158 protein-coding genes, 1 tRNA gene and 1 pseudogene are annotated in these 219,037 nt (G+C 28.0%); 93 read left to right on the top strand and 67 right to left on the bottom strand.

Annotation, left to right across the window (positions count from 1 at the left end):
* The first annotated feature begins 565 nt into the window (after positions 1 to 565).
* Positions 566 to 1,081: a ferritin gene (locus A966_RS09370; protein ID WP_008724924.1), complete on the top strand. Its 516-nt coding sequence runs from the start codon at positions 566 to 568 to the stop codon at positions 1,079 to 1,081.
* A 95-nt stretch (positions 1,082 to 1,176) separates the two neighbouring features.
* On the opposite strand, the gene A966_RS09375 is transcribed toward A966_RS09370, so the two are convergent.
* From A966_RS09375 to A966_RS09390, 4 genes are all read right to left on the bottom strand, one after another.
* The gene (locus A966_RS09375) at positions 1,177 to 1,734 is read right to left on the bottom strand and encodes a carboxymuconolactone decarboxylase family protein (RefSeq protein ID WP_008724926.1); all 558 of its coding nucleotides are present in this window, start codon (positions 1,732 to 1,734) and stop codon (positions 1,177 to 1,179) included.
* A 62-nt stretch (positions 1,735 to 1,796) separates the two neighbouring features.
* A complete protein-coding gene (locus A966_RS09380) occupies positions 1,797 to 3,254 on the bottom strand; it encodes a B12-binding domain-containing radical SAM protein (protein ID WP_008724929.1) in 1,458 nt (485 codons plus the stop codon).
* A gap of 122 nt (positions 3,255 to 3,376) precedes the next feature.
* Positions 3,377 to 3,907, bottom strand: coding sequence for an RNA 2',3'-cyclic phosphodiesterase (thpR, locus tag A966_RS09385; RefSeq protein ID WP_008724931.1), 531 nt, complete (start codon positions 3,905 to 3,907; stop codon positions 3,377 to 3,379).
* A 25-nt stretch (positions 3,908 to 3,932) separates the two neighbouring features.
* Positions 3,933 to 4,520 (bottom strand): hypothetical protein, encoded by a 588-nt coding sequence (locus A966_RS09390; RefSeq protein WP_008724934.1) that lies wholly within the window; start codon positions 4,518 to 4,520, stop codon positions 3,933 to 3,935.
* Between the two features lie 309 nt (positions 4,521 to 4,829).
* Here A966_RS09390 and A966_RS09395 point away from each other — a divergent pair, with 309 nt between their 5' ends.
* The 8 genes from A966_RS09395 (at position 4,830) to yqeC (ending at position 15,071) form a co-directional block, all read left to right on the top strand.
* A complete protein-coding gene (locus tag A966_RS09395) occupies positions 4,830 to 6,653 on the top strand; it encodes a methyl-accepting chemotaxis protein (RefSeq protein ID WP_008724936.1) in 1,824 nt (607 codons plus the stop codon).
* 134 nt (positions 6,654 to 6,787) lie between these two features.
* Positions 6,788 to 7,039 carry a TM1266 family iron-only hydrogenase system putative regulator gene (locus A966_RS09400; protein WP_008724938.1) on the top strand — a complete coding sequence of 84 codons (252 nt, stop codon included), beginning with the start codon at positions 6,788 to 6,790 and terminating at the stop codon, positions 7,037 to 7,039.
* Positions 7,040 to 7,075: 36 nt separating this feature from the next.
* Complete coding sequence (gene hydG, locus A966_RS09405; protein ID WP_008724940.1) at positions 7,076 to 8,500, top strand: [FeFe] hydrogenase H-cluster radical SAM maturase HydG; 1,425 nt, start codon at positions 7,076 to 7,078, stop codon at positions 8,498 to 8,500.
* Between the two features lie 165 nt (positions 8,501 to 8,665).
* On the top strand, positions 8,666 to 9,850 hold the full coding sequence (hydF, locus tag A966_RS09410) for a [FeFe] hydrogenase H-cluster maturation GTPase HydF (protein ID WP_008724942.1): 1,185 nt from the start codon (positions 8,666 to 8,668) through the stop codon (positions 9,848 to 9,850).
* Between the two features lie 115 nt (positions 9,851 to 9,965).
* Positions 9,966 to 10,877, top strand: a complete 912-nt coding sequence (locus A966_RS09415; RefSeq protein WP_008724943.1) for an Rpn family recombination-promoting nuclease/putative transposase — start codon at positions 9,966 to 9,968, stop codon at positions 10,875 to 10,877.
* Between the two features lie 37 nt (positions 10,878 to 10,914).
* Positions 10,915 to 12,036: a [FeFe] hydrogenase H-cluster radical SAM maturase HydE gene (gene hydE, locus A966_RS09420; protein WP_008724945.1), complete on the top strand. Its 1,122-nt coding sequence runs from the start codon at positions 10,915 to 10,917 to the stop codon at positions 12,034 to 12,036.
* Between the two features lie 96 nt (positions 12,037 to 12,132).
* The gene (locus A966_RS09425) at positions 12,133 to 13,890 is read left to right on the top strand and encodes a TrkH family potassium uptake protein (RefSeq protein WP_008724948.1); all 1,758 of its coding nucleotides are present in this window, start codon (positions 12,133 to 12,135) and stop codon (positions 13,888 to 13,890) included.
* A gap of 2 nt (positions 13,891 to 13,892) precedes the next feature.
* Positions 13,893 to 15,071 (top strand): selenium cofactor biosynthesis protein YqeC, encoded by a 1,179-nt coding sequence (gene yqeC / locus A966_RS09430; RefSeq protein ID WP_008724951.1) that lies wholly within the window; start codon positions 13,893 to 13,895, stop codon positions 15,069 to 15,071.
* Positions 15,072 to 15,147: 76 nt separating this feature from the next.
* Here the strand turns inward: yqeC and A966_RS09435 are convergent, their stop codons facing one another.
* The 9 genes from A966_RS09435 to A966_RS09475 form a co-directional block, all read right to left on the bottom strand.
* Entirely contained in the window at positions 15,148 to 16,530 is a 1,383-nt protein-coding gene (locus tag A966_RS09435; protein WP_008724953.1) for a uracil-xanthine permease family protein, read from the bottom strand.
* Between the two features lie 27 nt (positions 16,531 to 16,557).
* Positions 16,558 to 17,400 (bottom strand): FAD binding domain-containing protein, encoded by an 843-nt coding sequence (locus tag A966_RS09440; protein ID WP_008724956.1) that lies wholly within the window; start codon positions 17,398 to 17,400, stop codon positions 16,558 to 16,560.
* Complete coding sequence (locus A966_RS09445) at positions 17,391 to 17,879, bottom strand: (2Fe-2S)-binding protein (protein WP_008724958.1); 489 nt, start codon at positions 17,877 to 17,879, stop codon at positions 17,391 to 17,393. The genes A966_RS09440 and A966_RS09445 overlap by 10 nt, the downstream gene beginning before the upstream one ends.
* Complete coding sequence (locus A966_RS09450; protein ID WP_008724959.1) at positions 17,879 to 20,014, bottom strand: xanthine dehydrogenase family protein molybdopterin-binding subunit; 2,136 nt, start codon at positions 20,012 to 20,014, stop codon at positions 17,879 to 17,881. The genes A966_RS09445 and A966_RS09450 overlap by 1 nt, the downstream gene beginning before the upstream one ends.
* A 152-nt stretch (positions 20,015 to 20,166) precedes the next feature.
* A complete protein-coding gene (gene arcC / locus A966_RS09455; protein ID WP_008724962.1) occupies positions 20,167 to 21,108 on the bottom strand; it encodes a carbamate kinase in 942 nt (313 codons plus the stop codon).
* Between the two features lie 127 nt (positions 21,109 to 21,235).
* Complete coding sequence (gene ygeW / locus A966_RS09460; protein ID WP_008724963.1) at positions 21,236 to 22,426, bottom strand: knotted carbamoyltransferase YgeW; 1,191 nt, start codon at positions 22,424 to 22,426, stop codon at positions 21,236 to 21,238.
* Between the two features lie 48 nt (positions 22,427 to 22,474).
* On the bottom strand, positions 22,475 to 23,809 hold the full coding sequence (locus A966_RS09465) for a YgeY family selenium metabolism-linked hydrolase (protein WP_008724965.1): 1,335 nt from the start codon (positions 23,807 to 23,809) through the stop codon (positions 22,475 to 22,477).
* Positions 23,810 to 23,871: 62 nt separating this feature from the next.
* A complete protein-coding gene (dpaL, locus tag A966_RS09470; protein WP_008724967.1) occupies positions 23,872 to 25,065 on the bottom strand; it encodes a diaminopropionate ammonia-lyase in 1,194 nt (397 codons plus the stop codon).
* A complete protein-coding gene (locus A966_RS09475; RefSeq protein WP_008724969.1) occupies positions 25,058 to 25,711 on the bottom strand; it encodes a helix-turn-helix transcriptional regulator in 654 nt (217 codons plus the stop codon). Before A966_RS09475 ends, dpaL begins: the two co-directional genes overlap by 8 nt.
* A 188-nt stretch (positions 25,712 to 25,899) precedes the next feature.
* Here A966_RS09475 and ssnA point away from each other — a divergent pair, with 188 nt between their 5' ends.
* The 4 genes from ssnA to yqeB all read left to right on the top strand — a co-directional run bounded on the left by ssnA (position 25,900) and on the right by yqeB (position 33,798).
* Positions 25,900 to 27,231 carry a putative aminohydrolase SsnA gene (gene ssnA / locus A966_RS09480; RefSeq protein WP_008724971.1) on the top strand — a complete coding sequence of 444 codons (1,332 nt, stop codon included), beginning with the start codon at positions 25,900 to 25,902 and terminating at the stop codon, positions 27,229 to 27,231.
* Positions 27,232 to 27,327: 96 nt separating this feature from the next.
* A complete protein-coding gene (gene ygfK, locus A966_RS09485; RefSeq protein ID WP_008724973.1) occupies positions 27,328 to 30,297 on the top strand; it encodes a putative selenate reductase subunit YgfK in 2,970 nt (989 codons plus the stop codon).
* A gap of 93 nt (positions 30,298 to 30,390) precedes the next feature.
* On the top strand, positions 30,391 to 32,964 hold the full coding sequence (gene xdh / locus A966_RS09490; protein WP_008724974.1) for a selenium-dependent xanthine dehydrogenase: 2,574 nt from the start codon (positions 30,391 to 30,393) through the stop codon (positions 32,962 to 32,964).
* A gap of 6 nt (positions 32,965 to 32,970) precedes the next feature.
* Complete coding sequence (yqeB, locus tag A966_RS09495) at positions 32,971 to 33,798, top strand: selenium-dependent molybdenum cofactor biosynthesis protein YqeB (RefSeq protein ID WP_008724976.1); 828 nt, start codon at positions 32,971 to 32,973, stop codon at positions 33,796 to 33,798.
* 52 nt (positions 33,799 to 33,850) lie between these two features.
* On the opposite strand, the gene A966_RS09500 is transcribed toward yqeB, so the two are convergent.
* The 5 genes from A966_RS09500 to A966_RS09520 form a co-directional block, all read right to left on the bottom strand.
* Positions 33,851 to 35,836, bottom strand: coding sequence for a ribonuclease R family protein (locus A966_RS09500; protein WP_008724978.1), 1,986 nt, complete (start codon positions 35,834 to 35,836; stop codon positions 33,851 to 33,853).
* Between the two features lie 180 nt (positions 35,837 to 36,016).
* Positions 36,017 to 36,865: a prephenate dehydrogenase gene (locus A966_RS09505; RefSeq protein ID WP_008724981.1), complete on the bottom strand. Its 849-nt coding sequence runs from the start codon at positions 36,863 to 36,865 to the stop codon at positions 36,017 to 36,019.
* 23 nt (positions 36,866 to 36,888) lie between these two features.
* Complete coding sequence (locus A966_RS09510; RefSeq protein ID WP_008724983.1) at positions 36,889 to 37,986, bottom strand: NYN domain-containing protein; 1,098 nt, start codon at positions 37,984 to 37,986, stop codon at positions 36,889 to 36,891.
* A 90-nt stretch (positions 37,987 to 38,076) separates the two neighbouring features.
* On the bottom strand, positions 38,077 to 40,236 hold the full coding sequence (locus tag A966_RS09515; protein ID WP_008724985.1) for an ATP-binding protein: 2,160 nt from the start codon (positions 40,234 to 40,236) through the stop codon (positions 38,077 to 38,079).
* A gap of 24 nt (positions 40,237 to 40,260) precedes the next feature.
* Entirely contained in the window at positions 40,261 to 41,331 is a 1,071-nt protein-coding gene (locus tag A966_RS09520; protein ID WP_008724987.1) for a metallophosphoesterase family protein, read from the bottom strand.
* Between the two features lie 341 nt (positions 41,332 to 41,672).
* Between A966_RS09520 and A966_RS14065 the strand changes: the two are divergent.
* From A966_RS14065 to A966_RS09540, 4 genes and pseudogenes are all read left to right on the top strand, one after another.
* Positions 41,673 to 43,397: pseudogene (locus tag A966_RS14065) on the top strand (hypothetical protein).
* Positions 43,398 to 43,531: 134 nt separating this feature from the next.
* Complete coding sequence (locus A966_RS09530) at positions 43,532 to 44,785, top strand: hypothetical protein (RefSeq protein WP_039955632.1); 1,254 nt, start codon at positions 43,532 to 43,534, stop codon at positions 44,783 to 44,785.
* A gap of 12 nt (positions 44,786 to 44,797) precedes the next feature.
* The gene (locus A966_RS09535; protein ID WP_008724991.1) at positions 44,798 to 45,385 is read left to right on the top strand and encodes an OmpA family protein; all 588 of its coding nucleotides are present in this window, start codon (positions 44,798 to 44,800) and stop codon (positions 45,383 to 45,385) included.
* Between the two features lie 2 nt (positions 45,386 to 45,387).
* Positions 45,388 to 46,056 carry a hypothetical protein gene (locus A966_RS09540; RefSeq protein ID WP_008724993.1) on the top strand — a complete coding sequence of 223 codons (669 nt, stop codon included), beginning with the start codon at positions 45,388 to 45,390 and terminating at the stop codon, positions 46,054 to 46,056.
* A gap of 66 nt (positions 46,057 to 46,122) precedes the next feature.
* Here A966_RS09540 and A966_RS09545 read toward each other — a convergent pair whose 3' ends face one another.
* The 4 genes from A966_RS09545 to A966_RS09560 form a co-directional block, all read right to left on the bottom strand.
* The gene (locus tag A966_RS09545) at positions 46,123 to 47,238 is read right to left on the bottom strand and encodes a M24 family metallopeptidase (RefSeq protein ID WP_008724994.1); all 1,116 of its coding nucleotides are present in this window, start codon (positions 47,236 to 47,238) and stop codon (positions 46,123 to 46,125) included.
* A 20-nt stretch (positions 47,239 to 47,258) separates the two neighbouring features.
* Positions 47,259 to 47,702, bottom strand: a complete 444-nt coding sequence (gene aroQ / locus A966_RS09550) for a type II 3-dehydroquinate dehydratase (protein ID WP_008724996.1) — start codon at positions 47,700 to 47,702, stop codon at positions 47,259 to 47,261.
* Between the two features lie 123 nt (positions 47,703 to 47,825).
* Entirely contained in the window at positions 47,826 to 48,713 is an 888-nt protein-coding gene (truB, locus tag A966_RS09555) for a tRNA pseudouridine(55) synthase TruB (RefSeq protein ID WP_008724998.1), read from the bottom strand.
* 9 nt (positions 48,714 to 48,722) lie between these two features.
* The gene (locus tag A966_RS09560) at positions 48,723 to 49,466 is read right to left on the bottom strand and encodes a hypothetical protein (protein WP_008725000.1); all 744 of its coding nucleotides are present in this window, start codon (positions 49,464 to 49,466) and stop codon (positions 48,723 to 48,725) included.
* A gap of 88 nt (positions 49,467 to 49,554) precedes the next feature.
* Between A966_RS09560 and A966_RS09565 the strand changes: the two genes are divergently transcribed.
* From A966_RS09565 to thrB, 5 genes are all read left to right on the top strand, one after another.
* The gene (locus A966_RS09565) at positions 49,555 to 50,184 is read left to right on the top strand and encodes a hypothetical protein (protein ID WP_008725001.1); all 630 of its coding nucleotides are present in this window, start codon (positions 49,555 to 49,557) and stop codon (positions 50,182 to 50,184) included.
* Between the two features lie 121 nt (positions 50,185 to 50,305).
* On the top strand, positions 50,306 to 51,115 hold the full coding sequence (uppP, locus tag A966_RS09570) for an undecaprenyl-diphosphatase UppP (RefSeq protein ID WP_008725003.1): 810 nt from the start codon (positions 50,306 to 50,308) through the stop codon (positions 51,113 to 51,115).
* Between the two features lie 24 nt (positions 51,116 to 51,139).
* Entirely contained in the window at positions 51,140 to 54,718 is a 3,579-nt protein-coding gene (locus A966_RS09575; protein WP_008725005.1) for a DNA translocase FtsK, read from the top strand.
* A gap of 204 nt (positions 54,719 to 54,922) precedes the next feature.
* Positions 54,923 to 55,978 (top strand): threonine synthase, encoded by a 1,056-nt coding sequence (thrC, locus tag A966_RS09580; protein ID WP_008725007.1) that lies wholly within the window; start codon positions 54,923 to 54,925, stop codon positions 55,976 to 55,978.
* Entirely contained in the window at positions 55,975 to 56,919 is a 945-nt protein-coding gene (thrB, locus tag A966_RS09585) for a homoserine kinase (protein WP_008725008.1), read from the top strand. Before thrC ends, thrB begins: the two co-directional genes overlap by 4 nt.
* A gap of 53 nt (positions 56,920 to 56,972) precedes the next feature.
* Here the strand turns inward: thrB and A966_RS09590 are convergent, their stop codons facing one another.
* The 5 genes from A966_RS09590 to pepF form a co-directional block, all read right to left on the bottom strand.
* Positions 56,973 to 57,176, bottom strand: a complete 204-nt coding sequence (locus A966_RS09590; protein WP_008725010.1) for a TM2 domain-containing protein — start codon at positions 57,174 to 57,176, stop codon at positions 56,973 to 56,975.
* A gap of 122 nt (positions 57,177 to 57,298) precedes the next feature.
* Positions 57,299 to 58,483: a MalY/PatB family protein gene (locus A966_RS09595; RefSeq protein ID WP_008725012.1), complete on the bottom strand. Its 1,185-nt coding sequence runs from the start codon at positions 58,481 to 58,483 to the stop codon at positions 57,299 to 57,301.
* Between the two features lie 41 nt (positions 58,484 to 58,524).
* Positions 58,525 to 60,060 (bottom strand): maltose/glucose-specific PTS transporter subunit IIBC, encoded by a 1,536-nt coding sequence (gene malX, locus A966_RS09600; RefSeq protein WP_008725014.1) that lies wholly within the window; start codon positions 60,058 to 60,060, stop codon positions 58,525 to 58,527.
* An 83-nt stretch (positions 60,061 to 60,143) separates the two neighbouring features.
* The gene (locus A966_RS09605) at positions 60,144 to 61,913 is read right to left on the bottom strand and encodes an HTH domain-containing protein (protein WP_008725016.1); all 1,770 of its coding nucleotides are present in this window, start codon (positions 61,911 to 61,913) and stop codon (positions 60,144 to 60,146) included.
* Between the two features lie 21 nt (positions 61,914 to 61,934).
* Positions 61,935 to 63,755: an oligoendopeptidase F gene (gene pepF, locus A966_RS09610; RefSeq protein ID WP_008725019.1), complete on the bottom strand. Its 1,821-nt coding sequence runs from the start codon at positions 63,753 to 63,755 to the stop codon at positions 61,935 to 61,937.
* 151 nt (positions 63,756 to 63,906) lie between these two features.
* Between pepF and A966_RS09615 the strand changes: the two genes are divergently transcribed.
* The 5 genes from A966_RS09615 to A966_RS09635 all read left to right on the top strand — a co-directional run bounded on the left by A966_RS09615 (position 63,907) and on the right by A966_RS09635 (position 68,133).
* A complete protein-coding gene (locus A966_RS09615; RefSeq protein WP_008725020.1) occupies positions 63,907 to 64,206 on the top strand; it encodes a hypothetical protein in 300 nt (99 codons plus the stop codon).
* A 24-nt stretch (positions 64,207 to 64,230) separates the two neighbouring features.
* Positions 64,231 to 64,587: a hypothetical protein gene (locus A966_RS09620; protein WP_008725022.1), complete on the top strand. Its 357-nt coding sequence runs from the start codon at positions 64,231 to 64,233 to the stop codon at positions 64,585 to 64,587.
* A 57-nt stretch (positions 64,588 to 64,644) separates the two neighbouring features.
* The gene (locus A966_RS09625; RefSeq protein WP_008725024.1) at positions 64,645 to 66,492 is read left to right on the top strand and encodes a bifunctional metallophosphatase/5'-nucleotidase; all 1,848 of its coding nucleotides are present in this window, start codon (positions 64,645 to 64,647) and stop codon (positions 66,490 to 66,492) included.
* A gap of 137 nt (positions 66,493 to 66,629) precedes the next feature.
* The gene (gene nadD, locus A966_RS09630; protein ID WP_008725026.1) at positions 66,630 to 67,211 is read left to right on the top strand and encodes a nicotinate (nicotinamide) nucleotide adenylyltransferase; all 582 of its coding nucleotides are present in this window, start codon (positions 66,630 to 66,632) and stop codon (positions 67,209 to 67,211) included.
* 22 nt (positions 67,212 to 67,233) lie between these two features.
* Complete coding sequence (locus A966_RS09635) at positions 67,234 to 68,133, top strand: ABC transporter substrate-binding protein (RefSeq protein WP_008725028.1); 900 nt, start codon at positions 67,234 to 67,236, stop codon at positions 68,131 to 68,133.
* Between the two features lie 49 nt (positions 68,134 to 68,182).
* Here A966_RS09635 and A966_RS09640 read toward each other — a convergent pair whose 3' ends face one another.
* The 3 genes from A966_RS09640 to gyrB form a co-directional block, all read right to left on the bottom strand.
* Positions 68,183 to 68,485 carry a PTS sugar transporter subunit IIB gene (locus A966_RS09640; RefSeq protein ID WP_008725030.1) on the bottom strand — a complete coding sequence of 101 codons (303 nt, stop codon included), beginning with the start codon at positions 68,483 to 68,485 and terminating at the stop codon, positions 68,183 to 68,185.
* Between the two features lie 9 nt (positions 68,486 to 68,494).
* On the bottom strand, positions 68,495 to 69,466 hold the full coding sequence (locus A966_RS09645; RefSeq protein WP_008725031.1) for an NAD(P)-binding domain-containing protein: 972 nt from the start codon (positions 69,464 to 69,466) through the stop codon (positions 68,495 to 68,497).
* Positions 69,467 to 69,532: 66 nt separating this feature from the next.
* Positions 69,533 to 71,443, bottom strand: coding sequence for a DNA topoisomerase (ATP-hydrolyzing) subunit B (gene gyrB / locus A966_RS09650; protein ID WP_008725033.1), 1,911 nt, complete (start codon positions 71,441 to 71,443; stop codon positions 69,533 to 69,535).
* 194 nt (positions 71,444 to 71,637) lie between these two features.
* Between gyrB and A966_RS09655 the strand changes: the two genes are divergently transcribed.
* The 4 genes from A966_RS09655 (at position 71,638) to A966_RS09670 (ending at position 77,531) form a co-directional block, all read left to right on the top strand.
* Positions 71,638 to 74,178 (top strand): helicase C-terminal domain-containing protein, encoded by a 2,541-nt coding sequence (locus tag A966_RS09655; RefSeq protein ID WP_008725035.1) that lies wholly within the window; start codon positions 71,638 to 71,640, stop codon positions 74,176 to 74,178.
* Between the two features lie 116 nt (positions 74,179 to 74,294).
* On the top strand, positions 74,295 to 75,491 hold the full coding sequence (locus A966_RS09660; protein WP_008725038.1) for a hypothetical protein: 1,197 nt from the start codon (positions 74,295 to 74,297) through the stop codon (positions 75,489 to 75,491).
* Between the two features lie 31 nt (positions 75,492 to 75,522).
* The gene (locus A966_RS09665) at positions 75,523 to 76,605 is read left to right on the top strand and encodes an ankyrin repeat domain-containing protein (RefSeq protein ID WP_008725040.1); all 1,083 of its coding nucleotides are present in this window, start codon (positions 75,523 to 75,525) and stop codon (positions 76,603 to 76,605) included.
* Between the two features lie 41 nt (positions 76,606 to 76,646).
* Complete coding sequence (locus tag A966_RS09670) at positions 76,647 to 77,531, top strand: Rpn family recombination-promoting nuclease/putative transposase (protein WP_198643177.1); 885 nt, start codon at positions 76,647 to 76,649, stop codon at positions 77,529 to 77,531.
* A gap of 10 nt (positions 77,532 to 77,541) precedes the next feature.
* On the opposite strand, the gene A966_RS09675 is transcribed toward A966_RS09670, so the two are convergent.
* Genes A966_RS09675 through A966_RS09695 form a run of 5 tightly spaced genes read right to left on the bottom strand, consistent with a single transcriptional unit; the run spans position 77,542 to position 82,182 of the window.
* On the bottom strand, positions 77,542 to 78,348 hold the full coding sequence (locus A966_RS09675) for an NADAR family protein (RefSeq protein WP_008725045.1): 807 nt from the start codon (positions 78,346 to 78,348) through the stop codon (positions 77,542 to 77,544).
* Between the two features lie 28 nt (positions 78,349 to 78,376).
* Positions 78,377 to 79,546, bottom strand: coding sequence for a CapA family protein (locus tag A966_RS09680; protein ID WP_008725047.1), 1,170 nt, complete (start codon positions 79,544 to 79,546; stop codon positions 78,377 to 78,379).
* Between the two features lie 38 nt (positions 79,547 to 79,584).
* Entirely contained in the window at positions 79,585 to 80,973 is a 1,389-nt protein-coding gene (locus A966_RS09685; RefSeq protein ID WP_008725050.1) for a hemolysin family protein, read from the bottom strand.
* A gap of 24 nt (positions 80,974 to 80,997) precedes the next feature.
* Positions 80,998 to 81,672 carry a peptidoglycan recognition protein family protein gene (locus tag A966_RS09690; protein WP_008725052.1) on the bottom strand — a complete coding sequence of 225 codons (675 nt, stop codon included), beginning with the start codon at positions 81,670 to 81,672 and terminating at the stop codon, positions 80,998 to 81,000.
* Positions 81,673 to 81,681: 9 nt separating this feature from the next.
* Positions 81,682 to 82,182, bottom strand: a complete 501-nt coding sequence (locus A966_RS09695) for a chemotaxis protein CheX (RefSeq protein WP_008725054.1) — start codon at positions 82,180 to 82,182, stop codon at positions 81,682 to 81,684.
* Between the two features lie 285 nt (positions 82,183 to 82,467).
* On the opposite strand from A966_RS09695, the gene dnaE reads away from it, so the two are divergent.
* A complete protein-coding gene (gene dnaE, locus A966_RS09700; RefSeq protein WP_008725056.1) occupies positions 82,468 to 86,178 on the top strand; it encodes a DNA polymerase III subunit alpha in 3,711 nt (1,236 codons plus the stop codon).
* A 98-nt stretch (positions 86,179 to 86,276) separates the two neighbouring features.
* On the opposite strand, the gene clpB is transcribed toward dnaE, so the two are convergent.
* Together clpB and A966_RS09710 are read right to left on the bottom strand one after the other, a co-directional pair.
* On the bottom strand, positions 86,277 to 88,856 hold the full coding sequence (gene clpB, locus A966_RS09705) for an ATP-dependent chaperone ClpB (RefSeq protein WP_008725058.1): 2,580 nt from the start codon (positions 88,854 to 88,856) through the stop codon (positions 86,277 to 86,279).
* 318 nt (positions 88,857 to 89,174) lie between these two features.
* The gene (locus A966_RS09710) at positions 89,175 to 90,914 is read right to left on the bottom strand and encodes a hypothetical protein (protein ID WP_008725061.1); all 1,740 of its coding nucleotides are present in this window, start codon (positions 90,912 to 90,914) and stop codon (positions 89,175 to 89,177) included.
* A gap of 699 nt (positions 90,915 to 91,613) precedes the next feature.
* Between A966_RS09710 and A966_RS09715 the strand changes: the two genes are divergently transcribed.
* Positions 91,614 to 93,017, top strand: coding sequence for an alanine/glycine:cation symporter family protein (locus A966_RS09715; protein WP_008725063.1), 1,404 nt, complete (start codon positions 91,614 to 91,616; stop codon positions 93,015 to 93,017).
* 156 nt (positions 93,018 to 93,173) lie between these two features.
* On the opposite strand, the gene A966_RS09720 is transcribed toward A966_RS09715, so the two are convergent.
* Together A966_RS09720 and A966_RS09725 are read right to left on the bottom strand one after the other, a co-directional pair.
* Positions 93,174 to 93,536, bottom strand: a complete 363-nt coding sequence (locus A966_RS09720; RefSeq protein ID WP_008725065.1) for a methionine-R-sulfoxide reductase — start codon at positions 93,534 to 93,536, stop codon at positions 93,174 to 93,176.
* 35 nt (positions 93,537 to 93,571) lie between these two features.
* Positions 93,572 to 94,144, bottom strand: coding sequence for a GNAT family N-acetyltransferase (locus A966_RS09725; RefSeq protein ID WP_008725067.1), 573 nt, complete (start codon positions 94,142 to 94,144; stop codon positions 93,572 to 93,574).
* A gap of 230 nt (positions 94,145 to 94,374) precedes the next feature.
* Here A966_RS09725 and deoD point away from each other — a divergent pair, with 230 nt between their 5' ends.
* The 5 genes from deoD (at position 94,375) to A966_RS09745 (ending at position 99,461) form a co-directional block, all read left to right on the top strand.
* On the top strand, positions 94,375 to 95,073 hold the full coding sequence (gene deoD, locus A966_RS09730) for a purine-nucleoside phosphorylase (RefSeq protein ID WP_008725069.1): 699 nt from the start codon (positions 94,375 to 94,377) through the stop codon (positions 95,071 to 95,073).
* Between the two features lie 295 nt (positions 95,074 to 95,368).
* Positions 95,369 to 95,497, top strand: a complete 129-nt coding sequence (locus tag A966_RS13450) for a hypothetical protein (protein WP_008725071.1) — start codon at positions 95,369 to 95,371, stop codon at positions 95,495 to 95,497.
* Between the two features lie 133 nt (positions 95,498 to 95,630).
* Positions 95,631 to 96,674 (top strand): 3-deoxy-7-phosphoheptulonate synthase, encoded by a 1,044-nt coding sequence (aroF, locus tag A966_RS09735; protein ID WP_008725072.1) that lies wholly within the window; start codon positions 95,631 to 95,633, stop codon positions 96,672 to 96,674.
* Positions 96,675 to 96,814: 140 nt separating this feature from the next.
* Positions 96,815 to 97,816, top strand: coding sequence for an NADP-dependent oxidoreductase (locus A966_RS09740; protein ID WP_008725074.1), 1,002 nt, complete (start codon positions 96,815 to 96,817; stop codon positions 97,814 to 97,816).
* Between the two features lie 538 nt (positions 97,817 to 98,354).
* Complete coding sequence (locus A966_RS09745) at positions 98,355 to 99,461, top strand: SpoIID/LytB domain-containing protein (protein ID WP_176719972.1); 1,107 nt, start codon at positions 98,355 to 98,357, stop codon at positions 99,459 to 99,461.
* A gap of 390 nt (positions 99,462 to 99,851) precedes the next feature.
* On the opposite strand, the gene A966_RS09750 is transcribed toward A966_RS09745, so the two are convergent.
* Entirely contained in the window at positions 99,852 to 101,222 is a 1,371-nt protein-coding gene (locus A966_RS09750) for an aldehyde dehydrogenase family protein (protein ID WP_008725079.1), read from the bottom strand.
* Between the two features lie 178 nt (positions 101,223 to 101,400).
* Here A966_RS09750 and A966_RS09755 point away from each other — a divergent pair, with 178 nt between their 5' ends.
* Positions 101,401 to 103,656, top strand: a complete 2,256-nt coding sequence (locus A966_RS09755; protein ID WP_008725080.1) for a lytic transglycosylase domain-containing protein — start codon at positions 101,401 to 101,403, stop codon at positions 103,654 to 103,656.
* A 111-nt stretch (positions 103,657 to 103,767) separates the two neighbouring features.
* The gene (locus A966_RS09760) at positions 103,768 to 106,026 is read left to right on the top strand and encodes a lytic transglycosylase domain-containing protein (RefSeq protein ID WP_008725084.1); all 2,259 of its coding nucleotides are present in this window, start codon (positions 103,768 to 103,770) and stop codon (positions 106,024 to 106,026) included.
* A gap of 203 nt (positions 106,027 to 106,229) precedes the next feature.
* Here the strand turns inward: A966_RS09760 and A966_RS09765 are convergent, their stop codons facing one another.
* Together A966_RS09765 and A966_RS09770 are read right to left on the bottom strand one after the other, a co-directional pair.
* Positions 106,230 to 106,679, bottom strand: a complete 450-nt coding sequence (locus A966_RS09765; protein WP_008725086.1) for a GNAT family N-acetyltransferase — start codon at positions 106,677 to 106,679, stop codon at positions 106,230 to 106,232.
* Positions 106,680 to 106,705: 26 nt separating this feature from the next.
* Positions 106,706 to 107,065 carry a hypothetical protein gene (locus tag A966_RS09770; protein ID WP_008725088.1) on the bottom strand — a complete coding sequence of 120 codons (360 nt, stop codon included), beginning with the start codon at positions 107,063 to 107,065 and terminating at the stop codon, positions 106,706 to 106,708.
* Between the two features lie 107 nt (positions 107,066 to 107,172).
* Here A966_RS09770 and A966_RS09775 point away from each other — a divergent pair, with 107 nt between their 5' ends.
* The 5 genes from A966_RS09775 (at position 107,173) to mnmE (ending at position 111,882) form a co-directional block, all read left to right on the top strand.
* A complete protein-coding gene (locus tag A966_RS09775) occupies positions 107,173 to 107,913 on the top strand; it encodes a L,D-transpeptidase family protein (RefSeq protein ID WP_008725090.1) in 741 nt (246 codons plus the stop codon).
* Between the two features lie 63 nt (positions 107,914 to 107,976).
* On the top strand, positions 107,977 to 108,957 hold the full coding sequence (locus A966_RS09780) for a WESB_1763 family membrane protein (RefSeq protein ID WP_008725092.1): 981 nt from the start codon (positions 107,977 to 107,979) through the stop codon (positions 108,955 to 108,957).
* 43 nt (positions 108,958 to 109,000) lie between these two features.
* Positions 109,001 to 109,450 (top strand): tRNA (adenosine(37)-N6)-threonylcarbamoyltransferase complex ATPase subunit type 1 TsaE, encoded by a 450-nt coding sequence (gene tsaE / locus A966_RS09785; RefSeq protein WP_008725093.1) that lies wholly within the window; start codon positions 109,001 to 109,003, stop codon positions 109,448 to 109,450.
* Entirely contained in the window at positions 109,447 to 110,478 is a 1,032-nt protein-coding gene (locus tag A966_RS09790) for a hypothetical protein (RefSeq protein WP_008725095.1), read from the top strand. Before tsaE ends, A966_RS09790 begins: the two co-directional genes overlap by 4 nt.
* A 9-nt stretch (positions 110,479 to 110,487) precedes the next feature.
* Entirely contained in the window at positions 110,488 to 111,882 is a 1,395-nt protein-coding gene (gene mnmE / locus A966_RS09795) for a tRNA uridine-5-carboxymethylaminomethyl(34) synthesis GTPase MnmE (protein ID WP_008725097.1), read from the top strand.
* A 185-nt stretch (positions 111,883 to 112,067) separates the two neighbouring features.
* Here the strand turns inward: mnmE and A966_RS09800 are convergent, their stop codons facing one another.
* Together A966_RS09800 and A966_RS09805 are read right to left on the bottom strand one after the other, a co-directional pair.
* Complete coding sequence (locus A966_RS09800) at positions 112,068 to 113,966, bottom strand: TraB/GumN family protein (RefSeq protein WP_008725099.1); 1,899 nt, start codon at positions 113,964 to 113,966, stop codon at positions 112,068 to 112,070.
* Positions 113,967 to 113,978: 12 nt separating this feature from the next.
* Positions 113,979 to 116,381, bottom strand: a complete 2,403-nt coding sequence (locus tag A966_RS09805; protein ID WP_008725100.1) for a penicillin-binding protein 1A — start codon at positions 116,379 to 116,381, stop codon at positions 113,979 to 113,981.
* 907 nt (positions 116,382 to 117,288) lie between these two features.
* Between A966_RS09805 and A966_RS09810 the strand changes: the two genes are divergently transcribed.
* The 17 genes from A966_RS09810 to A966_RS09880 all read left to right on the top strand — a co-directional run bounded on the left by A966_RS09810 (position 117,289) and on the right by A966_RS09880 (position 132,183).
* Entirely contained in the window at positions 117,289 to 117,789 is a 501-nt protein-coding gene (locus A966_RS09810) for a GNAT family N-acetyltransferase (protein WP_008725102.1), read from the top strand.
* Between the two features lie 205 nt (positions 117,790 to 117,994).
* Positions 117,995 to 118,783 carry a flagellar type III secretion system pore protein FliP gene (fliP, locus tag A966_RS09815; protein WP_008725103.1) on the top strand — a complete coding sequence of 263 codons (789 nt, stop codon included), beginning with the start codon at positions 117,995 to 117,997 and terminating at the stop codon, positions 118,781 to 118,783.
* Positions 118,784 to 118,836: 53 nt separating this feature from the next.
* On the top strand, positions 118,837 to 119,106 hold the full coding sequence (fliQ, locus tag A966_RS09820; RefSeq protein ID WP_008725104.1) for a flagellar biosynthesis protein FliQ: 270 nt from the start codon (positions 118,837 to 118,839) through the stop codon (positions 119,104 to 119,106).
* A gap of 39 nt (positions 119,107 to 119,145) precedes the next feature.
* Positions 119,146 to 119,949: a flagellar biosynthetic protein FliR gene (fliR, locus tag A966_RS09825; RefSeq protein ID WP_008725105.1), complete on the top strand. Its 804-nt coding sequence runs from the start codon at positions 119,146 to 119,148 to the stop codon at positions 119,947 to 119,949.
* Positions 119,946 to 121,148: a flagellar biosynthesis protein FlhB gene (gene flhB, locus A966_RS09830; RefSeq protein WP_008725106.1), complete on the top strand. Its 1,203-nt coding sequence runs from the start codon at positions 119,946 to 119,948 to the stop codon at positions 121,146 to 121,148. The genes fliR and flhB overlap by 4 nt, the downstream gene beginning before the upstream one ends.
* Positions 121,149 to 121,169: 21 nt before the next feature.
* The gene (locus A966_RS09835) at positions 121,170 to 123,281 is read left to right on the top strand and encodes a flagellar biosynthesis protein FlhA (protein WP_039955746.1); all 2,112 of its coding nucleotides are present in this window, start codon (positions 121,170 to 121,172) and stop codon (positions 123,279 to 123,281) included.
* A gap of 55 nt (positions 123,282 to 123,336) precedes the next feature.
* A complete protein-coding gene (locus A966_RS13605) occupies positions 123,337 to 123,510 on the top strand; it encodes a hypothetical protein (protein ID WP_008725115.1) in 174 nt (57 codons plus the stop codon).
* A 41-nt stretch (positions 123,511 to 123,551) separates the two neighbouring features.
* Entirely contained in the window at positions 123,552 to 123,806 is a 255-nt protein-coding gene (locus A966_RS09840) for a hypothetical protein (protein ID WP_008725117.1), read from the top strand.
* Positions 123,807 to 123,833: 27 nt separating this feature from the next.
* On the top strand, positions 123,834 to 125,807 hold the full coding sequence (locus A966_RS09845; protein ID WP_008725118.1) for a flagellar biosynthesis protein FlhF: 1,974 nt from the start codon (positions 123,834 to 123,836) through the stop codon (positions 125,805 to 125,807).
* A 34-nt stretch (positions 125,808 to 125,841) separates the two neighbouring features.
* A complete protein-coding gene (locus A966_RS09850) occupies positions 125,842 to 126,705 on the top strand; it encodes a MinD/ParA family protein (RefSeq protein ID WP_008725119.1) in 864 nt (287 codons plus the stop codon).
* A 22-nt stretch (positions 126,706 to 126,727) separates the two neighbouring features.
* Positions 126,728 to 127,342 (top strand): hypothetical protein, encoded by a 615-nt coding sequence (locus A966_RS09855; RefSeq protein ID WP_008725120.1) that lies wholly within the window; start codon positions 126,728 to 126,730, stop codon positions 127,340 to 127,342.
* Positions 127,343 to 127,383: 41 nt separating this feature from the next.
* Positions 127,384 to 127,641: a hypothetical protein gene (locus A966_RS09860; protein ID WP_008725127.1), complete on the top strand. Its 258-nt coding sequence runs from the start codon at positions 127,384 to 127,386 to the stop codon at positions 127,639 to 127,641.
* Positions 127,642 to 127,705: 64 nt separating this feature from the next.
* Positions 127,706 to 128,518 (top strand): RNA polymerase sigma factor WhiG, encoded by an 813-nt coding sequence (gene whiG, locus A966_RS09865; protein WP_008725128.1) that lies wholly within the window; start codon positions 127,706 to 127,708, stop codon positions 128,516 to 128,518.
* Between the two features lie 15 nt (positions 128,519 to 128,533).
* A complete protein-coding gene (locus A966_RS09870) occupies positions 128,534 to 130,510 on the top strand; it encodes a FapA family protein (RefSeq protein ID WP_008725129.1) in 1,977 nt (658 codons plus the stop codon).
* Positions 130,511 to 130,525: 15 nt separating this feature from the next.
* Complete coding sequence (locus tag A966_RS13820; RefSeq protein WP_232817766.1) at positions 130,526 to 130,924, top strand: hypothetical protein; 399 nt, start codon at positions 130,526 to 130,528, stop codon at positions 130,922 to 130,924.
* Complete coding sequence (locus A966_RS13825) at positions 130,906 to 131,490, top strand: hypothetical protein (protein WP_232817767.1); 585 nt, start codon at positions 130,906 to 130,908, stop codon at positions 131,488 to 131,490. Before A966_RS13820 ends, A966_RS13825 begins: the two co-directional genes overlap by 19 nt.
* A gap of 27 nt (positions 131,491 to 131,517) precedes the next feature.
* A complete protein-coding gene (locus A966_RS09880) occupies positions 131,518 to 132,183 on the top strand; it encodes an HAD-IA family hydrolase (protein ID WP_008725130.1) in 666 nt (221 codons plus the stop codon).
* Here A966_RS09880 and recO read toward each other — a convergent pair.
* Entirely contained in the window at positions 132,172 to 132,957 is a 786-nt protein-coding gene (gene recO, locus A966_RS09885; RefSeq protein WP_008725131.1) for a DNA repair protein RecO, read from the bottom strand. The two genes, A966_RS09880 and recO, sit on opposite strands and share 12 nt — an antisense overlap.
* An 81-nt stretch (positions 132,958 to 133,038) precedes the next feature.
* Positions 133,039 to 133,206: a DUF362 domain-containing protein gene (locus tag A966_RS09890; RefSeq protein WP_008725132.1), complete on the bottom strand. Its 168-nt coding sequence runs from the start codon at positions 133,204 to 133,206 to the stop codon at positions 133,039 to 133,041.
* A 247-nt stretch (positions 133,207 to 133,453) separates the two neighbouring features.
* On the opposite strand from A966_RS09890, the gene A966_RS09895 reads away from it, so the two are divergent.
* The 5 genes from A966_RS09895 to uvrB are packed head-to-tail and all read left to right on the top strand — an operon-like array spanning position 133,454 to position 139,491.
* Entirely contained in the window at positions 133,454 to 134,143 is a 690-nt protein-coding gene (locus A966_RS09895) for a tetratricopeptide repeat protein (RefSeq protein ID WP_008725141.1), read from the top strand.
* A 41-nt stretch (positions 134,144 to 134,184) separates the two neighbouring features.
* The gene (locus A966_RS09900) at positions 134,185 to 135,366 is read left to right on the top strand and encodes a M23 family metallopeptidase (protein ID WP_008725145.1); all 1,182 of its coding nucleotides are present in this window, start codon (positions 134,185 to 134,187) and stop codon (positions 135,364 to 135,366) included.
* 37 nt (positions 135,367 to 135,403) lie between these two features.
* Entirely contained in the window at positions 135,404 to 136,579 is a 1,176-nt protein-coding gene (locus A966_RS09905; protein ID WP_008725147.1) for a hypothetical protein, read from the top strand.
* Positions 136,576 to 137,430: a M23 family metallopeptidase gene (locus A966_RS09910; RefSeq protein WP_008725149.1), complete on the top strand. Its 855-nt coding sequence runs from the start codon at positions 136,576 to 136,578 to the stop codon at positions 137,428 to 137,430. Before A966_RS09905 ends, A966_RS09910 begins: the two co-directional genes overlap by 4 nt.
* Before the next feature lie 9 nt (positions 137,431 to 137,439).
* Positions 137,440 to 139,491 carry an excinuclease ABC subunit UvrB gene (gene uvrB / locus A966_RS09915; RefSeq protein ID WP_008725154.1) on the top strand — a complete coding sequence of 684 codons (2,052 nt, stop codon included), beginning with the start codon at positions 137,440 to 137,442 and terminating at the stop codon, positions 139,489 to 139,491.
* A gap of 110 nt (positions 139,492 to 139,601) precedes the next feature.
* Here the strand turns inward: uvrB and A966_RS09920 are convergent, their stop codons facing one another.
* The gene (locus tag A966_RS09920; RefSeq protein ID WP_008725155.1) at positions 139,602 to 141,206 is read right to left on the bottom strand and encodes a tetratricopeptide repeat protein; all 1,605 of its coding nucleotides are present in this window, start codon (positions 141,204 to 141,206) and stop codon (positions 139,602 to 139,604) included.
* Between the two features lie 45 nt (positions 141,207 to 141,251).
* Complete coding sequence (locus A966_RS09925) at positions 141,252 to 141,608, bottom strand: tRNA-binding protein (protein ID WP_008725156.1); 357 nt, start codon at positions 141,606 to 141,608, stop codon at positions 141,252 to 141,254.
* Positions 141,609 to 141,777: 169 nt separating this feature from the next.
* On the opposite strand from A966_RS09925, the gene A966_RS13455 reads away from it, so the two are divergent.
* The 4 genes from A966_RS13455 (at position 141,778) to selB (ending at position 146,646) form a co-directional block, all read left to right on the top strand.
* Positions 141,778 to 141,867: transfer RNA gene (locus tag A966_RS13455), tRNA-Sec, on the top strand.
* Between the two features lie 38 nt (positions 141,868 to 141,905).
* On the top strand, positions 141,906 to 143,276 hold the full coding sequence (gene selA, locus A966_RS09930; protein ID WP_008725157.1) for an L-seryl-tRNA(Sec) selenium transferase: 1,371 nt from the start codon (positions 141,906 to 141,908) through the stop codon (positions 143,274 to 143,276).
* 74 nt (positions 143,277 to 143,350) lie between these two features.
* The gene (locus A966_RS09935; RefSeq protein WP_008725158.1) at positions 143,351 to 144,508 is read left to right on the top strand and encodes an ankyrin repeat domain-containing protein; all 1,158 of its coding nucleotides are present in this window, start codon (positions 143,351 to 143,353) and stop codon (positions 144,506 to 144,508) included.
* Between the two features lie 329 nt (positions 144,509 to 144,837).
* On the top strand, positions 144,838 to 146,646 hold the full coding sequence (selB, locus tag A966_RS09940) for a selenocysteine-specific translation elongation factor (protein WP_008725159.1): 1,809 nt from the start codon (positions 144,838 to 144,840) through the stop codon (positions 146,644 to 146,646).
* Between the two features lie 367 nt (positions 146,647 to 147,013).
* Here selB and A966_RS09945 read toward each other — a convergent pair whose 3' ends face one another.
* On the bottom strand, positions 147,014 to 148,267 hold the full coding sequence (locus A966_RS09945) for a homoserine dehydrogenase (protein WP_008725160.1): 1,254 nt from the start codon (positions 148,265 to 148,267) through the stop codon (positions 147,014 to 147,016).
* Between the two features lie 287 nt (positions 148,268 to 148,554).
* Between A966_RS09945 and A966_RS09950 the strand changes: the two genes are divergently transcribed.
* The 4 genes from A966_RS09950 (at position 148,555) to epsC (ending at position 153,478) form a co-directional block, all read left to right on the top strand.
* Positions 148,555 to 150,177 (top strand): peptide ABC transporter substrate-binding protein, encoded by a 1,623-nt coding sequence (locus tag A966_RS09950; RefSeq protein ID WP_008725161.1) that lies wholly within the window; start codon positions 148,555 to 148,557, stop codon positions 150,175 to 150,177.
* Positions 150,178 to 150,298: 121 nt separating this feature from the next.
* Positions 150,299 to 151,738 carry an aminoacyl-histidine dipeptidase gene (locus A966_RS09955; protein WP_008725162.1) on the top strand — a complete coding sequence of 480 codons (1,440 nt, stop codon included), beginning with the start codon at positions 150,299 to 150,301 and terminating at the stop codon, positions 151,736 to 151,738.
* Between the two features lie 84 nt (positions 151,739 to 151,822).
* On the top strand, positions 151,823 to 152,737 hold the full coding sequence (locus tag A966_RS09960; RefSeq protein WP_008725163.1) for a PLP-dependent cysteine synthase family protein: 915 nt from the start codon (positions 151,823 to 151,825) through the stop codon (positions 152,735 to 152,737).
* Positions 152,738 to 152,749: 12 nt separating this feature from the next.
* Entirely contained in the window at positions 152,750 to 153,478 is a 729-nt protein-coding gene (gene epsC / locus A966_RS09965; RefSeq protein WP_008725164.1) for a serine O-acetyltransferase EpsC, read from the top strand.
* A 63-nt stretch (positions 153,479 to 153,541) separates the two neighbouring features.
* On the opposite strand, the gene A966_RS09970 is transcribed toward epsC, so the two are convergent.
* A complete protein-coding gene (locus A966_RS09970) occupies positions 153,542 to 154,213 on the bottom strand; it encodes a hypothetical protein (protein ID WP_008725165.1) in 672 nt (223 codons plus the stop codon).
* Between the two features lie 412 nt (positions 154,214 to 154,625).
* Between A966_RS09970 and A966_RS09975 the strand changes: the two genes are divergently transcribed.
* From A966_RS09975 to tsf, 5 genes are all read left to right on the top strand, one after another.
* Entirely contained in the window at positions 154,626 to 156,020 is a 1,395-nt protein-coding gene (locus A966_RS09975) for a sialidase family protein (RefSeq protein WP_198643178.1), read from the top strand.
* Positions 156,021 to 156,171: 151 nt separating this feature from the next.
* Entirely contained in the window at positions 156,172 to 157,194 is a 1,023-nt protein-coding gene (locus A966_RS09980; protein ID WP_008725167.1) for a sugar kinase, read from the top strand.
* A gap of 91 nt (positions 157,195 to 157,285) precedes the next feature.
* Complete coding sequence (locus tag A966_RS09985; RefSeq protein ID WP_008725170.1) at positions 157,286 to 158,242, top strand: ROK family protein; 957 nt, start codon at positions 157,286 to 157,288, stop codon at positions 158,240 to 158,242.
* Positions 158,243 to 158,491: 249 nt separating this feature from the next.
* Positions 158,492 to 159,307 carry a 30S ribosomal protein S2 gene (rpsB, locus tag A966_RS09990; protein WP_008725173.1) on the top strand — a complete coding sequence of 272 codons (816 nt, stop codon included), beginning with the start codon at positions 158,492 to 158,494 and terminating at the stop codon, positions 159,305 to 159,307.
* Positions 159,308 to 159,357: 50 nt separating this feature from the next.
* Entirely contained in the window at positions 159,358 to 160,212 is an 855-nt protein-coding gene (tsf, locus tag A966_RS09995; protein ID WP_008725175.1) for a translation elongation factor Ts, read from the top strand.
* Between the two features lie 144 nt (positions 160,213 to 160,356).
* On the opposite strand, the gene A966_RS10000 is transcribed toward tsf, so the two are convergent.
* The 3 genes from A966_RS10000 to A966_RS10010 are packed head-to-tail and all read right to left on the bottom strand — an operon-like array spanning position 160,357 to position 164,939.
* Positions 160,357 to 161,718 carry a tetratricopeptide repeat protein gene (locus tag A966_RS10000; protein WP_008725177.1) on the bottom strand — a complete coding sequence of 454 codons (1,362 nt, stop codon included), beginning with the start codon at positions 161,716 to 161,718 and terminating at the stop codon, positions 160,357 to 160,359.
* A 14-nt stretch (positions 161,719 to 161,732) separates the two neighbouring features.
* Complete coding sequence (locus A966_RS10005) at positions 161,733 to 162,758, bottom strand: hypothetical protein (RefSeq protein ID WP_008725179.1); 1,026 nt, start codon at positions 162,756 to 162,758, stop codon at positions 161,733 to 161,735.
* A gap of 9 nt (positions 162,759 to 162,767) precedes the next feature.
* Positions 162,768 to 164,939 carry an alpha-hydroxy-acid oxidizing protein gene (locus A966_RS10010; RefSeq protein WP_008725181.1) on the bottom strand — a complete coding sequence of 724 codons (2,172 nt, stop codon included), beginning with the start codon at positions 164,937 to 164,939 and terminating at the stop codon, positions 162,768 to 162,770.
* 1,972 nt (positions 164,940 to 166,911) lie between these two features.
* On the opposite strand from A966_RS10010, the gene A966_RS10015 reads away from it, so the two are divergent.
* On the top strand, positions 166,912 to 167,439 hold the full coding sequence (locus A966_RS10015) for a hypothetical protein (protein WP_008725182.1): 528 nt from the start codon (positions 166,912 to 166,914) through the stop codon (positions 167,437 to 167,439).
* A gap of 388 nt (positions 167,440 to 167,827) precedes the next feature.
* On the opposite strand, the gene A966_RS10020 is transcribed toward A966_RS10015, so the two are convergent.
* Positions 167,828 to 168,523: a YggS family pyridoxal phosphate-dependent enzyme gene (locus A966_RS10020; RefSeq protein ID WP_008725183.1), complete on the bottom strand. Its 696-nt coding sequence runs from the start codon at positions 168,521 to 168,523 to the stop codon at positions 167,828 to 167,830.
* Positions 168,524 to 168,746: 223 nt separating this feature from the next.
* Here A966_RS10020 and A966_RS10025 point away from each other — a divergent pair, with 223 nt between their 5' ends.
* The 3 genes from A966_RS10025 (at position 168,747) to A966_RS10035 (ending at position 172,186) form a co-directional block, all read left to right on the top strand.
* Positions 168,747 to 169,214: a YaaR family protein gene (locus tag A966_RS10025; protein WP_008725184.1), complete on the top strand. Its 468-nt coding sequence runs from the start codon at positions 168,747 to 168,749 to the stop codon at positions 169,212 to 169,214.
* A complete protein-coding gene (gene tsaB / locus A966_RS10030) occupies positions 169,211 to 169,903 on the top strand; it encodes a tRNA (adenosine(37)-N6)-threonylcarbamoyltransferase complex dimerization subunit type 1 TsaB (protein WP_008725185.1) in 693 nt (230 codons plus the stop codon). Before A966_RS10025 ends, tsaB begins: the two co-directional genes overlap by 4 nt.
* A 153-nt stretch (positions 169,904 to 170,056) precedes the next feature.
* On the top strand, positions 170,057 to 172,186 hold the full coding sequence (locus A966_RS10035) for a methyl-accepting chemotaxis protein (RefSeq protein ID WP_008725186.1): 2,130 nt from the start codon (positions 170,057 to 170,059) through the stop codon (positions 172,184 to 172,186).
* A 62-nt stretch (positions 172,187 to 172,248) separates the two neighbouring features.
* Here the strand turns inward: A966_RS10035 and mnmH are convergent, their stop codons facing one another.
* The 3 genes from mnmH to A966_RS10050 all read right to left on the bottom strand — a co-directional run bounded on the left by mnmH (position 172,249) and on the right by A966_RS10050 (position 174,758).
* Positions 172,249 to 173,277 (bottom strand): tRNA 2-selenouridine(34) synthase MnmH, encoded by a 1,029-nt coding sequence (gene mnmH, locus A966_RS10040; protein WP_008725187.1) that lies wholly within the window; start codon positions 173,275 to 173,277, stop codon positions 172,249 to 172,251.
* A gap of 60 nt (positions 173,278 to 173,337) precedes the next feature.
* The gene (gene trhA, locus A966_RS10045; protein WP_008725188.1) at positions 173,338 to 174,012 is read right to left on the bottom strand and encodes a PAQR family membrane homeostasis protein TrhA; all 675 of its coding nucleotides are present in this window, start codon (positions 174,010 to 174,012) and stop codon (positions 173,338 to 173,340) included.
* Between the two features lie 137 nt (positions 174,013 to 174,149).
* Positions 174,150 to 174,758, bottom strand: a complete 609-nt coding sequence (locus A966_RS10050; protein WP_008725189.1) for a hypothetical protein — start codon at positions 174,756 to 174,758, stop codon at positions 174,150 to 174,152.
* Between the two features lie 194 nt (positions 174,759 to 174,952).
* Between A966_RS10050 and A966_RS10055 the strand changes: the two genes are divergently transcribed.
* Positions 174,953 to 175,933 (top strand): PSP1 domain-containing protein, encoded by a 981-nt coding sequence (locus A966_RS10055; protein WP_008725190.1) that lies wholly within the window; start codon positions 174,953 to 174,955, stop codon positions 175,931 to 175,933.
* Between the two features lie 136 nt (positions 175,934 to 176,069).
* Entirely contained in the window at positions 176,070 to 177,068 is a 999-nt protein-coding gene (gene trpS / locus A966_RS10060) for a tryptophan--tRNA ligase (RefSeq protein WP_008725191.1), read from the top strand.
* 49 nt (positions 177,069 to 177,117) lie between these two features.
* Here the strand turns inward: trpS and mltG are convergent, their stop codons facing one another.
* The 3 genes from mltG to A966_RS10075 are packed head-to-tail and all read right to left on the bottom strand — an operon-like array spanning position 177,118 to position 181,462.
* The gene (mltG, locus tag A966_RS10065) at positions 177,118 to 178,125 is read right to left on the bottom strand and encodes an endolytic transglycosylase MltG (protein ID WP_008725192.1); all 1,008 of its coding nucleotides are present in this window, start codon (positions 178,123 to 178,125) and stop codon (positions 177,118 to 177,120) included.
* A gap of 25 nt (positions 178,126 to 178,150) precedes the next feature.
* Positions 178,151 to 179,401 carry a histidine--tRNA ligase gene (gene hisS, locus A966_RS10070; RefSeq protein WP_008725193.1) on the bottom strand — a complete coding sequence of 417 codons (1,251 nt, stop codon included), beginning with the start codon at positions 179,399 to 179,401 and terminating at the stop codon, positions 178,151 to 178,153.
* Between the two features lie 27 nt (positions 179,402 to 179,428).
* On the bottom strand, positions 179,429 to 181,462 hold the full coding sequence (locus A966_RS10075) for a PDDEXK family nuclease (protein WP_008725195.1): 2,034 nt from the start codon (positions 181,460 to 181,462) through the stop codon (positions 179,429 to 179,431).
* 358 nt (positions 181,463 to 181,820) lie between these two features.
* Here A966_RS10075 and A966_RS10080 point away from each other — a divergent pair, with 358 nt between their 5' ends.
* Positions 181,821 to 203,054 carry a SpiroCoCo family coiled-coil protein gene (locus A966_RS10080; protein ID WP_008725197.1) on the top strand — a complete coding sequence of 7,078 codons (21,234 nt, stop codon included), beginning with the start codon at positions 181,821 to 181,823 and terminating at the stop codon, positions 203,052 to 203,054.
* A 534-nt stretch (positions 203,055 to 203,588) separates the two neighbouring features.
* On the opposite strand, the gene A966_RS10085 is transcribed toward A966_RS10080, so the two are convergent.
* From A966_RS10085 to A966_RS10105, 5 genes are read right to left on the bottom strand one after another with little or no spacing between them, the layout of a single operon-like run.
* Positions 203,589 to 204,329: a hypothetical protein gene (locus tag A966_RS10085; RefSeq protein ID WP_008725199.1), complete on the bottom strand. Its 741-nt coding sequence runs from the start codon at positions 204,327 to 204,329 to the stop codon at positions 203,589 to 203,591.
* Positions 204,330 to 204,331: 2 nt separating this feature from the next.
* The gene (locus A966_RS10090; RefSeq protein ID WP_008725202.1) at positions 204,332 to 205,153 is read right to left on the bottom strand and encodes a hypothetical protein; all 822 of its coding nucleotides are present in this window, start codon (positions 205,151 to 205,153) and stop codon (positions 204,332 to 204,334) included.
* A gap of 38 nt (positions 205,154 to 205,191) precedes the next feature.
* Positions 205,192 to 205,626: a dUTP diphosphatase gene (gene dut / locus A966_RS10095; RefSeq protein WP_008725204.1), complete on the bottom strand. Its 435-nt coding sequence runs from the start codon at positions 205,624 to 205,626 to the stop codon at positions 205,192 to 205,194.
* A 16-nt stretch (positions 205,627 to 205,642) separates the two neighbouring features.
* Positions 205,643 to 207,025 carry a GntP family permease gene (locus A966_RS10100; RefSeq protein WP_008725205.1) on the bottom strand — a complete coding sequence of 461 codons (1,383 nt, stop codon included), beginning with the start codon at positions 207,023 to 207,025 and terminating at the stop codon, positions 205,643 to 205,645.
* A gap of 48 nt (positions 207,026 to 207,073) precedes the next feature.
* Positions 207,074 to 207,385, bottom strand: coding sequence for an HPr family phosphocarrier protein (locus tag A966_RS10105; protein ID WP_008725206.1), 312 nt, complete (start codon positions 207,383 to 207,385; stop codon positions 207,074 to 207,076).
* A 441-nt stretch (positions 207,386 to 207,826) separates the two neighbouring features.
* Between A966_RS10105 and A966_RS10110 the strand changes: the two genes are divergently transcribed.
* The 6 genes from A966_RS10110 to uvrA all read left to right on the top strand — a co-directional run bounded on the left by A966_RS10110 (position 207,827) and on the right by uvrA (position 216,033).
* Complete coding sequence (locus A966_RS10110; RefSeq protein ID WP_008725207.1) at positions 207,827 to 208,096, top strand: YkgJ family cysteine cluster protein; 270 nt, start codon at positions 207,827 to 207,829, stop codon at positions 208,094 to 208,096.
* A gap of 23 nt (positions 208,097 to 208,119) precedes the next feature.
* Entirely contained in the window at positions 208,120 to 208,773 is a 654-nt protein-coding gene (locus tag A966_RS10115; protein WP_008725208.1) for a hypothetical protein, read from the top strand.
* Entirely contained in the window at positions 208,770 to 209,183 is a 414-nt protein-coding gene (locus A966_RS10120) for a hypothetical protein (RefSeq protein WP_008725209.1), read from the top strand. Before A966_RS10115 ends, A966_RS10120 begins: the two co-directional genes overlap by 4 nt.
* Positions 209,184 to 209,240: 57 nt before the next feature.
* Entirely contained in the window at positions 209,241 to 209,783 is a 543-nt protein-coding gene (locus A966_RS10125; RefSeq protein WP_008725210.1) for a hypothetical protein, read from the top strand.
* Positions 209,784 to 209,810: 27 nt separating this feature from the next.
* Positions 209,811 to 210,044 (top strand): hypothetical protein, encoded by a 234-nt coding sequence (locus tag A966_RS10130; protein WP_141709355.1) that lies wholly within the window; start codon positions 209,811 to 209,813, stop codon positions 210,042 to 210,044.
* A gap of 160 nt (positions 210,045 to 210,204) precedes the next feature.
* Positions 210,205 to 216,033, top strand: coding sequence for an excinuclease ABC subunit UvrA (gene uvrA, locus A966_RS10135; protein ID WP_008725212.1), 5,829 nt, complete (start codon positions 210,205 to 210,207; stop codon positions 216,031 to 216,033).
* Positions 216,034 to 216,090: 57 nt separating this feature from the next.
* Here the strand turns inward: uvrA and A966_RS10140 are convergent, their stop codons facing one another.
* Both A966_RS10140 and A966_RS10145 read right to left on the bottom strand, forming a co-directional pair.
* On the bottom strand, positions 216,091 to 218,025 hold the full coding sequence (locus tag A966_RS10140) for a tetratricopeptide repeat protein (protein WP_008725213.1): 1,935 nt from the start codon (positions 218,023 to 218,025) through the stop codon (positions 216,091 to 216,093).
* Positions 218,026 to 218,072: 47 nt separating this feature from the next.
* Positions 218,073 to 218,897: a viperin family antiviral radical SAM protein gene (locus A966_RS10145; protein WP_008725214.1), complete on the bottom strand. Its 825-nt coding sequence runs from the start codon at positions 218,895 to 218,897 to the stop codon at positions 218,073 to 218,075.
* Between the last annotated feature and the right edge of the window lie 140 nt (positions 218,898 to 219,037).

The following is a 219,037-nucleotide window of genomic DNA, read 5'->3' on the forward strand; positions in this document are numbered from 1 at the left end:
CAAAACTACTTGACAAGATTACATATGAAAATTTCGTAATTTTATAATTTATAAAATAATGTTTGACATGTTTTATAAATTATTGTTTTAGTATATAAATATGCAGTCTTTCGCCTGCCGTAGGCACACACAGTGAGGCGTACTTCGTATGTGCCACACCGAAGGCGGACAGGCGTCACAAAAGAAGTGGGGTTTTGCGAAACATGCAGAGCGGTTGGCAAAGCCCCAACTATAATCAAAAAAATATTAAATTAAAAAACTATAAATATTAAAAATTTGAGTTTTGAAACAAGTCTATTATAAAATAAATTTGTTATATTTATAATGCTTTTAATAAATTTTTATTCTTATTATTTATTTTATTAATGAGGTTAATGAATTAATAAAATCTATATATTTCAAATAAAAATACTAATTTAAATATAAATGTTATATATGTTTTATAATATACAAATATTGCATTAAAAAATATGATATTAGTATGTTATTATGGTCTATAATCTATTGTTAAAAATGTTAGAGTATTATAAAATAATGTTAGTTAAATCTAAAAAAGGAGTTTATTATGTCTATAATAAAAGAAGAAACAGTAAAATTATTAAATGAACATTTAAATTTAGAGCATTATTCAGCTAATTTATATTTTAATATGGCTGGCTGGTGCGAAAAAGAAGGGCTTAAAGGCTGCAGCAAATTCCTATATAATCATTCAGCAGAAGAACATACACATTTGGAAAAATTTAGAGAATATATCAATAAAGCAGGCGGACAAGCTATAATGGGAGAGATGAAAGCTCCTGAATGTAATTTTAATTCTGTTGCAGAGTTATTTGAAAAAGTAATTAAACATGAAGAGTATATCACTTCTTGCATTAATAAATTAGTAGGCATAGCAATGGATAGCAAAGATTATGTTACATTGAAGTTTTTGGAATGGTTTGTTGAAGAGCAGCTTGAAGAAGAAGAATTATTTAATGATATTATTAAAAAAATTAAAATTTTAGGTAATTTAGAAGGAAGAAATCTTTATACTTTTGATAAGTTCGTAGGCAATTTGGATGCACAAGAACATAATTCATAATCTCTAATTTCGTACCCATTTCATAAATTATGAGATGGGTATAAAAAAACAAGGAGAATTATTCCCCTTGTTTTTATTTTATAAATAATTAAATATTAATTATTTTTTGCTCTCCAAGTTTCTTTTTCAAACTCGCCTTGTATAGGTACTAAAGATTCATCTAAATCTATTTTTAATACGGCATTAAAATTGTTAGTAGCCATCATCTGAGCAGCAAAACCTACTATAGTAACTATTTCAGAATCATTGAAATGTTTTTTAAGATTATTCATAAGTTCATCAGTTACGCCATTAGGATCTTTTACCATCTGCATACCTAATTGTGATAATAATTGTTCTTTTTCATCAAGTTTAAGATTTTTAGGATCATCTCCTATAGCTTTTAAATCTCTGATAAAGAATAAAGAACAAAGCATACATCCGTTAGTAGTAGAAACAGAATGTGCCAATATCATAGCTGCTCTTTTTCCAACTACCTCTACTAATCTATCGAATGAAACATACCAACCCATAAATGCTTCATAAGTAGCGTAATCATTTAATAATGCTTTTTTCATATTTGTAACATTGCCGCTTTTTTTTAATTGATAATCGAAAGCTTCTTTTACTTTACCTGTAGCTTCTTCATATTCCATGAATTTCACTCTAGCCATAAATAACTCCTTAATTTAAATTTATGATTAATAATTCTATATATTTTATAATAAAAACAAAATTATTCAAAGTCTTTTAAATGCCCTTTTGAAACTTTTTTAAATGCTCTCAAATAATATTTTATATCATCTAAATCCCTGATAGATAATACTTTATGCATCAAAAACTGCGGAGTAAAGCTAAGATTATAAAGTTTTTGTACCCATTCTTTTATCTTTTCTTCACCGACATCGGTCTTCATTATAGCACTACGCATATCATAATCTTCCCAATTTTCTGTAGTAAGCCAATTTTCTTTTTTGCATTGATTAAATAATTCAGTACCCGGATAAGGTATTATAATTGTAGCCTGCATAGTTTTAGCATAACCTTTAAGAAGAAGTTTTTTAGTAAGCTCATAAGTTTTTTCAATATCCTCTTCAGTTTCCCAAGGATATCCTAGCATTACCGTGATATGAGGAGAAAGCCCTGCATCAGATGCTGCTTTGCATGAAGGAAGTATCTCTTCAACCTTGTTTCCTTTTTTTAGCTTATCTAATGTAGTTTGACTTGCAGATTCTAGTCCAAACAAAAGAAATCTAAATCCAGCTTTTTTCATAAGCCTGTACTCATCTTCATTGCAGGCACCAAAACGCATATTGCAGTCTATATTAACTTTTTTATTTAGCTTTTTATCTATCATGAAATTACAAAAATCATTAAGCCATTTTTTTACAGGGAAGCATCCTGTATCATCCATTATCTCTCTGATATTGTATTTATTATAAAGAAACTCCACCTCATCAGCAACATTTTCAGCAGTTCTAGCACGGAAATTGGTATATATTCCTGTCCAAGAGCAGAAAGTACATCTATGATGCCAGCAGTCTCTTCCAGCCATTATATAAGTACCCGGTATTCTTTTGAAGTTGCCATTATCATAGGCGTATCTTTTCCACTGAGTTAAATCTCTATCTATAAATGGAAGGCTTTTTAAATCATGTCTTAATTCAAAAAAGCCTGTGTTTTTTATATTATTATTTTCTCTGTAGTATATGCCTTTTTCTAATTGTGCTTTTCCATTGAGATATTCTATTAGGTTTAAAAGAAGAAAATCATAATCTCCCCCCATCAATAAATAGTCAACTTTACAATTATTCATAGTCTCTTCAGGCATAGCAGTAACATGATCTCCTGCAATAACAACTATCATATTTGGGTATTTAGCTTTCAAATCATCAGCTATTTTCCACGCCTTATATATAACAGGAGTTTTTACCTCAAAAAATAATAAATCAGGTGTTTTTTCATCTAAATATTGATACCATTGTTCTGTTGTCATATTTCTAGCAATAGCATCAACAAAGTCTACATCATATCCTGCATTTTTTATCATAGTTGCTGCAGTGGCTGGTACTACAGGATAAATATATGTTGGGCTTTTAAACCATTGAAATTGTCTGTTTTGTGATAATAATGCTACTCCTCTGTCGCTTTCAAATGGAGGGTATCCTATATATATTTTATTTATTTTATTCATAAATTAATTTACCTTTCTAATTTTATTATCTTTTATTATTTTAATAAAAAATTATTTATTATGTTTATTTTTAGATTATACTTTAATTAATAAAAATGTAAATAATTGATTTAATTGTATGATTAAAAATTGATAGTGAAAATTTCTGTATAATTATGAAAGTCGCTTGAATATAAACTTATAGAATTAGCTATAAAAGATGAGGCGGTAAATTCTATTTCCTCAATATTTTCTTTTAATTTCTCATTATCATGAACTTTTTTAACTCTTGCTAAAGTTAGATGGGATTTAAAATCTTTTTTATCATATTTAAGATTTTTTATATTATCTAGTTTTTCTCTTAAAGTTTTTACATAGTTCTCTAATTCTTTGCTTACCGCTTTTATAAATATGACATTAATATCTTTGAATTTATTTGTGAAGTATGAAATATTTTCAAATTTTATATTAAATGGAGTAGGTGAATAGTTTATCACTTCTTCTTTTATTAATTCTATTTGTTCTTCTTTTATATTGTCAAAAAATACTAATGTTACATGCATTTTATCTTTTGAGACTTTTTTTAATTCTGCTGTTTTTTCATTTATTTTAAGTATATTAGAATACTTATTTTTAATTTCTTGATTTAAGTTTAATGCTAAAAATACTCTCATACTATTACAGCTCTATGTTTAATATTTATATATCAAGGCTTAATAGTTTAGTTATCATATCCATTGTAACATCTTTATATAAAATCTTATTAGGCACTACATTTCCATTAACCTGCTTAGAGGTTGTTTTTACTTCATTAGTATTTGCTGAATCACTATTATCAATAAGTTCCACAATCATACTAGCTTTATCCAAATATATTTGTTTATCATCATTATATTTGAATGTTATATACATTTTTAGATTTAGCATAATATTATGTTCTATAGTAAAAAAATTATCTTTATAAACTATATTTCCTATAAGACCTTCTGTATTTAGATTAAAGCTTTTAAAAGCAATAGTGCCAATATAATTGTATTTATTATTTTGTTCTATTTGAAATAAACTGTAATAATACCAATTATTATTTTTTAATATTATCATTTCATAAGATGAGTTATCAGTAAATCTAATCTTTCTAATAGCATAAACCGATAAGTTTCTATTGTTTTTTAAATTTCCATCATCAGTGAAGTAATTTTTATTTATTTTCATTGGTTTATCATCAATATTTTGAGAATAAAGATTAAAAGAAAATAAAATTACAAATATTACAGCCAATCTTAACATAGATATAAATCCCAAATTATAATAAATGAAGTTATACTCTATAAGCCTTTATTTGTCAATATTTATTGTATTAGATGTGTTTTAATTCTATGAAAAACTAAAATTAGTTAAAATAATATTTAAATTTTTATATGTCTTGAATAATTTAGAATTAAATTGTATTAATCATATTTATTTATGCATCATATAAAAATTATTTTAATTTATTGACACTATTATTTTTTTTTATTATACTAAAATATGTTAGGTTTCATTTTTATTTTATGCAATTCAATATTTTCTATGTAAAAATGATTTTAGGAGTAAATTATGAATAAAATACACAGTTTGTCTTTTAAACTTCCTATAGTTATTAGTTTAATGTCTATATTGATGCTAGGTTTTTTGTTATCTGTTTCAGTATATTTTGCAAATAAGGGAATAACTGAAAGCACTAATACAGGATTTCAAAATACAGTAGAAGGTTATGCTAATTTATTTGATTCTATATTAAATGCTCAGATTATGCTTAATGAATCATATACAAGCGGTGCTAATATTAAGAATTTCTTTTCAAATGCCGCTGCTTATAGTAATAATGTTTTTTTGGATGTCACATCATTTATAGAAAATAATAACTTTATTGAAAATATTTCTATAATGAATACTGACGGCGTAATAGTTTTTGATAGAAACTCTCAGTTAATAGGCAGAAATTTTATGGATCTAAGACCGGCCATGATGACTAAGCTATTAGCAGGAGAAGAAATAGCCTTTGGAGATATCTCTAAATCTGCTGCTACAGGAGAGCTTACAATGTCTTTAGGTGTAAGAATACTTAGTTATGATAATCAATTGGTAGGTTATTTAGTTTCTATTATCAAAATAATGTCTATATATGATGCATATTTTAGTAATGTGCAATTAGGAAGAACAGGAAGAATAGTAATCGTTAATAATAAATCTATAGTTGTAATGGATACAGATCCGGCAGAAATAAATAAACAGGCTCCAAGTGAATATGCCAATATAATACAGGGTACTTCTATATCCGGACAATTAAAATATGGAGTAAGAGAAGGTTTTTATAAGAAAATGACTTCTCAGCCTTGGGTAGTTGCTTATGCTATGGATAAAGATGAAATTTATGAAATTAATAAATCAATAATTATAACTAGTATAATTATAGCTGTAATATCCATGCTGCTTATGACTTTGGTTGTATTCTTATTTACTAGAAGCATTATAAAACCTCTTAGAATTGTAGTTGAGGAAGCCAAAGAAATAGAGCATGGAAAACTTATTATGCATGGAAGAAAAATAAAGCGAAAAGATGAGATTGGAGAACTATCTCAGTCTTTCCATAATATGAAATATAAATTAATAGAAGTAATAGAAACAACTTTGAATAATGCTGATAAGATGTCTCAGGCAGCTAATGCACTTGCTTCTGGAAATAAGAACTTAGCTACAAAAGCAGAAAATACAGCTGCCAATCTTGAAGAGACAGCATCCTCTATGGAAGAAATATCTTCAGCAATATCAATGGCCACTAATAATTCTGTAAAAGGAAATAATATGATGAACAGCTGTAAGGAAGCTATAGAAAATGCATCTTCAGTGGTATCAGAAACAGTAAAAAGTATGAATGAAGTTAATAATGACAGTGAAAAAATTAAAGATATAATAAAAGTTATAGAAGGAATTGCTTTTCAGACTAATATTTTAGCACTTAATGCAGCAGTAGAGGCAGCTCGTGCTGGAGAGCAGGGTAAAGGTTTTGCTGTTGTAGCAAGCGAGGTTAGAAGTTTGGCACAAAATAGTCAGACTTCAGCAAAAGACATTACAGAATTGATTAATCAGGTATATGAAAAAATTAATAAAGCTAATGAAATTGTAGAGAGTCAGGAACAATTATTTATATCAATAAAAGACCAAATTGAAGAAACAGCAAATATCATAAAAGATATAAGTTCTGCTGCTTTGGAACAGCAGTCTGGTGTAGCTCAGGTTAATAAGGCGGTTATGGAAATGGATTCTATTACTCAGGAAAATGCTGCTTTAGTAGAAGAGTCAACAGCTTCTTCTATATCGCTTTATAATGATGCTAAAGAACTTCAAAATGTTGTTAGCTTTTTCCATATAGAAAAATAATTATAAAAAATTAATAAAAGCTATTTACAAAATAAACTTATAGTTTTATAATAAGAATTGCCTAAGTGAATAACTGTTAATGTTTATCATAAAGGAATATATTTTTTAATTATATTTATCTTTTTTGTTAGTTTATGGAAAATAATAGAATTGCTGTTATAGGTATAATAATTGAAGACACCAATGCTGCGGCAAAGGTGAATGAAATACTGCATACTTATAGTGATTTTGTTATAGGAAGAATGGGGATACCTTACAGAGAAGAAAATATAAATATCATAAGCATAGTATTAAATGCTCCTATAGATAAAATTAATAGTTTAACAGGCAAACTTGGTATGCTTGAAAATGTTTCTGCTAAAGCTCTTTATGCTGGTAAAAAGTAATACCTAAACATTTTAATTTTAATAGGAGTATATTTTATGTCTCTAGAAACTTTATTTAAGTATGATTCAAAATCTAGAAATGCAAATGAATTTATCAACGATGAGGAAATTCTAAAAACAATATCCGAAGTAGAAAATGGCGATTATAATATTAGAGAAATATTAGACAAAGCTAATGAAATGAAAGGGCTTGAACCTAAAGAAGCATTGGCTTTACTTCTTTGCAATGATAAAGATGCTGAAAATGAGATGTTTGAAATAGCAAAGAAAATCAAATTAGAGATATACGGTAAGAGAATAGTTTTATTTGCACCTCTTTATTTATCTAATTATTGTATTAATGGCTGCGTTTACTGTCCTTATCATGCTAAAAATGGTCATATAGCAAGAAAACAGTTAAGTCAGGACGAAATTAGAGCTGAAGTTATAGCATTGCAGGATATGGGACATAAAAGACTTGCTTTAGAAACAGGAGAAGATCCAGACTATGCTAGTATGGAATACTTACTTGAATCTATAAAAACAATATACAGCATCAAGCATAAAAATGGAGCTATTAGAAGAGTTAATGTTAATATTGCTGCTACTACAGTTGAAAATTATAGAAAATTAAAAGATGCAGGAATTGGTACTTATGTATTATTCCAAGAAACTTATCATAAACCTACTTATGAAAAAGTTCACCCAAGCGGACCTAAAAGCAATTATGAATATCATACTGAGGCAATGGACAGAGCTATGGAAGGCGGTATCGATGATGTGGGTATAGGAGTATTATTTGGGCTTTATGATTATAAATACGATTTTACTGCTATGCTTTATCATGCTAAACATTTGGAAGATACTTTCGGATGCGGTCCTCATACTATAAGTGTTCCTAGAATAAGACCTGCTGATGATGTTGATGTTAAAAGTTTTCCTAATGCTATAGTAGATAGTTTATTCAAAAAAATAGTTGCTGTTTTAAGAATCGCTGTTCCTTATACTGGAATAATAGTTTCTACAAGAGAGAGCCAAAAATCAAGAGAAGAAGCATTAGAGGTTGGAGTTTCTCAAATAAGCGGAGGATCAAGAACTAGTGTTGGCGGATATGTTGAAGAGGAAGAAGAGAATTCAAAACAGTTTGAAATATCTGATAACCGTTCGTTAGATGATATAATTAAATGGCTTTCTGATATAGGTTATTTACCTAGCTTCTGCACTGCCTGCTATAGAGAAGGAAGAACAGGAGACAGATTTATGGCTTTTGCTAAGAGCGGACAAATAAAAAATTTCTGTCAGGCTAATGCTATAATAACATTAAAAGAATATGAAAACGATTATGCCAAAGAAGAAACTAGAAAATCTATAGATAAAGTTATGGCAAATGAAATAGAGAGGGTTCCTAATGAAAAGGTAAAAATGAAATTAGTTGATGCTTTAAAAGGAATAGATGAGGGAAGAAGAGATTTTAAATTTTAATATATTGGGGATAAATTATTGATTTAATTTATGATCGATTTATGTTACCGAGCAGAAAAATATAATTTTATTTGCTCGGTTTATTTTATTTGTTATATTTAGAGATGAGAAACAAATAAATTTTTTTAATATTATTAATTATAATATAAATAAATGGAATAAAAAATGAATACTACACCAAATTCAAACAGAACACATATTGCAATATTTGGAAGAAGAAATGCAGGTAAATCAAGCATCATAAATGCAATTGCAAATCAAGATGTAGCAATAGTTTCTGATACTGCAGGAACTACTACTGACCCTGTTAAAAAGGCTATAGAGATAAATGGTATAGGAGCTTGTGCCATAGTTGATACTGCTGGTTTTGATGATGAGGGTGAGCTTGGAGCTTTAAGAATACATAAAACTAGAAAGATTATGGAATCTGCTGATATTGCCTTACTTGTATTTGATGCTTCTTTTATTAATAATGATTATTTACTTGAATTAAAATGGAAAAATGAGATTGCTGCTTTGGAGATACCTGTTATAGCTGTATTAAACAAAATAGATTTAAATGATAATTATAAAAATATAGAACAGAATATAAAAGAAATGTTTGATTTAGAAGTTGTTTCAATTAGTGCAAATAATAGAGTTAATATTGATAAACTAATAGAAGCTATAAAATCATCAATTCCAAAAATAGAAGAGATTAGTATAACAGGGCATATAATTAAAGAAGATGATATTGTAATGCTTGTTATGCCTCAGGATATTCAGGCACCTAAAGGGCGTCTTATACTTCCTCAGGTTCAGACTATAAGAGATATTTTAGACAATAAAGCTGTGATTATGGCTTCTACTTTTGATAAGTTTGAAAAAGCTCTTAAAGCATTAAGCAAGCCTCCTAAAGTTATAATAACAGATTCTCAAGTTTTCAAAGAAGTAGAGAAGTTAAAACCAGAGGAAAGCCTTTTAACATCATTTTCAGTGCTTTTTGCAAGATACAAAGGAAATGAAGAAGTATATAAAAAAGGTGCCGACTTTATAGATAATCTTACAAAAGAGAGTAAACTATTAATTGCAGAAAGCTGTACTCATGTTCCTTTGGAAGGAGATATTGGAAGGGTAAAAATACCTAATCTTTTAAAAAAGAAATTTGGTTTTGACTTTGATATTGATTATGCGGCAGGCAATGATTTTCCAGATGATTTGTCTAAATATGATTTGGTAATACATTGCGGAGGTTGTATGGGTACTAGAAAGCATATTTTAAATAGAATAAGAATATGCGAAGAGCAGAATGTACCTATAACGAATTATGGTATGACTATAGCTAAAATTAATGGTGTGAAATATATTTAAATTATATAATATAAAATTAGTAATAAAATATTTAAAATACAAAATATATTTTTTAGCTTTAACTAGATTTTCATTTATAACTTTACATTTATATTTATTTTAGTATAATTATATTATGAGAAGAGATATTAATGTTTTGAATGATTATTTTATGAGATATTTATTCTCATCTAAAGACAGCAATTTGATATTACTTGATTTTATTAATTCTACAATGCTTGACGCTAATATGAAAACTTTTAGAAGTGTTGAAATACTTACTACATTTAATTATAAGGAAAACTATGAAGATAAGGAAACCATTGTAGATGTAAAATGCATTACACAAAATGGTACTGTTGTTATAATAGAGATTCAGCTTCAAGGCAATTCAAGATTTCCAGAGCGTATATTATATTATTGGGCTTCTAATTACAGCAAACTTTTAAAGCATGGTGAAAAGTATGATGCACTAACTCCTGTTATAAGTATAAATCTTCTTAATTTCAATTTAGATGACAGCAACAATATACATTCCTGCTATATGATTTATGATACTAATAGTAATAGACTTCTTACCGACCATTTGCAGATACATATAATTGAACTCAAAAAATTTAAAAACAATTTATTAAATAAAGATTTAGATTGCTGGCTTAAATTTTTCACTATAAAAAAAGATAATAGGGAGGTAATTATGTCTGAGTTAGTCAAAGAAAAACCTATAATGGAAGAGGTGCAAAGAAGATACAATAACTTTATTAAAGATAGATTGATGATGAATGAATATGATAAAAGAGAGGCTTATCTATATGGTAATCAGATAATGTTAGAAGAAGAAAGAAGATTAGGCATTGAAGAAGGTTTCAAAAAAGGTATAGAAAAAGGTATAGAGAAAGGTATAGAGAAAGGTATAGAGAAAGGTATAGAGAAAGGTATAAAAGAAAATCAAATATTAACTGCAAAAAATATGAAAAATAAAAATATAGATATAGCATTGATAAGCGATATTACAGGACTTAGTGTAAAGGAAATAGAAGAGCTATGATATATATTTTAATATGTGTAATTAGAGGAAGAGAAAATTGATTGATATAAACAAAGCAAAAGAAATTATTAACAAAATAGATAAGGAAGAGAGCATATCTCATGATGATGCTCTAGTTTTATTATCATCTTTTGAGTACGATAATAATATTAATAAAAAACAATTAACTCAAGATGAAGAAGAGAGCATAAAAGAACTAAAAGAATATCTTAGGGTGAAGGCTAGAGAAAAGGCAGATAAAATATTCGGAAAGTATGTTTTTATGCGAGGGCTTATAGAGTTTACCAATTACTGCAAAAATGACTGTATATACTGCGGAATAAGAAAGAGCAATAGAAATGCTGAAAGATACAGATTAAATAAAGAAGATATTTTATCATGCTGCGAACTTGGCTATGAGATAGGTTTTAGAACTTTTGTTTTACAAGGCGGAGAAGATCCTTATTATAATATAAATATAATGTCTGATATAGTGGATGCAATTAAAACTAAATTCCCAGACTGTGCATTAACATTATCAATAGGAGAGAAAGAAGAAGGGTACTATAAAGTATTAAAAGAAAAAGGAGCTAATAGGTTTTTATTAAGGCATGAAACTTCTGATAATACTCATTATTCAAAACTTCACCCAGCAGATATGAGTTTGGATAATAGAAAAGAATGTTTAAGAAATTTAAAAAAGTTAGGCTTTCAAACAGGTACAGGCATAATGGTTAGAAGTCCGTATCAGACTTTAGAAAATATTGCTGATGATTTTGTATTTATGCAGGAAATTAAGCCTGAGATGATAGGTATAGGACCTTTTTTACCCCATAAAGATACTCCTTTTGCCAATGAAAAAAAAGGTGAATTAGAACTTACATTAATACTTATAAGCATACTTCGATTAATTTTTCCTTTAGCCTTGATACCTGCTACTACAGCATTAGGTACTATAAAAGAAGGCGGACGAGAAATGGGTATACTTCATGGGTCTAATGTTGTTATGCCGAATTTATCTCCTATGGATGTAAGAAAAAAATATTTATTGTACAATGATAAAATAGCTACAGGAACGGAATCTGCAGAGGGTGTTGAAAGTTTGAGAAACAGTATGAAAAATATTGGATATATTCTTACAGGGGCAAGAGGTGATTTTGATATTAATAGACATGCTTAGATTTCAATAAAAAACAAAATTATATATTTACATATAGTCTATTATATATTAAAATGTTTTTGTTTATATATAATATGATAAGAGTAAATATTAATTATGAAAAATATTTTTAGTAATAAGATTAATAATCAAACTAATCCTAATAAAACTATCATTCAGGCGATAGATGAGTTTTTAAGGAGAATTTCAAATTTAATAGCTATAGCAGGTTCTATATTTGCAATATTTGTGCTTTTAATGCAGGTAAGACAAATTAATGCAGATAATTTTTATATAGCAAATTATGATAAAATAATTAATATTATAACAATATGTTTTATTTTTATACTCATAGATCAAATAAGAATAGCACCTAGAAAACTTTATATAGTAGTTCCGATTATTCAGCTAGTCGGACTTTTACTTCTTAATTTCTTCAGCAAAAAATACTATGATATATATGCAAATAGAATTATATGGACTATAGCAGGTTCAATACTTTTCTTTTTGGTTATAGTAATAAATTGGCTTAGGCTTTCATATTCTAAGTTTACATTATATCAAATGATTATAGCATCGTTTATATTTGTTATAACATTAGGAAGTTTATTATTGTATCTTCCTTTAAGTACAGTAAGCGGTAAGTTATCATTTGTTGATGCTTTATTTACAGCAACAAGTGCGGTATGTGTAACAGGGCTTAGTGTTATAGATGTTTCTAAAGAGTTTACTTTATTCGGGCAAGTTGTATTAATAATTCTTATACAAATAGGCGGACTTGGTATTATGTCTATATCGGCAATAGTGCTTTTATTTTCTGTAAATAAGGGAAGCGTTCAGGATAGAGTTAGAACTTTAGAGATGTTTAATACTCAAAATAAAGATATAATACAGTCAACTGTAAAAGTAATATTCTTATCAACATTTTTTATAGAGTTATTAGGAGCTGTTTCTTTATTTACAGTTATGGAAACTGACAGTAAATTAGGAATGCGTATATTTTCTTCTGTATTTCACTCTATAAGTGCCTTTTGTAATGCAGGTTTTTCGCTTTATACAGATAATCTTCATCAATATTCTGCAAATGTTGTAGTTAATGTTACTATTATGCTTCTTATCACTCTAGGCGGTATAGGATATCCTGTTATGCTTACTATTACTAGGGCTATAGTAAATAAGGTAAAAGGACAAAGATATGTATTTGATGTTCAGGCTAGAATAGTTATATATACAAGTGTTATTTTGATAATATTAGGAAGTGCCTTTATATTTTTTAATGAATATTCAAATTCTTTAAAGGATTTGCCATTGAAAGAGAAGATATTAGTTTCATTATTTCAAAGCGTAAGTCCTAGAACAGCTGGTTTTGAAACTATTGCATACAATTCTATGAGCAGTGTTACTATAGGAGTTGTTATATTTTTAATGTTTGTAGGTGCTTCTCCAAACAGTACAGGCGGCGGAGTAAAAACTACTACTTTATTTGTATTTATATTTTCAGTAATTACAGCAATTTTTAACAGGCCATATATTGTAGTTAATGGCAGAAAGATAAAAGATGATACAGTTAATAAATCTGTTGCTATAGTTACCCTGGCAATAGCTATTTCTGTACTTGCTTCATTTATTATGTTTTATATAGAAAAATCAAATAGTATGATGCCTATACTTTTTGAGGCAGTATCAGCTATAAGTACGGTAGGGCTTTCTTTAGGTATAACTCCAACAGTTACAATATGGAGCAAATTAATATTAATAATACTTATGTTTATAGGCAGAGTAGGTTATCTTACTTTATTTATGAGTATAGGCTCTATTAATAAAGGTAAATACGGTATAATAGATTTGCCTACAGGAGAAGTAACTATAGGCTGATTATGTCAAAAATTATTATTGTATGCGGCGGCGGCGGTAAAACTTCTTATATAAAAAAATTATCAGAAAGTTATAAAGATAAAAAGGTAGTAATCACAACTACAGCAAAAATTTTTAAACCTGAGAAATATATTGAAACTATTAATGCTCATTCTTTTGATAATGATAATATTATTGTATTAGGAAAAGAGTATGATGATAAAAAACTTATGTATGCAGGATATGATGAATTAAAGAATGCTATTGATTTAGCTGATATTATTTTTATAGAGGCAGATGGAGCAAAGTATTATCCAATAAAAATACCTAATGATGAAGAGCCTGTCATACCAGCTTTTTTATACGAAAAAATAGAAAAAATAGTTGTGGTTATGGGACTTCATAGTTTGAAAAGAAAGTTTAAAGAGGTTTGTTTCAGATATAATTTATGCAGTGAAATAGACAGTGAAAGCATAGTGGATTTAGAAACTATTAAATATATTGCAGATAAATATTATGTTAATAAACTTAAATGCAGTAATATAGAACTATATTTAAATGATTTTACAAAAAATAATAGTATTACATATAAAAAAACAGCTTTCATTATATTAGCATCTGGTAAAAGCGAGCGTTTCAGCGGAAATAAGTTAATTCATAAATTCAAATCTCTTAATAATAAAACATTATTTGAAAACACTGTCAATAAAATATCAGATGTAATAAAATTATTTAAAGAAGATGATGATTTAAAAAATATAGAAACTTCTGTTATAGCAGTAAGTATATATGATGAAATAATAAATAAAACATTTGAAAATAAAGATTATATTTCGGTATATAATAATAATCATGATGAAGGTATAAGCTCTTCTATAAAACTAGGTATTAATGAGGCTTTAAAACTCAAAGCTGACTCATTTGCTTTTTTTGTATGCGACATGCCTTTTTTAGAAGATTATGATATTTTTAATATGCTTAAATATTTTTATTACAGTCATAAGAATATAGGAGCTATGTTCACAGGAGAAAGACCATCAAATCCAGCTGTATTTTCAACTAAATATATTAATGATATTTTGAGTTTAGAGCATGATAACGGAGCATTGAGAATTATAAAAAAAAATGCTGAAGATTGTTTCTTTTATACTATAGATGAAAATAAATTAAAAGATATAGATACCAGAGAAGATTTACTTTAAAGTATATTTATTTAATATAAGAAAAAGCATAAGTCATAATAAATAACTTATGCTTTTATATATAAAATATTTTTAATTATTTTTTAGCTTCTTCTTTAGGAAGAACAACATTAAGTATAATAGCAACACAAGTAGCTATAACAACAGGGCTGCTTCCAAATACAGTTTTAGCCCAAGCAGGGAAAGTATCTAAAGCACCTCCAACTTGAACAGTACCCATACCTAAAGCAACAGCAAGACCTACTATTAATGTATTTCTAGGTCCCATATTTTCAGTGAATACCAATTTAATACCTGTCATAGCAATAGAAGCAAATACCATTATAGTAGCTCCTCCAAGTACGCAGGAAGGTATTGTAGTAAGCAAAGCAGAGAATTTAGGGAATAGTCCAGCTATTAATATTATAACAGCAGCAATTAAAAATACTATTCTATTAACAACTTTAGTAGTAGCAACTATACCAACATTCTGACTGTAAGTAGCAGTAGGCAAGCAGCCAAACATAGAAGATAATATGTTAGTAAGTCCATAAGCAGTGATACCGCATTTTAACTCTTTATCAGTAGGCATTCTTCCCATACCTCCTGAAGTAGTAGCAGAGAAGTCTCCTATAGCCTGAACAGAGTTTACAGCAAATAAAAGAGCTATAGCTATTGCAGCAGAAGGATCAAACTCTATACCAAAAGGAAGTAATTTAGGAGCTTGGAAAATACCAGCATTAACTACGCTGGTAAAATTAATCATTCCAAAGAAAAATGCAGCTATATATCCGATAATTAATCCCATAAGTATAGAAGCTAGTTTCAAGAAGCCTTTAGTAAACTGATTGAAGAAAATAACAGCAATAAGTGTTATTCCCGCAACAGCCCAATACTGCCAAGAACCAAAAGGAACAACCTCTCCGTTTATACTGTATAATGTACTTCCTCCAGCCATATATCTAACAGCAGTAGGATATAAAGAAAGCCCAACAGTAAATACAACAGTACCTGCTATTAGAGGAGGGAATAATTTTCTTATTTTTTCAACAGCAAGTCCGAATATAACGGCAACTATACCTCCTACTACCTGAGCACCAAATATAATAGCTAAACCTCTTACTCCAAGACCTGTACCTTCAGGACCTCTTGCTATAGACTGCATAGTAGATACATAAGCAAAACTAACACCAATAATCATAGGAAGTCTGGCACCTATATGATAATTTTTTGTAATAGGTATAGGGAAAACCATTATTATTGTAGAGATAGCAGCAAATACCAAAGATGACTGAACTAAGAGTATTTGTTCTGGGCTTCCGCTTTTAAGTCCGGCAGCAGAAGATACTATAAGAGCAGGAGTTACACAGCCCACAATCATAGCAACTACATGCTGAATAGCTAGCGGAAAAGCCTGCGACATCTTTGGAACGGCTTCGTATTCGAACAAAGCACTTTGAGTTTTTTCATTTGTACTCATAATTAACTCCAATTTTTTTATTCTATTTTATAGATTTATATCATCTAAAAAATATTCAATTAAATTTAAAGCACATTTCTTTCTATACAAAGCAGTTGACCTAGCACTGTTTCTAGGATTCATAATTGAAGAATATGCTTCCTGTATAGATTTAATATTGTTCTTCCATTCTTTTATATCTGAAACAATATATTTTTCCTCTATACTTTCATCTCTTGTAATTGTAACACCTAATGTACAAAAACTTATTTTAAATCGGTACCTATCATTTTCTTTGCAAACTAATGCACATACGGCAAGTTTAGATAATGCATTAGCTTTTCTAGTTCCTATTTTTCGATAAAAGGAATATTTATAATCTTTCTTTGGTATTATTATATGAGTAAGTATTTCATCATTTTTCAATATAGTTTTGCTTACTCCGGTAATAAAATCTTTTATTTTTACTTCTCTTTTTGAATTTTTACTTTTTAATACTAAAACTGCATCCATAGCATATAAAGAAGGCAAACTGTCAGCAGAAGGGGAGGCATTGCATATATTTCCTCCTATAGTGGCAATATTTCTAATGGGAGGACCTGCTATTCCTAAGGCACTGTCTTTTAATACCTGAGGAGTTAGACTAGATCTAATAATTTCATCGAAGGTAGTTAATGCTCCTATGATAATATTATTTTCATCTTCATTTATGCCTTTTAATTCATCTATATCATTTATAAATAATATAGGTTTATTAAATTTAGCTATTAAATTACTTCCTCTTAAATGCTCTACCATCAAATCAGTACCTCCTGCAAAAATTACAGAATCATTTGCTGCTCTGAATTCTAATGCTTCATTAATATTTTTAGCTTTTAAAGTTACTGCCATAAATTTTTACCCTCCTTAAAAGCCATATCAGAAGCTCTTAATACGGCACTTACTATATGATCATATCCAGTGCATCTGCATAGATTTCCTGATAATCCTTTTCTTACTTGGTATTCTGTAGGTTTTCCTTTAGTATCATTTAAAATAGCTTCAGAAGACATAACCATACCAGGAGTACAAAAACCGCATTGTACAGCACCTTCTTCCATAAAAGCTTTTGTTACTATTTTTCCTTTTTCTGTTTCTGAGTATTGTTCTATAGTTATAATTTCTTTTCCTTCGCATAAAATTATAGGTATTAAACATGAATTGACAACTTTTCCATTCATAAGTACAGCACAAGCTCCGCATTCTCCTTCGCCGCATCCTTCTTTGGTACCAGTAAGTTTTAATTCATCTCTTATAAAATCTATTAACCTAGTTAAAGGATCTAATTCTGTATTAATTTCGTTTCCATTTACTTTAAATTTTATAGACATCATATCACCTCCGCTATGTTTTCAGGGAGAATAGGTATTTTTCTAAAATGATAATTCAAAGCATTTTCCATAGCAGCTGCATAAGCACTTGCCGCCCCGTCAAAAGTAATTTCTCCTACTCCCTTAGCACCAGAAGGACCATATTGATAAGGTTCATTCATGATATACGACTTTATTTCAGGCAAATCCAAAGAAGTCGGTATCATATAATCAGACATTTTTACCTGTAAGAATTTTCCATCTTTATTCACTATGTTTTCTAAAGCCCCCCATCCAAGTGCCTGAGCAACACCCCCCTTTATTTGACCTTCAACTATTTTTTCATCTATAGCATATCCGCAGTCAAATACCGCCCAAACACCTACTATTTTTACTTCTAATGTAACTTTATCAATTTCAACTTCAACAACATTTATTCCAAGCCCATAAGTAGGGTAGGCATCTCCTCTTAAAGCAGAGGTATCCCAATCTATTAAATGTGCAGGGTGTTTATAGTCTTCTATTATTTCTATTTCTTCAGATTCATTCCATCTGTCTTTTAATTTTTTACATGCTTCCTGTATTAAATATCCAACGATCATAACAGAACGGGAAGCCACTGTAGGACCTGTATTTGGTATTATATTAGTATCATACACAGATATATCTATATTTTCCAATGGTATTTGCAAGTTATAAGCAGCTATTTTTCTGAATGTAGTATGAAGTCCCTGACCTATTTCTGTATTTGATGTTAGTATTGTTACTTTATTTCCTTTTTTCTTTAACTTTAATTTGGCTTTAATTATATCTCTTTCACCGCTTCCTGTAAAAGCACATCCATGCAGAAAGCATGATATTCCTATTCCTCTGTACATATCATCTTTATATTTTTTTCTTTTTTCTTCATAATCAGATTCCTTTAAGGCTAAATCAAGCATTTGAGGAAGTATTATATTATCATGGAATATACCGCCTGTTATTGTAGGATCATTTTGTTTTACAAAGTATTTTCTTTTAAGTTCTATAGGATCAATTCCTATTTTTTTTGCTATATTATCCATAGTTCTTTCTATAGCAAATATTGCCTGAGGTCCGCCGAATCCTCTGAATGCACAGCTAGGTACATTATTAGTGCAGTACAATCTTCCCAAAACTCTTACATTAGGGAAATGATATACATTGGCAGCAGTATAAGTACATCTTTGCATAATAACTCTGGAACTTGACTCATAAGCACCAGCGTCCATATCCGAAATTATATCAAGTGCGGTAATATTATTGTTTTCATCAAGAGCTATTTTAGTTGTGATTTGAGCAGGCTGTCTTTTTACACTATAAGCCATATCAAATTGTCTGTCTAATATAAGTTTAACAGTTTTTTTTAGTTTATGTACGGCAACGGCAACAGCGGCAGATAGTATATCAGGATAATGTTCTTTTCCTCCGAATCCTCCGCCTATAGTGGGGGATATTACTCTTACCTTTGATTCTTCTACACCAAGAACAGGAGCAACAGCTTTTTGTACATAGTAAGGACATTGCGTAGATGAATATAAAGTTACGCCGTCATTTTCCCAAACACCTACTGTTCCATTAACTTCCATGTATAAATGTTCCTGATATGGGGTATAATAAGTTTCCTCTATTATAGTTTTAGCTTTTTTAAATGCTTCATCAACATCTCCATATCCCGCTTTAAATGAAACAAAAATATTATCATCTCCGTATATAGGACCGCCTAATAATTTCTTAGAATCATCTATATTCAATACAGGCTCTAAATCTTGATATTCTATTGTAACTTTTTCTGCTATATCATATACCACATTTTTGTCAGGACCTACAATAAGGAGTATTGTCTCTCCAATGTATCTAACATTATCATCAGCAAAAGGACGCCAATCAGATATAATCATAGTGGCAGCATTTTTACCCGGAACATCTCTATAATCTATTACAGAATAACCTTCAGGAAGTTCAGGAATATTTATTTTTAATATCTTAGCCCTTGCCTTTGTAGAATAAACAATTTTGGCATGCAGGACTTCTTTTCCAAAATCAATATCATTTAAATATTTAGTTCTTCCTGTTATCTTGTCAAAAGCATCTACTCTTGATACAGAATTTTTTAATTCTTTAATTAGAGTTTCCATAAAATATCCCTCAGCTTATTATTTAATTAAAATATTGATAATATTTATAATATATTAATAATAAAAATCAAGATATTATAAACATTTATAAACTAGATAATTTATATATTATTAATTTAATATAAATATCTAGTTTATTTATATACCAAAAATTATTTTATAACTCTAGTACCTGTTTTTCCATTGATAGCATCTTTAGCTTTTTCAAGCAATGTTATCATAGCTTCTTTTCCAGTTGCTTCTACAAACTGCATACAAGCCTGAACTTTAGGAAGCATAGAACCCGGAGCAAACTGACCATCATCGCAATGTTTTTTAGCCTCTTCTAAAGTCATAGAATCTAACCATTTAACATCCGGCTTACCAAAATTAACAGCAACTTTTTCTACAGCAGTTAATATGATAAGCATATCGGCATGAAGTTCTTTAGCAAGTACAGAAGCAGCAAAGTCTTTATCTATAACAGCAGCCATACCTTTTAAGTGATTACCTATTCTTATCACAGGTATTCCTCCGCCTCCGCAGCATATAACTAATGCTTTTTCATTAAGCATAGCTTTTATAGCAGTACTTTCAGCAATAGCAACAGGCTTAGGAGAAGCAACAACTCTTCTGTATCCTCTTCCTGCATCTTCTTTTACTACCCAGCCTAATTCTTTGGCTTTTTCTTCTCCCTCTTCTTTAGTCATAAACTGACCTATAGGTTTAGTAGGATTTTTGAAAGCAGGATCATTTTCATCAACTACTACTTGAGTAATTAATGTAGCTATAGGCGGAACTGTTATTTTTCTGTTAGAGAACTCTTCCATAATAGCATTTTGTAAATCGTATCCTATATAGGCCTGACTCATAGCAACACAAACAGAAAGAGGTATATCATTACCTGTTTTATGATGTGCAGTATATTCATTCATAGCATTATTAATAAATCCAACTTGAGGTCCGTTTCCATGTGCAACTATAACTTCGCAGCCATTTTCTACCAAATCCACTATGTTTTTAGCAGTTATTTTTACAGCTTCCATTTGCTCAGCTAGTGTATCACCTAATGCATTACCGCCCAAAGCAATAACAATTCTTTTTTTATTTTCCATTTTTATATCCTAAATCAAAAATTAAATTCTTTTTATATTGTAAAAAGTGCTTTTTTTCACAATATAATAGATATAAAATGGTAAGCACTATATATCTTATAGATGCTTACCATCTTTATTATTTATATTATCCAAATATTCTTGGTTTTTTATCAGAAGCTAATTTGCTTAATATAGCTTGAGGGTCTTTAAATTTAGATAAGAAAATCATAGCAGCTATAACATAAGGTTTGTAGCTAGCTTGTTTGTAAAGAGGAACTCTATATCTGTCAAATACAGAAGCAGCAACTTCTCCGTCTTTACAGCTAACATCATTAATATCAGCAGGTAAGCAGTGTAAGTATAATGCTTTTCCGTCTTTAGTTTTTTTCATTTTTTCTTCAGTACAGCACCAATCTTTATGCTGAGCATTTTGTTCTAATAATCTTTTTTCAAGAGCTTTAATACCATCAGTGTCTCCTTTACCGTAAAGGTCTGTTCTCTCTTGCATAGCAGCAAAAGGAGCCCAAGATTTAGGATAAACAACATCAGCATCTTCAAAAGCTTCGTCCATACTGTTAGTGATAGTCAATTTAACACCAGCAGCTTCAGCATTTTTCTTAGCAATAGCTTCAACTTCCGGCATAAGTTCATAACCTTTTGGATAAGCTAAAGCAACATCCATACCTAATCTAGTGAACAGTCCAGCAGCACCTTGAGGTACAGAAAGAGGTTTGCCGTAAGAAGGAGAATAAGCCCAAGTCATAGCAACTTTTTTGCCTTTAAGGTTTTCTAATCCGCCTAATTCATGAATGAAGTGAAGTGAGTCAGCCATCATTTGTGTTGGATGGTCTCTGTCGCATTGTAAGTTTACCAAAGTAGGAATTTGTTCTAATATTCCGTCATTGTATCCTTGTCTTACAGAAGCAGAAACTTCTTTCATGTATTCATGACCTTTACCAATGTACATATCATCTCTGATACCTATAACATCAGCCATGAATGATACCATATTTGCAGTTTCTCTAACTGTTTCACCATGAGCTATTTGGCTTTTACCTTCGTCTAAGTCCTGAACTTCTAAACCTAAAAGGTTACAAGCAGAAGCAAAAGAGAAACGAGTTCTAGTAGAATTATCTCTGAATAGAGAAATACCTAAACCAGAATCAAATACTTTAGTAGAAGTGTTAGTTTCTCTTAAGAATCTTAAAGCATCAGCAACAGTCCAAACTGCTTGTAATTCATCAAAAGTTTTGTCCCAAGTTAAGAAGAAATCATTTTGATACATTTTGCCGAATTCAAGGCTGTCTAATTTTGATATGTATTTTTGTATACCCATATTTTTCATCCTTTTTTATTTATTTAAATTTATTTTTTTATAATTAAATTACTTATTTGCACAATAGATAGTAGGTACAGCAGCATATAAAGCAGCACAGTTTACTAAATCTTGCTTCCAAGTTTTTTCATTAGGAGCATGAGCCTGAGCTTCAGCACCAGGTCCGAAACCTATACAAGGTATTCCGTTTCTTCCCATGATAGATACGCCGTTAGTAGAGAAAGTCCATTTATCAGTAAGAGGACGAGCTTTTCTTTCTTTTTCTATTTCCGGAGTAGGTCCTAATCTCTCTTCTGTACCATATAAGCCTTTGTATGCTTCTTCTAAAGCTTTAGTTACAGCATGATCTTCTGGAATTACCCAAGTAGGGAAGTAGCATTCTATTGGATAAACTAAACCTGTCCAAGATGGTCTGTCATAATTGTACATAGATACTTCAGCACCATATTTTTTTACATTAGGAAGGTTTCTTATTTCTTCTAAGCAGCTTTCCCAAGTTTCACCTGCTGTCATTCTTCTGTCTAAAGAAATAGAACAAGAGTCAGCAACCGCACATCTGCTTGGAGAAGTATAGAATATTTGAGAAACTGTTACAGTACCTCTTCCTAGGAAATTAGCTTCTTTGTATTGAGGATTGTATTTTTCTTCTAACATTTTTACTAAGCCTTTGATTTCTGTAGAATCTTTAGCATCATTTTCGTTAAGGCTTCTGATATCTTGAAGTATGTCAGCCATTTTGTATATAGCATTATCTCCTCTTTCTGGGGCAGAACCATGGCATGAAATACCTTTAACATCTACTCTTATTTCCATTCTTCCTCTTTGACCTCTGTAAATACCGCCGTCAGTAGGTTCAGTAGAGATTACGAATTCAGGTTTGATATTGCTTTTTTTACAAATGTATTCCCAGCATAATCCGTCGCAGTCTTCTTCCTGTACAGTACCAACAACAACAACTTGATATTTGTCATTTAAAAGACCTAAATCTTTCATTATTTTAGCACCGTAAACACCGGAAACTATGCCGCCTTCTTGGTCAGAAGTTCCTCTTCCTCCGATTTCTACATCATTTTCATAACCTTCATAAGGATCGAAATTCCAGTTATCTTTATTTCCTACTCCTACAGTGTCTATATGAGCATCAATACCTATCAAAGTTTTACCGCTTCCCATATAACCTAAAACATTACCCATAGGATCTATATCTACTTTATCAAATCCTACTTTTTTCATCTCTTCAGCTATTCTTTCGATTACGCCTTTTTCTTCGCAAGATTCACTAGGAATTCTAATTATATCTCTTAAGAATTTAGTCATATCAGCTTTATAGCTTTCAGCTTTTGCTTTTATTTGTTCAAATTGTTCTTTTGAAATAGCACTCATTGTTTTTATTCTCCTAAAAAATTTATAATTTTAAATTTCTTTATTATTCTAATTAAATTTTATTATCTATCTTTTGCTTCCCAAACGATATTTTTCCATCTTTCAGGATCCGTATCTCCTTCAGTGCTGAATAGTAATACTTTAGAATTAGAATCAAGTTTTAATTTTTTTCTTAATTCAGCATACTCATCTTTAAGCATAATAGTAGCCAAAGCACCGAAAGGAGCAGCACCAGATTCACCAGATACAACCTGAGGATCACCTTTTAATGGAGCAGCAAGCATTCTCATACCTCTTGCAGCAATTATGTCTTTAGCAGCTATAAAGCAGTCAGCATGATTTTTAAGTATATCCCAAGAAGTGATATTAGGTTCTCCGCATGCAAGTCCAGCCATTATAGTATCTAAATCACCTTCTACTATTCTTATTTTTCCATCTCCAGCTTCAGCACCCTTATATAAACAAGCAGCAGCTTCAGCTTCAACTATAACCATTACAGGAGGATTATTTTTGTATTTATTAGAGAAATATCCAACCATAGCACCAGCCAAAGAACCAACTCCAGCCTGTACAAATACATGTGTAGGTCTTTCTCCGAATTGTTCATCAGCTTCTAATGCCATAGTGCCGTAACCTTGCATAATCCAAGCAGGTATTTCTTCATAGCCTTCCCAAGCAGTATCCTGTACAACTACACCATTAGGTACTTTAGCAGCCTCTGCAGCAGCCTTTCTAACGCATTCATCATAGTTGTATTCTTCTATTGTAGCAGTGGCACCTTCAGCCTGAATATTTTTTAATCTTGTTTCTGTTGAACCTTTAGGCATGAAAATTACAGATTTTTGTCCTAATTTATTAGCAGCCCAAGCAACACCTCTTCCATGATTACCGTCTGTAGCTGAGAAGAATGTAGCCTGACCGAATTCATCTTTCAATTTTTTTGAAGTGAGTACATCATAAGGAAATTCGCTTACATCTTTTCCCATTTTCTGAGCTATATATCTAGCCATAGAATAAGAACCGCCTAATACTTTAAAAGCATTAAGACCGAATCTGTATGATTCGTCTTTTACTTTTACAGTTCCTAAGCCTAGATATTTAGCCATTTCTTTTAATTCTGATAATGGTGTTTGTGTATATTGAGGGAAACTTTGATGAAATGCTTTTGCTTTTTTTACTTCCTCAATAGACATTATTGGCAGATTTTTATCATCTGTTTTAGGCATCTTATTTTCAGCCCATTTAAGTTCACTCATTTACTTCCTCCTTTTTTGAATCTATATAATTATATAGAGTGAATTTACTTATTCCAAAATGATTCGATACTTTATCTCCGGATTTTGTTATTAAAAATACTCCTGAATCATTTAAAAATTTTATAGCTTTTATTTTCTCATTTTTATTCATTATAGAAGCAGGTTTTCCTACCAATTCTTCGCTTTTGATTATTAACTTCTCCATAAGCTCCTGAGCACTGTTTGGAATTTCTTCTAATTTTGATTTATCTTCTGTATTCAAAAGACTTTCTAAATCGCTTTTAAAAGGCATTAAATTAGTTATATCAAAGTTTATAGATAGTATATATCTGTATTTACCATTCATATCCTTTATAAAAACTGTTGAAGATTTTAATATTTTTCCATTTGATGCTTTTGTAAGATAAGATAAATGATCTACTATAGGTTCTCCTTTTTTCAGCTTTTCTATAGTATTGATTACAACATTTGAGGCGCCTTCTCCTACTTGTCTGCCTGTAATGCCTCCATTAATGATAAAAATAATTGTATGATCTAAATCATCTTCCTTTAATTCATGAATACATACTTCGCAATTATTGCCGAATTGTCTTGCTATGCCATGTGCTACATTTATTAGAGTTTCGAGTATTATATTAGATTCCATAAAATATAAAAATATTCCTTAATGGCTAATTATATAACCATTTAATATGATTATAGTATACTAATTTTTTTTTAGATTTTCAAGAAAAAATCTAAATTTTTTTTGAAAATTGTTGACAAATAGACTTTTTTTAATATCCTATTAAAATGTATATAAAAATTATTATAATATAAATTTAGGAGGCATTTATGCTGTTAATAGGCGGAGGAAAATTAATCACAAGAGATTCAGCTAAAGCATTTATAGAAGATGGTGCTGTTCTTTGCGATGGAAGGTTAATAAAAGAAGTGGGAAAAACTTCGGATTTGAAAGCTAAATATAAAGATGCTGAATATATAGATGCTAAAGGCGGAATAATCATGCCGGCATTTATAAATGTACATGAACATATTTACTCTGCTATGGCTAGGGGCTTTAGTATAAATGGCTATAATCCTAAAGGCTTTTTAGAAATATTAGACGGAATGTGGTGGACTATAGACAGAAATCTTACTTTAGAGCAAACAAAACAAAGTGCTATGGCTACTTATATAGAATCTATTAAAAATGGAGTTACTACAGTATTTGACCATCATGCTAGTTTCGGACATATTGAAGGTTCTTTATTTGCCATAGAAGAGGCTGCTAAAATTATGGGCGTTCGTTCTTGTCTTTGCTATGAGGTTTCTGATAGGGACGGAGAGGCTAAATCTAAGGCTTCTGTTAAAGAAAATCTTGATTTTATTAAGCATGCTATGGCTGATAAAACCGATATGATTAAAGGTATGATGGGTATGCATGCCTCTTTTACTATTTCCGATAAAACTATGGAAGCATGTATGAAAGATTTACCTGAAGGCATAGGCTGTCATATACATGTTGCAGAGGGTATAGAAGATTTACATGCCTGTCTTAAAGATCATGGAAAAAGAATAGTTGACAGACTTTATGATTTCAAAGTTTTAGGTCCTAAGACTATACTTGTTCACTGTATATATATTAATCCTCATGAAATGGACTTGATAAAAGATACTGATACTATGACTTCTCATAATCCAGAATCCAATATGGGTAATGCATGCGGATGTCCTCCTACTATGGAATTAATGAAAAAGGGTATATTAACAGGTTTGGGTACTGACGGATATACTCATGATATGACAGAATCATACAAAGTAGCTAATGTTCTTCATAAACATAATCTATGCAATCCTAATGCTGCTTGGGGAGAAATACCTCAGATGCTTTTTGAAAATAATGCTAAAATAGCTAACCGTTATTTTGAAACTCCTCTAGGCGTACTAAAAGAAGGAGCTGCTGCTGATGTTATTATAATGGATTATAAAAACTATACAGAATTAAGCGATAAAAATATTAACGGACATATATTATTTGGCATGAACGGCGGACATGTTAATACTACTGTTTGTAACGGAGAAGTATTAATGAGAGACAGAAAACTTACAAAAATAGATGAAGAAGCTGCTTATGCTAAAATAAGAGAAGAATCTGATAAACTTTGGAAACAGATTAATAAATAAAATAATAAATTAACATTTGTGAGTTCTATATAATTAATTTTATATAGAATTCTTTAATGTTTTGATAAACAGTAAAATTAATTGGAGGAATAATATATGAGCGATGTAATGACACCCATTCCTTTCGGAAATCTTATGAATTGGGTTTTGGAAGAGAAAAAGACAGGTAAAGTATTTGGTATTTCAAGAGCTTTTAAAGCTGATAAATCTAAATATTATGAAATTTTTGGAAGAAAATTAGAAACACCAATAGGACCAGCTGCAGGACCTCATACTCAGTTAGCACAGAACATAATAGCTGCATACTATACAGGAAGCAGATTCTTTGAGCTTAAAACGGTGCAGAAAATGGACGGAGAGGAATTAAGCAAATGCGTTGCTAAGCCTTGTATAGCTGCTAATGATGAATGTTATAACTGCGAATGGTCAACAGAGCTTTATGTACCTCAGGCTTTTGATGAGTATGTTAAGGCTTGGGTGGTTTTAAAAGTTATAGCTAAAGAATGGGACTTAGGAGATATGGACGGTTTTCAGTTTAATATGTCTGTAGGATATGATTATGAAGGCATTAAACTAGAAAAGATTGATAATTTTATTGAAGGCTTAAAAGACGCTTCTAATACTCCTATATTTAAAGAATGTATACAGTGGCTTAATGATAATATTGACAGATTCAAAAACTTCAAAAAAGAAGATATTGATAAAATTAATGCTGATGTATGTAATTCCGTTACTTTATCTACTCTTCATGGCTGTCCTCCTACTGAAATAGAAAAAATCGCTTCTTATTTAATCACAGAAAAAAAATTAAATACTTTTGTTAAATGCAATCCTACACTTTTGGGTTATGAATATGCTAGAAAGACTTTAGATGAAATGGGTTATGATTATATATCATTTACCGATTTTCACTTTAAAGACGATTTGCAGTACAGCGATGCAGTTCCAATGCTTCAAAGACTTCAAAAATTGGCTTCTGATAATTCTCTTTTATTTGGGGTTAAAATTACTAATACATTCCCAGTGGATGTTAAGCAGAAAGAACTTCCTTCTGAAGAGATGTATATGTCTGGAAAATCTTTATTCCCTCTTTCTATGACAGTTGCTTCAAGATTGAGTAAAGATTTTGACGGAAAATTAAGAATATCATACTCTGGCGGATGTGATTATTTCAATATTAATGATGTTATAGATGCAGGAATTTGGCCTGTAACCATCGCTACTACTTTATTAAAAACAGGCGGTTATCAAAGAACAGAACAAATAGCTAAAAATCTTAAAGAATATAAACCATTTACAAAAGTTGATGTTTCTAAAGCTGAAAAAATAGTTGAAGCAAGCAAAAGAGATAAACATCATATTAAACCTATTAAACCTCTTGCAAGCAGAAAAATTAAGAAAAAAGTACCTTTAGTAGACTGCTATACTGCACCTTGTATGGAAACTTGCCCTATAAATCAAGACCTCACTACTTATATAAGACTTAATGCTGAAGGCAAATATGATGAATCTTTCAAAGTTATTATAGAAAAAAATGCTATGCCTTTTGCCACAGGTATATTATGTCCTCATACTTGTATGGATACTTGTACTAGACAATTCTATGAAGAGCCTGTAAGTATAAGAGCATGCAAATTAGATGCTGCCAGAGCTGGTTATAAAAATGTTATATCCACTTTAAAACCTGCTGCTCCTATAGGAAAAAAAGCTGGTATTATAGGGGCTGGACCTGCTGGACTTTCTGCGGCATTCTTCTTGGCTCGTGCTGGGGTAGAAGTTACAGTATTTGATAAGAGGGAAAAAGCTGGCGGAGTTGTTTCTAATATTATACCTAATTTTAGAATAACAGCTGAAGAGATTGGAAATGATGTGAGTTTATGCACACAAATGGGAGTAAAATTTGAACTTGGAAAAGAGATAAAAGATATAAAAGAGTTTGCTAAAAATTATGATTATACTGTTGTTTGTATAGGTGCTCATAAAAACATGCCTTTGAAACTTGAAGCTGGAGAATCTATCAATGCACTTAAATTCTTAGAAGAGTTCAATAAAACTAACGGAAATGTTAATTTAGGAGAAGATGTAGTAGTTATAGGAGGCGGTAATACTGCTATGGATGCTGCCCGTGCTGCTAAGAAAAATAAAGGTGTTAAAAATGTAAGACTAGTTTATAGAAGAACTAAAAGATATATGCCTGCTTTAGAAGAAGAGCTTAAAGAGGCTTTAGAAGACGGTGTTGAGTTTATGGAATTATTAGCACCTGTTAAAGTTGAAAACGGAAAACTTTTATGTAAGAAAATGGAATTATCAGATTACGATGAAAAAGGAAGAAGAAATGTTGTTGAAACTAATGAAACAGTAGAAGTTCCTGCAAGTACAGTTATAGCTTCTATAGGAGAGCAGATTGAGTCTGAGTTCTATAAATCTAACGGCATAGAAGTTGATGACAGAGGAAGACCAAAATGCAATTCCAACAATGAATCATCTCTCAAAAATGTTTATATAGCTGGAGACGGACTTTACGGGGCTGCTACTATAGTTGAGGCTATAAGAGATGCTAAAGTTCTTTCTGAAGCTATATTGGGAAAAGCAGTTGCTCCTGATTTGCCTTCTGTTTCTACTGAAGAGATTTCTTACAGCAAAAAAGGTAATTTGAAAGAAGTATCAAAAGAACCTGAAGCTAACAGATGTTTAACATGCGACTATATATGCGAAAGCTGTGCTGAGGTTTGTCCTAACAGAGCGAATATATCAGTTAAAGTTGACGGACATGCTAAAATATCACAGATTATACATGTTGATTATATGTGTAATGAATGCGGAAACTGTGAAACATTCTGTCCTTATAGTTCTGCTCCTTATAAAGATAAGTTTACATTATTTGCTACTGAGGCAGATATGAAAGATTCTAAAAATGATGGTTTCTTATTCTTAGATAAAGATGGTAATGCTAAACTTAGAATAGACGGAAAAGAAGAATCTTATAAAGTTGGCGGAAATAAAAATGGTGTTTACACTATAGTAGATAGTGTATTTAATAATTATAAATATTTAATATTAAAATAATTGAATTTATATTGATTATCATGTAACATAACAGTGAGATATATAATTTCATTGTTATGTTTGTTTTGTAATTAAAAAACGGAGGTATTTTATATGGGAGAGAATGTCAATATTATTATCAATGGCAAAGAAATGAGTTTTGACTCAGACAGAAAATTAATGGATGTTCTTAGAAATGACTGCAAGTGCAAATCTGTGAAAGACGGATGTTCTGAAGGAGCTTGCGGAACTTGTACTGTTTTGATAGATGGAAAACCAACTAAAGCATGTATACAAACTATAGGAAGACTTCAGGGAAAAAGTGTTCAGACTATAGAAGGATTTACTCAAAGAGAAAAAGATGTTTATTCTTATGCTTTTGCTGTATGCGGTGCTGTTCAATGCGGATTCTGTATACCGGGTATGGTTATATGTGCTAAGGGATTGATAGATAAAAATAATAATCCTACAAGAACTGAAATAACTGCGGCTATAAAAAATAATATTTGCAGATGTACAGGATACAAAAAAATCATTGATGCTGTAGAATTAGCAGCTAAAATGATAAGAGAAAACATTGATGTTAAAGATTATAAAGGAAAGGTAAAATTAGGCGACAGAAATATTGCAAGAGTAGATGCTAAGGAAAAAGCTTTAGGTACAGGTGAATACTGCGACGATGTTGAAATAGATGGTATGCTTTATGGTGTTGCTGTTAGAACTAAATATCCTAGAGCCAAAATATTAAAAATAGATATAAGCGAAGCAAAAGCATTAAAAGGTGTAGTTGATGTTATAACAGCTAAAGATTTACCGGGTGCTAAAAAAATAGGTCATATTTTCCATGACTGGGACGTGCTTATAGGTGAGGGCGAAGTTACAAGATTTATAGCTGATGGACTAGCTTTGATTGTTGCAGAAGATGAAGACACTGCTAAAAAGGCTAGGGATTTAGTAAAAGTAGAATATGAAGAGCTTCCTTTAGTGAAAAATCCAGAAGAGGCTATGAAAGCAGATGCTCCTTTAGTTCATGAAGAGCGAGAAAGCAATTTACTTACTCATGAAAGATTAGTTAAAGGAAATGCTGATGAGGTAATAGCAAAATCAAAATATAAAGTTACAAGGCATTATGAACTACCTTGGACAGAGCATGCCTTTATGGAAGCTGAAGTTGCTATTGCTATGCCTTTTAATGAAGACGGAATTTTTATATATTCAAGCGATCAAAGTGTATATGATACTAAAAGAGAAGTTTCTATGGCTTTGGGAATAGAGCCTGATAAGGTTGTAGTAGAAAATAAATATGTAGGCGGTGGTTTCGGCGGTAAGGAAGATATGAGTGTTCAGCATTATGCTGCAATAATGGCATACAGAACAAAGAGACCTGTTAAGTTTAAACTTACAAGACAGGAAAGTATTAATTGGCATCCTAAACGCCACCCTATGAGTATAGATATGACAACTGCCTGTGATGAAAATGGTATACTTACTGCTATGAAAGCTACTTTAATTACGGATGCAGGTGCTTATGCTTCTTTATCTGGTCCTGTACTTCAAAGAGCTTGTACTCATGCTGCTGGTCCTTATAATTATCAGGTTATAGATATAGAAGGTAAATCTTTCTATACTAATAATCCTCCTACAGGACCATTTAGAGGTTTTGGTGTTCCTCAATCTTGTTTTGCTACAGAAATGAATATAAACTTACTTGCTGAGATGTGCGGTTTGGATCCTTGGGAGATAAGATATAGAAATGCTATTCGTCCTGGTCAGATACTTCCTAATTATCAAATAGCTGATGAGGCTACAGGTCTTATTGAAACTTTAGAAGCTGTTAAAGATGAATTTTATAATAATAAAAATGTAGGCATAGCATGCGGATTTAAAAACTCTGGTGTTGGTATGGGACTTCCAGATACAGGAAGAGTTCGTGTGGTTGTAGAAAATGAAAAAGTACATGTATATTCTGCTGCTTCTTGCATAGGGCAGGGTATTGCTACCGTACTTTATCAGATAGCAGGAGAGACTCTTGATTTGAATGATGATGAGATAATAGTTCATCAGCCTAATACAGCTACCTCTCCAGATTCTGGTACTACTTCAGGATCAAGGCAGACACTCATTACAGGTGAGGCTTGTAAAAGAGCATGTGAGGATCTTAAAAAAGAGCTTGATAAAGGAAAAACTTTAAAAGATTTGGAAGGCAAAGAGTTTTATGGTGAATGGCTTACTATAACTGATAAAATGGGTGTTGATAAGGAATATCCTATTTCGCATGTTGCTTATAGTTATGCTACTCAAGTATGTATTCTTAATGATGATGGAAGTATAAATAAAGTTATAGCAGCCCATGATATAGGAAGGGCTATTAACCCTATAGCTTTGGAAGGTCAGATTGAAGGCGGTGTTGTTATGTCTTTGGGTTATGCTCTTACAGAAAAATTCCCGCTTGAAAATTGCGTGCCTAAAGTGAAATTTGGTACATTAGGATTATTCAGAGCTGATAAAACTCCTGATGTAGAAAGTATAATTATAGAAAAACCAGGTGTTCCTTATGGTTACGGAGCTACTGGTATAGGCGAGATTTCTAGTATACCTACTGCTCCTGCTGTTGCTTTAGCATATTACAAATTTAATGGTGAGTTCCAAACAGAACTTCCGCTTAAAAATACTCCTTATTCAAAATAATTTATTATGAGTTTATTTAATGATGAACTTGTAATTATAAGAGGGGCTGGAGATTTAGCTACTGGTATTGTGTATTCTTTATATAAGGCTCATTTTAAGATTATATTATTAGAAACACAATACCCCTCTTCAATTAGAAGAAAAGTAGCCTTATCTGAGGCTGTTTATGATGGTGTAAGCAGAGTTGAAGATATTGAAGCTGTTTTAGTGAAAAGCTATGAAGAAGCTCTTAATATAGTTGCAGATAAAAATTATAGTAAGATACCTATTCTTATTGATCCTAATTGTGAAATATTAAATCATGTTGAGCCTGTATTTTTAATTGATGCGATAATAGCCAAAAAGAATTTAGGTACTAATAAATCTATGGCAAAATATACTATAGCATTAGGTCCCGGGTTTACAGCTGGTAAAGACTGTGATATTGTTATAGAAACTATGCGAGGTCATAATCTTGGAAGAATGTATACCAAAGGCGAGGCAATACCAAACACAGGAATACCGGGAAATATAGGCGGAAAAGAGTCTGAAAGGGTAATACATGCAAGTGCTGATGGTATTATTGAAAACATAAAAAATATAGGCGATTTTGTAAGAGAAAAAGAAGTTATAGCATATATAAACAATAATAACCAAAAAATAGAAGTGCTTGCTAGTTTTGACGGTCTTTTGAGAGGCATCATAAAAGATGGTTTTAAAGTGCATAAGGGCTTAAAAATAGCGGATATTGATCCTAGAAAATCTGAATATAATAATTGTTTTACCATTTCTGATAAGGCTAGAAATTTGGGAGGTGCTGTGCTTACTGCTATGATGTATTTATATAATAAATAAAAGGCTTAACTTATTATATTTAAGAAAGCCTTTTATATCAATTAATTAAATATTATCTTCTCTTTTTTGATTTCTTTTTTCTATCTCTTCTGTCTTTTGATCCTCTTTTTCTATCTTTAGATGATTTATGAGATTTTCTTGAATATATTTCTTTTTTATTTTTTTTCTTCTTTAAAAAATCCCTGCTGTCTATTATATCTCTGTCATCAAAACTATTATCAAATTCGCTTGCTGGTATAAAATCAATGAATAATTCTTTAATATCAACCTTATAAACTACTATTCTTATTCTGTCTCCTAATGTGTACCATTTAGCATCTTCTTCGCTATATGCTGCCTGTTCATTTTCATCGTATCTGTAATGCGATTTTAATACTGCATATCTTATTAAGCCTTCTATTCCTCTGTCTTCTATTTCAACAAATATTCCAAAATTTGTAACACCGCTTATTATTCCGTTATATTCATTTCCTACTTTATCTTTCATAAATCTTGCAGCTTTTACCTTTGCTAAACTTCTCTCGCATTCAACTGCAACTCTTTCTGTTTTTGAACACCACTGTGCAGAGTTAATGTAAAACTGCTGCATAGTAGGTTTTAAATTATTTATACCTTCTAATGAAAGTTTTAAAAGTCTATGAGTAAGCAAATCAGTATATCTTCTTATAGGCGAAGTGAAATGAGTGTAGTATTCAAAACCAAGACCGAAATGACCTATATTATTAACATCGTATATAGCCTGTTTCATAGAACGAAGGAGTAGGGTAAGAAGTAATTTTTCGTCTGGCTTTCCCATTATAGACTGTATAAATGAATGAAAATCCAAATTGCCGTCTGCATCTTTTGTAAGTCTGTAGCCTCTGTTAAATGCTATTCTTGTGAAAGTATCAAGCTTTTCCATGTCAGGACTGTCATGCACTCTGTAAATAGAGCCTTTTATATTTTTTAATTTTTTAGCCACTTCGCAGTTGGCAATAAGCATCAATTCTTCTATTATCTTATGAGTTTCTTTTCTCTCACCGATAAAAAAGTCTTTTGGGTTTCCTCCCTTATCTAATATTATCTGAGTTTCATTTAGATTAAACTCTATACTGCCGTTTTCTATTCTTTTTTGAAGAAGTATTTTTTTTACATCATCAGCATTTTTTAATAATTCTACAAGCCAATCTTCATCTTGTTCTATGCCGTCCAAAACATCTTGGGCATAGTCATAAGTTAATCTTCTGCTAGATTTTATAACGCTTTTATGAAAAGTGCTTTCTTTAATATTGCCTTTATTATCTATAGTTACAAATACCGTCATTGTAAATCTGCTTACACCTTCATTTAAAGAACATATACCGTTTGAAAGTTCATGCGGAAACATCGGATAAACTGTATCTATCAAATAAACACTATTTCCTCTTTTTCTCGCTTCTCTGTCTAAAGCACTTCCCATAACCACAAAATGACTTACATCAGCAATATGAATGCCTAATTTATATCCGTCATTTAATTTTTCTATACTTATAGCATCGTCAAAATCCTTTGAATCTGCTCCGTCTATTGTTACAGTTTTTATGTTTCTCAAATCTATTCTGTCAAACTCTAATTCTACATTTTCCATACTGTCTGGTAAAAGTTTTGCCTCTTCCAAGCATTTTTTTGGGAAATCTGTTGGTACATTATAGGCTTTTGCTATTATATCGGCGTCTTTTTTGGCATTGTTAATATCTACTTTTATTTCTGGTTTTGGTATGCTTGTTTTTTTACTAGACTTTTCATCTTTTTTAGTATTTCTTCTGTCTCTTTTACTTTCTGATGTGCTATTTACTTTTTCAGATGATTTTCTTAATTCTCTTTCTAAATATACTCTTCCCTCATTGGTAAGTTTTAGTATATTAGATTTTTTCATTACTAGTCCCATAGAAACTGACTTTTGAAGTATTTTATCAAACTTAAGTTTATCTTTTTTAGTTTCTACATATCTATTTTTGTATTCTGATATATCTAATTCTTTTTCTTTATTGATTCTTTTCAGAAATTTTATAACTTTCATTTTTTATTATCCGAGGCAATTATTAATATTATTACATAAATAATATTATTTTATTATAGCAATATTATTTATAATGTCAAATAGTAATATCTTTTTACATATTTTTAAATATACGGTTTTATTATTTAAGAAAGCATTTATTTTTTATGCCTCCTATTTTTAGGGGGCATACAATTAATCTTATTTTTTCTTTCTTTCAATCCATTCATTTTTTATTGTATTTGAATTATCCATTAATTTTTTTAACTCATCTCTGTTTTTATCTTTTAAAGCATATTTAAAATCATCTAGGCATTTTATATATTTATCTAAAGCATCGTATAAATAATCGCTGTTGTATAAAAATAATTCGCTCCACATATTAGAATCTATTGTACCTACTCTTGTATGATCTCCCAAGCTGTTTCCCTCAAAACCAAGTGAAGATAAAAAATGATCATGATTAACAATACCGCAGGCTATTATATGCATAAGCTGACTTGTAAAAGCTATCATTTCATCATGTTTCTCAGCTGTTGATCTTATAATTTTAGAACAGCCTATATCCTTTGAGAGTTTTTCTACTATTTTAATATCGCTTTCATTTGCATTTTCATTATTCACTATTATAGCATTTGAATTTTTGAATATAGTTTCAGAAGAGTTAATATATCCTCCCTTTTCTTTTCCTGCCATAGTATGAAGACCTATATATTTTTTATCTTTTGTATTATTAAAAATATCAGTCTTTACTCCGCAGAAATCTGAGAGTATTTTATTATCATCAATTAAATGTTTATATTTACAAATAATATCTATTGCTATCAAAGGAAGTGTACATATCATAATGATGTCGGATAATTCAATAAGTTCTTTTATATTATCATAATTAAAATATCCTTTTTCAATATATCCGTATTTTAAAGCTGATTGTATATTTTCTTTATTTGTATCTATGGCATATATATGATAATTTTGATTGCTTAGTTTTAATGCTTTTATTAAAGAGCCTCCCATTAATCCCATTCCGATAACTGTTATATTTGACATATTTCACCTCTGTATTATTTTTTCTATTCATTACATATATTTTCTAATATTTCCAAAACTTTGTTTTTATCTTTCATTATAAAAGCATTTCCTTTATTAGTAAGTTCAATAGGAATATCTTTTTTAATTATATAATCTATAAATTTACTTGGTTTTTTAAATTTTGTATTTTTTACAGCACTTGAATTATTTCCTATTTTGAATTTTTTATTAATTTCATTCATTGTATTAGCAAGAGAAATAACAGCATTTTCTTCATAATTAGAAACTATTTCTTTGAATGCTAATATAAAATTTTTTTCGCTTATTTCAGAGCTGCTTAGATTTAGAATTTTAGACATTATATTTTTGAATATGTTTATTTCATTAATATAAAAATCATCATTATTTGTTTCTGTTTCTATTCCATTATTATTTAGATATTTAAGAACATTTTTCATTTTTTTGAACTGTGTTTGTTCTATGGCACTTTTTCCTCTTTCAAGATTAAAATCTTCATTGATTTTGTTGCATATATCTGATATTGAAATTTTTACAGTTTGTGTATTTTGTATATTGTACATTTCCAATACTCTATTATAAAAGAAAGTTAAAAATTCTATTTTATCAATATTATTTTCTTCTTTTTTAGATTCATTTTCATGTTTTTCTGCTGATTTATAATCTTCAATTTTAAATATATGGCTGCATGAGCTTTTGAATATATTTCTTTTAGCATTATCAAATACTGTAACTATTCCAACAATAGCACCGTATCTTGAAAGTCTATCCATCACCACAGTATAATCAACATCTCTGCTTACAAATATTACTATATCTATTTTTTTGTCTATTACAAAATCTTCAAATGCATCTATTGATGATATCATATCAGCCATGTTTTTTGCTTTATTAACAGGCACAGAATAAATAATATCAATATGCATATCCCTTAGTTTCTTAGAATATTTTTTTATAGATTTTGCATCGCCATAAGCTTTTTTTATAGAGTAAACTATCTCTTTGTCTTTTAAATTATTCTTATAAAATAAAAATATATTATTAAGCATTTGTTCAAAATTAACTTCGTAGCTTAAATGCGATACATTTTCTAAGTCTATATATACGCCTATTTTTTTCATAATTCCGCCAATACTTGTATAATATTATTATTAAGTATATTTTATAAAGAAATTGATAAAAATACAATACTATTAAAGATAATAAATATATTAAGATAACTCATGTATAATAGCTTCTTTATAATTTTTCATGATATCTCTTATAAATATATCTTTTGTAAATATTGCTATAGGAATATTATATTTTTTTGAATATTCTCTTATAAATGCTAATGCTTCTTTTGTTCTATTATTATCAAAAGTTATAAAAGGGTCATCTAATAGTATTAATCTTCCTTTTTCATGTATTTTTGAAAGTATAGAAAGACGCATAGCTATATAAACTGCATCTTTTGTTGCTGAAGATAATAATTCCACATTTCTCATTTCATTATTCTTATCTTTTACCATTATTTTATTTTTATCGAATCCGGACATTGAAATTACATCATCAGATAAATTTTTTCCTGTTATATGATTGTATAAAAGCTCTGCATCATTTGAAAGAGAATTAAATATATCATCATTTTTTTTATTTATTTTTGAGAGCATATTTTCAAGCAGTGCTAATGCTTTCTTTTTTTTGTTTAAATTTTTTATTTCTTCATTATTTTCTGCAAACTCACTTTCAAGATTTATTATTTTTTTATGTACATCATCGCTGCTGTTAAGTTCTCCTTGAATATATGAGGCATTAGACATAACTTTGTTCATATTTTCTTTTATAGAATTAATTTCTATTTCAAGCTCTCTTAATTTATTTTCTAATGCTTTCATTTCCATTTCATTAAAATCATCAGGATTAATTCCATTTTCATCAAGCTCTTTTAATATTCTGCTGCAATTAGCTTCTAAAGTTTTAATATCTTTAAATCCGAATTTTTTTGCTTCTATCATTAGTTTTTTAAATAGCTCTTCAGTGCTTTTATATACATTATCAAAATTGCTTTTTATTTCATAGTAATTTTCTTTATTTTTCACATTAAGTTTATCAAAGAAATTATTTAATTCCTTATGATGATTTTCTAAATTAATTGCCGCTTCCTGTAATTCTTTTTTATAATTTTCTAATTCTTCATCGTTATTTTGTTCAAGTATCAATTCTATTTTAGCCAATTCTCTTAACAGCATATCTTTTAAATCTGACATCTCCAAATTATCACTTTTTATATCAAGTTCCGGAAGCGAGTCTAATATATCGTTTATAGACTTGTCATTTTTTCCTTCTTTTATGAGTAAAAATGGTATAGAAGGAAGTATGATTAAAAACCAATATGGATTTTTAAAATATAAACTAAGTAATGCTGATATTAAAACAACAGCAGCTAAAAAAACTATCTTTGGTATCTTATTATTTTTTTCTTTTAATTCATCTATTTTTTTTATTGCTTTATCTATTCTTATCATTATGCTTTGATAATCTGTTTTATTTTTTTCTTCTGAAGATTTTTGAAGAGATTCTATTTTTCCTTTTAAATATGATATTCTATTTTCGCCTTCATCTATTTTTCCGCTTAGTTCATTAATTGTTTTTGAATGATCTTTTTGAAGGTATATATTTTCATTTATAAATTTATCTTTTTTATTAAATTCATGAATCATTGTATTGATATTTAATAAATTATTTTTTTCTTTTGCTTTATTTTTTTCTTCTCTTAATGCATTTAATTTATTGTAATTATCAATTTTTTCTTTTAATATATTGCTGCTTTCTTTTAATAATTCATCGAGTTCCTTCAATTTATCTTTTTTATTAACTTCTGTATTAGCCTTGCTGTATAAGTTACTGAGTTCTTCTTCTATTTCTTCATTTCTGTATTTTGTATTTTTTAATTGTGCCGGTATTGCATTTTGAGATTTTCCTGAATATTCAGCTTTTATTTCTGATATTATTTTTCCTACATCTATATCTGAAGCAAATAATTTTTTCTTTATCTCACTTTCCCAATCCTTAGAGTCTTTTTTACTGTCCGACATTTCAAATATTATTTCGCTTTGTCTTATTGAATATAAATTATTATAGGACTGTGGATGAAGTTTTATATTTTCATCTATTTCAGGTTCGGTATTAATATCTATATTATCTCCGTATCTCAATTTTATTTGCTTGGCGAATGATGAAGTTTTTTTGTTTTCTGAAAATAATAACATCAAAGAATCAAATATAGTAGTTTTTCCTGATTCATTTTCTCCGTAAAACAATGTGAGATTATCTGATATTTCAAAAGATTTATTTTTAAACTTTCCGAATTTATTTAAATTTAATATCATTTTTATTTTCCATATTTTTAATTATTATCTTTTATTATTTTGTAATGCAGTATATAGTTTTTCTATGCCTATTCTTTTTGCAATTTCAACTATTTCTAAATCTTCTTCATTATTGGTATTAAATTCATATTCATCTGCTATAGATAAAAACTCTTTTATAATGCTTTCATTATATGCATTTTCAAGTAAAAATATATCCGAAGTTTTTATATTAAAGTCTCTTACATATTTTGAATATTTATTTTTTATGCTGTTTATTTTTTCTTCAAGTTCATTCTCATCTTCAGCTATTCCGTAAATATTAATATCTATAATATCATTTATGTCCCATTCAGAGGCTTTCTGTTCTAAATTTGATATATTGTAAATGTTGCTTTCATACACTCTATATATTCCGGCATTTTTGATATTTATAAATGTTTTTTTTATTGAATTATTTTCAGTATCAATAGCCAAACATCTTCTTATACCCATTTCTGATTTAGTTCTTCTCCAAACTCTTGCAGAACCTGTATATATTATTTCTATATTTTCTATATTAACTTCCATCTGTTTATGTATATGTCCAACTACTGCAATATTAGGATCTATTTTTTTTATTATATCTATTGGTATGCTTGCTGATTCTTCATTTTCTTCTATAGCCCACAATGTACCTTCTACTATTCCATGTGCTATTAGTATTCTGTTATCAGCATTTAGATTTTCTATTTTTTTATTTATATCATTATCTATAATATATTTTTCACTGTAGGGAAGTGCTATAATATCCAAGTTATCAATATTAAAAAAAGTTATATCTTCTATTACTATTAAATTATCTGGGAATTTTAATTTATTTAATGTTATGCCTTTCGCTTTTAAATTCTCATGATTGCCTTTAAGCAAGTATACATCTTTTTGATAATCCTCTATTTTTTTTGAGAACACATCTTTTAATCCTTGCAAATCTTCAAAAGTATTGAAAGTATCGCCAAGAAGCATTAAGGCATCATAATCTTTTGCATATTCTATTATCTCATCCAGCACAGAAAGAGAATATTCTTTTTCCTCTAGGCTGAGATGAAGATCGCTTGATATTAATAATTTAGGCATAATAAAATTTCTCTTTTTAATATATAATAATTTTGAAACTGTATTTTTATATTATAAAGCAAATATATTAATTAATCAATATTAGTTATTATTAGAGTTATTATAAAATAGATGTATTATATTATTGTACTTAATTATAAGTATACAAAAAATATAGAATAAAAGTTGAAAAAATCATATTTATATTATAGAATGCGAGCAGGTATGATTTGTTATTAAATAATATCTGATTATATGCCAAGCCAATAATATGAAGTTTCTCTATTATAAAATATCAAAAAAATTTGCATAAAATTTTTTAGTAATAATAATTTCATATCAAGCAGTAATAGGATTGTATTATGAAAAAGAATTTTATTAATAAGAAAATGTATTTTTTACTCCTTTTATTGATTTTAATAATAGTTATAATAATGTCCTGTAAAAAGGTTAATATTTTAAGCCCTACACATATACCTCCTACAACAGATTTTAGATTGCCTGAATACACAATACCAAGCAAAATAGATGTAAACCCAGTGCCTGCTAAATACGGTGAAGTTTTCGGAAGTTTTAGAAGAAAGTTCAAATATCAAGGAAAATGGTATATATTAGCTGACTATATGTATGATTATGACCCTAAAAGCAAAACATTAAATAAAAAAGCTTAAGACATAATACTTCAAATAGATGAGAGCGGAAATATAGTAGTTTATGATAAAAATAGTAAAGGATATAATCATTTATTAAAAATGAATGTCATAGAAGAAAACAGAGTTTTATATGAAGATTATTATTATGGAAAGTATTAATATTCTTCAAGTTCTTTTACTACTACAGACTGTAACGGTGAAGTAAATTATCATTCATTTCGCACAGGCATAATTTTTGATAATGAAGTAAGAACATCATCAGATTTAATAAATTGGACAACGGAGGGATCTAGTGATAATGTTTATAAAACTCTTCCTTCTGTAAGTACAGACCCTAATGCTAGCTTTCAAAGAAGATTTGGTGTTAGCAGTTATAAAATTGTAGAGTTTAAAGATTATATATATTTAATAGGTTTAGAAGAAGATTTTTCTGAGCAAAATCCAAGCGGATGCCGAAATGAAATTTAGGGAGCATTTACAACAAGTAAAAATGTTTATTACAGAATAGATAAAAATAAAGATACATCTCTAGGTTCTAATTGGGAGAAGATTAATACGCCTTGGGGACAAAGAAGAAGTCTTAATATTCGATATGATAAAGATAAAATATATGTTACAAAAGTAGAAATGGTATATTATGAAAATGACCCTTCTATTAATAAATGGACGCCTAAATATGAAAAATTTGAAAATGATAATACTATATGGTCAAACAGCGATGGCATAACCTGGCAAGCAGAGCCTAATTCTTCAGCTTATGATAATGCTAAAAATGTATTATATATTGGAGGAGATTTGCCTTATATACAAAATAGGATAAGAACTCCTGAAGAGCCTAATTGGGTAAGATTAGATAATGGAAGATATTATAAATCTGACAATTCTTATGAAACTTATACAATCAATAACAAAACTTATTATGTTCCTATACCTCCTTATGAAGAAATAAGAGCTGCTCATAATAGTGGGCAGGAATATTTTACTATTACAGAAGCTCATATAAAAAGTGCCGGGCTTAATCAGTTTTTAACCAAAGATAAAGAGCCTAATAAAGATGAAGATTGGACAGTTATCACTCCTATAGATTATACAGATAAATTAATGGTATGGCAGAGCGGCGGTGAGAAAGTTATGCTTAATATTAATAATAAGGCAGTGCAGCTTGTAGACTATACTCAAATAGAATATATGTATAATACTATTAAAGAATATTCTATTGTTATAAATGATTTGAGAAAAACAGCAAAAGAATATAGGGACGGAACTTATTGGGATACTTCAGCTAATTATGGACAAGGAGGATATATAAAAGATGTTCTTCTTGGTATGGAATATGATGCTAGGGCTGATATGCTTGAGATTTTAATGAATAACAGAGAATACATTATGCCCGATGATGCTGTTACGCATTATACTGTGGAGTTTAAATATTAATAAATAATATATCATTATTAATTTTTTGTTTAAATGCAATTTTATTTTTATATTAGCTTGCATTAAATTAATATTCAAATATAATGCAAAATTATTTTATTGATGGATTTATTCATACTTATTTTGTTTTACTTATGAAAAAAATATATATAATATTTTCTTTGATGATTGTTTTAGGCATCAATTTATATTCCCAGATTATTCCAACTATTGATTATAAAACTTTTATTAATGCTTATATAGAATCTGCAGGAATGTATAATAATATACCAAAAGAAACATTGAATATTTTAACAGAAAGCAAACAGATGAATCAACTTTTTGATGACGGTATAAAAAGTTTTACATTAGGCGAGCTTATAACAATAGCTCAGAATCCTGAAAAAGTTCTTGATACTACAACGAATGAATCAGTTATACTTTTAGTAGGTACTACATTAGGATTTTTAGAAGTTGCTAATATGCAGCAGGGGACGGCTACAGTGGTTATTAATGCTTTAAAAAATAAAATGGCTTTTAATGCAGCTTCCGGAAATAATACAGGACTTCTTATACCTATGCACACGCCTATAGGAAGTTTCGGAATTAATTTATACAGTGATGTACCTCTGCTTCATATAAACGATATAGTAAATCCTCCTACATCTCAAAATGATTATGATTCATTAGCTAATGCTTTGGATATACTTCCTATACCTCATATTAATGCTTATTTGCAGGTTAATCTAGGACCTGTACCTTTGGCTTTAACTCTTAGAGGAGGAATGGCTTTGGGATTTAAAGAGATTTATGGTGCTGTTGTAAATGATGTTGAAATAGAATCTCTAGGCTGGAATATAGGTGCTTCATTAAAGGCTTATCTTTTTAGAACTAAATATTTCTTCGGAGATTTAAGATTCGATTTTAATTATGACGAAGGAAATTTAAAAATGGCTGCCAATAATAGAAATATATATGTGCCTCTTTATTTAGGTTATGGAGGAGGAACTGATACAGGTGTAGTATTCAATGGAAATGCCTTTTTAGAATCAAAGTGGAAAACTTTTGCTTTGAGTCCTAAATTAGTATTCGGATTTAAAATGCAGGATAAAGTGCCTGTTATACAGTATTTAGCTGCTTATTTTTCTTTGGGGGCTGATATCATATATGGAAGTTTAGAATCAAAAGTTGGAGTAAATGGTATAGGAAGCTATGCTAATATTGTTGGGCATGAAATAACAGTTAATGATTTGTATATACCTAATTCTCAGGATAAAATGTCTTATCAGCTTTATGATATGAGAGTGGGCTTTCATTTTGATATATTTTATCAATCATTTGCTATTGAGTACGGCATATTTACAAAACAATTTGCAGTCTCTTTTATACCTATAAACATAAGGTTTTAATAGGAAAGTATTATGAGATATTTAAAGATATTTTTTATTTTATTAATTGCTTTTATTTTAATCTCATGTTTTATACCTGAAAGAAGATTATATTTTACTTGGAACAGACCTGCTAAACAAATAGATCCTTGCAATTATGAATTTAATACAAGCAGTAATATGAATTTGATTGAAACGCAAATAGGAACAATGCTTGATACTGATAAAGAAATATATTACAGGTTAAATGAAGAAAAACCTTATAATGTAGAAGACTATGTATATGTTATGAATGAAGTTATTAGTTTTATGAGTAATAATAAAAGCTGTATTTTAATTGTAGAAGGGCATGCTGATATTATAGGTCAAGGCAATGGGGATATTAACTTCAAATTATCACAGAGAAGGGCTAGTGTTATAAGAGATGTTATACTTTCTTACGGATTTTCTTATAAAAGAGTTAAAATTTTCCCTTATAGCGATATAATGCCCAAATATACTAATGATATTTACAAAAACAGAAGAGTAAATTTTATAGCACTGAAATGCGAAAGGGATCTTGACAAATATATAAAATATTATGATAATGTTACTAATCAGTTAAGCTATATGGAGAAATGATTATGTTCAAATCATATAAAATAATATTTATAAGTTTATTATTGATGTTATTAAGTCAAATTTCTTATGCCAATATAGGTGGATTTGAGATAATAGCAAATGTACCTATAGGGGCAGGCGTAACAATTTATGAACCATATTCAAAATTTAATAATGGAGGAAATTTCCAAATAGGAGTAGAGGCTGATATAGGATATATGTTTAATATAAGAGAAAATATGGGAGTAAGTCTGCTTGGTTCTTTGGGATATGGTTTTACGGGATTCAGTTATTCGCATGGCAATGATATTAATTTTAAAAGTTATGTGCATGATATTTATATAGGTTTTTATCCTAAATTTAATATACAAGGATTTTCTATAGGTATTAATTCCGGAGTAAAATTTGGATTAGCTTCTTCTTCTTCATTAAAAAATTCTAGTTCTGAGTTAAAGGCAGAAACTAAAATTGAGCCTAGAACATATATAAAAGGTACTTTTGATTATTCTTTCTTTTTTGATGATAATAATGCTTTGAATATAGGGCTTTATATAGGTTATGATTGGGGCTTTAAATGGAATGAGGCTATATCAGATTCAAGTGTTTCATCAGGAGACAACTATGGAAATTTAGATGTAGGTATTCAAATAGGCTATAGATTTGGTCCTAGATTTGGAGAATATTTATTTTAATTAAAAAAATTTAATAAAAAAGGCATGTAGAAAACTATATGCCTTTTATTTATTTAAATATAATTTTTATAAAACTATTAAATCTGTAGGAGTATCATTTATAGAAACTCCTCCGTTTTTAGTTACTATTACCATGTTTTCTATTCTAACTCCGCCTAAATTTGGTACATATATTCCAGGCTCAACTGTAACCACGCATCCGCCTTCTAAAACATGGTCAACAAGAGGTGAAAGTCTAGGAGATTCATGTATTTCAAGTCCTACACTATGTCCCAATCCATGTCCGAAATACTGACCGTAACCTTTGTTTTTTATTATTTCTCTTGCAGCATTATCAACTTCTTTTCCTAACACTCCTGAATGTATTGCTTCTATGCCTTTATGATGTGCTTCTTTTACTATATTATATATTTTACTCATCTCTTCAAAGTTATTTCCTTTGCCGAAGAAGAAAGTTCTTGTTATATCGCTTTTATATCCGTCTCTGGATAATCCGAAGTCCATAAGTATATTGTCGCCTAATTTTAATTTTCTTTCAGAAGGTACTCCATGAGGAAGTGAAGTTCTTTCGCCAAAAAGCAGTATAGTATCAAATGCAGTTTTATCTCCTCCTTCTTTACGCATTTGATATTCTAATTCTGCTGCTAATTCCTGTTCTGTTACTCCCTCTTTTACAAATGCAAGCATTTTAGTCATTGCTTTTTCTGCTCTGTTAAGATTATCTTTTATTATTTTTATTTCTTCTTTTTCTTTTATATTTCTTATGGAGTCTATATCAGCCTTACTTATTGCTATTTTTATTGAATTGTTAACCATAGAAGCAACTATACTTTCATAATCAGAAAGATAAAGTCCGTTTTTAGCGACATGTATTTCTTTAATATTATTTTCTTTACAGAATTCAGCTACAGCATCTTGATAAGTTACAGCCACAAGTATAACAGTAGTTTTATGTGTAACTTTGGAGGCATGCTCAGAATATCTTGAGTCTACAAATAGATATTTTTTGCCATTACTGACAAGAAGCCAGCCGGCACTGCCTTTAAAACCTGTAAGATAGAATATATTTTCATTTTTTGTGATAAGAATATTTTCATTTGTTAATTTTAATAATCTTTCTAATCTTGCATCATAATTGAATTTTTTATTTTCTCCGCTTTCAGTTAAAGTTAATTTACACATTTTCAAACTCCGTAATATATTTAATTATTATTTCTTTTTTCCATTGATAATAAATGAGCTAGGGCTAATATATAACTATTATCACCAAACCCTGTAATTACACCCAATGCTATATCTGATAAATAGCTTTTACTTCTAAAATCTTCTCTTGCATAAACATTACTCATACGAACTTCTATAAATGGTATATTGGTTGCCAAAAAAGCATCTCTTATAGCTATAGATGTATGGGCATAAGCACCTGCATTTATTATTATATATTCTATATTTTCATCATAGGCTCTATGTATTCTGTCTATAATAGCTCCTTCATGATTTGACTGAAAGAACGATACTTTTGCATTGCCTGATGCTGCTTCTTTAATCTTATTTTCAATATCTCCTAATGTAATATTTCCAAAAATTTTAGTCTGAGCTGCACCGAACATATTTGTATTAGGACCGTTTATAACTAAAATATTCATAGTATATGATAGAAACCTTTATTATAGAATTTTATTAAATAATATAATATACCTATTACAAAAAAAATCAAATATTGATTTTATATTATGTTAATTTGTTTTAAATTATTGGAATATGTAAATTTATTCAATATCTATAAAAGCATATTTATTATTTTTATCAGTGTTGTTTTTTTCAATTATTGCAAGAAGATTATTTTTATTATCTGTTAATGCCATATATTTATTGTTTATTTTTATATTTTCTATTGTTTTAGTATTGCCGCATAATATCTGTTTTATATCTGATGTATTTTCTATTATTGTTTTATCAAAATTTTTAAACATATCAAAGAATGACAATATTTTATTTTTACTTATATCTTCAATATTACAAGACATATCAATATTATAATTTCCTATTGAAACTCTTTTTAATTCTTTTGTATAGGCAAAGTTTCCTGTTATTTCTCCTATATCTCTTATTATAGATCTTATATAAGTTCCTTTGCTTACTGAAGTTTTTATTTTGAAATATGGATAATCATATTCTAATAATTCTATTTTTTCTATAAAAACATTTATATCTTTTAATTCAAAACTTTTATTATCCCTAGCTAAATCATAAGCTCTTTTGCCATTTATTTTTTTGGCACTATATATAGGAGGTTTTTGTATTATATTTCCTTTGAAATTTGTTTTTATAATATTTTCTAATTCTTCAAAACTCAATTTATTAATGTTATTTGATACTTTAATTGTATTTCCTTCTATATCATCAGTATCCCTGCTTTCTCCGAATACTCCTGATGCTATATATTCTTTATTTAAATCATCAAATAAGAAAAATAATTTGGTATATCTGCCGAATGCTAGTATTAATACTCCGTCAGCAAAAGGATCCAATGTACCTGCATGTCCTACTCTTTTTTCTAATATATTTTCTTTTTGCTTTAATATTATTTTTGTTTTTTTTATGGCATCAAAAGAGGTTATGCCTTTTGGTTTATTTAAAATGCAAAATCCTTTCACTATACTTAATTATCCTCTTATTATTTGAAGTGAGTTAAAATATATATTTAAAATATTTTCTGATATATTAGAAAGATTACTGTATTTTTTTGAGAATAAATCATTTCCTATAGATTTAACTAAATCATCTATAGTTTCTATATTATGCTTTAAAGTGCCAAGCTGCTGCTGAGATAGATGGAGAAGGTGAATATTACTTCTATCAAATTCTGATATAGTAGTTTTTACAGCAGCATCAAGAAGATAATATACCACTATCAATTTTTCTTCCTCTTCTGGTGTAAGCGTAGTATTAGAACCTGCATATATTTTTGAAAGTTCTCCTACTCTGTATGCTATTTTATATATAGAGTTCAAATTATCAAAAAACCAATTAACATTATTTCTTTTTCTTAAATCTGAAAGTACATATTTAATATCATGCAGTATAGAATATCCTGCACTTTCATCTTCTCCGCTTGATATATAATAATGAGATCTTATAAGTATATCCTGCAAAGAATCAAAATCAGCCTTCCATTGCGGATCCTCTGTATTTGAATTATAATACTTTTTTTTAAACTCATTCCATATAATTATAAATTTTTCTATTGCTTCTTTTCTATTTGGATTATTAACATCTCTGATTATTAATAATGTATCCATATATGATTTATCCAAAGAAGCCATATCTTCTAAAAAATTATCCTCTTTTTTCTGACATGATGAAAGTATAATAACACTTAATAACAATATAAATATCTTTATATTCAATATGAAATCTCCATATACTTATTTTACAATTACTAATATAATAAAGTTAAAATAATTAATATTACAAAAGGATAATTTATTATAAATTATGGAAAAAAACAAGCTGTATTTTATCATTATTTTATCATTATTTTATTTAATGGCATGTTCAGGAAATAATATTAAAAAAGGTAATTTCTATTCAAAAGTTTACACAGATGTAAGTTTTGAAGCGAGCAAATCTAAAGCAATAGATTCTATATACTATTATATAGCTAAGGAAACTTCATCAATAATAAATAGAACGGATTTTAATATAGTTGCTGTATCTTTAAAGGATAATAATTTAATAGATTTTGATAATGAGGATATATCTGATATAAAAGAATATAAAAAAGATGATAATTTTTATGTAGAAATAAGTGTTAAAGACAGCAGCGTATATAATAAAACTTTGGAAATATTGAATAAATTAAAAAAAGAGGGTAGTGTGGAAGATAAATTTTTCAGAGCAAATGCTTCTATACAAATGCCTGAAACTGCAAATCTTAATGCTTATACAAGACAAATGCTCACCCAAAATGCTTTAAAAAGGGCTTATGAATCATTATTTAGAGTATTGAGAAGCAATGATATAGAGGTTAACAAAGCCGTACAATTAACAAATGAGGCTTATATACTAGAAGAAAGCTATAGTTCTAATGAATATAATGTTGTTGTTGAAACTATTTTGGAGTGATGTTCTAATTATAAGCCATTATTCTAGATTATCATAACATAGTTGACATAATTTTTTACTATTGCTTTTTTTAAACTATCCGAAAATTATACAGATATTATGTAAACAATGGGGTAGTTTAATGATTAAGGCTGTAATACTTGGTTTTGTTCAGGCTATAACAGAATTTCTGCCGGTTTCAAGTTCCGGTCATTTAAGAATGACAGAATACTTTTTAAATTTTCATGCAGAAAATATACTGTCATTTGAAGTTGCACTTCATTTCGGTACATTTTTAGCTACATGCTTAATATTTCGTAAAGATATAATAAATGCTATCACAGGTTTTTTCTCAGGACTTAAAGATGTTAAAAATGCTAGTAAAAATAGCGAAGGCTTTAGAATATCTTTAATGGTGATAATAGCTTCTATACCTGTTGCTATAGTAGGCTTATTATTAGAAAAATATTTAAGCAATTTGGATTTACAAAGAATAGGACTTAACCTTATTATAACAGGGTCTATACTTCTTCTTACTAGAAAATTAGATAAAAACACTTACAGCGATGATTTAAAAGATGTATTTACTATGACCTATAGGAATGCATTTATAATAGGATTAGCTCAGTCAATTGCAATATTTCCTGGTATATCAAGATCCGGCATGACTATAAGTGCCGCTTTGTTTTTAGGATTAAATAGAGATTTAGCAGGAAGATTTTCTTTTTTAATATCATTACCTGCCATATTCGGAGCTTCATTATTATCAATAAAAGATATTGCTGATTTTAATATTACTTATGCTTTGGTAGGATTTTTTACGGCATTTGTATTTGGTATTATAGCTTTAAAATTTCTTCTTTCTTTTTTGAAGAAGGGTAAACTTTTCTATTTCGGATTCTATTGTCTTATAGCCGGAATGGCAGTTTTTTTCTATTTTTTGCAGGTATGATTTTTTAAGTATTGGAGTTTTATTATGATGGAATTATTTAAAAGAAAATTAACAATACAAAAAAGAGCAGAACAAAAAAAGTTTGAACATAAATCAGAGAATGAAAAATTTGATGATTATATTCAGGAAGAATATGAAAATAGAAATCCTTTTTTTGATATAGTGGGTTTCTTATGTCTTTTATTTGCTGGTATACTTCTTCTTTCCTATTTTAGTATGAATATGGAAGATTTAAATTCAAATAATGAAATTAAAAATTTATTAGGTATATTCGGAGCTTATATATCAAGCTATTCATTTCTAGCATTTGGTTTTGCTTCTTATATAATACCTGCATTTTTTATATATGCAGGAGTAAATATTATATTAAGAAATTCTACTGATAGAATATTAATATCTGCATTATCCTCTTCCATATTGATGATACTTCTTAGTATATTATTAAATATATTTTTAGGAAGTTTAGATTTTTATAATAAAGGCGGAATGCTAGGTGAGTTTATAGGAGGTTCTTTAGTATCAATATTTGGAAATACCGGTGCTATTATGATAGTAATTTCCGGACTTGTAATAACTGCTATTGTATTTGCTAAAGTTTCTATAATGGATTTAGTTAATTATTTCAGAAATATGGTTAGAAATGTTGATTTTGAAAAAATCAAAGATATAGAGCAGAAAGTTGTTAATGGGATAAAAGATTTAGAAATAAAATCAATGAAAAATACTGAAACCACTCATCAGACTGATAATAAAGAAAAAATATATTCCAGAGATTATGTTCCTTTATTCTATACTAAAGAAATTTCAGAGTTAGAGTTTAAAACTGTACCATTTATAGAGAAAGTAGAAAATAACAATTATAATTTTGATGAAAAAAAATACAGAGAAACATTATTGAGAAGAAATAAATCTGAGGATAGTTTTTTCAGTTCATCTAATCCATTTAGTAAAGAAGCTGAGAATCTTACAAATGAATTAAAAAACATGCATTTTAATGGCGGAATAAATGTAAATGCATTAGAAAATAGAGAAGAAGATTTAGGACTTACTTTGGCAGAAGTTGTTTTTGGAAAAGAAAAAGCTAATAGAAATAATCCTATCCATAACAGCAGTATGGAAATGGAAGATGAGTTTTATAGAAGTTATTACAATGACTTCATAAATAAAAAAAAAAATGAGGAATTAAAAGAAACAGAAAATAATGATTATAAGGAATTTGAAGGGCTTGATTATAATATTAATTATTTAAAAAAATCGGATTTTAAGAGAGCTGCTTATGATGATTCTATTAATAATTATTCAAAATATAATGTTGAAGATCAATATATAAGAGCTAATAGTAATGCAGAAAGTTATGAAAATTATGTATATGATTATTCTGATACAAATGAAAAAGCAAATATTAATGAAAATATAGAGGCAGAGGATAGTTTTGAAAAGCTGCAAAGATTAGTTGAAGAGAATAAAAAAAATAAAGAAAATGAATTGAATGAAATATATGAAGTACATAATCATATTGATAATATTTCAGAAACTAAAAAAGAAGAATATGAAAAAGAATATGTTTTAACTTCAAATAATATTGGAAATAGTATAAACAGCAGCAGTAATAAAAAAGAAGCATTTGAATTTTCTATGGGATATGCATCAAAAAGAGTGTATAATAGAGAAGATCATATACCAAATTATAATAATCATCATAATAATTATTCTGACAATAAAATAGATGAGTTTGATTTGGATGAAGAAGAGCTTTATAATGCAGATTCCAATATAGAAGATATACGATTAAAAACTAGAACTGTAAATAGGGTGGATAATATAGATAACGATGAAAACTTATCAGAATCTAATAATAATTTAGATAATAGTATGTTAGATAATAGTATAAGTGAAACTACAGAGAATAATAATATAATTGATAGTACAATATTAAAAGAATCAGAAGAAATAAATGAAGCAGATAATAAAATAGATAATAATACCGCTCATATAAATAATGCTCCTCAGGAAGAAGCAGGATTTATAAATATAGAATCTCAAAAAACAGTTGATACATTAAAGCCTATGAAATCTGTTATAGGTACTAAATCAATTAAAAATTTTGACAGAGAGCGTATACAATCAAATTTTGATACTAAATATGTTGATAAGCATTATAAGCATCCGCCTTTTGATTTATTAAATAGATCTATACCTGTAAATGATGGAGCTATGATGGAATCTATTAAACAGACTGCCATGCAGCTTGAACATACTTTACTAGATTTTAATATAGAAGCAAAGGTAACAGGAGTATCAAGAGGTCCTGTTATTACTAGATATGAATTAGAGATTGCATCCGGAATAAGAGTGTCAAAAATATCCAACCTTACAGACAATATAGCATTGGCATTAGCTTCTGAAAGTGTAAGGATAATAGCACCTATACCAGGACGATCTGTCATAGGAATAGAGATACCTAATAAAGTGAGAAATGCAGTTTTCTTAAGAGATGTACTTGAAAGCACTGATTTCAGACAATCAAAATTGGATATACCTTTTGTGCTTGGAAAGGGAATATATGGAAATAATGTTATATCCGATATGTCAGAAGCTCCTCACTTATTAGTTGCAGGTACTACCGGTTCTGGTAAAAGTGTTTGTCTTTCTACTATAATACTTTCGCTTTTATATAAATTCAGACCTGATGAACTTAAGTTTATATTTGTAGATAAAAAGAGAGTAGAGCTTTCCATATATAACGGCATACCGCATTTGATGTCTCCTGTAGTATCCGATGAAAAGAAAGCTACTATAGTATTAAGATATATTGTAGATATAATGGAAAAAAGATACGAGAGAATGGAAAGATTTTTCGTAAGAAATGTTAAGACATATAATGAAAAGGTTAGACAATTACTAAAAGAAGGAGAAACAGAATTTAACGGAGAGCCTTTAGAATTATTTCCATATATAGTTTTAGTTATAGATGAGCTTCATAACTTGATGGTTGTGGCTTCAAAAGAAGTTGAGGACTTAATATCTCGCTTGGCTGGAATGAGTAGGGCAGTTGGAATACATTTGATAATAGCAACTCAAAGACCTTCTGCTGATGTAGTTACGGGAGTTATTAAAGCGAATCTTCCAACAAGAATAGCATTCCAAGTACCTAATAAAACCAACTCAAGAATCATAATTGATATGTCAGGTGCCGAACAGTTATTGGGTAAGGGTGATGCTTTATTTTGTGCTTCTGGAAGTCAAATGCCTGATAGGGTGCAGGGAGCCTTCGTATCTGATAACGAGGTTAAAAAAGTTGTTGATTATTTATCTGGAGAAATGTCTCCTATGTTTGATGAGAGCTTGATTGCTGCCTTAGAGGGAAGCGATGCTGATGATAAAAATACTGATGAAGAAGATATACTTGATGAAGAGCTTTGGGAGGATGCAGTTCAGCTGGTTGCTAGAACAGGTAAGGCTAGTGCTTCATTCTTACAAAGACGCTTAAAAATAGGATATAATAGAGCTGCAAGAATAGTAGAGATAATGGAGCGTCAGGGTATAGTAGGACCTGAAAACGGCAGTAAGCCTAGAGAGGTTTTAATTACTTTAGATGAATAAAATTATTAATTAGAAGCTATCAAATATTTATATACATGTTTATACCTATCTTAAAAACAGGAGAATTAAAAAATAATTAATTCTCTTGTTTTTTATAAATTTATTATTATCTTAGTTAATAACTTGAAAAATTATTATTTATATTATATGCTTATTAAATACTATCGAGTGTAATTTTTAATTAAATCAAAAAAGGATAAAATTATGAAATCATGGAAAGGACTTTTAAGAGAGTACAGAAAATATTTACCTATAACAAATAAAACCCCATTAATAACCTTGCATGAAGGAAATACCCCTTTAATAAAAGCAGAGAGGATAGGAAGGGATTTAGATATAGAATTATATTTAAAATATGACGGACTTAATCCTACAGGTTCTTTTAAAGACAGAGGTATGGTAATGGCTGTTGCTAAAGCACTTGAGGGCAGAGATACTAAAGCTATAATGTGTGCTTCTACAGGAAATACTTCTGCATCTGCTGCTGCCTATGCTGCTAGAAGCGGTATAGATTGTATAGTTGTTATACCTGATGGAAATATTGCCTTGGGTAAATTAGCTCAGGCTTTGATGTATGGTGCTAAAGTTATAGCTATTAAAGGAAATTTTGATGAGGCTTTAAAGGCTGTTGTTGATATTACAAATAAATATCCTATCACATTAGTAAACTCTATTAATCCTTTCAGACTTCAGGGACAAAAGACTTCAGCATTTGAAATTTGTGATGTTTTAGGAAAAGCTCCTGATTATGTATCAGTGCCTATTGGAAATGCTGGTAATATAACTGCTTATTGGATGGGTTTTAAAGAATATAAAGAAAATGGAACAATATCTAATCTTCCAAAGATGATAGGTTTTGAGGCTGAAGGCTGTGCTGCTATAGTACAGAATAAAATAATAGAGAATCCTCAGACATTAGCTACTGCAATAAAAATAGGAAATCCTGCCAGCTGGAAACTCGCTGTTAATGCTGCTAATGAATCAGAAGGTTTTATTGACTGTGTTACTGATGATGAGATATTAGAGGCTTATAAAATGCTTACAGTAGAAGAAGGTGTATTTGCTGAACCGGCTTCTGCGGCTTCTCTTGCTGGTATAATAAAAAGCCGTAAAGCTGGAAAAATAAATAAAGGTGATACTGTAGTTTCTGTATTAACAGGAAACGGACTTAAAGATCCTGACAATGCAATTAAAATCTGTAATGAGCCTATAAAAGTTGATAACAATATAGAAGAAATAAGGAATGCTATAGGAATATGATAATGAATAAATCTGAAAATAAAAAACTTGTAACTTTTAAAATACCTGCTACATCTGCAAATATTGGTTCTGGATTCGATAGTGTAGGGCTTGCTTTAGATTTATATAATGAAGTACATATATACTCAAATGATAATTCCAAAAAAATAGAATTTGAAATAATAGGAGAGGGTCAAAACGAGATATCAAAAGATAATAATATGATACTTGATGCTATGAAATTGGTATATAAAAGGTTAAAGTTAAAGCCGGATAGAGGATATATAATAAAGTGTATAAATAGAATACCGCTTTCAAGAGGACTTGGAAGCAGTTCGGCGGCTATCATAGGAGGACTTCTTTCTGCTAATTATATACTTGGAAATAAACTTTCTATTGAAAATGATATATTAAATATGTCAGTTCAGCTTGAAGGACACCCTGATAATGTATCGCCTGCTATATTAGGAGGTATTGTATCTGGTGTAGTTCGTAAAGATGAGGATTTTAAATATGTAAAAATAAAACCTCCTAAAAATTTAAAAGCGGTAGTTGCTATTCCTGATTTTTATTTGAGTACAGAAACTGCTAGAAATGCACTTCCTAAAGAAATAACTTTTAAAGATGCTGTATTTAATATTTCAAGGGCGGCACTTCTTACTTCAGCATTATTTACAAGCAGATTTGATTTACTTGAAGTTGCTACAGATGATAAACTGCATCAGGATTACAGAGCTAAATTTATACCGGGGTTAAAAGATTTATTTAAGAATACAAAACTAGCAGGAGCGTATTCGGTTACAATAAGCGGAGCTGGTTCTTCTGTACTTTCACTTGTAAAAAATGATGAAAAGATAATTAAAAAAGTTTCTGAAGCGATGAAAAGCAGTTTCAATAAAAAGAAAATAAACTGTGAAATAAAACTTTTAAATATACCTCAAAAAGGTGTGATAATAAAATAGATTTTTAATTATTTAATAAAAGGTTAGTATACTAAAATACTAACCTTTATTTATTATTTTCTTAATTTTCTTCCTTCTTTATCAGTAAACTTGTCTAGTAATATCATCACAATATCTATAATATACCATATACCAAAACCTCCAGCAGTAATCCAATATAATATACCTGTCCATATTTTTCCAACATAGAATCTATGAAAAGGAAGAAATATTGCCAAAAGCAATGTAACAACCCAACTTCTATCTGAAACTTCCATAATGTCTCCTTAATATTTATTTACATTATTAATTATACATTAAATAAAAAAAAATAGAAGTATTATACTTTATAATAAAAAATACTGATATATAAGAGAATACTAGTATTAAGAATGATTAATTATAAGTTTATTATATTATTTGATTTCAGGTATTCAATAGTCTTAGTTATTCTACTCATACAATCTTTTATTTTATTTATTGAACAAGCACAATTAATTCTTAAAAAAGTCTTTCCTTCTTCACCATATACAGATCCATTCATTATAGCAACCTTACCTATTTCCACTAAATATTTTTGAAAAACCTCTTCAGATATATTTAATTTAGAATAATCAACCCAAGCAAAATATGAACCTTCCGGCATATATGATCTTAGCATTGGTATGTTATTATCCAAATAAGAAATTATATAATTTATATTACTATTTACATATTCTAATAGTTCATCAACCCAATAATCGCATTTGTTATAAGCCGTCATAGTTGCTATTATTGCTAATATTGGCGGTGAAGATAAAGCATCTCTATCTTTTAATATATTCAAATACTCATTTCTATCTTTATTATTTCTTATAAATAGATAAGATCCACCTAAAGCAGGTATATTAAAAGTTTTTGAAGCAGAAGTGCATAATATCATATTATCATAATCAGCAACAGAAAGTATTGGTATATGTTTTTTATTGTATACTATATCCATATGTATTTCATCTGATATTATATATACATTATATTTTTTACAAATATCCACTAGCTTTTTAAGTTCAGCAATATCCCAAACTCTTCCTACAGGATTATGCGGAGAACAAAAAAGAAATATTTTAGATACTCTGCACTTCTTTTCAAAATCTTCGAAATCTATTTCATATTTTGATTCTGTTTTTATTAAAGAAGAAGATAATATATTTCTATTATTTGCCTTTATAGTTTTAAAAAATCCATCATAAGCTGGAGTTAATATTAATATATTATCATTAATACTAGATTTCATTCTTATGAAATTTGATACAGAATATATAACACTAGGACTATATACGATATCATCTTTATTTATGTTAAAATTAAATCTCTTTTTATACCATAATTCTATAGAATTTTTAAAATCATCATGATTCCATCTGCTATATCCGAATATTTTATGATTTACTCTTTTTATTAAAGCATCTATAATTTCCTCAGGAGACTGTAAATCCATATCTGATATAGTAAAAGGTAAAAGATCATTAACTCCGAATCTATCCTTAATATAATCCCATTGAGTACAGTATGTACCTTTTCTATTTATAATTGTATCAAAATCCATATATTAATCCTAGATAAATATTTTAATATTATACAATAGAATTAGCTTTTTATAAGTTTATCTAATTTATTTTTTACAACATGTACTTGAGGTCCTATAATTATTTGAAGATTAGTATCATCTAGTTTAACAACCGCTATAGCACCTGTAGCTTTTATTTCTTCCTCATTTATTAAAGCCATATCTTTAACAACCAATCTGAGTCTAGTGATACAGTTATCTAATGATACTATATTTTCTTTTCCGCCAATAGCTTTAAGCATTCTTTCCTCATCATATCCTCCAAGTTTTACGCTGTCACCATCATTAATAATTTCTCTTCCTGGTGTTTTTAAATCAAATTTTAATATAGCAAATTTGAATACAAAATAATATACAGCAAACCAAACAACTCCAACAACAGGAACCAAATACCAATTAGTTCTAGTACCTTGTAAAATACCAAATACTATAAAATCAATTAAATTACCATCAGTATTTCCTATAGCAACTTTTAATATACCCATAGTCATAAAACCAAGTCCGACCATAATACAATGGAATATATAAAGTATAGGTGAAATAAACAAAAATATAAACTCTAAAGGTTCAGTAATACCTCCTATAACACAAGCTATTACTCCTGAAGTTAATAATCCTTTTATTTTATTTCTATTTTCTGGTCTTGCAGTATGATATATGGCAAGTGCTACAGCTGGAAGACCAAACAAATATGAAGGCATTTTTCCCTGAGATAAAAATCTAGTAACATTAGGATCCAAAATACCATTTGCAAACTCTTTATAAAATATAGTTAAAGCACCTGATACAGTTTCACCATTAACTATAGCATCTCCTCCAGCAGAAGTAAATCTTATCATAGCTACAAGTATGTGATGAAGCCCGAAAGGTCTTAATAATCCCTCTCCTGTTCCAAATAAAAATGGTCCGAAAATACCTGCTTTTCCTATTAAATTACCTATTCCAATGATTAACTTATTGAAAGTAGGCCATATAAAAGGTATTAGTAAACCTATTAAACCAACTATAACTAAAGTAGCAATAGGAACAAATCTAGCTCCGCCAAAAAAAGCTAAAGCATCAGGAAGTTTAATTTCATGAAATTGATTATGTATTTTAGCAACTATAATACCTATTAAAATACCGCCTAAAACACCAATATCAATGCTTTGTATACCCATAACCATAGCCTGACCAGCATTTTTCATATCTTCTGCTGAAGCCAAAGTACCTGTTGCCTTTAATAAAAAATTAACGGATAAACATGATACAACAAAACCTACATATCCTGAAAAAGCAGCAACACCTTTATCAGCTCTTGCAAGACCTAATGGTATAGCTATGGCAAACATAGCTGGTAAATTAGAAAAAGCAAAAGAACCTATTGTTGCCATAAACTCAAAAAATACTTTTATGATAGGTATTTTCAAAAATGGTAAAATTTCTGCTGTTACAGAACTAGAAAAAGAACTTCCTACTCCAAGCATAATACCGCAAGCAGCAAGCAAAGAAACAGGAAGCATAAATGTTTTTCCTAAACCTTGAAAAAACTCCCAAAAATTTATTTTTTTATTCATATCACATACCTCGATACATTAGTTTATTATAGATTGAATTCTATTTATCACATAAGAAATGAAAAATCAATATAAATAATATTTCACTTTTTTTTGAATTTTTTTGTAGGGCTGTAATATTTTTTTATTGATAAAATAATTTTCTCAGGGGTTTCCTGATTTATGATTTCTTTCATAAAATTATTATCTTCCGAAAGTTTCATTATCTGCGATGCTATCTGTAAATGTTCAGTTTTATTATTAACTATTATAAAAAATAAAATATTAGCTTCTTTATCATTAACAATAATTGATTTTTTAGAAATTATTAAATGTATACAAGGTTTGTTATCAATATTATTAATATTGATATACATATTACTAAAAAGAAATACTTTTTCTTTTATAAAAAAATACTGTCCGAATTCTTTTACTGTATTATTTAAAATAGTAATATTTTTATTATTGATATATTTATCATTAAAAAAGATATTTAAAATATTTTCTATTGATGTATTATTCTTAATAATATATATATTTTGCTTTTTTAAAAAATTTAAAATATTGTAATCAAACCTATCTCTTATATCATCATAAATAAATTTTGAAAATTTCCTTTTAATTTTTTCTATTAAAAGTTTTTTATCATTATGGTTTTTATATATGATTTTTATAAGTTCTTTTAATGAAATTTTATCATATTGGCATGTGTAATTTTCTATAATCTTTGCTATATAATAAATTTCTTCTTCTCTTAAAGGTTCATAGAGATATGACATATTCTTCTCTATGCTGTTTTTAACCATATTAAATACATTTGCATCTATATTATAAAAATCCAAATTTTTATCTATACAAAAATTATTTTTAATTCTATATATAGCTGGTAAAAGATATTTAGTAATTTCTTCTACTAACTCATCTTCTATTGCTATATTCATATCCTCTAAAATTTTTAATATAAACTTTTCTGAAATTATTTTATTTTCATAGAAATGTTCATTATAATATTCACTTAAGAAATATTCTGTTAAATGAAGTATTTCATATTTGTAATTTTTATTGTTTTGAAATAAAAAATTATTAAGAACTATTTTTATTTTTTTATATTCTGGAAGTTTAATTAGAAAAGCTGCATTATTTTTTTTCTTTATTATGTGATTATTATTTATTCTCTCTAAAGTTGCTATTAAATATATAGACATTATATTTTTAAATTTATCAGAAAAATTTGATTTTAACTTTTTTTCTACTTCAATTATGATTGTGCATATAATATTTATATCAGCTTGATTAATATATTCTTTTAATATTGATAATTCCATTTTTTCATTTGGATATACGGTATTTATATAATTTATTTTATTTGATTCCATATTAATATATTGAATCATATTTAAAAATTTTAAATGCCTTAATTTCTTTTCATTACCGCCTAATCTTATTTTATTATTTTCTAAATAAAAATAAAGCTCAAAGTTATTAATATATTCTTTTAAATCATTGATATCATTTTTTATAGTAGTTCTGCTAACACCAATATTTTTTTCCAACTTTGATATAGTGATATTTTCTTTAAAAAGAAAATTAAATAAAATATATTTTTTTCTCTCATCTTGCGATAACAAATACTCATTCATTGGTATTTTTTCAATAAAAGAAATTAAGGCATCATCATCTAAATTAAAATACAGCTTACCATTTTTTAGGTATATTTCAGGCATATAATATTTTTTTAAATGATTATTTATATTATCAATATAATATCTTATTGCCCTAGCAGTAATTTTATATTTTTCTACTAATGTATTTATAGATATTGGATTATTATTAATTTCTTTCAGTATATCTAAATAAACTTTAGTAAAACTCATATTTTATTATTTTCATTAAAATTAGTTTAATGACTTCAATTCCTCAACCTCCTTAGCAAAAAGTTTTAAAGCACTTTCTACTACTTCTGGTTTTGTCATATCAACACCAGCAACTTTTAAATTCTCTATAGGAGTCCTGCTTCCTCCGCTTTTTAAAAATTTTAAATAATTATCTCTGTTTGTATAATCATTTTTAGCATTGCCCTCAAGCACTCCATTATATAAAGCAACAGCAGCTGACATACCAGTGGCATATTTATAAACATAGAATGAACGATAAAAATGAGGTATTCTAAGTGCCTCTAAATCACTTGTCTCTTCAAATACAGCTTTATCTCCAAAATACTTTTTAAGTAAATCTTTATAAACTGTTCTTATAAGTTCTAATGTTGTAGGGTTACCCTCTTCAGCTTCTTTATGAATGATATGCTCAAACTCTGCAAACATAGTCTGTCTAAATACTGTAGCAACAAATCCGTTTATATCCTTATTAAGTAAAAATGCCTTAACTTCTTTTTTACTCTCATTTTGCATTAAATAATGAAATAAAAGTTTTTCATTAAAAGTGGATGCAACTTCTGCTTCAAATATACTGTAATCATGATGCTGAAAAGGATTATTTTTTCTGCTGTAATAACTATGCATACTATGTCCAGCCTCATGTGCCAATGTAAATACAGACTCAATACTTTCATCTCTAAAGTTCATTAATATATAAGGCTCTGATGTATAGCATCCTGCAGAGAATGCTCCGCTTGATTTACCTTTATTCTCATATTTATCAACCCATCTTGAATTTAAACCATTCGTAAGAGTAGATACATATTCCTCACCTAATGGAGATAATGCTTTATTTAAAACTTCTATTGCCTCATCAAATGTATGATGTATTTTAATATCTTTAACAACAGGTGCATATTTATCATACTGTCTGAAATCAGTAATACCTAATTTGCCAGCACAATATTCATAATAGCTATGAACCGCAGGCAAGGCATTATGCACACTTTCAATTAAACTGTCATAAACGCTTACAGGTATATCGTCACCGAATAATTCCATTTCACGAACACTATTGTAGTTTCTTATTCTGGCATCAAATATATCCTGTTTGATTTGACTTGCATAAAGTTCTGCCAAAGTATTTTTATGTTTATCATATTCTTTATAAAATTGATTATAACTATTTTTTCTTATTTCTCTGTCTTGACTTTCTTGAAAACTTGAGAATGTTGCATGTGTTAATGGTGTTTTTTCTCCATTATGTTCTAATTCACCAAAATCTAAATCAGCATCATTTAAAGTATCAAATACATTAGAAGCAGTTGAAGATAATTCACTTTGAAGAGCTAATATTCTCTCTTCTTTTTCTGATAATGTATGAGGCTTATATTTTAGTATTTTATTTAAATAAATTAAATAATCTTTTAATACTTCATCTTTCAAAAAGTTATTCATCTTTTCATCATCTATACTCATTAATTCAGGGTCAAAATAACTTAAATTGGCGGAAATCTCTGAAGAGAGTTTTGCAAATCTAGCCATTTTTACATTAGAATCATTATTAGTTAAATCCTCTGTTTGTCTTAAAAAAGCATAAGAACCTAATTTCTCTAAAGTTATAGAGGCTTTCATTATACTATCCAATATATTTTTTAATTCATTTGCTGAATTAGATAATTTTCCCCTGAACTTTGAAACATCTTTTGAAAACTCTTCCATTAGCTTAAAATCTTTTTCAAACTCTTCATCAGTTTTGTATAATAAACTCAAATCCCAAGTATCATCTATTTTTACATCTTTTCTTTCTATTAAAGCATTTGATTTATTTTCATTACTCATATTTTATATTCTCTCCTAAATAATATTTTAATTTAAAACATATACAATTAAAGTTTGTAAATTATAACATAATATTATATTTTACAAAATACAAAATAATTATATTATAAAAGTATAAAATAATTATTTTGGAAATATTATATTCTTTTTAATGAAAAAACAACAGCAAATTAAAGAATTAAATAAAATTATAAAAGATAACAAACTCTCTAAATTAAATAATGAATTAAAAAAAATATTGTATAGCGAGTTGGAAGCAGGAAATAAAATAAGAAAAATATCAGTTGGAGGATTTAATGATAAAGAGCATTTATTTATTTTATTAGATAAGCCTTTTACTTCAAAAATAGAAATATATAATGTAAAATATACAGAAATTAATGATCCGCATTATTGGAAGTCAGAATATACAGATTTACTAAATAAACAGACTATAGCTTGTTATTTTTGAAAAATTATAATTAAGGAGATAAAAATGGAAAACTTTAATTTAAATGATATAGAACAAATAATGACTTTTTATTTGATATTCAATTTCGTTATATTTGCATGTATTATATATATTATAATATCTTTAATTTTTAGACTGATTCCTAAAAAACAAGAAGAAAAAAATAAAGATAATAAGAAAAATAAATCCTTAAATAAAAAGAAAAAGAAAGACATTATAGATTTATTTTGGACTGAAGATAAAGAGAGCAAAGGAAGAACTATATTTAAAAGATCTTTTCTTATAGTTCTTATTATATTTACATCATATTATGTATTTAATTCTATAATTTTTATAACAGATAATATAGATATAGTGAAAAAAGTTTTAAAAATAGAATAATTTGTGTGCTTTTTTATCATATTTGTATTATACTTAATAATATATTGAGGTACATATATGAAAAAAGGATATTTAATAATGGGAATTATATTATCAGCATTACTGACATCATCATCATCTTGTAAAGATAATAATAAAATATATCCTGAAGGAGAAGTTAATTTTACTATAGTTCAAACTACAGATATTCATGGTATGATTTTTCCATATAATTTTATTACAGATAAAGTAAAAAACACTTCTATGGCTCATGTATCTTATTATGTTAAAAAATTGAGAAATGAAGGAAAAACAGTTTTACTTCTGGATAACGGTGATTCTCTTCAGGGACAGCCTACAGTTTATTATTATAATTTTGTTGCTACTAATGAAAAACATATATGGTCTGAGGTTTTAAATTATATGAATTATGATGCTGTTTGTATAGGCAATCATGATATAGAGGCTGGTCATAATGTTTATGATAAAATAGAAAAAGAATTAAAAGCCCCAATTATAGCAGCTAATTTAATAAATGAAGAAAATAAAGAACCTTATTTTAAACCGTATCATATTGCAGAGAAAAACGGAGTTAGAATAGCTGTACTTGGTCTTACAGAACCTGCTATAGATAGACAGCTTCCGAAAGTATTATATGAAGGTTTAGAAGCTGAGGATATGATAGAGGCAGCCAAAAAATGGATAAAAATAATAAAGGATAAAGAAAATCCTGATATTATTATAGGTCTCTTTCATTCTGGAGCCAATCATAATGAAGATAAAGAAACTTATAAAAATGAAAATGCAAGCCAATTAGTAGCAGAACAAGTAGACGGATTTGATATTATATTAGTAGGGCATGATCATCAAGGCTGGAGCGGACTTGGATATGATGATATAACTAGACAGAAGACAAAAACGGTTAAAAGTCCAAGCGGAAAAATAGTTCCTATATATGGAGGAGTTAATGCGGCAAGATATATAGTTTCTATTGATGTTTCTATGATTTATGATAAAGATAATAAAACTTGGAATATAAAGTTTAATGGTGATTTATTAGATCCTTCTCAGTTTGAAGCAGATAAGGAATTTTTAGAAAAGTTTGCTGATGCAAGGTCTAATATAGAAAAATGGGTAAGCAGAGATATAGGTAATTTAAATACTAAATTAGTTTCAGATGAGGCTATATTTGGAGACAGTTATTTCTTAAGCCTAATACATCAATTACAGTTTACAATAGCTGAAAAAGAACTTGGAGAAAAGGCAGATATATCTTTTGCTGCTCCTTTAAGTAAAGATGCCGTTTTGAATAATGGCATAATAAAAGTAAAAGATATGTTTGGTTTATATCCTTATGAGAATTTTTTCTATGTTATGAAATTGACAGGAAAGCAGATTAAAGATATTATGGAATATTCTTATGGAAGATGGTTTAATACTATGAATGATATTAATGATCATTTAATAGCTTTCAAGAAAGATTCTAATGGGCAATTAATATTTAATAACAGATATAATTCTTATGATACAATAACACCTTCATATAACTATGAGAGTGCTGCAGGATTAAATTATACTGTTGATGTAACTAGAGCTAATGGTGATAAAGTTATTATAGAGTCTTTTTCTGATGGAAGAGATTTTGAATTAGACAAAGAATATAAAGTTGCTATAAACTCTTATAGAGGAAGCGGCGGCGGCGGACATCTTACTCAAGGTGCAGCAATAGATTTAAAAACATTACAGAATATGGATTTGGTATTAAAATCTACAGATAAAGATTTAAGATATTATATAATAAATTGGTTTGAAGATCAAAATGGAGCTATCACAGTTGAAAAACTTAATAATTGGAAAGTAATTCCTGAAGATTATGTTCAGGCTGGAAAGAAAAAAGATTATAAACTTTTATACCCTGATAATTAATATTAAATAAATATTTTAATTTCAATGTATAAATTAAGCCTATTTTGATAATTATTAATCTATCATAAATTATTATTGCAAATTATTAAGCTAAATATTAAAATGTATGACAAAATTAAATATAGGTTTTATAAATTATGAGAATAGCTATTCTAGGCGGTACCTTTGATCCTCCACACTTAGGTCATTTAATATTAGCTGATACTGTTATAACTAACTGCGATTATGATAAAGTAATTTTTATACCGACAAAAATTCCTCCTCATAAAAATATAAGCGGTGAGGCATCAAATGAAGATAGACTTAATATGCTTAAACTTTCAATACTAAATGATGAAAGATTTTTATTAGATGAATATGAGCTTAATAATGAAGGAGTTTCATATACTATAAACACATTGGATTATCTTTATAAAAATTATGATATTGAAGGAAAAATCGGACTTATAATAGGTGCCGATTTGGTAAAAGATTTTGATAAATGGAGAGAACCTGAAAGAATTGCTGCTATATCAGATATAACTGTTGTGAATAGGGAAGATGATGAAAATTTATATAAAGCAAATATTGATAAATATAATATTAAAATTATAATGGCACCTCGTATAGATATATCATCAAGTCTTATCAGAAATAGAATAAAAGAAAAAAAAGGATTCAGGTATTTTGTAACAGAAAAAGTTTATGATTATATAGTATCAAAGAAATTGTATTTATAAAATTTAGAAATAGGAAAATAAAATGAAAAAAATAAAGTTAATATTCATAATACTTTTTATTTTTATAAGCAGTCTTTATACTCAGGAAATGTATCTTCTTAACGGTCCTACTGGAATAGGGGGATTAAAAATGATGAAAGACTATAAGGCAGTAAATATTCATTTTGTAAATGCTCCTAATAATATGCTGTCATTAATAGTGAAAGGGGAGGCTGATATAGCGGCAATTCCTGCCAATATGGCAGCTATAATTTTTAACAGACAATTAGATTATAAAGTTATTGCTATAATATCAGAAACGCAGCTTTTTATAGTATCAGCAAATGAAAAAATACAGACTATAAATGATATAAAAAATAAAACTGTATACTGCGGTACTAAATTGGCAGCACCAGATTTGATGCTCCAGTATTTAATATCAAAGGAAAATTTGCCCAAAGTGAATATTAATTATTCTTTAAGTAATCCTGATTTAGCAAAAGCAGTTGCATCGAAAAATGCAGATATTGCTATATTACCTGAACCTTTCGTGTCTTCTGCTATGCTTGAAAATAAAGATGTGCATATAGTTGTTGAGATGTCTAAATATATAGAGAATTATCCTGTAGCAGTTCTTATTGCGAAAAATACTTTTATTAATCATAATAGGGTATTAGTTAATGAAGTGCTTAGAGAATATGAAAAATCTACTTATCATATATTAAATAATAAAAATGAAGTAGAAACTCTGATAAAGGATTCATCTATGATAATTAATGCTAAAGCTGCAGTTTATGGTATGAATAGAATGGGGCTTACTTTCTATAGCGGTGAAAAAATGAAATTTGCTTTGAACAGTTATTATAATTTTTTATATAATTTTGATAAGAAATTAATAGGAAATAGAATACCTTCAAATGATTTTTATTATATAGAAAGATGATATACTGCTGCATAATACAATTATTTTGAATTATGCAGCAAATTAATAATTATTTATGTTTTAATTCATCTAAATATCCGGAAGATTCAAGTTTTTGTTTAAACTCTTCTTCAGATAATATATTTTTTATTCCTATTACTTTAGTACCGTTTTCTTCTGTATGTTTGAAATCATCAATAAAACTGTTAGGACAGAAAATTAAATCATAATCGCCTGTTTTACAATGATTCATATCACAGTGATCAATTGATAAATTTTCTATTCCTAATTTTATCAAAGCCATTTGGGCTTTTTCTTTCATCATCAAACTAGTACCTGTTCCATTTGCACAAACTACCAATACTTTTAACATAATTAACTCCTAATTATTAGAATTTTTTATTAATTCATGTACATATTTAACTATATCAAATCCTGCATTTAATGCTTTAGCAATAGATCCGCCTGATTTATATAGTATATCCCCAGCTATAAATAAGTTTTGAACAGAGCTTTCATGGTTTTCATTAACCTTAGGTACGCCAGATTCATCTAATTCTATAGAGCATCTTTTTAAGAAATCTACAGGAGCAACACCTCCTAATGCATATATTACTCTGTCGTAAGTATCTTCTGTATCATCGGTATAATGTACTAATACTTTTCCTTCTTTATCTTCTATAGATTTTATATCAATACCAAGTTTTGCTTTTACCTTTCCGCTTGCTATATCTTCTTTAATAGTTTCTAAATTCTTTTCATTTGGTCTTGTAAACTCAGCTTTTCTATAGTTGATTGTAACATCATTGTCTTTTCCTAACAAATAAGCGTACTCAACAGCTGAATTTCCGCCTCCTACAACCAAAACTTTTTCATTTTCTTTGCATTTATAAATATTGAAATTTACTACAGCATTAAGACTAGCCGGTATAGGATAATCAGGTTTATTCGGTCTTCCCATTTTACCAATAGAAACTACAACATATTTTGATATATATTTTTTATTATCAGAAGTGTTTACTTCTAAATACTCTCCGTTTTGCTGAATAGATTCAACTTCAGTATTAAACATAGCCTCTATATAATTTCCAAATAGACATTCGCTGAATAAGTCTAATACATCTCCTTTAGTTGCAGTTTCAAATTTTATGTTTCCCTTTAAATCTAAAGCCTCACCCTTATAATCTTTATCAACTCTTTTATCATCTTTATAAAATTTTCTGATAGTTGTAGAGTGATTATCTCCTTTTTCTATTAAAAGAACTTTTTTTATTTCTAATATAGAAGCCTCAACAGAAGCAGCAATTCCTCCCGGACCGCCTCCTACTATAATTAAGTCGTATTTATTATCCATAATTGTCTCCTTTTTTAAATATGTAATTAGCATACATTTGAAATAGAGCTATTTACAAATATGCAATTAAACATCTAAATTTTTAACATACCTTGCATTAGATTCAATAAAATCTCTCCTAGGTTTAACCTCATCGCCCATAAGCATAGAGAATAATTGATCTGCTTTTTCTGCATCCTCTGTTAATACTTGATACATAAGTCTGGTCTCTGGGTTCATAGTAGTTTCCCATAATTGATCTGCATTCATTTCACCTAAACCTTTATATCTTTGTATATCATATTTTCTGTCTTTATTTTCAGATAATATTTTATCTCTTTGCTCATCTGAATAAGCATATACAAAATTTTTCTTGTCAAAACTTATTTTATACAATGGAGGAACAGCTATAAATATATGTCCTAAATCTATCAAAGGACGCATATATCTAAAGAAGAATGTTAAAAGCAAAGTTCTTATATGAGAGCCGTCAATATCAGCATCAGCCATTATAATAACTCTTCCATATCTTATCTTTGATATATCAAATGAAGAACCAACACCGCATCCTAATGCTGCTATTATAGGCTTCAAACTTTCATTATCTATAATTTTATCAAGTCTTGCTTTTTCTACATTCAAAACTTTACCTCTAAGCGGTAAAATAGCTTGGAAATGCCTATCCCTTCCGCCTTTGGCAGTACCACCTGCAGAGTCTCCCTCTACAAGATATACTTCGCATTTATCAACTTCCTGCTCTGAACAGTCAGCCAATTTTCCCGGTAAAGAATCGCTTTCTAATGCATTTTTTCTTCTCGCTAAATCTCTTGCCTTTCTTGCAGCTTCTCTAGCCTGTGCAGCAGATATGATTTTTTCTAATATAGCCTTTATAACTTTTGGGTTTTGTGAGAAATAGTCATTTAAACCTTCTACTACAAGTTTTTCAGTTACAGCACGAACTTCTGTATTTCCTAATTTAGTTTTTGTCTGTCCTTCAAACTGAGGATTAGGTATTTTTACTGATACTACAGCAACAAGTCCTTCTCTTGTATCTTCACCCATAAATGTTATTTTATTTTTTTTATCTAATTCAAGTTTTTTGGCAAAATCGGTATAAACTCTAGTTAAAGCAGTTCTAAATCCAACTAAATGAGTACCGCCCTCTGTTGTATTAATATTATTACAGTATGTAAATATATTTTCATTATAAGCATCAACATACTGCATAGCCACTTCTACATCAGTTTTATCCTCAGTTTTATGAAGATAAATAGGCTTGTCATGCAATGCTTTTTTATTTTCGTTAAGGTGGGTAATGAACATCTCTATACCGCCCTCATAGTAGAATTCATTGCTTACAACTTCAGCTTCTCTTTTGTCTGTAAGTGTTATTCTTATTCCTCTGTTTAAGAAAGCTAATTCTCTTAATCTGTTTGCAAGAATTTTATAGTCATATATTGTAGTTTCAAATATATCAGCATCAGCTTTAAATGTTACAGTAGTTCCGTTACTTGTGCTTGTTCCTACTTCTTTTACAGGCTCTTCCGGAACTCCTCTATGATATACTTGTCTGTACAATTTACCGTCTTTTCTTACCTCAGCAATAAGCTCTGTACTCAAAGCATTAACTACAGATACACCTACACCATGCAAACCGCCTGATACTTTATATGTTTCATTATCGAATTTACCGCCGGCATGCAGTTTGGTCATAACAACTTCCAAAGCGGAAATCTTTAGCTTAGGATGCATGTCAACAGGTATACCTCTTCCGTCATCTTCTACTTTTATTATATTGTCTTTTTCTATAGTAACAGTTATATTCTTACAATATCCCGCCATAGCTTCATCTATACTATTGTCTACAACCTCATATACTAAGTGATGCAGACCTTGAGCACCTGTAGAACCGATATACATACCAGGACGCTTTCTAACAGGGTCTAATCCTTCCAAAACTTGAATGTTTTTCGAGCTATATGTTTTTTCTGCAGCCATATTTGTAATTTTCCTCTTTAATTTGTTTTCAAATTTTAATTAATATATTATACAATGAATAGATAAATATTACAAATGAAAATTACAGTGTTTTTATATGAAAGTTAGAATCTTCTAATTGTTTATTTTTACATTTTAAATATGAAATTAATAATTGACAAAGATTTCGATATATACTATATTATTATACTAATATGAATAATAATTATGCAAAAGAAATAGATAATGTATTTTCCATAGATGCAATTAATTATATGAGAAAGGCAATAGTAGATGCCTATGGCAATGAAGTATATTTTGGAATAAATTTTAATGCTTATGGAATACTTGACTATATAGAAGTTATGGCAAGGGGAAATAAAGACTCTGTACCAGCAATAATATCATTATCATTAGAATTTGATGCTGTAATTCATAATCACCCATCTGGACAGCTCACTCCGTCAAGAGCAGATTTAGCAATAGCAAGCGAACTTGGAAACAATGCAGGAGTAGGTTTTTATATAGTTAATAATGATGTTGATGATTATTATGAAGTTGTAAAGCCTATAAAAGCAGAAAATATAAAAACTATAGATGCTCCCGATGCTTTATATATGTTTACAGAAAATGGGCTTTTAAGTCAATTATTAAAAAAGTACGAATACAGACAGGAACAGACTGAACTAGTTGAAGCTACTATAGAGGCATTTAATAATAATAAACATTTAATATCGGAAGCTGGTACTGGAATAGGAAAATCTTTTGCATATTTAATACCTGCTTTACTATGGCTAAAAGAAAATAAAACAAGAATAGTTATTTCTACAAACACTATAAATTTACAGGAGCAGATTATTTCAAAGGATATACCTTCTATTATAGGGGGAATTGCTCCGAATGTCAAATATGCTTTGGTTAAGGGCAGAAATAATTATGTATGCATAAAAAAAGTAAAAGATGCTTTGAATGATACTGATAAACTAGATTTTGAAGAGCAGATAAATTTCTTTGAAGATATAGATCATTGGCTTAATATAACTAAAGACGGTTCTATAACAGATTTAGGATACAAACCCAAAGGCGAATTATGGGAAATGGTTTGCTGCGATACTGATACCTGCACTCATAGAAAATGCGAATATTTAGAAGACTGCTATTTCTATAAAATGCGTAAGCAGTTGAATGCAGCTCAATTATTGATAGTTAATCATCATATACTTTGTGCAGATTTATCTTTATACGCTGAAACTGCAGGACGATATAGTCTTCTTCCAAGATATACAAAAGTGTTAATCGATGAAGCACATAATTTTGAAAACTCCGCTTCAAGTTACTTCGGTGATGAAGGAAGTAAAAACGGAATATTAAAGGCACTTTTCTATATTTCAAGGATAAAGAAAAATAAAAGACTTGGGGTTATAGAAAGTATTAACAATATGCTCAATGAAAAAAAAGCATTAATTGAAAAGCATGAATACGATGAAATACTTGATTTGATAAACAAAGCACATGATTTAACTTCAAGGGTTAGGAATATTGTTGAAGATAAATCAAAAGAGTTTATAAATTACTGTCATAAAAATATACAGACTAAAGAGGGACTAGGATATAAATTCAGAATAAGTCCAGAGCTTGTAAGCACTAATCATTGGAAAAATGACGGATTAAAGCCTCTTAGAGAAATGGTACTTTCAATGACTTCCCTTGTGAATATATGTGATAAATTATATAAAAAGTTTTTTGATATTGCTATTGAAAAAGATTTTGATTATGAAGAAATTGCTCAAATGTCTAATGCTTATTTGGAGAGGCTTAAAAGACAATTAGTATCGTTAAACTCTGTAATAGATTATAAAAAAGACGAATATATAAGATGGGTAGAGACAAGGCTCACAAAAAAAGGAAATCTTATTCTTAATTGGCATTTAACACCTGTAACAGTAGCAAAGAATTTAAATGATTTTCTATATTCAAGATTTGATACTGTGGCAATGTACTCAGCTACTTTAACTGTTTCTAAGAGTTTTAATTTCTTTTCAAACAGATTAGGTTTTGATTATATAGAAAAAAATAAAAAAATAGAAATATATTTAGAATCTCCTTTCAATTATGAAGATAATGCAAGACTCTATATTGCAACTGATATGCCTGATGTGGCTTCTGATACTTTTAATGATTTCACCTCAAAGGTATTATTAGATGTATGTAATATCACAGGAGGAAGGGCTTTTATATTATTCACATCTTTTGCCTCTCTTGTAAATGTATATGAAAACACTGCTGAAAAATTAAAATCTAAAAATATAAATGCTTTGGCTCAGACTGCTTCTGTACATAGACATACTTTACTTGATATGTTTAAAGCATCTTCCAATAATGTACTATACGGAGTAGATTCTTTCTGGGAGGGAGTTGATGTAGCAGGCAAAAATTTAGAAGTAGTTATTATACCAAAACTTCCTTTTGCTGTACCTACTGATCCTATAAGCGAAGGAAGATACAGATACATTGAAGAAAATGGAGGAAATGCATTTTTAGATTATGCTTTGCCTTTTGCTGTTATAAAGTTCAAACAGGGATTCGGACGCCTTATAAGAAGCAAAGATGACAGAGGTGTTGTATTTGTTCTTGATAAAAGACTTTACACAAAAACTTACGGTACTCAATTCATTCAATCGCTTCCTAATGCTAAAATTTTAAGAGGAAGTATGAGAGAAATTTTCAATGATATGAATAATTTTTTTGATTATTAAATTTTCACATATTATCTATATTCAATAATGTCAAGCATATAAATACTTTACAATTTATAATTATAGATTATAATCAATTGTCAATTATTAATAAAAAATAATAAAGGTTATGAAAAATGTCTGAAAATAAGTTAATGAATTTAAGCAGTAAAAAAATAATATATTTCATATTAGTATTTATATTAATGATAATTTCTTCTATTCCTGCTAATGTATATATATTATTATCTGATACTACATACGATGCTGAAAAATTAATTTACAATATGATTTTTAATGGTTTTTATTTTCAACTTTTTTATTTTTTCTGCTATTCATTTTTATTTAGTATAAACAGTAATTTTGAAAATGTTAATAAAAGAACAATACTAATAACATTTTTATCATTTCTACTCTTACTTTTGCTTGGTATATTTACTTCAGCTCCTTTAAAAGATTCAATACCTGATATGCTTGATTTTTTTATGTCTAATATAATGATTAATAAAAGTATATTATCTTATATAATGTTTTTTATTATAATACTTTTAGCTGATAACAATTTTAAAAATAATACATCTAATAGTTTTACTAAGATAGGAGATATAATTGTATTTTCTACAATAGCAGGAATTATTGCATTTGTATTTTGGGTATTCATTGTTTTTTTATATGATAAATTTACTTTTAGAGCTTATATAGTAAATGATTTAGAACCGTTAATAGAAAAACTTATTTTTATGTCTATTGTATTTGTTTTCTCTCTAATACCTTTTATATTTTTCTTTGTGCAAAATAGATTTAAAACTGTTTTATCAATATATATTTCAAGAGGGTTATTATTTTTATATTCATTTTTAATATTCGCTTTATTTTTTGCATTACTATATGAACCAATAAGACCTTTTTACAATACAAAATCTTTTATAATTTATAATGCATTATTAATTTTATCTGTTTTTACTTTATACTTTGTAAGAGCTGACTATAAAGCTGGAATAATAACAAAATCAATGTATATAATATTTCCTATACTAGCATTTTTATTTAATATATTAGTGTTAAGTACTAGCATATACAGAGTGATTATTTCGGAAAATAAAATAAATGAAATTTCTATAACAGTTCTTAATATAATAATAGCTGTTAATTTAGTATATATAACAATACAAAATATAAAATCAATAATAAAAATATTAAAAAACAATATTAATATAAATGAGGCAGTGATTGGAAATAATAAAATATACAGCTTTATTTATGTTTATGGTATTTACTCTTTTATTTTTTCTTTTATAGCTCCTATTGTAATGGTATTTTTTAAAGATAAATAAAAGTTTAATAATTTAAAGAGGTTTATGAATTATGAAAAAGTTAATATTTATTTTATTTTTATTTAGTCTGTATTTATACAGTCAAACGGATAATAAAACTAAAGCTTATGAAAGATTAAGAGAATATGTGAATGAAGGTAATGTTAAAGAAGCTGAGAATATTCTTAAGAAATATAATGTCAATATTAATGATCTTGATTATGAAGATTTTACATTATTATCACATGCAGTTATGGATAATAATATAGAAATGGCTAAGCTTCTTTTGAAATATAAAGCAGATGTTAATACTGTAGTAAATGATGGAGATACTGCATTGATACTTGCAGTTGATAATAATAATATGGAAATGGTAAAACTACTTTTAAGTTATGGGGCTGATATTGATTATCAAGGCTTTAGAGGAAGAACAGCATTATTTTGTGCTTTAGAGTATAATAGAAAAGAAAATATTGAAATGGTAAAACTATTAATAAAAAATAAAGCAGATGTTAATATATCTTATGACGGAGATAATGAAAATGAAGAAACACCTTTAATGTATGCTGCTATGAAAGGCTATAAAGAAACGGTAAAAATTTTGATTGCAAATAAAGCTGATATAAATAAAAGAAATAGCAATAATGTAAATGCTTTGATTTATGCTTATATGTTTGGACATGATGATATAGCAGATATTTTACTTAAAAATGGTTCTGATTCTTTGAATAAAAGTTTAAAAGTTTGTGATCTTAATCAATCAACTTTACTTAGCGGTAATGTTCCATTGATAAATACGGTAGTGTATTCTACCAATGAAGTTTTTTTACAAAAGCTGATTGATAGTGGTGCAGATGTAAATTATCAAAATGATGATACCGCATTGACAGAAGCAGCTTATTATAATAATATTAATGCTGTAAGAGTGCTTCTTAAAAATAATGCCGATGTTAATGTTCAAAATAATGGCAAGACTGCATTAATGTGGGCTTGTCGTAGCGGAAATTTAGAAATGACAAAAATGCTTTTAGAGGCTGGTGCTGATAAAAATATAAAAAATGGTAATTATGATGCATTGTATTATGCCATAGAATACGGAAAAAATGAAGAGATAATAAAACTCCTTACAAAATAAAAAATATTTACTTTTGTTTTATTTTTTGTTATAATCTGTTTATGAGAAATATAAATAGAATGAATGACTACTTTGTCCGTTATCTTTTAGGCTCTGTAGGTAATGAAGACATACTTGAAAATATAGTTAATTGTGTACTTAGAGATTCAGGTTTTGAAGAAGTTTATAATTTAGAAATAATAAATCCTCATAATTTACCTGAAAATATTAATCTTAAAGAGTCTGTTTTAGATGTTAAAGCAATTACTAAAGATAATAAAAAAATTATTATAGAAATACAGCTTTCTGGAAATATTGATTTTGTAAAGAGAATATACTATTATATATCAAAAAATATAGTAAGCGAACTTAATGAAAATGAATCTTATGATATTATTAGCCAGGTTATAAGTATTAATTTTGTGAATTTTAATATGGACTTTTACGATGAAGGTAAAGCTCATAGATGTTTTAAGCTCATAGATACTCAAAATCATAATGTATCATTGGATATTATTCAAATGCATATTATAGAAATACCAAGATTTATAAAAATATTACATAATTCAAATACAGATGATATTAAGAAAAATAAAATATTATCTTGGATAGAGTTTTTTACAGTTAAAGATTTAGAAGAAGTAAAAGATAAATTAAAGGAGGTTAATGGTATTATGCCTAAAGTAATAGATAAATATGAAAGATTTATATCAAGTAAAGAAGAAATGGAAGTTTATAATGCTAGAGATGCTTTTTTATACGGGCAGACTTTAATGCTTAAAAGAGAAAGAGAAGAAGGTATAAAAGAAGGTATAGAGAAAGGTATAGAGAAAGGTATAAGAGAAAATCAAATATTGACAGCTAAAAATATGAAAAATAAAAATATGGATATTAATCTTATTAGCGAATTAACAGGCTTGAGTATAGAAGAAGTAGAAAAATTATAATTAATAGAAATTATATGTCTTTATAATTTATGAATTTAGTCCAATCTATCAAATCATAATTTTTATATACTCTTTTTATTTCATCTCTCACTTGCATTAAAGCAAAGCCTAATAAATTTTCTCCTTTCCAACAAAATGGATTTTCTATATTTTCATCATCGTATTTCATTTTTATTCCCCATACTTTATCATAAGGACTTGCCTCAGCTAATACTTTGTTTTTTGTGCTTAATAAGAAATTCCTTAATTCAGTATTTTGTGAGAACTTATAATAATTGCCTATAAATACTATTTTATATTTCATTTTATCCCACACTTCATCATCAAAATTTTTAACTTTTCTTCCAAGTTCTTTTATAGCTTTAGGCTGATTGGTATTCAAAATTTCATTCGCTGTGTCTTTATCATCAAATAATAATGCCTTATTGTACATCATATATTTTTCCATGCAGTTAAATGTCAAATCATTCTCTATAAAATCTTTAATATACCACTGACTTAATGATGATTTATTAATTTCTTTTTTATCATTAGTATGTCCGTAAAAGAATAGAAATTCAATCTTCTTACCAGAATTAAAATCTTTTTGAAGTTTTAATAAAGAATATTTTTGATTTAATTCTATATTATTACAATATAATGTTTTATAATCATTAATCGGTTTTATGTCATAAAAACCTTTAAATATTATAGGCTCTTCAAAAAGTTTTTTATATTCTTCTTTATCATCATTTGAAAGTTTATTAAAATAATTGCTGAACACTTTATTATAAGAACTTCTATTTACAAACCATATAGGAGGAATTATCTTTATCATAAAAATCCTCTTAAGACATTTATAAATATTAATTATGTGCTAAACTATTGTTAGATATAATACTTATGTTGGTTATATTGTAAGCAAACATAGTTTTTACTTTATCATTTGTAAGAGGAGAGTAAAAATTATGTATAAGCTCATAACCTTTTTTTATGGCATTAGTATCATAAGTGCTGTATACATAATTGCTTGCCAAAGCAGGCATATTAATATTAGGGTCTTCTTTTATAGGCTTCATTATTACCTCAAATCCATTTTGCTTAAAGAAAGCATAATAAGTTGGTACATAAGAAAAATTAATCTCTTTATTTTCATTGATTTTTAATGATACAACTGTACCTATATCTAGATGAGGATATCTTCCTTTATGATTTGCAATGAAATTACCCAATGAATATATTATTATTCCGCTATGATTAGTTCCTTCATAAATTTCTACAGGTCTTGGAACATGAGGATGATGACCTACTATTATGTCAACTCCATTTTCTATTAAAGCTCTTGCAGTTTCAATTGTTTTTTCTTCAGGATATGTTGTGTATTCTAATCCGAAATGAAGAGATATTATTTTTATTTCATTGTTTGTAGCAAGTGCTAAATCAGATTTTACTTTTTCTAGCAAATCTTCCTGTTTTGGAAAGAAATTCATAAAATAGAAATGTCCATTTTTATTTGTTTTATGACTTAATCCGTTATCAAGCATAGTATATGCCGATATGAATAAAGGTATATTATTAATATTTGTTATAATAGGGCTTATACTAGGAGAATTAGTAGAGCCTCCTAAAGTTAGTTTATTGTTTCTGTGAAGTTCTGCTACAGTTTCAGCCTCTGCCTGTGCTCCTTGATCATAAGCATGATTATTTGCTATTGAAAAAGTATTAAAATAATTAAAAAAATATTTTAAATAATCTAGTGAGCCATTAAATTCTGGATAAGGCATAGGAGGTTTATTTGTATTTACAACAAATTCTAAATTAGCAAATACAATGTCCCCTTGAAAATAATCTTTTAAATCTATTAAAACATCATTGCTTTCAAAAGCATTTACAATAGTAGGGTGCGTCATTATATCGCCTGTAAATACTAATTTAATACTTTTAGGAGGTTCTGGATTTTTTTCTTTTTCCTCTTTATTATCAGCACATGAAGATAGTAATATTAAAAATAAAGCAAAGATTATTTTTTTTATCATAATTATTTTCCTAGTTAGTAATTATTTTTATAATTATCTTATTCATTTAAAATTTCTAAATCATTTTTTTCTAAATCAGATGTTTCTTGTGTATCAGTATTTTCATTTTCATTTGTTCTTGTATATTTTAGAGGGGTGAATTCCATTTCAACTATTCTTCTGTCTTCAACTTTCATTATTCTCACCCTGTATCCTTTAAGTATGAAACGCTCATTAATTTCAGGAATATGATCCAACATATCAATTACATATCCTGCTATAGTTTGATATTCTTCATGCTCTAATTGCAGTTTTAAAGTTTTATTAACATCTTCTATAGGAGCATTTCCATTTATTATAATTCTTTTACCTTTAAATCTTATTACATCAGCTTCTTTTTTATCGCTTTCGTCTTCTATATCTCCCATTATTTCTTCTATTATATCTTCCATAGTAACAAGTCCTGCAGTTCCGCCGTATTCATCAATAGTAATTACCATCTGAAGTTTTTTCTTTTGCATATCATTAAATAAGCTGCTTATAGTCTTAGTTTCAGGTACAAAATATGGAAGCATTATATAATCAATGGCTTTCTTTTTTATTTTATTTAATTTTCCGCCTCCTTTAACATATTCTTTAAATAAAGCTCTAGTATGAAAAATTCCTATTATATGATCAACAGTTTCCTCATAAACAGGAAATCTTGAAAGCCCTGTTTCTACAGTAAGTTTTATTATTTCATTTACATCAGTTTCAGCTTCAATACATACCATATCAACTCTTGGAGTCATTATTTCTTCTACAGTTTTATTTCTGAAATCTATTACACCTGTAAGCATTTCATGAGTATATTCCTTAATTATTCCTTCTTTATGCCCCAAATGTATTATAGTTGTTATGTCGTCCATACTTGATAATGCACTTCTTTTTTCAGCATCTCTTAATCTTTTAGGTACAAAATAATTCATTATAAAAGTAGTTATTTTATCCATTAAAAAAGTTATAGGCTTGAATATAAAATGACAGAACTTCATAAAGTATAGAAGATAAGGCATCATTTTTTCAGCATTAACTCTCATAATCACTTTAGGAAGTATTTCTCCAAATATTATAATTAGTATTGTTATTGTAGCAGTAGATATTGTAACCATTAAATTAGTAGATATATTAGGCAGAATATCTGCTAGTCTCACAGCAAATACGGTTATGATTGAACTTGCTGAAATATTTACTATGTTGTTGCCGACTAATAGGGTAGGTATCATAGAGCTTGATTTTTCCCAATACTTTTTATCTTCTTCCTTTATTTTTTTCTCTCTTACTAAACGCATCAAAGTAACATCATCAATAGAAGTATATGCAGTTTCGCTGCCTGAAAATAAAGCAGAGAGCATAATCAAAATAATAATGATAAATATTTCAAATAAATAAACTAATAGTATTTCCATAAATAATAAACCTTATATTTTTATTTAAATTCTTTTTCTTAATTCTTTCATAAAATTAGTACCAGGATCTCTTTTTCCCGGATTTATGTATTTTGTATTTAATTCTTTATATAGAGAATAATGAGGGAGAGTTTTATCTTTATATTCATAATGTGCTATTATATATTTTATACTTTTATATTTGCTTTTTATATATTTTATCAATTTTACATTAGCTTCCAATTGTTCTTTTGTCAATTTATCGGCATAACCTATATTTTCTATGCTTATAGAAGTATAATTAAATCCTACAGTATGCCTTGCTATATATTCAATAGGAGTATTTTCGTATATAGTACCATCAAAATCAACTAAGAAATGAGTTCCTACATTTACTTCGCCTCCTGCTTCTATATCGGGTCTCCCTATTAAAGTATCACTTTTAAATATATTTACGGCTATACTTAGATTGGGAGTTTCTGTAGAATGTACGACTATTATTTGAGGATTATCTAAATATATTAGTTTACTGCCATAATGAGTTTCTGTATATTCAGATAATAATTTTAATCTGAGAGCATTCGGAGTGATTTTATATTTATCATTTATATCCGGCTTTATTACTATATCATTAGTATGTACAATATTGTTGCTTACAGTATTACTGCATGATGATAATAATAAAGATATTATAAATATATATATGATATTTTTTATCATTTAATATTATTATGCATCCATAGCAATATTAACACTTACAAATCCTAGAGAAGATTGGAAAGGAATAATTATAGTTTGCAAATTTTTAGGTATAATTTGTATTTCTTTTCCAAAGTAAAGTATAGGAGGAGTGATATCGCAACTAATACCTTCTTCAGCTAATTTAGTAATTGCAAGACCGCTTATAGTATTTCCCATTTCATTGATAACGCTTCTCATCATATCTTCAAATTCATCTTCAGAGTCGTATTCACCTCTTTTTTTATCTGTAAGATTTTCAGTAAGAAGCTGAGAGAAATTTTCAGGAAATTCATAAAGCACCTGTCCATTAACATCGCCAACAATTCCTATAGCAACACCATATCCGGAGAATAGCTTACGACCTTGTCCTTTAACTAAAGTACCTTTTTCCATAGTAAGACCAGCCATCTCTTTAAATATTGATACTAAAGATACAATAAATGGATTAATGAATCTAACGTCCATAAATTTTATAGGTGTTGTAGCCATGTATATTTCCTTTTAAATTTTATTTTTATATTTTAATTATAACATAATTGATTATTATTTCAATTAAAAAATAAATCTAATTGAAATTATAGTATTAAAAGAGAAATTGTCAAATTTAAAAAATAAAAAAATTATTTATTTCTTTGTATAGTGTATATTAATTTTATAAATTAAATACCGTAAATATTTATAGTAGATAAATAAAAACTATTTATATATTTGTTAAATTTAACTTGATATTTAACTTAAATGATATAAAATAATAGCATCAAATAGGGGTTTAATATGTCATTTGTTCATTTGCATGTACATACACAATATTCAATACTTGATGGGGCAGCCCGTATTAAGTCATTATATTCTAAAAAGGATAAAACTAAGAGACTTATACCGGGGTTAATAGATAGGGCTAAAGAATTAGGTATGCCAGCAATAGCCATGACTGATCATGGAAACATGTTCGGTGCTATGGAATTTTTCTCTGAAGCTAAGGATAAAGGGATTATTCCTATTATAGGCTGCGAAGTATATGTTGCTCCTAAAACAAGATTTGATAAAAAACTAGAAAACTCTGAAGAAAAAAGTGCCATGCATTTGATTCTTCTTGCTAAAGATAAAGAAGGATATAATAATCTATGTAAATTAGTAACATTCGGATATACTGAAGGTTTTTATTATAGACCGAGAGTAGACCATGAATTAATAGAAAAATATAATAAGGGATTAATTTGTTTATCAGCCTGCATGGGAGGAGAAATACCTATTGCAATAAGAAAAAAAGATTATAAGCAGGCTTCAAAATTAGCTGAATATTATAAATCTATTTTTGGAAATGATTTTTATATAGAACTTCAAGATCATAATATGCCGGAAGAAAAGTCTTTAAATAGTGCATTATACCAATTAGCTAAACATCATAATATAGAATTGGTAGTTACAAATGATGTGCATTATGTATCAAAAGAAGATGCTAAAGCTCATGAAATACTTTTAGCGATACAGACTAAAGCTACTTTAGATTCGCCAAGAAGATATAAATTTCCAAGCAATGAATTTCATCTAAAGACAGAAGAAGAGATGATGAAGTCATTTGCAAAACTTCCTAAAGCATTTGAAAACACTGTAAAAATAGCAGAGCAATGCAAAGATTTAAATATAATGACTAAAACTTATTATATGCCTAATTATGAGCTTCCTAATGGAGAGACAGAAACTACAGCATTAAGGAAGATGTGTATAGAAGGTCTTAATAAGCATTATAATAATAATATTCCAAAAGAAGCTATGGAAAGACTTGATATGGAATTGGGTGTCATAGCTAAGATGGGATTTGAAGGATATTTTCTTGTAGTTCAGGACTTTATTAACTATGCAAGAAATCATGATGTGGCTGTAGGTCCGGGTAGGGGAAGTGCGGCTGGTTCAATAGTTGCATTTGCTACAGGAATTACTAAAGTTAATCCTCTTGATTATAATTTGCTTTTTGAAAGATTTTTAAATCCGGAAAGAAAAAGCATGCCCGATATAGATGTTGACTTTCAAGATGATAAAAGAGAAGTTGTAATAGATTATGTAACAAATAAATATGGTAAGGATAATGTATCTCAAATAGCTACTTTCGGAGCTTTGGGAGGACGATCTGTTATAAGAGATGTTTGCCGTGTTATGAATATAGATTTAGCTACTGCAGACAGACTTGCTAAAAGTATACCTGATGATATTAAAAGGGTTGTAGATATATATGATCACCCTGATTGTGCTGCTTTGGTTAAAGAAATAGAAAGCAGCAGAGAATTAAAAAATATGTATGAAATATCTACAAGGCTTGACGGATTAGTTAGAAATGTAGGTTTGCATGCGGCTGGAGTTATTATATCTTCGCATCCTATAATGGATTTAGCACCGGTTTATCAGGATTCTAAAACAGGTACTAGAGCTTGCCAATATGAAATGACTTATGTTGAAAGTGCGGGTCTTATAAAAATGGACTTTTTGGGTATTAAAAACTTGAGACTCATAAAAGATGCTGTAAAAGATATAAAAGAAAGATATGGTGTTGAAATAGATATAGATAAACTTCCTTTAGATGATGAAGCTGTTTATGAAATATTTAGGAAAGCTGATACAGGCGGTATTTTCCAATTTGAAAGTGCTGGTATGCGTCAGATGCTTATAAATATCAGACCTACAGGATTTGATGACTTAGTATCAAGTGTAGCATTATTTCGTCCGGGACCTTTAAACTCTGGAATGGATAAAGATTATGCTGACAGAAAAAATAAAAGAAAAGAAATAGTATACAAGCACCCAGATTTAGAGCCTATACTTAAAGAGAGTCAGGGAGTATTAATATATCAAGAGCAGATTATGGCTATAAGCCGAGTTATAGGCGGATTTACTGCTGCTGAAGCTGATGATTTAAGAAAGGCTATGGGTAAAAAGATCGTAGAGAAAATGAACTCTATGGAAGAGAAATTCATTAAGGGTGGACTTGAAAGAGGTTATGATAAAGAGTTATTAACTTATTTATTTGATACTATGAAAGGTTTTGCTGAATACGGTTTCAATAAATCGCATTCTGTTTGCTATGCTTTAATTGCATATCAGGAAGCATATATTAAAGCTCATTATCCTATGGAATATTATGTTGCACTTCTTAATACGGTTATAGCTGATACTGATAAAATATCTTTATATCTTAATGAAATTAAACAGAAAAACATAGAAATAGTTACAGCCAGCGTTTTTGAAAGCGATGCTTTATTTTCTCAGAAAGATGGTAAAATAGTTTATGCTTTACATGCCGTTAAAGGTGTAGGACTTCATGCTGCTTTAGCTATTCAAGAGGAAAGAGATAAAAACGGACAATTCAAAAATTTAGAAGATTTTGTGAAAAGAGTTGATGTTCATTTGGTCAATAGAAAAGTTTATGAAACATTAATTAAATGCGGTGCTTTTTCAGGATTCGGACATACTGAAAGTGCATTGCTCTCCTCTCTTGATGCAATACTCGCTCATGCTTCTAATTATCAGAAAGAAACTTTATCAGGTCAGACTATGCTTTTTGATTCTATGTCTGAAGATGACAGCGGAAGTGCTTCTTTGGTGATAGAAAAACAAGTAGAATATGCTTCTAATATTTTAATGGAAAATGAAAGAGAAGTTTTAGGGTTTTCATTGAGATATCATCCTTTTGCAAGATATGTTTCTCAAATTGATTATAAATATTTCCATAATACTTTGGATATTGATAATCTTAAAGATAAAGATGAGTTTTTACTTCCTTGTGTTGTTATGTCAGCTATTGAAACAACTACAAAGAAAAACACTCCTATGATTACATTAAAGGTTATGGATATATTTACTGAATATGTATTTTATATTACAGCCAATGCTCAGATAGAAAAATTTAGAGATATACTAGAAGAACAAACAGGAATATTAATAAAAGGACGAAGAGATAAAAATAGATTCTCAGAAAAAATATATAATAATATAGTTGATATAAAATTATTAGATTCTTTCTTAAAAGATAAAAATCTTAAACTTAAAGAAGTAAAAAGAGATAATATAAAAAGAGAAGCATCTTCAGAAATGAAATCTGAAAATAAGAGAGTTTCTGTAAATAAAAATGATGCTCCATTTAAAAATACTTCTAATAAAGAAAATGATATTAAAAGATCTGATAATGTTGTTTCTAATGAGGCATTTACAAGCAGACCTAATAATAGCATTGGAGTAAAACATAATAACAGCGGTAAGAAGCAATTAGCATTATATATGAATAAAAATATATTTGATGATATGGATTTATTATGTCTTCAAAATGCTATATCTTCAAATCCGGGAGACTATACTATATTCTTGAAATTGAAATCTGAAAGCGGTATGGAAGTATTTAAAATAGGGGAGAATTATAAAGTTGATCCTAATCCTAGATTTTTAAATGAAGCTAAAAGTGCATTGAGATCATTAATAGAAATTGAATATGCTTAAGTAATTAATTTATATGTTTAAGTATAAAAATAAAAAGGCTTGCTTCAAATTAAAAGCAAGCCATTTATTTATGATTATGAAATTAAATATGTAAAATGTTATTTTTCAAATACTAAACTGTCTCCTGATTTTTTTACTTTTATGGTATCTCCTTCTAAATATTTACCAGCCAGCATTTCTTTTGCTAGAGGATTTTCTATGTAGTTTTGTATAGCTCTTTTTAATGGTCTTGCTCCGAATTGAGGATCATAACCAATATCAGCAATATAATCTATAGCTTCATCGCTTACATCCAAACTTATTCTTCTATCTTTAAGTCTGTTAGCAACTCTATTTATTTGATTTTTTACTATCTCAGCAATGTATTTTTTGTCAAGTCTAGTAAATGTTATTATCTCATCTATTCTGTTTAAGAACTCCGGTCTAAATGACATTTTTAAGAGTTCCTGAATCTTTTCTTTTATGTCATTAGTATTATCAGCTTCAAGAATCAAATCAGAACCCAAATTACTAGTCATTATTATAATAGTATTTTTAAAATCTACTATTCTTCCCTGTCCGTCTGTAAGTCTTCCGTCATCTAATACCTGAAGAAGTACATTAAATACATCTGGGTGAGCTTTTTCTATCTCATCGAAGAGTATAACAGAATAAGGTCTTCTTCTTACGGCCTCTGTTAATTGTCCGCCTTCATCATAGCCAACATATCCCGGAGGAGCTCCTATAAGTCTGGTAACGGAGAATTTCTCCATATACTCACTCATATCTATTCTTGTCAAAGCATGTTCATCACTAAACAAGAAGTCGGCAAGAGTTTTAGCAAGCTCAGTTTTACCAACCCCAGTAGGTCCTATAAATAAGAAACTTCCAAGAGGTTTATTTTCATCAGAAAGTCCAGCTCTATTTCTTCTAATAGCATCAGCAACAGAAGTTATAGCCTCATCTTGTCCCACAACTCTCTTATGTAATACTTCCTCAAGCTGTAAGTATTTTTGTTTTTCGCTTGCAAGCATTTTACTTACAGGTATTCCAGTCCATACGGATATAACTCTAGCTATATCATCTTCAGAAATCTCTTCTCTTAATAATCTTTTTTTATCTGAGTTTTTAGCATCTTCCATTGCTTTAGAAGCCTCATCAAGTTTTTTCTGAAGTTCTGGAATTTTACCGTATTTTATTTCGGCAGCTTTTGCTAGATTTCCCTCTCTTGTATACTGAGTTTCTTTTATATTAAGCTCTTCAAGTTCTTCTTTTAATTTTCTAGTTTCTTCAATTCTTCCTTTTTCATTATCCCATTGAAGTTTCATAGCATTGCGTTCTTCAGAAAGCTCGGATAATTCTTTTTCAAGTTTTTCTAATCTTTCTTTAGAAGCAGGATCATTTTCTTTTGAAAGAGCCTGTTTTTCTATATTAAGCTGTAATATTTTTCTTTCCAATTTATCAAGTTCAGTAGGCTGACTGTCTATTTCTATTTTTAATTGGCTTGCAGCTTCATCTACCAAGTCAATAGCTTTGTCTGGTAAGAATCTATTAGTTATATATCTGTTTGACAATACAGCAGCAGCAACTAAAGCATCATCTTTTATTCTTACACCATGATGAACTTCGTATTTATCTTTTAAGCCTCTAAGTATTGAAATAGTATCTTCAACAGTAGGCTCTTTACAGTAAACCTGCTGGAATCTTCTTTCAAGTGCCTTATCTTTTTCTATATATTTTCTGTATTCATCTAAAGTAGTAGCACCTATTGCTCTTAATTCGCCTCTTGCCAATGCAGGTTTTAATAAATTAGAAGCGTCCATTGCTCCTTCAGTGGCACCTGCTCCTACTAAAGTATGAAGCTCATCTATAAATAATATTATGTTACCTTCTGATTTTTCTATTTCAGTAATAACAGCTTTTAATCTCTCTTCAAACTCTCCTCTGAATTTAGCACCAGCTACTAATGCTCCCAAATCCAAAGCTAATAATCTTTTATCTTTAAGTCCTTCAGGTACATCTTGAGAAACTATTCTTCTTGCAAGTCCTTCAACAATAGCTGTTTTACCAACACCCGGCTCTCCTATGAGTACAGGATTATTCTTTGTTCTTCTTGATAATACCTGCATAACTCTTCTTATTTCTTCATCTCTTCCTATAACAGGGTCTATTTTTCCTTCTTTTGCTAATGCTGTTAAATCACGGCAGTATTTATCAAGAGACTGCATTTTTGCTTCTGGGTCTTGGCTATTAACTCTTTGACCGTTTCTTAATACTTTTAATGCACTCAAAACTTCTTTTTTAGATATTCCATTTTTTCTTAGCATGTCTCCTGCTTTATTATCAGCTTCAGCAAGTGCTAAGAATATATGCTCTGTAGATACATATTGATCTTTTAGGGCATTCGCTTCTTTTTCTGCTTTTGCTAGAATTTTACCTGCATTAGTAGATAAATGTAATTGAACATTTTCTCCTGTTACTTTTACATTTTCATCAACTAGTTTTTGAGTTTTATCTATTAATGTATTTATAGGAACACCTATTCTCTCTACTAAAGGCTGAATAAGTCCGTCTTCTTGTTTTAATAATGCTAGAAGTAAGTGTTCGCTTTTTATTTCATTATGATCTTCGCCGTTAGCTATATTTGCAGCTTCATTTATAGCTTCTTGGGCTTTTATTGTATATTTATTATAATCCATATTCTAATTAATAGACGGCTTTTTATACCGCCTCACTCCTTTATAAATTAATTATTTAATTTTTGATTAAATAATTTTGTTTCAGCATTTGATTACTGAACACTATTATATATGCAAAAAATATGCCAAATAAATACTTAAAAATGTTTTATTTTTGTACAATTATATTATATTAAAAATAACATCTTATAGAGCTATATATTATGATTGTATTATTTTTATATATCAAAATATGGTTTATGTATAAAAATAATACTGTAAATATATATTCTGTATTGATATAGAATTAAAATTAATTATTTTTATACTAATTAACTTTTAATTAATTTCAAAAGTATAATGTGTAAAAGCCTTATCCGGTTTAAAATATTCATTGCTTTTATCTTTAATTATTTTAATCATATCTGCCATAGCTTTATAATATAGAAAGTAATAACAATTATTTTTATACTCTGATATTGGTCCGGTTTCAAGCAAGCTATAATATTGCTTAGATAAATTTAATGCCTCTTCATATTGAGTGTTCAATTTAAACTCTCTGTCATAATCCACCAAACGAACTAATTTTCCATTAAAAGTAAATAAAGCTGCACCGCCGCTTTCCCAAGCTGTAGACGAAGTTATTTGATTATTAGGCACTATTGTAATCCAATCGGATTCTTTAGCATTATCAGGGTGAACAGATGACATTTGAATTTGATAAATACCAGAATTTCTTATATGTTCTTCTGTTATAGTAAAATTAGTTTCAAATCTTTCTGCTGTTTCCATAATTTCTTTTACAGGTGGTATTGGGTATGTGGTATTAAAAGTTCTGTAATATATACCGTTAAGTTCTGTAAATTCAGGTTCAAAAGGAGTACCGTCATCTGCTGCTTTATATGTAATCAAAGGGTTTTCTTTGAGGAAATATGCAATATCTTGGGCATTTTTTAAAGGTGCCGAACTCATTTCCCTTTCCCAATTAATACCGTCTTTTGTTCCCCATATTCCATCCCAAGGGTCTGGAGAATAAGAGGCTTCTGAGCTATGATACCAATATCCGTCAGAAGCATTGTATACATATTTAGATGTACTTCCTCCTGATACATACATTTTATAATAATCATAACGAAAATAATTAATACGATATCTTCTTCCCCAAGGCGTTTCATTAGTTACCCAATTTTTAGGATCTGATGAATCTTTTCCTAAATCTAATGTATAATAATACTTAGAATCTAAATAAAGATCTTCATTAGACGGAGGAATAAAACCGTCTTTATAATAATCATATATTGTAGGCTGTATAAATAATAAAAATTTACCTTCAAAATATAATAGTACCAAGTCACTATTGGCTGTACCTATTCTTCCCTGAAAATTAGGATTATCAAAATTTAATTTTGGCATATTATATACTTTTTTATGAGTATCAGGAGAGTCAGCCCAATTTATTAAATCTGAAGTGGCTTTGCCCTTTACATTAAGATAAATTTCTGATATATATCTAAAATTATTTACTGGATTCTTTACATTTTTATATTCATATTTTTTTTGAAGAGTTTCAATTATCATTCCATAAGTTCCTGCTGTAGGAATTGTTACTCTATTTGGCTCCATTATTACTTTTTTTGAATTAAGATTAGTCCAGTACTCTTTTTTTTCCAAATCTTCAGATAATGAAAGTCCGTATACTTTTGTTATAGTTTTTCCATTATTATCTATTTTTAATATTGCTCCTTTACCTGTAGGGCTTAGTCTTTTAGTATTCGGATCATATTGGTATTCATTAGTAGCAAGTATATGCCATTCATTATTAAATTTAAATCTTCTGCTGTAGCCCCCAAATACTGTTCCATTTTGTACTATTTCAGGGGTTACTGTTATATATTTTTCTTCTATTTTATCAGGAGGTATCGACAATGCTGGGCTTGGTATTGGATATTGGGGTATTTGTCCGTTATTTGGAAATTCGGTTGGCGGAGGTATTATTGACGGACTTAACAAATTAACTTTTTTACATGAAGAAATAAAAAATAAAACTGATAATAATATAATATAAAATGTTTTTTTCAAAATAAAAATCCTTAATATAAATATATAACAATAGATAGTTAAATATTCATATTAATATTTTACAATATAAATAATATATTTCAATAAAAAATATTAGCATTATGAATATTAGAGTTGTTTAAAAATTTCTTTACAGACAATTTTAAGATCTTTTTATTTTATTTTAAATATATAATATATCTGTTGCAATTTTGTACGTATATATAGTGATGTTATTATATAATAAATTTAAAAATAATATTTATAGTTTTAATAATTGGGGCTTTGCCCCAACCCCCACTTCTTTTGGTGACCCAAAGAAGCAAAAGGACTGCATATTTATATCTTATTTATATAATATTATATTACATTTAAAACAAAAAATACTCTATATAAATTACTGTAAATAAAATTATAAATAAGTCTATATATTACATAACACTTTATTTATTAAAAAGGTTATAATTTTATGCATTAAGGTATTAATCAAAAAAACATCATTTTATAATTAAAAATAATCAAAAAAATTATAGTTATAGTTTTTAAACAAGTCTAATATTAATTTTTATATTAAATAATATGAATTTTACTATACCAAAAAAATAGCATTTATGATATAATATTTTACTAATTACTATTAAAGATAATATTTTTTTGTAGTAATAAAATTAAATAATATATGCTTGTATTTTTTTATTAATAAAATTTTAGGAGTTTATTATGGATACCGTGTCATCTATAGTAGCAAAAGTTAACAGTTTTTTATGGGATTATTTATTAATAATTTTATTATGCGGAAGCGGAATTTATTTCACTATAAGATTTAAATTCGTGCAGATTTTAAAATTTAAAGACGGCTGGGATAGAACATTCGGAAGTCTTTCTTTAGCTGGAAAAGCTGCTGATAAAGAGGGAATGAGTTCTTTTCAGTCTCTTGCTACGGCAATTGCAGCTCAGGTTGGTACAGGTAATTTGGCTGGTGCCGCTACAGCTTTAATATCAGGAGGACCAGGTGCTATATTTTGGATGTGGGTATCAGCTTTTTTGGGAATGGCTACTATATTTGTAGAGGCTTCTTTAGGTCAGAAATATAAAACTACAACTGATGACGGTCATATTATAGGAGGACCTGCATATTATATACAGGCTGCTTATAAAGGAGTTTTCGGAAAGTTTTTATCTATTTTATTTGCTATATTTATAATACTAGCTTTGGGCTTTATGGGAAACATGGTGCAGTCTAACTCTATAAGCGGAGCTTTTGTTAATGCTTTTCCTCAAATTAAGCCTATATATGTAGGTATATTTTGTGCATTAATAGCAGCATTTATATTTATAGGAGGACTTAGAAGAATAGCATCATTTGCAGAAAAGATAGTACCTATAATGGCTTTATTTTATATAATAGGTTCTTTAATAATAATTATGATGAATATAAAAAATCTTCCTAGCTCTATAGCATTAATATTTACAGCTGCTTTTAATCCTCAGGCAGTTATAGGTGGCGGATTAGGAATAGGTGTTCAGCAGGCTATGCGTTTTGGTGTAGCTAGAGGATTATTTTCTAATGAGGCTGGTATGGGTTCTACGCCTCATGCTCATGCTTTAGCTAAAGTTAGACATCCATGCGAACAAGGTGTTGTTGCTATGATAGGTGTATTCTTCGACACTTTTATCGTTGTAACTTTAACTGCTTTGGTTATACTTACTTCAAATATTTTACAAACTCAAATATATCCTTTAACATCTGCAGCTGATATACCAGAAATTTTAAAAGGGGTAGGTTTGCCTCAGGAAGCATTCAGATTGGGATTCGGTTATTTTGGTGTTATATTTGTTGCTGTATGTTTATTTTTCTTTGCATTTACTACTATAATAGGCTGGTATTTTTTTGGGGAGCAGAATATAAAATATTTATTTGGAGTAAAAGCTAAAAAGGTGTATGCCGTATTAGTTGTTGGATTTGTACTTTTAGGTTCTGCATTAAAAGTTGATTTGGTATGGTCATTAGCAGATACTTTTAATGGGCTTATGGTTATACCAAACCTTTTAGGACTTTTGGCTTTAGGTGGTGTTGTTTCTTCATTATTTAAAGATTACAATAACATTATGAAGAAAAAATAATAATTTTAAGATACTAGAAAGCTAAATATAAAAATTGTGAGCGTATAGCAAATTTATTTTCTATATATTTTAGCGGATAATTTTTATTAGCAATAATAAGAAAAATAAAAGGGCTTATATGAAAATATATAAGTCCTTTTTATTTAAAATTAATAATTATTTTTTGGGTTTGAATATCAATGAAATAGAATTCACGCAATGTCTTGTATTTTTTTCTGTAAGATGTTCTCCTGTAAATACATGACCTAAATGTCCGCCGCAATTATTGCATGTTATTTCTATTCTATATCCGTCTGCATCTAATGTTCTTCTAACAGCACCTTCTATTTCATCATCGAAGCTAGGCCAGCCGCAATGAGATTTGAATTTATCTTCAGAGCGGTATAATTCTGCACCGCATTGTTTGCAGCAATAAATACCTTCCTCAAAAAAGTCATTGTACTCACCTGTGAAGGGGTATTCTGTTCCTTTAAAAATTATTACATTTCTTTCTTCTTCATTTAATTCTCTTTTCTCCATTATACTATCTCCTTATATATTATATGTATTATTATTTATTTGTAATTTTCTATAAATGAAATTATTTTTTCTTCATTTATTTCTTTTATTGGTATTATATCTTTGGGATTATCATAATCAAAAATAAGTTCTTTTTCAAAGATACTTACACTATGCCATTTGCCATTTTTATATCCTATATTGTTATAATTTCCTATCAGATTAAAACCTAATGAATAATGTAGTTTATCACTTTTTGTATTTGGCACTGTAACCTTTGAATAAATATTTTTTATTCCCTGATATTTAAGAATTTCAATAATGATAGAGCATAATTTTTTACCTATTCCTCTGCTGATATTATTTTTATCTAAATATATAGATAGTTCACAGCTCCAATTATATGCTTCTCTTTCAAGAAATTTATTTGCATAACAATATCCGATTATTTTTTTACTGTCATCTTCGCATACTAAATAAGGATATTTTTCTATAATATTTTCTATACGATTTTTAAACTCTTCTAAAGTTGGAAGTTTATATTCAAATGTTATGTTTGTATCAATATACTGAGAATATATTGAAAGAATTTGAGAGGCATCTTCAATATTTGCTAATCTTATTTTCATATATTAATTCAAGAGCTCCTATACATATATTTTTCTTAATATTATTTTGATTGTATAAAAATAATATTATAAAACAAATTATAAGTCAATTTTGAAATTAATAAAAAGCTGATGTAAAAATAAATAAGTAAAATTGAACTTATATAAAAATATTATTTAATTTATTTGCTTGATATAAAAAAGATTAATATTTATAATAATACAAAAATAAAATAAAGGAGTAAAACACTATGGCCACACCTCATATAGCTGCCAATAAAGGCGATATTGCTGAAACTATACTTTTACCTGGAGATCCTCTAAGAGCAAAATTTATAGCTGAAAATTTTTTAGAGAATGTTGTTCAGTATAATTCTATAAGAAATATGTTTGGTTTTACAGGAACTTATAAAGGAAAAAAAGTTTCAGTTCAAGGTACAGGTATGGGAATGCCTTCCTGCAGTATATATTCTTATGAGCTTATTCATTTTTACGGCTGTAAGAATTTGATTCGTATTGGTACGGCAGGTGCTTTATCTGATAAACTTCATATAGGTGATTTGGTTATAGGAATGGGAGCATGCACTGATTCTAATTATGCTTCTCAGTATAAACTTCCTGGAACTTTTGCTCCTATAGCTAGTTATGAGCTTTTAAAGAATGCTGTAAAAAAAGCTGATGATATGAAAATTAATTATCATGTAGGCAATATAGTTTCATCTGATGTGTTTTACGGAGCTAATAATGCAACACCGAAATGGGCTAAAATGGGAGTATTGGCTGTTGAAATGGAGGCTGCTGCTTTATATATGAATGCTGCTTATGCTGGAGTTAATGCTCTTTGTATGGTTACTATTTCTGATTCTCTTGTTACAGGTGAGGCTACAACTGCTGAACAGAGAGAGAAAACTTTTACAAATATGATGGAAGTTGCCTTATCTTTAGCATAATATTAAATAAAAGCATCTGTATTTTTGCAGATGCTTTTATTTATTAAAAGTAAAAAATTATAAATACTTGACTTTTTATATTTTTTGTATATAATTTATTACTATGAATGGTAATTTATTTTCAATTAATTTCAAAAGCATTTACGCTTATTACTTCTTCTATTATGGCGTTTAAGGCGCCAGAGTATCTATTTTTCTAATCAAAACAAATTTATATATTTAAACTTTTATTAATACTTAATTTTTATATTTAAGTTCATCAATTTTTAACTATTTTATTTAAGGAGAATATATTATGATAGTGGTAATGAAACCAAATGCAAAAGAAGAACATATTAATAATATTGTAGAAAGACTTAAAGAGGCAGGTCTCGGCATAAATAAAAGTATAGGAGTAGACTACACTGTAATAGGAATGGTCTGAGATACTTCTATTATTGCTAATAAAAATTGCTCGTTTTAAGGCTCTGGTATTCTGACGAATACCAGACACTCGCAATTTTTATATTTAAGTTCATCAATTTTTAATTAACTATTTTATTTAAGGAGAATATATTATGATAGTGGTAATGAAACCGAATGCTAAAGAAGAACATATTAATAATATTATAGAAAGACTTCAAAGTGCAGGTCTTGGTATTAATAAGAGTGTAGGAGTTGACTACACTGTAATAGGTATGGTTGGGGACACTTCAAAGATAGACAGAGATTTAATTTCATCTTTGCCAGGAGTATCTAAAGTATTAAAAGTGCAGGAGCCATTTAAAAGAGCAAACAGAGCGTTCAAAAAAGAAGACACTGTAGTTGATGTAAGCGGTGTAAAAATAGGGGAGGGAAAGCCTACAATTATTGCAGGACCTTGTTCTGTTGAAAGTGAAGAGCAGGTTATTAATATAGCTAAAAGTGTAAAGGCTTCTGGTGCTTCTATACTTAGAGGAGGAGCATTCAAACCTAGAACTTCGCCTTATGCATTTCAGGGTTTAGCTTTAGACGGACTTAAAATATTAAAACTTGCAAGAGAAGAGGTTGGAATACCTATTGTAAGTGAGATTGTATCTATAAGGCATTTAGAAGATTTTGATAATACAGTGGACATGATTCAGATTGGGGCAAGAAACATGCAGAACTTTGAACTTTTAAAAGAAGTAGGAAAATTAAAAAAGCCTATACTTTTAAAAAGAGGTTTATCAAGCACTATAGAAGAATGGCTTATGAGTGCCGAATATATACTCAATCAAGGCAATGAAAATGTTGTGTTATGTGAGAGAGGCATAAGGACATTTGAAACTTATACTAGAAATACATTTGATGTAAGTGCGATACCTGCAATAAAACGTTTAAGTCATTTGCCTGTTATAGGAGATCCTTCGCATGCAAGCGGTAAATCATGGATGGCGCTTCCTCTAACATTAGCGGCTATTTCTGCAGGTGCTGATGGTATGATAATAGAAGTGCATAATGATCCAGAGCATGCTTTATGTGATGGTGCACAGTCTATAAAGCCTGATGTGTTTGCTGATATTATGGAATCTGTTAATATGATATCTGATACGGTTCAAAAAATAAAAGAAAAACATAACGGCAAAATTTATACTAAATAATTATTTTATATAAATTATTATTATATTTTTTAAGAGATGAATGGATTTTATTCTGTTCATCTTTTTTATTGCATAATATTTTATATTGATTTTTATAAACAATATTATAAAATCTTTCAAATTAAAATTTAGGAGACATTATGATAGCAGCACAAATTGACAAATATTCAAAAGATATTGATATAAAGATTAGAGATATACAAATACCAGAAATCACCGATGATGAAGTATTGGTTAATATAAAGGCAGCTGCAGTAAACCCACTTGAAATATTAATACTAACAGGCAGTGTAAGACTTATACAGGATTATAAAATGCCTCTTACACTAGGAAATGAATTTGCCGGTGTGGTTGAAAAGATAGGTAAAAATGTAAAAGATTTTAATGTAGGCGATAAAGTTTATACTCGTATGCCCATATCAAAAATAGGTGCTTTTGCTAATTATGCGGCAGTTGATAGTAAGTTTTTATCATCTATGCCTAATAATTGCGATTTTATTGAAGCAGCAGCAATACCTCTTACAGCACTTACAGCTTATCAGGCACTCAAAGAAGAATTAGAGGCTAAATCTGGAGAAACTGTATTAATAACAGGAGGATCTGGAAGTTTCGGAGAGATGGCAGTTCCTATTTTTAAATATTTCGGGCTTAATGTTATTGTTTCTGGTAATGAGAGGTCAAAAGAGCATTTTATAAGTTTGGGTGCTGATAAATATATTGATTATCGTAAAGAAAATTATTGGGAGTTAGTTTCGGAAGCTGATTATGTTATAGATACACTTGGTGCAAAAGAGTTTGATAAAGAGTTATCAGTATTAAAGAAAGGTGGTCGTATTTTAAGTTTAAGAACAAGTCCTAATAAAAAATTTGCTGAAGTGAATCAGTTTCCTTTCTTAAAAAGAACTTTATTTTCTTTGGCAGGCTCTAAGTACGATAAAAAAGCTATGAAAGAAGGAAAAGAGTATAGATTTATGTTTGTAAGAGCTGACGGAGCACAGCTTAAAGAAATTACAAAAATAGTAGAAGATAAAAATATAAAGCCTAAAATATTTTCTAAAGTATTTAGTCTTGAAAACACAGAGGAAGCTATTAAAACTATGTCTAAAGGCGGTATAGAAGGTAAGATAATCATATCTATGTGATTATTTTTTTATAAAAAATTAAATAACTTGCTGCAGTATAATAGACTTGTTTCAAAAGTACTTGACAAATAATTTTATAAGTTTGTTGTTTTATGCTAAATTATATAATATTAATTATTAAATAAATCATATGTTTTACATGTTGTATGATTTATCATTTTAATATATAAATATGCAGTCTTTCGCCGAAGGCGTACTTCGTATGCTTCTCGCCTGCCGAAGGCACGCACAGCGAGGCGTACTTCGTATGTGCCACACCGAAGGCGGACAGTGTCACAAAAGAAGTGGGGTTTGGCACGACTGTGTGCTTCGCAGCAAAGCCCCAACCATAATTAAAAAAATATTAAATTAAAAAAGTATAAATATTAAGAAATTAAGTTTTGAAACAAGTCCAATTTAAGAAAACTATATAAAATTATATTGTAAAGCAAGTTTTCAAATAACCGATAATTTTAGCGAATAATTTTATTTACAGCAAGGAGGCGTTAAAATTATGGGAGTCAAAAAGTATTTCTTTTTATTGCTAGTATTATTGGCAATGAATAGTATATATGCATTTGCAAATCAAAATATTATCAGAGTACAATTAACAGATGTAAAAGCTCCATATACTATTAATATCAAAGGTCCTTATAAAGCGTACAATTACAAATATGAAAGCGAAATAATATCAGCTTTAACTAATGAAACTGTAATGGTTGTAGAAAACAGATTAGGTTTAAAAGTTAATGAAGTGGGTGTTTATAAAGAGGGTATAGTATTTGAAACACAGGACGGATTTACTTTAAATGGAAAAGAATATTATGGTTCTTTAATGTTTATTCCATATAATGATACCATGATAGTGGTTAATGAGCTTAATATTGAAGACTATGTTAAAGGGGTTTTACCTCATGAGATGTCTCCAGATTGGCCTATGGAAGCATTAAAAGCTCAGGCAGTTGCAGCCCGTACTTATGCAATGTATCATATATTAAAAAATGCTAATAAACTTCCTTTTGATGTTGATAATACTACAAAATTTCAGGTTTATAATGGCAAAGAAAAAATGAATTGGTCTGTTGAACAGGCTGTTGACAGAACAAGATATGAAATCGCTGTTTACAAAGGCAAAGTTATAGCTACATACTTCAGTGCTTTATGCGGCGGACATACTGACAGTGCAGAAAATGTATTCGGTGTTGCTGTGCCTTATTTGGAAGGTGTTTCTTGTCCTTACTGCAATGCTCAGATTAAACCTTGGACTAATGCACTAAGCTATAATGAACTTAATAATGATTTAGCTAATTATTCTGTACATGCAAGCGAAAAATCTTCTATTGGTATTAGCACTGACCCTAAGTCTGGAAAGGCTACTAATATAAAAATAGATGACAGCGATATTACTTCAAGAGATTTCAGAAGCACACTTTCTCCTAAACTAGTGCCATCACTTAATTTTACTATTAAAAAAGTGGATAATGGTATAATAATTACTGGTAAAGGAAGCGGACATGGAGTAGGTATGTGTCAATGGGGTGCTTATGGTATGGCTCAGGTAAAAAAAGACTACAAAGAAATTTTGAAGTTCTACTATAATGGCATTGATATTGTTGATTATAATAGAGTTAATAAAGAGTTTGAACCTGATGTTTGGGGAAAATAAAATTTATAACTAGATAAAATTAAAGGCTTGTATTAATCAATTTTAATGCAAGCCTTTTTTTGTTATTATACTGATGCACTTTATATAGAATTATAAACATTTTTGCCTCACACACCACAGGCGGACTTCGTCAAAGTTGAAAAAAATGTAATTACTAGAACTTTATATTTTAGATACATGTATTAAATATATGATAATACATAAATTTATGCTAAAAATGCAGTTCTTCGCGACTGCGGGCTGTGCCTGGTTCTTTTATACCAATAAAAGAACTGTGGTGCTGCGTAGCACACAGCGTGGTGGGCAAAGCCCTGCAAATATTTAAAATTTGAAAAATTAGTTTTGATAAACTATATTTGTTTAGGTATATACTAATTTTTATATATAAAATTATTTCTTTACCAAATTATATAATAAATTAACTTCTTTAATTTTTGTAGAATAAGGCGGATATTTTGTTTTTAGTTCAAAACCATATCCTTTAGTTAAAACGGTAGTTTCTTTTGAAAAACATTTAAAGCTATAATATCCATGATAATTACCCATTCCGCTGTTTCCAACTCCTCCAAATGGGGCATTAGAATTTAGTATATGACTTATGGTATCATTAACAGAGCAGCCTCCGTAACTTATTTTCTCTATAAAGTAATAATTAAAATCAATATCTTCTGAGAATATATACATAGCAAGAGGATTAGGACATACTTTTTCTATTATATCTCTGGCTTCTTCTTTTGTTTTATAATAAAGTATTGGGAAAATGCTGCCGAATATTTCATCTTTTATAATATTAGTTTCTAAATCTTTAGGTTCTACTAATGTTATAGAAATAGATAAATTATTATCATCATATTCACCGCCGTAAATAATTTTTCCGTCATTTAAATATGATTTTAATCTTTTATAGTGATTTTCATTTATTATTCTATGGAGCTTTTTTTCTTCATTAAATAGTTTTATTTCTTCATTAAATGCTTTTAAAAATATTTCTTTTAAATCTTCTCTTATGAGTATATAATCTGGAGATACACAAGTTTGACCAGAGTTTATAAACTTTCCCCATATAATTCTTTTTATAGCCTTATTAAAATTATTTCCTTTTATATCATCAATTATAACAGGGGATTTTCCTCCAAGCTCTAATGTTACAGGTGTGAGAAACTCTGAAGCATTTGACATAATAATCTTTCCAACTCTTGGAGAGCCTGTAAAAAATATTTTATCATATTCTATTTTACTTACATTTTCCGGAGGTATACTTTTATCTACAACGGCAATATATTCTTCATCAAATGTATCTTTTATAGAATTATATATTACATCATATACAGTAGGAGTTAATTGAGAAGGTGCTATTATAGCGGTATTGCCGGCTCCTATTGCACCTACAAGCGGAAGAAAAGTTAATTGTATAGGGTAGTTCCAAGGCGATATTATTAATGATACTCCAAATGGTTTATTTATTATAGTGGTTTTTGAATCTATAGTTACCATATTTCTTTTTGCTTTTTTGTTATGCATCCATTTTTTAAGATTTTTTATGAATGTTTTAATCTCTTCCATTACAAAAAATAATTCTGTACCTATAGCTTCAAATTCTGACTTCTGCATATCTTTATACAGAGCATCTATAAAATTTCTTTCATACTTTATAAGCATTGATTGTAATTTTTTTAATTGTTCTATTCTAAAATCGTATGATAATGTTTTTGAACTTTTGAAAAATTGTTTTTGTTTATCTCTTAATTCTGTTAAATTCATTTTCCCTCCTTTTTGTTTAAATATATAAAAAATAATAAGAAAATTATTTACTTTTTATAAAAATTTTAATTAAATATATAATCATCATAGTAAGTCAAAATGTAAAATTGGTTTGCAAAAAATGAAAAAAATAATAAAATAATAATTACTATATAAAAACTATTTTTGATGAGGTTCAATGAAAAATAAAATTCTATTTAATAAAAGATTTATACTGCTTATTATTTCTTTTTCTCTTATTATTGTTGTTGTCGCTTCTATTTTAACTGCACAGGATATTTCATTAAAGAAAAAAATCACTTCAAAGAATAAAATAAATTATGGTACTGCATTAGAATTATATAATAGAGAAAAATATTTAGAAGCATATAATCAATTTACAAATATAATAAACAGAGATGAAGATTCAATTATTAAAGATTATATTATATATTACGGAGCTAAAAGTGCTTTAAATACAAATATGTATGATGAGGCAATAGATTTATATTCATTGCTTATGAAAGAATATACAAATTCTCCATTATATCCTTATGCAGAGCAGTATAAGGCATTGGCTGAGTTTTACAAAGATGATTATCCTATAAGTAATTTTTTTAATAGTAGGAAACAAAAGTGGATTAAGGAATTCGTAGGTATTAGAGCTTTAAGAAATACTGATGATACCAATAAAGCTAAGATGATAGCTTATGAACTTATAACTAAATTAACAAACACTGAAGCTATTATTTATTATAACAATAATTACGAAGATGAAATATTATTATTCGATGATAATTTAAAATATAAATCTGCTTTAGTGCTGTATGATGCCGGCTTTAGAAAATCTGCATTAAAACTTTTCCAATATTTATATTCTAATAATTACAATAAGGGAAACTCAACTTATTATATGGCTAGAATAAATGAAGCAGAAGGAAACAGGCAAGAAGCATCTAAATTGTATGATGAATATTTATCTAATGCCAATAATAAAACATATAGAAAAATGGGGCTTTATTATTCTGCAGGTAATTATTCTAAATTGACAAATAATAGCAAATCAATGGAATTGTATAACACTTTTTTGAAAGAATATCCTAAAGATGATTATGTTCCAAGAATATATAATAATTTTGTTAATACAAGTTTAAATAAAAATAATTTAGTTCAGGCAAAGGTTTATTTAACTAATGTTATGAATAAATTTCCAAATAGCTGGCAGACAGAATTAGCATTAAAATCATATTTAAGAAAAGCATTCAAATTAAAAAATAAAACTGAAACCTATTTTGCTGCTTCAGCATTAGAGAAAAGGTATACGAAATTCCGACATGATTTTCCATTATCTTGGAATATGTGGACGGCTGAAGAGTTTAGAGATACTGAAAAAAGAGATGAATATTTAATGAAAACACTTCTTACAAGTAAAAATCATTATTTTATAAAAGGTGCTTTGAGCTTAGCCAATGATGAAATGATTAAAAATGTTGAAATTAGTAATACTTATTATTTTGATGAAGCTGAAAAATATTATGCTGATTCAAATTATACTAAATCTATGGAAATGCTTGATAAGATTCAGTTTTTAAATTATATATCTACGGGAAAAGAAGATGAGTTTATGAAATCAGCTAGAGATATGGCTAAAAATATTCTTATGCAAAATGAATTTGTAAAAGAATTATATTCTAATAAAAGTGATTATGATCTATTTAATGAATTATCATTGCAAACTACTAATGAAGCTGATAGGTCTATATTATTATATTATTATGGTGATTATGATAATGCATATACAGAATATGATAAAATATTTAAGAAAGCAGAAGAAGTAACTTATCCGTTATTTTATTTCGCTGAAAAAATTTTTAAAGATTCAGGCAATACCAAGAGGCTTATGCAAATATCAGTTAATATAGGAAAATATTTTAATTATCCTTATTCTTACAACACTGATTTACTTCCAGATGAATTTAGAAAGATGGTTTATCCAAGATATTTTGATGAATATGTTTTACCAGAGGCAAAATATTATAAAATAGATCCATTATTTGTATATTCTATAATGCGGGAGGAAAGTACATTTGATCCTAAGGCTAAATCTTGGGTTGGGGCTACAGGTCTTATGCAGTTAATGCCGGCAACAGCTGAAGAGGGAAATAGAAATCCTAGATACAGATACGATCCTTTAGATTTAACAGATCCGAAGCAAAATATTAATATAGGTATTGGACATTTAAGCTGGCTATTTAAAAACGAAAATGCAAGCAACTATATAATAGTAGCTGCAAGTTATAATGCAGGTTCAGGACGAGGAAGAAGATGGAAAGCAGAGTATGGTACTAATAATATGTATCGTACAGGAAGATTTATTGATATTGAAGAAACTGAATATTATGTGGAACGTGTTATCAATAGTTATGAACATTATAGTAAATATTATAAAGATTAAAGTATAAATGTATTAAAAATGTAATGAAAATGTAAAATTTATTTGCAAAAAATTAAAAAAGTAATACAATAACAATTACTATATAAAAAACTATTTTTAGGCTGCTATTAAATGAAAAAAAACATTTTCAGAATCTTTAATAAAAGAATTTTAATATTTACATTTTGTTTTGAAATTATTGTTATTATTATGACATCTATATTAGGTGCTCAGGATATATCATTAGAAAAGAATATTATATCTAAAAGTAAAATAAATTACGGCACAGCATTGGAGCTTCATAAGAGAGAAAAATATTTAGAAGCATATAATCAATTTACAAATATAATGAATACAGAAGATGATATGATTATAAGGGATTATGTTATATATTACGGAGCTAAGAGTGCTTTTCTTACTAATATGTATAATGAGGCAATAGATTTATATTCATTATTAATGAAAGAATATCCCCGTTCATCATTATATCCTTATGCTGAGCAGTATAAAGCACTTTCCGAGTTTTACAGAGATGATTATCCTGTAAGTAATTTTTTTAATGGAAAGACTCAAAAATGGATTAAGGAGTTTGTAGGAATAAGAGCTTTAAGAAGTACAGATGATACTAATAAAGCTAGAATGATAGCTTATGAGCTTTTAAGCAGATTCGGATTAAGCGAAGCAGCTATATATTATAATAATAATTTCTCTGAGGATATTTCTTCTTTTGCTAATGCTTTAAAATTTAAAACAGCAGCTATACTTTATGAAGCAGGATACAGAAAAGCATCTTTAAATTATTTTAAGGATTTATATGATAATAACTCTTATAAAGCAAGTTCTACATACTACATGGCTAGAATTAAACAGCTATCTGGAAATAGAAGAGATGCTGCTGCCTTATTTGATGAATATTTATCAAATGCTAATAATAAAACTCATAGAAGATTAGGACTTTATTACTCGGCTGATAATTATAATAAATTGAAAGATTATGATAAATCATTTAAGCTTTATAATACTTTTTTGAAAGAGTATCCTAGAGATGATTATGTTCCTAGAATATATAATAATTTTGTAAATTTGAGCCTTAATAGAAATAATCTTGTTCAGGCAAAGACTTATCTTACAAATGTAATGAAAATATTTCCTAAAAGCTGGCAGACGGAATTAGCCTTAAAATCATATTTAAGAAAGGCGTTTAAATTAAAAAATAAGACAGAAACATATTTTGCTACTAAGGCTTTGGAGGCAAGGTATCCTAATTTTAGGCATGATTTTGCTTTATCTTGGAATATGTGGGCTGCTGAAGAATTTGGAGATAATGATATAAGAGATAAATATTTGATGCAGAGTCTTTTAACTAGTAAAAGTCATTATTTTGTTAAAGGAGCTTTGAGTCTTGCTGATAGTGAGATGGTAGCTAATGTTGAGCTTAGTAATACTTATTATTTTAATGAGGCTAAAAAATATTATTCAGATTCTAATTTTACTAAATCTATGCAGATGCTTAATAAGATACAATTTTTAAATTATATTTCTACAGGCAAAGAAGATGAACTTACTAAAGAGGCTAGGGCAATGGCTAAAAATATTCTTATGCGAAATAGATTTGTAAAGGATTTATATGCCAATAGAAGCGAGAAAGATTTATTTAATGAATTATCACTTCAGACTAGAAGAGAAGTTAACAAATCAATAATATTGTATTATTACGGTGATTATGACAATGCATATACTGAGTTCGATAAGATATTTAAAAAGACACAGGTAACATATCCTTTATATTATTTTGCAGAGAAAATATTTATAAGTTCAGAAAATACAAAAAGGCTTATGCAGATATCAGCAAATATAGGCAAATATTTTGGATATCCATATTCAGACAATACAGACTTGCTTCCAGATGAGCTTAGAAGAAAAGTGTATCCTAGATATTTTGATGAGTATGTAGTACCAGAGGCTAAATATTATAAGATAGAGCCTGCATTTGTATATGGTATAATGAGAGAGGAGAGTTTGTTTGATCCTAAGGCTAGATCTTGGGTTGGAGCTATGGGACTTATGCAGCTTATGCCTTCAACTGCTGCAGCTGAAAATAAAAAGGCTAGATATAGATATAATCCTTTAGATTTAACGGATCCTAAACAAAATATTAATTTGGGAATCTCTCATTTGGGTTGGTTATTTAGCAGTCAAAAGGCAAGCAATTATATATTAGTAGCGGCAAGCTATAATGCAGGTTCAGGACGCGGAAGAAGATGGAAAGCAGAGTATGGTACTAATAATATGTATCGTACAGGAAGATTTATTGATATTGAAGAGACTGAATATTATGTAGAGAGAGTTATTAAAAGCTACGAATATTATAGTAAGTATTATAAGGATTGATATTAATATATTAGAATTGTTTCAAAAGTATTTGAGAAAATTATTTTAAAAATAATTAAATTTTTAAAATTAAGATTCAGTGTTTTATATATTTGGTATTTGTCATTTTAATATATAAATATCCGTCTATTTCACCTGTCAGACTTTTTTTCAATGATTGTTCGTTTCGCAATCATAAATAAAATTAGTTTGAGATAAGTATATTAATAAATCATATAATGAAAATGTACTCCGTTTTCTTCTTGAATATCATTATATAGTTCTATAAATCCTAGTTTTTTATAAAATTTATATGCATAATGACTTGATTTTACAGTGTACTTATCTGAATTTAAAATGTTTTTTGCCTCATTAAATAAACTGCTTGCTATACCTAATTTAAAATATCTGTCATCTACAAAAAAAAGAGAAATATGATCAAAATCAGTTATTTCAAGCATTCCAACTATTATATCATATTCATTTTTAGCAATAAGCATCAAAGAGCCTTGCATAAAAAATCTTAATTTCATATTATTAGCTGATATAAAAGTTAATACATTATTAATCCCTTCATCTGTATCTAAATTAGAATTGTATTTCAAATATATATTTTTGGCGAGAGTAGAAATATCTTCAATATTTTCAACTCCCGCTTTTTCTATTTTAAACATTTTTATTTTTAAATATTTTTTATTTATTATTCAAATGCTTTTATTAATCTTTGGAAAGGAAGATGATTAGTATCTTTAACAAATGAGCCGTTTTTATAATATCTCAAGTATGGTATTAAATCATTATTCCATACATTCTCTTTAAAATTCATGAAAGGTTCATATAGAGGACTTTCATTATACATACAAATATAAACTGTAATATCTATAGGTGATTTCTCTTCATTTGCTTTTAATTCTCTTTCTAAGCCTTTCCAATCTCCGCACCAATCCTGAGTGAATATAGCCAAAACATTTTCTGAAGATTTTTTTATATCATCACTTACTTCTTTAGTATCCATTATATGCTGCATTTCTTTATCACTAATGGTTTTAAAAGTTAACATTATTTACTCCTTAAAATTTTTTATTTAATGCAGTAATAATACAGTAAAATATATTTTTAATCAAGAAAATATTTATTATTACGATATTAACTTTGGGGGAGTATATTATGAAAAAAGTTTTTATTTTTATTATTATTTTTAATATGATTAATTTTTCTTTATTTGCAGGCGATTTTTTAGATAATCAGAAAAGATACAGCAGAGTAAGAACAGCAATAAAAGAAAAAGATGAAATTATAAAAAACACATTAAAAAATAATAATATAGAATTAAAAAATCTTAATGTATTAATAACAGCATACAAGCAGGAAGACATATTAGAGATATATGCAAAAAATAAATCCGACGCATCGTATAAAAAAATAGCCTCATACAATATAGCAGCAAAATCCGGCATACTAGGTCCTAAGAGAATGGAAGGAGATTTGCAGGTTCCAGAGGGTTTTTATTATATAGACAGATTTAATCCTGCAAGCAGCTACTATCTTTCTTTGGGTATTAATTATCCTAATGAATCTGATAAAAAGAAAAGTAATGCCTTAAGATTAGGAGGGGATATATTTATTCATGGAGCTGAGGTTACAATAGGATGCATGCCCATGACTGATGATAAAATAAAAGAAATATATTTATATGCTTTATATGCTAAAGATAATGGACAAAATAAAATACCTGTTTATATTTTTCCATTTAAAATGACAGAGAGAAATTTTGATTATTATAAAAAATATTATGATGAATCTTTAATAAACTTTTGGTCAAATTTAAAAAAAGGATATGATATATTCCAAAAAACTAAAAAAGAATTAAATATTAAAATAGATTCTAAGGGAAACTATGTATTTTAAATTCTTGCAATTTTTCTATAAAAATATTACTATTATAACAATATAATAATTGGGTAATAGTTAATGATTCAAATGAATAAAAATACTTCTTTTGTAGATGCATATAATTTCTGGTCATATTTACTGATTGCTATTGTATTTTTTAACTATTTATTTTTCAGATCTTTAATAATTGATAATAATTCTTTTATATATTTAATTACATTTATTTTAGATTATATTGTATTAATATCTTTTTTTCTTCTAGTATTTTATAAATTTTACAACTGCATATTTAATTCAGAACCTTTTTTGGCTGTATTTGGTATATTGTTTATAATATCAGGTACTCTAAGACTTTATGCTATAGAAATTAATATTTATAATTATATAGAGTTATTATATTTTATATCAATATTCATTCTCACAATTAAAATTTTTCATTCTATAATAAAATCAAATAATATAATGGAATTAGATAGAGGAATATATGTTTTTATGCTTATTTCTTTAGCATCATCTAATATTAATTATATTTTAATATCATCAAATAAAATAATAGATACTGATATTTTTCATTATATATCTACTTTTATATCATCATATATGAGTAAATTATCATCTTTTTCATTTTTAATATTAATGATAGCTTATATACTTTTTTTTATGAAAAAAGTTGTTATGAAAAATATTAATAAATCATTCTTTTTTATTATAATGATGGTAATATTATCAATAATAGCAATATTAGTATTTGGTAATTATTTCTTTTTGATTGTAGTGTCATTTTTTGGTGCTTTAGGTATTGTTATGTATTTACCTTTTACTGTTTATCTTGTAGTAATTATAATGTTTTTAATGACTTTATTTACATCTTTTATGAGTTCTTTGGTATCAAGATATTATTGTCCTAAATTGATAGTATTTACTTTATTTATGCTTGCTGGACTTGATATGAGCAATTTTGCATTGAGGTTAATATCTGTATTTGCTATTATGGAGATGCTTGCGGTATGTAATTCAAAAAAAGACGATGAAGAATATTTGACAAATAATACTCTATAATATATTATTTTTTATTATTATTTTATAATTTAAACTGTTGAATATGAAAAAAGAAATTATTAAAGAAGAGAAAAATATAAGTCTTGAAGGTATAGAAAAAATTGCTGAATTTTTTAAAAATATCTTAAAAGATGGTGATATTGTTATAATGGAGGGAAATCTAGGATTTGGAAAGACTACATTTGTAAGAGTATTATCCAGATTTCTTGAAAGCACAGATATTGTTAGCAGTCCGTCATTTACTTTGATAAATGAGTATGATATAATTTTAAATGGTGAAGAAAGTATTTTAAGACATGTTGATTTATACAGGCTTGAAAAAGAAGAGGAGCTTGACGATATAGGATTCAAGGACAAAATTAGAGAGAATGGAGTTACCATGATAGAATGGGGCGGAAAATTTAGAGATTATTTTGAAGCTCCGTATTACTTATTTGAAATAGAAATGCAAGAAGAAAATAACAGGTTATATAGGATTAGTTTAATTTCATGAAAAAATTATTTGTATTATTTATAATGATATTTACCTTATTAATATCATGTTCTAAGGAAATAGATAAAAATACTATAATAAATGCTATGAGCAGTATTTCATCTGTCAATGTTGTTATTGGAAATACCATAGATTATGAGGTTCGAATACTTTCTAAAAATAATATAGAATATAATTTTGAAGATTTATCATTTGATGATAGAGATAATAAATGCAGAATTATATCTGTTGAAAATAAAACTAGAGATGATGGAGAATATAAAGAAAGAATCATAAAATATAAATTAGGCTTTTATGATGTAGGGCAATTTGTTATATATCCTTTTAAGATTTCATATAATTATAATAATGAATATAGAGAACTTAATGGAGAAGACATAACCATATTGGTTCATCCTTTTTCTGACGGAGAGACTTTGCCTCCTATGAAAGGTACTATTGGTATACCTATGCCTTCGTATGTATGGATATTTGCTGCGATTATAGTTTTTGCTGTTATTGGAATAATAATACTTATTTTTGCTGTAGTAAAATATATAGAAAGAAAATTCAATGAGAAAATAAATATAAAAGAAGATACAGAAGCATTGAATGCCTTGAAACTCATAGACTGCAATACTTATTATAATGAAAATAAATATGCAGAGTATTATTTTGAATTGACATTTATATTTAAAAGGTATCTTACAAAAAGATTCAGATTTAATATAGAAGATATGACTACCAGCGAAATAAATCAATTATTTAAAGAAAATGTATTTAATGAAAGCGAATATATAATAAAAATGTTTGAAGAGTCCGATTATGTAAAATTTGCCAAACAGATTCCTGAACTTAAAATAATGCATAAGGATTATGATTTTTGTGTTGATTATATAATAAAAAACGGCAATTTATATACTGCATTAAAATTAGAAGAAAAAGAAAATAAGAAGATAAGAAAAGAAGAAAAGAAAAAATTAAGAAAAGAGTTAAAAGAGCAGAAAAAACTTCAAAAGAAAATGGCTCATCTTCAGGAAAACAGTTAAGAGTAAAATATGAATGAATATGATATAAAAGATACTATAGCGGCATTATCAACCCCATATTCAAAAAGTGCATTAGCTATAATAAGAATGTCAGGAAGCATGGCATTAGAAATAGCATCAAAAATATGTTTTTATGCTAATAATGAAAATAAGAATATAAATAATTTTGAACATAGAAAAAGTTATTATGCTTTAATAAAAGATGAAAACAATATTCCCATAGATGAGGTTATAGTATTATCTTCTTTATCTCCTAATACTTTCACATCTGAAGATACAATAGAATTTATATCTCATGGCAGTATTGTAGTAATAGATTCTATTATGAATGTATTGATGAGAAATGGAGCAAGGGCAGCTAATAGGGGAGAGTTTACATACAGAGCTTATATCAATGGAAGAATAGGTATAAGCGAGGCTGAGGCTATACATGATTTAATAGATTCTAATAATAAACTTATGGCTGAGGCTAGCATATACAAAATGAGAGGCAGACTTACAAGAGAAATTGATAAACTTAGAGAAAATATAAAGAATTCTCTTATGCTTGTTTACGGAGAATTGGATTTCCCTGAAGATGATACTGAAAGTTTTTCTTATGATAAGCTAATAGAAAATTTTGAGATTATAAAAAAAGATATAGAAAATATTTTATCTAATTCTAAAAAAGTTGAAAATCTTATTAATGGTATAAAGGTTGCTATATTGGGCAGAGTTAATGCTGGTAAAAGCAGTATATTTAATATGATATTAGATAGAGAAAGAGCTATTGTATCAAATATAGCAGGTACTACAAGAGATTTTTTAAGTGAAAATATTTACATTGAGAATATACCTTTTTATTTAATGGATACTGCAGGGTTTCATAAAAATGCTGATAATGATATTGAACTTGAAGGAATTGAAAGGGCAAAAAAATGTGCTTATGAATCTGATATTATACTTGCTGTGTTTGACGGAAGCGATATAGCAAATGAAGATGATATTAATTTAATAGACTTCTTAAAAACATTGGAAAATAAAAATATTATATATATACTTAATAAAAGCGATGAAAATAAAAAGTTTAATAAAGAAATAGAATCAAATAATATCATCAATATAAGTGCAAAAACAAAATCTGGAAAAGATGAATTGATATCAGCCTTAAAAAATTATGTTTCTGAATCTGATATGGAAATTTTTAATAAGGAAACTTATGTGAATAATAGAGAAAGGGGGTATTTAGAAAATGGACTCAAACAGATTAAGGTATGTATAGAAAAATCAAAATTATCTTTTTCATTAGATGAAGTTGCTGAAGAGATGAATATATTAAATAATATACTTGGAAATGTTAGCGGAAAAGTTGATGCTGAAGAAGTAATTAATGAAATATTTGCTAATTTCTGTATAGGTAAATAAGTAAATAATAAGTTCATAGCATTTAATATCAATTAAAATGCTGCATACAAAAAAATAATAATATATTATTTAATCTAATTTAAATTTTTTGTTATCATATTGATTTTAATTTAAATATATTTTTTATCTATTCTGCCAACCCACCCACCCCCTAATTTAGAACGGTATGCCTTTAGAGATAAGAATTATATTATATAATCATCAGCTATTTTTCTAAGTCTTTTGTTTCCAAGTACATGGAAATGTCTTAACTTTCTTAAAGTTTCACTTGAAAAAGTAGTAAGAGGAACATAAACTACTTCAACAGAATTCTTTTTAGCAAATTCTTTTAATATATTTGAAGGAGGAGTAGGAGCAACATAACCTAAATATTTGTCTACAGAATATATGATTGCAGTGTATAAAAGTAAGTCAGCATAATTTCTAACTATCCCTTCTTTTTTTAACTGAGGATATATTCTCCAAACATCATGCGGAGCCTGAGGCGGCATTAAAGAAGCATAACCTCCGAAATAGCATTTTGATATTCCTGGACCAACTAAAGTGTTTCCCGGTTCTGTAGAATAAAGTATTAAATCACTATCATCATGTGCTTCGCTGTACCAAACTATATTCCAATCATAATCCTCATCATGCTCATCATCAAATATTACAACCATATGTCCAATATTTCCTTTGATTTTTGGAATTTCTTTGACATATATTTCATTTTTATAATAGTTCCTTATAGTTTCACGCATATCAATACCATCTTTGATGCTTACCGTGAAAGGTTCTATTTTTGCTTTATCCTCTGTAAGCATATTCCTTATTTTATCCCTAAGTATATTCATATGCTTTTCCATTAGTATATCTTCAGGTACATGTGAGAGAAGGTTTGTTCTTTTATTCCAAACATCTTCCCATTCTCCTTCATATTTTTCACTAGGACGCGTTGTAACATTAACTTTCTTAAAAGATGTTTTCCATACATTATCATATTTATGAAGTTTTATTTTTTTGTCTTTTAGCATGCCTTCCATACCATTAGTGCTTGGATCTCTATTTAATTTTATAGTAGGGTAGTTCTCATCTTCTTCAGTGTAATGCGGATAATATTCCATACCTTCCATAACTTCTAGGGCATAATCATTATTTATCATGCATTTTGCTGCTGTAAGCATATCTATATAATCCGGTATGATATAATTATCAAGGAGACATAAGTTTCTTAAATACTTCATCATGTTTTTTTGCTGTAGTAATGAGATTGGAAGTTTATATCTCATCTTCGCTTCTTTGAATATTGTTTCTATAATATTAATTTTATCAAAGTTTTCTAGCTCTCCGTTTCTATATAGTTCATACATATAAGTTGTGAATGGGAATTCCCCAAGCATTTTATTTAATGATTCTTTATGTACATTATATATTTTAGGCTCTGAATATATATATTCTTCATCATCTTCTGAAAATTTTTTATTTATTATTTCTTCTTTTGCTTTGCTGTCTAATTTTTCATTATCTAATTTTTGCAATATAGATACGATATTTTCCCAATGCGACATTCCTATAACAAGAAGTATTTTATTATATTTTTTAGATAGTTCATGAATGTTTTTAGCCATGAATATTTCTCTCTCTTCATCTGCTTCATCCTTATGAAATATATAATTGTTTTTTACTTCAGTATAGAATTTTTCAAGTCCTATATTTTTCATAACATAATCATCAGGCATAAGATAATGAGAATTCGAGTTTATTGAAGTAATATCTTTATCTATAGGAAAGAACGGTATTTCTTCATCAATAGCAAGACGAACAGCCTCTATTATAGAGTCAGACGGATCTATTGGTATATAAACGGCTTCATTTTCAATTTCTCTTATTATAAGACTTACAAAAGGAAGTCTGCTTACAGCCTCTCTTAATGAATCTGCAAAATTAGCAGGGTGTTCTATTGCTACAATGTCCGGTTTAAATTTTTCAAAAGCCTCCCTTACAGCCAAAGCAAAATAAACCCTCGAATGTATAGAAGGTATTGCAAGTATATTTTTATATCTTAGAACCTTAGAATCTATATTCTCTATTAATTTTTTATCCATTCATAAACCTTTTTAATAATTAAGGAATGAATCTATTATATTGTCAAGTTCATTAGAATCTTCCAAATAATGAGAACATACATTACAAGTTTCAGTAGGTACTTTATCTTTTACAAATAAATCTGTTTGGAAACTGTAGCATGAAGGACCCGGAAGTTTACCGCTTATAGCACAAACCTGCATACTTATAACATTTTCAGGCTTTGTATACCAAGTAGGCTTAACCTCTTTTAATGCCTCAACCATATATTTACCCCATATAGGAGCAGCAACTCTTCCTCCAACCTGATTATTTCCTAAAGAATATTTAAATGAGTCGAATCCAATCCATATACCTGTAGCAAGTTCAGGAGTATATCCTACAAACCAAGCATCTTTCCAATCATTGGAAGTACCTGTTTTTCCTGCCCCTCTTCTTGTAAATTTAGCTTCGTACATAGCACTTGTAGCAGTACCGCCTCTTAATACCCCCATTAATATGTCGCTTATTATATACGCAACTTCTTTGCTTACAACCTGCTTAGGTCCTCCGCTCAATGTTACCTCTTTTTTAAGTTCTTCTTCAAAATTATCCATAACTATTCCGTATCTGTCAGTAACATATCTTATAAGTATAGGATTAACTTCTTTACCTTCATTAGCAAACTCAGCAAAACCTGTTGTAAGTTCTAAAGGAGTAAATAGTCCTGTACCAAGCCCTAATGTTAAATCATGATTAAACATTCTTTTAGATTTATCAGAATCAGGCTCAGCTTTAAATATAGGTTCTACATATCTTATAGCATTTGTAATTCCTACATAGTTAAGTACATTAACAGTAGCTATATTTAATGATGCCGCTAATGCATATCTTAAACTTACATCTCCTTTGAAATTTCCTGAATAGTTTTTAGGTATCCAAACTTCTCCATCTTCACCTTCTTCAGGTACAAAACCTATAGGAGCATCGCTTACAATAGTAGAAGGACTGTAATTAGTAACATCCATTGAAGCAGCATATACAAAAGGTTTAAAAGCACTTCCAGCCTGTCTTCTTGCCTGAGTAGCCCTATTAAATTGGTTTCTTGCCGTAAATCCTGAACCTCCAACCATTGAAACAATATATCCGTTTCTAGGATCTATTGAAACCAAAGCTCCTTCAATCTGTCTTGAAAGTTCTGCCTCATCAGCTTTCATTACTTCCATAGTTATATCATTAACTTCTTCCATTCCAAATATATCAGATATTAATGCCAAAGGTAAAGTGCTATACTTATTTAAAGTATCTCTCACGGCAATATTAAATTTATTATAAGCTGTATTTTCAGGAAGATTAAATAATACAGAAATCATTTTCATTTTGTTTATGGTTTCACTATTATAAAGATTAATTATATCCATAGAGCCGCCTTCATATTTATTGTTATACTCTGTAAGAGCCTCTGTCAATAATTTCTGAGCAGCTTCCTGTTTTTCTATATCTATAGTAGTGTATATTTTTAGTCCGTCTTCTTTTAATGCTTTTTCTCCGTATTTATCTACTAATTGTCTTCTAACATATTCAGTAACATAAGGCGCTCTGTCTATTGAGGCACTATATGCAGTTGATCCTCTTCTTCCGATTTTTCCTGTATAAGATTCCCAAAATTCTTTATGTGCTTTATTAGCTTCATCTCTAGTTATAAATTTTAAATCAGCCATTCTGTTAAGAACAACTTTATGTCTTGCTATTGATATATTTGGATTATTAATAGGAGAGTATGCATTAGGAGCAGGCGGAAGTGTAGCAAGCATTGCACATTCTGCTAAATCTAAATTTTGTACATCTTTATTAAAATAAAATCTGCTTGCTGCCTGAACTCCGTATACCGAGTGTCCGAAATAGATTTGATTGAAGTATAAAGTTACTATTTCCTCTTTAGTAAGTCTTTTTTCTATTTGGAAAGTAACCCATATCTCTTTCAATTTTCTTGTTATGGTTCTTTCTGTAGATTTTAATACTATGTTTCTAGCAACCTGCTGAGTTAATGTACTTGCACCTCTTGCTCTTTTTCCGGTTAATATGTTTCCTATTGTACCTCTGAATATTCCTATAATATCTATTCCAAAATGGGACATAAAATTATTATCTTCCATAGATATTATTGCTTCTATTAATTGAGGAGGTAAATCTTTATATTCAACTAATGATCTTTGTTCTGTAAAAAATTCAGATATTACTTCGCCTTTTATATCATATATTTTTGTTGGTATTGTAGGTTTGTATAATTCCACAGCTTGTACATCAGGCTGCATGACTATATCAGCAACTAAAAAAGAAAATATTATAGTTATTACTGAAAATATTAATATCAATGATACTATATAAAATTTTTTGAACTGCTCTATATTAATGCTGTTATATTTGTCTGATATTTTTTTTAATAGTTTTTTCAATGTACTTATCCTATATATATGTTTATAATATTATACAAACAATTATTCAATTAATCAACATATTTTTTTACTATATTTTTCATAAAAAAACACTCTATGAAATTTGACTTCATAGAGTGAAAGTAATGGGTTTGTATATATATATCTTAAGAGCGCAACAAATGACGTTTGTAGCTATACTATATATAACATAATAGAAAACAAACAGTAAAATATATTTAATTTAGCAAGTTAAAAAGTAATATATCATAATCAGCTTTCATATCATTTTCAGTACCAGACATTAAAGTTGATATTTCATTTTTAGATATTGTTATTTTTCCGTATTTTATTTCAAACTGTATATCATAATTATTTACTGACGATTTTTATACAAATGAATTATTGGTTTTATATAAAGTGATTTCTGTACATTCGAAGATATTTAATAATTTGATTTTTTTCAACATATTCATTAGTATCAAAACATATATTAATAATAGTCTCTTTTTCATTTCTTTATACCTTAACTAATTTTATTTATTTAAGATATATTTCATAAAAAATTATTATATACTTAAAATAAAACAATGGGCTTATGATTAGGAAAACCATAAGCCCATCAATAATAGTGTTAGGAGTCTGATAATAATGAATAATTGCTTTGTTTATTAAAATAATAACTTATTTTTTCTCCTTTAGTAAAATAAGTTCACAATAAAAATACATATATAACTATTATAACCAAATATAATGTTTTTAGTAAAATTAATAATATTTTAATTATAAAAAAATATATTTTTACAATTTTTGTATATATATTAAAAATAATATAAAATTCTAAAAATTCAATTGAAAAATAAGAAAAAATAAGTTATCATATTATAGTTTACATAATAAAATCCGATAACTAATATTGCAGGTGTTCATGTGTAATATAAGAGAAGCACATATAGAAGATGCTGAAAAAGTTATAAATTATATTGTAAAAGTGTCTGAAGAAACAAATTTTATGATGTCTGATTCTAATGAAAGAGAATTGGATGTTAAAAAAGAGGAGGAGTTTTTACAAAATATACAAAAAAGCATAACAACTAAGATGTTTTTATGCGAGATGGATTGTGAAATTATCGGAATATGTAATTTGAGAGGCATTGATAGAAAAAGAGTAAAGCATAGAGTAAATTTAGGTATAAGCGTATTAAAAAAGTATTGGGGTAATGGAATAGCTAAAAGACTTATTAATTATGCTTTAGATTATGCTAAAGAAAATTCTATGAAAAAGATAGAATTAACAGTTAGAACTGATAATGAAAGGGCTTTAAAACTGTATAAATCGCTTGGTTTTTTTATAGAAGGTAGGATAAAGAGTTTTTTTTGTATTGATAATGTTTATTATGACTGTTATATAATGGGGTTATTTATTTAGTTCTATACTGTATAAAAAAATTTGTATAGTGTATTGATACTGTAAATATTGTATGATTGATAAAATTTATTATAATGGGTTGTAAATTAGTTAACATAATACTTGACTATTTTATAATAATATGTTAACTTTATTGAAGCCGTAAATATTATCGTTTTTAGAAGAAAAAAAATTAGAAAAAATTTGTAAAATTGGAGTTCTTAATATGCGAAAGTTACTAATGGTATTTTTGGTATTATGTTTACTTATACCGGCAGCAGCTTACGCTCAAGATAATACCCAAATACCAATACCAACAATAGGATTAAATGTTACCCAAGCTCAGACACCTCAGCAGGTTAGCTTGGGACTTCAAATATTATTTCTTTTGACAATATTGTCATTATCTCCATCTATAATAATAATGACAACAAGTTTTATAAGAGTTTCAATAGTATTAAGTTTTGTTCAAAGAGCATTGTCTTTACAAGAGACGCCGCCTAGAGCATTAATAATGGGGCTTTCACTATTTCTCACATTTTTTATAATGATGCCAACATTGACACAGGTAAACAATGAGGCACTTCAGCCGTATTTAAATGGTACTATAGGTGTTAATGAATTATACAGCAGAGGCATACAGCCTATAAGAATGTTTATGTTTAACTCTTTACGCGGTGAGAATGGTATGAAGAGTTTAGATTTGTTCTTAAGTATCAGTAATACTAATATAAGACTTAGAGAGATTCAGACAGTTGATGATTTAAATAGAATTCCTACTATAGTCGTCATACCGGCATTTATCATTAATGAGCTTACAATAGCATTCAAAATGGGAATATATTTATTTATACCATTTATAGTTATAGATTTGGTAGTTGCTTCCATACTTATGGCAATGGGTATGATAATGCTTCCGCCTATTATGATATCTTTACCGCTTAAAATAGTTTTATTTGTTGCGGTAGACGGATGGAAGCTTTTGATACTTCAGATAGTACAGAGTTTTCAATAAAAATAGAAATATATTTGGCACTTTATATAGTTAATAAATTTTAAGGAAATTTTATGAGTGATACTTCGATTATTGTTTTGGTTCAGGAAACTTTATGGGTATTTATGCTGCTTTCTGCTCCTGTTTTGGGGGTATCAATTATTGTAGGTTTGATAATTTCAATACTTCAGGCTACTACAAGTATTCAGGAACAGACTTTAACATTTGTTCCTAAGATGATAGCTATGTTAGCAGTAATATATATTCTAGCTTCTTGGATGCTTAATTATACTAGTGCTTTTACTGTTAGATTATTCAGCATACTTCCTAGTATAGCTAGATAATCAATATTTATAATAGGTTAGGGATAATAGGAATAAAAAATGGATAATTTTGTGAATTTTTTTCAGATTTACCTGCTCATTATGGTAAGATTTGCTGCCATACTCATGGTAGCTCCATTATTTTCTTCTAATGTTATTCCTAATAGTATAAAAATGGCTTTGGCTTTTATTGCTACAGCAGCCATATTTCCATTAGTTGCTAATATTAATGTTCAGGCAGCTCCTACTTTTGTTGAATATTTTTTAACATTGGTAAATGAGGCTTTGATAGGAATATTGATAGGATTTTTAATGGCAATTATATTTGCTGCGTATCAAGTTATGGCAAATTTCTTTGAAATACAGATGGGATTTGGTATATCAGAAACTGTTGATCCTATATCTCAGGTTACATTACCTGTATTAGGTCAATTACAGTCATTAGTTGTTATTTTGTTATTTATAGCCATAGACGGTCCTAGCTGGGTTATTAGAACTTTATTTTACAGTTTTAAAGCTATGCCTGTATTGAGTGATGCTTCAAAGGCAGTATTTACTTCATCATTTAATGGTGTTATAGATAGAATGATATATTATATGAGTTCTTTATTTTCTATTGCTCTTTCTTTATCTTTGCCTATAATGCTCACTTTATTTTTATTATCATTAAGTTTGGGACTATTAGCTAAGGCAGCACCTCAGATGAATATTTTAATGCTTGGTTTTCCTATGCAGATAGCTGTAGGTATAGCTGCTTATTATATTTTGATACCTGTACTAGTTTCTAATTTTATGAAGGTATTGGAAACTACTATAGCAGATGTTAATAATATAATAACTTTCTTATCTGGAGGAACGGTATGATTAAAAAAATACTTTCTTCTATATTTGAATTGTTTATTATATTCAAAGCTAAGTTATACAGAAAATACTTGCATCTTACAGGCAGAGGATATGTATTAACATTATTTGCTTCTCCTGAAGATGAGGGCAGAACTGAGCTTCCTACAGAAAGAAAGAAAAGAAAAGCCAGAGAGGAAGAAGGACGCGTAGTTAACTCAGCAGAAATAAATCAGACTCTTGTTTTAGCGGTTTCAATAGCCGTAATAGCTCTTTTAACTACATATTTTACTCATACAGTTGTACAGTTCTTCATTAGTATAATGAATAAGATTTCTAATGCTGATGCTTCAATAAATAATGCAGCATATACAGATATGCTTCTAGAAATATTTGTTCTTATAGCAAAAACTGCTGGTATAATCATGGCTGTTGCTTTGGTAGTTGGTGTTGGTGTTAATTTAGCTCAGACTCAGTTCTTATTCACTACAAAAAAATTAAAGCCTAATTTTAAAAGAATAGCACCTACTTGGTCAAACTTTAAAGAAAGAGTATTTATATCATCTCAGAACTTAATGAACTTGGCAAAAATACTTTTTAAAATGATAGTAATATCATTTCTTACCTTTACTACTATATATGGAAAACGTTCTGAATTATTCAATATGGTAAGTATGGGGTTGAGTCAGTCTATGAATTTATTTTTCTTTATAGTTTTAGAAATGCTGGCTAAAGTAATTATATTTATGATAATAGTTTCTGCTTTCGACTATTTTTTCCAAAAAAGACAGTATATTAATAGTTTGAAAATGACAAAGCATGAGATGAAAGAAGAGTTTAAAGAGATGGAAGGGGATCCTTTGGTAAAAAGTCAGCTTCAGGAGATGGCTAGAAAGATTGTAAGCAGAACAATGCTTAAATCGGTACCTGAAGCAGATGTAGTTATTACAAACCCTACTCACTTTGCGGTTGCTTTGAAATATGAAAATGGCGACTATGCCCCTATAGTAACAGCTAAGGGAGCTGATCATATAGCTTTAAGAATAAAAGAAATAGCTAAGGAAAATGATGTACAAATAGTAGAGAATAAACCTTTAGCCCGTGAGTTATACTATAATGTTGAGCTAGGACAGTATATACCTGAGAAACTATTTCATGTTGTATCTAGAATACTTGGCGAGGTATATAGAATACGAAATGAAAAAATGGCAAGGGCTATATAGGAGGAATAAAAAGTGGCAACAATGAATGGTGCTAAATCAATTTTAGATAATATAAAACTGCCTTCAAATTTAAGCAGACATAGTGATATAATGTTTGCTGTGGGTGCGGTTATGGTAATTATGATGCTTATCATACCTTTACCATCTATAATATTGGATTTCTTGCTTATAATAAATATCATAGTATCATTATTGATATTGCTTATGGTTCTTAGTATAAGAAGTGCTAATGATTTCAGTGTATTTCCTTCTGTACTTCTTGTTATGACGGCATTCAGACTTGCTTTAAATGTATCTACAACTAGGGCAATTCTTACTGAAGGAGCTAACTTTAACGGTAAGGTGATAACCTCATTTGCTGACTTCGTAGTTGGAGGAAATATAGTTGTAGGTGTTGTAATATTTATCATTCTTATAATAGTGCAGTTTGTTGTAATCACTAAAGGTGCTACAAGGGTATCAGAAGTAGCAGCTAGATTTGCATTAGATAGTATGCCTTCAAAGATGATGGCGGTTGAAAGCGAACTTCAGGCTGGAGCTATCACAGATAAAGAGGCAGAGGAAAAGAGAAAAAAGATTAGAGGCGAAAGTGATTTCTACGGTACTATGGACGGTGCTTCAAAGTTTGTACAGGGAGATGTTATAGCCGGTATTATAATCACAGTTATAAATATAGTAGGTGGACTTATCATAGGAATGACAATGAGAGGAGAGCCTTTCGCTCAGGCAGTTGATGCTTATACTCGTTTTACTGTTGGTGATGGTTTAGTAAGTCAGATACCATCTTTCTTTATGAGTTTTGCTACAGGTTTATTGGTAACTAGAAGCAGCAGCGAAGATAATTTGTCTACTCAGATTGCAGTTCAGGTTTTTGCTAAGCCTAAAAACTTATTTATTGGTGCTGGTTTTGCATTCTTCTTAATGCTTTTACCGGGATTCCCAAAAATTGCATTATTTGTAATAGCTTTGGCTTTATTCTTAGCCGGATATGCTTTGAAAAAAGAACAGCAGGAGCTTGGACTTAATGAGGACGGTACAAAAACAGATGCAGGTGAACAGGTACATCAAGGACCTTTAGATGTTACTCCTTTCTTAAAAGTGGAAAAGATAGAGCTTTCAGTTGGTGCTTCTCTTATACCTTTGGCATTGGAATCAGAGGGAGGAGATTTAATCAATAGAATAAGTCAGATTCGCAGAGAGCTTGCTTTAGAGGTTGGGCTTGTTGTTCCTCCTGTTCGTATTGTTGATAACAGCGTAATAGAACCTGATGAATATACAGTAAGTATAAATGGTACTGAAATGGCTAAGGGGTTCGTTCGTCCTAATATGCTTTTGGCTTTGAATGCTAATTCTCCAGACGGACCTTCTCCTGACTGTGAGAAAGTAAGAGAGCCTGCATTCGGACTTCCTGCATATTGGATTAAAGTTGATGAAAAAGATATGGCTGAGAAAAAAGGCTTTATGTTGTTTCAGCCTACTTCTGTTATTGCTACACATTTCAGTGAAACTATTAAAAGAAATGCTAGTCTTCTTATCGGTCGTGAAGAGGTGCAGAATATGCTTGATCTTATTAAAGATGACCACAAGGCTCTTGTATCTGAAGTGCTTGCAGCTAAACCTCATAATGAAAGCCCTCTCGGATATATACAGAAAGTTCTTCAGAATCTTCTTCAGGAGGAAGTGCCTATCAGAAACAGTGTTGCTATATTAGAGGGTGTTGCTGATGCTATAGCTATTATGGGAAGCGAACAGGCTACTGAACTTGTAAGAAGCAGACTTGCATCTCAAATATCTCAGATGGTTGCAGATCAAGACAGAAATATTAGAGTTATTACTTTAAGTCAGCAGCTTCAAAATAATATAGCTCAGAATCTTGCTAATACAGGTAATTTACAAGGTTCACAGATGATAGCTATGAGTTTTGAAAGTATGCAGAACTTAATTAAGAATATAAAAGATGCTGTTAAACTTGTAAGCGATTCGGGGGTTGATGATATAGTATTTTTGACTTCTCCTATAATAAGAAGACCGCTTTATCAGTTTATAGCTAAAAATATTGGTAAGTATAAGGTTATAGCAACTACTGAAATAGCTCAGGGTTATAATGTACAAGGTATTGCCAGCATAAAATAAGGCCTAATTGGGCAATTTAAGATATAAATAATAACATATTACTTGGAGTTATAGTATGAAAACTATTAAAATTTTTGGAAAAAACAGAGAAGAAATTGAAAAACAAGCTAGAGACAAATACGGTGAAAGCTATTTTATAATCAGCGTTAGAGAGAGCAAAAGAAAAAACATATTTGGTATGATTAAAAAAGAGTTTGAAGTTTCTATCGGCATACTAGAACAATATTAAAAAAAAGATTAAGAGATATAAATATTTATTAGGAGTATTATATGGCTGAAATATGTTCTATAAAATGTAAGAATAAAACTGATGCTATTATCGATGCTGAATATGGCAGGAATTTTACTATGCTATACAACAAAGATATAAAAGCCGGCGGTTTTTTAGGTGTTATAATGAAAAGAGAACATGAACTTAGAAGAATGCTTTGCAATGGTAATGTTATAGAAGTATTACTATGCAATGATAATAAACCGCATACTCTAATGGATAATACCCTGAAATGTATAAAAAAATATAAGTGATAGAATGATGATTATAGGAGTTACAAAATGGTAGATATACGAACTATTAGAGGTAAGAATAAAAATGATGCATTTGCCAAAGCTAGAGTAGAATATGGCGGCAACTTTGTTATTTTAACTAGTAAAGATGTAAAAGTCGGCGGTTTTTTAGGACTTGGAACTAAAACAGAGCATGAGCTTAGAATAATGCTTAATAATTCTATTTATGATAGAAAAAATAATACTATAAATGAAGATAAAGATTCTTATTTAGAAGATGAAGATGATATGTATAGAAGCAAGCTGTTAAGCGATAGAATAGAAATGAAAAAGCATTCATCTGAAACTATAGATGCAAGCGAAATGGCAGACAGAATAGTTTCTATAACTAAAGCATTAAAAGAAAAGAGTGCAAATAGAAATAATCATTCTTCTAATAATAATTCCGCTCGTTCTTCTATTCAGGAAAATTCATATACTGCAGAAAATGAAAATATTCCTGAAGAATTATTAAATGATGATAGCAATAATAATACTTCAAAGGTTGTTGAAGAAAAGGCAGAAGATAATAGTAATAGTATAAGAGAAAAAAATGCTGATAATTTTATTCCATTACCTAATTTTACTAATAATCAGTATTCTAATTTTCAAGGTTCTACATTTGCTAATATGAGAAATCCTATGCTTTCAGATTATTCTAATAATAATAGTTTTTCTCCTATTAATAATTACAGCAATTTTACTAATAATAATGATAATAGCTTTATGAATAACTTTAATAATAATAATGCTATGAATAATCATGCCAATATATATAATACTAATAATAGCCAGAATAATATTAATAACTCTGTAGATGATAATGTTAAAAAATTGGTTCAGGAACAGATAAGAGATATCATAAAAGAATATTTAGAAACTAATATTCCTAATATAAATTTAAATAAAAATAATTCTAATAATTCTAATGCTTATGAGGAGTTAAAACATCAAAATAAAACTTCTTATTCTATTTCCTCTGAGGAAGATGAAATAAAAAATGCAATAGAAGAAATAAAAGAAAATAGAAGAGAACTAAGAGGAATAAGAGAACATAAAGAACTTAACAGTAATGAAGAAAATAATTTAAAAGAAAATAAAAATACTGTCAGAGATTATTTTAATGATGATATAAAAGAATCAAATTATGATGATGAAGAAAATGATATTGAAAGTAACTCTAATACAAGTATCGCTGACGGAATGGAAGAGAGCTTTAATTATTTAAGAGACAGAGAGTTTCCGGAAGAGATATTATTAGAGCTGAGAGAATATTTACTTACATCAAGTAATGCAAGATTTTTTCAATCTAAAGATGTTATCAGAGAAGAGGTAGAAAAATATTTTGCTGAAAGATTAATACTTGCCAATGGTATAGAAGTTGGAGCTAAGAAAAAAATCATAGTCTTTGTAGGACCTACCGGTGTAGGAAAAACTACTACAATACCTAAAATAGCAGCTCAGTATATGAAATCCGGTAAAAAAGTTTCTTTTGTAACTATAGATAATTATAGAATAGCAGCAGTAGATCAGCTTCAAAGATATGCCAGCATAATGAAAGTACCGTTTACAAGTGCCAGCACTCCTGAAGCTTTGAGAGCAGAGATAAGAAAGATGGATAGTTCTTCATTATTATTTATAGATACTATGGGAAGATCCCCTAAAGGAGCTGAAGATATAGTTGCTATGTCAAAATATTTTACCACTGTTGGAAGATTTGATATGGATATTCAGCTTGTTATGAGTGCAACAGCAAAATATAAAGATGCTTTAAAGATTTTGAACGGATTTAAACCTACAAATTATAAGGGTGTAATACTTACAAAAGTTGATGAAACAGATTATTTAGCTTCTTCAATTTGTGCTATTACTAAAAAGAAATTACCTATTACTTATATAACTCATGGACAGGGTGTTCCTAAGGACATATCTACAGCTAAAAAATATGGTTATAAAATAATAGAAGGTCTATTTGGACATTAAAAATAAAAAATAATTAGGAAATTTATAATATATTATGAAAGATCAAGCCGATGAATTAAGAAAAATGATGAGCGTAAAAGATAAACGCCCCCAGCGTATAATAAGTATAGCCAGCGGTAAGGGCGGTGTAGGTAAAACTAATATAGCAATTAATTTATCCATAGCATTGCAGCAGCTTGGGCAGAATGTGCTTTTAATTGATGCAGATCTTGGATTGGGTAATGTTAATGTTATACTTGGAAATATGCCGGAATATAATTTGTATCATGTTATTAAGGGTGTGAAAAAAATACATGAGGTTATACTTGAAACAGATTATGGTATAAGATATATAGCAGGAGCTTCTGGATTTTCCTCTTTGGCTAATCTTTCAGGAAGAGCTTTGACTAAATTAGTTAATAGCATGGATTCTTTAAATGATGCTGATATAATAATAGTTGATACAGGCGCTGGAATTTCTGATAATGTTTTGTATTTTTTGCTTTCTTCAGATGAAAGTATAGTAGTTACAACTCCTGAACTTACAGCCATATTAGATGCGTATGGTGTAATAAAATCTATGGCGCCTGAAAATGCAAATGCTGATATAAAAATATTGGTTAATAGAGTTACAAAGGCTTCTGAAGGAAAGGAAGTTGGAGATAAAATTATTATGGTAAGTAAAAAATATTTGGATATGGATGTGAAATATTTAGGACATGTTATGGAAGATAAAACTATTCCTTATGCAGTTTCTCAGCAGCTTCCATTCTATAAGTATGATAATAAATGTCAGGCTTCTATGTCCATATATAATATAGCAAAAAGAATAATTGACATGGAATACGATGAAAACAGAGAAGTAAAAGGATTCGGAGGGTTTATGGAATCTTTATTATCTTTTGTAAGTAAAAAATGATAAATGTTAGCAGAGGTAATTTATGAATAATATAGCAGAAAGAGTAAAACAGTATTTTTCATCTAATTTTGGGAAATTAGATGGCATAATATCTATTTTAGCATTTATTGTAACATTTATATTATCTGTTATGTATAAGAATAGAATAGATATATCTTTACTTAAAGGACTGCTGTCAGGTCTTATAACTTTAGGTATATTGTTTTTAATAGGAACGCTTTTAAAAAGATATTTGGGAGATGTTATAGAAAGCAGTAATAGCAGCACTAATATGGATATAGATTATAATCCAATAGATGATAATTCCATTACAAATAATAATTCTGCTGGTAATGCAGATAAGGCAAGCGATGAATTCAATCCTGATAATATTAGTATATCTGCAGATTCAATAAATCTTGATAAAAAGCCTAATACAGATTATCATAGTTCCGGAGCTGATATAGGAGATATAATATCAGGTAAACCTTCTGCTAGCAGCAGTACAAATTACAGCACTACAAGCAGTACAAGCAGTATGTTTCCTGATAAAAAAGTTTCTGATAATGAAATGAGAAAAGAAGTTCAAGAGGATCCTGAAAAAGTTGCTAAGGCTGTTAGAACTATGATGGCTAAAGATGAAGAAGATAATAAATAAGATATATTAAAATAAAAAATTTAATAGTTAGGGTAAATATTATGAGAGATGAAGATAAAATAGCAAATATTACTAATGATAATGAACCTACATCAGGAGATATAAGTGATTCTTGGTATGTTAATGATAATTCTGATGAAATGACCGTAATAGATAGATTAAAACCTAATGATAAAATTAATTATGAATATTTTATCAATATGGAATACACAAAGAATAAAATAGTAGATTTATTGAAAAATATGCCTAAAAAGGTTACTAAGTCTGCGATAATAATGATACAAGATAAAAATAGATAATTTTAAACTAAGAAATTATCTATAATAATTATATAGCAAAAAATTAATAACTAGAGTGAATATTATGAAGATGAATAAAAAAGATAAAATACCAAATATTACTAATGAGAATGAGCAGGAATATTGGTTGGAGTTTAAAAAGACTCTTTCCCCTCATATAAGAGAGGCTCTAATTATTAAATATTCTCCTTTAGTAAAATATGTTGCAAATAAGATCTCTTTTAATATGGGATCTCATAAGCATATTGAATTTCAGGATTTAGTGGGCTTTGGATCTTTTGGGCTTATGGATGCTATTGATAAGTATAATCCAAACAGAGATATTAAGTTCAAAACCTATGCAGTTACTAGAATTAGAGGTGCAATATATGATGAACTTAGAAAATTAGATTATCTTCCTAGATCTATTCGTAAAGATGTTAAAGAAATAGAAAAGGCAAGGGAAATATTAGAAGCTAGATTAAGCAGAAATATTAAGCCTCAGGAAATAGCAGATATGCTTGGAATACCAATAAGCAAATATAATGAAACTATGAAAAGGTATATAGAGGCTTCTCCTACTTCTTTAAGCGATGTTTGGTATGTAGGTGATGATTCCAATGAAATATCAGTAATAGATACATTGAAATCTAATGACAAAACTAATCCGGAATATTTAGCAGAAAGAGAAGATGTTAAAAATAAAATAATAGCAGCATTAAAAAAACTTCCGGAAAAAGAACAGCAAGTTCTAATACTATATTATTATGATGATCTTACTTTAAAAGAGATAGGCAAAGTATTGGATGTTTCAGAAAGCAGAATATCACAGATTCATACAAAAGCTATACAGCAGTTAAAATATAGTCTTTCTGAGATAAAAAAACAATTATTATAAAAATAGGTGATTTTTATGAATGAATTAAAAAGAAAAATATTGCAAAGTGATTTTTATAAAGATATTTACAATAATAAAAATACTCGTTCAGTAGAATTATCGGTTGCTTCTTTAGAGCGAGGTATGCAGGAAGCGGCTGCTATATTTCAATGTCCTATTTATGAATTAAGCTACAAAGTTCTTGAAGACGGCAGCAAGGGCTTTTTCAATATAGGAGCTAAGCCTTTTTTGGTAAGATATACCCATATTACCTATGATAAATCTGAAATGGGAGTGGGTAAAGCTGATAATTATGAAGAGGTATATGAAGGAAATTCAGAAAAAGAAGTAGTAGTAAATAAAGATACAGAAATAATAGTAAGAGTTAAGAGAGACGGTGTATTTTTAAAAGTTAATCCTCCTGTAGGAGAGGGCAAAAAAATAGAAGATATTACAGCATTGGAAGAAAAATTAATAGATGCAGGTATAAAAGAATATGATTCTCATTTAGCTAAACAAATGCTTCATGAACAGACAGGAGAATATAAAAAAATAGCTGAATGGGATATATCTAAATCTGTTAATAATGCCAAAATCAGCTATACAATAACAGAAGATAAAATGCGTGCCTATGTTACAGTTACTAAGCCTTCTAAAGGCGGAAGAGAAATGGATTTACAAGATGTTAAAGAACTTCTTGAAAACAGCGGTGTAACTTTTGGCTTTCAAGAAGAAAATGTACAAAAATGTTTAGAGGAAGGTACTTTCAATATACCTATACTTGCTGCAGAAGGCCGTCCTCCTGTGAATGGACAGAATGCCAAAATAGAATATCTAGTAAATGTAAATAAAAAAGTAATTCCTAAATTTATAGGTGAAGATCAAAGCATAGATTATAAAGATTTAACTATAGTTGAGAATGTAGAGCAAGGTCAGAAATTAGCTAGAAAAACTCCTGCTACAGATGGGGAAGCTGGAAGAACCGTATTAGGAGTAAAGATAGAAACAAAAAGCGGAAAAGATATTGAAATCAAAGAAATAGTTGGTGATAATGTTGAGCTTTCAGAAGACGGTGACTATATTATAGCTTCTATAAGCGGACAGGTTGTACTTAAAGGAAAACTTTTAAGTGTAGAACCGATATTTGAAGTAGCTGGAGATGTAGGACCTGAGACAGGAAACATTAATTTTATAGGAAGCGTTGTTGTTAAAGGAAGTGTGAGCGATAATTATTCTATTAAGGCAGAAGGTAATATTGATGTACATGGAACTGTTGGTAAATGTGATCTTGAATCTAAGGGAGACATTATGGTCAAACTTGGTATTCAAGGAAATGAAAATAGTCATGTAATAGCAGGAGGAGATGTTATAGCTAAATTTATACAATTCTCTAATGTTCAAGCTGGAAATAATGTTGTAGTTACTGAGGCGATACTTAATTCCAATATTGATGCTGATAATAGAATAATACTTATAGGTAAAAGAGCTTCAGCAAGCGGCGGAAGATTAAGAGCATTAAGAGAGGTTAATGGTAAAGTATTAGGTTCTCAAGCAGGTGCTAAAACATATATAGAAACAGGAATAAGCCCAGCAAAAAGACGAGCAGTAGATGATTTAGATAATGAAAAAGCAGAATTAGATATTTCTATAGAAGAAACCGAAAGAAATATAAAATCTCTTGAACAGGCTGGAAAACTTAAAAAACTTGATGATGAAAAAAAAGAGCAGCTTCAAAGTTATAAAGAACAGTTAGAACAGGCTAATACTAGAAGAGAAGAAATAGTATTAAATAGAGAAGCTTTAATTCAGGAAATGGAAATAGAAAAAGTTGAATCTACAGTAAGTGCCGGTAAAGAAATGCTTCCGGGTGTAGAACTGCTTATAGGAAATGCTGAGTTTTCTATAAGACAAAGTTATAAAGCTATTACATTCTTTGAGCAAGATGGTATGATTCAGACTGAAAAATATAGAGGCGAACCTAAAAATGAAAGAAAAGAAGATAATGAAGAGTAGTGATTAGGAGATAATATGTCTTTAAAAATAAATGATTTTTACAGAGCAGCTATAGATTGTGCCATTGATGCTGATCCTAGAGGAAGGGAAACTGTAGAAAAAGAGCTTAACAATATAAAAAAAAATTATGATAAATTAGATGAGAAAAATAGAGAATATTTTGATAAAGACACTCTTTTTAATCCTTATTCAGATACTAGAATATTAAATATTGCTGAAGATAAAGATATAAAAAAAATTCTATGCGGTATAGATATGCAGACATCTGAATTACTTTTGGCTGATAGATTAAATGAAAAGAATTATAATATCGATTTAGTTATAACACATCATCCAAATGGATATGGATTTGTTAATTTTTATGATGTTATAACTATGCAGGCTGAAAAAATGCTTTGCATGATGTTGCTGTAAATGTTTCCGAAGGATTAACTAATAAAAGACTTAATGAAGTAAGCCGTTCTGTTTTTTCTTCTAACCATTATAGAGATGTGGATGCTGCAAGACTTCTTAAATTAAATTATATGTGTATGCATACTGTTGCTGATAATTTTGTAGAATCTTTTTTAACTGAAAAGATTAAAAAAGAAAATGCATATACATTATCAGATATTATTGATATTTTATATACTATAGACGAATATAAAATATCTGCTAAAAGATTTAATCCTCCTAAAATATTTAATGGTTCTAATAAATCTAAAGTAGGAAAATTTATAGTGGATATGACAGGAGGGGCGTCTTTTGATATAGGAATGATTGAGGCTCTATCAAAGGCTGGTGTAAGTACCATTGTAATGATGAATATATCGGACAGACTTCTAGATGAGTGCAGAAAATATTATATTAATATTGTATGTGCCGGACATATATCAAGCGATAGTTTGGGAATAAATTTATTATTTAAAGCTATAAAAGATAAAACTAAAGAAGATTTCGAGATTATACCTGCTTCAGGATATATTTTTGTAGAGAAATAAAGTGCATATAAAAAGAGAGATTTATTTATGCCTAAATATGTTAATATATTATTTGATCTTGACGGGACAATTACTGATTCAGCACCGGGTATAATGAATGGTATTTTATATGGAATAAAAAAAATAAATGAGCTATATAATTTAAATATCAATATTCCTGATAATGATACTTTAAGAAAATTTATCGGTCCTCCTCTTGATGCTAGTTTTAAAAAATATTGTTTAGATGATGAAAAATTATCACTTGATTTTATAAAGTTTTACAGAGAAGATTATAACGGCAATGATGGTTTATTTAACTGCACACTTTATGATGGTATATATGATTTGATTAAAACATTGTATGAAAATAATTATAGAGTATTTTTGGCTACTGCTAAACCTAAAGAATCAGCTCTAAGAATAATTGAACATTTTTCTATGACAATTTTTTTTACTAATTTTTATGCTCCTATACTAGGAGGAAAAATTAAAAGTAAATTAGATGTATTGAAAGAAGCATTAGAAAAAGAAAATTTTGAAAAAGACAAAACTATAATGATAGGAGATAGAATAGATGATATAGATGCTGCTAAGAATGTTGGTATTGATTCTATTGCTGTTAAATATGGTTTTGGAAATGACGAAGAGTTTAAAAATGCTTCATATATAGTAAATAATACAAAAGAAATATTTGATATATTAAGTAAGTAAAATTTCTTCTAATACTTTCTTGCTTTTTATTATTCTATTTATATGATTGAATATTGATTTATTCATTATATCTTTTAGATTGTCTATAGAATCATTATATATTTTTTTTAAATCTTCATTGTATATTATTTCTATTAGAGATGTATGCTTTATTATTTTCATAAAGACTATGTCATATTCTGTTATACTTATAGAATCTTTAATTAGATTTCGGCATTTTCGGCATATTAATCCGCCTTCCAATATAGAATAATATAATAAATCATTATTTTTTCCGCATATTGTACATTTATCTAAATGAGGTGATATTCCTGCTATATGCAAAGTTTTCATTTCAAATGCACGCATTAAAATATCTATATAGATTTTTTTTATTTTATCATCATTGCTGTAATTTTCTTCCAAACTTTCCAAAGCATTTAATGTTTTTTCCATTAAAATGAAATATCTATTATCAAAGTCTTTAGCACAGTATAGTAGCACTTCTCTGATATAGAATACGGCTAAAGATGAATATATAGATTTTTCTAACAATTTATAATTTTTTATAATAGAAGATTCTTTTAATATAGACAGCTGATTATATTTTTTTTCATATATATTTATATTTAATTTTGATATGCTTTCCAAATCGGATCCGAAAGCTTTTGAGTTATTTTTTGCTTTATGACATATTGCCTGCATTATGGAATTATCTGTAAGAAAAGATGCTATTATAGATGATGTTTTGTATATGTTGTATGAGAGTATAAATGCTTCAGTATTTTTTATCAATATTATTCCCTAAACTAGTATATAAAAATAGGGCAGGTCTAATATTATTAAAACCCACCCCAGATATGCCTTCAGCAGCAATTAAGCTGGATGTATAGCATTGCTTGGACAAACAGCTTCACAAGCAGCACAATCAGTGCATTTGTCAGGATCTATCACATAGATACTTCCTTCACTAATAGCATCGAATGCACATTCAGGAATACATGATCCGCAAGCTACACAATCGTTATTTATAACACGTGGCATAATTGACCTCCATAAAAATTAAACTGTTCGGTTATTATAACATAGTTTAATAATGAAATCAATATCTGTTTCTATGCAATTTTTCTGCAATTTCTATGCGATGATTATTTTTAACTTTACAAATAATATATTTTTAATATAATACTTTACATAATTTTTTTGTTAAAGTTTTAGTTAAAATATATTGAGATTTTTACATTATAAATATACAATATATGAACAATCAAATATATATTAGGGAGTATATATGAGTATAGGCTCTAGCAGAAGTAAATTAGAAGACGGGATAAAGTTTTTTAGAAATGAAAATTATAAAGAGGCAATAGACTCTTTAGAAAAAATATTTTCCGAAAAAAATGATGTTGAATCTGGATACCATTTAGCATTGGCCTATGCACAAATTCAGGATTATGATAATACTCTTCAGGTATTTGATAAAATTATGAGAAGACTTGATAATCCTCTTAGACTCATGCAGGCTCATATAATAGTAGGATATATATATGCTGTTAAAGAGATGTATGATTTAGCAGAATTTGAACTTATAGATGCATTATCTTCCGGTGTTGAAAATACTCAGATACATGCTGCTTTAGGGTATGTTTATTATAAAAAAGGAAATATAAGAAAAGCTATAGAGCATTTGAAAAAAGCTGTGAATCTTGATCCTAACAGTGCAAATGCAAGAAACTCTTTGGGATTTATTTTAGCAGATACTGAAACAAATATAGAAGAAGGAATAGAAGAAATTAGAAGGGCATTGTCAATAGATCCGAATAATCCTGCATATTTGGATTCATTAGGCTGGGCTTTCCTCAAAAAAAATGATTATGAAAGAGCTAAGGAATTTTTAACAAAGGCTTTCGAGCTTGCCCCTACAAATAGAGATATAAAAGAACATTTATTAAAATTAGATAAGTCTTCATATAAAAAATAATTATATAAAATAAATAATAGAATAATAATTTCGGAGGTTTTATGAAATATATTATCAGCATCATATTTTTAATTTCATTATCTTTATATTCTCAAAATACTATTCAATATTTGGGAAATACTTCTCTAAGCAGAGGAGGAAACAATATTGATATAAAAACTTCTAATGAAATATTATTAAATGATATTATAGAAACTGAAAAAAATGCTTTTGCTGAAATAAAAATAGGAAATAAATATTATTATATTGCGCCAAATACAAAAATTAAAGTAAGCAATAATAATGCTGTTCTAATAAACGGTGCTATGTATACTAGAAATAATGCTTTTAATTCTTTAGAAGATTTCAAAAAATATGATAATGATATAAAAATATATGCAGATCCTTTTCCATTCTATGCCGGCAAAGTATCTACTATATTTATAGCTTCCAAAGATGAAATAAAAATAGAAAATTCAAAACTTATGGGAAGTGCAAGACCTATAGTGAAGTTTTTTGAAGTAAAAGACGCTGACAGAAACATGAAAGTTTATAAAAGTATATTCGGTATATATGTAGGAGCTCAGGATAAAAAGTATCAGTTTATATCTGATATTAAATTAAAAGATAATACTGTATTGAATGTTGCTATAGATATACAATTAGATTTTACTCCTCCGCCTCCAAAACCAAAGCAAATACCTGGTGTAACTTCTACTATGAAAAATATTATAAGCAATCCGCAAAAATCCAGAGAAGAGAAAGAATTGCTAAATGGAAAAGTTTATATTAGTTATACGCCTACTAATTATGCAGATAAAGTTTATATAATGCCTTCTCAAGGCAGATATTCATCAGGTTTCGGAGCTTTCAGAGGATACACTAAAGACTATGCAAGATATCATCAGGGCTTTGATATAGCAAATACAAACGGAACTCCTATAATAGCTGCTAATAATGGAGTTGTAAGAGTATCAAGAGAATTATTTGTTAGGGGCAACTGTGTAGTTATAGATCATGGAGAAGGAGTATACAGTTCATATTTTCATATGTCAAAATTGATAGCAAAAGAAGGACAGTATGTTAAAAAAGGTGAGATAATAGGATTAATTGGTTCTACAGGAATGTCTACAGGTCCTCATTGTCATTGGGAAATGAGAGCCGGAAATATGACATTTGATCCTTTAAGTATTTTAGAAAAGCCTGTTTCATTTAATACTAAAACTCTTACTCAAATAAAATAAAAATATTAGGTTATAATTTATACAGCTTCGGAGATAAATGAAAGTAAAAGAAAAATCAATAATAGAATTTGAAAATATACATAAGATAGAACCTTTATTTATTAGGTATTTAACAATAATAAGTGCTTTAGCTTTTATAGTTTTATTTATATTTTTCTTTGGTACTCACAGACTTAATGATGAATACAATATGGTAAATGTTTGGAGTAAGAAAAGCGATTCATCAGATTTACCATCACATGATGAAAATTTTTATATAGACGGTATATTCAAACATAATTTTTTTACAAAGCCTGAAGGTATAATTCATTATTTTGATTTTAATGGAGATACAATATACAGCACTAATTTATCAAGAGGAGAACTAGCAACTTTAAATAATCAGAATTTTATCATATATAAAAGATATGGAAATTATATAGACGCATACAATAATATGGGCGGAATTATATGGCGTACCAATACTTCAATTTATCCTGAAATAGCTCCTTATGCTGAAAGGATAATATATCATTCAAGCGACAATTCAAAGATACAAATGTTTGATTTTAATAATAATCCGCTTAGCAGACATATACAATATGGCGAGATAATAACTGATGGTGCTTTTGCTTTGTATACAGGAGATTATATAGCAGGTTTTTCAAGCGGAGATATAGCATATATAAATAGAAACGGAGAATTATCTTTTGCAATATCTAGTATTCTTAGTGAAATAAATATAGTAAAGTCTGTAGCAATAAGCGAATATGGAAGTTTTGCTTTAGCGGTAAGCGGAATAAGACCTGAATATATAACTCTTTATGATGCTTTGGGTAATACTATATGGTATTTAGATACCGGACTTAACAGAAGAAGACATGTATCTAGTTATATAAGTGAAAAATCGATGACTGCTTTTATGCTTGCTGATAGGGATATTGTATTGTATTCTTTAAATAAAGGTAATGAAATAAAAAGAATTAATTTAGAAAAATATAATATGCAGAATGCAATTAATATGAAATTAAATGCTGAAACTAATTCTACTATTATGAGTATATCTAAAGAAGCAAAAAGTGTAGTTTTAATATATGATAATCATACTAAAGAGATTGTATTTGAAAAATATTTAGACGGCTGGGTATACAATCTCGATATATCAAATTTAGAAAATGAATATATGATTGTAACAGACAGAATGATTTATACATACAAGAGGGTTAAGCTATGAAAAAATATATATTATTATTATTTATAATATCTTCATTTTTATTTGCGAGGGTGCCTATTGACCCCAACAGAATAAGAATAACAAGTACATTCGGAGAGTTTAGAACGGATCATTTCCATAACGGAGTTGACTTTGGCGGACATAAAATGGAAATATATCCTGTAAAAGACGGAGAGATAGTTTATTATATTGATGAAGATGAAGATCCCACAAGACCTCTTTATGGAGTTGGAAATGTACTTATGATAGAACACCCTGATAATTTAAGAAGTTATTATTATCATATAGAACCAGGTAGTATAGAAAAATCCTATGCTAAAGTAACAGAAAAAGATGTTGTAGCTCTCACAGGCAACAGCGGAAGATCCGGAGGAGCACATTTACATTTAACTATAGAAAACATGAAAGAGGGATTAGTAGTAGATCCATTAGAATATTTAAGTATAGATAAAGGCTCAACTCAAGCACCGCTAATTCATGGTATATATTTAAGAACTGAAAACAGACTTATACAGATAAAAGATAAAATGCCTATGAGTTATAATGGAGAAATAAAATTATTTGTTAAAGCTTATGATTTATTAGGCGGAATACCTATGGGGCTTAAAAGAGTAAAAATATTTATGAATGATGAACTTGTAAGAGATTATGATTTTACATATTTCATAAAAAGAGATAATGTATATTATATATCTCCGAATTATACTTTTGAAGAAGTGTATGGAGTAGATTCGCATTTTTATAGGGGCGGTATTTTTGTTCCTAAAAGAGGAAAATATACATTTAAGGCTGAAGTTACTGACTTTGATAATAAAACTGTAGTATTAACTAGAACTGTTAATTTTTATTAATAATTAAAAATGAATTTTAAATTAGAATCAAATTTCAAACCTTCAGGAGATCAAATAACTGCAATAGATTCTCTAGTTAAAGGGCTTGAAAATAAAAATAAATATCAAACTCTGCTTGGAGTTACAGCTAGCGGAAAAACTTTTACAATAGCAAATGTAATAGAAAAAGCTAATAGACCAACTTTAGTAATGTCTCATAATAAAACTTTGGCAGCTCAGCTTTATAGGGAGCTTAAAGATTTTTTTCCTAATAATGCCGTAGAATACTTTGTTTCTTACTATGATTATTATCAGCCTGAAGCCTATGTACCTGCTAAAGATTTGTATATTGACAAAGATGCTTCTGTTAATGATGAAATTGACAGATTGAGACTTAAAGCAACCACATCGCTTCTTGAGAGGCGAGATGTTATAATTGTTGCTTCTGTTTCATGTATATACGGATTGGGTTCTCCTGAAGATTATAGAAAACTTTATATAGCAATAGAAAAAGACGGAGAATATGACAGAGATGAGATAATCGAAAAATTAGTATCTATTCAATATGAAAGAGTTAAAGATGTGCTTGAGAGAGCAAGATTTAAAGTTATAGGCGATACTATAGAAATAATGAGTGCTTATTCTGATGAAGTTATAAGGATAGAGTTTTTTGGTGATACTGTTGAGCGTATAATAAAAATCAATCCCATAACAAGACAAAAATTAGCAGAACAGGATAGGGTAGTAATATATCCAGCAAAACACTTTGTTACAGGAGGCGAGAAGTTAGCAGCAGGTATAAAATTAATAGAGGAAGAACTTGAAGAGCAGTATAATAAATTTAAATCCGAAGGAAAATTAGTAGAGGCAGAGCGTATATATGGAAGAACTAAATATGATTTGGAAATGCTTAGAGAGGTTGGATACTGTGCCGGTATAGAAAATTATTCGCGTCCTTTATCCGGAAGAAAAGAAGGGGACAGACCTGCTTGTTTAATAGACTATTTCCCTGAAGACTTTTTAACTATTATAGATGAATCGCATGTGAGTGTTCCTCAGATTAGAGGAATGTTTTTCGGAGACAGAAGCAGAAAAGAGACTTTAGTAAAGTACGGTTTCAGACTTCCTTCGGCTCTTGATAACAGACCTTTATTTTTTGAAGAGTTTGAAAAACTTACTAATGATACAATATATATCAGTGCCACTCCTGCAGAATATGAATTAAAGAAAAGCAGTCAGGTTGTAGAGCAGATAATTCGTCCTACAGGTTTGCTTGATCCTATAATAGAAGTGTATCCTATTGACGGACAGATAGACAGAATACTTGAAGAAATAAAAAAGACTGTATCAAACAATGAAAGAATATTTATAACAACACTTACAAAAAAAATGGCTGAAGACCTTACAAAATATTTAAATGAAAACGGAGTAAGAACTCGTTATCTTCATTCTGATATTCAGACAGTTGAACGCGTTGAAATTATAAGAGATTTAAGGCTTGGGGCATTTGATGTACTTGTAGGCATTAACCTTTTGAGAGAGGGGCTTGATGTACCTGAAGTTTCTTTGATATTAATACTTGATGCTGACAAAACAGGTTTTTTAAGAAATACAACTACCTTAATACAGACTATAGGACGCGCCGCAAGAAATGCAAACGGCAGAGTTATAATGTTTGCGGATACTATAAGCGATGCTATGAAAGTTGCGATTGATGAAACAGAGAGAAGAAGAAAAATACAGATGGAGTACAACAAAGAGCATAATATTACTCCTAAAACAATCATCAAAAAAATACAGGATATAATAGAAAGAGAAGAGAAAGTTGAAACATCTTATGAGCTTCATTTCGATTTCAGACGATTTAATGAAAGAGTAAAAATTGACCCTCAACAGAAAAGCGATGATTATATAAAAGAGCTTGAAAAAGAGATGAAAAAAGCATCAGACAGCTTAGAATTTGAAAAAGCTATTGAGATAAGAGAAAAAATTAATCAATTAAAACAATTAAAGCCTCAAAAGAAAAATGTACATAAAAATATAACTTCTAAAAATCCGAATGGAAAAAGAAAAAATAATTAATATAAGTAAACTCAATACTTAAAAATATATTTAGACTAATTTTATATTTATATTTTTATAAATATAAAAACAATTATAAAATTTTACACTATGGTATTTTTATATAAAAATCAAATATAAAATTCTGAGCTTTCATCTGATGAATATATTAAAGTAAAATTTTCTCCATTATCTATATATGGAACATAAGCCATCTTTATATGTTCGCAATTTATATCGTCTTTAATTTCTTCTATAACCTCATTTAATATAAGCCTAAAAGCAATATCAACATCTACAACTACAGAAAAGAAATTAATAAACTGTTTTCCTCTTATATTTTCAGTTTCACCAGCATTCCAAGAATTTAAATAACCAACACCATTCCAAGTCAAAACTGAATTTAAAACATTTCCTATTTTATTTAAAGCATCAGCATATTCTTCATGAAGTTCATTCTCAAAATCTTCTGCTTCAAATTGTAAAATCAAATAATAGCAATCCTCATTATCAATTTTTTTATAATCATTATACTCTTTATAAAAATCATCTAAAAAAATTTTATATTCTCTTGGATTCCCGCATTCATATTCTTTAACCTCTCCGCTGCTTCCAACTATTCCGGTATGCTTTACTATAGTTCCTTCATCTATCCAGCATTCAGCATAATACATAAATCCGTATTCTTCTTTATACAAAGTAACAATATTAGGAAGCTCCTCTAAATATGGACTTAAAGGCATTCCGTAAGAATCAAAAATTTCATCTGCAACTTTTTTATATTCAGAATCTTTATTAAACATTTTTCTAATTGAAAAAGTTTTATTGGTCTGTTCATTTTTAAATTCAGCTTCTATAGTATAATCGATACTGAATCTTACAGATGTTAATTTTGACTTTTCTTCAACTTTTAACTTTTCTTTTACATCTTTTAATTCTTCTAAAGATTGCTTTATTAATTCTTTATCTAACTTTGATATAGCAGCTTCATTCATTAAAAATATACCGCCTATCAAATCATCTTCAAAATAAAATTTAAAACTACAATAAGGATTATCCGCTTCCCAATCTATAGGATTAATAATATTTTTAATAGCCTGTAATTTTTCTTTATCGCATAATATATAAGCTATAGTATTTAATTTTTCCTCTCCGTAATCGAGACCTTTAAGTAAATTTTTATCGCTTTCCTCATTAATATAATGATATTCTAATGCTTCTATAGAATAATAATTTTCTATCTCTTCAGCCTGCCTTAAAAACTCATAATCACCTGGTACAAGTTCTAATCCCTTATTATTAGCTTCCACAGCACCTTCTTTATTTCCAAAATGAAGTCTTAATTTAGCAAGTTCAAGCCAGCCCCAAGGATAATCAGGCTTTTCAATAACACCCTGTTCAGCATATTTTAAAGCCTCATCTAATTTACCGCAATATATAAGAGCAACAGTATATCTATAATACCAAGTTCCGCATCCTTTTGCATTTTTCTCAGAGTGTTTCATAAACTCTTTAGCCATATAATAATGTTCATAATCGCCTATATTATTGCAGGCATAAGAATACCATAATGCTATGTCTAAATCCTCTTTAGCCTCTTCTAATGTAAACTTATTTTCTTTTACACCGTTTTCAATAAACTCTTGCAAATAATTAAGCATTTTATAAAAATATCCGCCACCATCTGTATTAAATGATTCCAATGTTTTTATGTCTTCATTATTAAGTAAGCCCATCTTATTCTCCGTATTATTTCTATATTATGATTTATATAGCAAATATTATCCTATAACTGTACCGTTTTCACATTCCTCTTTTGTAGTTAATAATACAACTTCACCATTATCTTTGACAGCACCTAAAACCAAGCATTCTGAGAAAAAATTGGCTATCTGTTTTTTTGGAAAATTAACTACGGCAATTATTCGTCTTCCTATCAAATCTTCTTTTTTATATAATTTTGTTATTTGTGCTGATGATACTTTTATACCTAATTTACCGAAATCAATTTTTAATTTATAAGCAGGTCTTTTAGCTTTTGGAAAATCTTCTGCTTCTATTATAGTGCCTGTTCTGATATCCAATGCCAAAAAATTATCAAAATTAGATTCTGCCTTTATTTCATCTTTAATATCCATTTTTAATCTCCAAAACATTTTTATATATTTTATGATATTAATAAAAATTTTAAAGTGCATTTTTTATATATACATATAATATTATAATATTTTTATTGTAATATACCAATACCATGTATACTAAAAAATTGACATAAACTAAGAATTAATATATTATATTAAAATATATGGAGGCTGATGAGTCCCGGTGGGCTCCGCGCTCTTCAAAAGCGTTGGACGCTATAGCAGCGTTGGCAGGTTCAACTCCTGCCTCTTCCGATAAGAATATCATTTCATTTTTTATTACGGACATTAATTATGAATAATAAATTTAATCTAATACAAACTAATGCAGTATTAGAAGATGAAGCTATAAAACCATATCATAAAATTATTTCTCGTCCTATTGCAGCAGATATTATAAGAGATACTTTAGAAAAATTAAGAACTCAATTAAAAAATAATCCTGAATTAAAATATGATAAAAAAGATATAATTAAATTATGTGAAATTGAAATAAAAAAGAAAGCAAATCTTCCAATAAAAAAAGTTATAAATGCAACAGGAACTATAATGCATACCAATTTAGGCAGATCTCCAATAGATGCAGAAGTTTGGGATAATGTAAGAGAATTAAATATAAACAGTAATAATCTTGAATATAATATTAATAATGAGGCAAGAGGAATAAGAGGAGATTTTGTTCATTCTCTTTTAAATAAATTAACAGGAGCAGAAGCCTCTTTAGTAGTTAATAATAATGCAGCTGCAGTATTTTTGATATTAAAGGCATTGGCTTCAGATAAAGAAGTCATAGTTTCTAGAGGAGAGCAAGTACAAATTGGCGGAGGATTCAGAATACCTGATATATTAAAAGAGGCATCAGCTAAACTTGTAGAAATCGGCACTACTAATATATCGGATATTAGAGATTATGAAGATGCTATAACAGAAAATACAGCTATGATACTTAAAGTGCATACTTCTAATTTTAAAATAAGAGGGTTTGTGAAATCTCCTTCATTAAAAAAATTAAGAGAAACTATACCTGATAATATACCAATAGTTTATGATGAGGGAGCCGGTATATTTGATGAAAGTATGAGCGAAGAAGAACATATAAAATCTGCTTTGAAAAGCGGTGCTGATTTAGTATGCTTTTCTGGGGATAAAATGTTTTCAAGTGTGCAGGCTGGTATTATAGTAGGAAAGAAAAAATATATAGAAAAAATATCGAAACACCCTCTTATGAGAACTTTCAGATGCGGAAAAACTGTATTATCAATATTAGAAAAAAGCCTTATAAAAAGATTAAATACTGAAGGTAATTTCAAAGGATACTGTGAAACTTTATTGAGTATAGATAAGGAAATAATAAAACAAAAGGCTTTGAAAATTACAGAAAACATTGACGGATTTGAAGTCATTGAAGAGGATATAGAAACAGGAGGCGGTGCTATGCCTGATACTTTTTATCCGTCTTATGCAATAAGTTTTAAGCCTAAAGATATAAAGGCTGTAATAAAGTTTATGCATAATTTAGATGTGCCTATTATACCAAAAGTAAAGAAAGATTCAGTGCTTATATATGTAATAACTATAAATGATGAAGATATAAATTATATAAAAGAAGTTTTAATAAAAATAAAAGATAATTATTTTTTAAGTGAGTTAGCTAGTAATAAATAAAAAACTAATATAATTCTTGGTATAAAGTATTATGTGTTTGCTGATTATTTACAATAAGGAGATAAAAGAGATATATGAAAAAGAGCTTTATTTTAATAACTTTGATATTTATTAATATCATTAGCTGTAATGACAGTAAAAATAAAAAAGATGTGTATAGTTCAGAAATTAATAATTCAGTAACTAACAATATGGAAACCAATTATATCATTGATAATACTTATAATGATAATAAAAATATTTTAGAAACTAATAATTTATATACAGATGATATTTATGACGGATATGCATCTAATGAAGATGACATATATGAATTACTTACAAAATTAAATGAATATGAATTAATTGCTATTGAAGAACTTGAATCTGTAAAAGATACAGCTTCTTTAGATGCTTGGCAGTCAGTATATGCTGATGAATCGCCATTAATATTTGCATGTAATTATTTTCCTACAGAAGAAAAGGCCATTGAATTGATTTCTTACGGAGCAGATATAGATAAACGTGCTGATTATGGATATACTCCATTAATGGAGGCTTCTTATAGGGGATATTTAAAACTTGTAAAAGAATTAATAAAAAATGGTGCTGATGTTAATATAATGCGTTATGAACAAGACGATGCTTTATCATGTGCGGTATATTCTACTAATAAAAACAGTACAAAAATAGTTGAGGAATTGCTAAATGCTGGTGCTGCTGCTTACAGAGATTATCCTCTTCCAGATAGCGAAGATGAAACAATAACTATAATAGATAAGTTCTTTAATAATAGTTGTGATGCAGAAAAGTTTAAACTTCTTGCAGAGGCTGGTGCTGATATTGAAAACTCTTATTATGGTATACCAGTAATAGCTAGGGCTGTTGAAAATGATTGTATTGATATAGTAAAGTATTTAGTATCTAAAGGTATTGATCCTGCTATGAATTATACGGATTATAGAAATATAGAATTTTCATTGCTTAATAAAACATTTAATAATAAAACTACTGATATAGCTGAATATTTAATAAAGAATGGAGCGGATGTAAATTCTAAAAGTACAATGGATAATTACAGCGAAGAAACTCAAAACTTAATATTTACGGCTATTGAAAAAGATAATATAGAATTGGTAAAATTACTTATAGAATATGGTGCAGATACTTCAGCAGTAAACAAAGAAGGTAAAACTATTTTTGATATAGCTAAAGAAAAATGTTATAATGAAATAGAGCAGCTTAAAAAATAGTAAAAATAAGAATTGCTTTTTAAGTTATAAATTATTAGCTTATAACTGATGAAATAAGTTTTTAGTTATTTATATGCGAGTTTATCACTAGTAATAATAAAATATATGATAATAAAAAAAGTGATCTAGCCATACAATGGCAAGATATGTGAATAAATTTATTTATTTGCCATTTATAGGTGTAGGTACCAAGTAGGCACCATTATGGGGGACATAGCAATAAACAAGTGAGCCGAAGCCAGCAAATAAATTTATTTATTTGTTATTTATAGGCGTAGGCGACCAAGTAGGCACCATTACATGTGACATAGTAATAGTAGGAGCTTCATATGAATAGAATTATAGGGACAGCAGGCCATGTTGACCATGGTAAATCAGAATTAATTAAATCACTTACAGGTATCGCTATGATGCGTTTACCAGAGGAAAAGAAAAGAGAGATGACCATAGATTTAGGTTTTGGATTTTTTAAGCCTAATGATGATATTACAATAGGTGTAATAGATGTACCAGGACATGAGAGATTTATAAGAAATATGGTTGCTGGTATGTGGAGTTTGGATTTAGTTATGCTTGTAGTTTGTGCCAATGAAGGTTGGATGAATATGACTGAAGAGCATGCTAAAGTGGCTTTATCTCTTGGCATAAGAAATATAATATGCGTAATTAATAAAATTGATTTAGTTGATGATAATAAATTAAAAGAAAATGAAGAAGATATTAAAAAAAATCTTTATAGAATATTCAATAAAGATATAGAAATAGTAAAAGTATCAGCCTTAAATGGTACTAATATAGACTATTTAAAAGAGAGAATAACTAATATATTATCAAATGAAAAATATGAAGATGATATAAAGACTCATGTTTATGTAGACAGAGTATTTTCTATAAAAGGAGCAGGACTTACTGTTACAGGAAGTCTTAGAGGCGGTAATATAAAAATAGATGATACTTTAATACATTATCCAAGCAGAAAAGAAATTTTAATAAGAAATATTCAATCCTATCATGAAAATAAAGAAATTGTTTATCCTTCTTCAAGAATATCTTTAAATATAAAAAATATAAAAAAAGAAGAAATAAGAAGAGGTCATTTATTATGCTGTAAAGAAGAAAAAATATTTTCAACAGATGAAATAATATTAGAACTTATAAATACAAACGATGCACAATATCTTAAAAAAATAAAGAATGCGGAATTTGCTGTAGGTACGGAATGCTTGATTGCACAAATAATACCTATTTATAAAACATATTCAAATGATAATGCTGACAAATATAATAAAAATAATAAAGAAATAGACAGCAGATTTATAAGATTAAAATTTAATGAGCTTATATCGGTATTTTGGAAAGAAAGAGGAATATTAATAAGCCAAGGTGGAAGCAGTATAATAGCAGCAGGCAATATATTTTGGGGAGAAAAAACTACTCCTTTTATTAGAAAAAGAATTATTGATAATGCTAGTGAGTTTTTGGGAGAAGTAAAAAGAGAAAAATATAATGATTTATTTATGTCGGTTAATGGTTATTGTGAAGCTAAGGGAGAGATGCCTGATTATGCTATTAAAGCTGCAAATTTCTTTGTTAAAAAGGATTATTTAAATAGTTCATTAGAAAAGTTAAAAAATCTAATAGAAAATAAAAAAGAGGGTATAAGTTTTGAAGATATAAGAAATTATTTAAATATTAATAATTCATTTACAAAAGTATTCATAGCTTATTCAGTTGAAAATAAAATAATAATGCCTTTTAATAACATATATAAAAAATATAGTGAAAACATTGATTTGAATAATTCTCAGAAATTATTATTAGAAAAATTGAAAAAAGAAGATTTAAACGGATTAGATGAAAAAATTATAAAAACATTTACTAATGGAATGAAAGATATAAAAGTATTATCATTATCAAAAAAAGCTGTGTATCTTGATGATGGTATATATTACCATATAGATGTTTATAATAGAATAAAAAAAATTATTATGCAAAATACAAAAACTAATGATATAATAACTATATCATCTGTACGAGATAAGACAGGACTTTCAAGAAAATATGTGCTTCCTATATTAAATGCATTAGAAAGAGAAAAATTAGTAAGAAGAGAGGGGAGTGAAAGAATTGTACTTTAATACTTATTGATTTATTTTATAATCCCACCCTATAGGCTTTCTGCTTTTTATAGAATTATAATATTATTTTTCTTTTAAATTATAAACTCATATTTTAGCTGCCCGCCCAATTTTTTTTAAATTTATGATATATACTCCCGCACGGTGAATAAAATTATGAATATAGCTTAATTAATAATTGCAATTTAAATTATAAACTAAGATTTTATTTAACGTGCGTTAAATAAAATATATAGTAAAAAAATTATGTGTTAATAAATTAAAAAATATATTCATTATTAATATAAAGTACGGATTTAAAATAAAAAACAAATAATGCATATATAATTATCTTTATATAACATTATTTGTTTTTATATATTTTAACTTATTTTATTTTCGCTATAAATATATCCTCTATTTTTTCAACACTTTCTATTGCTTTAATTATAGAATTAATGTTAACATCTTTAAGAACAAACATTAAATTTCCATTTCTTTCTACGCTTTTTTCAATATTAATATCATAAAAAGCCTCATTGAATGCAAGCAGATTATTATTATTTGATTTAAATCTTACATAAAAAGTTTCATTTTTTTCTTTGAAATCTTTTACTTTAAGCTCTTTATTTTCTTCTACAAAACCAAGTATTGGTATTCTAAGTTCATCAGTAATTAAACTATTTCTAGCCAAAGTAACAGCATCAGAAACTATAGCACTGCTTGTAGGTCTTCCTCCTGCTCCTGAACCATAGAATACAGTATCTCCAGAGCGGTCTCCAACTACAGTTATAGCATTAAAAGCATAATCAACATTTGAAAGCATATTATCAGCATTAAGTAATGTAGGTATGACATATATATAAGCATTATCATTATTATCTAATGCAGCTTCTGCTATTAATTTAATAGTAAGCCCAAGCTCTGAAGCAAAAACAATATCATCTAATATAATATTTCTTATACCTCTTATAAATATCTTATCGAAACTTATAACACTGCAGAAAGCTATAGATGAAAGTATGCATAATTTATGAGCGGTATCTATTCCATCAATATCAAATGTTGGATCAGCTTCAGCATATCCTTTATCTTGAGCATCTTTAAGAACATCCTTAAAATCTAAATTATTTTTTGTCATATTAGTTAAAATGTAATTGCAAGTTCCATTTAATATGCCATAAACATTTTCCATTCTGTCAGAAACTAAACTCTCTTTCATAGCCTTTATTATAGGTATAGCACCTGCAACAGAAGCCTCAAAAGCTATATCTGTTTTTCTATTTTTTATAAGTTCACCAAAACAATTAGCAAGAAGTGCTTTATTAGCTGTAACTACAGGTTTATTTGTCTTCATAAGAAGTTCTTTTGCTGTATCCATTCCGCCAAGTACTTCTATAACTATATCAATATCATTATCATTTAAAATATCATTTAAATCTTTTGTTTTTATTTCAATTTTATCTAAAAATTTATCATCTTTTACTTTATCAATATTTCTGCTAAAAATGGTTTTAATGGTTAATTTTATTCCGGTTCTTTTTTCCATTATAGAATTATTTTCTATAATAGTTTTTACTGTGTCTTTTCCAACATGTCCGTATCCTGCAACTGCAACTTTAAATTCTTTTTTCTTTTCCATTTTTAACTCCTTAAAATTTAATTTAAATTTGTTTTAATAAAATTAACCTTAAAATTATTACAAAAGTTAGTAATATTATATTTTTATGATTTCTAAAAATGATATTACTGTATTAAGTTATATTATAACATCTATTAAAAAAATTTACAATATATATTATGACTTTTAATTATTTAATACAAATGTATATTTTATTAAATTTAATAAATGTAAATAATATCTATGTCATTGACTGAAATTTTATGCTGTGATAGAATATATAAACTATTTTTTTGGAGATCTATTTTATGGTTAAATTATTAAAATATGCAATTTTTTCTATAGTTATATTTATATTCTCTATTTCTTGCGGAGGCGGAAATTCTAAATATGAAGAAGGAGTATTGAGACTCAATGTTGGGCCAGAGCCTCAAACAATAGATCCGACATTGAATTCAGCAATAGACGGAAGTATGTATATAATACATGCTTTTGAAGGGCTTGCTAATAAGGATAAAGACGGCAGGATAGTAGGAGGAGTTGCTGAAAGCTGGGATATTAGCGATAACGGAACTAAATATGTATTTCATATTAGAAGTAATGCTAAATGGTCAGATGGAAAGCCTGTAACAGCAAATGATTTTGTTTATAGTTGGAGAAGAGCAGCAGATCCAAAAACAGCTGCTAATTATAGTTATCAGATGGAGCCTTTAAAAAATGCTAAAAAGATTACAGCAGGAGAAATGCCTGTTGATTCATTGGGAGTTGCAGCTTTAGATGATAATACTTTAGAGGTAATATTGGAAGCTCCTACTCCATATTTCGATCAGCTTATGGCTTATCCTGTTTATTTTCCTTTAAGAGAGGATATTATAGAAGCTAATCCTGATACTTGGACTATGAATCCTGAAACTTATATAGGAAATGGTCCTTTCAAAATGACTGAAAGATCTATTGATGACAGAATAGTTATGGAAGTCAATACTAATTATTGGAATGTTTCAACTATAGTTCCTAAAAAGTTAGTATTTATTCTAATGGATAATGGAACTTCAGTAGTAGCCGGCATTAAAGAAGGTTCTATATATTTTTCTGACAGAGTTCCTACTCAGGATATGGATTCTTTAAAAGAGGAAGGATATTTGCAAATAAAACCATATTTAGCTCTTTATTATTATAGTTTGAATAATACTAATGATGTTTTAAAAGATGTAAGAGTTCGTAAAGCATTATCTTTGGCTATAGATAGAAATTATATAGTAGAGCAGGTTACAAGAGGCGGACAGATACCAGCAGCAGCACTTGTACCGGGATTGATATCAGATGTTAATGGTAGTTTTAGAACTAATGGCGGTGATTATTATAGTGTAAAACGAGAAGATTATACAAAAAATGTAGAAGAAGCTAAAAAATTATTGTCGGAAGCAGGATATCCTGATGGTCAAGGGTTTCCTGTATTAGATTTTAAAACTAATCCAGGAGAACATACTTCTATATTTGAAGCTGTTCAGCAGATGTGGAAAAATAATTTAGGAATAGACAGTACAATATCAAGTGAAGAATGGGCAGTATTTCAGCAAACTCGTTTAGATAAGTCTTATCTAATTGCTAGAAATGCTTGGGTTGGAGATTATGATGATCCTATGACATTTTTAGGTATGTTCTTAAGTCATAGTGCTCAAAATGTAGAAGGTTATAATAATACAGAGTTCGATGCTTTGCTTAACGAGGCATCTTCTACAGGGGATAATAATGTAAGAATGCCTATACTTCATAAGGCAGAAGATTTGTTTATGTCGGAAATGCCTATTATACCTCTATATTTCTATACTTTGCCTGTACTTGTTAATCCTAATTTGAAAGATGTGCAGTATGATGTTTTGGGCAAACATAAATTTTTCTATGCTTATTTAGAAAATGATAAAAATTAAAAGTTGATTATATTTTATTATTTATAAAACAAGGGAGAAAAAATCCCTTGTTTTTTATTGTATATAAATATAGATTAATAACTGAATTTTGTTATTATAGTAGTTTTTGGAGGAAGTTTATATGTTTTTAAATAATTTTGATAATCTTGATTCTAAAGAAGTTTTCAGATGGTTTGCTGAAATAAGTAAAATACCTAGAAGATCTAAACATGAAAAGCAGATAAGTGATTTTTTAGTGCAATTTGCTAAAGATAGAAATTTAGAAGTATATCAGAATAAAGAAAATAATGTAATAATTAAGAAAGAAGCATCAAAAGGATATGAAAATATAGCACCTGTTATTATACAGGGACATATGGACATGGTTTGCGAAAAAACTAATGAGTCTAAACATGATTTTGATAAAGATCCTTTAGAATTAATAGTAGAAGGAGATGTTTTAAGGGCAAATGATACTACTTTGGGGGCAGATGACGGAATCGCTGTTGCTTATGGTCTTGCATTGCTTGATTCTAAAGATATACCTCATCCTGCTTTAGAAGTTCTAATTACATCCGATGAAGAAGATGGTATGTCTGGGGCATTTTCTGTTACAGATGAGCATTTAAATGGTAAAACACTTATTAATTTAGATTCTGAAGCTGAAGGTATTCTTTGGGTAAGCAGTGCAGGCGGTATTAATGCTATATCTGAATTTAATATAGAGAGAGAGGCAAATAATTATCCTGCATTAAAGATAGAGGTTACAGGACTTAAAGGCGGACATTCTGGTATGGAGATTAATAAACAAAGAGCCAATGCTATAAAAATATTAGGAAGAGTTTTGTATTCTGTGAAAGATTATATAAATATTGCATATATAGATGGCGGTTCTGTTCATAATGCTATAGCTAAAAATGCTTATGCTATTGTTACGGCAGAAGATACAAATAAAGTAAAAAATATTATAGAAGAGCTTTCTAAAAATATAAAATTTGAATATAGAATTGCGGACCCTAATATGCAGATATTTGTTTCAAATACTGAAAATGTAGAAGAATGCTATAAAAAAGAATTAACTAATAATGTTATAAATTTTATGATGCTATCTCCTGACGGAGTTTTTTATATGAGTAAAGATATAGAAGGCTTAGTACAGACAAGTGCTAATAATGGTGTTCTTAAAGAAAAAAATAATAAATTGACATTTAATATCTTTATTAGAAGTTCAGTAGAAAGTTCATCAGATGAAATAGTATTAAGAGTTAAGGCTTTATCTTCGATGACAAATTCTAATTTTATATATCAAGATGGATATCCCGCTTGGGAGTATGACCCTAATTCAAAAGTAAGAGATATAGCTGTAAAAGCATATAAAACAGTTACAGGTAAAGATGTTTCTGTATCTTCTGTACATGTTGGTTTGGAATGCGGTATATTAAAGAAAGCGTTAAAAGATGTTGATGTTATTAGTATGGGACCTAATATTTATAATGTTCATACACCTAAAGAATATTTAAGTATATCTTCGGTTGATACAATATGGAAAGTTTTGAAAGAAATTATTAAAAATATTAAATGATTAATTTGATGTTATAGTGTATTGTTTTTATTAGTACATTGATATATACTAATAGGCATTATAATATTATTAAGGAGCATTAATATGATTTATAATAATATACTTGATATGATAGGAAATACTCCAATAGTAAGGTTGAAAAATATTGAAACAAAATTCAATTTAGACAGTAATATAGAATTGTATGGAAAAGTAGAGAAGGTTAATCCGGCAGGATCAGTAAAAGATAGAGCAGTAAAACAAATATTAACAGACCTAATTAAAGAAGGTAAGCTAAAAGAAGGTTCTACTATAATAGAGCCTACTTCAGGAAATACTGGTATTGCTATGGCTGCTATTGGAAGATATTTAAAACTTAATGTTATAATAGTTATGCCTTCATCGATGTCTGAAGAGAGAAGAAAATTAATAAGAGATTATGGGGCAAAATTAGAATTGGTTGATGGAGGAATGAATGTTGCAGTTGAAAGAGCTAATCAATTAAAAGAAGAAATTCCTGATTCTATTATACCGGGTCAATTTACTAATAAATCTAATGTTATGGCTCATTATCTTACAACAGCCTCTGAAATATTTAAAGATATTGATGATGTAAATTATATATTTTCTGGAATTGGAACAGGCGGTACGGCTACAGGAATAGGAAAATATATAAAAGATAATAATAAGAATGCAAAAGTTATTGGAGTAGAGCCAGAATCTTCGCCTCTTTTAACTAAAGGCCATGCTGCTCCTCATAAAATACAGGGAATAGGTGCTAATTTTGTGCCGGAAATTTTGGATTTAAGTGTAATAGAAAAAATAATAGATGTTTCTAATGATAATGCTATAAATACAGCAAGAGAATTATGTGAAAATGAAGGTTTATTTGTAGGAATATCCTCAGGAGCTAGTGTTTATGCTGCCATAGATTTTTCTAAGCAAATTACCGGTAATGATAAAAAAATAAAAATGCTTTGTATATTGCCTGATACGGGTGAAAGATATTCTTGGAATTAATGGTGTACTTTTATGAAATTAAAGACTTTTAATGAACTTCCTAATCAAAAGGATATTAGGGATATAGTTAAACTTATAAGAGATTATGCGTTTCCTAATTTTTTTAGAGAAAGTCCTAATAGGGATATTATCAAAAAAAATATAGCCAAACTTTATATGAAAATAGTTACTAATGATTCTTCTTTACTAGATTTTATAGAGCAGCTTGATGATATTGTTGTAAGTTTAGAACATGATTTAGAGTTTTTTTATCAGTCAGATCCTGCTTCAAAATCTTATGATGAGATAATATTTACATATCCTGGATTCAGAGCGATATTTCATTATAGAATAGCACATATATTTTATAAACAAAATGAATATTTAATAGCTAGAACTATATCCGAATTTGCTCATTCAAAAACAGGTATAGATATTCATCCTGGAGCTAAAATAGGCGATTATTTCTTTATAGATCATGGAACAGGCATTGTTATAGGTGAAACTACTATTATTGGCAATCATGTAAAAATATATCAGGGTGTTACATTGGGAGCATTATCATTGACTAATGGCAGATCTTTGGAAGGTCAGAAAAGACATCCTACAGTATGTGATTATGTTACAATATATGCTAATGCTTCAATATTTGGCGGAAATACCACTATAGGTGCTAATACTATTATAGGAGCTAACTGTATAGTTTTAGAGTCTGTTGAAGAAAATAAAAGGATAACATTCAATAATAATATGTCAGTATAATTAATATATTTTGTATAAAATAAAGCCTGTATTCAGTTAGGATTCAGGCTTTTTTATTTATTATTAGAATTTAGGTCCGTATCTATATCCAAATTGTATTCCAATATCCACATTGCCGAATGTTTCATTTTCTACAACATTTAAGTATCTGCTTGTTTGAGACCAATAATTTCCAAAGTCGTATCCTATATAAAAACCTAAATTAACTGCTGAATCTATACCTACAAAGAATGAATAATCAAATACAGCTCTTATATAAAGTCTTGCATATATATCATGTTTTATTTCTATATTGCCTATTTCAGGCGTGTAATATGAAGAATTTGGAGTTAATGTAATTTTGTATCCTACATTTAATCCTATTGAACAAGAATAAAAATTAAATTTAGGCATTATTCCAAAATACAAATCATTATCTATAAATTTGTACCTTACTGTATCATTATATTTAGAATATTTAGTTTCGGTATAGCTGTATCCCATCACTCCTAATAAACTAAATCCCATTTTTTCTTTTATTTGAAACATATACCCAAGATTTGCCTCTATACCTCCTTGAAAATTGACTTTACCCTTAGGATTACCTTGAACTTCTACATTTTTATGAATAATAGTTATACCCATACCTAATGGAACATTAAATATTGCTTCAAAACCCCCTTTTACTTGTGTAAATGTTGTCTTACATATAATTATTAATAATACAATTAATGTAAATATTCTTTTTTTTAACATGTGAACTCCAATAAAATTACTCATATCACTATATAATGTTAATAATTTTTTTGTTATAGTCAATAAAAAAAATATTTTGAAAAAAAATCTTTACTTTTTATTATATTTTGTTATGTTTTAGTTACTTATTTGTGAAAAATATATTAGACTTGTTTCAAAACTACTTGACAAAATTATATATAAAATTTTTATAATTTATCAATTGAAGAATAATGTTTTATATGTTGTATAAATTATTATTTTAGTATATAAATATGCAGTCCTTTTGCTTCTTTGGGCCACCAAAAGAAGTGGGGTTTGGGGCAAAGCCCCAACTATAATTAAAAAAATATTAAATTAAAAAACTATAAGTATTAAGAAATTGAGTTTTGAAACAAGTCTATTATCTATTATTGGAAAGGTATGTAAAAAAATGAAAATCAATCTTTTTATTTTGTTATTTTGTATACTGATTGCATTTTTAATGTTCGGTATAATTTCATGTTCTAAAAGGTTAAATCCTTTTTATCCGGATGATAAAGTCATCAGTGCAAATACAGAGGAAGAGGTAGCAATAACTCCTATAGAATATCCTGATATTGGAGAAGATGAACCTGAATGGTTTTTAGAGCCTGAAGAACAAATTGAACCTTTCATGGAGCAGACTATAATTTTTACAAGTGAGGTAAATAATAATAGTGAAAATAGTCCTAAACATATATATAGAATACCTGGAATAACAGTTTCAGAAAAAAATACAATAATAGCAGTTGCGGATTATAGAAAAGACAGTTATTCTGATGTTGGTGTTATTAATTCAAAGCCTATAGATATTGTTGTAAGAAGAAGTACAGACGGCGGTAAAAGCTGGGGATCTGAGATAATTATTCCTCCAATTGCTAATAATAATTTAGAATCTCATGGGGATTCACTATTTTTTTCATGTGCTAATGGTGATTTAGTAGTTTTATGTGTTGCAGGCGGAGGATATGCTCAAAATATAGGCGGTAAATCTAAAATTATGATATCAAGGAGTACAGATGATGGAATTACTTGGAGTGATTGGAAACTTGCTGAAGGAAATGTTAATGGTTTTGGACAGGGTCTATTGTCTGGTTATGACAGAGGATTTGCAGCTTCGGGTACTGGAGCAAGACTTGCTAATGGCACTTTGATGGGGGCTATGCTTATAAGAAAAGGAGTGAATAATAATACAAGAGCAGCTGCTGTTATAGTTTCTACTGATAATGGCAATACTTGGACGGTTAGAAGTATAGTTAAAAGAAAATCAGGTGCACAAGATGAACCTAAAGTTATTACTCAATTAAATGACAGAAGAATTTTATTATCTGTACGCTCAGGACAAAGAGGCAATAGAAGGGTATGGTTTAGATCTAAAGCTGATTTGGGAGCTGATTGGGAAGAATTTACACCTACTGGAAATTTTTATGATGCTAATTGTAATGCAGAAGGTATTTTATTTACTTCTACATTAGAGGGATATGATAAGAATAGGCTTATACATTTAGCATTGGATTCTAATACAGATAGAAGAAACCTAACTGCTTTTATAAGTTATGATGAAGGTGCTTCTTGGGAAAAACAAAGAGTTTTAAATTCTGGAAGAGCTGGATATGCTGCATTGGCAAGATTAAATGACGGTACAATAGTTACTCTTAGTGAGGAACAGGGTGGACAATCAAACTTGCCTCAAAATTCAGGTAATGATCTTTATAATATTGTATTTAGAAGATTTAATCTAAGATGGCTTACTAATCAAAAAGATTTTTATACTCCGCCTGATAAAACTGCTATAAGAATATTTTAATTTAATATTATATAAGAGCATTAAAAAAGAGAGGAATTCTTATTTCCTTTCTTTTTTATTTATAGAATTTTATTGAAATAATTATAAATATAATGTACTATTATGTTAATTGAATTATGTTAATTATGTGATAAAAGCAAAGGATTTTTATATGGCTTCAGTAATTACTTTTGGGGAAATAATGTTAAGGCTTTCTCCTCCTTCAAATTTAAGGTTTGTACAGGCTAATTCTTATGATGTAAGATTCGGAGGAGGCGAGGCTAATGTTGCTTTTGCTTTGTCTAATTTTGGAGTTGATGCTTCATTTGTTACTAAACTTCCTAATAATGATATAGGTCAAGCCTGTATTAATGAGTTAAGAAGATATGGTGTTGATGTATCGAATATAGTTTTTGGCGGAGAAAGAATAGGGATATACTTTCTTGAAAAAGGAGCAAGTCAAAGAGGTTCTAAAGTTATATATGATAGGGCTAATTCCTCAATATCTAAGTGTACTAAAGAAGATTTTGATTGGGATAAAATTTTTGATGAAGCTAAGTGGTTTCACCTTACGGGAATAACTCCGGCACTTGGTAAAAATGTTTCTGAAGTCTGTATTGAGGCTTGCAAAAAAGCTAAAGAAAAAAATATTACAATTAGTTTAGATTTGAATTACAGAAAAAAATTATGGACATCAAAAGAAGCTAATGAAACTATGAGCAGATTAATGCCTTATGTTGATATATGTATTGCCAATGAAGAAGATGCTGAAAAAGTATTTGGTATTAAAGCAAAGGACAGCAATATTATAGAGGGTAAATTATCTCATGAAGGATATAAAGATGTAGCTAAAGAAATAGTAAATAGATTTAAAGTAAAAAAAGTTGGAATTGCTTTAAGAGGCTCAATTTCTGCAAGTGAAAATCTATGGTCTTGTATGCTTTATAATGGAGAAGAGTATTTCTTTTCAAAAGAGTATTTAATAAAAATAGTGGATAGGGTAGGGGGCGGAGATAGTTTTGCTGCCGGACTTATATATTCACTTTTAAATGGAAAAGATGACAGAGAAGCATTAGAGTTTGCTGCGGCTGCAAGCTGTTTGAAACATTCTATTGATGGTGATTTTAATATTGTAACTGTTGATGAGGTTATGACTGTTTATAACGGAGATGCTTCAGGACGAATACAGAGATAGTTAGAATTTATTTTTTATCCTTGACAATTTATATTCTTAATACTACAATTATTATATATATGAAAAATAAATAAACTAGGAGTTTTAAATTATGAAAGAAGCAGTTATAGCTATAGATATTGGCGGAACATCTATGAAAGGAGCTGTTATAGAGGAAAACGGCAATATTTTATATAAAGATAATTTTGATGTAAATCCTAGTCATACAACAGAGGAACATAAAAATGTTATTACAGAATTTGTTGAAAAATTAAAAAGCAATATGCCTAATGATTATAAAGCAGTGGGTTTAGGAATAGACTGTCCTGGTGTTATGAATAGAGAAACACTTCATATGGGAGGAGCTGAAAATATACCGGGACTTAAAGGATTAAAATTTTCAGATATTGGAGATAAATTTAATTTGCCTACAAGAACAGCTAACGATGCTAGTATGGCTGCTTTGGGAGAGGCAAAATATGGAAGCGGTAAAGAAAAGGCTTATCAGTCTGTAATGTTTATTACTCTTGGAACAGGAGTTGGAGGAGGATTTGTACTTAACGGGCAATTATTTACAGGTTCTTTGGGCGGAGCTGGTGAGATCGGTCATGTATTTGTAGTTCCTGACGGTGATAAATGTAATTGCGGTTCAAGCGGCTGTATAGAAAGATATGCATCTGCTACAGGATTTATTGCTATGGCTAAGCAGAAAATTCATAAAGGTGTTATTCCTACAACTTTAACTTATGAAGAATTAGATAAAGGTAAGGCTAAAGCTTTATTTGATGCTGCAAAAAAAGGCGATGAACTTGCTAAAGAAACTATTGATGAATGTTCTTATTATTTGGGCATGTCTATAGCACAGGCTTTGAATATGCTTGATTTGGATTTGGTTCTTATAGGCGGCGGACTTTGTAAAGATTTTGATATGATGATAGAGCATATTAATAAAGGTGTTAGAAATTATGGGCTTAGAATGATGGTTAACAATGTTGAAATAAAACCTGCTTCTTTAGGAAATGATGCCGGAGTTTTGGGATGTGCAGCTTTATTTTTTAGAAATAATTGATATTTATAATTGACTTTTTTTTATATTATGGTAATATATGGTAAGCCGATTATATTGGTAAACTTTTCCATAATAGCAAAATGTTCTTAAATTATTTTATAATTTCTAAAAATATAGAATATAAAAAAGACATTGTTACTTAATTTAGTAATCAAAGCATTATGATTTTTATACTGCTAATGTTTATATATGAAATTTATGGATAGGGTGCCTTAATCGGTACTCTATTTTTATTTTAAAGGATATGTTATGTCATTACCAGTTATGAAAGACCTTTTAGAGGCAGGCGTACATTTCGGACACCCAACTAGAAAATGGGATCCTAGAATGAAACCTTTTATTTTCCAAGAGAGAAATGATATTTATATCATTGACCTTATGAAAACTTTAACTTATGTTAAAAAAGCTCATGAAGCAGTAAAAGAAATGGCTAGAAACGGCGGAAATGTTCTTTTCGTTGGTACTAAAAAACAAGCCTCTCAAAGCATAAAAGAAGCTGCTGAAAAATGTGATATGTATTATGTTAATAACCGCTGGTTAGGAGGTATGCTTACAAACTTTGCTACTATCAAAAAAAGTATTGCCAGACTTAAAAAAATAGAAAAAGAAGAAGTTGACGGTACTTTTGATAAACTTCCTAAAAAAGAGGTTATTTTGCTTCTTAAAGAAAAAGAAAGATTAGAAAAAAACTTTGCTGGTATTAAAGATATGGAAAACTTACCAGATATGCTTTTTGTAATAGATCCAATGCAGGAAGCTATTGCTGTAAGCGAAGCTAGAAAATTAGGAATACCTGTTGTTGCTGTTGTTGATACTAACTGTAACCCTGAAGTTATAGACTATCCTATACCTGGAAATGATGATGCTATAAGAGCTATAAGTTTATTTGCAGGTGTTGTTGCTTCTGCTGTTATAGAAGGTCAGAATGAAGCAGGAAAAGAAACATTAGCTAAGCATGACAGTTCTTCTGAAGAGCCTGCTGAAGAAGTTTATGATAATAGTGCTACAGAAGCTGCTGAGGCTGTTGCTGAAAAATATGGTGTTTCTCAGGAAGATGATGAATAATTAATATAATTTGTTAATAATAAAATATTTAATATAAAAGGAAAAAATTGATGGCAAATATTAGTATGGATACTATTAAAGAGCTTAGAGAGCGTACCGGTGTAGGTATAATGGACTGTAAAAAAGCTCTTCAGGAAACTGACGGCGATATGGATAAAGCTATTCGCCTTCTTAAAGAAAAAGGTGCGGCTGTTGCTGCTAAAAAAAATGAACGTACTGTTAAAGAGGGTTCTATAGGTTTTTGCATTAATGATGATAGAACTAAAGCTGCTTGTATAGAACTTCAATGTGAAACTGACTTTGTTGCTAAAAATGAATTATTCATCAATTTAGCTAAAGAAATTGCTAACACTGCTATGGGTTTAGATGATGTATCTGTAGAAACAGTTCTAAATGCCAAAGCTTCTAATGGCGACACTATTCAAGGTATGATAAATGAAGGCATACAAAAATGGGGTGAAAAAACTGTACTTGCTGAAGCTAAAGTTATGAAAACAGATGGATTCTTCGGTACTTATGCTCACTTCAATAATAAACTTGTTGCTATAGTAGAATTTGATGTTAAACCTAAAGGCAAATGTCAGGAAATAGCAGATCAAATAGCTATGCATGTTGCTAGTGAAAAACCTCTAGCTTTGAATAGGGAAGGAATAGATCCTAATGCTGTTAAAGAACAGAAAGAAATCTTTGAAAAACAAGTAAGAGATGCTGGTAAGCCTGAAAACATGATAGAAAAAATTGTTGATGGTAAAATGAATTCTTGGTATTCTGAAAGCGTTCTTATAGATCAAAAATTATTTACTGACAACAAAATCACTATTAAAAGCTTGATAGATGAAATCTCTAAAGAAGCAGGTTCTCAAGCAACTATCAAAAACTTTGTAATTGTTTCATTAGGTTTATAATTAAATAATACCTTAAAATAAAAAATTAAGCGGATTATTATTTTTTAATAGTAATCCGTTTTATTTTTATAAAAACAAAAAAGGTTATGAATTATATCATAACCTTTTTTCTTTAATGAGTATAATAAATGAGTTATTAATTTCTTAATCGCTGAATGATATAACACCTTCAATGATAGCTTCAAATCTTTCAGGTTCAATAATCATTACAGTATCATCTACTTTCAAGTTAGGTGCGAAATCTCCTATACTTATCAAGAAAGAGTGAGCACTTTTGTATTGTCTTGCATATTCCATAAACTGATCCACTGTATCCTGACGCATAGGATATCCAGAAGTGTCTAATGCAAATGTACTCTTATATGACTGTCCTTCAGAACCAAATTTCTTAATAGTTACAAAGAATACTAATGTGTCAGATTTTTTAGTATGATCTGTAACTACATATCCGTTTAATGTTAATATTCTATAGAAGTATTTTTCAAGATATTCTATAATATCCATTTCTAATGCAGTTCTGAATGCATTATTAGCAATAATAGAACTGTAAGTTTTTAATTTTTGATCTACATCCAAGTATATATTTCTTACAGATTTAATTATTTCCCATTGTTTAACAGCCGCTTCAAACTGCTTATTTTTTACCAAAGTTTCAGCATATCTATATCTTTCATCTACAACTTTTTCATTTGGTATATTTTCTTTAGTTAAAACTTGTCCGTAATATTCTCTTGCTTTACTGAAATTTCCAATTTCATAATAAGAATTAGCAAGATTCAAAGATATAGTATCCTTATCAGATACTTCATTACTTTCATAAGCTATTTCTAATTCTTTTATTGCATTTTGGAAGTCTCTGCTTGAAGATAATATTTCACCTAAAAGCAAATGGTATTGAGGGTTTGTATTATCTAAAGAAATAGCCTTTTCTATATTTTGCTGAGCAGCATGATATGAACGAATTTTATAAAAACAAAATGCCAACATATATAATAACTGAGGATTGCTGTCATTTTGTGCCGCAGCTAATGATAAATATTTTTGTGCCTGAACCCATTCTTCATAGTTATAGCATACAAGTCCTGCTTTATATAATGAATCATAATCCTGATCCCTAATTTTAGTAATCATATCATATTCATCTATAGCTTTTTTACTGTTTCCTGTTTGTTCATATATTTTTGCTAAAAACTCTCTTACATTCAATTCTGTTAATTCTTTTGTAAAATAAGCTCCGTCTATCATATTTTGAAGGGCTGCCATAGCCAATATATATTGCTGTTGTTTATAGTACATATTAGCAGTCATCCATAATATATTAGCATCTTTTTTATATTTAGGGTCTAAAGTATTAATCTCCCGCATGGCTACATCATAGTTTTGTTCATTATAAGCCTGAACAATTTTTTTCAGTTTAATAGGGTATGAGCCGCTCTTTATAACATATTGAGTGGCAAAACCTAATAAAACAATTAATACTAATATTACAATTAATGAAGCTTCCACGGTTCTTATCCCTTTTATTCATAATATATAACTGGACTTCCAGTTTCTTCTGATTCATTTAAAGCATCTTTGATTTTTTTCATCATATTGTCTTTAATAACAAATACAGAAATCTTATTTGACATATTATGAGAAAAATCAAATCCGCTTACAGCTATAGATACATTAATATCTATAGATTCATCATTGTATTCAAAATTATAATTTTTCAATGCCTTAAAATATCTTTTTGTAGCTTTCCAAGCCTCTTCTTCATTTGCAAAAATTACAGAATATATAATACCTTCATAAAGCATGCATTGATTTTCACCTATTCTTGCATTTTTCTTTATCGCTTTTATAAGTTCATCTTCTAATTTTTTATAAGCAGTATTTCCATATTCTTCTCTTATATAGCTTTCATTTGATATTTTAAAACCTATAATACCTATAGCATGTTTATATCTTTGTGAAAATGCGATTATATTTTTGATAGTGCTTGAAAATATTTCATATTCTGATTTATCCATTTTAACAACTTCATAATCGCTATTTTCATCATCTTGTATTATATCATCTTCTATACTGTAGCCTAAATTATATAATATAGTTTTATACATAAATATAATAAGTTTTTTCAAATTATATGATAACTGTATAGATATAAAAAACAACCCTATAGCTAATATACTGCTGTAAAAAGTATAATCTCTTTTATACAATAATTTTTGTATTTCCGGAACATAACTAATAGATAATATCAGTATGACGGAAGTAACAAGAAAAAAAAGTAAATTTTCTATTGTTTTAGAAATACCCGTATAACTTTTAGTAGGCTGCATTAATACTATAATGAAAGCATATAATATTGATATTCCAATCCATATCCATACCCAAACATCAAGAGTATACAATAAGTAAACAAAAAAATTCTGAATATTAGGTGATATCAATAATATGTATATAGGTATAATTACAGCACTATATATCAAAGTGCATATCATAGCGGCAAAAAAGCCGTATATATATGATTTAGATAAGTTTATTTGTTTATCTTCCATAAATAGTTCCTAATTTTTTCGCCATATTGCATTATTAAATTTAAGTTTAGGCTGAGCAAATACTTTCATCATTTTTTCTAATTCTATCTTATTAGAATAGATAGCATATTCAAGTCCTTTTCTGCCTTTACTTATAGCCGAAATAAAACTTTCTTCTGTTATAGCAACTGCATTAGCTCCTAACATAAAATATTTAAATACATCAGCCCCATATCTAGGAGATTCAGTAAGCCATAATAACTGCATTTTATGACTATTATGCAAATTACATGCTACTCTATTAATAGTATCGGCAACTTTTTCCATACCTTTTAATGCATACCTATTATTATTTGAAAAATATACAGCATTTGCATGTGCTGAATTAATATGATGTATATCATTTTCATTAGATATCCCTTTAATTATTACAGGTATATCTATTTCTTTTATCAATTTTGACAATTCTTTTTCGCTTCTTATATGTATCTTATTATTGGAGTTAATATTATAACAATATGAGAAATCTATTCCAACAGCACAAGCACCATTTTTTTCAGATTCTCTTAATCTTTGAAGTAAAACATCTTGGGTATTATTACCATCAATCATAATAATACCTCTTTTTTTATCTTTTACAGTTTTTACAGATAATTCAAATAATTCTTCATTATTAAAATCATTTAATATAGCCAATACTTCGCAATTAGACGCACTATCCATTACAGTTTCATAATATTCTCTTATATCCATTATGCCGTCTATTACTTCAGTTAAATTATGTATTGTATCTATAATTACAGGCTGAGAAACATGAGTATTAAATAATGTAGTTTCTAATTTAACTTCTTTTTCTTCATGTATAATACTTGGATTAAATGAATAATTTGAAAGTCCTGTTTTTTCATCTATATTATCTTCAAATAAGTAATCTGCATTATGTTTTGATGCTAATTTTTCCTGAGCTATTCTTTTTATTTCTTCTACTGTTATACTTTTTTCATCTGTAAGTTTGAAATGAACAGCATTTATAGCTTTATTTGCTATTGCTACAGCCTCATCTCTTGTTTTTCCTACAGTTATAACATTACCTGCTTTTTCCAAGTTATTTGTAGGTGTTACTAATATATCTCCTGTTTTTGTTTTTATAAATACTTCTTTAACACCTTCTATTTTTTTAGCATTTTCAACCCCTTCAATAGATTCTATTATTCCTGTACCAGGAAGAAATGCTTTTTCAACGGAAACTTTATCCCATTTAGGTTTTAAATCGCTTGGGGGATTTCCTAATGCTATTTCTATTGCATTTTTTATTAGATTAACACCTGTAGAAAGAGGGTAGGTATAGGCACTCATAAATCCGCCGGATAATCTTGCCGCAATTTCTCCAACCATAGCACCATTTTTTGTTACTTTAATATCACCTTTAGCGGCTCCAATTTTCAAATTTAATGCTTTTATACCAGCTTTCATTACATTTATAGCATCATCTATCTTTTCTTTTTCTAATGCTGAAGGCATAATATGACCGGTTTCTATGAAAAATGGAGGAAACTCTATTATTCTATCAGCAACTCCTGTAACATATATCTCATCATTATATATAAGCATATCAATAGATAGTTCCGGACCGTCCATAAACTCTTCTACTATTACTTCCCCCGAAGGCGAAGCACTTTTAGCTCTGTTAAATGCCGCTAATATATCGCTTTCACTTGATACTTTCATTACACCGCGGGCCCCCATATTATCAGCAGGCTTAACAACAACAGGAGTATTTAAATGCTTATATGCCTCCATAGCTTCTTCATAATTCCATACAGGAAAGAAATTCGGCTGAGGTACATTGTTCTTTTTGAATCTTTCACGCATTCTTATTTTATTTGACGCAGCATAAGCATCTTCAAATCTATTTCCAGGAAGTCCTAAAGCATTGGCAACTGCAGCAACAGTAGAAGAAGCATCAGTACCTACAGTTATAACTCCATGTATTTCCATTTTCTGACTTAAATCTCTAGCCGCTCTTACACTTCCATCAACATCTCTAGTAGAAACTACCATAGGATAATCAGCTATTTTCATTCCATGTGCATCTTTATTATAATCAAAAACTATTGTGTAAAGTCCCATTTCCTGAGCTATTTGTATTGCAGGTACTTGCAATAAACCAGCACCTATTATTATTATACGCTTGCCTTTCATATAAATATTGCCTTTTATAATTAATTTAAAATATTCCTATATAGTGTTATTAATATCGAAATTTTAATACCAAACTAGAGAATTTTTACTTACTTGTATTAATATTATTGAATTTTAGTAAATATATATTATAATGCTTAGCAAATATATTTTCATTAAAAAATTATTATTTAACAGATACTAGTAAAGGATTGCCTTTGGCACCTGGAGGATTTATTATTTATGACGCCGATGAATATGATTTGAATAATCAGCAAGTTAAAACATAAGTTTTGGATTTTCAAAATAATATTTATTTGGCATGGAATGGAAATTTTAATTCTGTTAGTAGTTCAGGGGAAGTTAATACTAATGATATTATAATGATGTTATATGGATTAATGCAAGAAATCTTTCTTCTTCTGCATCATCATTATCAAAAAGCAAAATGTTTGACTTTGATTATTTTGAATATAATAAAATTTATATAGATAAAGTATTAACATCTGAAGAAGTTATGAAAGCTAAATCTAAAAAATAAATATTAATAATATTTCATAAAATTAGGCTGCTGTTTAATAAATAGCGGTCTAATTTTTATAATAATTTTTGTATTGTACGCGAAGTGGGTAGGGGAATACTTTCCTAAATTATAAATAAAATTAATTTTGAAATAAGTATATTAATATAGTATTATTTCAAGATAAGAATAGGCATGTTTCAAAACTATTTTAATATTATTTATGATAATTATAGTATTGAAAATTTATAATGCGGCTTTGCTTATAACAATTCATCCGAGTCCAAGTTGTTTTATACGGTGAGCATGCCTTACTTTGCGTTATTATGCTAGGCAAAGGACTGAGGATTTATATACAATAATTAATATTATCGATTTAATATAAAATAATAAATTTTAAGAAAGTCTAATATTCAAAACCAAATTATAGCTACTGCAATTTTGTAAATTCATACAGTTAGTAACGGTTAATATTAGAAATATAGAATATAATTTTATTTACAGTAATTTTATCTAAATATGCGTTTTGAGACAAGTATAATATATTATTGGTAAAATAGAAAATATAAGCTATAAAATAAAGCTGCAAATAATATATAGTAATATGGTAATTATTAAGTCTTTATAATGATTTATATAATAGACTTGTTTCAAAACTCAAATTTTTAATATTTATAGTTTTTTAATTTAATATTTTTTTGATTATAGTTGGGGCTTTGCTGCGAAGCACACAGTCGTGCCAAACCCCACTTCTTTTGTGACGCCTGTCCGCCTTCGGTGTGGCACATACGAAGTACGCCTTCGGCGAGAAGCATATGAAGTACGCCTGCGGCGAAAGACTGCATATTTATATACTAAAACAATAATTTATAAAACATATCAAACATTATTTTATAAATTATAAAATTACGAAATTTTCATATGTAATCTTGTCAAGTAGTTTTGAAACAAGTCTAATAAAAATAAGCTGTTATAATTATTAAATAATTAATAAAAGTCTTGTGTATGTGTGATAATTTAGTCATTACTATAAACAATGACTCTAAGTAAGAAGAAAGGAAAAAATAAATCTATGCTAAATGAATAGTTATTAATAATAAATAAAGGCAGTAGTAGAATTGAGAAATATTTAAAGTATAGCTGATGATTATTATATTTATTATTATATGGTATAAAGTTTTGGATATTCAATATCAATGATAAAAGCTGTAAGTTGTAAAAAGAATAAATTTATATTCCGATAATGTATATTATGTTAACTTAAGCATGTTATTTTTTATAGACTTTATTATGATATTGATAATAAAGCTATCATTATGGCAATAGATATAGATTATGTTTTTATAAATAAAAAAATTAAAAAGTCAATACATAATATTTATACAAGCAATTTTCATTAACAATTGAACTTTTTTATATATTATAGTATAATCTATCATTAATAAAGAAAAATAAAATTACGGATATGCACTAATGAAAAAAATAACACTTTTTTTAATATTAAGTTTAATAATTATATCATGCAAAAATGACGGCGGATCTATATACGCTATGGAAAAAAGATATAATAATTTCCTCAATATACTTCCAACTGATATAAGGAATGATTATACTTTAGAATCTGATAAATACGGTAATATGTATAAAGAATGGATTAATGAGTTCAATACTTGGACTGAAAATATACTAAATACAGAATCTCAAAGAGAACAAGAAATATCAGCAAGGATCACACCAGACAAGATAGAATATGCTCTAGAAACTTTAACAAGTAAAGACTATGAAAGAAATCTTCCCGTAGAACTTATGTCTAAGGTAAAGGCACATACAGATGAATTATCCTTAAAAATAGAAGAATTAGAAAAAGATGAGGCTTTCTCTAATAATATGATAAAACTAAAAAAAGATGAAGCTGTAGAAAACTTTACTACAAAAGATACTATATTTTACTATGTTTGGAATTATTTAATAACAATAGACAGACCAAGACGTTTTCAGTGATATTGATTTTTATTATTCAAACGTAATATTTTCCTCATTATTATTTTATAGTAATTTTAGTATAATTATATTATGTCATTATAGATAGTATAAATATTTATAGTGTGTGTTGTTAAAAATGGAATAGATTTTAAAACATTATTTTTATAATTGATAAATTATGAAAATTTCGTGTTAAAGTACTTTTGAAACAAGACTAATATATAATAATGCATATACCATTATTTATTTCAGGCATATATTTTTTATGTGTATTATGTTAATATAGTTTGTTTTGCTTATGATACTTGTAATAATGCTTAGTAAAATTTTATTATTAAAATATTTTAGTATTATCCCATAGCCTAACTTAATGACATCATTTTTGATTTTTTTATTTTAAAAAACTTTAGGAATTGCCTAAAAAGCTGCTGCCTATTCTAACCATATTTGAACCATGCTTTATGGCTAACTCATAGTCCGATGACATACCCATTGAAAGAATCGATAAAGTATTATCATATTTTTTATTTATTTCTTTATATATTATGTTAAGTTTTTCAAATTCTTCTTCTATAATATTAGTATCTTCAGTATCTTTTCCTATTGCCATTAATCCTTTTACTGATACATTACTCATTTTTATAATATTCTCATATACCCCTATATATTCATCTGCTGTAAATCCGCCCTTCTGGCTTTCATCGCTTATATTAAACTGAAGCAGTATATTTTGTATTTTATTATTTTTTAATGCTTCTTTATTTATACATTCTGCTATCTCTATAGAATCTACACTCTGTATTAAATCCGCATATTTTACTATGTATTTTACTTTATTGCTTTGTATACGTCCTATAAAGTGCCATTTTACATTGTTTTTTATTTTACCTACCTCACCTACCCTATCCCTCAAACTCTGTGCCTTACTCTCTCCTAATGGCAAGTCTATATTTAATGATAAGAACTCTTTTATTGTTTCAATAGAAGAATATTTACTTACTGCTACTAAAGTTACATCATAATTTATATTATACTTTTCTTTTGCTCTGTTAATATTATCTTCTATCAAATTATATCTTTTTAAAATTTCATCTTTGTTCATAATAAAATGTCCGCAAATAAATAACTTGCCTTATTATAAATCTTTTTCTTTTTTTTTCAATAAAGTAGAATTTTATTAAAATACTATATAGTAATACATATATTAATGATAAATAAAATAGTAAAGCAAAATTATAAAAATACGATTTATTATATATTGAAATTTTATCTGATTCATGTTAAGTTAACATAATATATTAGAAATAAATTATGGAGAAAAATAAATGAGAGTTCAAGACAGAAGAAACAGAGAGATGAATTTAAACAGTATACTTATGACTTCACAAGATGCTTCAATGGCTTCCTCTATGAAAGTAGCGGTATCATCATCTCCATTTGCAACAATGCTTGAAGAAGAAAAAGAAATAAAAAGATACTCTTATGAATTAGATGAATTAAAAAGACAAATATACGATGCTGGAAACATGCTAGAAAAAAGTGCCAATATAAAAGATTTTCAAAAATTTAGAGATTTGATAAGATCATTAACAGACAAATTAGTAAAAGATGCATACAGAATAAGAATAGTATCATCATATATGAGAAGAGGACGTGAATATCAGGTTGTTTCAAAAATTAATGAAGAACTTGATTCATTATATAAATTAATTATGACAGAGCAGAAAAACCATATAGCCATAGCCAATAAGGTTATGAGACTTAAAGGTTTAGTATTAGATTTAATGTCATGAATATACTAGCATTCGATACAGTATCTACTAGCTTTTCTATAGCTATTCAAAAAGAAGATGGTTCAATAATAGAATACAATAAAGAAGATGTTAGAAATCATAATGAGGAAATACTGCCTGTTTTAGATAACTTTCTAAAAGTAAATAATTTCCCATTGGATAAAATAGATTGTATTGTACTTGGTATTGGTCCTGGATCTTTTACTGCATTGAGAATAGCATTTGCAACAGTAAAAACAATTTGCTATACTAGAAATATTCCTATAGTTGGAATTTCAAGTTTAGAAACTTTATATAAAAATATTTCTGAAAAAGAAGGTATAAAAGCTGCTATGATAGATGCTAGAAAAGGCAGTATCTATGCTAATATATACAATAATGATGAAAAAATAGCAGAAAATACCGACCTCACCTATCAGCAATTTATAGATATAATTAATTCTATTAAAAGTTCAGGTAAAAATATTACTTTATGCGGAGATGGATTTTATAAAAATCAAGATTATTTTAAAGAAAATTTAAAAGACTATAAAATAAATAACTTGGATAAATCTTTCAATATAATAAGAGCTTCTAATAGTATAAAATTATCAATGCCAAGAATAAAGTCCAATAACTTTGATAATATTTTCAATTTACTCCCTCTTTATTTAAGAAATAGCGAAGCTGAAAATAAAAAAAATCAATAAAAAATTGCATAATTCCTATTGATTGATAAAAATATATAAAAAATATACGATAATTATTACGATATATGAAAAATATATCTTGACTTCAGAAAAAATATTGTTATTATATATATGTATTATAATATATTCGTAAAATAATGTTGGAGTTTGAAAGTGAGAAAATTGCAATCCTTGAAAGTAAAAATACCATTTTTTGTAATGTTGCTTGTTACTGTAATGACAATTATATTGGTTACACTTCTTATTAGAATAGGTTCTCAAGGTATTAGAAGTTCTGCCATATTTGGTTTTGAATCTACTACCAAGGTATATTCTAGAATGATAAATGTATGGCTAGAACAGTCAATATATACATCTGAAGCCATAAGTAGAGGGTATCCTCAATTAATAACATTCCTTCAAGATAGAACTCCGGAAAATAGGACTCTTCTTGAAGCAAGTCTTAAAAATGTTGTGGCAAATAATAGTAATATACAAGGTATTGTTGTATTAGATGCCAATGGAAATGTTGTATCTGATAGTTTAGATGGTAAGGTTGTTAATTCTTCAACTACAAGAAATTTTGCCGGAACAGGAGTATGGCAAAAGGTTATGTCAGGTCAGTCTGCTGTTCTTTCTTCAGTAGATCTTTCACCTGCTGATAATACTAAATATGTAGTAAAGATTTTCTCACCTGTAAAAAATGCATCAGGAAATGTAGTTGGTGCAATATCAACAATGATAGATTGGCTGGCATTTATAGATAAAGAATTGAATCTTGTTAAATTTGGAAATACAGGACACCCATTTATTGTAGATCCTGAAAGATGGGTTATAGCTGACCCAGTACCTTCGCATGTTAGAAGTGAAGTTTTAAGAAATGCTGATTATATAAAATATGCTGTTGAAAATGAATCTGGATATTATGAGTTTAAATCTCCTTTTAATGGTAAAGACTCTATAGCTACTTTTTATAGAGAACCTGTATCAGGCTGGTCTGTTGTTATGAGTATAGAATCTGATGAGTTGTTTGCTCATATAAATGCTATGAAAAGATATGCTGTTATAGGTACAATAGTAATACTTATTATAGCTTCTATAGTTATAGTATTCTATATAAGCAGAATAACTAACATATTACACCTTCTTGCTGCCGACTTAACTATACTTTCAAAAGGGGATCTTAGTTGGTCTACTCCTCCGGGATTTGAAAATAGAAAAGATGAGTTTGGCGAAATTGCTGTTGCTTTAATAAATATTTTGGATCAATTAAATGAAAAAGTAAAAATAGTATATGACAGTGCCTATACTGTAAAAGCATCTGCTAATGAAGTGGCACAAGGTAATATAGATTTATCAAATAGAACTGAAAATCAGGCTTCAGGACTTGAAGAAACAGCTTCTTCTATGGAAGAAATAGCTTCTACAATAAAATCTTCTGCTGAACATACTTTAGAAGGTAATAATATGATGATTAGTTCTAAAAAAGCTATTGAAGAGGCTGGCAGAATTATAGAAGAAAGTACTCAGAATATTGAAGCAGTATATGAATCAAGTTCTAAAATTAGTGCTATTACTAAAATAATTGAAGATATAGCATTCCAAACTAATATACTTGCACTTAACGCTGCAGTAGAAGCGGCAAGAGCTGGAGAACAAGGAAGAGGTTTTGCGGTTGTTGCTTCTGAGGTTAGAAACTTAGCACAAACTACTCAAACTTCTGTTAAAGATATTACTACTTTAGTTGCAGATTCTGAGGAAAAAATTGCTGCTGCTACAGAGACTGCAAGAGAATCTAAAGAAATATTCCAAAATTTGAGAACTCAAATAGAAGAAACTGCAAAAATTATGCAGGATTTAAGTTCTACTGCTATGGAACAGCAGGCTGGTGTTGATCAAGTTAATATAGCTATTACTCAAATGGATATGACTACTCAGCAAAATGCTGCTTTAGTAGAGGAATCTACTGCTGCTTCTGAAGCTTTATTCTCACAAGCTGAAGAATTGGTAACTGCTATGGAATTCTTCAAATTAAGAGGCGCTAATACTAAGAGGAATATAACAAAAGTAGAAAGAAAAAAATCTTCTCCAACTACAGATGCAAAAGCAGTTCAAGAAAATAAACCTGCATCATCAAAATCAAGTTCTGCTTTTAAACCTTCAAAACCAGAGTTAAAAAGCCCTATTAAAAAACATCATGAAGAAAAAATGCCTCAAATGCCTGCTAAAACAGTAAAAGACAATGAATTTGGAAATACATTTGATACTTCTAAAGATACTTCTGATGGATTTGAATCATTTTAATCTTTATTAAATAATAATAAAAAAGCGATAGTAATTTTCTATCGCTTTTTTATTTTAACATTTTAAATTTCTTTAAATATTTCTTGTATTATATTATCAAAATTATTATCTTCACATTTTATGGATACTACTTTATTTTCATCTATACTAAGTCTGTATGCCCTATCATAATAATAAAGCATATTAAGTACGCATTCATATATCTTTCCATTATTAAGCAGCTCTAAAGATTCTTTTAATCTTTCTCCTCCTAATCGCTTTCTTATCTTTATAATAGATTCTTTAAGATCTTCAATATCATATTTTCCGTATGTATTAACTATATATTCAGCTCGGTATTCCTTTGGTATATCTAAATATATGATTTTTTTAGCTTCTCTCATCTTATTAAATAAAGATTTAGGTATTGCCCTTCTGCCTATAAGCAGGCTTTCATCTTCAAACCAAATTGTAGAATCAATGTCATACTTTAATAGTTCATAAGATAAGTTATTTTCAAATTGTTCCTGAGATGGCTGTTCTCCCTCATTTATCCAGCCAAATGCTGAACCTTTATGTTTTGCTATTTTTTCTAAATCTATTACATTATAGCCCATATCTTTTAATTTATTTAATATCAATGTTTTTCCGCTTCCTGTTCTTCCTGTAAGCAAATATATTTTATAATCTCTTTCAAATGAAGCCAGCACATAGTTTCTATATCTTTTATATCCGCCTTTAAGAATATAAACATCATATCCATAATTTGAACAAAGCCAAGCAGTAGATTCGCTTCTCATTCCTCCTCTAAAACAGTGCATAAGTATTTTATTGCTAGAATTATATTTTTTTGCTATTTCATCTATAGATTTTAATATATCAGTCATTCTAACAGATACATACTCTAATCCTTTTAATATGGCTTCTTTTCTTCCTATTTGTTTATATATAGTTCCTACATCTTTTCTTTCTTTATCATTAAATAAGTATACATTATAGGCATTTGGAATATGGGCATGATTATATTCTATCGGAGAGCGTACATCTATGATAGGTAATTCATCATAATTTGCCAATTTTAAAAATTCTTCTATATCAATAACTTTAACCATAATAACCTCTTATATTATTATGATAAATATAATATAGAAAAACTTAAAAAAGTAAAGACATTAATTTATAACATAACTATATAAAAACCAATAATGAGAAAAAGATCCCATTAATACAAATATATGGAAAATATCATGAGTAAATTGCTTAGTTTTATCATTGCATTTTTTACCCAAAGCATATAGAAAAGCTCCTATAGTATAGAATATTCCTCCCCATATAAGCCAATTTAAATGCATAATATAAAATCTGTTCATTAAAGGTTTGAAAGCAAATATAATTATCCAACCCATCAATATATATAAAATAAGCCTCAAAACTATATTTTTATATTTTATTACCGTATTAGATAATATTCCTATTGAAGCACAAGACCATATAACTGATAATATTGGTATGCCTATATTTTTTGGCAGTGAAAATATACAAACAGGAGTATAAGTGGAAGCAATAAACACATATATTCCTATATGATCGAATTTTCTGAATATCTGTTTGACATTGCCGTCAGGAAAGAAATGATATAAAGAACTGAATGTATACAAAAATATTATTCCAACTCCATAAATAATTATTGGTATAGGATTCATTTTTATTTTGATAAGCATGAGAACAAGTCCAGCAATTCCAAGCAAAGCACCTATTCCATGAGATATTGCAGAGTATAGCTCCCCTATTTTTTTTGATTTGTGATATTTATTTTGTATATCAACATAAACAGCACTTTTCTCCATATACATTCTCCTAATTTATATATATAATTTTAATGAATAAATAAAAAATATAAATGGAAAAAAATAACTATATTATTATATTATTACTAGCATATTATAACTATATAATAAAACTAATAATACATTTAATACTTATATTAGAATAATCTGCCTATAATTTCTAAATTATTCCAATCAATTTCATGCTCCATAGGTATAGGATATGAATTCCAATCTACATTTATAGCCGGTATCCATTCTTTACCCATTCCGTAACCATTTTTTCTAAGCCAATGAGATAATCTGTCTTTATAATCTTCTCCATAAGTTTTTGCTATATATAAATTACCTGATTTGAATGCTAAACCTATAGGCAAATAAATACTTCTGTCAGAAAATGTACTATTAAAATAATAATTCATATATAGTGTAGAATAATCATTTTTTTTTAAAGCATCTTCATATAAATTGAGTGATGGCAGACTTTCTATAATATAACTTTTTAATGTAGAGTTTTTATAATAAAATGCTTCATCTGGATCTTTCATCAGAAATAATTTATATTTTATTTTTGATTTATAACCATATACAATATAATCCAAGTTGGCATTTTTATCAAATTTATAAATATTTTGATAAATATCTGATGATGATTTATTAGCTACATATTCTTTCCAATATGAAGCATTATTGTTTAAATAAATTTCCGGTGCAGTTAAACATGATATCATAAAAAAAAATAATGGAAATAATAAAAATAATTTCATAATGAACTGCATATATATTATTAAGATTATATCATATACTATATGAAATATTTAGCAACTAATTTTAGAGTCTAATAATTGATATTTTTTACATTATTATTAAAAATAATACTTGCAATAATATCAACTTAAAAATAAAATATAGTAACTTTAAATATTATAATTTATTGTAATTAAGCGGAGATATTATATAAATGGTAAAAAATATAGCTTATATAAAGTTCAGAGGCTCCAATATAGGGAAATTTGAACATTTGCATATAGAAAATATAAAAGTAAAAGATGCCTGTGTTATAGAAACAGATGAAGGAATAGAAATAGGACATGTACTAAATTTTGAGGATATAGATTCAGACTTATTGGAAGAGGATAATAATACAAATTCTGATAATTCATCAGAAAATAATGAAGATATACAAGAAGAAAATGAAACTGAAGAGGAGATATCTGAAGAATTAAAAGATATTGCTGCTAAGGAAGAAAATAATAACATAAAAACTAAAAATAATAAAAATAAAATATTTAATATTTTAAGAATAGCAGATGAAAAAGATTTAGAACAATATAAAATTAATATGGAAGATGCAGCTGAAGCTTTTAAGATATGCAAAGAGAAAGTAAGTAATCATAATTTAGATTTAAAATTAATAAGCTCTTATTATTTTTTGGACAGAGCTAAACTTTTATTTGAATTTATAGCTGAGGAGAGAATAGATTTTAGAGAATTAGTTAAGGATCTTGCAGCACATTTCAAAACTAGAATAGAATTAAGACAAATAGGCGTAAGAGATGAGGCTAGGTCTATAGGCGGATGCGGAATATGCGGAAGAGAATTATGCTGTAAAGTAATAAAAGGAAAATTTGAAACTATAACTATAAAAATGGCAAAAGAACAGGGTATGCTTTTAAATACAATGAAAATATCAGGACAATGCGGAAGACTTATGTGCTGTCTTGCTCATGAATATAAAGCTTATTGTTCTCTTAAAAAAGATTTGCCTAAAGTAGGAACCAAATTAGTATTTAATAATGTACCTGCTTTTATAAAGGAATTAAATCCTTTAAATAAAAAATTATTAATAGAAACAGAAGATAAAAGGCTCATATATATTAATGTGAGTGATTTGAAAGCAAATGAGGAAGGTTTCTTAATAGCTAGTATTAAAGCGGAATAAAAATATTCTATAATATTAGAATTTTTATTAAAAATAATAAAAAATTAGTTTGAGCTGATACAGGCAGGTGATTTAATTTATTTAAGTAAGGCACTTACCTGCTAGAAATAATAAAAAATTAAATGGAGATTAAAATATGTCAAAAAAAGTTATGTTAAGCGGGATACAGCCGACAGGTTCTCTTCATATTGGTAATTATCTTGGGGCTTTAAAGAATTGGGTTGATATACTTAATGATTATTATGGATTTTTTTGTATTGTTGATTATCATGCTATAACTATTGAATATGATGTTTCTCAAATGCAAAAAAGAATAATAGAAGCTGCTATTGAATATTTAGCATGCGGTCTTGATCCCAATAAATGTTCTATATTCGTACAATCTGATGTGAGGGCACATACAGAACTTGCTTGGATATTTAATTCTATTATACCTGTAGCAGAACTTGAAAGAATGACTCAGTATAAGGATAAATCAAGAAAGAATGCTGAAAACATTAATGCAGCATTATTAACCTACCCTTCTTTAATGGCTGCTGATATTTTACTTTATCACCCAGATATAGTGCCTGTTGGAGAAGATCAGCAACAGCATGTAGAGCTTACTAGAATGATAGTGAGAAAGTTTAATAATAGATACGGTGAATATTTTAAAGAGCCTAATACTTATCATGGAAAAGTATTAAGAATATTGGGTTTAGACGGACAAAATAAAATGAGTAAGTCTTTGAATAATCATATAGCATTATCTTTAACTGCTGAAGAAACAGAAAAATTGATAATGCAGAAAGCTATGACAGATACAAATAGAAAGCTTAAAACTGATGCCGGTAATCCTGATATATGTAATGTTTACAGTTATCATAAAATATTTTCAAGCGAAGAAGAGCAAAAAGAAATATGTGAAGGCTGTAAAAATGCCTCTATAGGATGTGTACAATGTAAAAGAATGCTTGCCAAAAACATTAATAATGAATTGATGCCTATAAGAGAAAATATCAATAAATATTCTAATGATAAAGATTATGTTTATGATGTACTTAAACAAGGAGCAAAAAATGCTTCTGAAGTGGCTGAAAAAACATTGTATGAAGTAAGAAATTTAATGGGTTTAGTTGACGATAAAAGAAAATAATTGAAAAAAAGGGGCTTATATATAAGTCCCTTTTAAAAAAATTAATAACTTATCTTTTAAAAATATATCTATTAATATTTTCTACATGTTCTTCATAAGTAACTGAAAAAGCATGCTTTCCTGTTCCATCAGCAACAAAGAAAATATAATCGGTATCAGCCGGATCTAATGCAGCCTCTATAGCCTTAGCACCAGATGAACATATAGGACCCGGAGGAAGACCTGTGTTTTTATATGTGTTATAAGGATGCTCCATGCGAAGGTCAGCATATTTAAGATTTGGTTTTTCTATATAATCACCTTTTACTAATGTCATAGCATATATTGTTGTAGGGTCGGCCTCTAGTCTTTTATCAATATTTAATCTGTTATAGTACACCGAAGATATAAGTTTAGGGTCATCTAAAGGTCCCATCTCTTTTTCTACTATTGATGCCATAGTAAGCACTTCATGTACATTCCTGCCAATTTTTTTTGCTCTTTCCTCTAAGTCAGGAAATTGTTTGAAAAGCGAATCTATCATATAAGTAACTAATACTTTAGTAGGATTTCCTTTAACTATATAATATGTAGATGGAAATATATAGCCTTCAACACTGTCAGAAGGAATATTGTATTTTTGTAATATTTCTTTGTCATGGCAAACTTCTAAAAATTCTTTTTTGGTAGTAAAGCCTTGAGCTTCAAGATAAGTACCTATCTCATAAATATTTTTTCCCTCGGCAATAGTAAGTCTTACCATAGCTTGTTTTCCGCTATTAAGATGCTTCATAATGTCTATCATACTCATATTTCTATTAACTTCATAATATCCGCTTAAAAGTTTTCTGTCATATTTTAGATATTTTGCAAATGCTATGAATATTTTAGAATTTCTAATAAGACCCTGAAGCTCTAATTTTTTAGCTATTGTAGAAGCACCCTCACCTTGTTTTATTTCAAAGTATACTTTTTCATCATCTCCGCCTACAGGGCTAATCATATACTGAATAAATGCTACGGATGAAGCAGATACCACAGCAGCAAGAATAATTAATATAATAAATAGCTTTTTCATAATTTTCTCATTTTATGTTATATAATTATTTTTCTATATTTGTATGTATATCATTTATAGATATTTCTTTTTCTTCTCCGCTATCCATATTTTTTAATTTGCACATTCCTCTTTTAAATTCATCTTCTCCAAGAACAACAGCATATTTAGCATTTCTTTTGTTAGCAGATTTGAATTGACTTTTAATGGATTTAACAGCAAAATCATAATCACAGCTTATATTATTAGCCCTTAAAGACTGCATTACTTTTAAAACTTCATTTTCAGTTTCTTTGAATGCCACAATAAAAGCGTCAAGTCTATCAGTTATAATATTATTCTGATTTTCTAGTACAAGTAAAAGCCTTTCAATACCCATAGCACTTCCTACAGCAGGAACATCTTTTCCATTATTAAATATTCCTATGAGATTATCATATCTTCCGCCGCCAAGTATAGCACTTTGAGCGCCTAAAGCATTTGTTTGAACTTCAAAAGCAGTTTTTGTGTAATAATCAAGTCCTCTTACAAGCATACTATCAACAGTAAATTGCTGTCCTATTCTTGTAAGTTCTTCACATAATTTATCAAAATGCTCTTTACACTCATCACATACATAATCATAGAATTTTGGTATATCTTTTATTGTTTCTTTACACTTTTCATTTTTGCAGTCCAATATTCTTAATATATTACCTTCATATCTTTTTTGACATGTTTCGCAAAGCTCATCTTTTCTGCTTCCAATAGCCTCTTTTAATGCATTATTATAAGATGGCTTACACTTAGAACAGCCTACAGTATTTATTAAAAGGTTCACATTATTAATACCAAATTCTTTTAATACATTTATATTAAGAAGTATAATCTCAGCATCTATCAAAGGAGATGAATTCCCTATGCACTCAACTCCAAACTGATTAAATTCTCTATATCTTCCCTTTTGAGGACGCTCTGCTCTATACATAGTTCCCAAATAAAATAATTTATTTATAGCAAACTCATTTTGCATAGAGTTTTCAACATAAGCACGAGCCACAGAAGCAGTGCCCTCCGGTCTCAATGTAAGGGATCTTCCTCCTCTATCTTCAAATGTAAACATCTCTTTTCCTACAATATCAGTACCCTCGCCTATACCTCTTGTAAAAAGATCTGTATACTCAAATAAAGGCGTTCTTATTCTGCCGTATCCGTAAAGTTTTACTATATTTTTTATTTTATTTTCTATATATTCAAGCCTTTTAGAAGAATCATAGAAAAAATCATTTGTACCTCTAGGTTTTTTTATCTCCAACATATTCACTAATCCTAATTATTTTATTTTTTAATTTAAAACTTCCTGAGTTTTGCTGCTTCCTGCTTTATATACATTATTTGGCGGATCATATATAGGTTTTGAATTCCTAACTGCTCTAATTCCTGTTATTCTTTCTTCATAAGAAGGCATAGCTGACAAATCTTTAAACATTGTAGATGAATAGTCCAATATTTGAGTATTTGCAGGTTTTGATGAAAGTATTTTTGAAAATTCAGCTAATTTAGCATCATCTGCCGTACCTATTCTGCTTCTCCAATAAATAACAGTAGGATAATATCTATGATCTTCAGTTAAAGAAGAACCTACTTCGGCAAACAATTTATCAGCTTCATATAAATTATTATAAGCAAATAGATTAACAGCAGCTAAATAAAGTCTTGTTCTCATTAAGAGATTAGAATTGTCTTTTTTATTGTAAGCAAATGTTAAATCTGATTTAGCCTGAGCAGCAAATTCAGATGATATTCTTCCTTCATTTAAAAATCTTGAATAATATGCAACTCCTCTATAGTATGTATATTCTTCTACTGAGATACCCATATATTCATTATAAGGATTTGTATTAAACCATTCTGTTGCCACTTTAGCGGGTCTTGATAATACTTCTCTTATTATGTTTCTTGTATTTTCAGCGTTTCCATCATATTTGTTAGCAGGAGTATTTTCTTTGCCTACAGTTAAAGAAACATCTTCTTTTTTATTTTCTTCTTTAATTAATTCTTCTTTTATCTCCTCTTTTAGCTCGTTTATATCATTTTCTGTATTATGATCTTCTATTATTATAGAAAATAGATTATATTTATCCTTTTCAACTTTTACTGTATTAGTATATAATTTATCAGCAAAAGATATGTAAGCTTCATACATTCCTTCAGAAACCTCTATAACAAAATTAGTAGAAACTTCAGTATTAAACGAATAATCTTCTATATCAATATTTATAGGACCATTATTAGGATTTTTATCTATCAATATAGTTAATGGATATAAAGTTTCATTTATAGTTTCTATATTTGTAGGCTCTGGAATATCTTTTTGCTCCTTTGTTCCTCTTAGTATATTAGTTTTATATTCAACAGTTTCAGGATCATCTATAACTATTTCATCTACTATTTCTTTTTCTATTGAATTTATTTTTCTATTTGAAGGATATTCAGGAGTTATTTCGCTTTTAGCTATATCCTGAAGCTCGTCGAGTTCCTCTTTTTCTTCCGGTTCTATTTCAGTTTGTACTAAATCCATTTCAGCATCTTCATTTTTTTCTATTTCTTTTTCTATTTCATCAATATTTTTAGAAGGAGAATATCTTTCAAAAGTATCGAATTCCTGTGCAGTAAATACAGAAAGTCCTTCTTCTTCCGGAAGTATAGGAATAGAGTTTTTGATTAATGTGTAAACATCCATATTGGAAGTAGTCCATTCATAAACTTTCTGAGTCATATTTTCAGGAGATTGTAATTTTTTCATCATTTCATTTATAGTTTTATTTTCACCTGAAAAATAGTCATATATTTTATTATTTGGATTTTTTGACAGTATATTCAAAGTTTCATAATAGCTTTCATAAACCATTGGGGTAATATAGCTTAAATACATACTCCAATATATTGCAGTAGGATAGTGCGGATTTGAAGTTGTACAATTATCAGCATAGTATTTAAATATTCTTGATGGAAGTTCTTTGTCTCCCGGTAATATAGTAAGTATTCCGCCTAAATATAGGAAAGCTCTATCATTATAAGAATATACAGGGTCATTAGGAAGTTCTAAAGCCTTTCTAAAATCACTTGCTGCTCTATTAACTTCTGTTCTGGCACTTCCAAATTTTACAAATGATAAATATCTGCTTACTCCCCTATAAAAATCAAATACATATTCATTTACACCATATTCATCAGAATAAGAATTTTTCTTAAACCACTCTATAGATTTTTTAGGAGATTTATTTTGCAAATCTTCTATATAATCTGGGAATGTTATGCTATTTTGAGAAAATAGAGGGAAATATAGCATCAATAAAAATGCAATAACTTTTTTCATTGTTATCTCCGAATATTTTTAAACTATTCTTTAAAATATCGACATCTGTTAAAAAACTTAAGATATTTTACTATAAAAAAATATAATATCAAGTATAATAAAATATTTTTCTATATTGTTAAACTAAATATTAATTCGTATAGTGAAATGATAAGTATAAATAATTTACATAAAATATCATTTATATACAAAGTGTAAATTTGCAGTTTACATAAAAAAATATTATGATAATATAGAAAAAATTAGAATTTTAGGCGAATTTTAGCATCTTGATAAATTAAAACATTTAAATACTATTGACATATACATTAACATAATATAGAATTATGTTAATATACTATATTTACGGAGTTTTTTTATGACCCCTGTTCTTCAATTAATACTAACATTTGTTGTTCCTCTATTACTTATCGGTATATATAGCGTAGTCAATAGAAAAAAAAATTACGGCAATAATAATTTTAATGAAATGTTTGCTGAAGAAAAAGCTGTTTTGGAAGGTATTGTAGAAGAGAAAATTTCTGAGGTGAGAGATAATGCTATAGACTTAGAGATAGCAGTTAAAAAAGCTGGCTTTATAAGCAAATCTATGGAAGAAGACCTTGCCAAATTAAATAAAAGAATTGAGTCATACAAAGATTATAAAGCCGCAGTATCTCAGTATCAGGAGCAGGTTGATTCGCTTGAAGAGGCTTATTTAGAAATATTAAACAAAGTAGATACTGTATTAAAAGAAAGAAATACTATAGAAAAAACTTATAAAAGAATATCCGATGTTAAAGCAAAGATGACAGAATTAGAAAAGAATGTCGGATCCATACAAGATAAATTAATTGAATCTTATAATTCTAAATTAAATGAATTTGAAAGCGAACTTTATAAGAGATTTGATGCTCTTACTACTAATCTTTTAGCCCGCGATGCCCATTACAGCACTATGGCAGAACAGGAAAAAGAGAAAATATCAGCTCTTACAGAAGAATTTAAGCTTCATGTTGCTAAAAAAGAGGAATTATTTACTAATCAGCTTACTCAGCTTGCTGAAAGAACAGCCCGTCATAATATAGAACAATTAGCTGAATTATTTGAAAAAGGCAGAGATGAGCTTATAAACAAGTATTCATCATTTGCTGATGAGATAGATACTAAATCTAAAGATATAGAAAATCGTTATGAAACTTTAAGTCAGTCTAAAGATGGACTTGAGACAGAATTAAATAATTTGAGAGATACTATACATGACAGACTTAATTCTATAACAGAGTCAAGTGTATTAGAATTCAAAGATGAGATGGAAAAAACTAAAGAGATGCTCTACTCTACTCTTAAAGAAGGACTTGAGAAAATAAGTCAGGATAAAGAGGAGTTTTTGGATTCTATAGAACAGAAAGCTCATTCTTTGGAAAAATCTATAGATGATATAAAAGATAAAGCAGATTATATAAGTAAAGATTATGCAGAAAAAGCTCATCAATTAGAAAGTGAGTTCTCTGTATTAAAAGATGATATAAATAATAGATTCATAGCTGAAGTAGAAAATTTCTCCAATCATATAAAAAATGTACTTGAAAATGAAGATGATGGGGTAATAACTCTTTACAGAAATAAAACTAAAGAACTTAATGATTTAATCATATCTATAGATGGTATGAGTGAAGAAACTATGCTTAAAGCTGAAAGCAGATTTGAGGATATAGTTAACGATATAGATAAATTGAAAGATGATATATTAACTAGAGCTCAAGATGATATGGAGTATTCTATAGATAAAGCAAGAAGTTCTTTAATAGCTGAAATCAATGAGCTTAGAAATGATGTTGAAACTGAAACTAATCTTTTAAAAGATAAAATAGATGAAACTCATTATCAAACTTCTGAGATAATATCTATTCTTAATAATAAGCAGGAAGAAATACTTGATTCATTAAACTTACAAAAAGAATATTTATATAAAGATTTAGAAGCACAGGCTAATGATAGAGTTAATGAAATAGAAAGATTATTTTCTTCTGTAAAAAGCGAATTAGAGCAGAATATTGATTCATATATCAAAAATACTTCTTCTGATTTGAGTGCTATTGATGAGAAATTATCAAGTTTGAAAGAACAATATGATAAAGCCTATTCTGATATAGATACTTTAAGCAAAGATACAGAGTATAATATAAAAGAAAATTTAGAAAAGCGTTTAGAGATATTAGAAAAATCTTCCTCTGAAATCAATGATTTAATAGGCATAGCTAATGAAAAATTAGACACAGGAATAAAAGATACTGAAGAAAAAATAGATGGTATAAAAAAAGAAATATCAGATTACAGCGATGCATATATAGAAAGTTTGAAATCTCATTTAAAAAATGTTTTAGATGATTATGAACAAACAAAAATGAAAGCTATAACTGACAGTATTGATTCTGTTATAAATCAGGTTGATGAAAGCGAAAAAAGGCATGATGAATTAATAAGCAATATAGAAAACTCTATTGATGAGTTTAAGAACAAAATGGATTTAGCTATAAATGAAAATGTTAAATTCAATGAGGAAAGTAAAAAAGAAGTTGTTGACATGCTTCATAATGAACTTCGTCAGGCTACAGATGCATTTGATACTCTTTTGAATGAAAAAAGAGACAGCATGAACAAAATAAAAGATGAAATTGAAGATATAATGCATAGAGTAGAAAACGGAAGAGATACTTTTGAAAAAACTATAAATAAAGTATATGAAAATGCTGAGGATAAAGAAAAAGCATTAATGTCTGATATAGAAGATAAATATAATTCTTTAGATAAGAAAATAGATGGAGTACTAGATGAAAGAAGAGCTGATTTGAATGCTATAAGTGCAGAATATAATGCTATGCTTGAAAAGTATTCTAATAATTTAAAAGATGATTATGAAGAATTAAAACATCATGCTTCTTTAATGAGTGATGAATATAAAATTCGCATAGAGAATTTAGGCGAAAGAATTAATGAAATAATTGATAATGCTAATAATATGCAGTCTATTATTGATTCTAAAGCATCAGAAATAGATTCTTATATAGTTTCCAAAAAAGAGGAAATAGATAGAAAGAGTGGTGATATATTTGCTGGTGTAGAGGAAAATGCATCTAAAAAGTTAGATGAGCTTAGAGAATTAATAGACAATGCTATAAATAAATATCAAGATGAGATAAAAGAGATAGAAACATACAGATTTGAAGAAAGTCAGAATATAATTCATGATATAGAAAATATTGGTGCCGGTATAAGAAGAGATTATGAGCAGTATACTAATATGCTTGAAGATTTCTATAATAAAGAAAAAGATTCTTTAAATGATTATGCTAATAGTCTAAAAGATGAAATAGAAAAAGCAAGAGAGGAATCTGAGGCTAAACATCTTTCTAATGAAGCTAATTATATAGATGAGTATTTGAATAAAGCATCTTTTAAAATAGATGAAGAAGTTAATCGCTTGAATGAAGAATTAAACAGTTCATTCAATACTTTGTACAGCGGATTCTCTAAAATATTGGCTAAAATAAGAAAAGCTAATAATAAAAAAGCATTACAGTATATTGCTAAAATTAAAAAGCATGCTAATAAAGTTATATCTAATACAGCAGCAGAAGTTAGAGATAGTATAGGTTTAACATTAGAGGATCTAAGAAATGAGTTTATATCATTGAAAGATAATGTTGATGATAAATTAAGAGAGGAAGCTGATAAATTAATTTCTAATAATGAAAATGTACTTGCTATATTAGATGATCATAATAATAGATTAGAGCAGATTAATGATTTAAGCAATACTATAGAAAATATTAAAGAAACTCTATTGGAGCAGATTAATGATTTAAATTCTCATATATCTGATACTAATGAAAACTTTAATAGTATTATAGATAATATAAAATCTTCTATAATAGACAGAGATGAATTGATTGAACTTCAAAACAGTGAAAAAGAGTTTTTGAAAAATCAGATAGAGGATATAAAAGAAGAATTTGAGCTTTTTAAAGATCAAATGTTAAGAACTAATGAGGTAGAAATACCTGCATTATTCGATGAAGAAAAAGAAAGAATAGAAAATATGTTTGATGAGTTTAGTAAAAATTTACTTATGAGACTCACAGATAATGAAAGCGATATAAATTATATTAAAGATGTTTTATCTGAGGAGAGAAGTCATTTAATATCACAGATAGAGATTTTAAGAAAAGATGTTGATGATATAAAAGATGATAATACGGTTACAGTTTTATCTGAAGAAAAAGCTGTGCTTGAAAATTCAGTAACTGCTTTAAGAGATGATTTTGATAAGATAATTGATTTAGAAAAAGATTTTATCATTCTTAAAAATAGAATGGAAGGAATAGACAGCGGATTAAAAGATGATGTTAAAGATTTATCAGATAAATTAAGAGATTTCAAAAATAATTTGGAAGAAAAAATAGAAAAAGATTCCAGCGTATTATATAGAGATTTAGAATCACTTAATAATAATTTTGAAGCTGTAAGAAAGAATATGTCTTCTTTTTTAGATAAAGATGAAATAGAAGAATTGCTTAATAAAGAAAAAAATAGATTGGATTCTATATTTGAAAGTTTGACTTCTAATAATGAAAGTTTCAGAGATAGATTAGAAAAGCGTATGTCTTATTTTGAAGATGTATGGTCTGATAATACTAAAATCAAAAGTATATATGCTGCTGATATAAGAGAAGAAGTTGAAAATATAAGAAAAGAAGCAGATATTAAATATGACAATCATATTTCTGAATTGAAAGAAAAAATGAAGTTAATAGAGCAGGATATATATGATTGGAAAAATGGTAATTTAAATACTTTGCTTTCTCAGTTAGATGAAGCTAGAAAAGGAATAGAAGAATTTATTAATACTTCAGAAGGTAAAAAGAACCAATTTTTCATTGATATGATTAATGATATAGAAAAGAAAGAAAATGAAATATATTCTCGTATAGATGAAAAAATTTCAGAAGCTGAAAATAAACTTTCTTCTGTAGATGAAAAATTAAATAATGCAATAGGAAATAGTTTAGAAGAAATACATAATAGAATAAATGAGTCTGTTGCAAAATATGATGAAGAAATAAAAAGAATAGAACATCATAGAGAAGCTGAAACAGAAAATATAATATCTGACTTGGAAGATTTAGGCAATAGCATAAGAGAAGATTATGAAGAATATTCTATTATGATAGATAAAATATATGAAGATGCTGTGTCTGAATTAGAAATTCATCTTGGAAATATTAAAAAAGAGATAGAGAGAGCCAGAACTGAAGCTGAGGAAAAACATTTAAGCAATGAGAAAAATTATATAGATGACTATTTATTAAATTATTCAGAAAAGATTGAAGCTCATGTTAATGATAAGTTAAGTATTTTAACAGAAAGCAAAACTCAATTAGATGATATGATAAAAGAGTCTTTCAATACTCTTAATACGAATTTAAATGATGCTATGAACAGATTTAATGAGGAAGCTAATACTCAAATACATTCTGTTGTTAATAGATTAGAAAAAGAAGCATCAGAAAGATTGAATAATGATAATAAATATATATCTGAATTAGAAGAACAGTTGAGAGCTATAAGTGTTAAAGTAGATAATGAGCTATATAATATTTCTTCAAAATTAGATAATGAAATATCTGATGTAAAAACAAAATATAAAGATTTGAGTTCTGATTTTGATGAGGCATTAGATATGATAAAGTCTTCTATACTTGATAGAGATGAACTTATAGAATTACATAATTCTGAAAAAGATATGTTATCTGAGCAGATAGAAACTTTGAAAACAGAATTTGATTCTTTCAAAGATGAGCTTTTAAAAGCAAATGAGGAAGATATACCTACTCTATTTGAAGAAGAAAAGCAAAAAATAGAAAAAGCATTTGAAGATTTTACTTCTAGCCTTTTGGATAGAATGAATAATTCTGAAAATGATATAAACTATGTTAAAGATGTTATATCTGAAAATAGAAATGTATTTTTAGAAAAGATTGATAACATAAAAAGAGATATAGAATCTATAAAAGAAGATAATACTATAGCACAGTTAGATTTAGATAAACAGTCATTGGAGGATTCTTTCAATGTTATTAAAGATGACTTTGCTAAATTATCTGATTTAGAGACTGCTTTATATCAATTAAGAGATAATATTGAAGATATAGATTTAAATTTCAAAGATGATATAAAAACATTATCTGATAGATTTGAAGAATTTGAGCATAAGACAGTAACTGATGAGAGATTTAATAACTTATCTTACAATATAGATGAAATTAGAGATAATTTAAAAAACTCTATAGATAAATCTTCTGAATTGGAGAATAAGTTTTCATCTATAAAAGAAAATCTTTTAAAAGCATTGAGCAAAAATGAGAATATAGAAAATTTATTTGCTGACGAAGTAAAAAAATTAGATTCTTTATTTAATAATATCAAAGTAGATAATGCTGAATTTAGAGATAGATTAGAAAAGCGTATAGATTATTTTGAAGATACTTGGTCTGATATTGGAAAAATTAGAAATCTTTATGCAGCTGATTTAAGAGATGAATTTGAGAGCATAAGATCAGAGGCAGATATAAAATTAGAAAATTATGTTAATGATTTAAAATCTCAAATAGAGGCTGTTAATAATGATGCTTCTGCTTGGAGAGATGAATATATTAATGGCATAAAAGAAAAAATTGATGCTATGGATAGAGACATATCCAGCTGGAAAGATGGACAAATTAATGATCTATTAGAACAGTTGGAAAATGCTAAAGAAAGCATAAAAGATTATTTGAAATCTTCTGAAGGAAAAAAAGAAGAATTCCTTTCTGATATATTATTAAAAATAGAAGATAAAGAAAATGCTATTTATAACAGAATAGATGCCAAAATAGAAGATATTGAAAACAGATTATCTGCAGTTGATGGAAAAGTATCTGATGATATAGCTAGAGGGTTGGAAGAGGTTGAGAATATAGTAAATAAAGCTATAAATAAATATAATGAAGATATTAAGAATATTGAACATCATAGAGCTGAAGAAGGCAGTAAATTATTGGGTGAGATACAATCAGGATATGATTATTATTCTAAACTTATAAATACTACATATAAAGATTCATTATCATCTTTGGCTGATTATACTAATAGAATAAAAGCTGATATAGAAAAAGCTAGAAAAGAATCTGAAAATAAACATGTAAATAATGAAAAGAATTATATAGATGAGTATTTAAAAGAATATTCTGCTAAATTAGATAATAAAGTTAATGAAAAAATTGATATATTAAATGACAGTAAAAATAAATTAGACGATATGATAAAGGAGTCATTTAATACTCTCAATATTAATTTAAATGATGCTATATTGAAATTTAATGAGCATGCCGATTCTAAAATCAATAGTGCTCTTGAAAAAATAGAAAAAGATGCATCAGAAAGATTCTTCAGCTATAAAAATTATGTGTCTGAATTAGAAGAAAATTTAAGAGCTATTAGTGCGAAAATAGATAATGAGATATACAATGTATCTTCAAAATTTGATAATGATATATCTGATTTGAAAAACAAGTATAAAGAATTAAATGCTGATTTTGAAGAATCATTAGATATAATAAAAAGCTCTATACTTGACAGAGATGAACTCATAGAATTACAAACTTCTGAAAAAGAGCTTTTATCAGAAAGAATAGATGAGCTTAAAGATGAGTTTAAAAGTTTCAAAGATGAGATATTAACTGCAAATAGAGATGATATACCTGCCCTATTCGATGAAGAAAAAGATAGAATAGAAAAAGCATTTGAAGATTTTACTAATACTTTATTAGATAGAGTAAATGATTCTGAAAGAGATATTAATTATATAAAAGATATAATTTCTGAAGATAAAATTTCATTATTAGAAAAAATAGACAATTTGAAATCAGAAATTGAGGCTTTAAGAGAAGATGATACTATAACTCAATTAGCTTTAGATAAACAGGCTTTGGAAGTTTCTTTCAATTCTATAAAAAATGATTTCTCAAGATTAGAAGAATTAGAAAATCATTTATATGAATTAAAAAATAATGTTAATAGTTTTGATTTAGATTTGAAAGATGAGGTTAAAAGTTTATCTGATAAATTTAGTTCTTTTGAAAATAAAATCAAAGAAAATGATGATAATATAAGAGATATATCTTCTAATATAGATAGTATAAGCGATAATATTGGAGATTTAAGTTCTGATATTAATGTAATTAGAGATGCTATAAATAATTCTATAAATAAATCATCAGAATTAGAGCATACTATATTAAAAGATAAAGAGGAATTAGAGAATAGATTATCTTCTATAAAAGATAATTTGTCATTAATATCATCTAACAATAAAGTTTCAGATACTTTATTTAATGATGAGGTTAAAAAGTTAGAAAATTTATTTGATAATTTCAAAAATGACAGCATAGAGTTTAGAGACAGACTGGCTAAGCGTATAGAGTATTTTGAGGATACTTGGTCTGATAGTACAAGAATCAGAAGTTTGTATGCTGCTGAAATGAGAAATGAATTGGAAGAAGTTAAAAAAGAAACTGAATTGAAATTTGAAAATTATCTTAACGATTTATCAAATAGAATAGAGACTATTGATGAAAATATATCTGGCTGGAAAGATGGAAAAATTAATGAGCTTCTTTCAGAATTGGAGTCAGCAAAAAATAATATAATAAATTATTTAGAATCAACAGAGAATAGAAAAGAGCAATTAATTTCTGATTTGCTTTCTAAAATAGAAGAAAAAGAAAATGCTATTTATAATAGAATAGATTCTAAAATAGCTGATGTTGAAAATAAATTATCAGTTTTAGATGTTAAAGTATCTGATGATGCATACAATAAATTAGAAGAAGTAAAAGAACAACTAGATAAAGCAATAATTAAATATAATGAAGATATACAAAATATTGAACATTATAGAAATGAAGAGGGAAGCAAACTTTTAGAAGATATAAAATCAGGATATGATTACTATTCTAAATTGATAAACTCAGCTTATAAGGATTCTTTATCTTCTTTATCAGAATATACAAATAGAATAAAATCAGAAATAGAGGATGTTAGAAAAGAAGCTGTATATGACAAAAATATATATAAAAACTATATAGATGAGTATTTGAAAGATTATTCTGAAAAAGTAGAAAGTCAAATTGATGATAAAATAAATGCATTAAATGAGAGCAAGAATCAATTAGATGATATGGTAAGAGATTCATTTGCAGAATTGAATAATAATTTGAATGATGCTATAGCTAAAATGAATGAAGATGCAGATAGCAAAGTAAGTGAGGTTATAGCCAAATTAGAATCTGAAGCATCAGAGAGATTGGTAAATTATAAAGAATATATTAAAGAATTAGAGGAGCATTTAGCTTCAATAAATACTAAAATTGATAATGAAATATATAATGTATCTTCTAAATTTGACGGTGATATGTTAGAAGTTAAAAACAAATATGAAGCATTAAACACTGACTTTGAAGAGGCATTAGAGCTAATTAAAGGTTCTATTTTAGATAGAGATGAGCTTATAGAACTTCAAAATTCTGAAAAAGAGCTTTTAGCCGGAAATATAGATGAACTTAAAAAAGAATTTGATAATTTCAAAAAAGAAGTATTGAGTTCTAATAAAGATGATATACCTGCTCTATTTGAGCAAGAAAAACAAAAAATTGAAAATGCTTTTGAAGAGTTTACAAGCAATTTATTAGATAGAGTGAATATTTCAGAAACTGATATTAATTATATAAAAGATGCTATTTCTGAGGATAAACTTTCTTTATTAGATAAAATAGATAGTTTGAAAGCTGATATTAATTCTTTAAAAGATGATGATGCATTGACTCAATTAAGTTTAGAAAAAGAAGAATTGGAGCAATCCTTTAATTCAATAAAAAATGATTTTTCAAAATTAGAAGATTTGGAAAAGAATTTATATGAATTAAGAGAAAATATGAGAGATGATGTATCTAATATATCTGATAAGTTTGAAAATATTGAAAAAGAATTCGCTTCAGGTTTGAATAATATTAATTCTGATATAGATAATATTAAGAATGATATAGTTAATTCTATAAATAAATCATCAGAATTAGAAAATACTATATTAAAAGATAAGGAAGAATTAGAAAATAAATTGTCTTCAATAAAAGATAATCTTCTTTCAATGACTGGAAGAAATGAAAGCATAGAAACATTATTTAATGAAGAAGTTTCTAAATTGGAGAAATTATTTGATAAAGTTCATAATGGAAATATAGAGTTCAGAGACAGATTAGAAAAGCGTATAACTTATTTTGAAGATACTTGGTCAGATAGTACAAAGTTAAGAAGTTTGTATGCTTCTGAAATGAGAGATGAGCTAGAAGAGATAAAAAAAGAAACAGAAATCAAATTTGAAAATTATCTTAATGATTTGAATAATAAAATAGATGCCATGAATGATGATATTTCTATTTGGAAAGAAAATAATATCAATGATTTATTGGCTCAATTAGAAACTGCTAAGGGAGATATATCTGCTTATTTGGATACTACAGAAGATAAAAAGAATAAACTTATAACTGAAGTTTTATCTAAAATTGAAGAAAAAGAAAATAATATTTACAGTAAGTTGGATGAAAAAATAGCAGAAATAGAAAATAGATTATCAGAAACAAATTCTAAACTTAATGATGATATAGCAGTAAATTTAGATAACCTTCATAATATGATTAATGATGCTTTAGTTAAGTATAATGAAGAAATAGAAAATATTGAAAATTATAGAACTATAGAAGCAGATAAATTATTAGAAGATTCTAAAAAACTTATTGAAGATATAAAATCTGGTTATAATCATTATTCTAATCTGATAAATGAAGCTTATAATAACTCTGTCAATTCTTTGAAAGATTATTCTGATTTAGTTAAAGGAGAAATGGAGAAATCAATAGAAGAGTCAAAATCTAAACATTTGAATAATGAGAAAAACTATATTGATGATTATTTGAAAAACTATTCTGATAAATTAGATGCTAAAGTTTCAGAAAAAATTGATACTTTGAATGCAGCTAAAGATAATTTGGATAATATCATAAAAGATTCATTTAATAATTTAGAATTGAATATGCAGGAAGCTATATCTAAATTTGAAAAAGAATCTAATAATAAACTTTTAGAAGTCATTGAAAAATTAGAAAAAGATTCTAAAGCAGTTGTATTTGATAAAGATGAATACAATATTTATCTAAATGAACAGTTAAACTCTATCTCTAAAAAGATAGAAGATGAAGTATCTAAAATGAACGAAAGAATGGATAGCGATTTGTCAAATATTACAGAAAAAATTGATTCTAATATAACTTCATTGAATAATACAGTTTATGGTGATATTAATTCTATAATTGAAAAGTATGAATCTTTAAGTAAAGATTTTGATAGTTCATTAGAAGTATTAAAAGATTCAATATTAGATAGAAACGAATTGTTAGAAATGCAGTCTGCTGAAAAAGAGCTTTTAGTTTCAAAAGTAGATGAGCTTAAAAAAGAATTTGAAAGTTTCAAAGAAGATATATTGAAAACTAATAAAGAATCTATACCTTCTCTATTTGATGATGAGAAGAAAAAAATTGAAAATGCTTTCGAGGAATTCAGTGAAGCATTATTAGACAGAGTAAATAATTCAGAAAGCGATATTAATTATATTAAAGATATAATATATGAAGATAAGTCTTTCATCTTAGAGAAAATAGATAATTTGAAAAATGAATTGTACTCTTTAAGAGATGATGATACTATTAATAGATTGACTTTAGAAAAGAATGCTTTAGAAGAGTCATTTAATTCTATAAAGGATAGCTTCTCTAAATTAGAAGATCTTGAGAATAATTTATATCAATTAAGAGATGATATGGTAGATGTTGATATAAATTTAAAAGATGAAGTTAAAAGCTTAGTTTCAAAAGTTGAAGAACTTGACTCTAAAATCAGAGAAGATATTTCCAAAGATTTAGAAGATTATTCAAATGATTTAACTATGCTTGGTTCTAATGTAAACACATTGAATGATTATATAGAATCTATAAAATCAAATATTCATGACTCATTGAATAAATCTTCTGAGATAGAAAATACTATATTGAAAGATAAAGAAGAATTAGAAAGTAAGTTATCTTTAATAAAAGATAATATTCTTTCAATATCTGGAAAAAATGATAATATAGAAACATTATTTAATGATGAAGTACAAAAATTAGAGAGTCTTTTTGATAAAGTTAGAAATGATAATGTAGAGTTTAGAGAAAGACTTGAAAGAAGAATAGAATATTTTGAAGATTCTTGGTCTGATAATGCCAGAATACGAAGCTTGTTCTCCTCTGATATAAGAGATGAGATAGAAAATATTAAATCATATACAGAATTAAAATTTGAAAATTCTATCAACGAATTAAAGGATAAAATGGATTCTATGAATTCTGATTTAACTTCCTTCAGAGATGAATATTTGAATGAGCTTAAATCAAGAATAGATTCTATGGATAGCGATATTATAAGCTGGAAAGATGGAAGAATCAATGAGCTATTGGCACAATTAGAAGAAGCTAAAAATAGTATTTCAAGTTATATAGATAATTCAGATGTTAAAGCTGAAAAAATATTATCTGATATTTTATCAAAAATAGAAGAAAAAGAATCAAGCATATATAATAAGTTAGATGAAAAGATAAGAGATATAGAAAATAAATTATCTGATACAGATTCAAAACTTAATAATGAAATAAATACTAATTTTAATAATCTGTATAATATGCTTAATGAAGCTTCAAATAGATATAATGAAGAAATAAAAAATATAGAAAATTATAGAAAAGAAGAAAAAAATAAATTATCAGATGATTATCAAAAATTTATTGATGATATGAAATCAGGTTATGAGCATTATTCTAATTTGATAAATGATACCTATAATAATTCTTTGAATTCTTTGAAAGATTATTCTAAATTAGTAGAAGAAGAAATAGAAAGAGCTAGAGAAGAATCAGAATCTAAACATTTAAATAATGAGAAAAACTATATAGATAAATATTTAAAAGAATATTCTGATAAATTGAATACTGAAATAGCAGAAAAAATGAATATGCTTACCGAAGCTAAAGAAGAATTAGATGATATGGTAAGAGAATCTTTTGATAATTTGGAAAGCAGTTTTAATGATGCTGTAATTAGATTTGAAGAAGAAACAAGCAATAAAGTTTTAGATGCTATTGACAAATTAGGTAAAGAAACAGAATCTATATTATTCAAAAAATATATGTCTGTTTTAAATGAAAAGATTCATTCTGTAAATGAAAAATTAGATAATGAGACTTCTAATTTAAAAGAAAAATATGCAGATTTAAATTCTGATTTAAATAATGCAATTAATATTATGAAAAATTCTGTAATAGATAAGGATCAATTAATATCATTACATAATGATGAAAACAATACTATTATAGAGAAACTTGAAAAACTAAAAAATGATTTCCAAACTTTCAAAGAATCATCATTGAAATTTGACAATGAAAATGTACCTGCTTTATTTGATGATAAGAAAAAAGAGATAGAGCATATATTTGAAGAGTTTACAAGTGTTGTCCTTGAAAGATTAAATATGACTGATGATGAGGTTAACAAATTAAAAGATACTATTATTTCTGATAAGCTCAATTTATTAGAAAAAATGGATAATTTAGAAGTTGAGATAGAAACTGTTAAAAAGGATAATACAATAGAACAGTTAGCTTTAGAAAAGAAAGCTTTGGAAGATTCTTTTAATACTATAAAAGAAGATTTTACCAAATTAGGAAATTTGGAAAGTAATTTATATCAATTAAAAGAGAATATGTCTGATGTTGATATACTATTAAAAGATGAGGTTAAGGCTTTATCAGACAGATTATCTGATTTTGAGGATAGAATAAAAGATGATATAGTAAGGGATTTAGATGAGTATTCTATAGAATTAAATAATCTCACATCTAATGTTGCTAAATTGAATGTAAGAATTGATGAGGTTAAAGAACAAATAGAAGAAAGCATTAATAAATCTTCTGAATTAGAAAATCTTCTTTCTAAAGAAAAAGAAGAATTGGATAATAAACTATCTTTTATTAGAGATGATTTAATTGCTAAATCTGAAAATAGCGATGTAATAGAGCAGACATTTATTAAAGAAAAAGAAGAATTAACTAATCTTTTCAATCAAATAAGAGAAGATAATAAAGACTTTAGATATAGATTGGAAAAGCGTATTAGCTATTTTGAGGATACTTGGTCAGACAGCGGTAAATTAAAAAATATCTTCTCAGCTGATATAAAAGAAGAATTGAATGATATTAGAAATTCTAATAATATAAAAATAGACAGCTCTATTAATTATTTGAAAGATAAAATAGAGTCTATAGATAATGATATATCTCATTGGAAAGAAAATGGTATTGAAGAATTAGTCAAACAGTTAAAAGAAGCTAGAGAAAGTATATCTAATTATTTAGATGATTCAGAGATAAAAGGAAAAGAAGTAGTATATAGTATTTTATTGAGCGGAAGAGAATATCTTGAACAATATTTGAGAGAATATTATTCAGAATTAGAATCTAAATTATATGATAAAATGAACTTATCTAAAATAGATTTGGATAATATATTTAAATCTTCTTTTGAGAATTTAGAAACAAGATTTAATGAATCTATAACTAAAATTGAAGAATATTCAAATGATAAAATGTCCAAAACTTTAGAAGATATAGAAAAAAATAAATATGATTTAGATATTATGATAAATGATTCACTTAATATGTTAAATCAAAGCATCAATAATGCTGTATCTAAAATGATTGAGGATTCTGATGATAAGTTAAGAGATGTTATAGAAAGTTTGGAATCGCAGATAAATGATTTAATATCTAATAAGGAAGAAGAAATAGTTAATAAGATGTCAGCTTATGAAACTGAACTCAAAGAGGAGCAGACTTCTTCATTGAAAGATATTAGAAATGAGTTATTAGAGCTTTATAATGAATTTAGAGATAATGTTAATTATGATGGGTTAAAAGAGATAGGAGGAAAATTAAATAATATAGAAAATTCATTATTAGTAGTTAATACTCAATTAGAAAATAAAGCAAAAGATATTTCTGATAGAATAGATTTAGAAAAAGAAGAATTATATACTTCTGTAAATAAATTGTCTTCAGAATTTGAGTATTTCAAATCTAATATAGATGAAAGATTTAAAACTCAGGTAAGTGAATTTATATCTAATAATGAGCATATATTGTCTTTATTTGGAGAGTACAGTGAGAAAATTTCTTCAGTAACAGATATATTAGAAGATATAGAAAATGTTAAAGTATCTCTTATTGATGAGATAAATAAAGTTAAAGAAGAAATAGATAATAAGTATTCAACTCTTACTAGAGATTTTGATAAATCAATAGATGAGATAAAAGATGCTGTATTGGATAAAAATAATATACTTCAGTTCTATGTCAATGAAAAAGAATTATTATTGAAAGAAGTTGATGAGTTAAAATCTTCTTTTGCTTCATTGAAAGACGATATATTAATCAGCACTGATGAAAGAGCTGAGGCTTTTATTGATTCAGAAAAATTGCGTATACAATCTGCAATAGACGATGTATTTGAAACTTTAAGTGCTAAAATCAGCAACAATGAAGATAGTATTTCTGGCTTGGAATCTTCTTTATTGGAATATAAATCTGTTATATCAAATACTATAGATGAATTTAAAGATGAAATTTCTTCTATAAAAGATAATCATAGTTATAATGATTTAATTGAGGAGAGAAATAGATTAGAAGAGTCATTCAATTCTCTTAAAAATGATTTCTTGAAAATAGAGGATTTAGAAAAAGATTTATCTGTTATAAAAGATAAGGTAAAAGGTGTTGATACTAGTTTAAATGATGAAGTTATAAGACTTTCTGATGAGTTGAGAGAATTAAAAGATAAATTATCAAATGAATATGATTCAGATATAACTCATGAGAATATTAATGATGTTTATGAAAACTTTAGATATCTTAATGAAAGTTTAGAATCATTTAAAGAAACAGTTATACCTCAATTATCTAATTTTAGTAAATTAGAAGATAAGATATTGGACAGCAAAGAGGAAATTTATAGAGATTTAAATGATATAATGGATTCTTTGCCTAAATCTTATGTTAGTGCGGAAGAGATATCTATATTAGAAGAAAAGCTTGATAATATATTTAATAACTTCAATGACAGTATAGTATCTATCAAAAACGATTTAGCTGATAATATAGAAAAAGATACTAAAGAGTTTAAAGATAGAATAGAAAAAAGAATAGAATTCTTTGAAGATGCATGGTCTAGTGAAGAGAAACTTGTAGAATTGTATGGAAATATAATATCTGATAATTTTGATGTATTAAAAGGAGGATTAGAATCTCAATTCAATGACTCATTTGCAGAATTTAAAGATAAAATAGAAGCTATGCAAAATGATTTGAATAGTTGGAAATCTTCCAGCCTTAATTCTATAACAAATACATTAGATAATGCTAAAGATATAACATCTGATAATACTGATTATTCTGAAATAAAATCTATGATAGAAACTCTTAAAGAGGATATCTATAATAAACAGTTAGAATTACAAAATAATGTTGATTCTAAGTTAGAAGAAAGTATTTCAAAAATAGATTCGTTTGATAGTAGAATAAAAGACTTAGAGTATAATCAAGGATCTTTAGGTGCTGACTTAGCTAAATATAGAGAGAAATTATATTCTATATTAGATGATTATGATGATAAAGTAAAATCTAAAGTTATTAATCTTCAAAATAGTTTGAAAACAGAGGAGAAAAATGCTTTAGATTATATAGAAAATAATATTAGTTCTATAAAAGATGATATTAGCAGTTCTAATAAAGGTGTAGATGTAAAAATAAAAGCTTTGGAATCTTATATAAGTAAGATAAATAATGAGCTTAATACCAATACTTTGAAACTTTCTAATGAATTGGCTAAAGATAAAAAAGAACTTCTTAATATAATAGATGAGTTTAGAAAAGAGGTTTATTTTAGAATAGCTGAGGAGGTATCAAATAAAGATTCAGAGCTTTTGAATAGTTTTGAAGAGTTTAAAAATAAAATAATAGATTCAGTTCCTAATATGGATGAGCTTGCAGATCTTTTCGTATCTGAAAAAGAAGAGATAACAAATGAGTTTTATGAGTTAAGAGATGAACTGCTTAACAATCAAGAAAATAATAGAAATTTTGCTAAAATGTTTGAGGAAGAAAAAGCAAAATTAATAGATGAACTTGACCATTTCAAATCAGCTGTAAGAGTTGAGTATATATCAGCTGAAGAGAGATTTGAAGAACTTAAAAAAGATTATTTGAACAATTTAAATAATCTTTTAGATGTGGAAAAGTCAGATTTGGAATCTTCATTTGAAGAGATAAGAAAAGAAATTAATAATATAAAAGATGTTTCTGTATCAAAAGAAGAAATAGAAAAACTTATTAATAGTTATAAGCAGGAAATAACATCTTCTATTGATGATAAAAAAGCAGAAATTTCTGAAAATGCAGAAACTATAAAAGCAGATAGTTCTTATGTAGAAAAATTGATAGAGGAAGAAAGAACTAGAATAAATGAAACATTAGAATCATTTAGAAAGAATATAGAGGAAAACTACTCCACTGTTGAAGCTGTTGCTGAAGTTCTTTCTAAAGAACAGGATTCTGTTGAAGCTAAGCTTTTAAAGATGAAAGAAGATATACTTAGTGATATGCCTACTTTAGAGAATGTAAGCCAGATATTTGTAGAAGAAAAAGAGACTTTGAAAGATGAGCTTAAAGAAGAATTTGTTTCTTTAAGAAATGAAATATTAGGTTCTGTTCCTAATAATAATGATTTGGCTAATATGGCTCAGCAATATGGAGCTAAGATTAGAGATGACTTCCAAATATTGGAGCAGGATTTTTCTGAAAGCATCAAAAGATATAAAGAAAATATATCTAATGAAATGGCTGGATTTAGAAATGAGTTTAATGAAAGAATAGCCAATATCAAAGACTTAGCAGAGGCTTTGCAGGCTGAAAGAGATAGATTGATGGCTGAAATAGATGATATTAAACTCAAATATGAAAGCGGAACTATATATTCTGATGAAGCTTTGAATACTATAGAAGGTGACAGAGACAGACTTTTGAATGAGTTTATTAGTTTTAGAAGATCAATAATTGAGCTTCTAAAAGAACAAGATGCAACTATGAGTATGTTTAATCAGGAGAAAATTAATATCATTGACAGCATAGAAGCTTTGAAAAATAAAATTTCATTTGATACTATAAGCAGAGATGATGTTATTGCTATGATTGAAGATGAGAGAAGACAGGTTGCAGAAATGTTTGAAAGCATACAAAATGATTCTATGGATACTGATTTGAGATATCTTACAGATTCATTCAGAGATGATATTATAAAAGTATTTGAAGAATCTAATGATGAGTTCAGAAAGCGTATAGAAGCTAGAATAGTTCATTTTGAAGATGCTTATGCTTCAGCTGATAGAATAAAAGATTTCTATAAGGATGCTATAATTTCTGAAGTAGACAGTTTAAGAAGTGATGCTGAAAAAATACTTATAGATTTAAATAACAAAGTAGAAAATACTAAAGATGAAATAGATCTATTGGAAAATGATAGATTAAAAGGTATAATCAGTAAAATAGATGAAGCAGAAAATGATATAAATTCTTTCATAAATGCTATGAAAGCCAATATTAAAGAGCAGGAAAATGAGCTTAGAATGTTAAGCCAATCTCAGAAACATATATCTCAGGAAGTAGAAACTGTTCGCAGAGAGAGAGAAGCGCTTATGGATATGGTTAAAAATTCTGATATAAATATAAAAAATAAACTTGAAAGTTTAACAAGTGCTGTATCAGAAGCTGCAGATATTGCTTCATCAAAGATAGCTGAGAAAGAAGAAGCATTCAGCAATAAAGTAAAAGAAGCTGAAGAATATATTAATTCATTGTCTTATAGAATGACTGAAGAAAATAATAGTGATTTGGCTAAGGCGAGAGAAGATATTAATAATTTAGTTTCTTCTTTTAATGAATCTATAGTAAAAGAAACTAATGATTTGACGCCTCATATAATGACTATAGTTCAGAATTTTATTAATAATGAGATGAAAAAATTTGAAAAATTCTCTGATGTAAGAAGTGCTATAGAAGGCATTGAAAATGATATTAATAACAAGATAACCGATGCTTTCAATAATATGAATAAAGAGCTTGAAGATAATATTATTGAATTTAGAAAGAAGATAGATACATATCAGGAAGAGTTTATCAGTGAATTAAAAATGTCTGTAAATATGGAAGGAGAAAAAGCAGTTGATGAAATTAGAACCATACATGATGATGAGGTTGCTAAATTAAAAGAGATGTATTTAACTACTGAAAAGTTCTATACTGACAGACAAGAGAAAAATCATGAAGATTTCTCAAAATTATTTGAAGAAGCGTATAAAGACTATAATGAAAAAATAGAATCTTTATATACTCAATTAGATGATACTAAACTTCAAATAACTAACTCGGTTGAAGATGTTGTTTCTGATTTGAAGCAGGCTTTAAGTATTAAAGATGAGTTTTTAACTTCTGTTGAAGATAATAAAGAAAAACTTGAAGCTGTTGAGGAGCAAATGAATAATTTACAAAATGAGTTTGCTCCTTCAGTAGAAAAATTAAAAATTATGATAGAAGAGAAAGCATTGGAATTGAAAGATAAAATAAATGAATACTCTCAGGATATAGAACTTCAAGGAGAGAAATTCAATTCCAGATTAGAAGAGTTGTCTAATAATGCTAAATCTACTATAGAAAATAAAGTTACTGAATTTGATTCTATAATAGAGAATGTTTCTAGTAGAATGGATAGTTTATTAGAAGAAAAGAATTCAGAGTTTGATGCTTTGAAAGCACATTATGAAGGTCTTTCAGAATCATTAACAGCATTAAGAGATTCTATATCAGAAGCAGTTAATGAAAGAATATCTGAGGCAAATAGCATTATAGAAGAAAATGTTCATAGTATAGAAGAATCTGCTAATGAGAAATATGAAAAATATATAGCAAGACTTAATTCTAATTTAGAGCAGACATTATCGCTTTTGATGAATGATGCTAAGGAACATATACAGAAAGCAAAAGAAGAGATAATTAAAGCTCATACTAATAATTTAGATGAGTATGATCAAAGAATTACAAATATGAAAGATATTGTTTCTGCTTTAGAAGAAGATATAACTAAATATTCTTCTGAAATCGATGCAAGACTTGAAAGTATTAATTTAAGCTATGATGAAAAGACAAATATCATACTTAAAGATTTTGACAATAGAACTGATGATTTAAAATTAAAATTAGATGATGCAGTTGAATCTATTGATAAAATGCTTGATGTAAAAACAAATGATATTTCTTTAGAATATGAAGCTATGAAATCTAAGATAGATAGTATAGCTAAAGACATGGAAAGATATATGAATACTGTAAAAGTATTTAATAATGCTAAAGAAATGGCAGAGTCTATAAAAAATGATGTTTCTAAATTGAATGCTTTGGTTGAAGATACTAAATCTGTAACAGTTGAAATGAATAAGACTATGTCTGAATTTGACAGCTTAAAGAAAATGCATCATGAGATATTAGATTATGCTGAAAGTCTTAAAAAAGAAAAAGACAGCTTAAAGGATACTCAGGAAAAAGTAAATATGTTAATGGAAATGTCTGGTGAGATTCAAGACAGATTTGTTAATATAGCTGAAAATAATGCTATTATAGAGCAGACTGAGGAAGGAATACAGGTTGTTATAGATATAGCATCTCAAATAGAAAATAAACTTTCATTTATTAAAGATAAAGAAGAGTATGCTGATGATATATTACAGCAGATAAGAAAATCAGAGATAGAATCTAAAACTATTTTAGAAAGGATTGACAGCATAAAAGAGGCTATGGTAGAAGTTGAAGATACTAGAAAGAACTTTATGGATAAGATTTACTCTTTAGAAAGAGATATGGCTAAAATAGATAAGAATGATAAGAAAGTTCAGCTATTTATTTCTAAATTAGAAGAGCTTAATGTCATAATAGACGAAATACAAAATCAGAGAGAAAATCTTGTTCGTATGAAAAATCAGTATGATGATTATGATAATAACATCGTTAAGAATTTAAAGAGAGCTGAATATGTTGCTGGATATTTGAAAGATTTACTTGATAGTGCTGATAAATATATGTCTGATAAAGGTACTAAAACTTCTAAAAAAGGAACAACTAAAATAGATAGCAAGAAAGAAGAGTTTATAATTAGAATGTATAAAGAAGGCTGGAAACCAGATGAGATAGTTAAAAATAGTTCATATTCAAGAGATGAAGTTGAAAGAATTATAAAAGCATGGAAGGATAAGCAGTCAAGAGGACAATTTTAAGACAGTTTGATTGTTATCTTTATTAAATAGGGTCTGTAAGAATATAACTTATAGACCCTTATTTTTGTATTAATAGAAATGGCTAACTTTTTAATAATATGGCTTTATATTAGATTACAAAAAACTATGTACTAAACTTTCTGCAATTTTATGCATGCATATAGTTATATATAATAGCCTCGTTTCAAAAGCACTTGACAAGATTTAGTATAAAATTATTTAATATATAAACATACATTTTTTAGAAGTGTATCCTAGCTTGTAAGAATATAGCTTTTAGTCTAAGGTGTACTTAGTATGTGCTGTACTTCATATTTAGAATCAAAAAAAGTTGTGTGGACTATATAGTAATCTTCTAATCAATATAGTTTAAAAAGAATTTTGGTATATAAAAAACTATATATAAAAATTATAAGATGTATTTTTAATATTAGCTGTATAAAAATAAAAATTGAAATGTTATGTATTGAAGAGAATTAATTACATTTATATTCAAATGCAAAATAATAAATTAAAACATTATGTTTAATAAATTTAAATTCCCCACCATTTTGAAGCATCTGATTGATATGCCCACTGATAAGAATTATCTGATGTAATCCAAATTTTTGCTAATTGATTTCCATTTTTGAATATATAAAGCCCATTAATAGAGTATACAGCTTCACTATCAAATGAGTCATCTGTATTATTTGTAACATTAACTACAGTATTGAAATTAGTTTGATATCCAAAATATTGCACTTTCCAACCTGAACTAGGAGTTACTTTTCCAGTAGTTGGATCCATTGTGCCAACACCTGTAGTATTTGCTGTTAATGTTGTTCCAGTTCCTGTACCCTCCAGTCTTGGTACTACAGGAAGCACAGAATTAATTATAGTTTCTATATATTTATTAGCAACTAGATTGTTAGTACCATAAGCAGTAACTGATACATAATATAAATTATCATTATTAAAAGTATAATTAGGAATTTCTATTATAAAATTTGTTCTAGTATGATTGCTGCTTGCTACAGTTGGAAGTGCTTGCTGTGCATTTTTTATAGCATCATTAGGCTGTACAAAATTTGCAGAAGTACCAACATATATGTTAAAACCTGCAAAATCTGAAGCTATTATACCAGACCAAAAACTTATACTTACTTTATTATTACCAGGTATTGCATAAATATTATATGGAGTATTATATTCATCAACTATAGTTATAAGCTCCTCATTACAAGAAATGAATAAAAAAATAATTGGTATTATAAATATGATTATTTTTTTCATAATTAATAACTTAAGATATTAGCAGAAATTTGACGGCAATAATCAGCTATGATACTGCTAGTACCATTAACACTCCTTACATATATTTTACCATAATAGGCATTATTTCCTTCTGTTATTTTTATTAAATAAAGTCTGTTAGCTTTAACTTGTAAATCAATATTTCCATATCCATTTTCCGGAGGAACCACAACATCATCTAAAGAAGTACCTGATACCATCATCATACTTGTATTATTAACATTTTGAAAATATAATACTCCATTATTATTTATTAATCTAGCTAAATCTCTTCCTTCTAAATTGATAGTGGTATCAGTATTTATAGTTTGATTTAGTGCATCTGGTCTTGGTGTTCCCATCTGTACAAAATTATCATAATAGTAATAACTTTCTAATTGAGGAGTTATCTGATATGCTGATACCCAAACATATATAGGTATGCCATTATTTAAATCAGAATCTTTTAATGTAGATATATCCGAACTATTAGTAGAAAAATAAGCTCCTGTTTCAATAGTAAAAGAGTATTTCTTGGTAACTGTGGATTTTGTTTCTATTAATGTAGGCAATGCTTTTTGCTGATTATATAATCTATATTTTCTAGGATATGTATTATCTCCAAAATATATGTTATATCCGCTAAAAGATGGTTCATTATTTTGGGCTTCAAATTCTACTGTTATTTTATTGTTTCCTGGTATAACTTTTGTTATATAAGGCTGATTCAATTCAAGAGTTACCCCTGTAACATCTGGAAGACCGCAGGAAATTATTGACAATGATGATATTGCAATATATAAAAGTATTTTATTTATATTCATAAATTTATTATAAACTAAAATATAAATTATATCAATAGTTATTTATTTGTGCTTCCAAAGCCTCCTTCTCCCCTTTCTGTATCAGACAATGAGGAGACTTCTTCAAATGATATCTTTTCAACTTTAGCAAAAACCATTTGGGCTATTCTATCACCATTATTTATAGTAAATGGTATATCAGTTAAAGATGCCAATATTATTTTTAGCTCTCCCCTATAATCACTGTCTATTGTGGCAGGAGAGTTTAAACAAAAAATACCATTTTTTAATGCTAAAGAGCTTCTGCTTCTAACTTGTGCTTCATAGCCTTCAGGTATTTCTATAAAAAGTCCCGTTGGTATTAATACTATATCATTTTTATTTAAAGTAATAGGATTCTCTATATTAGCATGTAAATCAAGTCCTGAAGAACCAGATGTTTGATATTTAGGTAAAGGATTTTTAGATTTATTAATAATTTTTATTTTAAGCATTATTCCTCCAATATTTTTATCTGAATAAGAAAGCTAGTATCATTATAATAATTAAAGCAGTAATACCTTGTACAAAAGTAGCTAAGGTTCTAGCTTTATATGCATCTTTTATTTTTAAACCGGATAATTCTACGACTATCCAAAAATAGCTGTCATTGGCATGTGAGGCTATCATAGAGCCTGCTCCTATAGCCATCAATACTAAAATTTGCGATATAGGAGTATTAAATCCTAATGTTCCAAGGAGAGGAGAAAAAAGTGTAGCTACAGTAACAACTGCTATTGTAGATGAGCCTAATATTATTTTTAAAGCTGAAGCCATAATAAAAGGCAGTATTAATCCCATATTTAATTCTCCGAATATATGTCCTAATTCAGGTATGATTTTTGCCAATTCAGTAGATTTTAATACTTCTGCAAAAGCACCGCTTGCTCCAACTATAGCTAATATACTTCCGGAAGCTCTTATACCATCACCTATCCACATAGATATTTCTTCTTTATTAAATTTATGAGTTAGCAAGAGAGCAAATAAAAAACCTATAAATAACGCCATAGACGGCTCACCCAAAAATATAAATATGTTTCTTACTATTCCGCTTCCTAATCTGAAAGAATCAAATCTAACAATACTTCCAATCGCCATCAATATTATCGGTACTACTATAGGTGCTAGTGATTTCCAAGCAGAAGGAAGTCCTCCAATATCGCTTATTAAAGTTTCATAAGTTGGAGATTTATCAGGGTAATTTGGTTTTTTTATATATTTTGAAATAAATATTCCGTATATTGCTCCTACTAAAGAGGTTGGAATGGCAACTATTAAGCCTATAATTATTATAGTTAATAAATGTGCCTCAAGTCCGAATAGATTAACAACGGCAGCCGGACCTGGAGTTGGAGGGATTAAGGCATGAGAGGCATAAAGTCCTGTAGATAATGCAACTGATAATGCAACAGGAGAAGCTCCGCTTTTTTTGGCAACAGCTTTTCTTAAAGGTGTAAGTATTAAATATCCTGAATCGCAAAATACAGGTATTGATACTATAAAACCCAATATATTCATAGCCAAAGCCGGATGAGATTTTCCCACTATTCTTAATACTATCTCACCCAATTTTAAAGCAGCACCGGACATTTCTAATATATTACCTATTATACTTCCCAAAACTATTATTATACCGACACTTGCCAAAGCATTACCAAAACCTTTTCCAATTAAAGCAGATATTTCTGTTATATAGTTTGTATCGTTATTAGATGGAACATGAAGTGTGAAAGCTAGAAATATTGCCACTAACAGCATAGCTATAAAGGGATGAACTTTAAACTTGATTGTTAAAATCATGACTACAATAATAGATATTGCCAACATAGCTATTACGAAATAACTAATCATTAAATATCCTTATCTTTTATTTTTATTATGTTGAAAATAGATAAAATATTAGTCATCTTCTGGAACTTCAGCGTGAATATATCCTTCTTCAAAGAAATTTATTAATTCTTTCTCAGCTTGTTTAGCTATTTCTTCCATTCCGTCCTCATATTCTATTTCTAATATTAGATTGGCTCCTTGAAATGCTCCAAGCCCCATAATATTAAATACACTTTTTGCATCTGCTCTTACACCATTATAAAGTAAGAATATACCTATATTTGAATATTCATTCTTGCTTGATATTTGAGATAGAACACCTGCTGGTCTTAGATGCATTCCATTTTTGCTTTTGATTGTTACTACATTTGTTAATGTCATTATATATCCTGAGATTTTATTATATTCCTATTATAGTATATTTATTTATATTTTTCAAGGTTATTTTATTTACAATTCCCCGCCCATTAGGTTTTTTAATTTTATTTTGCTATTATAATCAAAATTATATTTACAGTCTAATTATAAATTATTAGCCCCCGCCCTAGCTTTGATTATGTTAATAATCTCATTAACGCACGGTTAGAGAATTATTTTATTTTTGTGAAATTTGAATTATAAATCAGCTTTATTTTTTAGCTTCATTCTGCGTGCGGTTAATATATTTATAGAATTTGTATTTAAATTAATATTTTCTATAAGTATTAATTAAAAAATATGTCGCTTGTTTATGTGTATAAACATATTAATTTTTATAAGAATGCTTGACTTTTGTTTTTTTTTTGTATAATAATATATATATGATATTTAGGAGCCGTTTAATTGAATAAATTTCCTTGTACATCTTGCGGAGAATGCTGCAGACATATTACTAATATACCTACCTTAGAAGAATTTGATAAAGGCAATGGAGTATGTATTTATTTAGATGAGCAAACTAATTTATGCAAAATATATGAAACAAGACCTGAAATTTGCAGGGTTGATTTGATGTATGATAAATATTTTAAGGAAAAATATTCTAAAGAAGAATTTTATAAATTAAATATGGAGTCTTGTAAAAAACTTCAGTATAAATATTGTACTGATTAAAATAAATAAAAAAGGAGATTATTATGCCAATACCATTAATAATAGGAGCTATAGGAGCAATAGGATCAGCTATAGGAGCTGCAACTGCTGGAGGAGCTGCAACTGCGGTCATTGCTGCAGCAGCAACTGCTGCTGTTGCAGGAATAGGAATAGCTGCTTATAAAAAGGCTACATTCAAACCAGCAAATAAAGATGATTATGCCGATTTTACTATTTTATTATTAGGAGAACAGGCAGCAGGAAAAGATACTGTAATGAAATCATTAGAAGATAAAGGTTTTCCATCAGGACATACGATAACTGTTAAACATGATACTATTACTTCTAATGTAGAAGGAAAAATAATAAAAATTATTAATACTAGCGGAAGTGAAAGTACTTTCACTAATACAGAAGAAGCTAGAAATTTATCTCATAATATTAGATGTTATGTATTTGATGCCAGAGAATTTTATAAAGACAAAAAAATAAAAATGGGTATTATAGATTCTATTAATGAATGTCAGCAAAGAGGTATTACACTTATAACTATAGGCACCAGAGGGGCTGAAGTATCAGATATTAATAAAATAGAAAATGAAATAAGAGGTTTGGGAGTTTATTGTAAAATTTTTGAGTTTAAAAATAATCCTAGAGAAGATTTAATAACATATATTTTTGAGGAGTGTATGAAATGATAGTTGCTACAGTTCAAGGTAAAGATAAAGGTCCTCATGATACTGTTCTTGACGGTAAAAAAATAACAGGTGAAGAACAGCAGAAAGCTATAAATAATTTACTTTCAAAGCTCCCTCCTAAAGAAATTACAGGAGATGATATTTCTTTACTTAATAATAAAGAGTTTTTTTGCTCTATGATTCACCCCGAGAAAGATGTTGAAGGCAGATATAGGATAGTATTAATCGTATGGGATAAAAATACATCTGAAGAAGTTATAAAAGAGACTATTGAGGGTATAGGATGCGATTATAATAGATTTAGTCAAATAAGAAGTAGAATAAATAATAAAAAAAAAACTTCAAAAAAGACTTTCATAATTATAGGAGTAATAGTGATAGCAGCATTAATAATGATATTGAAAAAATAAGTTTTTTTGAAAAAGCTGAATCAAAATTTAAATCTTTTTTTAATAAAGGTAAAAAAAATGAGTGATAAAGAACAAATTTTATTATTAGATGAACTAACTAAATTTGGTATTGACAGAAATCCTAAAAATACATCGGTAATAAAAAATAATTTTGATATATATGAAATTGGAAATCCTGATTTGAAAAATATTTATGTAAAACCTTTGCATAATGAACCTTATCCTTTGTCGGATATAACTGAAAACGGATATTTTATAAAAAGTAATATATATAAAAATGTTTATTATCCTCTTAATTCATTTGCTGAATGTTATGAAAGAGATTTGAGTTATATAATAACTCAGATAGCTTTTAATATGGGAGCTCAGTCAGTTTCTGTTGTTTCAGATACTAAAGAAATAAAATTAGAAGAAAACAGTAGAAATTTTAATCTAAATGCTGGTGTGAATATTAAAGGATATGGTGTTTATGGCGGAGTTGGAAATTCTAGTTATGAAAGCAATGATTATAAAAAAAAAGATTCATATAAATATTCTGCTAATATAAAGGGAAAACTATCTTTTTCAAAAGAAGATTTTGATAAATGGATTAAAAATTAAAATATAAATCTTTATGCTGTTAATTTTATGAAGCCGTATATAAATATGTTTTTGAATAATGGATATTTAGAAGGTGAACTAAAAGAGGAACGATTTTCATTAGAATATAGTAAACATATTTATAAAAAATGTACAGAGATTGAAGCAGGATTTAATGTTATTCCGCAGTATCTTCAAACTTCACTAAAATTTGATTTTAATAAAGAAGGAACTTCAGAAAGAAAATGGTCTAAATATTTTAAAATTCATATAGTATTTTGATTTATAAAAAACAATAAAAATATAAAAGATATCGTATAATTTTACGGTATCTTTTTTAATATTATTTATTTACTAATATTTAATATCAGTAAAACCTTTTTTTATATAGAATTCATGTTATAATAGTTTGACTTTTTTATTTTTTGTTGAGGATAGATTAATGGCTAACAATTCTATAGAAATAAGAGGAGCTAAAGAGCATAACCTTAAAAATATATCGCTGTCAATACCACATAAAACCCTAACCACTTTAACAGGAGTATCAGGAAGCGGAAAAAGTTCTCTGGCATTCGATACCATTTTTAAAGAGGGTCAAAGAAGATATTTAGAATCATTATCAGCATATGCAAGACAGTTTTTAGGAGTTATGGCTAAGGCGGATGTTGAACATATAGAAGGACTATCCCCTACTATTTCTATAGACCAAAAAAGCGTTAATAAAAATCCCCGATCTACTGTAGGCACCGTTACAGAGATTTATGACTTTTTTAGATTATTATTTGCAAGGCTTGGTGTTCCTTACTGTTCAAAATGCGGACATAAAATTTCAAAGCAAAGTGAAGATCAAATAGCTCATAGTGTATTAAGAGAGTTTGCAGAAAAAAGAATTTTGGTTTTAGCTCCTATTGTAAGAGATAGAAAGGGAGAGTATAGAAAAGAAATTGAAGAAGTAAAACTTGCAGGATATCCTAGAATAAGAATTGATAATATAGTTTATAAATTCGATGAAGATGAAATACCAGAACTTAAAAGATATGAGAAGCATACATTAGAAATAGTTATTGACAGGATAAAAGTTGAAGATAAATATTTGTCAAGAATTACTGATGATATTGAGAGAGCTATAAGAATAACAAAGGGACTTGTAGCATTTTATGAAGAGCATGAAAAAAGTAATGAAGCACTTGAAGTCAATAATGATATAGAAAACATTGAAGCAAATGAAGCTGATACAAAAACTAAAAAGAAAAAAATAAAAATGAGTAAGCAGTTTGAAATAGATAAATATTATAAACTATATACTACAGAAAGATCCTGTGCTAACTGCGGACACTCTATTGCAGATATCGAGCCTAATTTATTTTCATTTAATAACCCTATGGGGGCATGTACTGTTTGCGGAGGGCTTGGAGTTGAACATGTATTTACAGAGAAGCATATTGTAAGAGATGATAATTTAAATATTTATGATGGGGCTTTATCATGTTTTGTAGATGATCATATTGGTTTTGATATGGAATATGGTATTGATGAACTAGAAGTTATTGCAAAAACTTATAAAATAGATTTAAAAAAGCCTTGGAAAGATTTTACTAAAACAGAAAAAAAATATTTGCTTTATGGCACTGATAAAGAAGTAAAATGGAGAAAAAGATTCTGGTATCATAGCAAACTCGTAGAAGAGAGAGTACCGGGTATTTTAGACAGATTAAAATATGACTATGAAACTTATAAAAATAGTTATTATGCTAATTTTATGGACGAAGTTGAATGTCCTAAATGCAAGGGGAAAAGAATCAATGAAGATGCATTGTCAGTTAAATTTAATGGTAAGACAATAGCCGATTTTTCTTCAATGACTATAGAAGATTTATACGATTATTTTACTAAATTAAAATTGAAACCTAATGAAGAGATAATAGGTGCTCCTATAGTAAAAGAGATTATTTATAGATTAACATTTTTGGTGAAAGTGGGATTAACATATTTAACAGTAGAGCGTTCCTCCCCCACTCTTTCAGGAGGAGAATCTCAAAGGATAAGGCTAGCATCTCAAATAGGTAGCGGACTTGAAGGTGTATTATATGTACTTGATGAGCCTTCAATAGGACTTCATCAATCAGACAATAAAAAATTAATAGAGTCATTAAAAACATTAAGAGATAAAAATAATACCGTTATAGTTGTAGAGCATGATAAAGAAACTATGGAGGAGTCTGACTTTTTAATTGATATAGGTCCTAATGCAGGAGTTAATGGAGGAGAAGTTGTAGGCATTGGTGATTATGAAGAGTTTTTAAAGTCTGACAGATCCTACACTGCAAAATATTTACGCGGCGATGATGATATAGAAATACCAAAGACAAGAAGAGACGGAAACGGAAAATTTTTAAAAGTAATAGGTGCTAATCAATTTAATCTAAAGAACATAGATGTAGAGTTTCCTTTGGGATTATTCATTGTTGTAACTGGACTTTCTGGAAGCGGTAAATCTACTTTAGTTGAAAATATTTTAATGCGTGCTTTGCATAATCATTTTTATGGAAAGACTTTAACAGCAGGCAGTCATGAAAAAATAGAAGGACTTGAAAATATTGATAAGGTTATAGAAGTTGATCAGTCTCCAATCGGAAGAACACCAAGAAGCAATCCTGCAACTTATACAAAAGTTTTATCTCCTATAAGGGATTTATTTGCTGCTACTAAACTTGCAAAAATGAGAGGATATGATAAAGGAAGATTCTCATTTAATGTAAAAACAGGAAGATGTCCTACTTGCGAGGGTGCTGGAGTTATAGAGCTGGAGATGCAGTTTTTATCTAATGTATTAGTGCCTTGCGAGGAATGCGGCGGTAAAAGATTTAATGCAGAAACTTTAGATGTTAAATACAAGGACAAAACTATATATGATGTTCTTGAAATGAGTGTTTCAGAGGCTATTAAGTTTTTTGACGGCATAACTTCAATAACAAGAATATTAAAAATAATGGAAGATATAGGACTTGGTTATATAAAATTGGGACAGCCTTCTACTACTTTATCTGGAGGAGAGGCTCAGAGAATAAAACTAGCAAGTGAACTTCATAAAATATCTACAGGAAATACTTTATATATATTAGATGAACCTACTACAGGGCTTCATTTTGAGGATATAAAAAAATTATTAAAAGCATTAGACGGACTTGTTGAAAAAGGAAATACTGTTTTAGTTGTAGAGCATAATTTGGATGTTATTAAATGTGCTGATTATATTATAGATATGGGACCTTTAAGCGGAGATAAAGGAGGCAGAGTTGTTGCTAAAGGAAAGCCAGAAGATATTATAAAAGTAAAAGAATCACTAACTGCAAAAGAACTTAAAGAAATATTAAAGCCTTCAAAAAAGAAAAAAGAAATTATTAAAACAGAAGAAGCAAAAAAAGAAGAAAATACTTCATTAATAATAAAAGGTGCTAATAAACATAATCTTAAAAATATCAGTTTAACATTACCAAAAAATAAAATTAATGTTATAACAGGAGTATCAGGAAGCGGAAAAACTTCTCTTGCATTTGACACTATATTTAAAGAAGGTCAGAGAAGATTTGTTGAATCACTTTCTACTTATGCGAGAAGATTTTTAGGAAGATTTGAAGATGCTAATGTTGAAAAGATAGAAGGACTTGCTCCTGCCATAGCAATAGATCAAAAGAATGTAAGCAGAAATCCGCGTTCTACTGTTGCCACTGTTACAGAGATTTATGACTATTTCAGACTAATTTTTGCAAGAGTTTCAAAACCTCATTGTCCTCATTGCAATGATAAAGATACTCTAAAAGCTGAAACTCCTTCTATACTTGCAACTGAAATTATTGATACTATGGACTTACATAAACTTATTATAATTTCTCCTCTGTATCATAGTTCATTTAATCATAGATTTACTTTTGATGATAATGATGCAAAAGATATTAAAAAGATTATAGAAAAAACAAGAGAAGCTGGTTATGTGAGAATGCAGATTAATAATAATGATTATGTTATAGATGATATCACCGAAGAAGAGATTAAATCTTTATCAAAAGAAGATATATATTCCGTAGGTATAGTAATTGACAGAATAGTTGTTGGAAAAGATAAGAGAGCTAGGATTGCTGATGCTATTGAAAGGGCTATGGATTTATCAAACGGAGTGGTGCATATAAAGGCTTCACATGGAATAATTATAAAAGAAAGTTTCCATACAAAGTTTCCAGCATGTCTTCTTCATGGTATATTATTTGATTTTGAAGTTACTCCAAGGCATTTTTCATTTAATTCGCATTGGGGATACTGTGAAGAGTGCAAAGGACTTGGAAGTAAGCCTACATTCAGTATAGATTTGGCAATAAAAGACAATACAAAGCCTTTATTTGACGGGGCATTAGATACTGCTCTTCATAATATGTTTTCTACTCATGGAAAGCATTATACTGATTCTTTATTCAGATTATTAAAAAGAAACGGCATAACAAAAAAAGATTTATATCAAACTCCTTTTAATGAACTTGATAAAAAAGTGATAGATACTGTATTTTTTGGCGGTGATTATGCTATAGGAAATGTTATCACTGCTTGGCATTCCAATAATGATGTTACAAGCGAAGATTATTCAGAGTGGAAAGATAAATCGCTTGGTAAATTTTTTGTTGATGAGGAATGCAGTTCTTGTCATGGAGAAAGGTTAAATGAAGTAATGAGAGCATATACTATACAAGATAAAAATATAAGCCAAGTATGTGCTATGACTGTTGAAGGAGCAATTAATTTCTTTGATGAACTTCCTAACCTTTTAACAGATAGAGAAAATACAATATCAAAAGAAGCTGTAAAAGAAATAAATACAAGGCTTAGTTTTTTAGATAAAGTGGGATTAAATTATTTATCATTAGGTAGAAAATATGCTACACTTTCAGGAGGAGAGGCACAGAGAATAAGGCTTGCTAGTCAGTTAGGCTCTAAACTTACAGGAGTGCTTTATGTATTAGATGAGCCTACTGTAGGACTTCACCCTAGAGATACAAGTCATTTGCTTGATACATTAAAAGAATTAAGAGATTTAAAAAATACTCTTGTAATAGTAGAGCATGACAGAGATACTATGAAAGCTGCAGATAATATTATAGATATGGGACCTTTTGCTGGTGCTTTCGGTGGCGAAGTAGTTTTTGAAGGTAAATATTATGATATATTAAACTCTAATAATTCACTTACAGGGGATTATTTAAGCGAGAGAAAAAAAGTATTTGAGAAAACTGCCGTAAGAAATGAAGAGACTGAATGCATAAAATTAAAAAATGTTTCTACAAACAATTTAAAAAATATCAGCGTTGATATACCATTAAAAAAAATAGTGGTTGTTACAGGAGTATCTGGAAGCGGTAAATCATCACTAATAATAGATACACTCTACCCTGCTCTAAAAAAACGAAGACTCAATCAATACTCTAAATTTGAAAGTGCTGAAATACCTAGCATTGTTTCTGACACTATATTAGTTGACCAAATTTCAATAGTGGGTTCTATTAGAAGTACATTAGTAAGCTATAGTAAAGTATTTGATAAAATTAGAAATATATTTGCAAAGACTCCTACTGCAAAAGCAAAGGCATTCGCAGCAGGCAGATTCTCATACAACGGAAAAGAAGGAAGATGCAATATATGCGAAGGCAAAGGCATAAGAAAAATAGCTATGCACTTCTTATCCGACATGGAAATAGTTTGTGAGGCTTGCGGAGGCAAAAGATACAATGATGAAACTTTATCCGTAAGGTTCAAATCTCTAAACATAGCCGAAGTATTAGAACTTACAGTTGATGAGGCAATAGAGTTTTTTGACTTTGATAAATCAATCACTAAAACACTTTCTATAATGAGTGAAGTTGGGCTTGGTTATATAAAACTCTCTCAAAGGCTTGATACTTTTTCAGGCGGAGAGTTACAGCGTTTGAAACTTGCCACAGAGTTAGCAAAAAAACAAGGTGATGAGCATATAGTTTATATTTTGGACGAACCTACTACAGGACTTCATTTTGATGATGTTAATAAACTTCTTATAGCTTTAAACAAATTGGTAGAAAAAGGACACAGCGTCATAATAATAGAGCATAATCCTGATGTTATAAAAGCTGCTGACTATATAATAGATTTAGGTTTAGAAGGCGGAATTAACGGTGGGGAGATAATTGCTAAAGGTACTGTTGAAGAGATTTTAGAGATGAAAAAAGGATACACTTGGAAGTATATTTGATTAAATAATATAAAGTTATTAACTAAATAATAATTAATACCTTTATAAAAAATTTAATTAGAACTCATCGCTTCTAAATTCTTCATCAGTAAGTAATTTGTTTTCTATAATTACATTGAATAGACATTTTATTATAGAATTGAATTGTTCATTAATAAATTTTAAAGCATTTTTTTTATGTTCTATAAATTGTTCTACTTTATGTTCATTTTTTCTATGTACTAATGTATTTCTAATTTGGCTAATTGCTATATATCCATCTTTTAATTTATACTTTTTACTATATGAATTAAAATGATAGCATAAAGTATAATCTTTATTTAAATATTGTATATCTACAACTTTACCCTTCCATTTATTATTTTTACCTCTATATGTTTCTGCACTTTCTATATAATCAAATAAACGCATAACTATAAGTTCTTTTCTTGTGTTGCTCATAATCTCATAAATATCTATTAATACATTTTTGTTTTTTATATCAGTATCTTTTTCTAGAACTTCAGATTCAGCACATTCGTTTATTAGTTTAATAATCAATTTATAATTATTAAAATCATCTTTGTTAAAAATATCTATTAGAGTTTCTGTATTATCTTTATTTGCCCTATGTAAAGAATCTAATAAATATTTTAACATTATTGTATATGAATCTTTATCCAAATCATAATCATCACATTGGATTATATAACTAGCTATACTACTGCAAAGTTCGTATGCTTTTATATCAAATGCTATTGTTACAGCAGGTATACTAAATTCTAGTTTTTTTAAATGATAAATATATAATTGTTCTAAATTTTCTCTAGCAGCATCATAATGAATATAACCTTTTTCCTGCATTTCATATATCATCATTATACTTCTAAAAGCTTCAGTCATACCATATTTAAAAGAACCTTCATCTATAAAATTAAGCAGTCTTATAGAGTTTTTTAAATGTTCTAACGCTATGTCAGCATTTCTTTTGCCTTCTTCTTTTTTATATATAGCTCTTCCAAGTAGCATAAAATAATCAGAATCCTTAGGCAATTTATCAGTATATTTATATATTATTTCATGAGCTTCTTTATATTTTTCATTTTCATAATAAAGAGAGACTAAATTAATAATTGGATCTTTTATATATGGATGAACATTTCCATAAAAGTTTTCATAATTTTTTATACTTTCTTGAAATAGTTTTTCAGCTTTTCTGTAATTTTCTATATCTTTATTTTTTAGATATTTTATTTTATATAATATTCCCAAATTACTCTGTACCATTGGTAAATAAGGCTGCCATAATTTTGCATGATAACACCATATATAAATATGAGTATTTTTATTGTATCTTTCCATTAAATCATATATATCCTTCGAGTAGGATATAAGGTATTTATTATATTTTTCAGCTTTATTAAAATAGTCTTCGGTATTAGACTTATTTATATTTTCTTTTACTTTTTTATCTTTAATTTTATTATATTCATCTTCATAATATCCTTCTTCATATTTATTAGTATAATAGAATGCCATATTATTTATTATAGCTGCATCTATTATTTCATATTTATAATCATTTATTTCTCCTTCATATCCTGCAATTGATAGTAATGCTGTTTTATTGTTTTTATCAATTTCTAATAATTCTTTTGCTGTTGAGTATGCTTTATCAGATTCATATTTAGTATAATAAATATATATAAGTATTTCATATATATTTATATCTGCTTTTTTACCTTGGGTTTCAAAATGCTCTTTTATTTTTACAATACCTTTTTCTAATAATTGATTTAATGCTATTGAATTTTCAGCAAATTGAAATTCTCTTATAATAAAATTAACTAACTGCAAAAAATCACCTATATCTATTTTATTATTAATAAATTCACCGCTAAAATATAAGAATGCTTTTTCTATATCACCTGAATTTTTATTATAAAAGTTTACCCATTTTTTTCTTGCTTCTTCTAATTTTTGTTTATCAAATTCATAATATAATTGTTCCATTTTGTTTCTCCTTTTATAAATCATAAACCTAAGCCGCTATATTTCAATTAATTAGCTTTTTTGTACCTGTTATAATATTTATCAATACTATAATTCATTTTGAAAAACTCTTCATACAAATCAGCATCATCTTCTAATAAACTTTTTGAGTAAATATATTTATTATCAATGTTGTTGAAGAATCTGGCTTTAGCATCAAGCATTATATAGGAAGAAGTCATGTTATTATTGTTTTCACTGTAGATTATTCTTTCATTTGCTGCATGGGTATTGAGAAAATAATTAAACTCTTCATCGCTTATTAAAAGTTCTTTGCAGGAATTAAGATTTTCTATAGGAAGAACCTGAAATATTTTCCATTTGTTAGGAAGAGTTTTTTCTATGAATGAGTTTAGATTCTCTTTGTAATTATATCTATTAACTACAGTATTTATCTTTAACTCTTTGCCGCTTTCTTTAATTTTTGAAGTTAAGTACAGATATTCTTTTTCAGTTATAGTGCTGCTGTTTCCTATACTTCTTCCAATTTTTAGGCATGTTTCTTTGTCTAATGAGTCTATGCTTAAACCAATAACATCACAGCATTCCAAAGTGGCATTTAGTATAGATTTATCTTTTAAAAGCATTGAACCATTGCTTACTATACTCAATATATGGTTTTGAGACTTTAGATAATATAATAAAGGAATATAGTTTTTGTATATAGTCGGCTCACCGCCTACTAAATTAATATACTTAAAAGGTTTAAGTATAGATGCTATTTTAAATAGATCTATATTGCAGATATCTTTTGAGGCATAACAGAACTTGCAATGCATATTGCAGTTATTTATGAAATGCCAATTAAGTTTTAAGCTATTAAAAATACTCATAATAAATACCTCCGATATAAAACTCGAAACATATTCAAAGATATTTTTTCTTAAGTATTTTAGCTTATGTCTTTAGTATAGTTTATTATTTATTTTAAGTCAACTATTATATAATAAAAAATAGAATAATCAAATCAATA

This window comes from Brachyspira hampsonii 30446 (genome assembly GCF_000316195.1).
In the GTDB taxonomy this organism is placed as follows: domain Bacteria; phylum Spirochaetota; class Brachyspiria; order Brachyspirales; family Brachyspiraceae; genus Brachyspira; species Brachyspira hampsonii_C.

What these genes read in the sequence shown, in the direction of transcription:
- A966_RS09370 (WP_008724924.1), top strand. Translation starts at nt 566, where the DNA reads ATGTCTATAATAAAAGAAGAAACAGTAAAATTATTAAATGAACATTTA.
- A966_RS09375 (WP_008724926.1), bottom strand. Translation starts at nt 1,734, where the DNA reads ATGGCTAGAGTGAAATTCATGGAATATGAAGAAGCTACAGGTAAAGTA.
- A966_RS09380 (WP_008724929.1), bottom strand. Translation starts at nt 3,254, where the DNA reads ATGAATAAAATAAATAAAATATATATAGGATACCCTCCATTTGAAAGC.
- thpR (WP_008724931.1), bottom strand. Translation starts at nt 3,907, where the DNA reads ATGAGAGTATTTTTAGCATTAAACTTAAATCAAGAAATTAAAAATAAG.
- A966_RS09390 (WP_008724934.1), bottom strand. Translation starts at nt 4,520, where the DNA reads ATGTTAAGATTGGCTGTAATATTTGTAATTTTATTTTCTTTTAATCTT.
- A966_RS09395 (WP_008724936.1), top strand. Translation starts at nt 4,830, where the DNA reads ATGAATAAAATACACAGTTTGTCTTTTAAACTTCCTATAGTTATTAGT.
- A966_RS09400 (WP_008724938.1), top strand. Translation starts at nt 6,788, where the DNA reads ATGGAAAATAATAGAATTGCTGTTATAGGTATAATAATTGAAGACACC.
- hydG (WP_008724940.1), top strand. Translation starts at nt 7,076, where the DNA reads ATGTCTCTAGAAACTTTATTTAAGTATGATTCAAAATCTAGAAATGCA.
- hydF (WP_008724942.1), top strand. Translation starts at nt 8,666, where the DNA reads ATGAATACTACACCAAATTCAAACAGAACACATATTGCAATATTTGGA.
- A966_RS09415 (WP_008724943.1), top strand. Translation starts at nt 9,966, where the DNA reads ATGAGAAGAGATATTAATGTTTTGAATGATTATTTTATGAGATATTTA.
- A966_RS09425 (WP_008724948.1), top strand. Translation starts at nt 12,133, where the DNA reads ATGAAAAATATTTTTAGTAATAAGATTAATAATCAAACTAATCCTAAT.
- yqeC (WP_008724951.1), top strand. Translation starts at nt 13,893, where the DNA reads ATGTCAAAAATTATTATTGTATGCGGCGGCGGCGGTAAAACTTCTTAT.
- A966_RS09435 (WP_008724953.1), bottom strand. Translation starts at nt 16,530, where the DNA reads ATGAGTACAAATGAAAAAACTCAAAGTGCTTTGTTCGAATACGAAGCC.
- A966_RS09440 (WP_008724956.1), bottom strand. Translation starts at nt 17,400, where the DNA reads ATGGCAGTAACTTTAAAAGCTAAAAATATTAATGAAGCATTAGAATTC.
- A966_RS09445 (WP_008724958.1), bottom strand. Translation starts at nt 17,879, where the DNA reads ATGTCTATAAAATTTAAAGTAAATGGAAACGAAATTAATACAGAATTA.
- A966_RS09450 (WP_008724959.1), bottom strand. Translation starts at nt 20,014, where the DNA reads ATGGAAACTCTAATTAAAGAATTAAAAAATTCTGTATCAAGAGTAGAT.
- arcC (WP_008724962.1), bottom strand. Translation starts at nt 21,108, where the DNA reads ATGGAAAATAAAAAAAGAATTGTTATTGCTTTGGGCGGTAATGCATTA.
- ygeW (WP_008724963.1), bottom strand. Translation starts at nt 22,426, where the DNA reads ATGGGTATACAAAAATACATATCAAAATTAGACAGCCTTGAATTCGGC.
- A966_RS09465 (WP_008724965.1), bottom strand. Translation starts at nt 23,809, where the DNA reads ATGAGTGCTATTTCAAAAGAACAATTTGAACAAATAAAAGCAAAAGCT.
- dpaL (WP_008724967.1), bottom strand. Translation starts at nt 25,065, where the DNA reads ATGAGTGAACTTAAATGGGCTGAAAATAAGATGCCTAAAACAGATGAT.
- A966_RS09475 (WP_008724969.1), bottom strand. Translation starts at nt 25,711, where the DNA reads ATGGAATCTAATATAATACTCGAAACTCTAATAAATGTAGCACATGGC.
- ssnA (WP_008724971.1), top strand. Translation starts at nt 25,900, where the DNA reads ATGCTGTTAATAGGCGGAGGAAAATTAATCACAAGAGATTCAGCTAAA.
- ygfK (WP_008724973.1), top strand. Translation starts at nt 27,328, where the DNA reads ATGAGCGATGTAATGACACCCATTCCTTTCGGAAATCTTATGAATTGG.
- xdh (WP_008724974.1), top strand. Translation starts at nt 30,391, where the DNA reads ATGGGAGAGAATGTCAATATTATTATCAATGGCAAAGAAATGAGTTTT.
- yqeB (WP_008724976.1), top strand. Translation starts at nt 32,971, where the DNA reads ATGAGTTTATTTAATGATGAACTTGTAATTATAAGAGGGGCTGGAGAT.
- A966_RS09500 (WP_008724978.1), bottom strand. Translation starts at nt 35,836, where the DNA reads ATGAAAGTTATAAAATTTCTGAAAAGAATCAATAAAGAAAAAGAATTA.
- A966_RS09505 (WP_008724981.1), bottom strand. Translation starts at nt 36,865, where the DNA reads ATGTCAAATATAACAGTTATCGGAATGGGATTAATGGGAGGCTCTTTA.
- A966_RS09510 (WP_008724983.1), bottom strand. Translation starts at nt 37,986, where the DNA reads ATGAAAAAAATAGGCGTATATATAGACTTAGAAAATGTATCGCATTTA.
- A966_RS09515 (WP_008724985.1), bottom strand. Translation starts at nt 40,236, where the DNA reads ATGATATTAAATTTAAATAAATTCGGAAAGTTTAAAAATAAATCTTTT.
- A966_RS09520 (WP_008724987.1), bottom strand. Translation starts at nt 41,331, where the DNA reads ATGCCTAAATTATTAATATCAAGCGATCTTCATCTCAGCCTAGAGGAA.
- A966_RS09530 (WP_039955632.1), top strand. Translation starts at nt 43,532, where the DNA reads ATGAAAAAAATATATATAATATTTTCTTTGATGATTGTTTTAGGCATC.
- A966_RS09535 (WP_008724991.1), top strand. Translation starts at nt 44,798, where the DNA reads ATGAGATATTTAAAGATATTTTTTATTTTATTAATTGCTTTTATTTTA.
- A966_RS09540 (WP_008724993.1), top strand. Translation starts at nt 45,388, where the DNA reads ATGTTCAAATCATATAAAATAATATTTATAAGTTTATTATTGATGTTA.
- A966_RS09545 (WP_008724994.1), bottom strand. Translation starts at nt 47,238, where the DNA reads ATGTGTAAATTAACTTTAACTGAAAGCGGAGAAAATAAAAAATTCAAT.
- aroQ (WP_008724996.1), bottom strand. Translation starts at nt 47,702, where the DNA reads ATGAATATTTTAGTTATAAACGGTCCTAATACAAATATGTTCGGTGCA.
- A966_RS09565 (WP_008725001.1), top strand. Translation starts at nt 49,555, where the DNA reads ATGGAAAAAAACAAGCTGTATTTTATCATTATTTTATCATTATTTTAT.
- uppP (WP_008725003.1), top strand. Translation starts at nt 50,306, where the DNA reads ATGATTAAGGCTGTAATACTTGGTTTTGTTCAGGCTATAACAGAATTT.
- A966_RS09575 (WP_008725005.1), top strand. Translation starts at nt 51,140, where the DNA reads ATGATGGAATTATTTAAAAGAAAATTAACAATACAAAAAAGAGCAGAA.
- thrC (WP_008725007.1), top strand. Translation starts at nt 54,923, where the DNA reads ATGAAATCATGGAAAGGACTTTTAAGAGAGTACAGAAAATATTTACCT.
- thrB (WP_008725008.1), top strand. Translation starts at nt 55,975, where the DNA reads ATGATAATGAATAAATCTGAAAATAAAAAACTTGTAACTTTTAAAATA.
- A966_RS09590 (WP_008725010.1), bottom strand. Translation starts at nt 57,176, where the DNA reads ATGGAAGTTTCAGATAGAAGTTGGGTTGTTACATTGCTTTTGGCAATA.
- A966_RS09595 (WP_008725012.1), bottom strand. Translation starts at nt 58,483, where the DNA reads ATGGATTTTGATACAATTATAAATAGAAAAGGTACATACTGTACTCAA.
- malX (WP_008725014.1), bottom strand. Translation starts at nt 60,060, where the DNA reads ATGAATAAAAAAATAAATTTTTGGGAGTTTTTTCAAGGTTTAGGAAAA.
- A966_RS09605 (WP_008725016.1), bottom strand. Translation starts at nt 61,913, where the DNA reads ATGAGTTTTACTAAAGTTTATTTAGATATACTGAAAGAAATTAATAAT.
- pepF (WP_008725019.1), bottom strand. Translation starts at nt 63,755, where the DNA reads ATGAGTAATGAAAATAAATCAAATGCTTTAATAGAAAGAAAAGATGTA.
- A966_RS09615 (WP_008725020.1), top strand. Translation starts at nt 63,907, where the DNA reads ATGAAAAAACAACAGCAAATTAAAGAATTAAATAAAATTATAAAAGAT.
- A966_RS09620 (WP_008725022.1), top strand. Translation starts at nt 64,231, where the DNA reads ATGGAAAACTTTAATTTAAATGATATAGAACAAATAATGACTTTTTAT.
- A966_RS09625 (WP_008725024.1), top strand. Translation starts at nt 64,645, where the DNA reads ATGAAAAAAGGATATTTAATAATGGGAATTATATTATCAGCATTACTG.
- nadD (WP_008725026.1), top strand. Translation starts at nt 66,630, where the DNA reads ATGAGAATAGCTATTCTAGGCGGTACCTTTGATCCTCCACACTTAGGT.
- A966_RS09635 (WP_008725028.1), top strand. Translation starts at nt 67,234, where the DNA reads ATGAAAAAAATAAAGTTAATATTCATAATACTTTTTATTTTTATAAGC.
- A966_RS09640 (WP_008725030.1), bottom strand. Translation starts at nt 68,485, where the DNA reads ATGTTAAAAGTATTGGTAGTTTGTGCAAATGGAACAGGTACTAGTTTG.
- A966_RS09645 (WP_008725031.1), bottom strand. Translation starts at nt 69,466, where the DNA reads ATGGATAATAAATACGACTTAATTATAGTAGGAGGCGGTCCGGGAGGA.
- gyrB (WP_008725033.1), bottom strand. Translation starts at nt 71,443, where the DNA reads ATGGCTGCAGAAAAAACATATAGCTCGAAAAACATTCAAGTTTTGGAA.
- A966_RS09655 (WP_008725035.1), top strand. Translation starts at nt 71,638, where the DNA reads ATGAATAATAATTATGCAAAAGAAATAGATAATGTATTTTCCATAGAT.
- A966_RS09660 (WP_008725038.1), top strand. Translation starts at nt 74,295, where the DNA reads ATGTCTGAAAATAAGTTAATGAATTTAAGCAGTAAAAAAATAATATAT.
- A966_RS09665 (WP_008725040.1), top strand. Translation starts at nt 75,523, where the DNA reads ATGAAAAAGTTAATATTTATTTTATTTTTATTTAGTCTGTATTTATAC.
- A966_RS09670 (WP_198643177.1), top strand. Translation starts at nt 76,647, where the DNA reads ATGAGAAATATAAATAGAATGAATGACTACTTTGTCCGTTATCTTTTA.
- A966_RS09675 (WP_008725045.1), bottom strand. Translation starts at nt 78,348, where the DNA reads ATGATAAAGATAATTCCTCCTATATGGTTTGTAAATAGAAGTTCTTAT.
- A966_RS09680 (WP_008725047.1), bottom strand. Translation starts at nt 79,546, where the DNA reads ATGATAAAAAAAATAATCTTTGCTTTATTTTTAATATTACTATCTTCA.
- A966_RS09685 (WP_008725050.1), bottom strand. Translation starts at nt 80,973, where the DNA reads ATGGAAATACTATTAGTTTATTTATTTGAAATATTTATCATTATTATT.
- A966_RS09690 (WP_008725052.1), bottom strand. Translation starts at nt 81,672, where the DNA reads ATGATAAAAAATATCATATATATATTTATAATATCTTTATTATTATCA.
- A966_RS09695 (WP_008725054.1), bottom strand. Translation starts at nt 82,182, where the DNA reads ATGGCTACAACACCTATAAAATTTATGGACGTTAGATTCATTAATCCA.
- dnaE (WP_008725056.1), top strand. Translation starts at nt 82,468, where the DNA reads ATGTCATTTGTTCATTTGCATGTACATACACAATATTCAATACTTGAT.
- clpB (WP_008725058.1), bottom strand. Translation starts at nt 88,856, where the DNA reads ATGGATTATAATAAATATACAATAAAAGCCCAAGAAGCTATAAATGAA.
- A966_RS09715 (WP_008725063.1), top strand. Translation starts at nt 91,614, where the DNA reads ATGGATACCGTGTCATCTATAGTAGCAAAAGTTAACAGTTTTTTATGG.
- A966_RS09720 (WP_008725065.1), bottom strand. Translation starts at nt 93,536, where the DNA reads ATGGAGAAAAGAGAATTAAATGAAGAAGAAAGAAATGTAATAATTTTT.
- A966_RS09725 (WP_008725067.1), bottom strand. Translation starts at nt 94,144, where the DNA reads ATGAAAATAAGATTAGCAAATATTGAAGATGCCTCTCAAATTCTTTCA.
- deoD (WP_008725069.1), top strand. Translation starts at nt 94,375, where the DNA reads ATGGCCACACCTCATATAGCTGCCAATAAAGGCGATATTGCTGAAACT.
- A966_RS13450 (WP_008725071.1), top strand. Translation starts at nt 95,369, where the DNA reads ATGATAGTGGTAATGAAACCAAATGCAAAAGAAGAACATATTAATAAT.
- aroF (WP_008725072.1), top strand. Translation starts at nt 95,631, where the DNA reads ATGATAGTGGTAATGAAACCGAATGCTAAAGAAGAACATATTAATAAT.
- A966_RS09740 (WP_008725074.1), top strand. Translation starts at nt 96,815, where the DNA reads ATGATAGCAGCACAAATTGACAAATATTCAAAAGATATTGATATAAAG.
- A966_RS09745 (WP_176719972.1), top strand. Translation starts at nt 98,355, where the DNA reads ATGAATAGTATATATGCATTTGCAAATCAAAATATTATCAGAGTACAA.
- A966_RS09750 (WP_008725079.1), bottom strand. Translation starts at nt 101,222, where the DNA reads ATGAATTTAACAGAATTAAGAGATAAACAAAAACAATTTTTCAAAAGT.
- A966_RS09755 (WP_008725080.1), top strand. Translation starts at nt 101,401, where the DNA reads ATGAAAAATAAAATTCTATTTAATAAAAGATTTATACTGCTTATTATT.
- A966_RS09760 (WP_008725084.1), top strand. Translation starts at nt 103,768, where the DNA reads ATGAAAAAAAACATTTTCAGAATCTTTAATAAAAGAATTTTAATATTT.
- A966_RS09765 (WP_008725086.1), bottom strand. Translation starts at nt 106,679, where the DNA reads ATGTTTAAAATAGAAAAAGCGGGAGTTGAAAATATTGAAGATATTTCT.
- A966_RS09770 (WP_008725088.1), bottom strand. Translation starts at nt 107,065, where the DNA reads ATGTTAACTTTTAAAACCATTAGTGATAAAGAAATGCAGCATATAATG.
- A966_RS09775 (WP_008725090.1), top strand. Translation starts at nt 107,173, where the DNA reads ATGAAAAAAGTTTTTATTTTTATTATTATTTTTAATATGATTAATTTT.
- A966_RS09780 (WP_008725092.1), top strand. Translation starts at nt 107,977, where the DNA reads ATGATTCAAATGAATAAAAATACTTCTTTTGTAGATGCATATAATTTC.
- tsaE (WP_008725093.1), top strand. Translation starts at nt 109,001, where the DNA reads ATGAAAAAAGAAATTATTAAAGAAGAGAAAAATATAAGTCTTGAAGGT.
- A966_RS09790 (WP_008725095.1), top strand. Translation starts at nt 109,447, where the DNA reads ATGAAAAAATTATTTGTATTATTTATAATGATATTTACCTTATTAATA.
- mnmE (WP_008725097.1), top strand. Translation starts at nt 110,488, where the DNA reads ATGAATGAATATGATATAAAAGATACTATAGCGGCATTATCAACCCCA.
- A966_RS09800 (WP_008725099.1), bottom strand. Translation starts at nt 113,966, where the DNA reads ATGGATAAAAAATTAATAGAGAATATAGATTCTAAGGTTCTAAGATAT.
- A966_RS09810 (WP_008725102.1), top strand. Translation starts at nt 117,289, where the DNA reads ATGTGTAATATAAGAGAAGCACATATAGAAGATGCTGAAAAAGTTATA.
- fliP (WP_008725103.1), top strand. Translation starts at nt 117,995, where the DNA reads ATGCGAAAGTTACTAATGGTATTTTTGGTATTATGTTTACTTATACCG.
- fliQ (WP_008725104.1), top strand. Translation starts at nt 118,837, where the DNA reads ATGAGTGATACTTCGATTATTGTTTTGGTTCAGGAAACTTTATGGGTA.
- fliR (WP_008725105.1), top strand. Translation starts at nt 119,146, where the DNA reads ATGGATAATTTTGTGAATTTTTTTCAGATTTACCTGCTCATTATGGTA.
- flhB (WP_008725106.1), top strand. Translation starts at nt 119,946, where the DNA reads ATGATTAAAAAAATACTTTCTTCTATATTTGAATTGTTTATTATATTC.
- A966_RS09835 (WP_039955746.1), top strand. Translation starts at nt 121,170, where the DNA reads ATGAATGGTGCTAAATCAATTTTAGATAATATAAAACTGCCTTCAAAT.
- A966_RS13605 (WP_008725115.1), top strand. Translation starts at nt 123,337, where the DNA reads ATGAAAACTATTAAAATTTTTGGAAAAAACAGAGAAGAAATTGAAAAA.
- A966_RS09840 (WP_008725117.1), top strand. Translation starts at nt 123,552, where the DNA reads ATGGCTGAAATATGTTCTATAAAATGTAAGAATAAAACTGATGCTATT.
- A966_RS09845 (WP_008725118.1), top strand. Translation starts at nt 123,834, where the DNA reads ATGGTAGATATACGAACTATTAGAGGTAAGAATAAAAATGATGCATTT.
- A966_RS09850 (WP_008725119.1), top strand. Translation starts at nt 125,842, where the DNA reads ATGAAAGATCAAGCCGATGAATTAAGAAAAATGATGAGCGTAAAAGAT.
- A966_RS09855 (WP_008725120.1), top strand. Translation starts at nt 126,728, where the DNA reads ATGAATAATATAGCAGAAAGAGTAAAACAGTATTTTTCATCTAATTTT.
- A966_RS09860 (WP_008725127.1), top strand. Translation starts at nt 127,384, where the DNA reads ATGAGAGATGAAGATAAAATAGCAAATATTACTAATGATAATGAACCT.
- whiG (WP_008725128.1), top strand. Translation starts at nt 127,706, where the DNA reads ATGAAGATGAATAAAAAAGATAAAATACCAAATATTACTAATGAGAAT.
- A966_RS09870 (WP_008725129.1), top strand. Translation starts at nt 128,534, where the DNA reads ATGAATGAATTAAAAAGAAAAATATTGCAAAGTGATTTTTATAAAGAT.
- A966_RS13820 (WP_232817766.1), top strand. Translation starts at nt 130,526, where the DNA reads ATGTCTTTAAAAATAAATGATTTTTACAGAGCAGCTATAGATTGTGCC.
- A966_RS09880 (WP_008725130.1), top strand. Translation starts at nt 131,518, where the DNA reads ATGCCTAAATATGTTAATATATTATTTGATCTTGACGGGACAATTACT.
- A966_RS09890 (WP_008725132.1), bottom strand. Translation starts at nt 133,206, where the DNA reads ATGCCACGTGTTATAAATAACGATTGTGTAGCTTGCGGATCATGTATT.
- A966_RS09895 (WP_008725141.1), top strand. Translation starts at nt 133,454, where the DNA reads ATGAGTATAGGCTCTAGCAGAAGTAAATTAGAAGACGGGATAAAGTTT.
- A966_RS09900 (WP_008725145.1), top strand. Translation starts at nt 134,185, where the DNA reads ATGAAATATATTATCAGCATCATATTTTTAATTTCATTATCTTTATAT.
- A966_RS09905 (WP_008725147.1), top strand. Translation starts at nt 135,404, where the DNA reads ATGAAAGTAAAAGAAAAATCAATAATAGAATTTGAAAATATACATAAG.
- A966_RS09910 (WP_008725149.1), top strand. Translation starts at nt 136,576, where the DNA reads ATGAAAAAATATATATTATTATTATTTATAATATCTTCATTTTTATTT.
- uvrB (WP_008725154.1), top strand. Translation starts at nt 137,440, where the DNA reads ATGAATTTTAAATTAGAATCAAATTTCAAACCTTCAGGAGATCAAATA.
- A966_RS09920 (WP_008725155.1), bottom strand. Translation starts at nt 141,206, where the DNA reads ATGGGCTTACTTAATAATGAAGACATAAAAACATTGGAATCATTTAAT.
- A966_RS09925 (WP_008725156.1), bottom strand. Translation starts at nt 141,608, where the DNA reads ATGGATATTAAAGATGAAATAAAGGCAGAATCTAATTTTGATAATTTT.
- selA (WP_008725157.1), top strand. Translation starts at nt 141,906, where the DNA reads ATGAATAATAAATTTAATCTAATACAAACTAATGCAGTATTAGAAGAT.
- A966_RS09935 (WP_008725158.1), top strand. Translation starts at nt 143,351, where the DNA reads ATGAAAAAGAGCTTTATTTTAATAACTTTGATATTTATTAATATCATT.
- selB (WP_008725159.1), top strand. Translation starts at nt 144,838, where the DNA reads ATGAATAGAATTATAGGGACAGCAGGCCATGTTGACCATGGTAAATCA.
- A966_RS09945 (WP_008725160.1), bottom strand. Translation starts at nt 148,267, where the DNA reads ATGGAAAAGAAAAAAGAATTTAAAGTTGCAGTTGCAGGATACGGACAT.
- A966_RS09950 (WP_008725161.1), top strand. Translation starts at nt 148,555, where the DNA reads ATGGTTAAATTATTAAAATATGCAATTTTTTCTATAGTTATATTTATA.
- A966_RS09955 (WP_008725162.1), top strand. Translation starts at nt 150,299, where the DNA reads ATGTTTTTAAATAATTTTGATAATCTTGATTCTAAAGAAGTTTTCAGA.
- A966_RS09960 (WP_008725163.1), top strand. Translation starts at nt 151,823, where the DNA reads ATGATTTATAATAATATACTTGATATGATAGGAAATACTCCAATAGTA.
- epsC (WP_008725164.1), top strand. Translation starts at nt 152,750, where the DNA reads ATGAAATTAAAGACTTTTAATGAACTTCCTAATCAAAAGGATATTAGG.
- A966_RS09970 (WP_008725165.1), bottom strand. Translation starts at nt 154,213, where the DNA reads ATGTTAAAAAAAAGAATATTTACATTAATTGTATTATTAATAATTATA.
- A966_RS09975 (WP_198643178.1), top strand. Translation starts at nt 154,626, where the DNA reads ATGAAAATCAATCTTTTTATTTTGTTATTTTGTATACTGATTGCATTT.
- A966_RS09980 (WP_008725167.1), top strand. Translation starts at nt 156,172, where the DNA reads ATGGCTTCAGTAATTACTTTTGGGGAAATAATGTTAAGGCTTTCTCCT.
- A966_RS09985 (WP_008725170.1), top strand. Translation starts at nt 157,286, where the DNA reads ATGAAAGAAGCAGTTATAGCTATAGATATTGGCGGAACATCTATGAAA.
- rpsB (WP_008725173.1), top strand. Translation starts at nt 158,492, where the DNA reads ATGTCATTACCAGTTATGAAAGACCTTTTAGAGGCAGGCGTACATTTC.
- tsf (WP_008725175.1), top strand. Translation starts at nt 159,358, where the DNA reads ATGGCAAATATTAGTATGGATACTATTAAAGAGCTTAGAGAGCGTACC.
- A966_RS10005 (WP_008725179.1), bottom strand. Translation starts at nt 162,758, where the DNA reads ATGGAAGATAAACAAATAAACTTATCTAAATCATATATATACGGCTTT.
- A966_RS10010 (WP_008725181.1), bottom strand. Translation starts at nt 164,939, where the DNA reads ATGAAAGGCAAGCGTATAATAATAATAGGTGCTGGTTTATTGCAAGTA.
- A966_RS10015 (WP_008725182.1), top strand. Translation starts at nt 166,912, where the DNA reads ATGAAAAAAATAACACTTTTTTTAATATTAAGTTTAATAATTATATCA.
- A966_RS10020 (WP_008725183.1), bottom strand. Translation starts at nt 168,523, where the DNA reads ATGAACAAAGATGAAATTTTAAAAAGATATAATTTGATAGAAGATAAT.
- A966_RS10025 (WP_008725184.1), top strand. Translation starts at nt 168,747, where the DNA reads ATGAGAGTTCAAGACAGAAGAAACAGAGAGATGAATTTAAACAGTATA.
- tsaB (WP_008725185.1), top strand. Translation starts at nt 169,211, where the DNA reads ATGAATATACTAGCATTCGATACAGTATCTACTAGCTTTTCTATAGCT.
- mnmH (WP_008725187.1), bottom strand. Translation starts at nt 173,277, where the DNA reads ATGGTTAAAGTTATTGATATAGAAGAATTTTTAAAATTGGCAAATTAT.
- trhA (WP_008725188.1), bottom strand. Translation starts at nt 174,012, where the DNA reads ATGGAGAAAAGTGCTGTTTATGTTGATATACAAAATAAATATCACAAA.
- A966_RS10050 (WP_008725189.1), bottom strand. Translation starts at nt 174,758, where the DNA reads ATGAAATTATTTTTATTATTTCCATTATTTTTTTTTATGATATCATGT.
- A966_RS10055 (WP_008725190.1), top strand. Translation starts at nt 174,953, where the DNA reads ATGGTAAAAAATATAGCTTATATAAAGTTCAGAGGCTCCAATATAGGG.
- trpS (WP_008725191.1), top strand. Translation starts at nt 176,070, where the DNA reads ATGTCAAAAAAAGTTATGTTAAGCGGGATACAGCCGACAGGTTCTCTT.
- mltG (WP_008725192.1), bottom strand. Translation starts at nt 178,125, where the DNA reads ATGAAAAAGCTATTTATTATATTAATTATTCTTGCTGCTGTGGTATCT.
- hisS (WP_008725193.1), bottom strand. Translation starts at nt 179,401, where the DNA reads ATGTTGGAGATAAAAAAACCTAGAGGTACAAATGATTTTTTCTATGAT.
- A966_RS10075 (WP_008725195.1), bottom strand. Translation starts at nt 181,462, where the DNA reads ATGAAAAAAGTTATTGCATTTTTATTGATGCTATATTTCCCTCTATTT.
- A966_RS10080 (WP_008725197.1), top strand. Translation starts at nt 181,821, where the DNA reads ATGACCCCTGTTCTTCAATTAATACTAACATTTGTTGTTCCTCTATTA.
- A966_RS10085 (WP_008725199.1), bottom strand. Translation starts at nt 204,329, where the DNA reads ATGAAAAAAATAATCATATTTATAATACCAATTATTTTTTTATTCATT.
- A966_RS10090 (WP_008725202.1), bottom strand. Translation starts at nt 205,153, where the DNA reads ATGAATATAAATAAAATACTTTTATATATTGCAATATCATCATTGTCA.
- dut (WP_008725204.1), bottom strand. Translation starts at nt 205,626, where the DNA reads ATGCTTAAAATAAAAATTATTAATAAATCTAAAAATCCTTTACCTAAA.
- A966_RS10100 (WP_008725205.1), bottom strand. Translation starts at nt 207,025, where the DNA reads ATGATTAGTTATTTCGTAATAGCTATGTTGGCAATATCTATTATTGTA.
- A966_RS10105 (WP_008725206.1), bottom strand. Translation starts at nt 207,385, where the DNA reads ATGACATTAACAAATGTAGTAACAATCAAAAGCAAAAATGGAATGCAT.
- A966_RS10115 (WP_008725208.1), top strand. Translation starts at nt 208,120, where the DNA reads ATGCCAATACCATTAATAATAGGAGCTATAGGAGCAATAGGATCAGCT.
- A966_RS10120 (WP_008725209.1), top strand. Translation starts at nt 208,770, where the DNA reads ATGATAGTTGCTACAGTTCAAGGTAAAGATAAAGGTCCTCATGATACT.
- A966_RS10125 (WP_008725210.1), top strand. Translation starts at nt 209,241, where the DNA reads ATGAGTGATAAAGAACAAATTTTATTATTAGATGAACTAACTAAATTT.
- A966_RS10130 (WP_141709355.1), top strand. Translation starts at nt 209,811, where the DNA reads ATGAAGCCGTATATAAATATGTTTTTGAATAATGGATATTTAGAAGGT.
- uvrA (WP_008725212.1), top strand. Translation starts at nt 210,205, where the DNA reads ATGGCTAACAATTCTATAGAAATAAGAGGAGCTAAAGAGCATAACCTT.
- A966_RS10140 (WP_008725213.1), bottom strand. Translation starts at nt 218,025, where the DNA reads ATGGAACAATTATATTATGAATTTGATAAACAAAAATTAGAAGAAGCA.
- A966_RS10145 (WP_008725214.1), bottom strand. Translation starts at nt 218,897, where the DNA reads ATGAGTATTTTTAATAGCTTAAAACTTAATTGGCATTTCATAAATAAC.